The 227,466-nt window shown below is 68.5% G+C and carries 210 protein-coding genes, 1 pseudogene and 1 riboswitch (2 of these 212 running past the window's edge); of the genes and pseudogenes, 111 read left to right on the forward strand and 100 right to left on the reverse strand.

The features are described 5' to 3' along the window. The 3 genes in view from cysC to AC5W7N_RS25135 are tightly spaced (at most 9 nt apart) and all read right to left on the reverse strand, a layout consistent with a single transcriptional unit that may run on beyond the window. A protein-coding gene (gene cysC / locus AC5W7N_RS25125) for an adenylyl-sulfate kinase (protein ID WP_163812283.1) crosses the window boundary here: on the reverse strand, positions 1-656 show its 5' portion. It extends 1,177 nt beyond the left edge of the window; 656 of the gene's 1,833 nt are visible here — the first part of the coding sequence; the start codon lies at positions 654-656; the stop codon falls past the left edge of the window. Then, complete coding sequence (gene cysD / locus AC5W7N_RS25130; protein WP_163812281.1) at positions 656-1,588, reverse strand: sulfate adenylyltransferase subunit CysD; 933 nt, start codon at positions 1,586-1,588, stop codon at positions 656-658. Before cysD ends, cysC begins: the two co-directional genes overlap by 1 nt. A 9-nt stretch (positions 1,589-1,597) precedes the next feature. Continuing rightward, on the reverse strand, positions 1,598-2,497 hold the full coding sequence (locus AC5W7N_RS25135; protein WP_195007169.1) for an IclR family transcriptional regulator: 900 nt from the start codon (positions 2,495-2,497) through the stop codon (positions 1,598-1,600). 82 nt (positions 2,498-2,579) lie between these two features. On the opposite strand from AC5W7N_RS25135, the gene AC5W7N_RS25140 reads away from it, so the two are divergent. From AC5W7N_RS25140 to AC5W7N_RS25150, 3 genes are read left to right on the forward strand one after another with little or no spacing between them, the layout of a single operon-like run. Continuing rightward, positions 2,580-3,743 (forward strand): hypothetical protein, encoded by a 1,164-nt coding sequence (locus tag AC5W7N_RS25140; RefSeq protein ID WP_495922303.1) that lies wholly within the window; start codon positions 2,580-2,582, stop codon positions 3,741-3,743. Continuing rightward, positions 3,743-4,519 carry an SDR family oxidoreductase gene (locus AC5W7N_RS25145; RefSeq protein WP_163812274.1) on the forward strand — a complete coding sequence of 259 codons (777 nt, stop codon included), beginning with the start codon at positions 3,743-3,745 and terminating at the stop codon, positions 4,517-4,519. Before AC5W7N_RS25140 ends, AC5W7N_RS25145 begins: the two co-directional genes overlap by 1 nt. A gap of 14 nt (positions 4,520-4,533) precedes the next feature. Further along, a complete protein-coding gene (locus AC5W7N_RS25150; protein ID WP_194992132.1) occupies positions 4,534-5,697 on the forward strand; it encodes a sulfotransferase family protein in 1,164 nt (387 codons plus the stop codon). An 81-nt stretch (positions 5,698-5,778) separates the two neighbouring features. On the opposite strand, the gene AC5W7N_RS25155 is transcribed toward AC5W7N_RS25150, so the two are convergent. After that, positions 5,779-6,447 (reverse strand): PaaI family thioesterase, encoded by a 669-nt coding sequence (locus tag AC5W7N_RS25155; RefSeq protein ID WP_194992131.1) that lies wholly within the window; start codon positions 6,445-6,447, stop codon positions 5,779-5,781. 52 nt (positions 6,448-6,499) lie between these two features. Beyond that, on the reverse strand, positions 6,500-7,096 hold the full coding sequence (locus AC5W7N_RS25160) for a TetR/AcrR family transcriptional regulator (protein ID WP_163812268.1): 597 nt from the start codon (positions 7,094-7,096) through the stop codon (positions 6,500-6,502). A 21-nt stretch (positions 7,097-7,117) separates the two neighbouring features. Here AC5W7N_RS25160 and AC5W7N_RS25165 point away from each other — a divergent pair, with 21 nt between their 5' ends. The 5 genes from AC5W7N_RS25165 (at position 7,118) to AC5W7N_RS25185 (ending at position 10,543) form a co-directional block, all read left to right on the forward strand. Beyond that, entirely contained in the window at positions 7,118-7,486 is a 369-nt protein-coding gene (locus AC5W7N_RS25165) for a hypothetical protein (protein ID WP_194992130.1), read from the forward strand. Beyond that, complete coding sequence (locus AC5W7N_RS25170) at positions 7,483-7,971, forward strand: hypothetical protein (RefSeq protein WP_194992129.1); 489 nt, start codon at positions 7,483-7,485, stop codon at positions 7,969-7,971. Before AC5W7N_RS25165 ends, AC5W7N_RS25170 begins: the two co-directional genes overlap by 4 nt. Before the next feature lie 297 nt (positions 7,972-8,268). Beyond that, a complete protein-coding gene (locus AC5W7N_RS25175) occupies positions 8,269-9,585 on the forward strand; it encodes a cytochrome P450 family protein (RefSeq protein WP_280213786.1) in 1,317 nt (438 codons plus the stop codon). 93 nt (positions 9,586-9,678) lie between these two features. Further along, positions 9,679-9,987 carry a DUF7677 family protein gene (locus AC5W7N_RS25180; RefSeq protein WP_218586385.1) on the forward strand — a complete coding sequence of 103 codons (309 nt, stop codon included), beginning with the start codon at positions 9,679-9,681 and terminating at the stop codon, positions 9,985-9,987. A 43-nt stretch (positions 9,988-10,030) separates the two neighbouring features. Then, positions 10,031-10,543 (forward strand): mycothiol transferase, encoded by a 513-nt coding sequence (locus AC5W7N_RS25185; protein ID WP_194991347.1) that lies wholly within the window; start codon positions 10,031-10,033, stop codon positions 10,541-10,543. A gap of 93 nt (positions 10,544-10,636) precedes the next feature. Here AC5W7N_RS25185 and AC5W7N_RS25190 read toward each other — a convergent pair whose 3' ends face one another. Both AC5W7N_RS25190 and AC5W7N_RS25195 read right to left on the reverse strand, forming a co-directional pair. Further along, complete coding sequence (locus tag AC5W7N_RS25190) at positions 10,637-11,440, reverse strand: ABC transporter ATP-binding protein (protein WP_194991348.1); 804 nt, start codon at positions 11,438-11,440, stop codon at positions 10,637-10,639. After that, positions 11,437-12,108 (reverse strand): FadR/GntR family transcriptional regulator, encoded by a 672-nt coding sequence (locus AC5W7N_RS25195; RefSeq protein ID WP_163812257.1) that lies wholly within the window; start codon positions 12,106-12,108, stop codon positions 11,437-11,439. The genes AC5W7N_RS25190 and AC5W7N_RS25195 overlap by 4 nt, the downstream gene beginning before the upstream one ends. 173 nt (positions 12,109-12,281) lie before the next feature. Between AC5W7N_RS25195 and AC5W7N_RS25200 the strand changes: the two genes are divergently transcribed. After that, a complete protein-coding gene (locus tag AC5W7N_RS25200) occupies positions 12,282-14,048 on the forward strand; it encodes a 2-isopropylmalate synthase (RefSeq protein ID WP_194991350.1) in 1,767 nt (588 codons plus the stop codon). A 120-nt stretch (positions 14,049-14,168) separates the two neighbouring features. Here the strand turns inward: AC5W7N_RS25200 and AC5W7N_RS25205 are convergent, their stop codons facing one another. Next, a complete protein-coding gene (locus tag AC5W7N_RS25205) occupies positions 14,169-14,690 on the reverse strand; it encodes a DinB family protein (RefSeq protein ID WP_194991351.1) in 522 nt (173 codons plus the stop codon). A gap of 59 nt (positions 14,691-14,749) precedes the next feature. Beyond that, positions 14,750-15,379: a maleylpyruvate isomerase family mycothiol-dependent enzyme gene (locus tag AC5W7N_RS25210; protein ID WP_194991352.1), complete on the reverse strand. Its 630-nt coding sequence runs from the start codon at positions 15,377-15,379 to the stop codon at positions 14,750-14,752. A 263-nt stretch (positions 15,380-15,642) separates the two neighbouring features. Between AC5W7N_RS25210 and AC5W7N_RS25215 the strand changes: the two genes are divergently transcribed. The 5 genes and pseudogenes from AC5W7N_RS25215 to AC5W7N_RS25235 all read left to right on the forward strand — a co-directional run bounded on the left by AC5W7N_RS25215 (position 15,643) and on the right by AC5W7N_RS25235 (position 19,856). Continuing rightward, complete coding sequence (locus tag AC5W7N_RS25215; RefSeq protein WP_163812249.1) at positions 15,643-16,104, forward strand: thioredoxin family protein; 462 nt, start codon at positions 15,643-15,645, stop codon at positions 16,102-16,104. A 112-nt stretch (positions 16,105-16,216) separates the two neighbouring features. Next, positions 16,217-17,680 (forward strand): serine/threonine-protein kinase, encoded by a 1,464-nt coding sequence (locus AC5W7N_RS25220; protein ID WP_280211598.1) that lies wholly within the window; start codon positions 16,217-16,219, stop codon positions 17,678-17,680. Positions 17,681-17,798: 118 nt separating this feature from the next. Continuing rightward, positions 17,799-18,629, forward strand: a complete 831-nt coding sequence (locus tag AC5W7N_RS25225; RefSeq protein ID WP_163812247.1) for an IclR family transcriptional regulator — start codon at positions 17,799-17,801, stop codon at positions 18,627-18,629. A gap of 181 nt (positions 18,630-18,810) precedes the next feature. Then, positions 18,811-19,043, forward strand: a pseudogene (locus AC5W7N_RS25230) (alcohol dehydrogenase); the annotation flags it as partial. A gap of 159 nt (positions 19,044-19,202) precedes the next feature. Continuing rightward, positions 19,203-19,856, forward strand: a complete 654-nt coding sequence (locus tag AC5W7N_RS25235; protein ID WP_228806677.1) for a cutinase family protein — start codon at positions 19,203-19,205, stop codon at positions 19,854-19,856. Positions 19,857-19,865: 9 nt separating this feature from the next. Here the strand turns inward: AC5W7N_RS25235 and AC5W7N_RS25240 are convergent, their stop codons facing one another. The 3 genes from AC5W7N_RS25240 to AC5W7N_RS25250 all read right to left on the reverse strand — a co-directional run bounded on the left by AC5W7N_RS25240 (position 19,866) and on the right by AC5W7N_RS25250 (position 24,635). Continuing rightward, positions 19,866-21,896 (reverse strand): SDR family oxidoreductase, encoded by a 2,031-nt coding sequence (locus AC5W7N_RS25240; protein WP_495922306.1) that lies wholly within the window; start codon positions 21,894-21,896, stop codon positions 19,866-19,868. Positions 21,897-22,237: 341 nt separating this feature from the next. Beyond that, positions 22,238-22,921 (reverse strand): biliverdin-producing heme oxygenase, encoded by a 684-nt coding sequence (locus AC5W7N_RS25245; RefSeq protein ID WP_280211592.1) that lies wholly within the window; start codon positions 22,919-22,921, stop codon positions 22,238-22,240. A 151-nt stretch (positions 22,922-23,072) separates the two neighbouring features. Further along, positions 23,073-24,635, reverse strand: coding sequence for a threonine/serine exporter family protein (locus AC5W7N_RS25250; RefSeq protein WP_228807088.1), 1,563 nt, complete (start codon positions 24,633-24,635; stop codon positions 23,073-23,075). A gap of 167 nt (positions 24,636-24,802) precedes the next feature. Between AC5W7N_RS25250 and AC5W7N_RS25255 the strand changes: the two genes are divergently transcribed. Then, positions 24,803-26,734 (forward strand): acyl-CoA dehydrogenase family protein, encoded by a 1,932-nt coding sequence (locus tag AC5W7N_RS25255; protein WP_195007166.1) that lies wholly within the window; start codon positions 24,803-24,805, stop codon positions 26,732-26,734. Positions 26,735-26,848: 114 nt separating this feature from the next. Here the strand turns inward: AC5W7N_RS25255 and AC5W7N_RS25260 are convergent, their stop codons facing one another. From AC5W7N_RS25260 to AC5W7N_RS25270, 3 genes are all read right to left on the reverse strand, one after another. Further along, positions 26,849-27,517 (reverse strand): phosphatase PAP2 family protein, encoded by a 669-nt coding sequence (locus AC5W7N_RS25260; protein WP_490725268.1) that lies wholly within the window; start codon positions 27,515-27,517, stop codon positions 26,849-26,851. 34 nt (positions 27,518-27,551) lie between these two features. Continuing rightward, a complete protein-coding gene (locus AC5W7N_RS25265; RefSeq protein ID WP_280212815.1) occupies positions 27,552-28,430 on the reverse strand; it encodes a nuclease-related domain-containing protein in 879 nt (292 codons plus the stop codon). 134 nt (positions 28,431-28,564) lie between these two features. Then, positions 28,565-29,974 carry a DUF2252 domain-containing protein gene (locus AC5W7N_RS25270; RefSeq protein ID WP_495922308.1) on the reverse strand — a complete coding sequence of 470 codons (1,410 nt, stop codon included), beginning with the start codon at positions 29,972-29,974 and terminating at the stop codon, positions 28,565-28,567. A 195-nt stretch (positions 29,975-30,169) separates the two neighbouring features. Between AC5W7N_RS25270 and AC5W7N_RS25275 the strand changes: the two genes are divergently transcribed. From AC5W7N_RS25275 to gcvP, 7 genes are all read left to right on the forward strand, one after another. Continuing rightward, entirely contained in the window at positions 30,170-30,760 is a 591-nt protein-coding gene (locus AC5W7N_RS25275) for a CDP-alcohol phosphatidyltransferase family protein (protein WP_195020736.1), read from the forward strand. A gap of 63 nt (positions 30,761-30,823) precedes the next feature. After that, entirely contained in the window at positions 30,824-31,222 is a 399-nt protein-coding gene (gcvH, locus tag AC5W7N_RS25280) for a glycine cleavage system protein GcvH (RefSeq protein WP_195019250.1), read from the forward strand. A gap of 159 nt (positions 31,223-31,381) precedes the next feature. Beyond that, positions 31,382-31,867, forward strand: a complete 486-nt coding sequence (odhI, locus tag AC5W7N_RS25285; protein WP_036536402.1) for an oxoglutarate dehydrogenase inhibitor Odhl — start codon at positions 31,382-31,384, stop codon at positions 31,865-31,867. 54 nt (positions 31,868-31,921) lie between these two features. Continuing rightward, complete coding sequence (gene ftsR / locus AC5W7N_RS25290; RefSeq protein WP_163812230.1) at positions 31,922-32,731, forward strand: transcriptional regulator FtsR; 810 nt, start codon at positions 31,922-31,924, stop codon at positions 32,729-32,731. A 158-nt stretch (positions 32,732-32,889) separates the two neighbouring features. After that, complete coding sequence (locus tag AC5W7N_RS25295) at positions 32,890-33,363, forward strand: bifunctional nuclease family protein (RefSeq protein ID WP_163812228.1); 474 nt, start codon at positions 32,890-32,892, stop codon at positions 33,361-33,363. Positions 33,364-33,592: 229 nt separating this feature from the next. Further along, a complete protein-coding gene (locus AC5W7N_RS25300) occupies positions 33,593-34,150 on the forward strand; it encodes a MerR family transcriptional regulator (protein WP_014350797.1) in 558 nt (185 codons plus the stop codon). Between the two features lie 312 nt (positions 34,151-34,462). After that, positions 34,463-34,559, forward strand: a riboswitch (glycine riboswitch). A 214-nt stretch (positions 34,560-34,773) separates the two neighbouring features. Next, the gene (gene gcvP, locus AC5W7N_RS25305) at positions 34,774-37,524 is read left to right on the forward strand and encodes an aminomethyl-transferring glycine dehydrogenase (RefSeq protein ID WP_495924203.1); all 2,751 of its coding nucleotides are present in this window, start codon (positions 34,774-34,776) and stop codon (positions 37,522-37,524) included. 137 nt (positions 37,525-37,661) lie between these two features. Here the strand turns inward: gcvP and AC5W7N_RS25310 are convergent, their stop codons facing one another. Then, complete coding sequence (locus AC5W7N_RS25310) at positions 37,662-38,249, reverse strand: TetR/AcrR family transcriptional regulator (RefSeq protein ID WP_495922310.1); 588 nt, start codon at positions 38,247-38,249, stop codon at positions 37,662-37,664. Positions 38,250-38,373: 124 nt separating this feature from the next. Here AC5W7N_RS25310 and AC5W7N_RS25315 point away from each other — a divergent pair, with 124 nt between their 5' ends. After that, positions 38,374-39,231 carry a Vgb family protein gene (locus tag AC5W7N_RS25315; RefSeq protein ID WP_495922312.1) on the forward strand — a complete coding sequence of 286 codons (858 nt, stop codon included), beginning with the start codon at positions 38,374-38,376 and terminating at the stop codon, positions 39,229-39,231. A gap of 148 nt (positions 39,232-39,379) precedes the next feature. Here AC5W7N_RS25315 and AC5W7N_RS25320 read toward each other — a convergent pair whose 3' ends face one another. The 6 genes from AC5W7N_RS25320 to AC5W7N_RS25345 all read right to left on the reverse strand — a co-directional run bounded on the left by AC5W7N_RS25320 (position 39,380) and on the right by AC5W7N_RS25345 (position 45,439). Beyond that, complete coding sequence (locus tag AC5W7N_RS25320; protein ID WP_195019254.1) at positions 39,380-41,050, reverse strand: VWA domain-containing protein; 1,671 nt, start codon at positions 41,048-41,050, stop codon at positions 39,380-39,382. A gap of 84 nt (positions 41,051-41,134) precedes the next feature. Further along, on the reverse strand, positions 41,135-41,383 hold the full coding sequence (locus AC5W7N_RS25325) for a WhiB family transcriptional regulator (protein WP_163812220.1): 249 nt from the start codon (positions 41,381-41,383) through the stop codon (positions 41,135-41,137). Between the two features lie 28 nt (positions 41,384-41,411). Continuing rightward, positions 41,412-41,960, reverse strand: coding sequence for an HNH endonuclease (locus tag AC5W7N_RS25330; RefSeq protein WP_195019255.1), 549 nt, complete (start codon positions 41,958-41,960; stop codon positions 41,412-41,414). Positions 41,961-42,282: 322 nt separating this feature from the next. Beyond that, positions 42,283-42,816 carry a DM13 domain-containing protein gene (locus AC5W7N_RS25335; RefSeq protein WP_163812216.1) on the reverse strand — a complete coding sequence of 178 codons (534 nt, stop codon included), beginning with the start codon at positions 42,814-42,816 and terminating at the stop codon, positions 42,283-42,285. 88 nt (positions 42,817-42,904) lie between these two features. Beyond that, the gene (locus AC5W7N_RS25340) at positions 42,905-44,038 is read right to left on the reverse strand and encodes an acyl-CoA dehydrogenase family protein (protein ID WP_495922313.1); all 1,134 of its coding nucleotides are present in this window, start codon (positions 44,036-44,038) and stop codon (positions 42,905-42,907) included. A gap of 108 nt (positions 44,039-44,146) precedes the next feature. Further along, positions 44,147-45,439, reverse strand: a complete 1,293-nt coding sequence (locus tag AC5W7N_RS25345; RefSeq protein ID WP_495922314.1) for an acyl-CoA dehydrogenase family protein — start codon at positions 45,437-45,439, stop codon at positions 44,147-44,149. Between the two features lie 272 nt (positions 45,440-45,711). Here AC5W7N_RS25345 and AC5W7N_RS25350 point away from each other — a divergent pair, with 272 nt between their 5' ends. Continuing rightward, on the forward strand, positions 45,712-47,892 hold the full coding sequence (locus tag AC5W7N_RS25350; RefSeq protein ID WP_495922315.1) for a malate synthase G: 2,181 nt from the start codon (positions 45,712-45,714) through the stop codon (positions 47,890-47,892). A gap of 669 nt (positions 47,893-48,561) precedes the next feature. Continuing rightward, entirely contained in the window at positions 48,562-48,732 is a 171-nt protein-coding gene (locus AC5W7N_RS25355) for a hypothetical protein (RefSeq protein WP_495922316.1), read from the forward strand. Positions 48,733-48,781: 49 nt separating this feature from the next. Here AC5W7N_RS25355 and AC5W7N_RS25360 read toward each other — a convergent pair whose 3' ends face one another. The 4 genes from AC5W7N_RS25360 to AC5W7N_RS25375 form a co-directional block, all read right to left on the reverse strand. Next, positions 48,782-49,207 (reverse strand): hypothetical protein, encoded by a 426-nt coding sequence (locus AC5W7N_RS25360; protein ID WP_194991660.1) that lies wholly within the window; start codon positions 49,205-49,207, stop codon positions 48,782-48,784. Between the two features lie 234 nt (positions 49,208-49,441). Further along, entirely contained in the window at positions 49,442-50,605 is a 1,164-nt protein-coding gene (locus tag AC5W7N_RS25365) for an alpha/beta hydrolase family protein (RefSeq protein WP_194991663.1), read from the reverse strand. A gap of 446 nt (positions 50,606-51,051) precedes the next feature. Then, complete coding sequence (locus AC5W7N_RS25370; RefSeq protein ID WP_194991661.1) at positions 51,052-51,417, reverse strand: hypothetical protein; 366 nt, start codon at positions 51,415-51,417, stop codon at positions 51,052-51,054. Positions 51,418-51,828: 411 nt separating this feature from the next. Next, positions 51,829-52,038: a hypothetical protein gene (locus AC5W7N_RS25375; RefSeq protein ID WP_228806793.1), complete on the reverse strand. Its 210-nt coding sequence runs from the start codon at positions 52,036-52,038 to the stop codon at positions 51,829-51,831. 79 nt (positions 52,039-52,117) lie between these two features. On the opposite strand from AC5W7N_RS25375, the gene AC5W7N_RS25380 reads away from it, so the two are divergent. Both AC5W7N_RS25380 and AC5W7N_RS25385 read left to right on the forward strand, forming a co-directional pair. After that, positions 52,118-53,506 carry an enoyl-CoA hydratase-related protein gene (locus AC5W7N_RS25380; protein ID WP_495922318.1) on the forward strand — a complete coding sequence of 463 codons (1,389 nt, stop codon included), beginning with the start codon at positions 52,118-52,120 and terminating at the stop codon, positions 53,504-53,506. Positions 53,507-53,703: 197 nt separating this feature from the next. Then, a complete protein-coding gene (locus AC5W7N_RS25385; RefSeq protein WP_178128123.1) occupies positions 53,704-54,492 on the forward strand; it encodes an MHYT domain-containing protein in 789 nt (262 codons plus the stop codon). Positions 54,493-54,502: 10 nt separating this feature from the next. Here AC5W7N_RS25385 and AC5W7N_RS25390 read toward each other — a convergent pair whose 3' ends face one another. The 3 genes from AC5W7N_RS25390 to AC5W7N_RS25400 all read right to left on the reverse strand — a co-directional run bounded on the left by AC5W7N_RS25390 (position 54,503) and on the right by AC5W7N_RS25400 (position 57,932). Further along, positions 54,503-55,150, reverse strand: a complete 648-nt coding sequence (locus AC5W7N_RS25390; RefSeq protein ID WP_195020737.1) for a DUF305 domain-containing protein — start codon at positions 55,148-55,150, stop codon at positions 54,503-54,505. Positions 55,151-55,152: 2 nt separating this feature from the next. Further along, positions 55,153-56,727 carry an LVIVD repeat-containing protein gene (locus tag AC5W7N_RS25395; RefSeq protein ID WP_194991662.1) on the reverse strand — a complete coding sequence of 525 codons (1,575 nt, stop codon included), beginning with the start codon at positions 56,725-56,727 and terminating at the stop codon, positions 55,153-55,155. A 323-nt stretch (positions 56,728-57,050) separates the two neighbouring features. Next, positions 57,051-57,932: a 3-methyladenine DNA glycosylase gene (locus AC5W7N_RS25400; RefSeq protein ID WP_195020738.1), complete on the reverse strand. Its 882-nt coding sequence runs from the start codon at positions 57,930-57,932 to the stop codon at positions 57,051-57,053. A gap of 174 nt (positions 57,933-58,106) precedes the next feature. Here AC5W7N_RS25400 and AC5W7N_RS25405 point away from each other — a divergent pair, with 174 nt between their 5' ends. Further along, entirely contained in the window at positions 58,107-58,727 is a 621-nt protein-coding gene (locus tag AC5W7N_RS25405) for a TetR/AcrR family transcriptional regulator (protein WP_195019260.1), read from the forward strand. On the opposite strand, the gene AC5W7N_RS25410 is transcribed toward AC5W7N_RS25405, so the two are convergent. Further along, a complete protein-coding gene (locus tag AC5W7N_RS25410) occupies positions 58,728-59,720 on the reverse strand; it encodes an NAD(P)H-quinone oxidoreductase (RefSeq protein WP_495922320.1) in 993 nt (330 codons plus the stop codon). 198 nt (positions 59,721-59,918) lie between these two features. On the opposite strand from AC5W7N_RS25410, the gene AC5W7N_RS25415 reads away from it, so the two are divergent. Further along, positions 59,919-60,041, forward strand: coding sequence for a hypothetical protein (locus AC5W7N_RS25415; RefSeq protein WP_495922322.1), 123 nt, complete (start codon positions 59,919-59,921; stop codon positions 60,039-60,041). A gap of 30 nt (positions 60,042-60,071) precedes the next feature. On the opposite strand, the gene AC5W7N_RS25420 is transcribed toward AC5W7N_RS25415, so the two are convergent. Then, positions 60,072-60,683 (reverse strand): TetR/AcrR family transcriptional regulator, encoded by a 612-nt coding sequence (locus AC5W7N_RS25420; protein WP_495922324.1) that lies wholly within the window; start codon positions 60,681-60,683, stop codon positions 60,072-60,074. A gap of 84 nt (positions 60,684-60,767) precedes the next feature. Between AC5W7N_RS25420 and AC5W7N_RS25425 the strand changes: the two genes are divergently transcribed. From AC5W7N_RS25425 to AC5W7N_RS25450, 6 genes are all read left to right on the forward strand, one after another. Then, the gene (locus AC5W7N_RS25425; protein WP_495922326.1) at positions 60,768-61,520 is read left to right on the forward strand and encodes an SDR family oxidoreductase; all 753 of its coding nucleotides are present in this window, start codon (positions 60,768-60,770) and stop codon (positions 61,518-61,520) included. A 43-nt stretch (positions 61,521-61,563) separates the two neighbouring features. Beyond that, on the forward strand, positions 61,564-62,823 hold the full coding sequence (locus AC5W7N_RS25430) for an acyl-CoA dehydrogenase family protein (RefSeq protein WP_195019264.1): 1,260 nt from the start codon (positions 61,564-61,566) through the stop codon (positions 62,821-62,823). Continuing rightward, positions 62,820-63,968 (forward strand): phosphotransferase family protein, encoded by a 1,149-nt coding sequence (locus AC5W7N_RS25435; protein ID WP_495922328.1) that lies wholly within the window; start codon positions 62,820-62,822, stop codon positions 63,966-63,968. The genes AC5W7N_RS25430 and AC5W7N_RS25435 overlap by 4 nt, the downstream gene beginning before the upstream one ends. A gap of 202 nt (positions 63,969-64,170) precedes the next feature. Further along, positions 64,171-64,887: a type 1 glutamine amidotransferase domain-containing protein gene (locus AC5W7N_RS25440; RefSeq protein ID WP_495922330.1), complete on the forward strand. Its 717-nt coding sequence runs from the start codon at positions 64,171-64,173 to the stop codon at positions 64,885-64,887. 376 nt (positions 64,888-65,263) lie between these two features. Then, complete coding sequence (locus AC5W7N_RS25445) at positions 65,264-66,451, forward strand: lipase family protein (protein WP_228815065.1); 1,188 nt, start codon at positions 65,264-65,266, stop codon at positions 66,449-66,451. A gap of 273 nt (positions 66,452-66,724) precedes the next feature. After that, a complete protein-coding gene (locus AC5W7N_RS25450) occupies positions 66,725-68,029 on the forward strand; it encodes a DUF1254 domain-containing protein (RefSeq protein WP_495922331.1) in 1,305 nt (434 codons plus the stop codon). 11 nt (positions 68,030-68,040) lie between these two features. On the opposite strand, the gene AC5W7N_RS25455 is transcribed toward AC5W7N_RS25450, so the two are convergent. The 3 genes from AC5W7N_RS25455 to AC5W7N_RS25465 form a co-directional block, all read right to left on the reverse strand. Continuing rightward, on the reverse strand, positions 68,041-69,108 hold the full coding sequence (locus AC5W7N_RS25455; RefSeq protein WP_163814704.1) for a hemolysin family protein: 1,068 nt from the start codon (positions 69,106-69,108) through the stop codon (positions 68,041-68,043). Then, positions 69,098-70,477 carry a hemolysin family protein gene (locus AC5W7N_RS25460; RefSeq protein ID WP_163814705.1) on the reverse strand — a complete coding sequence of 460 codons (1,380 nt, stop codon included), beginning with the start codon at positions 70,475-70,477 and terminating at the stop codon, positions 69,098-69,100. The genes AC5W7N_RS25455 and AC5W7N_RS25460 overlap by 11 nt, the downstream gene beginning before the upstream one ends. A gap of 242 nt (positions 70,478-70,719) precedes the next feature. Next, positions 70,720-72,159 (reverse strand): GuaB1 family IMP dehydrogenase-related protein, encoded by a 1,440-nt coding sequence (locus tag AC5W7N_RS25465; protein WP_163814706.1) that lies wholly within the window; start codon positions 72,157-72,159, stop codon positions 70,720-70,722. A gap of 178 nt (positions 72,160-72,337) precedes the next feature. Here AC5W7N_RS25465 and AC5W7N_RS25470 point away from each other — a divergent pair, with 178 nt between their 5' ends. Beyond that, positions 72,338-72,760 (forward strand): PPOX class F420-dependent oxidoreductase, encoded by a 423-nt coding sequence (locus AC5W7N_RS25470; RefSeq protein ID WP_163814707.1) that lies wholly within the window; start codon positions 72,338-72,340, stop codon positions 72,758-72,760. A 356-nt stretch (positions 72,761-73,116) separates the two neighbouring features. Here the strand turns inward: AC5W7N_RS25470 and AC5W7N_RS25475 are convergent, their stop codons facing one another. From AC5W7N_RS25475 to AC5W7N_RS25500, 6 genes are all read right to left on the reverse strand, one after another. Further along, complete coding sequence (locus AC5W7N_RS25475) at positions 73,117-74,463, reverse strand: DEAD/DEAH box helicase (RefSeq protein ID WP_495922333.1); 1,347 nt, start codon at positions 74,461-74,463, stop codon at positions 73,117-73,119. Beyond that, complete coding sequence (locus AC5W7N_RS25480; protein WP_163814709.1) at positions 74,456-75,394, reverse strand: M56 family metallopeptidase; 939 nt, start codon at positions 75,392-75,394, stop codon at positions 74,456-74,458. The genes AC5W7N_RS25475 and AC5W7N_RS25480 overlap by 8 nt, the downstream gene beginning before the upstream one ends. A gap of 47 nt (positions 75,395-75,441) precedes the next feature. Further along, positions 75,442-75,831: a BlaI/MecI/CopY family transcriptional regulator gene (locus AC5W7N_RS25485; RefSeq protein WP_036536516.1), complete on the reverse strand. Its 390-nt coding sequence runs from the start codon at positions 75,829-75,831 to the stop codon at positions 75,442-75,444. Positions 75,832-75,909: 78 nt separating this feature from the next. Continuing rightward, positions 75,910-76,779 carry an ABC transporter ATP-binding protein gene (locus AC5W7N_RS25490; RefSeq protein ID WP_163814710.1) on the reverse strand — a complete coding sequence of 290 codons (870 nt, stop codon included), beginning with the start codon at positions 76,777-76,779 and terminating at the stop codon, positions 75,910-75,912. After that, positions 76,776-77,882 carry a FecCD family ABC transporter permease gene (locus tag AC5W7N_RS25495; RefSeq protein WP_495922335.1) on the reverse strand — a complete coding sequence of 369 codons (1,107 nt, stop codon included), beginning with the start codon at positions 77,880-77,882 and terminating at the stop codon, positions 76,776-76,778. The genes AC5W7N_RS25490 and AC5W7N_RS25495 overlap by 4 nt, the downstream gene beginning before the upstream one ends. After that, complete coding sequence (locus tag AC5W7N_RS25500) at positions 77,879-78,925, reverse strand: FecCD family ABC transporter permease (protein ID WP_163814712.1); 1,047 nt, start codon at positions 78,923-78,925, stop codon at positions 77,879-77,881. Before AC5W7N_RS25500 ends, AC5W7N_RS25495 begins: the two co-directional genes overlap by 4 nt. Positions 78,926-79,032: 107 nt before the next feature. Between AC5W7N_RS25500 and AC5W7N_RS25505 the strand changes: the two genes are divergently transcribed. Further along, positions 79,033-79,749 (forward strand): hypothetical protein, encoded by a 717-nt coding sequence (locus AC5W7N_RS25505; protein WP_163814713.1) that lies wholly within the window; start codon positions 79,033-79,035, stop codon positions 79,747-79,749. Positions 79,750-79,862: 113 nt separating this feature from the next. On the opposite strand, the gene AC5W7N_RS25510 is transcribed toward AC5W7N_RS25505, so the two are convergent. Further along, positions 79,863-80,273: a nuclear transport factor 2 family protein gene (locus AC5W7N_RS25510; RefSeq protein ID WP_495922337.1), complete on the reverse strand. Its 411-nt coding sequence runs from the start codon at positions 80,271-80,273 to the stop codon at positions 79,863-79,865. Between the two features lie 198 nt (positions 80,274-80,471). Between AC5W7N_RS25510 and AC5W7N_RS25515 the strand changes: the two genes are divergently transcribed. The 3 genes from AC5W7N_RS25515 to AC5W7N_RS25525 all read left to right on the forward strand — a co-directional run bounded on the left by AC5W7N_RS25515 (position 80,472) and on the right by AC5W7N_RS25525 (position 84,696). Continuing rightward, complete coding sequence (locus AC5W7N_RS25515) at positions 80,472-81,599, forward strand: PucR family transcriptional regulator (protein WP_195007160.1); 1,128 nt, start codon at positions 80,472-80,474, stop codon at positions 81,597-81,599. 236 nt (positions 81,600-81,835) lie between these two features. Then, on the forward strand, positions 81,836-82,225 hold the full coding sequence (locus AC5W7N_RS25520) for a PaaI family thioesterase (RefSeq protein WP_228806873.1): 390 nt from the start codon (positions 81,836-81,838) through the stop codon (positions 82,223-82,225). Positions 82,226-82,491: 266 nt separating this feature from the next. Next, a complete protein-coding gene (locus AC5W7N_RS25525; protein ID WP_495922339.1) occupies positions 82,492-84,696 on the forward strand; it encodes an MMPL family transporter in 2,205 nt (734 codons plus the stop codon). Positions 84,697-84,752: 56 nt separating this feature from the next. On the opposite strand, the gene AC5W7N_RS25530 is transcribed toward AC5W7N_RS25525, so the two are convergent. Beyond that, positions 84,753-85,517, reverse strand: a complete 765-nt coding sequence (locus AC5W7N_RS25530) for an SDR family oxidoreductase (RefSeq protein WP_163814718.1) — start codon at positions 85,515-85,517, stop codon at positions 84,753-84,755. A 189-nt stretch (positions 85,518-85,706) separates the two neighbouring features. On the opposite strand from AC5W7N_RS25530, the gene AC5W7N_RS25535 reads away from it, so the two are divergent. Together AC5W7N_RS25535 and AC5W7N_RS25540 are read left to right on the forward strand one after the other, a co-directional pair. Further along, entirely contained in the window at positions 85,707-87,338 is a 1,632-nt protein-coding gene (locus AC5W7N_RS25535; protein ID WP_130916383.1) for an ABC-F family ATP-binding cassette domain-containing protein, read from the forward strand. Between the two features lie 81 nt (positions 87,339-87,419). Continuing rightward, positions 87,420-87,665 (forward strand): helix-turn-helix domain-containing protein, encoded by a 246-nt coding sequence (locus AC5W7N_RS25540; RefSeq protein WP_048834140.1) that lies wholly within the window; start codon positions 87,420-87,422, stop codon positions 87,663-87,665. 58 nt (positions 87,666-87,723) lie between these two features. On the opposite strand, the gene AC5W7N_RS25545 is transcribed toward AC5W7N_RS25540, so the two are convergent. The 4 genes from AC5W7N_RS25545 to AC5W7N_RS25560 all read right to left on the reverse strand — a co-directional run bounded on the left by AC5W7N_RS25545 (position 87,724) and on the right by AC5W7N_RS25560 (position 90,480). Then, a complete protein-coding gene (locus AC5W7N_RS25545) occupies positions 87,724-88,653 on the reverse strand; it encodes an MvdC/MvdD family ATP grasp protein (protein WP_280212958.1) in 930 nt (309 codons plus the stop codon). Positions 88,654-88,697: 44 nt separating this feature from the next. Then, a complete protein-coding gene (locus AC5W7N_RS25550; RefSeq protein ID WP_163814720.1) occupies positions 88,698-89,147 on the reverse strand; it encodes a hypothetical protein in 450 nt (149 codons plus the stop codon). A gap of 349 nt (positions 89,148-89,496) precedes the next feature. After that, the gene (locus tag AC5W7N_RS25555) at positions 89,497-89,913 is read right to left on the reverse strand and encodes an acyl-CoA thioesterase (RefSeq protein ID WP_163814721.1); all 417 of its coding nucleotides are present in this window, start codon (positions 89,911-89,913) and stop codon (positions 89,497-89,499) included. 69 nt (positions 89,914-89,982) lie between these two features. Then, the gene (locus tag AC5W7N_RS25560) at positions 89,983-90,480 is read right to left on the reverse strand and encodes a cupin domain-containing protein (protein ID WP_163814722.1); all 498 of its coding nucleotides are present in this window, start codon (positions 90,478-90,480) and stop codon (positions 89,983-89,985) included. A 69-nt stretch (positions 90,481-90,549) separates the two neighbouring features. Between AC5W7N_RS25560 and AC5W7N_RS25565 the strand changes: the two genes are divergently transcribed. Further along, entirely contained in the window at positions 90,550-91,059 is a 510-nt protein-coding gene (locus AC5W7N_RS25565; RefSeq protein WP_495922342.1) for a MarR family winged helix-turn-helix transcriptional regulator, read from the forward strand. A 117-nt stretch (positions 91,060-91,176) separates the two neighbouring features. Then, positions 91,177-91,968 (forward strand): hypothetical protein, encoded by a 792-nt coding sequence (locus AC5W7N_RS25570; protein WP_195019274.1) that lies wholly within the window; start codon positions 91,177-91,179, stop codon positions 91,966-91,968. A 12-nt stretch (positions 91,969-91,980) separates the two neighbouring features. On the opposite strand, the gene AC5W7N_RS25575 is transcribed toward AC5W7N_RS25570, so the two are convergent. Both AC5W7N_RS25575 and AC5W7N_RS25580 read right to left on the reverse strand, forming a co-directional pair. Next, positions 91,981-92,547: a TetR/AcrR family transcriptional regulator gene (locus AC5W7N_RS25575; RefSeq protein ID WP_014350851.1), complete on the reverse strand. Its 567-nt coding sequence runs from the start codon at positions 92,545-92,547 to the stop codon at positions 91,981-91,983. Between the two features lie 159 nt (positions 92,548-92,706). Continuing rightward, positions 92,707-95,511, reverse strand: coding sequence for an aconitate hydratase (locus AC5W7N_RS25580; protein ID WP_163814852.1), 2,805 nt, complete (start codon positions 95,509-95,511; stop codon positions 92,707-92,709). A 297-nt stretch (positions 95,512-95,808) separates the two neighbouring features. Between AC5W7N_RS25580 and AC5W7N_RS25585 the strand changes: the two genes are divergently transcribed. The 8 genes from AC5W7N_RS25585 to AC5W7N_RS25620 all read left to right on the forward strand — a co-directional run bounded on the left by AC5W7N_RS25585 (position 95,809) and on the right by AC5W7N_RS25620 (position 104,590). Further along, entirely contained in the window at positions 95,809-96,390 is a 582-nt protein-coding gene (locus tag AC5W7N_RS25585; RefSeq protein WP_228815066.1) for an Rv1476 family membrane protein, read from the forward strand. A 281-nt stretch (positions 96,391-96,671) separates the two neighbouring features. Beyond that, positions 96,672-98,147, forward strand: coding sequence for an NlpC/P60 family protein (locus tag AC5W7N_RS25590; RefSeq protein WP_195019275.1), 1,476 nt, complete (start codon positions 96,672-96,674; stop codon positions 98,145-98,147). Between the two features lie 153 nt (positions 98,148-98,300). After that, positions 98,301-99,503 (forward strand): chaperone MoxR1, encoded by a 1,203-nt coding sequence (moxR1, locus tag AC5W7N_RS25595; protein ID WP_163814855.1) that lies wholly within the window; start codon positions 98,301-98,303, stop codon positions 99,501-99,503. 32 nt (positions 99,504-99,535) lie between these two features. Continuing rightward, positions 99,536-100,486, forward strand: coding sequence for a DUF58 domain-containing protein (locus AC5W7N_RS25600; RefSeq protein ID WP_138448339.1), 951 nt, complete (start codon positions 99,536-99,538; stop codon positions 100,484-100,486). Then, positions 100,483-101,487, forward strand: a complete 1,005-nt coding sequence (locus tag AC5W7N_RS25605; RefSeq protein WP_163814856.1) for a VWA domain-containing protein — start codon at positions 100,483-100,485, stop codon at positions 101,485-101,487. The genes AC5W7N_RS25600 and AC5W7N_RS25605 overlap by 4 nt, the downstream gene beginning before the upstream one ends. Positions 101,488-101,797: 310 nt before the next feature. Next, positions 101,798-102,556, forward strand: a complete 759-nt coding sequence (fabG1, locus tag AC5W7N_RS25610) for a 3-oxoacyl-ACP reductase FabG1 (RefSeq protein WP_051016579.1) — start codon at positions 101,798-101,800, stop codon at positions 102,554-102,556. A 114-nt stretch (positions 102,557-102,670) separates the two neighbouring features. Continuing rightward, positions 102,671-103,507 carry an NADH-dependent enoyl-ACP reductase InhA gene (gene inhA, locus AC5W7N_RS25615; protein ID WP_495922345.1) on the forward strand — a complete coding sequence of 279 codons (837 nt, stop codon included), beginning with the start codon at positions 102,671-102,673 and terminating at the stop codon, positions 103,505-103,507. 27 nt (positions 103,508-103,534) lie between these two features. Further along, positions 103,535-104,590 (forward strand): ferrochelatase, encoded by a 1,056-nt coding sequence (locus AC5W7N_RS25620; RefSeq protein WP_194992676.1) that lies wholly within the window; start codon positions 103,535-103,537, stop codon positions 104,588-104,590. Positions 104,591-104,800: 210 nt separating this feature from the next. Here AC5W7N_RS25620 and AC5W7N_RS25625 read toward each other — a convergent pair whose 3' ends face one another. From AC5W7N_RS25625 to AC5W7N_RS25635, 3 genes are all read right to left on the reverse strand, one after another. Beyond that, on the reverse strand, positions 104,801-105,610 hold the full coding sequence (locus tag AC5W7N_RS25625; RefSeq protein ID WP_194992675.1) for an Rv1486c family protein: 810 nt from the start codon (positions 105,608-105,610) through the stop codon (positions 104,801-104,803). A 96-nt stretch (positions 105,611-105,706) separates the two neighbouring features. Further along, complete coding sequence (locus AC5W7N_RS25630; RefSeq protein WP_195007158.1) at positions 105,707-105,925, reverse strand: hypothetical protein; 219 nt, start codon at positions 105,923-105,925, stop codon at positions 105,707-105,709. A gap of 89 nt (positions 105,926-106,014) precedes the next feature. Further along, positions 106,015-106,827 carry a DUF3097 domain-containing protein gene (locus tag AC5W7N_RS25635; RefSeq protein ID WP_228815332.1) on the reverse strand — a complete coding sequence of 271 codons (813 nt, stop codon included), beginning with the start codon at positions 106,825-106,827 and terminating at the stop codon, positions 106,015-106,017. Between the two features lie 173 nt (positions 106,828-107,000). Here AC5W7N_RS25635 and AC5W7N_RS25640 point away from each other — a divergent pair, with 173 nt between their 5' ends. The 4 genes from AC5W7N_RS25640 to AC5W7N_RS25655 all read left to right on the forward strand — a co-directional run bounded on the left by AC5W7N_RS25640 (position 107,001) and on the right by AC5W7N_RS25655 (position 111,305). Continuing rightward, the gene (locus tag AC5W7N_RS25640) at positions 107,001-107,432 is read left to right on the forward strand and encodes an NfeD family protein (protein ID WP_163814860.1); all 432 of its coding nucleotides are present in this window, start codon (positions 107,001-107,003) and stop codon (positions 107,430-107,432) included. Next, the gene (locus tag AC5W7N_RS25645) at positions 107,432-108,679 is read left to right on the forward strand and encodes an SPFH domain-containing protein (protein ID WP_163814861.1); all 1,248 of its coding nucleotides are present in this window, start codon (positions 107,432-107,434) and stop codon (positions 108,677-108,679) included. Before AC5W7N_RS25640 ends, AC5W7N_RS25645 begins: the two co-directional genes overlap by 1 nt. 149 nt (positions 108,680-108,828) lie before the next feature. Continuing rightward, a complete protein-coding gene (locus tag AC5W7N_RS25650) occupies positions 108,829-110,118 on the forward strand; it encodes an SGNH/GDSL hydrolase family protein (protein WP_495922347.1) in 1,290 nt (429 codons plus the stop codon). 284 nt (positions 110,119-110,402) lie between these two features. After that, a complete protein-coding gene (locus AC5W7N_RS25655) occupies positions 110,403-111,305 on the forward strand; it encodes a S1C family serine protease (RefSeq protein WP_175585955.1) in 903 nt (300 codons plus the stop codon). Between the two features lie 39 nt (positions 111,306-111,344). Here AC5W7N_RS25655 and AC5W7N_RS25660 read toward each other — a convergent pair whose 3' ends face one another. Continuing rightward, entirely contained in the window at positions 111,345-112,025 is a 681-nt protein-coding gene (locus AC5W7N_RS25660; RefSeq protein WP_490725189.1) for a TVP38/TMEM64 family protein, read from the reverse strand. 182 nt (positions 112,026-112,207) lie between these two features. Here AC5W7N_RS25660 and AC5W7N_RS25665 point away from each other — a divergent pair, with 182 nt between their 5' ends. Genes AC5W7N_RS25665 through meaB form a run of 3 tightly spaced genes read left to right on the forward strand, consistent with a single transcriptional unit; the run spans position 112,208 to position 117,359 of the window. Next, positions 112,208-114,049, forward strand: coding sequence for a methylmalonyl-CoA mutase family protein (locus tag AC5W7N_RS25665; protein ID WP_163814864.1), 1,842 nt, complete (start codon positions 112,208-112,210; stop codon positions 114,047-114,049). Further along, entirely contained in the window at positions 114,049-116,310 is a 2,262-nt protein-coding gene (gene scpA, locus AC5W7N_RS25670; protein ID WP_416383056.1) for a methylmalonyl-CoA mutase, read from the forward strand. Before AC5W7N_RS25665 ends, scpA begins: the two co-directional genes overlap by 1 nt. Further along, a complete protein-coding gene (meaB, locus tag AC5W7N_RS25675) occupies positions 116,307-117,359 on the forward strand; it encodes a methylmalonyl Co-A mutase-associated GTPase MeaB (protein ID WP_495922349.1) in 1,053 nt (350 codons plus the stop codon). Before scpA ends, meaB begins: the two co-directional genes overlap by 4 nt. An 11-nt stretch (positions 117,360-117,370) precedes the next feature. Here the strand turns inward: meaB and AC5W7N_RS25680 are convergent, their stop codons facing one another. The 8 genes from AC5W7N_RS25680 to AC5W7N_RS25715 all read right to left on the reverse strand — a co-directional run bounded on the left by AC5W7N_RS25680 (position 117,371) and on the right by AC5W7N_RS25715 (position 126,444). After that, on the reverse strand, positions 117,371-118,288 hold the full coding sequence (locus AC5W7N_RS25680) for an amidohydrolase family protein (RefSeq protein ID WP_194992421.1): 918 nt from the start codon (positions 118,286-118,288) through the stop codon (positions 117,371-117,373). Continuing rightward, entirely contained in the window at positions 118,285-119,358 is a 1,074-nt protein-coding gene (locus AC5W7N_RS25685; protein WP_495922350.1) for a nucleoside hydrolase, read from the reverse strand. Before AC5W7N_RS25685 ends, AC5W7N_RS25680 begins: the two co-directional genes overlap by 4 nt. A 48-nt stretch (positions 119,359-119,406) precedes the next feature. Next, positions 119,407-120,759 (reverse strand): CoA transferase, encoded by a 1,353-nt coding sequence (locus tag AC5W7N_RS25690; RefSeq protein ID WP_163814868.1) that lies wholly within the window; start codon positions 120,757-120,759, stop codon positions 119,407-119,409. An 86-nt stretch (positions 120,760-120,845) separates the two neighbouring features. Continuing rightward, complete coding sequence (locus AC5W7N_RS25695; RefSeq protein ID WP_194992785.1) at positions 120,846-122,276, reverse strand: SDR family oxidoreductase; 1,431 nt, start codon at positions 122,274-122,276, stop codon at positions 120,846-120,848. A gap of 111 nt (positions 122,277-122,387) precedes the next feature. After that, positions 122,388-123,833 carry a hypothetical protein gene (locus tag AC5W7N_RS25700; protein WP_495922352.1) on the reverse strand — a complete coding sequence of 482 codons (1,446 nt, stop codon included), beginning with the start codon at positions 123,831-123,833 and terminating at the stop codon, positions 122,388-122,390. A gap of 71 nt (positions 123,834-123,904) precedes the next feature. After that, positions 123,905-125,089, reverse strand: a complete 1,185-nt coding sequence (locus AC5W7N_RS25705) for a hypothetical protein (RefSeq protein WP_490725180.1) — start codon at positions 125,087-125,089, stop codon at positions 123,905-123,907. Beyond that, positions 125,086-125,301: a hypothetical protein gene (locus AC5W7N_RS25710; RefSeq protein ID WP_163814871.1), complete on the reverse strand. Its 216-nt coding sequence runs from the start codon at positions 125,299-125,301 to the stop codon at positions 125,086-125,088. The genes AC5W7N_RS25705 and AC5W7N_RS25710 overlap by 4 nt, the downstream gene beginning before the upstream one ends. Positions 125,302-125,349: 48 nt before the next feature. After that, the gene (locus AC5W7N_RS25715; protein WP_495922353.1) at positions 125,350-126,444 is read right to left on the reverse strand and encodes an alpha/beta fold hydrolase; all 1,095 of its coding nucleotides are present in this window, start codon (positions 126,442-126,444) and stop codon (positions 125,350-125,352) included. A gap of 252 nt (positions 126,445-126,696) precedes the next feature. On the opposite strand from AC5W7N_RS25715, the gene AC5W7N_RS25720 reads away from it, so the two are divergent. The 6 genes from AC5W7N_RS25720 (at position 126,697) to AC5W7N_RS25745 (ending at position 131,954) form a co-directional block, all read left to right on the forward strand. Further along, positions 126,697-127,386: a TetR/AcrR family transcriptional regulator gene (locus AC5W7N_RS25720; protein WP_163814873.1), complete on the forward strand. Its 690-nt coding sequence runs from the start codon at positions 126,697-126,699 to the stop codon at positions 127,384-127,386. 118 nt (positions 127,387-127,504) lie between these two features. Beyond that, on the forward strand, positions 127,505-128,650 hold the full coding sequence (locus tag AC5W7N_RS25725) for an acyl-CoA dehydrogenase family protein (RefSeq protein WP_163814874.1): 1,146 nt from the start codon (positions 127,505-127,507) through the stop codon (positions 128,648-128,650). Further along, entirely contained in the window at positions 128,634-129,281 is a 648-nt protein-coding gene (locus AC5W7N_RS25730) for a TetR/AcrR family transcriptional regulator (RefSeq protein ID WP_163814875.1), read from the forward strand. Before AC5W7N_RS25725 ends, AC5W7N_RS25730 begins: the two co-directional genes overlap by 17 nt. A gap of 111 nt (positions 129,282-129,392) precedes the next feature. After that, entirely contained in the window at positions 129,393-130,175 is a 783-nt protein-coding gene (locus AC5W7N_RS25735; RefSeq protein WP_495922355.1) for a hypothetical protein, read from the forward strand. Positions 130,176-130,261: 86 nt separating this feature from the next. Next, a complete protein-coding gene (locus tag AC5W7N_RS25740; RefSeq protein WP_495922357.1) occupies positions 130,262-131,254 on the forward strand; it encodes a GlxA family transcriptional regulator in 993 nt (330 codons plus the stop codon). Positions 131,255-131,336: 82 nt separating this feature from the next. Continuing rightward, positions 131,337-131,954 (forward strand): cysteine hydrolase family protein, encoded by a 618-nt coding sequence (locus AC5W7N_RS25745; RefSeq protein WP_495922359.1) that lies wholly within the window; start codon positions 131,337-131,339, stop codon positions 131,952-131,954. Between the two features lie 3 nt (positions 131,955-131,957). Here the strand turns inward: AC5W7N_RS25745 and ligD are convergent, their stop codons facing one another. From ligD to AC5W7N_RS25775, 6 genes are all read right to left on the reverse strand, one after another. Then, the gene (gene ligD / locus AC5W7N_RS25750) at positions 131,958-132,959 is read right to left on the reverse strand and encodes a non-homologous end-joining DNA ligase (protein WP_163814879.1); all 1,002 of its coding nucleotides are present in this window, start codon (positions 132,957-132,959) and stop codon (positions 131,958-131,960) included. After that, the gene (locus AC5W7N_RS25755) at positions 132,956-134,041 is read right to left on the reverse strand and encodes an ATP-dependent DNA ligase (protein ID WP_280211481.1); all 1,086 of its coding nucleotides are present in this window, start codon (positions 134,039-134,041) and stop codon (positions 132,956-132,958) included. Before AC5W7N_RS25755 ends, ligD begins: the two co-directional genes overlap by 4 nt. Before the next feature lie 170 nt (positions 134,042-134,211). Next, positions 134,212-134,610 (reverse strand): cold shock domain-containing protein, encoded by a 399-nt coding sequence (locus AC5W7N_RS25760; RefSeq protein WP_163814880.1) that lies wholly within the window; start codon positions 134,608-134,610, stop codon positions 134,212-134,214. Between the two features lie 34 nt (positions 134,611-134,644). Further along, the gene (locus tag AC5W7N_RS25765) at positions 134,645-135,745 is read right to left on the reverse strand and encodes an SPFH domain-containing protein (RefSeq protein WP_495922361.1); all 1,101 of its coding nucleotides are present in this window, start codon (positions 135,743-135,745) and stop codon (positions 134,645-134,647) included. Positions 135,746-135,772: 27 nt separating this feature from the next. Continuing rightward, the gene (locus AC5W7N_RS25770) at positions 135,773-135,961 is read right to left on the reverse strand and encodes an NfeD C-terminal domain-containing protein (RefSeq protein ID WP_163814882.1); all 189 of its coding nucleotides are present in this window, start codon (positions 135,959-135,961) and stop codon (positions 135,773-135,775) included. A gap of 199 nt (positions 135,962-136,160) precedes the next feature. Continuing rightward, a complete protein-coding gene (locus AC5W7N_RS25775) occupies positions 136,161-136,805 on the reverse strand; it encodes a TetR/AcrR family transcriptional regulator (protein ID WP_163814883.1) in 645 nt (214 codons plus the stop codon). A 209-nt stretch (positions 136,806-137,014) separates the two neighbouring features. On the opposite strand from AC5W7N_RS25775, the gene AC5W7N_RS25780 reads away from it, so the two are divergent. From AC5W7N_RS25780 to AC5W7N_RS25795, 4 genes are all read left to right on the forward strand, one after another. Beyond that, positions 137,015-138,433 carry a condensation domain-containing protein gene (locus AC5W7N_RS25780; protein WP_495924205.1) on the forward strand — a complete coding sequence of 473 codons (1,419 nt, stop codon included), beginning with the start codon at positions 137,015-137,017 and terminating at the stop codon, positions 138,431-138,433. Positions 138,434-138,635: 202 nt separating this feature from the next. Next, a complete protein-coding gene (locus AC5W7N_RS25785) occupies positions 138,636-140,828 on the forward strand; it encodes an MMPL family transporter (protein ID WP_495922362.1) in 2,193 nt (730 codons plus the stop codon). Positions 140,829-141,137: 309 nt separating this feature from the next. Next, positions 141,138-142,517 carry a bifunctional phosphatase PAP2/diacylglycerol kinase family protein gene (locus AC5W7N_RS25790; protein ID WP_228807041.1) on the forward strand — a complete coding sequence of 460 codons (1,380 nt, stop codon included), beginning with the start codon at positions 141,138-141,140 and terminating at the stop codon, positions 142,515-142,517. Between the two features lie 149 nt (positions 142,518-142,666). Beyond that, the gene (locus AC5W7N_RS25795) at positions 142,667-143,473 is read left to right on the forward strand and encodes a phosphatase PAP2 family protein (RefSeq protein ID WP_195007152.1); all 807 of its coding nucleotides are present in this window, start codon (positions 142,667-142,669) and stop codon (positions 143,471-143,473) included. 11 nt (positions 143,474-143,484) lie between these two features. Here the strand turns inward: AC5W7N_RS25795 and AC5W7N_RS25800 are convergent, their stop codons facing one another. After that, complete coding sequence (locus AC5W7N_RS25800) at positions 143,485-144,372, reverse strand: MerR family transcriptional regulator (protein WP_194991205.1); 888 nt, start codon at positions 144,370-144,372, stop codon at positions 143,485-143,487. A gap of 99 nt (positions 144,373-144,471) precedes the next feature. Between AC5W7N_RS25800 and AC5W7N_RS25805 the strand changes: the two genes are divergently transcribed. Further along, positions 144,472-145,092 carry a maleylpyruvate isomerase family mycothiol-dependent enzyme gene (locus AC5W7N_RS25805; RefSeq protein ID WP_194991204.1) on the forward strand — a complete coding sequence of 207 codons (621 nt, stop codon included), beginning with the start codon at positions 144,472-144,474 and terminating at the stop codon, positions 145,090-145,092. Between the two features lie 87 nt (positions 145,093-145,179). Here the strand turns inward: AC5W7N_RS25805 and AC5W7N_RS25810 are convergent, their stop codons facing one another. Genes AC5W7N_RS25810 through AC5W7N_RS25825 form a run of 4 tightly spaced genes read right to left on the reverse strand, consistent with a single transcriptional unit; the run spans position 145,180 to position 150,537 of the window. Continuing rightward, on the reverse strand, positions 145,180-146,499 hold the full coding sequence (locus AC5W7N_RS25810; protein WP_194991203.1) for a pyridoxal-phosphate dependent enzyme: 1,320 nt from the start codon (positions 146,497-146,499) through the stop codon (positions 145,180-145,182). Further along, positions 146,499-147,941 (reverse strand): alanine racemase, encoded by a 1,443-nt coding sequence (locus AC5W7N_RS25815; RefSeq protein ID WP_194991202.1) that lies wholly within the window; start codon positions 147,939-147,941, stop codon positions 146,499-146,501. The genes AC5W7N_RS25810 and AC5W7N_RS25815 overlap by 1 nt, the downstream gene beginning before the upstream one ends. Next, entirely contained in the window at positions 147,938-149,248 is a 1,311-nt protein-coding gene (locus AC5W7N_RS25820) for a heavy-metal-associated domain-containing protein (RefSeq protein ID WP_495922364.1), read from the reverse strand. The genes AC5W7N_RS25815 and AC5W7N_RS25820 overlap by 4 nt, the downstream gene beginning before the upstream one ends. Further along, complete coding sequence (locus AC5W7N_RS25825; protein ID WP_280499265.1) at positions 149,245-150,537, reverse strand: aminotransferase class V-fold PLP-dependent enzyme; 1,293 nt, start codon at positions 150,535-150,537, stop codon at positions 149,245-149,247. Before AC5W7N_RS25825 ends, AC5W7N_RS25820 begins: the two co-directional genes overlap by 4 nt. 154 nt (positions 150,538-150,691) lie before the next feature. Between AC5W7N_RS25825 and AC5W7N_RS25830 the strand changes: the two genes are divergently transcribed. Continuing rightward, positions 150,692-151,123: a pyridoxamine 5'-phosphate oxidase family protein gene (locus AC5W7N_RS25830; protein ID WP_194991200.1), complete on the forward strand. Its 432-nt coding sequence runs from the start codon at positions 150,692-150,694 to the stop codon at positions 151,121-151,123. A gap of 4 nt (positions 151,124-151,127) precedes the next feature. Here AC5W7N_RS25830 and AC5W7N_RS25835 read toward each other — a convergent pair whose 3' ends face one another. From AC5W7N_RS25835 to AC5W7N_RS25845, 3 genes are all read right to left on the reverse strand, one after another. Then, the gene (locus AC5W7N_RS25835) at positions 151,128-151,562 is read right to left on the reverse strand and encodes a CBS domain-containing protein (protein ID WP_194991199.1); all 435 of its coding nucleotides are present in this window, start codon (positions 151,560-151,562) and stop codon (positions 151,128-151,130) included. Positions 151,563-151,642: 80 nt separating this feature from the next. Continuing rightward, positions 151,643-152,896 carry a PucR family transcriptional regulator gene (locus AC5W7N_RS25840; RefSeq protein WP_194991198.1) on the reverse strand — a complete coding sequence of 418 codons (1,254 nt, stop codon included), beginning with the start codon at positions 152,894-152,896 and terminating at the stop codon, positions 151,643-151,645. Positions 152,897-153,044: 148 nt separating this feature from the next. After that, positions 153,045-153,302 (reverse strand): hypothetical protein, encoded by a 258-nt coding sequence (locus AC5W7N_RS25845; protein ID WP_228806636.1) that lies wholly within the window; start codon positions 153,300-153,302, stop codon positions 153,045-153,047. Positions 153,303-154,071: 769 nt separating this feature from the next. Between AC5W7N_RS25845 and AC5W7N_RS25850 the strand changes: the two genes are divergently transcribed. Both AC5W7N_RS25850 and AC5W7N_RS25855 read left to right on the forward strand, forming a co-directional pair. After that, positions 154,072-154,293, forward strand: a complete 222-nt coding sequence (locus AC5W7N_RS25850) for a DUF397 domain-containing protein (protein WP_036536711.1) — start codon at positions 154,072-154,074, stop codon at positions 154,291-154,293. A gap of 86 nt (positions 154,294-154,379) precedes the next feature. Beyond that, a complete protein-coding gene (locus tag AC5W7N_RS25855) occupies positions 154,380-155,267 on the forward strand; it encodes a Sco1979 family transcriptional regulator (RefSeq protein WP_163814907.1) in 888 nt (295 codons plus the stop codon). A 129-nt stretch (positions 155,268-155,396) separates the two neighbouring features. On the opposite strand, the gene AC5W7N_RS25860 is transcribed toward AC5W7N_RS25855, so the two are convergent. From AC5W7N_RS25860 to AC5W7N_RS25870, 3 genes are all read right to left on the reverse strand, one after another. After that, positions 155,397-155,624, reverse strand: a complete 228-nt coding sequence (locus tag AC5W7N_RS25860) for a hypothetical protein (protein WP_163814909.1) — start codon at positions 155,622-155,624, stop codon at positions 155,397-155,399. A gap of 264 nt (positions 155,625-155,888) precedes the next feature. Continuing rightward, positions 155,889-156,548 (reverse strand): NAD(P)H-binding protein, encoded by a 660-nt coding sequence (locus tag AC5W7N_RS25865; RefSeq protein ID WP_495922366.1) that lies wholly within the window; start codon positions 156,546-156,548, stop codon positions 155,889-155,891. A gap of 16 nt (positions 156,549-156,564) precedes the next feature. Next, positions 156,565-157,095: a DUF2599 domain-containing protein gene (locus AC5W7N_RS25870; RefSeq protein ID WP_163814913.1), complete on the reverse strand. Its 531-nt coding sequence runs from the start codon at positions 157,093-157,095 to the stop codon at positions 156,565-156,567. 159 nt (positions 157,096-157,254) lie between these two features. Here AC5W7N_RS25870 and AC5W7N_RS25875 point away from each other — a divergent pair, with 159 nt between their 5' ends. Continuing rightward, positions 157,255-158,382, forward strand: a complete 1,128-nt coding sequence (locus tag AC5W7N_RS25875) for an alpha/beta hydrolase (RefSeq protein WP_280211456.1) — start codon at positions 157,255-157,257, stop codon at positions 158,380-158,382. 15 nt (positions 158,383-158,397) lie between these two features. Here AC5W7N_RS25875 and AC5W7N_RS25880 read toward each other — a convergent pair whose 3' ends face one another. Then, positions 158,398-158,640, reverse strand: a complete 243-nt coding sequence (locus AC5W7N_RS25880; protein WP_163814915.1) for a hypothetical protein — start codon at positions 158,638-158,640, stop codon at positions 158,398-158,400. Between the two features lie 279 nt (positions 158,641-158,919). Here AC5W7N_RS25880 and AC5W7N_RS25885 point away from each other — a divergent pair, with 279 nt between their 5' ends. The 4 genes from AC5W7N_RS25885 (at position 158,920) to AC5W7N_RS25900 (ending at position 164,053) form a co-directional block, all read left to right on the forward strand. Then, a complete protein-coding gene (locus AC5W7N_RS25885; protein WP_163814919.1) occupies positions 158,920-160,164 on the forward strand; it encodes a lipase family protein in 1,245 nt (414 codons plus the stop codon). 215 nt (positions 160,165-160,379) lie between these two features. Beyond that, entirely contained in the window at positions 160,380-161,816 is a 1,437-nt protein-coding gene (locus tag AC5W7N_RS25890; protein ID WP_495922368.1) for a lipase family protein, read from the forward strand. A 135-nt stretch (positions 161,817-161,951) separates the two neighbouring features. After that, positions 161,952-163,016 carry a fused (3R)-hydroxyacyl-ACP dehydratase subunits HadA/HadB gene (locus AC5W7N_RS25895; protein WP_163814923.1) on the forward strand — a complete coding sequence of 355 codons (1,065 nt, stop codon included), beginning with the start codon at positions 161,952-161,954 and terminating at the stop codon, positions 163,014-163,016. Positions 163,017-163,198: 182 nt separating this feature from the next. Beyond that, positions 163,199-164,053 carry a helix-turn-helix domain-containing protein gene (locus tag AC5W7N_RS25900; RefSeq protein WP_495924207.1) on the forward strand — a complete coding sequence of 285 codons (855 nt, stop codon included), beginning with the start codon at positions 163,199-163,201 and terminating at the stop codon, positions 164,051-164,053. A gap of 207 nt (positions 164,054-164,260) precedes the next feature. On the opposite strand, the gene AC5W7N_RS25905 is transcribed toward AC5W7N_RS25900, so the two are convergent. Beyond that, a complete protein-coding gene (locus AC5W7N_RS25905) occupies positions 164,261-165,811 on the reverse strand; it encodes an acyl-CoA carboxylase subunit beta (protein ID WP_195019288.1) in 1,551 nt (516 codons plus the stop codon). A gap of 499 nt (positions 165,812-166,310) precedes the next feature. Between AC5W7N_RS25905 and AC5W7N_RS25910 the strand changes: the two genes are divergently transcribed. Genes AC5W7N_RS25910 through AC5W7N_RS25920 form a run of 3 tightly spaced genes read left to right on the forward strand, consistent with a single transcriptional unit; the run spans position 166,311 to position 169,349 of the window. After that, entirely contained in the window at positions 166,311-167,309 is a 999-nt protein-coding gene (locus AC5W7N_RS25910; protein WP_490725154.1) for an RsbRD N-terminal domain-containing protein, read from the forward strand. A 43-nt stretch (positions 167,310-167,352) separates the two neighbouring features. Then, positions 167,353-168,303: an acyl-ACP desaturase gene (locus AC5W7N_RS25915; RefSeq protein WP_195019290.1), complete on the forward strand. Its 951-nt coding sequence runs from the start codon at positions 167,353-167,355 to the stop codon at positions 168,301-168,303. Further along, positions 168,300-169,349: an alpha/beta hydrolase gene (locus AC5W7N_RS25920; RefSeq protein WP_163814931.1), complete on the forward strand. Its 1,050-nt coding sequence runs from the start codon at positions 168,300-168,302 to the stop codon at positions 169,347-169,349. The genes AC5W7N_RS25915 and AC5W7N_RS25920 overlap by 4 nt, the downstream gene beginning before the upstream one ends. A 3-nt stretch (positions 169,350-169,352) precedes the next feature. On the opposite strand, the gene AC5W7N_RS25925 is transcribed toward AC5W7N_RS25920, so the two are convergent. Beyond that, positions 169,353-170,390 (reverse strand): fused (3R)-hydroxyacyl-ACP dehydratase subunits HadA/HadB, encoded by a 1,038-nt coding sequence (locus AC5W7N_RS25925; RefSeq protein WP_195019291.1) that lies wholly within the window; start codon positions 170,388-170,390, stop codon positions 169,353-169,355. A 46-nt stretch (positions 170,391-170,436) separates the two neighbouring features. Then, positions 170,437-171,057 (reverse strand): YdcF family protein, encoded by a 621-nt coding sequence (locus tag AC5W7N_RS25930; protein WP_228815068.1) that lies wholly within the window; start codon positions 171,055-171,057, stop codon positions 170,437-170,439. A 393-nt stretch (positions 171,058-171,450) separates the two neighbouring features. Between AC5W7N_RS25930 and AC5W7N_RS25935 the strand changes: the two genes are divergently transcribed. The 3 genes from AC5W7N_RS25935 to AC5W7N_RS25945 all read left to right on the forward strand — a co-directional run bounded on the left by AC5W7N_RS25935 (position 171,451) and on the right by AC5W7N_RS25945 (position 175,033). Continuing rightward, complete coding sequence (locus tag AC5W7N_RS25935; RefSeq protein WP_495922370.1) at positions 171,451-172,644, forward strand: esterase/lipase family protein; 1,194 nt, start codon at positions 171,451-171,453, stop codon at positions 172,642-172,644. Between the two features lie 803 nt (positions 172,645-173,447). After that, positions 173,448-174,689 carry an oxygenase MpaB family protein gene (locus tag AC5W7N_RS25940; protein WP_163817485.1) on the forward strand — a complete coding sequence of 414 codons (1,242 nt, stop codon included), beginning with the start codon at positions 173,448-173,450 and terminating at the stop codon, positions 174,687-174,689. 32 nt (positions 174,690-174,721) lie between these two features. After that, a complete protein-coding gene (locus AC5W7N_RS25945; RefSeq protein ID WP_194989827.1) occupies positions 174,722-175,033 on the forward strand; it encodes a hypothetical protein in 312 nt (103 codons plus the stop codon). Between the two features lie 32 nt (positions 175,034-175,065). On the opposite strand, the gene AC5W7N_RS25950 is transcribed toward AC5W7N_RS25945, so the two are convergent. Further along, positions 175,066-176,313: a Glu/Leu/Phe/Val dehydrogenase dimerization domain-containing protein gene (locus AC5W7N_RS25950; protein WP_228815069.1), complete on the reverse strand. Its 1,248-nt coding sequence runs from the start codon at positions 176,311-176,313 to the stop codon at positions 175,066-175,068. Positions 176,314-176,529: 216 nt separating this feature from the next. Between AC5W7N_RS25950 and AC5W7N_RS25955 the strand changes: the two genes are divergently transcribed. Continuing rightward, the gene (locus AC5W7N_RS25955) at positions 176,530-177,480 is read left to right on the forward strand and encodes a LysR family transcriptional regulator (protein WP_194989826.1); all 951 of its coding nucleotides are present in this window, start codon (positions 176,530-176,532) and stop codon (positions 177,478-177,480) included. 24 nt (positions 177,481-177,504) lie between these two features. On the opposite strand, the gene AC5W7N_RS25960 is transcribed toward AC5W7N_RS25955, so the two are convergent. Beyond that, positions 177,505-177,966 carry a hypothetical protein gene (locus AC5W7N_RS25960; RefSeq protein WP_163817479.1) on the reverse strand — a complete coding sequence of 154 codons (462 nt, stop codon included), beginning with the start codon at positions 177,964-177,966 and terminating at the stop codon, positions 177,505-177,507. A 224-nt stretch (positions 177,967-178,190) separates the two neighbouring features. Here AC5W7N_RS25960 and AC5W7N_RS25965 point away from each other — a divergent pair, with 224 nt between their 5' ends. From AC5W7N_RS25965 to AC5W7N_RS25975, 3 genes are all read left to right on the forward strand, one after another. Further along, positions 178,191-178,667: an SLOG cluster 4 domain-containing protein gene (locus AC5W7N_RS25965; protein ID WP_228815070.1), complete on the forward strand. Its 477-nt coding sequence runs from the start codon at positions 178,191-178,193 to the stop codon at positions 178,665-178,667. Positions 178,668-178,927: 260 nt separating this feature from the next. Next, the gene (locus AC5W7N_RS25970) at positions 178,928-179,956 is read left to right on the forward strand and encodes an alpha/beta hydrolase (protein WP_195019294.1); all 1,029 of its coding nucleotides are present in this window, start codon (positions 178,928-178,930) and stop codon (positions 179,954-179,956) included. 173 nt (positions 179,957-180,129) lie between these two features. Next, positions 180,130-180,606 (forward strand): HAD-IIIC family phosphatase, encoded by a 477-nt coding sequence (locus AC5W7N_RS25975; RefSeq protein ID WP_163817475.1) that lies wholly within the window; start codon positions 180,130-180,132, stop codon positions 180,604-180,606. Between the two features lie 126 nt (positions 180,607-180,732). Here AC5W7N_RS25975 and AC5W7N_RS25980 read toward each other — a convergent pair whose 3' ends face one another. Next, a complete protein-coding gene (locus tag AC5W7N_RS25980; protein ID WP_195019295.1) occupies positions 180,733-182,328 on the reverse strand; it encodes a GMC family oxidoreductase in 1,596 nt (531 codons plus the stop codon). A 159-nt stretch (positions 182,329-182,487) separates the two neighbouring features. Then, positions 182,488-184,218 (reverse strand): GMC oxidoreductase, encoded by a 1,731-nt coding sequence (locus AC5W7N_RS25985; protein WP_195019296.1) that lies wholly within the window; start codon positions 184,216-184,218, stop codon positions 182,488-182,490. A 100-nt stretch (positions 184,219-184,318) separates the two neighbouring features. Here AC5W7N_RS25985 and AC5W7N_RS25990 point away from each other — a divergent pair, with 100 nt between their 5' ends. Together AC5W7N_RS25990 and AC5W7N_RS25995 are read left to right on the forward strand one after the other, a co-directional pair. Further along, positions 184,319-185,008, forward strand: a complete 690-nt coding sequence (locus AC5W7N_RS25990) for a MerR family transcriptional regulator (RefSeq protein ID WP_163817468.1) — start codon at positions 184,319-184,321, stop codon at positions 185,006-185,008. 79 nt (positions 185,009-185,087) lie between these two features. Beyond that, positions 185,088-185,780 carry a TetR/AcrR family transcriptional regulator gene (locus AC5W7N_RS25995; RefSeq protein WP_163817466.1) on the forward strand — a complete coding sequence of 231 codons (693 nt, stop codon included), beginning with the start codon at positions 185,088-185,090 and terminating at the stop codon, positions 185,778-185,780. On the opposite strand, the gene AC5W7N_RS26000 is transcribed toward AC5W7N_RS25995, so the two are convergent. Further along, positions 185,757-186,443, reverse strand: a complete 687-nt coding sequence (locus AC5W7N_RS26000) for a TetR/AcrR family transcriptional regulator (RefSeq protein ID WP_195019297.1) — start codon at positions 186,441-186,443, stop codon at positions 185,757-185,759. The genes AC5W7N_RS25995 and AC5W7N_RS26000 overlap by 24 nt on opposite strands. Positions 186,444-186,597: 154 nt before the next feature. Between AC5W7N_RS26000 and AC5W7N_RS26005 the strand changes: the two genes are divergently transcribed. Further along, positions 186,598-188,634 carry a CocE/NonD family hydrolase gene (locus AC5W7N_RS26005; protein WP_163817462.1) on the forward strand — a complete coding sequence of 679 codons (2,037 nt, stop codon included), beginning with the start codon at positions 186,598-186,600 and terminating at the stop codon, positions 188,632-188,634. A 9-nt stretch (positions 188,635-188,643) separates the two neighbouring features. Here AC5W7N_RS26005 and AC5W7N_RS26010 read toward each other — a convergent pair whose 3' ends face one another. The 3 genes from AC5W7N_RS26010 to AC5W7N_RS26020 all read right to left on the reverse strand — a co-directional run bounded on the left by AC5W7N_RS26010 (position 188,644) and on the right by AC5W7N_RS26020 (position 192,670). After that, the gene (locus AC5W7N_RS26010; RefSeq protein WP_495922374.1) at positions 188,644-189,948 is read right to left on the reverse strand and encodes an ABC transporter substrate-binding protein; all 1,305 of its coding nucleotides are present in this window, start codon (positions 189,946-189,948) and stop codon (positions 188,644-188,646) included. A 112-nt stretch (positions 189,949-190,060) separates the two neighbouring features. After that, positions 190,061-191,242: an AI-2E family transporter gene (locus tag AC5W7N_RS26015; protein WP_495922376.1), complete on the reverse strand. Its 1,182-nt coding sequence runs from the start codon at positions 191,240-191,242 to the stop codon at positions 190,061-190,063. Positions 191,243-191,347: 105 nt separating this feature from the next. Beyond that, entirely contained in the window at positions 191,348-192,670 is a 1,323-nt protein-coding gene (locus AC5W7N_RS26020) for a family 1 glycosylhydrolase (RefSeq protein WP_495922378.1), read from the reverse strand. 815 nt (positions 192,671-193,485) lie between these two features. Here AC5W7N_RS26020 and AC5W7N_RS26025 point away from each other — a divergent pair. Beyond that, positions 193,486-194,937: an amidase gene (locus AC5W7N_RS26025; protein WP_194991838.1), complete on the forward strand. Its 1,452-nt coding sequence runs from the start codon at positions 193,486-193,488 to the stop codon at positions 194,935-194,937. A 12-nt stretch (positions 194,938-194,949) separates the two neighbouring features. Here the strand turns inward: AC5W7N_RS26025 and AC5W7N_RS26030 are convergent, their stop codons facing one another. From AC5W7N_RS26030 to AC5W7N_RS26040, 3 genes are all read right to left on the reverse strand, one after another. Then, a complete protein-coding gene (locus AC5W7N_RS26030) occupies positions 194,950-196,170 on the reverse strand; it encodes a site-specific integrase (RefSeq protein ID WP_495922380.1) in 1,221 nt (406 codons plus the stop codon). A gap of 186 nt (positions 196,171-196,356) precedes the next feature. Continuing rightward, positions 196,357-196,803: a YybH family protein gene (locus AC5W7N_RS26035; RefSeq protein ID WP_495922382.1), complete on the reverse strand. Its 447-nt coding sequence runs from the start codon at positions 196,801-196,803 to the stop codon at positions 196,357-196,359. Between the two features lie 10 nt (positions 196,804-196,813). Beyond that, complete coding sequence (locus AC5W7N_RS26040; protein ID WP_495922384.1) at positions 196,814-197,398, reverse strand: NADPH-dependent FMN reductase; 585 nt, start codon at positions 197,396-197,398, stop codon at positions 196,814-196,816. A 136-nt stretch (positions 197,399-197,534) separates the two neighbouring features. Here AC5W7N_RS26040 and sigJ point away from each other — a divergent pair, with 136 nt between their 5' ends. The 5 genes from sigJ to AC5W7N_RS26065 all read left to right on the forward strand — a co-directional run bounded on the left by sigJ (position 197,535) and on the right by AC5W7N_RS26065 (position 203,118). Then, positions 197,535-198,425: an RNA polymerase sigma factor SigJ gene (sigJ, locus tag AC5W7N_RS26045; protein WP_163817713.1), complete on the forward strand. Its 891-nt coding sequence runs from the start codon at positions 197,535-197,537 to the stop codon at positions 198,423-198,425. A gap of 124 nt (positions 198,426-198,549) precedes the next feature. Then, the gene (locus AC5W7N_RS26050) at positions 198,550-199,740 is read left to right on the forward strand and encodes an NAD(P)/FAD-dependent oxidoreductase (protein ID WP_495922386.1); all 1,191 of its coding nucleotides are present in this window, start codon (positions 198,550-198,552) and stop codon (positions 199,738-199,740) included. Positions 199,741-199,750: 10 nt separating this feature from the next. After that, positions 199,751-200,689 carry a sigma-70 family RNA polymerase sigma factor gene (locus AC5W7N_RS26055; protein ID WP_495922387.1) on the forward strand — a complete coding sequence of 313 codons (939 nt, stop codon included), beginning with the start codon at positions 199,751-199,753 and terminating at the stop codon, positions 200,687-200,689. A gap of 223 nt (positions 200,690-200,912) precedes the next feature. After that, entirely contained in the window at positions 200,913-202,103 is a 1,191-nt protein-coding gene (locus AC5W7N_RS26060; RefSeq protein WP_495922388.1) for an NAD(P)/FAD-dependent oxidoreductase, read from the forward strand. A 100-nt stretch (positions 202,104-202,203) separates the two neighbouring features. Then, on the forward strand, positions 202,204-203,118 hold the full coding sequence (locus AC5W7N_RS26065; RefSeq protein ID WP_495922389.1) for an RNA polymerase sigma-70 factor: 915 nt from the start codon (positions 202,204-202,206) through the stop codon (positions 203,116-203,118). 166 nt (positions 203,119-203,284) lie between these two features. On the opposite strand, the gene AC5W7N_RS26070 is transcribed toward AC5W7N_RS26065, so the two are convergent. Then, positions 203,285-203,911 (reverse strand): TetR/AcrR family transcriptional regulator, encoded by a 627-nt coding sequence (locus AC5W7N_RS26070; RefSeq protein ID WP_280212283.1) that lies wholly within the window; start codon positions 203,909-203,911, stop codon positions 203,285-203,287. 169 nt (positions 203,912-204,080) lie between these two features. Here AC5W7N_RS26070 and AC5W7N_RS26075 point away from each other — a divergent pair, with 169 nt between their 5' ends. From AC5W7N_RS26075 to AC5W7N_RS26100, 6 genes are all read left to right on the forward strand, one after another. After that, on the forward strand, positions 204,081-205,304 hold the full coding sequence (locus AC5W7N_RS26075) for an alkane 1-monooxygenase (RefSeq protein ID WP_495922391.1): 1,224 nt from the start codon (positions 204,081-204,083) through the stop codon (positions 205,302-205,304). Further along, positions 205,304-205,480: a rubredoxin gene (locus tag AC5W7N_RS26080; RefSeq protein ID WP_163817701.1), complete on the forward strand. Its 177-nt coding sequence runs from the start codon at positions 205,304-205,306 to the stop codon at positions 205,478-205,480. The genes AC5W7N_RS26075 and AC5W7N_RS26080 overlap by 1 nt, the downstream gene beginning before the upstream one ends. Before the next feature lies 1 nt (position 205,481). Continuing rightward, positions 205,482-205,667, forward strand: a complete 186-nt coding sequence (locus tag AC5W7N_RS26085) for a rubredoxin (RefSeq protein WP_280499308.1) — start codon at positions 205,482-205,484, stop codon at positions 205,665-205,667. Further along, positions 205,664-206,884, forward strand: coding sequence for an NAD(P)/FAD-dependent oxidoreductase (locus tag AC5W7N_RS26090; protein WP_495922393.1), 1,221 nt, complete (start codon positions 205,664-205,666; stop codon positions 206,882-206,884). The genes AC5W7N_RS26085 and AC5W7N_RS26090 overlap by 4 nt, the downstream gene beginning before the upstream one ends. Before the next feature lie 291 nt (positions 206,885-207,175). Beyond that, positions 207,176-207,622, forward strand: a complete 447-nt coding sequence (locus tag AC5W7N_RS26095; RefSeq protein WP_495922395.1) for a hypothetical protein — start codon at positions 207,176-207,178, stop codon at positions 207,620-207,622. A 392-nt stretch (positions 207,623-208,014) separates the two neighbouring features. Next, complete coding sequence (locus AC5W7N_RS26100; RefSeq protein ID WP_495922396.1) at positions 208,015-208,746, forward strand: dienelactone hydrolase family protein; 732 nt, start codon at positions 208,015-208,017, stop codon at positions 208,744-208,746. Between the two features lie 128 nt (positions 208,747-208,874). Here AC5W7N_RS26100 and AC5W7N_RS26105 read toward each other — a convergent pair whose 3' ends face one another. Then, the gene (locus tag AC5W7N_RS26105; RefSeq protein ID WP_280499141.1) at positions 208,875-209,144 is read right to left on the reverse strand and encodes a DUF1330 domain-containing protein; all 270 of its coding nucleotides are present in this window, start codon (positions 209,142-209,144) and stop codon (positions 208,875-208,877) included. Here AC5W7N_RS26105 and AC5W7N_RS26110 point away from each other — a divergent pair. Continuing rightward, entirely contained in the window at positions 209,143-209,994 is an 852-nt protein-coding gene (locus AC5W7N_RS26110; RefSeq protein ID WP_495922398.1) for a LysR family transcriptional regulator, read from the forward strand. The two genes, AC5W7N_RS26105 and AC5W7N_RS26110, sit on opposite strands and share 2 nt — an antisense overlap. A gap of 573 nt (positions 209,995-210,567) precedes the next feature. On the opposite strand, the gene AC5W7N_RS26115 is transcribed toward AC5W7N_RS26110, so the two are convergent. The 4 genes from AC5W7N_RS26115 to AC5W7N_RS26130 form a co-directional block, all read right to left on the reverse strand. Continuing rightward, a complete protein-coding gene (locus AC5W7N_RS26115; RefSeq protein WP_280499150.1) occupies positions 210,568-210,858 on the reverse strand; it encodes a TIGR02391 family protein in 291 nt (96 codons plus the stop codon). 15 nt (positions 210,859-210,873) lie between these two features. Continuing rightward, on the reverse strand, positions 210,874-212,226 hold the full coding sequence (locus AC5W7N_RS26120; RefSeq protein WP_280499143.1) for an SMODS domain-containing nucleotidyltransferase: 1,353 nt from the start codon (positions 212,224-212,226) through the stop codon (positions 210,874-210,876). Then, positions 212,226-213,374, reverse strand: a complete 1,149-nt coding sequence (locus tag AC5W7N_RS26125; RefSeq protein ID WP_280499144.1) for an HNH endonuclease — start codon at positions 213,372-213,374, stop codon at positions 212,226-212,228. Before AC5W7N_RS26125 ends, AC5W7N_RS26120 begins: the two co-directional genes overlap by 1 nt. A gap of 832 nt (positions 213,375-214,206) precedes the next feature. After that, a complete protein-coding gene (locus AC5W7N_RS26130; RefSeq protein ID WP_280499145.1) occupies positions 214,207-215,568 on the reverse strand; it encodes a PIN domain-containing protein in 1,362 nt (453 codons plus the stop codon). A gap of 1,044 nt (positions 215,569-216,612) precedes the next feature. Here AC5W7N_RS26130 and AC5W7N_RS26135 point away from each other — a divergent pair. Beyond that, positions 216,613-217,563, forward strand: coding sequence for a coiled-coil domain-containing protein (locus AC5W7N_RS26135; protein ID WP_495922401.1), 951 nt, complete (start codon positions 216,613-216,615; stop codon positions 217,561-217,563). Between the two features lie 215 nt (positions 217,564-217,778). Here the strand turns inward: AC5W7N_RS26135 and AC5W7N_RS26140 are convergent, their stop codons facing one another. Further along, complete coding sequence (locus tag AC5W7N_RS26140; RefSeq protein ID WP_495922402.1) at positions 217,779-219,197, reverse strand: alpha/beta fold hydrolase; 1,419 nt, start codon at positions 219,195-219,197, stop codon at positions 217,779-217,781. Between the two features lie 85 nt (positions 219,198-219,282). Between AC5W7N_RS26140 and AC5W7N_RS26145 the strand changes: the two genes are divergently transcribed. The 6 genes from AC5W7N_RS26145 (at position 219,283) to AC5W7N_RS26170 (ending at position 225,386) form a co-directional block, all read left to right on the forward strand. Next, a complete protein-coding gene (locus tag AC5W7N_RS26145; RefSeq protein ID WP_163817867.1) occupies positions 219,283-219,828 on the forward strand; it encodes a CGNR zinc finger domain-containing protein in 546 nt (181 codons plus the stop codon). A 664-nt stretch (positions 219,829-220,492) separates the two neighbouring features. Next, positions 220,493-221,161: an HdeD family acid-resistance protein gene (locus AC5W7N_RS26150; RefSeq protein ID WP_195019317.1), complete on the forward strand. Its 669-nt coding sequence runs from the start codon at positions 220,493-220,495 to the stop codon at positions 221,159-221,161. 49 nt (positions 221,162-221,210) lie between these two features. Further along, entirely contained in the window at positions 221,211-222,701 is a 1,491-nt protein-coding gene (locus tag AC5W7N_RS26155; protein WP_495922404.1) for a S8 family serine peptidase, read from the forward strand. 181 nt (positions 222,702-222,882) lie between these two features. After that, on the forward strand, positions 222,883-223,650 hold the full coding sequence (locus AC5W7N_RS26160) for a phytanoyl-CoA dioxygenase family protein (RefSeq protein WP_490725131.1): 768 nt from the start codon (positions 222,883-222,885) through the stop codon (positions 223,648-223,650). Positions 223,651-223,677: 27 nt separating this feature from the next. After that, positions 223,678-224,223 (forward strand): hypothetical protein, encoded by a 546-nt coding sequence (locus tag AC5W7N_RS26165; protein WP_195019320.1) that lies wholly within the window; start codon positions 223,678-223,680, stop codon positions 224,221-224,223. A 122-nt stretch (positions 224,224-224,345) separates the two neighbouring features. Beyond that, on the forward strand, positions 224,346-225,386 hold the full coding sequence (locus AC5W7N_RS26170) for an NAD(P)-dependent alcohol dehydrogenase (protein WP_195019321.1): 1,041 nt from the start codon (positions 224,346-224,348) through the stop codon (positions 225,384-225,386). A gap of 56 nt (positions 225,387-225,442) precedes the next feature. Here the strand turns inward: AC5W7N_RS26170 and katG are convergent, their stop codons facing one another. Beyond that, positions 225,443-227,466, reverse strand: partial view of a catalase/peroxidase HPI gene (katG, locus tag AC5W7N_RS26175; protein WP_495922407.1) — the 3' portion only. Its footprint extends 199 nt past the window's final position; only the last 2,024 of its 2,223 coding nucleotides appear in the window; its start codon lies off the right edge, out of view; it ends in the stop codon at positions 225,443-225,445.

Consider the following 227,466-nt stretch of genomic DNA (forward strand, 5'->3'; position numbering starts at 1 on the left):
TCGATCAGATTGCGGTCGGAGGCGATATGCACCTCTTCGAGATGATGCAGCAGCGGGGTGCCCTCATACCAGGGCATCGAGGTACCGCGGTGCACGATATTGTCGCCGTGCAGCGCCGACACGGGCACGAAGGTCAGATCGGTGACGTCGAGTTTGGACGCGAAACCGGCGAACTCCTCCCGGATCTCGGTGAACCGCTGCTGCGACCAGTCCACCAGATCCATCTTGTTCACGCACAGCACCAGGTGCGGGATGCCGAGCAGCGCGGCGAGGAAGGCGTGCCTGCGGGTCTGCTCCACCACGCCCTTGCGTGCATCCACCAGCACCAGCGCCAGATCGGCGGTGGAGGCGCCGGTGACCATGTTGCGGGTGTACTGGATGTGGCCGGGAGTGTCGGCGATGATGAATTTGCGGCGCGGCGTGGCGAAATAGCGGTGCGCCACGTCGATGGTGATGCCCTGTTCACGTTCGGCGCGCAGGCCGTCGGTGAGCAGTGCGAGGTTCGGGTAGTCCTCGCCGCGATCGCGGCTGGTGCGTTCCACCGCGTCGAGCTGGTCGGTGAACAAGGTCTTGGAATCGAACAGCAGCCGTCCGATCAGGGTCGACTTGCCGTCGTCGACGCTGCCCGCGGTCGCGAGGCGCAGCAAAGTGGTCATCAGAAGTAGCCTTCTCGTTTGCGGTCTTCCATCCCGGCCTCGGAGATGCGATCGTCGGCGCGGGTGGCGCCCCGTTCGGTGACGCGGGCGGCGGCGACTTCGGCCACCACCTCGGCGGGGGAGGCGGCGCTGGATTCGACGCAGCCGGTGCAGGTGGCATCGCCGACGGTGCGGAACCGCACGGTCGACTCGTACGGCGTCTCGCCGTCGAGCAGGTGAAGAAAACGAGTGTGTGCCAGCAACATTCCGTCGCGCTGCACCACCGGCCTGCGATGCGCGTAGTACAGCGAGGGCAACTCGATGCCCTCGGCGGCGATATAGCTCCAGATGTCGAGCTCGGTCCAGTTCGACAGCGGGAACACCCGGATGTGCTCGCCGGGCCGGTGGCTGCCGTTGTAGAGGTTCCACAGCTCGGGGCGCTGTCGGCGCGGGTCCCACTGGCCGTATTCGTCGCGGAAGCTGAACACCCGTTCTTTGGCGCGCGCCTTCTCCTCGTCGCGTCGCGCGCCGCCGAATACGGCATCGAAGCGGCCCTCGCGCACGCTGCGCAGCAGGGTGGTGGTCTGCAGCCGGTTGCGGGTGGCGCGGGGACCGCTGTCCTCGGTGACGCGGCCGGCGTCGATGTCATCCTGGACCCGGCCGACGATCAGCCGCAGACCCAGCCGCGCCACCGTGCGATCACGGAACTCGATCACCTCGTCGAAATTGTGCCCGGTGTCGATGTGCAGCACCGGGAACGGTAGCGGCGCGGGCCAAAATGATTTGGCCGCGAGGTGCAGCATCACCACCGAATCCTTGCCACCGGAAAACAACAGCACGGGGCGTTCGAAAGTCGCTGCGACTTCACGGAATATATGTGCCGACTCGGCCTCGAGCGCGTCCAGATGGGGAAGCTCGTAGGTGTTCGCCGCCGACTTTGCGTACTGGCTCACGATGCAAAACTAGAACACGTTTCGGGATTTGGTCAACGGTTGGCGTCCGCCGGACTTTTCGGTGACGGCATCGGCGGCGGCCACCAGGTCCGCGCCGCGCCTGGCGATCTCCGCGCCGGTGATCGACGCGCCGACATACATCGTGAGCACCATGTTCTGCCTGCCGTCGGCGTCGAAGGTCGGTGCGGCGAGCAGGCTCACCGGATGCTGTTTGCGTGGCCGCAGATCGGTGCCGAGATACACCCGCTCGCCCAGGCTCGTGACCAGCTCGGCGACCACTTCGCGGAGCTCGTCCGGTAGTTCGCGGGCGGCGACGCCGGCCAGCAGCGAATACAACCGCCGTCCGGCCGCCGTCATGGATTCCACCAGGTAGCCGCGCTCGCGGCATTCGGCGACGATCTGCCGCAGCCGGGCCTCGTCCTGCTGCAGCGGCACCGTCGCGGGCATCGCCAGCCAGGCGTCGAAGGCCGCGTCGGTATCCCAGAGCACGTACATCAGGCCGACCGGTGGCGCGAAAGGGTAGGAAGCGCCCACCTTGACCATGCCGGGGCCGGTGCTCTCCAGCACGATGATCTGCTCACCGACCAGCGCCGATGCCGTGCAGGTGGTGCGGTAGGCCCGGCTGAGCCGGGCCAGCTCGGGGTGGGCGACGCCGGCGATGGCGAAGCTGTCCTGCGCGACCCGGCCCGCGGCGATCAGCGCGGGGCCGGGCCCATAGGTGCGGGTGCGCGGATCGCGGACCAGGTAGCCGCCCGCGGTGAGCTCGGTGAGGATGCCGAGTGCGGTGGGTTTGGCCAGGCCGAGGGTGCGGGCGAGCTCGGACAGGCCCACCCGCTTGCCCTGCTGCTCGACGATGAAATCCAGCACCTGCACCACGCGCTGGGTCGGCGCGGATCGCCGTTCGACCATTGACCACTCCTAGAACACGTTCTAATGTCTCTGGTATCGGAATGTACCAGAGCGGTACATATATGGAACACCGGAGAGTCTATTGCTGACGCAACCGTTCGCGGACGCCATCGCCGCCGCCGAGAAGATCATCACCGAAGCGCCGCACATTCGGACCGAACAGGATCTCGTCGAGGGCTACGACTATCTGGCGGGCAGTATTCGAGCCGCCATTCAGATGGCGTGGGCGTATGAGCGTGATTTCCCGTTCTTCGTCCAGTCGACGGGGCCGTACACGAAAATGGGGCTGGACAATCCGGACACCCTCTACTTTCATTCGTATCTGCGCCCGGATGCCGAATATGTGGTCACCGGAACTCGCGGTTCCACTCGCGATCTGAGTTTCCAGGTATTGAACGGCGATTATTCGCCGGTCGATGTGCCCGACAGCACCACCGCATTCGACGATCGCGCGATTGATATCGCCCCGGACGGATCGTTCGAGGTTCGTTTCGGTCCGGGTGAAGCCGGTCCGAACTACATCACCCTCGCGCCCGATTCGGCCATGCTCGTGGTCCGTGAGGTGTTCAGCGACTGGGGCGCCGAGAAGCCGGGCACTCTGCGCATCCATCGGGCGGACAAGGCCGGTGCCGCGCCACCGCCGCTGACCAAGGACCTGATGACCAAACGCTACGGCGTGGCGGGCAAGATGCTGGTATCGCGGTTGCAGACCTTCCTGGCCTTCCCGCAGTGGTTCTACCTGAACCTGCCGGTCAACACCATGACCGAGCCGCGCAGCACTCCGGGCGGGCTGACCACGCAGTTCTCCTCGGCCGGGCACTACGAACTCGCCGAGGACGAGGCGATGATCATCACCGTCCCGAAATCGGACGCGCCCTACCAGGGCTTCCAGCTCGGCAGCATGTGGTACCTGTCGCTGGACTACATCAACCACCAGACCAGCCTCACCGCCGATCAGGCGCACGTGGATCCGGACGGGATGATCCGGCTGGTGGTCAGCGAACGCGATCCCGGACTGGCCAACTGGATCGAATGCACCGGCCACGCCCGCGGCTACCTGCAGTTCCGCTGGCAGCGGCTGTCGCGGGAGATGAAACCCGAGGACGGGCCGACGGTCGAGGTGGTGAAATTCGATGAGATCGACGCCAGGCTGCCGTATCACGAGCAGGCTCGGGTGACGCCGCAGCAGTGGCGCGAGCGCATCGCGGCCCGGCAGGCGGCGGTCGCGGAAAGGATGCTCGGCTGATGTTGTTGCAGGACAAGGTAGTCGTCGTCTCCGGGGTCGGTCCCGGCCTCGGCCGCGCCATCGCGGTACAAGCCGCGGCCGCCGGTGCCGACGTGGTGCTCGCCTCGCGCACCGAATCCCGCCTGGCCGAGGTGGCCAAGGAGATCACCGACCTGGGCAGGCGTGCGGTCGTGGTCCCCACCGACATCAACGACGAAGCGGCGGCGGCGAATCTGGTGGAAACGGCGCACAGCGCGTTCGGCCGGGTGGACACCCTGGTGAACAACGCGTTCGCCATCCCGCCCATCGTCGATCTGGCCGACGTCGAGTTGGACGCGGTGCGCGCCGGCTTCGAGACCAATGTGCTGGCGGCGCTGCGCCTGACCCGGCTGTTCGTGCCCGCCCTCGCCGAAGCCAAGGGATCGGTGGTGATGATCAACTCCGCCGTGCTGCACCACTCGCGGCGCACCTTCGGTCCCTACAAGATGGCCAAGGCGAGCCTGCTGGCCTTGGCGCAGAGCCTGGCCACCGAGCTCGGCCCGCGCGGCATCCGGGTGAATTCCGTTGCCCCCGGTTATATCTGGGCCGACAACCTGAAATGGTATTTCAACTACCTGGCCGAACAGCGCGGCATCACCCGCGACGAGGTGTACGCCGAAACCGCCGCGACCATCGACCTGCGCAGACTGCCGGAGCCCGACGAGATCGCCGATGCGGTGGTCTTCTTCGCCTCACCACTGGCGCGGGCGATCACGGGGGCGTGCCTGGATGTCAACTGCGGGGAGTACCACAATTGAGGAGCGAGACGAACATGATCGGCAGGGACGACGTCGGCACCATCGACGATCTGCACGCCTCGGCGAGCAAGGTCGTCGGGCTGAGCGATTTCGGCACCGACGACTACCGCGAAGGGCTGCAGGTCCTGCTCGATTCCTACGCCAGGGACGCGGAACTGACCCCGTTCGGCAACAAGGTCAACCGTGCCTTCCTCCGCGGTGCGCTCATCGCGCGGCTGCTGAGTGAATCGGCCTGGCAGCAGTACCCGCAGCATGCGCAGGTGCCGATCGAGCGGCCGATCTTCGTCACCGGATTGCCGCGCTCGGGCACCACGGCCGTGCACCGCTTGTTGACCGCCGACCCCCGGCATCAGGGGCTGGAGATGTGGCTGACCGAGATGCCGCAGCCGCGGCCACCGCGCGAGACATGGGAGCAGAACCCGATCTTCCAGCGGTTGCAGGCGGCCTACCACAAGCATCACGTCGAACACCCGGAATTCATGGGCGTGCACCATATTTCGGCCGACCAGGTCGAAGAGTGCTGGCAGTTGCTGCGTCAATCGGCGATGTCGATTTCCTATGAGTGCCTTGCCTATCTGCCGACCTATTCGGAGTGGTTGCGCGAGCAGGACTGGACCGGCGCCTACCGCAGGCACCGCCGCAACCTGCAACTCATCGGACTCGACGACGTCGACCGGCGGTGGGTGCTGAAGAATCCGAGCCACCTGTTCGCCTTGGACGCGCTGCTCGCGGTGTATCCGGACGCGCTGATCATCCAGATGCACCGGGCGCCGAGCACCATCATCGCCTCGGTGTGCAGCCTGAACGAGCAGGCCTCGGCGGGCTGGTCGGACAAGTTCCGCGGTGGAGTCGTCGGGCGCACGCAGCTCGAGCTGTGGTCACGCGGCGCGCAGCGGTTCCTCGACGACCGCAAGAATCATGACGCGGCCCAGTTCTGCGATGTGTACTACGACGATTTCGTGGCCGACCCCATCGGCACCGTCGAGGGGATCTACCGCCACTTCGGCCTCGACCTCACCGACGAGGCCCGCGCGGCGATGACCGCCTTGCATTCGGAGTCGACCTCGGGTGCGGCGCGCCCGGCGCACAAGTACACCCTCGCCGATTTCGCTCTCACCGCCGAAGCCGTCGACGCGAGCTTCGGGCCGTATCTGGAGGCGCATTTCCCGGCGCGCTGAACCGTTCCGGCCGGTCGTATCGCGGCTTTCGGCTCGCGGCGGCCGGCCGGATTGTCGCGTTCAGGGCCTTCTACGGCACGCTCAGGGCTGGCCCGGCTTCAGGACGATGAACAGCCCGTTGGCCTCCGCGCACAGCCGCTCACCGTCGTGCAGCGTCGCCCGCACGTACACCTTGCGGCCTTCCCGGCGGTCGGCCCACGTGCGCAACGACAGTTCCTTGTTGAGCGGGGTGATGGAGCGATAGTCGACGGTCAGTGACGCGGTGCGGGTGACACCGCCCGCGTAGAGCGCCGCTGCCATACCCAGCAGGTCGTCGAAGCCGACCACGATCTGGCCGCCGTGCGCGGCGGCGTTTCCGCCGAGGTGGAAGGTGCGGAAGGTGATCCTGGCTTCCACGCCGTCCTTGCTCGCCTTGTCGATCACATACGGCGGGATGGTGATGTTGCCGCGCGCGGGCAGATCCGCCCTGGTCCAGGTGGGGGCCGACCATTCGTCGACGACGGCCGCATCGAGCCGGTCGTTGAGCTGTTTGAGCACCCCGATCGTCTCCAGCGCGAGCTCATCGGACGGACACGACAGCCGCGCCCGGTCCATCAGCTTGCGGACTTCCTCGATGAACGCGCCGTAGTGCGGACCGCCACGGGTGATGTCGGCGTTCTTGGCGGCGTCGATGAGCTCCGACATCGGCCGGAAACCGCCCTCGTGATGCTCGGCGTCGGGCAGTGCGCTGCCGGCCAGGTCTTCGGTCATGAGAACACGTTATCGGTAGCCCGCGGAATGCTCGGTGACCGGGGCGTCCGGTTCAGCTGCGGCGGTAGGACTCGAGCAGCGTGCGCGCGGCGGCGGTGACGTCGTCGTCGAGCCACTCCGGGAGTTCGGGCGCGTGGGCGTGTCTGCGCAGCGCGGCGTACGGCAGATCGGCGATCGCGCGGGCGACCGCGTCGACTTCACGTTCTCCGGCGCGCCCGAACAGCCCTGCGGCGATCCGCCGTAGCTGCTCGATCAGCGGCGCGTTCATGCCGGCCAGCCGGGCACCGAACTCCTCGTCGGGGCTGCCGTCGAGCAGATCGCTCGGACGCAGGCTGAGCAGCAGCCGGGCATCCTCGGGCAGGTCACGGCCGAATCCGAGCGCCGCACGCACCATGGCCACGCCGGCCTCCAGTGGGTCCGGCTCCTCGGCAGCGGCCTCGACTCGGTCCTGGAACCGTTCGAGCGCGCGGATCCACGCCGCGGTGAGCACACCGTTGCGGTTTCCGAAGCGGTGGTACAGCGTGCCGACCGGAGCGCCGCTGGCGTCGGCGATCGCGGCGACGCTCGCCGCGCGCGGTCCGTCGGCCAGTACCAGAGCGCGGGCTGCGTCGAGGATCACATCGGTGTCGTGCTTGCGGGGCGGAGCCATGTACTAGTACGTTCCTTCCATATGGAGCGATTGCCCTATATCGATGAGCATGCCAGATCGGTCGACGCGAACCGCGACCGGACGTGGAAGGCATTGCGGAAAGTTGTCTGTAAGGATCCGGCCGATCCGTCGACCGTGCCCGGCGGGTTCGCAGTGGAAGAGGCCGATCCGCCGCGTCGGCTCGCCCTCGCGGGCAGCCATCCCTTCTCCCGGTACAGCCTGACCTTCGAACTCGACGACGACGGCCCACGCCATACCGTCGTGCGTGCGATCACCCGTGCGGAATTCCCCGGCCTCGCGGGTTCGATCTACCGGGCGCTGGTGATCGGCACCGGTGGGCACAAGCTGGTGGTCCGCCGGATGCTCGCCCGCGTCGTGGCGGCGGCATGAACGCCGGACTGGTGTGGGGCGCCACCGAAGCCGAACGCGAGGCGCCGCTGCCGTGCGATGACCTCGAACCCGATGCCCTGGTCGCCGACCGCGCCATCAGCATCGCCGCCCCGCCCGCCGCGGTGTTCTCCTGGCTGTGCCAGCTGCGGGTGGCCACCTACAGCTATCGCATCGGCAATCGCTGGAAATCCAGTCCGCGGGTGCGTGATCCGCAGTTGACCGAACTCGCGGTCGGGCAGGAGTTCATGGGGCAGTTCGTGCTGGAATCGTTTGCCCTCGGCAGGCATGTGACATTGCGCGCCGACGATATCTGCGTGACCTACGCGGTGCGACCGGAGGGGTCGGGCTCCAGGCTCGTCGTCCGGGTCCGGATGGGCGGTCCGCGCCTGGTGGGCCGGGTGCTCGCCCTCGGCGACGTGATCATGATGCGCAAACAGTTGCGGACGCTGAAGGAACTGGCCGAAGCCGAGGCCGTGCGCGCCTGAGGCGGGGCGATCCGGGACGGCTTTCGCCGATCCGCTGCGGCCGGCCCGGACGGCCGTGCAATGATGTCACCCGGAAAAGCGGCCGCCACGGCGGGTGATCGAGATGCCGTCGGCCCCAACCGGTCGCAGCACCGGGCTTTTCCGCGTCACACCGATCGACACTGCTCGACCACGCACCGTCGCAGACCTGATCGAAAGTTCGGAGCGCCACACTGTCCGCCGCGATTCGCGCGGGCCGTGCGCTGGATCGGGTCCACGCGGGGCACACGTCAGAACTGTTCGAACGTGGAAAGGACTGTGGCACGTGCACTCCCTGGATTCATCGCCGGACGCGGCAGCGCGGGACGGTGGTCGTTCGTGACGGCCGCACATCAGATTCTCGAGCTGACCGACGAGTTCTATCAGGATCCGCACGCCGTCTACCGGACGCTGCGCGAACGCGGACCGATCCACCGTATTCGGCTGGACGGGGTGGTGGGCTGGCTGGTCGTCGACCACGAGGTGGCCAAGCAGGCCTTCGTCGAGCCGAGCATCAGCAAGCGGATCGGATCACCGGAAGGCCAAGCGGTACTGGCCAAACACGGTGCCGCCGAGATGTTCAATGCCGCCATCAACGACAACATGCTCTTCGCCGACCCACCGCAGCACACCCGGCTACGCAAGCTGGTGTCGAAAGCGTTCGCCGGCCGTGCCATTCGCGAGCTCGGCCCGCGGATCACCGAACTGGCCGATGGTCTGCTCGACGAGATGGCCGGACACCACACCGTGGATCTGCTCGACAGCTACGCCTTCCCGCTGCCGATCGCGGTGATCTGCGAACTGCTCGGCGTACCGGACGACGACAAAGACGACTTCCGTTCCTGGACAGCTGTTCTGGTGAACGATGCCGCCCCGATCGAGGACCGCACTACGGCCGGGATCAGCTTCTTCACCTACCTCACCGAGCTGATCGCCGCCCGCACCGATGATCCGCGCGAGGACCTGCTGTCGGAGCTCATCATCGCCAAGGACGACGACGACCGGCTCGATCAGCAGGAACTCATCGCGATGCTGTTCCTGCTGCTGGCCGCCGGTCACGAAACCACCGTCAACCTCATCGGCAACGCGGTGCTCGAACTGCTGCGCGACCCGGCCACCGCGGAGCGGCTGCGGCGCGACCCGGAGGGCATCCCGGCCTTCCTCGACGAGGTGCTGCGCTGCCAGGGCCCGGTGCACCTGGCCACCGCGCGCTACACCACGGCGCCGATCACGTTGGGCGGCCAGGATATCGAGGCCGGTGAATTCATCATGATCTCTCTCGCCGCCGCCAACCGTGATCCACGCCTGTTCAATGATCCGGACCGGATGAATCCCGGCCGCACCGACCATCGGCATATCGCCTTCGGCCACGGCATCCACTACTGCCTCGGCGCCGCCCTGGCCCGCACCGAGGCGACGATCGCCCTCACCAGGCTGCTCGACCGCATCCCCACCCTGTCGCTGAACGCCGGGTTCGACGACCTGGTGTGGCGCAAGAGCCTGCTCATCCGGGGGTTGGCCGAGCTGCCCGTGCGGATCGCGCCGGCGTCGGATTCGCCTGCGCTCGCGTTCGCGATGGAATCTTCGGCACCGTGACGGCGCGGTGCGATGCGGGCGCTGTCGCCCGCATCGCACCGAACGGGACCGGTCGAGTGGAGGCGCGATCTGCCCGCGACGTACGGTGCACAGATGTCCCAGAAGCTGTCTCATGGTGTGTCGGGTGCGCTTCGACGTTTCGCCGGGTGGGTTGCCCGCGGATCGGTCGGCCATCCGATGCTGGAAGGCATCGACTACTGGGATGAACTGAAGGACTCGCCGTCCCAGATGGAGATCTGTTTCGCCATCTTCGTGAATGTCCTCGAACTGGACGAATCCGGCGAGCCGATCAACGAGAAGTATGCCGAGCGGCGCGCTGCCACGTGGCTGTATCGGTACTGCACCGGTGAGCTCCCGCCAGGTGAGCCGGCGCTGGAGTCATGGGAATGTGAGCTCTATTGATCCGAGGGGAATACCGGGCACCGGCCCCGGTCTTGCACCGAACATGACCAGTGCTGAGCTGTTGATCGACGGGTTCGGGCGGATCCGGGAGAACGTGCGCGGGGCAGTGGAGGGGTTGACGGGGGCCGAGCTGGGGGCGCGGCTCGATCCGGAGGCCAACTCGATCGCCTGGCTGGTGTGGCACCTGACCCGGGTGCAGGACGACCACATCGCGGATGTGGCGGGGACCGAGCAGGTGTGGACCCGCGATGGCTGGGTGCGGCGGTTCGGGTTGCCGTTCCCGGCGGCCGACACGGGGTACGGGCATTCCGCGGCCGAGGTCGATGCGCTCGCGCAGGTGCCTGCGGAGCTGTTGCTCGGCTACCACGACGCGGTGCACGCCCAGACGGTCGACTACGTCGCCGGGCTCACCGATGCCGATCTGCCGCGCGTGGTCGACACCCGCTGGGAGCCGCCGGTCACGCTCGGTGTTCGGCTGATCAGCGTCATCGACGACGACATCCAGCACTCGGGCCAGGCGGCGTTCATTCGCGGGATTCTCCTGCGCCGCCGATAGCGCGGCGCGACCAGCACCCGCCGCTCTGTCCGGCACCCGGGGGCCGCGATATCGCCGCGCCGCCCGCCCGCAGCGCTGTGTGGCACAAAATGTTCAGGAACGGTTGAGCTCGGGGATGGGGGAGCGGGCAGTCCAGCGGTTGTGGGTGCGGTGCACCTCGACCGGGTGGGCGAAGGTCGCCGAGATCGTTTCGGTGGTGATGGTCTCCTCGGCGGTCCCGCACGCCACGGTACGGCCCGCAGCGATCAGCAGGGCGTGGGTCGTGGTGCTCGGCAGCTCCTCGAGGTGATGGGTGACCAGGATCGACGCCACTTCCGGATGGGTCCGGTCGAGCGCGTCGATCGTCTCCAGCAGCTGTTCGCGAGCGGCGACATCGAGGCCGGTGGACGGTTCGTCGAGCAGCAGCAGGCGCGGATCGGCGATCAGGGCGCGGGCGATCAGGGTGCGGCCGCGCTCACCCTGTGACAGCGTCGGCCATATCTCGCCGGCCTTCCCGGACAGGCCGACGGTGTCGATCATGGCGTGCGCGCGAGCCAGATCGTCGGCCGACGGACTCCAGCGCATCGGGGTATCGATCGTGCCGGTGAGCCCGGTGAGCACCACCTCGCGCACCGTCAACGGATACCGCAGGGGATGGCGCGGGTTGACATGCCCGATGGATCGGCGCAGCCGCTGCAATTCCACCCGCCCCAGCTGCTCGCCGAGCACATGGACCGTGCCGGAGGTCGGGTGGGTGACAGCGCCGCACAATCCGAGCAGGGTGCTCTTGCCCGCACCGTTGGGCCCGAGTAGTGCCCAGTGTTCGCCGGCGTGCACGGTCAGCGAGATGCCGTCGAGGATCTGTTTGCCCTCGCGCCGGAAGGTCACCTCGGTCAGATCGAGCACCGGTGTGGTCACGAGAACGCCTCCTTCAGGGCGGTGAGGTGGGTGCGGCTGAATTCTGCGGCCGCCGTGGGGTTTCGGGCCGCGATCGCGTCCGCGAGCTGTTCGTGGGCGGCGTGATCGGCTCGCTCGGAGGGGACCGGGCGGATCTCGAGCATGTCGATCATCGCCAGTCGCAGGCGCGGCAGGAATGCGTCGAACAGCTGCACCAGGATGTCGTTGTGGGCGGCGACGAGGACCGCGCGGTGGAACTGCATGTCCGCGTCGACGTGCTCGGCGACCGTCTGCCCCGGCACGTTCCGGCCGGCCAGCGCGCGCCGGATCGCCCGCAGGTCGGTGGGGGTGCGCCGGTGCGCGGCCAGGGCGGCCGCCTCGGCTTCGATGGCGATGCGGGCCTCGATCACCGAGGCGATGGTGGCGCGACGCAGCACGATGTCCCATTCCTCGCTGACATCGAGTGCCGTGACGAACACCCCCGCGCCCTGTCTGCTGGCCAGCACGCCCTTGCCCGCCAGCTCGCGGATCGCTTCGCGCACCGTCGAGCGGCCCACACCCAGTTGCGCGGCCAAGGTCGTCTCGCCGGGGAGCCGGTGTCCCAGCGGCCATTCGCCGCCGCGGATGCGTGCCAGCAGCAGTTCGGCTGCCTGCTCGGCCAGCGGATGCCGGCGTACCTGGCTGTCCATGCGCCAACCTCTCTACTTGTCTGAGGAGTTGTGTATAGTCTAGGCCATGCTCGCCTACCGCCTGCTCCTCGACCGCCACGGCGGGGCCTGACCGATCGGCCACCCCGCCGTGGGGTTTCGTCGTCGGCCGGTCACCTCCTTTCGTGACGGCCGCACGGCCAGGAAGCAGAACCATGACATCGCGTGCATTCCCCACCATCGACACGCCGGCGGGCCGCATCCCCGCGCAGGCTCCCGCGTGGAACCGGCAGCGGCATTCGCAGATGCCCTCGCACCGCTACCGCAACGTCTACGAACGTGTGGATGTGCCACTGGTGCACCGTGATTGGCCTTCGGCGCAGATCGTTCAGGCGCCGCTGTGGGTGCCGGTAGACCTGCGTGACGGCAATCAAGCGCTGGCCGAACCGATGGATCCCGCACGCAAACGGCGATTCTTCGAACTGCTGGTCGCCATGGGATACAAGGAGATCGAGGTCGGCTATCCGTCGGCCTCGCAGACCGATTTCGATTTCGTGCGGTTGCTGGCCGACACCGATATCGCGCCGTCCGACGTCACCATTGTGGTGTTCACGCCCGCCCGGCGGGATCTGATCGAACGGACCGTCGCATCGGTGCGTGGACTGCGCAACGAGGTCGTCATCCACATGTACACCGCTACCGCGCCGGTATGGCGCAACACCGTGCTCGGCAAGGACATTCGTGAACTGCGCGACATGATCCTGGCGGGCGGACGCGATGTGCTCGAATTCGCGGGCGATCTGCCCGATGTGCGCTTCGAGTTCTCCCCGGAGGTGTTCAACCTGACCGAACCGGGTTATGTGCGCGATATCTGCGATGCGATGACCGAGCTGTGGGATGCCAGGCCCGAACGGCCGGTGATCCTCAACCTGCCTGCGACGGTGGAAGTGGCGACGCCGAATGTGTACGCCGATCAGATCGAGTACATGCATCGCACCTTGGCGCGGCGTGACGGCGTCATCCTGTCGGTGCATCCGCACAACGATCGCGGCACCGGCATCGCCTGCGCCGAACTCGCCGTGCTGGCCGGGGCGCAGCGGGTGGAGGGCTGCGTGTTCGGCAACGGTGAACGCACCGGCAACGTCGACATCGCCACCCTCGCCTTGAATCTGCACGCCCAGGGTGTGGACCCGATGATCGACTTCTCCGATATCGACGAGATCCGCCGCACCGTCGAACACTGCACCCGGCTGCCCATCCCCGAGCGCCATCCCTACGTCGGCGATCTGGTGCATACCGCGTTTTCGGGCACCCATCAGGACGCCATCAACAAGGGCCTGGCCGAGCACCGTGCCCGCGCCGCCGCCACCGGCCGCCCCGAACGCGAGCTCGACTGGCGGGTCCCGTATCTGCCGATCGACCCCGCCGACCTCGGCCGCAGCTACGACGCGGTGATCCGGGTGAATTCCCAATCCGGCAAAGGTGGCATCGCCTACCTGCTGAACAGTGAATTCGGCATGGACCTGCCGCGGCGCCTGCAAATCGATTTCGCCCGGCACGTACAACAACACACCGACGGTACCGGTGCCGAGATCACCGCGGCCGAGCTGCGCGAACTGTTCGACCGGACCTACCTGGCCACCGGTCCCGCCACCGTCACCCTCGACCACTGGCAGTCCGGCGAATCCACTACCACCATCACCCTGACCGCCGACGGGCGCACGCACACCACCGACCATCACGACGTCGGGCCGATCGACGCACTGGCCTGCGCGCTCCGGGACATCGGCCGCCCGGTGGAAGTCCTGGCCCTGCATCAGCAATCGCTCGGCGCAGGCAATGCCGGTCCGGCCATCACCTACCTCGAGTACCGGATCAACGGCCGAACCGGATGGTCGTGCGGCCGTAGCGATTCCGTGCTGACCGCGTCCATGGCCGCGGTCATGGTGGCCGCGAACACGGCCGTGCCCTCGATGATCTGACGGTCGGCGGTGCGGTGGTCGCTCGCGATCATCGCACCGCCTGGTTCGCTCCGGGGCAGCTCGGTGCCCCGGGGGAGTGCAGCCGGCCGCACTCGGCCGCGGCGCAGCCGGGCGGATGTCCTACTCGCCCGTCCGTCCGTCGATGCGTTCGCGGAGGAAGTCGGCGTGGCCGTTGTGGCGGGCGTATTCCTCGATCATGTGCAGGTAGATCCAGCGCAGGGTGTATTCGGTGCCGGTGACGGGGTGGTGGCAGCGGTGGTCGAGGGGGAGGGCGGCCACGGCGGCGTCGGCCGCTTCGATCTCGCGGTGGTAGGTGGCGAGGTCGGTGGCCGGGTCGACGTCCGGGACGTCGTCGAAATCGCCGTCGGGGTTGTCCTCGGAGCAGTAGAGGTAGCCGAGGGATTCGCCGGCGGCGGTGACGCGGAACCAGCCGCGTTCGTTCTCGGTGAGGTGCCGGACGAGACCGTGCAGGGACATCTTCGACGGGGCGACGCACCGTTGCGCGAGCTGAGCGGCGTCCAGGCCCGCGCATTTCAGCAGCAGCGTCTGGCGGTGGTAGGCCAGCCAGGACTGCAACATCGGCCGTTCCTCGGCCACGGACAACGTCTCGATCCGATCGATCTCGGGGGCTATCCATGCCACCGGGGGACTGTACCGCGCGGGCCACGCAAGCGTGGGATGAATTTTCGGCGGCGCCGGACTCACCGGGCGGCGCTGAACCGATCCGCCGCAGAACCGCGCAGATGACCTGCCGGGAGGCTGCGTCCGCACAACACCAGCAGCAGGTCTTGGGCGCGGCCGGTGAGCGGGGCGCCGGTGCCGTAGGTCCAGTCGAGGTCGTCGGCGCGCAGCTGGATGCCGTCGAGGTCGACGCCGAAGTACTTCACCTGCTTCGGCCGCACCGATTCCAGCACCGGTCGCAGCCGATGTTCGGGCAGCACGTCGTCGAGGCCGAGGCCGACGGTGATATCGAGGCCGTGGATGATGTCGTGGCTGAGGGCGCCGACGTAGCCACCGCCGGGCGGCTTCCATGGGTGGTGCACGTTGTCGTGCAGGCAGGTCAACAGCTGTGACGAGGCCATGTGCGCCGCGTCGGCGCGGGCGCTGCGATCGGACATGCGGTTGAAATTGCCGCCTGCCCTGATCATGCCGAGGACGAACCGCGGCAGCGAGAGCCGGTACGGCATGGTGATGTGGGCGACGACTTCGCGCACCCGCCACCCCTCGCACAGCGTCGGCGCGTCCCAGCCCGTTTCGTCCAGCCCGCCCAGCACCTCGGTGAGATATCGGCGTTGCTCGGCGACCACCGTTCGGACATCGGTTTCGGTCATTGTCGACTCCTGTTCGTCGCGCATCGGCCGGCCGCGCACACCGGCCGTTCAGGGATAGGACCGGTCGAGAGGACGGAATTCATCGGCGAGCGCGGGATGAGGTCGGCGTCGTCCTGTCCCGGCGCAGCTGCCCGGTCGTCGAGGCGATCGCGGTGAGCGCGGGCGACCTCGGCGCGGGGGCGGCCGCGTGCTGTGCCAGGATTCGAGGTCGGTTGCACGCGAGGAGCGACTCGGGTCCGAGCCGGTCGCCGGGAGGAACACCGATGCCGACGAGAGCGCTCACCCAGCAGACCTTCGACCAGGTCATCGCGAGCAACCACATCGTGCTGGTGGAGTTCTGGGCATCCTGGTGCGGCTGGTGCACCCGTTTCGCGCCGGTCTATCAATCCTCGGCCGATACCCATCCGGACATCGTGCACGCCACCATCGACGGTGAGGCCGAACCCGGCCTGGTCGCCGCCGCCCAGGTCGACAGCTATCCGTGGCTGATGGGTTTCCGTGAAGGCCTGCTGGTGTACTCGCAGGCCGGCTACCTGCCCGCCGGCCACCTCGAAGAACTGGTCCAGCAGATCCGCTGGATGGACATGGACGCCTACCGCCGCACCATCGCCGACGCCGCCCGCACCCAGGCATCCCCACCGCAGCCCGCGCCGCAGCAGGCCGCCCAGCCCCGGCTGGCGGGCTTGGCGCCCGGTTCCTCCCGGTACGGGTGGCCCGGTCTCTGAGCCGAATCCCGTCGCACGCACGATCCACACCCCCGCGCCACGAGAATTCGTGGCGGTCGGCGGGCCCCGCCCATCCGCTAAGGTATGCGGCAGTTTCGTGGAGGGATTGCGGGTGGATCGACGGCTGGCGGTGGGGCAGGAGTTCGCCGGTTATCGGATCGAACGGCTGCTGGGGGAGGGCGGCATGGGGCAGGTGTACCTGGCGCATGACCGGGATCTGCCTCGGATGGTCGCGTTGAAGCTGCTCAGCCCCGTAATCGGGGACGACGACGAGGTGCGCGCACGATTCCTGCGGGAAGCCGATACCGCGGCGCGGCTCGCGCACCCGAATATCGTCGCGGTGTATGCCAGGGGGCAGGAGCAGGACCGGCTGTGGATGTCGATCCAGTACATCGAGGGCACCGATGTGGCGACCGCACTGCGGGAGGGGCCGATCCGGCCCGCCGACGCCGTCCGGATCACCGAGGAAACGGCGAAGGCCCTCGATCACGCGCATCGGTTCGGTGTGTTGCACCGAGATGTCAAACCCGCCAACATCCTGCTGGAATGGGGACCGCAACGGCAGGTCTACCTCACCGATTTCGGTATCGCGAAGGCCCTCGACCGCGTCGACGGCCTGACCAGGACCGGGGAGCTGTACGCCAGTTTCCATTACGCGGCGCCGGAGCAGTTCGAATTGCGCGCCGACACCGACCACCGCGCCGATGTGTACGCCCTCGGCTGCACCCTCTACTACATGCTGACCGGGGAGCTGCCCTATCCCGGGGCCAGCACCGGTCAGCTCATCGCCGCCCACCTCAACGCACCGGTGCCGCGTCCGAGCGCGCGCAACCCGGCGGTTCCACCGGCCTTCGACGACGTCATCGCGAGAGCCATGGCCAAGAATCGCGACGAAAGATACGGCAGCTGTGGTGAATTGGCGGCCGCTGCCCGCCGGGCATTGACCGCGCCGCGCGCGACCGGCCCGACAGCGTTGTCTCCGAACGCCGCGCCGGGAGCCGGATCCGGCGACCGGCCCGCGGTCGCCACTTCCGCGATGAACCGGGCGCCGGCATCGCGATGGCGCACCGCACGCAAACCACTGGCCGCGGCGCTCGCCGCCCTCGCGCTCTTCGCCGCCGCCGCCATCACCGCGGTGGTGCTGCGCGGCGGCGGCGACCCGCAGATGCCCGCACCGCCCACGCCGCCCGCCGGGGCACAGGCGGCCGCCGAACACGCGGCCTGCGAGTACAGCAAGCTGATGGCCACCTACGACTACGACGATCCCGACAGATGGGAGCAACGCGTCTATGACGGTGCGACCGGCGAATGGGAAACCCAGGCGCAGGGGGTGCTGCCGGTGGTCGGGATGCTCGTGGCCTCCGACCCGATCCGGTCACGTGCCGCCGACGCCGCATGCACCGCCACCATGAGCGCTGCCGACACCGTCGCCGACGTCGATGTGCTGCTCACCCAGATCAACTCGCCGCCGGGCAAACCGGAGGAGACCGAGCAGATCTCGATGTCGGCTCGCATGGAGCTCGTCGATGGCCGATGGCTGTGCAGCAGGCTCATCACCCCGCTGCTGCCCAACTGACGGCGACCCGTGATACCGAGACCGGCCGGTATGTGATCGTGGTCTCGGCCGGCCGAATCCATACTGCCCGTGGGTGCACCGCTCCTAAGCTGTACCCGCTGCACGATGGAGGTTGATCTTGACGGTCGAGGTGCCGACTCACCCCGGGACCGGCGCGTTGCGGGCCGGTCGGGATCCGGTGCCACGCCCCGAGCCGCCGGTCTCGATGATCGAGCGGATGACCCTCATCCTGGACGCTTTCGACGGTGCCACCCCGATACTCACCCTGCACCAACTGGTCGAACGCACCGGCTTGCCCCGCTCCACCGTCCACCGCATCCTCGATCAGATGATCCGGCTGCGCTGGCTCGCGCACGCACCCGGCGGCTACCGGCTCGGCCTGCGCGTGCTCGAACTCGGCGGACTGGCCGCCGGGCACAACGAGATCCGCGACGCGGTGAGCCCGCTGCTGCACGACCTGTGCAGGCACAGCGATCTCGAACTCGTCGGGCACCTCGGCGTGCTGGACGGGCGCGAGGTCCTCTACCTGGACAAAGTGGGCGGCCGGCATACCGCGAACGTCCCCACCCGGCTGGGCGGGCGCATGCCAGCGCACAGCACCGCCCTCGGCAAGGCCATGCTGGCCGCACTGGAGCCGAGCGTGGTCGACGCTTCGTTCCGGGAGCGGCTACCGCAGCTCACCGCTCGCACCATCGGCGACCGCGTCGAACTGCACCGTGAACTGGCCCGTATCCGGCACCGGCAGGGCGTCGCGGTCGACAATGAGGAATCGGTGCCCGGAATAGGTTGTGTCGCGGTGCCGGTGCGCAGGCGGGGGATGGCGGTCGCGGCTCTGTCGCTGAGCACCCGGGTAGGGGCCGACCGGTCCGCCACCGATATCAGCAGTCAGGCCCGCATGCTCATGAGTCTCGCGCGGGAAGCCGCGGATGTGCTGGCGTCTCGTTTCTGACCGCGGCGTCACCACGCCCATCGGACGGCCGGGTCGTCACAGCGGAGTAGTCTTCGTCGCAGAAACCGTCCACACCGCTCGTCGTCGAGCACGAGGAGTGCGATGGAGCAGCAGGTCAGCGACAGGTATCGCCGATGCGGTGCTGGCGAGTGCGCACGCCGGGCCCGATGGGGAGCGGCCCGCGGGCATACACCTCAGCGATGTCCCGGCCATGAACTATCAGCGGCATCTGTTCCGGGAACGCGAGATCCGCTGCGTCACCGCCAATACCCGCGACGACGCGCACGAGTTCCTCGCCGCCGCGGGCCGGCAGCGCATCCACCTGGCCACCCACCCCGATCCGCTCGACGCCGCCGATCGCGCCCTCGGCGACCTCGCGCACGGACGATTCGCGGCGCCGCGGTGCTCGTTCCGTGCCGGATCAGGACACGGTTGGGCGTTGAGTCGATATCGGTTGGCGCATCCGGCTTGACCCGGTAGGGCACCGTTCGTACCTTCGCGGATACGGCCGGGCCGGTGTGCCGACACCGTCTCCCCGGCAGGCACTTTCGGGTGTGAACGGCGGTGATCACGATGGCCGGACAGTGTGGTCGGACCATTATTCGTACTGCGGCAACATTATTCGCGGCAGTTCTGCTCGCGCTCGGTACCGGGTGCTGGAGTGCTGCGGCCAGGGGAGACGGCTGTGCGGCGGCGGAACTGGTCGTCGCCCGCGGCACCCATGAGCCGGGATATCTCGGTGCGGTGGTGGGCGATCCGCTGTACGCCGCGGTGACCGAGACGGTGCCGGTGAGCGTCGGGGCCTATCCGGTGCGTTATCCCGCCGACCTGCTCGATCCGGGGTCGGTCGGCCAGGGCACCACCGATCTGGTCGGCCACCTCGTCGACCGTTCCGCACAGTGTCCGGGACAGCGCTACATCGTCACCGGGTACTCACAGGGTGCCCTCGTCGTGCACGGGGCGCTGGGCACCGGAGTGATGGCCCTGATGCCGGGAATCCGGCAGCTGCCGCCCGCGCTGGCGCCACGGATCGCCGCGGTGCTGCTGTTCGGTGATCCGCTGCGGCTCAACGCGTGGTCGGTCACCGACATCTATGCGGCCCGGACCAGGAGTTATTGCGCGCCAGGCGATCCGATCTGTGAGCTCGGCGCGATGAACCCGGACGCGCACGTCGGCTACCGCGACACCATCGCCGCGGCAGCCGACTTCGCGACTCGCCTGCTCTGAGCTGCCGGATTACCAGTGCAGGCCCGGCACCACCCTGGCCATCCGCGCCGCCGGGCCCGGCAAGGCCATGAGCGGCAGCAGGACCGGCGACAGCGCGGTCAACGGGTTGCGCGGCTGCTCGGCGAACTGATCGGCGGTGGCCGCACCGGGGCCTTCCGGCCGGGGCGCTACCCCGGCGGCGGCCTTCGATTCACCGAAGATCCGGTACCCCTGGTGCATTATCGTGCGCTTGACCGACGGCATCAGCAGCTCCACCGCCTGCGCGAACGTGCCGACCGGCGTGTCGATCCGGTCGGGGCGTTCGACCAGCGCGCGCACCACGATGGCCGCCGCCTGCGCAGGGTCGGGGACCGGCAGTGAACGGTAGAGATCGGTCGGCGCGATCATCGGCGTGCGCACCAACGGCATCCGCACCGAGGTGAACGTGATGCCCGCATCGCGATTCTCCACCGCGGCGATCTCACTGAAATTGTCCAGCGCCGATTTGCTGGCGACGTAGGCGGCGAACCGCGGCACCTTCGTCTGCACCGCGATCGAGGAGATGTTGACGATGTGGCCGAAGCGGCGCTCGCGCATCGACGGCAGCAGCGCCAGGATCAGCCGGACCGCGCCGAAATAGTTGACCGCCATGGTCCGTTCGAAGTCGTGCATCCGGTCGGTGGAATTGAGCACCGAGCGGCGGATCGACCGGCCGGCATTGTTCACCAGGTAGTCGACCCCGCCGTGGTCGGCGAGAATCGTGGCGACCAGGGTGCCGACGGCCTCGGCATCGGTGATATCGCATGGATAGGCGTGCGCGTCACCGCCATCGGCACGCACCGCCTCCGCCGCGGCCGCCAACTCCGCGCGGCCACGCGCCACCATCAGCACTGTCGCACCGCGCCGCGCCACCGCATGCGCGGTGGCCAGCCCGATTCCCGACGACGCGCCGGTGATGAGCACTACCCGGCCGGTGAAGATCTCCTCGGAGGAGGCGGGCCGGTGACGATCCGGATCGAGGTTGGCGCGCCAGTACTCCCACAGCCGGGCCGCGTAGCTGTCGAACTCCGGCACCGGCAGCCCGCGCAGCAGCGCGCGGGTGGAATCGGAGACGAACTCCGCCGAGAACGACACGTGCGGCGCGACCGCTGCCGGAATGCCCACCCGTTCCAACAGGAAATCGCGCACCGCGGGCACGCCGGGCAGATGCGACAGCCCACTCAACGCGCGACGGCTGCCCGGCAGCGGACCCACGCCCGAGGGCGCGCCGGCCGCGGCGGCGAGCGCGCCGTAGATCTCACCGAAGGGTTGCGGGCGCGGATTCACCAGGTGGAACGTGCGCCCGTCCAGGCCCGGCCTGCGTACCAGCTCGACCATGGCCGCGGCCACGTAGTCGACCGGAACCACGTTGGTCGCGCCGAGATCGGGCAGCAGCAGCGGCAAGTCGGCGGGCAGCCCGCCCAGCGCGGCAATGGCGGGGAAGAAGTAGTAGGGGCCGTCGATCTTGTCCATTTCGCCGGTACGGGAATCGCCGACGATGATCGCCGGCCGGTACACCCGCCAGCGCACGCCCTGGGATTCGCGCACCATTTTCTCTGCCGCGAACTTGGTGCGATGGTAGGGCGAGGTCAGGCGCTGCCCGAGATCGAAATCCTCTTCGAAGAACTGGCCGCGATGATCACCGGCCACCGCCACCGAAGAAACGTGATGCAGCACCGCGTCGAGTTGTTTCGCCAGTGCCAGAACCGAATTCGTGCCGCGCACATTCGCCGCGTGCGCGGTGGTCTCGTCGGCGGTCATATCGTAGACGGCGCCGAGATGGATGATGTGATCGGCGGCGGGTGCGGGCTCGGTGAGTCCGAGGCCGTCCGCGGTCAGGTCGCCGACCAGCGGGTGCAGCCGTTCGCTCCCGCGCCAGCGAGTCGCCAGCGAGGCGAACTTGGCCAGCGATTCGGGGCGAACCAGCACGTGCACCTGTGCGTCCGGTTCATTGTCCAGAATTCCTTGCACGACACGACGACCCAAAAATCCGGTACCGCCTGTCACAATAAAAGAGACCACTGTCTACCCCTGCTGTTCACTCGAAGCCGTTGTCGCACAGAGCTGTCCGGCATGCAGCGGTGAATGCGGACAATCGAAGATTTCGACCCCCCGAAAGATTTCGCCGGGCCGAAAGTAGGAACACCTTCGTCCTGACTGACCGGAACAATAATCGGGGTTACCCGTCGGTAGCAAGCCGGATGGGCGCGGAGTCGTTGTGGGAATGGTCACGACGGCGCCGACGGGGATTTTGTGTGTTACAACAGTTTTCAGATAAGGATTATGAAACCGAGGGTGACAGATAATCGAATCGCGCGTCCAGAGCGGACAATCGGTCGCTTGACCAGATGTCGCCTACCGGATCAGGACGGCCGTCGCGTAGGGAATTCCTCGGCCAGCTCCTCGAACACGGCGGTATTCATCGCGAAGGCCCGCTGACCCTCATCGAGGACGCGGCGACGCTCCAGATCGTCGAGCGGGATCCGGTCCAGCAGCGCCCGGTACTCGCGTTTGAACGCGGCCGGGTTGCCGACGCCGTCGAAGACGTAGAACCGCACACCATCACCCCGGTGGGGCAGATTCCACAGTTTCTCTGCGGTCCCGCGGATGACCTGGCCACCGGACAGGTCGCCGAGATAGCGGGTGTAGTGATGGGCGATATAGCCGCCCGGCCACTCGCGCGCGCACTCATCGATGCGCGCGGCGTAGGCGGCGGTGGCGGGCAGCGGTTCGAGCCCGTCACGCCACCGCGGGCCGGCCAGATGGGCGAGGTCGCGCTCGAGTTCGGCGGTGCGAGCCAGCTCGGGGCGGATGAACGGCCCGGCGATCGGGTCATCGGCCAAAGCGTCCCAGCGGCCCTCCAGCGCGCGGTAGATGAACCAGAGCTGGCCGGTGTAGCGCAGGTAGGACTCGACCCCGAGCTCGCCGCCGAGCATGTCGGAGATGAACGAGGAGTTCTCCGCCTCTTCGTGCTGACGGGCGGTGGCGCTGCGGATCTGCACCGAGAACGGCAGCGGCTCCGCGGTAGCGTGATCGGTCTCCGACACATTCGGACCGTGCGACATATCCGAAACCACCTCACCCTCACTGAAACCGTCTGCGCGGCCGGCCGCGGGCCCGGGCACGCCGTGGCGGGACCGCGCCGCGGCGGACCGATCGCTTCGACGATACCGGCTCACCGATATTCCCGCGACGGGCTCACTTCTGCTTGCGGAGGTAGGGCGGGATCTCCTTGCGCAGGTACGGCGGCAGTCCGGCGGGCCTGCGACGGCGCCGGACGATGGGCCGGCGCAGGTTGCCGAAGCGGCGCAGCACCGGCGGGCGCACCACCGTCCGGTCGAACCATTCGCCGAGGGTGACACCGGCGGCCAGCGCACACCCGACACCGAGGGCGGCCAGCAATTGATTGGCCCCGATCAGCAGTTCGTCGTTGAGCGTGCCGTACAGGCCGCGATAGACGCTGAGGCCCGGCAGCAGCGGGGTGATGCCCGCGACCGCGACGATCAACGGAGGGGTCAACGCGCGCCGCGCCATCAGACCACCGGCGAGGCCGATGATCGTGGCCGCGGCGCCGGAGGACACCACCGGCCCGAACCCGGCGTGCTGAACCAGCAGGAAGACGACGGTGCCCACCGCGCCGCTGAGCGCGGCGGCGGCCAATGCCCGGCGCTCGGCGTAACAGGCCAGCGCGTAGGCCAGCGCCGCCACCGCACCGGCGAGCAGTTTGGCAGGCAGATCGGTGAAGACCCGGGCCGGAGTGAGATCCAGCGGGGGTGAGGTGGCACCGAGGATCTGGCCCATCCGCAGCGCCAGCGCGATCCCGGCGACGATGCCGCCGGTCATCATCACCACCTCCAGCATGCGTGCCGCCGCGGTGATCGGGCTACCGGTGATGGCGTCCTGCACCGAACCGACCAATTGCAGACCACTGAGCAACACGGTGATACCCGCCGCGATGATGAGCGTCGGGTCGACGTCGATGCCGAGCGGTTCGGCCAGCGTCGCCAGCACGATCGCGGGTGCGGCGGCGATCGCACCGCCGACCATGTGCTGGAAGAAGAAGGGCAGTCCGTATCGATTGAGAATCCGGTTGACGCGGTCGATCGCCGCCGTGGCGGCGAAGCTGATCACCGCGACCAGCGCACCGGCACCGAGCAGCACCGCGATCGAGGCGGCGAGCAGTGACCAGCCGAAGGTCGCCACCCAGCGCGGATAGGGGTGTGGCGCCGAGGTGATGGCGTCGAGCGCCGCACGCGCGTCTTCGGGGTCGACGATCTGGGTGCGGATGCGCCGGGTCAATCGGTCCACCGCCGCCAGCCGGGTGAAATCCATCCCCCGGTAGTGCACGATGCGCATGCTGCTGGCCGGCGGCAGCGAGCGGCCACGGTCGGCCCAGATGCGGATGGCGTCGAAGGTGACATCGACATCGCAGCGCGCCAGACCGTAGGTGGCCGCGATGAACCGGACGGTCGTGGTGGTGTCGTTGACCGAGGTGCCGGAGGCCAGCACCACCTCACCCATCCGCACGGCGAGGTCGAGCACCTCGGCGACCTTGGCGTCGTCGGTGAGGTCGATCGGCTGCAGCGGCGTCGGAGCGGCGACGATGGTGTCGGCGGTCGCCTGCCGGTCACCGACCAGCCGCCCGACGGCCTGCGTCACCACGGGCAGCCGCAGAAATCTGCGTCGTCGTGGACCACGCGCCGCGAAATCGTCGACGCGTGGTTCGCCGATGTCTCCTCCCGAGGGCGCGCCAATAGCCATAGCCGTGAAGGTAGTCACCCTGACCGGGCCCGCGCATCGTGATACCCGCAACCGCAGGCAGACGCGGTATCCGCCGTCCCGGCGGCCGGGGCGAACCGTGCTGTGGTGACCGATCTCGCCCCGCGTTCTTTCGGCCCGGCGCCGACGGATGCGGCTATGGTCGGGTCATGGCTACCGGCAGCGCATCGACGGCAGATCACCTTCGTGAAGCCCTGGACGGACCGTGGGGCGAGGTCCGAGAACAGGCAAGGGAACAACTGGCGGGCGACCGGTTCGCCGGCGACCCCGAACTCGACCACCGCGCCGCACGGGCCAGGGTGCTCGAGCAGATGCGGGCGCTGGCCGGGCTCGGTATCGCCGAACGCGGCTTTCGCCGGGAGAACGGCGGTACCAGTGAGCCGGGCGCGGCCGTCGTCGGGCTGGAAATGCTGGCCTACACCGACCTGTCGCTATGGGTGAAATCGGGCGTGCAGTGGGGCCTGTTCGGCGGCGCGGTGGAAAACCTCGGCACCGAGCGGCATCGCGATTTCATCAAACGGCTGATCTCGCTGGATCTGCTCGGCTGCTTCGCGATGACCGAATCCGGCCACGGCAGCGACGTCGCCAATCTCGAAACCACCGCGACCTACGATCCGGCCACCCAGGAATTCGTGGTGCACACCCCGACCCCGTCGGCGCGTAAGGACTACATCGGCGGCGCGGCCGAACACGCCCGCATGGCAGCGGTTTTCGCGCAGCTGATCACCGCCGAGGGCAATCACGGCGTGCACTGCCTGCTGGTGCCGATCCGCGACGAGCAGGGCAACGACCTGCCCGGCGTCACCACCTCTGACTGTGGGCTCAAGGGCGGGCTGCCCGGCGTCGACAACGGCCGCATCGTCTTCGACCACGTGCGCGTGCCCCGGGAGAACCTGCTCAACCGCTACGCCGACGTCGCGCCGGACGGCACCTACAGCTCCGAGATCGAGAACCCGAGCCGCCGGTTCTTCACCACCCTCGGCACCCTGGTGCGCGGCCGCGTGAGCGTGGGCGGCGCCGCGGCGGCGGGCGCGCGGGTGGCGCTGAGCATCGCAGGCCGCTACGCCCTGAAGCGCCGACAATTCGGCGACCCGGACGACGGCGGCGAGATCCTTCTGCTGGACTACCGCAATCACCAGCGCAGACTGCTGCCGCTGATCGCACGGTCCTACGCGCTGGCCTTCGCGCAGAACGACCTGGTCCGGCGCATGCATCTGGTGCAGACCGGCCAGGACCTCGATCCGGGCGCCCAACGCGCGCTGGAGAAGCGCGCCGCGGGCCTCAAGGTCGCCCAGACCCGGCACGCCACCCGTGCCATCCAGGAATGTCGCGAAGCCTGCGGCGGCGCCGGCTACCTCACCGAGAACCGCCTGGTCACCCTCAAGGCCGATACCGATGTGTTCACCACCTTCGAAGGCGACAACGTCGTCTTGACCCAGCTGGTCGCCAAGGAACTGCTGACCGCCTACTCCGATGAGGTGCGCGATCTCGACGCGCTGGGCTGGGTGCGCTTCGCCGCCACCATGGCAGGCGATGTGGTGCGCAAGCGCTCGGGGGTGCGTCAGCTGATCCAGACCCTGCGTGATCGCGGCGACGAATCCGTCGACGAGGGCGATCTGTCCAAGCGCGCGGTCCAGTTGCAGTTGTTCGCCGACCGCGAGGACTATCTGGTCCGCACCGCGGCGCACCGGCTGCGCGCGCGGGCCGAGGAGACCAGCCCGTTCGAGGCGTTCAACAACGCGCAGGATCATATTCTGGCCGCGGGCTCGGCCCATATCGATCGGCTGGTGCTCGAGGCGTTCATCGAGGGCATCAGCGGAATCGAGGATCCCGACGCCCGCGCCTTGGCGGAGACGGTGTGCGATCTGTTCGTCTACGCCACCCTCGAAGAGAATCTGGCGTGGTTCATCATGCACAGGTTCATGTCGGTCGAGCGGGGCAAAGCGGTGCGGCGCGGAGTGAACGAACTCGTCGACCGGTTGCGCCCGGACGCGCTGACGCTCATCGAGGCGATGGGCGTGCCCGAATCCATGCTGCGCGCGGCCATGCTCGACGACGCGAGCGTCTACGAGCGGCAGTGAGAGGGTAGGGCCTGTCTCGTCCGCGCCGAGTGGCACGATGCGCTCGGCGCGGGTCCTGCACGCCGGGCTCGGGGGCGATCCGAGTCGGGCCGCACCCGCTCGGCGCGCGGGTCGTCACCCGGCCTGCGCCGTACGGCGCTGCACCTGCGCGATCCCCGAACACAGCAGCACCGACATCGCGATCGCCGCACCGGCGCCGCCGATGATGTCGGTGGCATGGTGATAGTCGAGGGCGATCATGCCGATAGCCGCCGATACCCACGCCACCACCGCGCAGCCGGCGATGATCAGCCGCGCCCTGGTGGATTCGATCAGCACCAGAAACGTCGTCGCGACCGCCACCAGATGCACGGTGTGCCCGCTCGGATAGGCGAGATAGTCGTGCAGTGGACGACCCCAGAACGGTTTGAGCGCCCAGGTATTGAGCCCGGCCGCGACTTCCGGCACCGCCACCATGCTCGCGGCGCGCCACCAGCGCTGCTGCCAGCCGAACCAGGCGGCGCCGGCCAGCATCAACGCGATCACCACCCAGGTGTTGCTCGCCAGCGCCAGCACCTCGGCGACCCACGGCCGGGGATCGAGGGCGGCGCTGATCGGTTCGCCGATGCGCTGATCGAGGCCGGTCGGCCCGCCGTCGGGCGGGAAGCTCAGCGGAATCGCGACGGTGGCCGTGCCCGCGACCGCGGCCGCACCCCACGGGCCGGTTCGGTCGGGCATCGGCGCGTCGGGTGCGGTATCCGGTCCACGCGCCGCGGGTTCGCCCGTTCCGGGTGCTGCGATCACCGCAACGACGATAGTCATTGCCGCCGACAAGCGCCTACGGACCGTAGGTGAGGATGGCGGTGATCACCATCCACAGCACCCAGGCGAAGGCGATGACCATGCCGACCGCGAGGGTGGATCGCATGAACGCGCGCCCGAAATCGACGTCGCCGCGCTCCGGCGGATACAGCTTCCACGGGCTGTACCAGGGCGCCTGCAGCACCTTGGGCTTGGCGGCCTCGCGTTCGGCCTGCGCCAGCTCCTCGGCGTAGGCCTCGGCCTGCGCCTGCGCCGGACCGCCGTGCCACAGCGTGATATCGATGGGGCCGAGGAATCCTTCGTTGAGCAACTCCTGTGGGGCGGGCAGGTACGGCAGGATGCCGAGCCCGCGGAAGGCGATCGCGACGTCGTTGGCGGTCCAGAGGTGGTTCTCGGCCTGGGCCAGGGTGTCGAAGTAGTGCCGCAGGCGTTCCGGATCGTCGCCGAGAATGGCATCGAAACTCGGGTCGCTCCATGCTTGTTCGAGCTGTATCCGGGCGCCGCGCATCGGCACGATCAGCGCCACACCGTGCACCGCGCGCTGGCCGAGCCCGCGGGCCGCCAGCCAGTTCTGGAGCGCGAAGGTGTGATCGCGGGAGCGTTCCAGGGGGGTGCGCCGATCCTTGTTCTCCCAGACGGCGGGCTCACCGGAGACCGTCCACGCGCCGTTGAGCGGGATCTGCAGCACGCCCTCCTGGCGTGCCATCAGTGCTTCGGCCTCGATTACCACGCAGCTGGTCGGCGTCCAGATGACCGCATCGAACTGATGCAGGGTGTCCTGATGGAACAGGCTGCAATTGATGGTCGCGACCCCGTGTGGGCTACCGGGGTCCTTCCAGGTGCGCAACCAGTCGATCAATGCCCGTTCGGCATTGGTGCCTGCGCTGTTCTGCACTCGCACGAGCATTGGCGACCGCCCTTCACGTCGACACCCGGTACCGGACAGGATACGAGGCGGGTCGGCGCCGACCCGAGATTTGCGGCTCCGCGCTGTGTCCGGGGTGGACGGGCGTGGCGCCGGTCCGAAGGCTACCCGTCCGCGGGCTCCGCGGGAAGTTTTCCGGCGCGCACCGCGGCGACCAGCTCGGCATGATCGGCTTCGGTGCGGTCGGCGTAGCGCACCGCGAATTCGGCCACCGCCTCCTCGAAACGTTCGTCCTCGCCGAGATATCCGGCGGTGGCGCGTGGGTCGAGCGACCGGGTGTGCGCACGGGCCAGCAGTGCGCCCGCGAGCCTGCCGTAATCGTCGAGATCCTTCGAATCCAGTTCGGCAGGGTCGATCGCGCCCTTGAAGTTGCGGAATTGGCGCACCACGAACGGCAGTTCCCGCTCGGGTTCCTCGGCGGTCGCGGGCACCCGCATGCTCGTCCAGCCGAGCAGGATGTCGGTCTCGGCCTGAACCAGCCTGGCGCCCTGCACGATTCGCTCACCCTCGTGGCGCGGCGGGGCCGGCGCGACGAAGGGCGTCAACGCCGACGGATTGGCCTGCTTCAACTGCAGCACCAGCACTTCGCCGTCGTTGCCGTGCAGCAGTGCGACGTAGCTGTGCAGGCCGACGCTGCCCGTCCCGACGATACGAAACGCGATGTCGGACACCGAGAATCGGGCCAGCAAACCCTGCCTGGACTCGCGCAGCGTGCTCCCGTAGTTCTCCAGCGCGTCGATGGCGGCCTCGGCCACCGCCTCGTCGACATGGGTCAGAATCGGCGGATCGTTGACGAAACGCTGCTTACGAATGCCGGTTTCGTGGTCGTCGAGGTGCTCGGTCCATTTGGCGACCACCTTGGCGCTGGTGTTCTTACGGGCTTTCTTCGCCGCCTTCTTGAAATCGTCGAGCAGATCGTCGGCCTTGGCCTTGCTGATCATCGATTCGTCGGGCAGGGCGGTCCAGGACTCCATGAACGGCATCTCGGCCAGCGCGGCGATGGTGCGACGGTAGGAACGTACCGCGTCTCGCGCGGCATCACGGCAGTCGTCCTCGCTGGAGCCGCCCTCGCGCCCGGCCAGCACCAGGCTCGCCGCCAGCCGCTCCAGGTCCCACTCCCATGGCCCGGCCGCGGTCTCGTCGAAGTCGTTGATATCCATGACGATGTCGCCGTGCGGGGTGCCGTAGAGGCCGAAGTTGGCGGCGTGCGCGTCGCCGCACAGCTGGGCGGTGAGCCCGGTGACCGGCCCGGCGGCGAGGTCGGCGGCCATCAGACCGGCCGCACCGCGATAGAAGGTGAACGGCGAGGTGGTCATCCGTCCGATTCGCAGCGGGACCAGGTGCGCCAACCGGCCCGCATTGCTCGCCGCCACGAACGGGAGCACGCCGGGGCGATCCGGGGCGGCGGCCTCGCGATCGCGGGCGCTGAAGGGCACCTGTTCGCGCAGTGCCGCGCCGCGGGCGCGGACGTCGTCGGCGGAGACGTGGCTGCGGAGGTCGATTCGACTGCTCATCACCGCGTACGCTACCGACTCCGGCGCCGCGTACGGGTGCCCGGTACGGGAGTGAGCCCGCACGCACCCCGCACGGGGCCATGCGCTGCCCCCAGGTGCGGGCCGGATGGCGCGTGAGAGCGCCGATGCGGTATGCACGGGGCTGTGACAAGCGAATCGGGGACGACCGAATCCGGCCGGGGTGCCGAGCGCGAGGTGTTCGGCGGCGTCTTCGCCGACCGCATCCTGACCGTGCCCAACGCGCTGAGCGTGCTGCGGCTGATCGGCGTACCGGTGTTCCTGTGGCTGATGCTGGTCGAGCATGCCGACGGCTGGGCCTTCGCGCTGCTCGTCGTCAGCGGCGTCACCGACTTCCTCGACGGCAAACTGGCCCGGCTGCTCGACCAGTCCTCGAAGCTGGGCGCCCTGCTCGATCCGTTCGTCGACCGGCTGTATCTGGTGACCATCCTGGCCGCCTTCGTGATCCGCGGGCTGATCCCCTGGTGGGTGGCGGCGCTGCTGATCGGCCGCGACCTGATCCTGACCCTGACCCTGTCGGTGTACCGGCGCCGCGATCTGGATCCGCCCGAGGTCATCTATCTGGGCAAGGCCGCCACCTTCGCGCTGATGTCGGCGCTGCCCTGGCTGCTGGCCGGGCAGATGGACTGGCCGGGCGATGGTTTCGGCCGGGCCTTCGGTGGGGCACTACTGGTCTGGGGCACCGCGGTCTACGTCTGGACCGGCGTGCTCTACACCGGTAAGGCCATCGCCGTAGCACGGGCGATACCGCGCAGGACCGACCACTGATCCACGCTCGGACCGGCGCTCGCTATAGAGTTGCGTGCACCGTGCACAACGAAAGGATGCCTTGTGACCCAGACGCCCGAGGACCTGCGCTACACCGAAGAGCACGAGTGGGTGCGTCGGATCGGCCCCTCCAGGGTCCGGGTCGGCATCACCGACTACGCCCAGTCCCAGCTCGGTGACGTCGTGTTCGTTCAGTTGCCTGCCGTCGACGTCGATGTCGCGGCCGGTGAGAGCATCGCGGAGGTCGAATCGACCAAGAGCGTCTCCGACATCTATGCTCCCCTGAACGCGAAAGTTGTTGGGGCGAACCAGGAATTGGAGAACGCACCGGAGGCCTTGAACACCGACCCCTACGGTTCGGGGTGGCTGTTCGAGCTCGAGGTGAGCGATGCCGCGGCGCTGGACACCGCACTCGGTGAACTGCTCGATGCCGCAGGTTATCAAGGAGTTATCGGGGGCTGACCCGGCCTTCCCAGTTCTCCCTGCACGGGTCCGCCCCGGCAGGGTACGGTCAATGCCAACGGATGTGCTGCCGGCCGCTGGTGGGTTGTGCGGCCGCGACTCGAGGTCGCGGCGGTCGAGGCAGCAACTGCCTTATCAGGTTCGAGGAGGAGAGAAACGGTGAGCGAGAACAAAGACCCGGGTTACGGGGAGACCGCGGCCGAGACGACGTCGGTCTTCCGCGCGGATTTCCTGAACGAGGTCGACGCGTCACGCTCCGGAGAGGCGACCGGCGAACAGCCGGTCCAGGGTGTCGAGGGACTGCCCGTCGGCGCGGCCCTGCTGGTGGTCAAGCGCGGTCCGAACGCGGGCTCGCGGTTCCTGCTGGACCAGCCGACCACTTCGGCCGGACGTCACCCCGACAGCGACATCTTCCTCGACGACGTGACCGTCAGTCGCCGTCATGCCGAGTTCCGTCAGGACGAGGATTCCTTCCAGGTGGTCGATGTGGGCAGCCTCAACGGCACCTACGTCAACCGGGAGCCGGTGGATTCCTCCGAGCTGCAGAACGGTGACGAGGTCCAGATCGGCAAGTTCCGGCTGGTATTCCTCACCGGTCCGCGCGCCCAGACCACCGATTCGGCGGCGGGTGCGGGCAGCTTGTGACAGGCGGTGCGCCGGTACACGTGATCGGCGCTCTCACATGAAAGACTCGATGTCATGACGGGCGCGGCGCAGTGGGCTCGCGGAGGCATGTCGATCGGCTCCGTGCTCGACCTGCTGCGGCCGGATTTCCCCGACATCACCATCTCCAAGATCCGTTTCCTGGAGGCGGAGGGGCTGATCCGGCCCGAACGCACGCCCTCGGGCTACCGCAGATTCTCGGTGGCCGACTGCGAGCGGTTGCGTTTCGTGCTCACCGCGCAGCGGGATCAGTACCTGCCGCTGAAGGTGATCAAGGAACAGCTCGAAGCGATCGACAGTGGTGCGGCGACGCTCGGTGTGCGGGAAGCCCGCGCCCGGGCGCACTCCGTGCGCACCGAACCCGAACGTGCCGCAGGCGAGGGCGAGCGTGCCGCGGGGGAGCGGGCCGCGGCCCCGCGCAGGCTCGGCGTGGTTCCCGGCGAGATCTCCCCGGATGAGCTGCGCTTCGACCACGAGGTCCGGCTCACCCGCGCCGATCTGCTCGAGCAGGCCGGTATCGACGAGAAATTCCTCAACGACCTGATCCGGGCCAATCTGATCACCCCCGGCGCCGCCGGTTTCTTCGACGCCGACGCGGTGACGCTGGCCAAAACCGCTCGCGCGATGTCGGAGTTCGGTTTGGAGGCACGGCATCTGCGGGCGTTCAAACTCGCCGCCGACCGTGAGGCGGCCCTGGTCGCCCAGATCGCGGCCCCCATCGCCAAGAGCCGCGACGCCGGTGCGCGCGCCCGTGCGGAGGAGACCGTGCGTGAGCTGGCGGCGTTGTCGCTGACCCTGCACACCAGCCTGGTGAAGGCCTCGGTCCGGGCCTCGCTCGGCAACTGATCGCGCGGCGTTCGAGAGGGTCCGCAGCGGTGCTCGACGACCGCGCAACGCCGTGAACTCAGCCATCGCGGCACCGTCGGGAATTCGCTTAGACTCGTGTTACGGCGAGCTCGGGTAGGGACACGGCGGGCTGTCGGCGAGTATTGGGAGGCAGTGCGATGAGCGAAATGCGCGTGATCGGCATCCGTGTCGAGCAGCCACAGAACCAGCCCGTGCTGTTGCTCCGGGAGGCATCCGGTGACCGGTATCTGCCGATCTGGATCGGGCAGGCCGAGGCGACCGCCATCGTGCTGGAGCAGGAGGGCGTCACCCCTATCCGCCCGCTCACCCACGACCTGATCAAGATCTTGATCACCGATCTCGGGCACACCTTGAAAGAGGTCAGGATCGTCGATCTGCAGGAGGGCACCTTCTACGCGGATCTGGTCTTCGACAACGATCTGCGCATCTCCGCACGTCCGTCGGATTCGGTGGCGATCGCCTTGCGCGTGGGCTGCCCGATCTTTGCCGAGGAAGCGGTGCTCGACGAGGCGGGTCTGGTGATGCCGGACGAGCGCGAGGACGAGGTGGAGAAGTTCAAGGAGTTCCTCGAGTCGGTCTCGCCCGACGATTTCAAGGCCACCGACAGCTGAGCGCGGAAACTATTTTTTAGACCTTAAGTACAGGTCGAGACTCTTACCGCGCGTCGCGTTTGGTCGGACGAGACCGCTCCCGAGACAATCGAGAAGAGTAATCTCGATAGTTGGGCCACGTCCGTTTCGGCAGGGTCGCGCCGGGGTACCGGTGCTCGATTCGTGGGCCGTGACGGAGCCGGGTCATCGATGAGGCTGAGAACGCGTCGGCGGAACAAGGGAGTGGTCAGTGGCAGAGCATTACCAGGACGAGGTACAGCCAGGACTGTTCCCGGACGACTCGGTGCCCGACGACCTGGTGGGCTACCGCGTGCCGAGCGCATGCCAGGTGGCCGGTATCACCTACCGGCAGCTCGATTACTGGGCGCGCACGGGTCTGGTCGTGCCGTCGATCCGCGGGGCGGCCGGCTCGGGGAGTCAGCGGCTGTACTCGTTCAAGGACATCCTGGTCCTCAAGATCGTCAAGCGACTATTGGACGCGGGCATCTCGCTGCAGAACATCCGCATCGCGGTCGACCACCTGCGCAGCCGCGGCGTACAGGATCTGGCGGGCATCACCCTGTTCTCCGACGGCACCTCGGTCTACGAGTGCACCTCACCCGAGGAGGTCGTCGATTTACTGCAGGGCGGGCAGGGCGTCTTCGGTATCGCCGTCAGCGGTGCCATGCGTGAGTTGACCGGCGCGATCGCCAACTTCCCGGCCGAACGCGCCACCGCGGCCAGCGACCGACCCGAAGACGAGCTCGCCTACCGCCGAAAAGCACGGATGAACCGTAAGACGGGCTAGTTCCCGTCCGGTCACACCCGCGCACGGTCGGGCCGCCGACTGTGCCGAAACGATGGTCCCGACGCCGGGGATGCGCCGGGACCACCGTGTTCTCGAGCACACATCAAGATCACACTCGCGTGTGCCCTGCTATGGCCGCAGCTCTCTTCGTGACCGGAAACCGCCAGGTAGACCGCGTAGTTTCTGCCCGGCTCGGGTTTCGGTGGCCGCAGCGTGCGTGCCGCAGGCGCGAGTCGCGGCCGCCGACACCCGAGCCATCCGGGGGGCCGAAAACCGGCTGTTCTGCAGCTGCGGCCTAAAATGACAGGGCGTCGCCGCCGTGCGGGAGAGTTCCGGGCCTCGAGTCCGGGCGCCGAAGGAGCAGCACCTCCCCGTCAATCTCTCAGGCAACAGGGACCGTACGGGCTTCGGCGCCTCTGGAAAGCGGTGGCTGCGGGCTGCCCGCCCATGGGGAAAGGGGCACGGCCGTCCGGTCGTCGCCACCGAATCTCTCAGGCGCCACGACAGAGGGGGAGGGCTGGAACCCGTCGACCACTGGGTCGACCCGCCCGACCTGGGAGTTAGCCGTGAGACGCACCTTCGCCGACCGCCACATCGGACCCGACAGCGCCGAACTCGACCGGATGTTGCCCGTCGTCGGCGTCGATTCGCTCGATGATCTGGCCGCCGCCGCGATTCCCGCCGGGATCCTCGATGGTTCCGCCCTGTCCGGGCTGCCGCCGGCCGCCAGTGAGCACGAAGTGCTGGCCGAGCTGGCCGCGCTCGCGCAGTCCAACACGGTGGCGACCTCGATGATCGGGCTCGGCTACTACGACACGCTGACGCCGCCGGTGCTGGTGCGCAATCTGCTGGAGAACCCGGCCTGGTACACCGCCTACACCCCCTATCAGCCCGAGATCAGCCAGGGCAGGCTCGAGGCCCTGCTCAACTTCCAGACCATGGTTTCGGACCTGACCGGCATGGAGGTCGCCAACGCGTCCATGCTGGACGAGGCCACCGCCGCCGCCGAGGCGATGACGTTGCTGCGCCGCGCCAACAAGTCGGCCTCCCCGCGCCTGCTCATCGACGCCGACCTGTTCCCGCAGACCCGCACCATCCTCTACACCCGCGCCGAGCCGCTGGGCATCGAGATCGTGGAAGCCGACCTGGCCTCCGGACAGCTGCCCGACGGTGAATTCTTCGGGGTGCTCACCCAGGTTCCCGGCGCCTCGGGCCGGATCGTGGACATGGCGCCGATCATCGAGGCCGCACACGAGCGGGGCGCACTGGTCGCCGTCGGAGCGGATCTGCTGGCACTGACCTTGATCACGCCGCCGGGCGAGCAGGGCGCCGATGCCTGCTTCGGCACCACCCAGCGTTTCGGCGTCCCGATGGGCTTCGGCGGCCCGCACGCCGGCTATCTGTCGGTGCACACCAAGCACGCCAGGCAGCTGCCCGGCCGGCTGGTGGGTGTGTCGGTCGACGCCGATGGCGCGCCCGCCTACCGGCTGGCCCTGCAGACGCGCGAGCAGCACATCCGGCGGGAGAAGGCCACCTCCAATATCTGTACCGCCCAGGTGCTGCTGGCCATCGTCGCCGCCATGTACGCCAGCTATCACGGTGCGGACGGCCTGCGCGCGATCGCGCGACGTGTGCACGGACATGCGGCCGCGATCGCCGCCGGTCTCGATGGCGCCGTGGTGCACGAGCGGTTCTTCGACACCGTGCTCGCGCATGTGCCCGGCGGCGCGGAAGCCGTTGTGGGCAAGGCGAAATCGCGTGGCATCAACCTGCGGCTGGTGGACGCCGATCATGTCGGCATCGCCTGCGACGAGGCGACCACCGAGGCCCACGTGGCTGCGGTGCTCGAATCCTTCGGTACCGCACTGCCTTCGGAGCAGCCGGGTGGCGAGCCGGTGTCGATCGAGACCCGCACCTCGGAGTTCCTGACTCATCCCGCGTTCACCAGCTACCGCACCGAAACCGCGATGCTGCGCTATCTGCGCCGGCTCGCCGACAAGGACATCGCCTTGGACCGCAGCATGATTCCGCTCGGTTCCTGCACCATGAAGCTGAACGCGACCGCCGAGATGGAGGCGATCACCTGGCCCGGATTCGCGCGGGTGCATCCGTACGCGCCGGTCGAGGACGCCCCCGGCCTGCTGCGGCTGATCGCCGATCTGGAGGGCTGGCTGTCGTCGATCACCGGCTACGATTCGGTGAGCCTGCAACCCAACGCGGGCAGCCAGGGCGAGTACGCGGGTCTGCTGGCGATTCGCCGCTATCACCTCGATCGCGGCGACACTCACCGCGACACCTGCCTGATCCCGTCCAGCGCGCACGGCACGAACGCGGCGTCGGCGGCCATGGCGGGGCTGCGGGTCGAGGTGGTGGCCTGCCGCGACAACGGCGACGTCGACCTGGACGATCTGCGCGCCAAGATCGCCGATCACGCCGACCGGCTGGCCTGCATCATGATCACCTATCCGTCGACGCACGGCGTGTACGAGCACGAGGTCGCCGAACTGTGCGCGCTGGTGCACGAGGCGGGCGGGCAGGTCTACATCGACGGTGCGAACCTGAACGCGCTGGTGGGCCTGGCGCGGCCGGGCCGGTTCGGCGGCGACGTCAGCCATTTGAATCTGCACAAGACCTTCTGCATCCCGCACGGCGGCGGCGGTCCGGGCGTCGGACCGGTGGCGGTGCGTTCGCATCTGGCGCAGTATCTGCCCGGCGATCCGCTGGAGCCCGGTTCGCACGCGGTGTCGGCGGCGAAATACGGTTCGGCCTCGATTCTGCCCATCACCTGGGCCTACATCCGGATGATGGGCGCCGACGGCCTGCGCCGGGCGACGTTGTCGGCGATCGCGTCGGCCAACTACATCGCCCGCCGGTTGAACGACTACTTCCCGGTGCTCTACACCGGCGAGAACGGCATGGTCGCCCACGAGTGCATTCTCGATCTGCGCGAGATCACCAAGCAGACCGGCGTCACCGTCGATGATGTGGCAAAGCGGTTGGCCGACTACGGTTTCCACGCGCCGACGATGAGCTTCCCGGTGGCGGGCACCCTGATGGTCGAGCCCACCGAGAGTGAAGATCTCGCGGAGCTCGACGATTTCATCGAGGCGATGATCTCCATCCGTCGTGAGATCGATCAGGTCGGCGCCGGTGTCTGGCCGGTCACCGACAACCCGCTGCGCGGTGCGCCGCATACCGCCGCGAGCCTGGTCGGGGAGTGGGAGCACCCCTACAGTCGTGAAATCGCGGTGTATCCGCGCGGTCTCGGCCACGCCCGCGCCAAGGTATGGCCGCCGGTGCGCCGTATCGATGGCGCCTTCGGCGACCGCAATCTGGTGTGCTCCTGCCCGCCGCTGGACGCCTACACCGACTGACGAATGCGCGACCGCCGCCACGGGTCATGCCGTGGCGACGCGGGAATCCTGTTGTGGTGCACCCACATTGTCGAGATCAGGGCTGCGACGCAGAGCCGGGAAGCGCCCCCGACCGGAGAACGTACGGCCCGGTGGTCTCAGAGCGCGCCGGCGCGGGCAGCAGCGATGGCGGCACGCGCGGCGGCTTCGCTATCGGCGGCGGCGACCGGTTCGTGTGAGACGAACAGCCGGTAGTAGATCGGGGCGACAGCGAACCGGATCACCGCGTGCGCATCGACGGTCGCAGGCAGTTCGCCGCGGCCGACAGCGCGCTCGATCACCCGCGCGGACTGTTGATGACGTGCGGTGAAGAAGGCGTTCAGCGCTGTTGCCGCCGAAGGGTTCTGCATGGCAGCGGTAATGAACGCGGTGGAGATCGGGCCCGCCTGCGGGTCGGCGAAGCCGGTGCGTACCAGTTCGACGATGGCGCGCAGATCGCCCTCTATGCTGCCGGTGTCCGGGATCGGCCACGGTTCGGTGGCGGCGAGGTCGAGCGCATCGGCGATGAGCCCTTCCGGGTTGGTCCAGCGCCGGTAGACGGTGGTTTTGTGCACGCCGGACCGTTTGGCGACGTTCTCCATGGTCAGGCCTGGATAGCCGTGCTCGGCCAGTTCGGCGATGGTCGCCGCGCGCACGGCATCGCGGACACGTGCACTGCGCCCGCCCGGCCGCTTCTTGACCTCCAAAGACAACTCCTATTGCGTTAGTGTCTCCATCCCACTAGCTTAAGGCTACATAAGTTGCGATTGGAATCGGCATGGCGGCTACGGACAGGCGTGACGAGGACGATCGAGAAGGGAACCCGCAAGTTTGACCGACACTTTCCAGACGATCGACGTACCCGGCGCGCCCTACGGAGTCACGATCGCCTCCGACGGCACGATCTGGTTCTCCATGGCGACAACCGGTGCCATCGGCCGCTACCGCGACGGCGTGGTCGACACATTCGGCCTCGATCCCGCCGACGGGCAGCCGACCATCATCATCGAAGGCCCGGACGCGACGATGTGGTTCACCGAATTCCGCGGCAATCGGATCGGGCGGATCACCGCCGACGGCGAACGGACCAGCATCGACGCCGACGCGCCGTACGGTCTGTGCGTCGGCCCGGACAAGGCACTGTGGTTCACCGAACTGCAATCCGGACATATCGCCAGACTCGGCGCCGACGGCGAGATCGCCCGCTTTCCGGTGCAGGGCATGCCGTCGATGATCGTCGCGGGACCTGATGGGGCACTGTGGTTCACTCTCAATCAGGCCAACGCGATCGGCCGCTGCACCACCGCGGGCGAGATCACGGTCTACCCGCTGCCCACCGAGGCGGCGAACCCGGTCGGCATCACGGCAGGCCCCGACCACGCGCTGTGGTTCGTGGAGATCGGCGCGGGTCAGATCGGCCGCATCAGCACCGACGGCGCCATCGAGGAGTTCGCCCTGGCCGATCGCGCCGCGCGTCCGCACGCCATCACCACCGGCCCGGATAAGGCGCTGTGGTTCACCGAATGGGGCTCGGGCCGGCTGGGCCGGATCACCACGGACGGCAGGATCAGCAGCGTGGACCTGCCTGGCGTCGAACCGCATGGGCTGGTCTCCGGACCGGACGGAATCATCACGGTGGCAATGGAATCGGGCGGTTTGGCGCGGCTGCCGGTCGGCCTTCCGGAATGACGGGCGACCCGGACGTTGGCAAGGTGTCCGGGCATGCCGCCGCTGCGAACCGACCTGCGCGGCAGTGACGGCCGTACGTTCGCAGCGGGCGGTGTCCTGGTGTAGATCGGGATCGGTCGGGCCGAGGCGGACACCGGAGGGTGAACCGCTACGTCGTCGTGAGAGCCTGCACCATCGCCGTGCCGAAGCTGATGTCATTGGACGTCGGGACGCGGGTGTAAGTTCCGCCGGTGCGCTCGGTGACCGTACGCAGGGTGTCGGTGCCCTCGCCGCCGATGACGATCACATCCACCCGCACCGGGGTGGCCGGATCGCCTGCGGCTGTGAGATCGGCGAGTAGCTGCGCGCCGGTGAGTGCCGAATCGTCTTCCGGGCCATCGGTGATCAGCAGCACCGAATTGGTGCGGCCGGTGGTGTATCCGGAGACGGCGGCACGGTACGCGGCCAGCAGCGCGGGATAGCACTGATCGGCCCGAAGATCGGAGGGCCGGATGGCGTTCAGCGATCGGGTGACCTCGGTGCGGTGTTCGGCGGCCAGCGGTGCGGTCGCCGCCTGCACTCGATAAGGCGTGTTCCCGTCCAGGTTCTTGCCGAAAGTCCAGACACCGAGGCCGAAGTCGGGCGGCATGACGTTCATGGTGGAGCGCAATGCGCCGAGGGTATTGGTGAGCCGAGTGGAGGATCCATCGGTGCCCGCCATCGACGCGGACACGTCGAGCAGCACGGTCGCCGAGACGCCGAGCACCGGATCGGCGAGTGTGGCACCGATCTTGTCCAGCGCGGCACGCGTGGGTACCGCAGCGGTGGCGGCGGGCGCGGGGCCGAACCCCGCGGCGGCGAACACGGCCGCCTGCTGCGGAGCGCGCAGATAGTCGGCGAAGACGCCCGCGGCCATGTTCTGGGTGGTGTCGACCCAATGACCGGTCATCAACGCCGCCGGATAGTCGGCGACGGGCGCGGCGCCGGCGGGAACGAAGGCGGTGAGCCCGCCGTGCGCGTTGATTTGCTGCTCGGTAGCGGCGACCGCGTGCAGGGCGGCGGCCGCCGGTGGAGCGGAGGTGAGCGCGCCGAGCGCGGTGCGGGTGTCGGCAACCTCCGGTGCGCTGGTGGCCAGAGCGGACACGGCCGCGACCACCTGACCCGACCGTGCGGCCTCCTCGGTGAGCGGCTCCGCCCCCGACACCCCGGAGGCGACGGCCGTCGCGGCGGCCAGCGTGGCATCACCAGGCGGCATCGCCATTGCGAGCCCACCCCACGGCAATTGCAGCTCGTCGAGTGAACTGCGTTGCAGGCGAGGCAGATCCGCCCAGGTGATGCCCGCACGCTGCAAGGCCGCGCCGAGTTCACCGGGGACCGCCAAGGCGATCGGACTGACGGCTACAGACGCGGGCGTGCCCTGGATGAGCCCGGGCACCCGTACGGATTCGATCTGGCGCATCGACTCGGGGATCCACAGTGCGGGCTGCGGGCCGAGCGCGGGATCCCACGGGGCGTTTGCGGTGAACGTCGCGACCACCGCCGAGGCCGGCCTGCCCTGCACCGCCACCGTTACGCAGTGATCGCCGACGATCGGCTCGGTGGCGTTGTACCGATCGGCGATCGCGCGTACCGGCGCCTCGAGCGACGGGTCCACGGTCACATTGAGGACGGTATCGCCCTCCACGCATTCCGCGGCCGCCGCACTGCTGTCGCTGCTCGAGCGGTCGCGTAACTGGAACCAGCCGAACACCGCGCCGACGAGTAACAGCACAGCCACCACGGCGATAACCGGACCTTTGCTGATGCCCCGTGACCTGGAATGGCTGCGATGTGTACCCACGGGGCACGAGTGTATGCGTGTGTGGGCCGCCACACCCGGGCTGTGGCCCGCCGCCGGTGGACGGCGACGGGCCACAGCTCCGGATCATTCGCGGATCACCCGCCCGCGATCGAATTCGTGCCCACCCCACACACCGGACTGTCCGGTGCGCTCGGCGAAATCGCCGCAGGCCAGGCGGATCGGGCAGCCCCCGCAGACCTCGCGGGCGTAGGCGAAATCCTGCGACGGATACGGGAACCACGCCTCATGGTTGGGGTCACCACGGCAGGCGGCGCGGTGCCACTCCCGGCTGTCCGACAGCGGGAGCAGGTCGGTCAAGGTGGTGACGGTCATCGCGATCCTCTCCTTTCTGCGGATCTCGTCAGGTGGTGGCGGCGAGCTGCTTCCAGATGTGGCGCTGCCGCTTGGCCAGCGGATCGGGTGCCTTCGGCTCCCACAGCAGCCGCATTCCCGCCTCCTCCGGGGTGCGGTCGGCCTTGCTGGTGTTGCACGGCGCGCAGCAGGCGATGAGGTTGGCCCAGGTGTTGGGCCCACCCCGGCTGCGCGGACGGATGTGGTCGACGGTGCGCGCCCACCCCGCGCAGTACCCGCAGCGGTGCTTGTCGCGGCGCAGGACACCGGCCAGGGTGGCCCGGCTCTCGTCGCGCACCTGGGTCACATGGTCGAGGTAGACGTAGCGCAACAGCCGAATCGTTTCGGGCAGAACGATTTCCACATGCTTGGAGCGAATCGGGACACGCGGCTCCCGCTCGGCGATCGACTCGGCGGCACCGCTGAGCAACAGCACCACCGCGCGGTCGGCGGTGATCTCGTCGATCGCCTCGTAGCTGGCGTTGAGCACCAGCACCGGGGTGTGTATCCAGTTGTCGGCAGACGGGGCCACCACGGTGGTGGCATGGCGTATCGGCATGGGAATCACCATGTTTCGGCAGAGCGAGAAGGAGGGTCGAACAGCGAAGAGGGGAGCAGGGGCTCGGGGTCAGCGGCCGTCCTGGAGGCGGCCGGACTCGAGTTCCGAGCTCGCGATGCCGGGCATGAGCCGCGGCTGGGCGAGTGCGACCGGAGCGCACAGTCGCACGGGTTTCTGCGTCGAGTACAAAGCCACCTCCTCTCCTGAGTTCTCGTCGATCACCGCCGGATGCGGTCGATCAGCGTGGAGATCATGGTGGCACACCGGATGTGGTGTTGTCGGGCCATTTTTCGGCCGCCCGGTCACGCGCGGCGGCCGTACCTCACGCCTGTTGCAGCAGTGCCGCGCCGAAGGAGACGTTGAACCGGTCGCACCAGATGGACACGCTGGTCAGCTGGGTCAGATCGACCTCGGCCGGGATGGGGTAGTTCTGATTGCCCTTGTTGCCGCGCAATTTGCCCAGGTCGCGGTAGGCGCCGTCGTCGAAGACGCCCCACCCGTCTCGACCGGACAGCACCGGCGCGTCCGACAGCCACACGTGCAGGTCGGGGCCGTCGGAGGTGTCCAGATTCTCCAGCCGCAGTACCCGGCTGCCATCGGGCAGGCCGAGCACGACCACGGTCCCTGAGGTGTCGTGCTCATGGGAGATGAGTGCGCCGCGCGCGAGCACCCGGGGCTCGGCGGGGGGCGCACCAGGGGTGACCGGCACGCTGACGGTCGGAGCCGCTTCGTCGACCGTGGTGTCGGTGAACAACCGCCAGGGCTGGAAATAGGCGAGCCCGATGCCGATGCCGGTGACCACGATCAGCGTCAGCATCCAGGTCAGTGGCGAACGGGCGAGTCGTTTCACGGCCATCTCCTCGGTGTCTGTCCGCTCCGCTGCGAGGACGGGCTCTGCCACCATTCAACTCCACCGGGGCGGGGGGACCCGCCCGAATCGGGTGTCATCCCATCGGGCCGTGCCCGAGCAGCACGCGCCCGGTGAACCGGGTCTGCTTGGCGCGGGGCAGCGGATGGAACAGGCAGCCGTGGATGTCGCGGTAGTACATCTCCAGCTCGCAGGTGCGCGAGTAGCCGACCCCGCCGACGGTCTCGATGGCCAGGCGCACCGTGTCGATCAAGGCGGTCGCGGCCACCGTCTTACGGCTGAGGATCCGGGCCGCGTACTGATCGGTGGCGGCGAATCCCAGGTTCTGCGATGCGGTGAACATCGCCTCGATGAGGTCCTCGGCGGTGGTGTGGGCGTTCATCATCTCCCCGGCCAGTTGCAGCGTGTGCGGGTCGGCCCGGCCGGACACCTGCGCGACCGTCAGCTCGACGGCGGCGTCGGCGATGCCGAGATAGGCCGACATGACCAGCGGCATCGCGGCGCCGATCACGGTGTCGAGGAGCGGCGGCCAGGTGTCGGCGGGCCGGATCATCGCCACGGCGGCGTCCGGGACGAACACCTCGTCGAAGACGAGGGTGTGCGAGCCGCTGGCCCGTAGCCCGAGGGTGTCCCAGGTCTGTTCGATCCGCACACCGGGCGCGTTCATCGGGATCGCGCAGTGCAGCACCTGCGGTCCGTCGGGCGCGCTGTCCCAGCGGATACTGGTCACCGCGATCGTGCCGACCTCGCAGCCGCTGGCGGGGGCCTTCCGTGCGCTGACCAGGTAACCACCGTCGACGCGCTCGGCGCCGCCATTGGAACCCACCCAGTCCGAGGCCCCGGTGCTCACCAGGATCGCACCCGACACCACCTTGCCGAACACCGCGCTCGCGTCCATCCCGTGCTTGTGCCGCCACACCTGCGCGGCCACCAGATGCGAATGCATCGCGAACGCGACGGCGGTCGAGGGATCGTGGCGGCCGAGCTCGCGCAGGATCGCGCCCATCTCGCGGTGGCCGGCGCCGCCGCCACCGAATTCGCCCGGGACCAGCGCCGCGGTGAGACCGGCGGCGCGTAGTCGATCGAACGCCTCGGTGGCCAGCAGGCCGCTGCGGTCGCGTTCTGCGACGCCGGGGCGCAGAGCTTCGCCGATCTCGCGGGCTCGGGCGATCCAGTCGGTGGTTTCGAGGAGGTCTGTGGTGACAGTCATGGTCGAAGCTACGAGCGTGCGTCGCACCTGGTTCGATCGCCCGGTGTCCGGGCAGGTCGCGCGCCCGGGGCGAAACCCCTGCCGACCAGGCGCGATGGCGCCGGCGGGTCAGAGATTGCCGACGATGTGTTCCAGCCGCCGGGCGATGTGCTCGCGGGCCTGCTCACGCAGCGCCGGCCGATACCCCGATGGATACACCGGGTCGCCGGGCGCGTAGTTCTTCAGCACCTCTTTGGCGAGGGTGATCTTGTGCACCTCGGTCGGACCGTCGGCCAGGCCCATCACCTCGGCGTAGTTCATCATGTCGACGAACGGCAGATCCTGGCTGACGCCGATCGCGCCGTGCAGATGCAGCGCGCGCTGGGTGATATCGTGCATCACCCTCGGCATCGCCACCTTGATCGCGGCGATGTCCTTGCGCACCTTCAGATAGTCCTGCTCCTTATCGATGCGCCAAGCGGTGCGCAGCACCAGCAGCCGAAACTGCTCCATCTCGATCCAGCTGTCGGCGATCCGTTCCTGGGTCATCTGCAAGCTGCCCAGCGGGCGGCCCTGGCGCATCGGACGCGAGACCGCGCGTTCGCACATCATGTCGAAGGCCTTGCGCACCAAGGCGACTGTGCGCATCGCGTGATGCACCCGCCCGCCGCCGAGCCTGGTCTGTGCCACGATGAAACCCTGTCCCTCGGCACCGAGCAGATGATCGGCGGGTACGCGGACATCGGTGAACCGCAGGTGGCCCTCGTGCTCGCTGAACCCGTGCACGTGGAAGTTCTTGACGATCTCGAGGCCGGGTGTGTCCGCGGGCACGATGAACATCGACATGCCCTGGTACGGGCTGACATCCGGGTTCGTCACCACCATGACGATGTGGAACGCGGCGAATTGGGCGTTGGAGTTGAACCACTTCTCGCCGTTGATCACCCAGTGGTCGCCGTCGCGTACCGCGCGGGTCTTGAACAACGTGGGATCAGAACCGCCGGTGGGTTCGGTCATCACGTAACAGGAGCCGATCTCGCCCGCCAGCAGCGGTTCGAGGTACTGCCTCTTCTGCTCCTCGGTGCCGTAGTGGGCGAGGATCTCCGCGTTGCCGGAATCGGGGGCCTGGCATCCGAACACCGACGGCGCCCAGACCGAGGTGCCGAGCACCTCGTTGAGAAGTGCGAGCTTCATCTGGCCGAACCCTGGACCGCCCAGCTCAGGGTCGAGGTGGCAGGCCCACAGCCCCTGCTGCTTCACCTTCTCCTTCAACGGGCGCATCAACGCCATCGCCTCGGTGTCGGCGCGGTCGTAAGGGTTCGGGTAGAGCAGGTCCAGTGGCTCGACTTCGGTGCGGACGAACTCCGCGGCCCAGTCCAGTTTCGCCTGGTACTCCGGATCGGTCTCGAAATCCCAAGCCATGGTCGGCCTTTCGTCGGCATCTGCGCTGCCGCGGCGGATCGCCGTGGATCGCGGGTGTTCCGTAGAGCACACTATCCACCGCCGCATACCGCGGCAAGGGTCGCCGGGAGCACCGGCTCCTCGTCGGCGAGTGGTAAAACGCCCGGTAGGGTCGGGTGGCGTCGGAACATACCGGCCGGTGCCGGTGTTGACCCCGACGCACGGTCGTAGCACTACCGACGGGTAACATGGCTGCGACTTTTCCTACTCGTTTCTCGACAAGTGAGGCTTAGATGACAGAGCGGATTCAGGTCGGCGGGCTACAGGTGGCACGCGTTCTCCACGAGTTCGTAGAGAACGAGGCGCTTCCGGGTACCGGCGTGGATTCCGCCGCGTTCTGGGCCGGTGCGGAACAGGTGATCAACGATCTCGCCCCGCGTAACCGGGCCCTGCTGGCCGAGCGCGACGAGATCCAGGGCAAGCTCGACGCCTGGCACGGCGAGAACCCCGGCGCGAACTACGACAAGGCCGCCTACAAGAACTTCCTGACCGAGATCGGATACCTGCGTCCCGAGCCGGCCGATTTCCAGATCACCACCCAGAACGTCGACGACGAGATCGCCACCACCGCCGGTCCGCAGCTGGTGGTGCCGGTGATGAACGCGCGCTTCGCGATCAACGCCGCCAACGCCCGCTGGGGTTCGCTCTACGACGCCCTCTACGGCACCGATGCCATCCCCGAGGACAACGGCGCCGAGAAGGGCAAGGGCTACAACAAGGTCCGCGGCGACAAGGTCATCGAGTGGGCGCGCAACTTCCTCGACGATTCGGTCACCCTGATCACCGGCTCGCACATCGGCTCGACCTCCTACAAGATCGTCGACGGTGAGCTCGAGGTCGGCCTGGAAGACGGCACCGAGATCGGCCTGGCCGACGCCTCGCAGCTGGTCGGCTACCTCGGCGACCCGGAATCGCCGTCCTCGATCCTGCTGAAGCACAACGGCCTGCACATCGAGATCCAGATCGACCCCGAATCGCCCATCGGCAGCACCGACAGCGCGGGCATCAAGGACGTGGTGCTCGAGTCCGCGGTCACCACGATCATGGACTTCGAGGACTCGGTCGCCGCGGTGGACGCCGAGGACAAGGTGCTCTGCTACCACAACTGGCTGGGCCTGATGAAGGGCACGCTCGCCGAAGAGGTCAGCAAGGGCGGCAAGACCTTCACCCGCACCATGAACCCCGATCGCGTCTACACCGCGCTCGACGGCTCCGAGCTGGTGCTGCACGGCCGTTCGCTGCTGTTCGTGCGCAACGTCGGCCACCTGATGACCTCCGACGCCATCCTCGACGCCGAGGGCAACGAGGTGCCCGAGGGCATCATGGACGGCCTGATCACCTCGCTGATCGCCAAGCACTCGCTGGGCGGCGACACCGAGCTGAAGAACAGCCGCACCGGCTCGGTCTACATCGTGAAGCCGAAGATGCACGGCCCCGACGAGGTCGCCTTCACCAATGAGCTGTTCGGCCGCATCGAGGACGTCATCGGCGTGCCGCGCAACACCCTCAAGGTCGGCATCATGGACGAGGAGCGTCGCACCACGGTCAACCTCAAGGCCTGTATCGCCGCCGCCAAGGACCGCGTGGTCTTCATCAACACCGGCTTCCTCGACCGCACCGGCGACGAGATCCACACCTCCATGGAGGCCGGGCCGATGGTCCGCAAGGCCGACATGAAGGCCCAGCAGTGGATCGCCTCCTACGAGGACTGGAACGTCGACACCGGCCTGGCCACCGGCCTGCCGGGCAAGGCGCAGATCGGCAAGGGCATGTGGGCCATGCCGGACCTGATGGCCGACATGCTGGTGCAGAAGATCGGCCACCCCAAGGCCGGCGCCAACACCGCCTGGGTGCCCTCGCCCACCGCCGCCACCCTGCACGCCACCCACTACCACCTGGTGGACGTGTTCAAGCGGCAGGCCGAGCTGGCCAAGGGCGGCCCCCGCGCCACCGTCGACCAGATCCTGGAGATCCCGCTGGCCGCCGACATCAACTGGTCGGCCGAGGAGAAGCAGCAGGAGCTCGACAACAACTCCCAGTCCATCCTCGGTTACGTGGTGCGCTGGATCGACCAGGGCGTCGGCTGCTCCAAGGTGCCCGACATCAAGGATGTCGCGCTCATGGAGGACCGCGCCACCCTGCGCATCTCCAGCCAGCTGATGGCCAACTGGCTGCGCCACGGCATCGTCTCCGCCGACGACGTGGTCGCCAGCCTCGAGCGGATGGCCCCGGTGGTCGACCGGCAGAACGCCGGCGACCCGAACTACCGTCCGATGGCCCCCGACTTCGCCGGCAGCGTGGCCTTCCAGGCCGCCAAGGAGCTCATCCTGGAGGGCACCAAGCAGCCCAACGGCTATACCGAGCCCATCCTGCACCGCCGCCGTCGCGAGGCGAAGGCGCTGGCGAACAAGTGATGCTCAGTGACTGACAAGTAGCTCCCCGCAGCTGTTTCGGCGCAGGCCCCGTAACGGAGACATTCCGGTACGGGGCCTTTGTCATCTCTGGAGTTCAGCTCGAATACCGGCGTGTCACGGTCGAAACGGACACAAAAAGGACACACACATCTAGGTGGGCAATCGTGCTCGAGAAGAAGGGCTGATCAGCAGGTTTGCGCCGCTCCTGAAATAGCCCGCGGCGGCGCATGCCGAACGTCACGTGATGGACTCGGCGGGTCGGTCGCAGCCCGCTGGTTGCCTGGGCTGGCTGAGCTGAACGCCGCGTCGACAGCGCGGGTGCGCTCTCTACGAACCCTTCCGAGTGGTCGGACGTGGGGGACGCTGAAGAACACGGTCGGCGGAGCGTCCGGCCCTACGGATCACCGAAGTCGACCAGCATTCCCCGGCCCACTCGACACCAGACTGACCCTGATGGCACACACGCCAGGCGGAATCGTGCCAGTGAAACCAGTGCGCCGGCGATTTCCCGGCGGTCCGCGACGGTTGTGATTCGACCACTCCGTAGCGCCGCTCGTGTGTGCGGATCATCCGCTCCGTACGGCTTCAACCGTGCGCAGTGACGTCATTTTTCACCGTCACGGTCACGCGTGACAGGCTCCGCGCGACGCCGAACTTCCTTGATAAACGGTGTCGGAATTCACTGGGACAGCCGACCAGGGGTGGCAGTTCGGCGGCGTTTATGACGAGGTCATCATCGATCATGAGGCAGAGTTCGCGGTGGGCACGCACGCGGCGCGAGGCAGCCGCATCGACTACTCGTCTACCACGACGACGGACATCGAACCGGCGTCGATGTGAAGACGGCGAGCCTGTGGACCGCCGACGCAGTGCACGAGCAGCTCGTGCGCTACCGCACAGACCGAGCAGGTGGACTCACAACTGCTGCTGACCGCAGACCCGGAACTGACCGATTTCGACTGGCCCCGCGATCTGAAGATCCACTGTTCATGGTATTACTCGGCGGCCGCCGCGGCCGCTGGTAGCAGCCGCGTACGGCATCGGCAGCCCCCGTGTGCGGCGGTCGGGCGGCGGTGCCGATATCGATGCCGTGGTCGTCGATGTCACCGGCGGCGGCTTGTTCGACTTCGTCGAGGGTGTAGTCCCCTCCTGCGCCGGCGCCGGCGCAGGCGAGCAGATACAGGTATGCCGGAGTCGTGGCCGGGTGGTCGTGCCACAAGCTCTTGCCGAGTGGGGTTTCGTGCGTCGCGATCACCATCGCGAGCGCGATTACCCAGGCGCGGTTGACCGGTGCGTCGGCGATGGCTTTGGACAACTGCTCTCGACACGGCGCGGTCCCGGGGCCCCACATCGCCAGTGGTGCACGCACACCCCGGTGTGGTGTATCGGGTATGCCCAGCTGCAGGCCCGGGCACTCCTCATGCGCTGGCGTCAACAGCCGCGCACCTAGGCGGGGCCTGCTCGAATCGCTCGGCCGTCAGATCCCCCGACACGGACGCCGAGCGCCTTGCTCACACCGACGGTGGCTACGGTTGTCGTAATAGGGGATTCAGGTGCAGTAGGGGGGCGCTGCTGGCCGATCACCATGGGCGGCGAGGTAGGTGTTGAAGAAGGCAGCGAGCGTGCGGTGTTGAACAGCGAGGCTGTGGGTGGGGTCGATGGTGCCCACGAATGTCGGATCAGGCTCACCTAGCTGGGGTAGCAGGAGTTGGTAGTCGGTGTAGCTGAAGTGCTCACCGTCGGGGAGGTGGACCTGGCAGAGCGGACCGCGGTGGGTGGCGAGGAACTGTTGCCAGGACGCGTCGTTCGCGGCGCTGTGATCGCCCGCGCTCATCAGCAGGAACGGACGGTCCAGACCGTCGTCGGCGACGCGGCCGAAGTCACGGGCGGATTGGGAGTAGGCCATGCTGCCGTCGAGATCGGCTCCGGCACGAATGCGATGGTCGGCGGTCATGACTTCGCCTGTGGTGAAACCGCCGGCGGAATGACCGAACATGCCCATCCTGGAGAGATCCAGTGAGGTGTGCAACCCGGCTGGCAGACCACGCCCTTGGGTCCCGGGGTTGTCGCCGCTGGCCACGTTTTCGAGCTGGTCCAACACGAATCGGATGTCCTGCACACGAGTGGTGATGAGGCGCTTGGACACTTCGATGGTCGGTGCAGGCAATGCTCGCCGTTCAACGCGGTTATCGGGGAATGCGACGGCTTCGGCTTCGTGGGTGTGGTCGATCGCCACGACGATGTAGCCGTCGCTGGCGAGTTGTTCCATCTGGACGGTGCCGTGTGCGCGCGACAGGGTCGCTCCCGGCGAGTACAGCAGAACGGGCCATCGGCCTTCGGCCACGGGTGCTCCCAGGCCGGCGTGGGTGGGAAAGCGGAAGTCGAGCAAGCCAGGATCGATGTCGAGTTTTCCGGCGTCGAGCTCGGCTGTGGTCGAGGCGACCCCGGCCGGCATGTACGGAGCTTTCGGCTCGGTGTTCGGTCGTGCCGGGTACCGCACGGTGATCATCAATTCCCGCGGGCTGCCGACAACCCACGGGTCATGCCGGTCCGGATCAACCAGGTGCAGATCGACGCTCCCTACGGGATAGGAACCGGTCGGGGCGGGCAAGGCGAAACGTACCGGTTCCGCGGATGCGGTAGCAGGTACGGCGGTCACTAGGAGGGCGATCACAGTCGCGCCGACCCGGCGCAGCGCGGAGGTAGCGGTCATAGACAAGAACCTAGAAGCGGAACCGGCGCCCACGCATCAGGGAGATCACCTGTTGTGCCCCCGAAATCCTGGCGAGCATCGTTGCCCTCTTCACTGAGTAACATTCCCGCTACAGGTGCGGGAGCGCGCTCAGCTACAAAGATCCGATTCGGCCTGACCAAGCGCCTGGATGCGATCTGCACGACATCGAGGTCGCACGTGCAGGCGCTCCACGCGACCAGCGCGCAAGCACCTGTACCTTGCTCAACGGGAGCCGCGACACCGGCTGCTGGGGCGAAACCCGCATCGTCTCGATATCATTGTGTCCGTTGATATCTCTCGACACCGCACCACACTCAGATGGATTCCGGATGCGCGCTGGAGCGCTCACTGGCCGCGACGGGCCCGCGACGCCTTCGATGTGCGAAGGTTTCCTGCCGTGGGCGCTTCAGATGATCGCGGTGGCTTTACGCGTGATCGCGGTCGGAGTTGCGTTCGATTTCGTCGTCGCGTTCGCGGTCGCGCTGATAGTCGGTCTTGGCGTTCGCGTTCCACGTGACCGGGTGCGCGCCGGGGCCGCAGTCCTCGCTCAATTGGATTGTCGATTCGGGACGCATTCGGACCTCCCGGACCAGCACGGCGAGGTTGCTGCACGTTATCAGCGCTCCGACGGTCGCGGGCCCCACATCGGTGTTCGTGCATGTGATATCGACGCGGCTGGCGACCGGAACCGATGTGCAGAAAGCGTCGGCGGGCGGTCGTGCCTGAGCCAAACCCACGCCGACGGTTGCCGATACCGGCGCGGCCGCGAGAGCGGAGATCGCTGCGCCCACGATATATAGCCGTCGGGAACTTCTCCTGGGGATGGACACCAAGCTTCTCTCTTTCGCTGTGCCGAACAACAGTTCCCGAAATCGTAGGTGTATCCGAGTCGAGTTCCCAGAGTGGGGAATTCCCGAGTGTAGTCGCCGGAGGTGTTCGGCAGCGTGGTGCCGACGTCGGCGCACTGTGTTGTCGATGGGTCGTCGGATCCTCGCCGGGCTACCTCTCGGCCCGGTCGAGCTGGTCGAATATGCCGTCCAGGATGTGCGCGGATTCCCGCCTTGGCGAGCGCACCACGCAGGACGACCCACGGGCCGCGCTGCGTCCGAAATCCGCGAGCGCTAGCTTGGTCTCCGACATCTAGATCATTCAGGGGATGACACTGCTCATCCGCCGGTAGAGGGGAAAACGTGCGCATCCTGCTAGTTGCCAGTGCCTTCAACAGCCTCACCCAGCGCGTGCACGCCGAACTGCGCGCACGCGGCCACAAGGTGGGAGTGGAACTGGCGCTCGGTGACGATCTGCTGCGCGCGCGGGTGGCCCACTTCCGGCCGGAGCTGATCGTGGCGCCCATGCTCACCACCGCGATCCCCGAGGACATCTGGACCGAGCACACCGTGCTGATCGTGCATCCAGGCCCCAAGGGCGACCGCGGCCCGTCCTCGCTGGACTGGGCCATCGCCACCGGCGCCCAGGAGTGGGGTGTGACGGTTGCAGGCCGTCGCGGAAATGGATGCCGGGCCGATCTGGGCGTCGGTGCCGTTCGAGATGGCAGCGTGCGGCAAGAGCGAGCTGTATCGCAACGAGGTGTCCGACGCCGCGGTGGCTGCGGTGCTGCTGGCGGTAGAGAGGTTCGCGGCCGGGACGTTCGAGCCCGAACCGCTGGACTACGGACGCCCGGATGTGCGGGGACAGTTGCGGCCGTACCACTCCCAGCAGTACCGCCGCATCGACTGGTCCGCCGATTCCACCGCTGATGTGCTGCGCAAACTGCGTGCCGCCGATTCTCAGCCGGGGGTGCTCGACGATCTGCTCGGCCGTGAATACTTCGTCCACGGCGGGCACAACGAGGACCAACTGCGCGGCGCCCCCGGCGAGCTGATCGCCACCCGCGACGGCGCGATCTGCCGGGCGACGGTGGACGGCGCGGTCTGGCTGCCGCAGCTGCGGCCACGCCGGCTGCCCGGCGGCCCCGCGACGTTCAAACGCCCGGCCGTCGACGCACTGGGCGCCGACCTGCCCGACGTGCCCGAAGTGCCGGTGACGCCGGCCGAGGCGGCGGTCCGCGACACCTGGTCCGAACTGCGCTACCGCGAGGAGGGCGCCGTCGGCTTTCTGGAATTCGCTTACAGCGGCGGTGCGATGAGCACGAGCCAGTGCGAGCGACTGCTGGCCGCCTACCGGCAGGTCTGCGCCCGGCCGACCGCAGTGCTGGTGCTCGGGCCCGCCCGCGACTTCTTCTCCAACGGCATCCACCTCAACGTCATCGAGGCGGCCGCGGATCCGGCGCTGGAGTCGTGGCACAATATCAACGCGATGAATGACGTGGTCGAGGCGATCCTGACCACCACGGACAAGATCGTCATCTCGGCACTGGCCGGCAATGCCGCGGCCGGCGGGGTGATGCTGGCGCTGGCCGCCGACGAGGTGTGGTGCCGGGAATCGGTGGTCCTCAACCCGCACTATCGCCTGATGGGCCTCTACGGCTCGGAGTACTGGACCTACTCGCTGCCGCGCCGCGTCGGTGAACCCGAGGCCGCGCGGCTCACTCGCGAGACGCTGCCGGTGGGTGCCGCGGCGGCCGCCGAGATCGGCCTGGTGGACCGCGTGGCGCCCGGCAGCACGACGGCCTTCCGTGATTGGGTGCGCCGCGAAGCCGCGGCGCTGGCCGATTCGCCGGAGCTGGAGGGCCGGTTGGTGGCCAAGAAGCAGCGGCGCGAAGCCGACGAACTCAGCAAACCGCTCGCCGACTACCGCGCCGAGGAGCTGACCGAAATGCGCCGCAACTTCTACGGCGACGGCGAGCCCTACCACCGGCTGCGCCGGGAGTTCGTCTACGGCGTCGTACCCGCCGCTACGCCCGCGTACCTGCTCGGCTGACCGGCTCGCCATCCGGTGGCGCAGTAGAGACACCGATTGGCGACTCCCAGCACATTCGTGGTGAACTTCTCACCTTGAAATCCTCATTTCGGTGGTTCGCACACCTCGTGCACCCGATCGCGGATCGGAAATCGACTAACGCAACATCGGAGTAGCACTTCAGCAATGGGTGGGTAACCCCTGCCCTGGCTTATCTCATGTCCTTCATCGGGTCGGTCCTCGGCCTGCGCTGCGCGGCGCACGCGCGCACGGCGAAGTCGCCGATCGGCTGGCTGGTCGCGGCGGCGGTGGCGCTGGGCGGCGCGGGTATCTGGGTTATGCACTTCACGGCGATGCTCGGGTTCGCCATCGATGGCGTGGACATCCGCTACGACGTGCCGCTGACGCTGTTCAGCGCGGCCATCGCGGTGGTCGTGGTGCTGGTCGGGCTGGCGATCGTGGTGCGCGGGCATCGGGAGGCGGTGGCCCTGCCGTTGGGTGGTGCGATCACCGGTTTCGGAGTCGCGGCGATGCATTATCTGGGCATGGCCGCGATGAACAGCGGCGCGACCATGGAGTACGACGCCGGTCTGGTCGCGCTGTCCATCGCCATCGCGGTCGTCGCCGCCACCGCCGCGTTCTGGTTCATGGTGCATGTGCGCGGCTGGGCCAACACGGTCGGCGCCGCGGTGATCATGGGCCTCGCGGTCTGCGGCATGCACTACACCGGCATGATGGCGATGAGCGCCCACCACGGTGATCACCAGGCGACGCCGGTGGGTATGGCGCCGGTGGATCTGCTGACGCCGCTGATCACGACCGTCGCACTGGTCGTGGTGGGTCTGGTCGTGCTGGTCGGGGTCGCCGAGTTGGACGTCCGCAGTACGGCAGCCGCGGCCGCGTCCCTGGAATCCGACCGGCCCGTCGCCACCACGCTGGCCACCACCGATCCGACGACGCTGGTGAGCAGCGGCCGGCAATGGCCGCGTCAGCCGATCGAGCACTGACTGCCATCGCTCACGGCAGGGGCCGGGCGTCGCGTTGGCCGAGCAGGGCGGCCATCACCCCGGATTCCTGGGACTGGGCGTGGATCATCGACCGCGCGGTCTCCTTGACCGGACCGGATTCGATGAGTTGATCGGCCGCCTGCGCCATCGCCACGCCGCCCTGGTGGTGGCGCAGCATGAGTTGCAGGAACAGGATTTCGGCGGCGCGGCCCCTGGCGGCGGACAAGGAATCGAGCTCGGCCATGGTCGCCATCCCGGGCATGGGGTGCCCGGCCGGGGTGTGCGCGCCGGCCGGGCCCGTGTGATGCGCCGGTTCGGCAGCGGCCCGCATCCAGGCCATCGGCTGTGGGGACAGCGGAGACGCATTCGCCAAGCGCAGCCATCCGAGCATGGTGCCGATCTCCAGTCGCTGGGTGTCGGCCATCTGCTGGGCGAGCCGCGCGACGGCGGGGTCGACGGCCGGATCGAGTCGCTGCACCATGATCAGGGCCTGCTGATGGTGGGCGGTCATGTCCTGGACGAAGCCGATCTCGACCTCGTCGAGCACCGGATCGGCCGGTCGGTCGTCATCGACGAACAGCGGACGCAGCGCCGCGCCGATGACGAGCAGCAACACCGCGACCGCCGCGTACCCGGCGATCCGCATTCCACGCGGCATGCTCACGATCCGACGATCGAGGACTGGTTCGGTGGCGGCGTGTACACGCCGTTGTTCAGCTCCAGCACCATGAAGCCGTTGTCCGAACACGCCACATACAGCTTGTTGCCGCGCCATTCCGGCGGGGAGAAACACCAGTCGGTGGAGACGTCGCCGAAGGCGAGCCGCCCGGTACGCGGTGTGAGCGCGTCCATCGGGTTGAACTGGCCCTCGAGCACCGCGCGCACGGCGTTCGGCGCGCTCATCAACGGCACGCCGATGATGGACGCCAGCGCATGCGGTGAATTCCACAGCTCGAGGTTGCGTCCGGTGCGGGCCGGGGGATTGAAGTAGGCGATCTCGCGGATATTGCCCGGATCGCGTACGTCGAAGACCCGGATGCCCGAGGAAATCCAGCCGCAGGCGAGCGCGGTCGGGTTCTCCTGCCGGTCGGCCGCGCAGTAGTGGGATTCGTAGGCGAAGGCCGAGCCGCCCATCGAGGAGCCGATATTGCTGTCGATGTGCTGCGGCAGATTGATCTCGAGCTTGAGTTTGGCCGCCACCTTCGGCGCGGTGTCATCGGAGATGTCGATCAGCTTGACCCCGCCGGATCCGCCCTCGTCGACGGTGTAGAGATACGGCTTGCCGTCGTAGCTGACCGGCACGCTGTGCTGGGTCGCCCAGCCGTCGGTCCAGAACACCCGGCCGATGTGATGGACCTGCGGATTCGGGTCGCGCCGCTGCACGGCGCTGATGTCGAGCACGGTGAAGCCGCCGAGCGCGGAGATGTACATGCGGTTGCCGTCGGGGCTGATGCCGAAGCCGTGCGCCTCGATGCCGGTGAGGCCCTGCCACACCACATGCGGATTCGACGGATCGGTCAGGTCGACGGCGCTGACGAACCCGGGTGCGATGCCCGAGGCCCAGTAGGTGCGGCCGTCGGGGGAGAACCCGCCCTCATGCGTGGTGATCGGCAGCGGCATGGCCAGATTCGTGCCGGGGCCCGGATTCAGCAGCCGAGGATGCGCGCAGTCGGAGATGTCGTACACCGACAGATAGCCGACGCCGATGCCCACCGGGACACCGGTGCCGACCAGCAGTTTACGTGCCTTGTTGACCTTCAGGCTCTCCCATGTGCCCGCGAGCATCGCCGGCTCGGTCAGGGTGGCCGTCGGCCGCGGATTCGCCGGATCGGAGACGTCGAGCACCTGCACGCCACGACCCTCGCCGAGCAGATTGCCGGGGAAGAACGAGCCCATGTACGCGCAGTGCTCGAAGCTGGTGGAGGTGATACCCGCACCGCGCCCGGCGAACTGGCCCACCATCGACATATTGCAGCGATAGCCCTGGGTGCTGCGCCCGCTGTCGCGATCGGCGGCCGGAACATCGCCCTGGAGGCCGGGTTCGGGCATCGAGCCGGGGCCGCAGTCGGCGCGCGGCACCGAGGTCCGGCCGACGTCGAGGAATTCGCGCACGCCAGTGGCGATATCGGATTGCAGGTCGGCCGACGCGCCCGCGGGCAGCATCATCGTGGCGATCAATGCCGCCGCGGCCAAGGCGAACGGCCTGGCCCGGCGCAGCTTCAACGGACGCCTCATCGCATCCCCCAACTTTCTGTTGTCCGACTCACGTCGGCCCCGCAGCGGGTTGGCTAGCGTCCCAGACAGCAGGGCCGACGTTACTGACCGGAGTTTAATAAGGGCGCGTCGGGGCGGGAGCGTTTTCGCGGAATTGCCCGCCGCGACCGGCGCTCAGCGCGAAGGCATCGGCTCTGACCAGGTGGAACGCTGTGCTGCATGGAGGGATACGGTGCTGGACGGCGGGACCGAGCCAGGGCCTGTTGATCGACGTCGGTGCTCGGATGTGGTGGTTCCACTGTCTGTGAAACTCGCACAACGAGCGCCTCGGTCGAGCCGGCTACTCAGTGGGTGGGCGCCGCCGCTGCCTCGAGCAATCGCTCGCACGCCCGCAACAACCGGGCCCGCAACGGGGCGGCCCGCTCCGCGAGCGCGGACTGAGCGCGCGCGTATTCGCTTCGCCCGGCTGCGGTTTCGATGGTGACGGGCTCGTAGCCGTATTCGGTGAGATCGTAAGGACTGGCTCGCATATCGAGTTCTCTTGCAGTGCAAGCGAGTTCGAAGCAATCCGCCAGCAGGTCCGAGTCGATGAGCGGGACGAGTTTGAAACCCCACTTGTACAGGTCCATGTTCGCGTGCAGGCAGCCCGGCTGTTCCCGCAGCGGTTGATCATCGCGGGTGAGCACTTGGTTGTTGCGGCCGACAGCGTCCGCGGTGAAGAACCGGTAGGCGTCGAAATGCGTGCAGCGCAACGACATCGACTCGACCACAGCATCGGTCTCCGCCCGGCCCAGACGCAACGGCACCGCCCCGTGCCGCACCTCATCGGAGCGATACACCATCGCCCATTCGTGCAGCCCGAAACACGACAGCTGCGCCGGCCGCCCTGCCGTCGCCCGCAGCAGCCGCGCCACGAACTCGACGGTGTCACGCCGCTTCGCCAGAAATGCCGGATCGGGCGTCGCGACCATTCCCGAACCCATATCCACCTGGTGATACCCGCGCGCTCCCGCGTATCCGGCAGCCTCCGCTAGGCCCACCCCGAAGCCGGGATGCCACCTCCGCAATTGCGCCGGCTTATGCCCGTAATACGTGAACAGGAAATCGATGACCGGATGCGCCGCGCCTGCCGCCCTGCGCCGCAGGTACGGCCCGACCAGCTCGTCGATGCGTTCCCGATGCGCCCGCGCCCGCTCCCGCCACTCGACCTGCGGCAATACCCGCAGGTCGGGGGAGTGGTCGAGATCGTTGGGCGTACTCACCCGTTCATTTTCCCGCACCCGCCCGTGACGGATGACGCGCCCTCGACCCGCGCCTCGACCGGATTCGGGCACCTCCATACACCGCTATCATCGGGACAGCGATAATATTAGCGCCGTTAACTAGTGCTAGGTGGTGCCATGGCAACGTCGAATACGCCGTACCATCACGGCGACCTTCCTGCCGCGCTGGTTCGGGCTGCGATCGAGCTGCTGGAGGAGAACGGCGAGCTGTCGCTGCGGGCGGCGGCGCGGCGGGCCGGGGTGTCCACGGCGGCGCCGTATCGGCATTTCGCCGATCGGGAGGCGCTGGTGTCTGCGGTGGCCACGGTGGGGTATCGGGAGCTGGCTGCCGCACTGGCGGCCGCGAACCCGGCGCCGAAGACGGCGGAGGATTTCTCCGACATCGCGATTGCCTATGTTCAGTTCGCGTTGGCCCGCCCTGGCCTGTTCCGGGCCATGTTTTCCGAGCCGTGCGATCCCACAAGTCCCGAGCGCGTGGCGGCCACCGAAGCCATCCACGAATACGTGCGGTCGATCGTGCGTGAGGCGTTTCCGGACGCGGACGTGGAGGCACTGGCCACTGCCATGTGGTCGATCGTGCACGGGTTGGCGTTTCTGTTCCTGCACGGCAAGTTCGACGCCGACGCGCCGGGGGAGCCCGCCGCCACTGTCAGCGCGGCGGTGCGCTCGGTGCTCGGGCCGGCGGTGCGGCCCCGGTCCCGGCGAACGGCGCGGTCGGCCGTCCGGTCACATTCCTGATCAGGGTTCGCGCACCGTCAGCAGCACCTTGCCGACCGACTGCGCCGAATCCAGCAAAGGATGCGCGTCGGCCACCTCGGAAATCGGGATCTCCGCCGAAACAACCGGCCGGACAGCACCTTCGGCGATACGCGGCCACAGGTCCCGGCGCAGCGCGGCGATGATCTCGGCCTTGGATCCGGGGCCGCGTTCTGGGCGTCGGCGCAGGTTTGTCACGTGGATCGACCCGCGTTTGCTGAGCAGGGTTCCGAGGTTGACCTCGGCGACCGCACCGTCCTGCAACCCGATGATGGTCAGGTCGCCGTCCTCGGCCAGCGCATCCACATTGCGCGCCAGGTAGCCGGCGCCCATGATGTCGAGAATCACGTCGGCGCCGCCGTATTCCTCCGTGACGGCGGAGACGAAATCCTGTTCGCGGTAATTGATCAGCGTGTCCGCGCCGAGGTCGCGGCAGCGGTCGAGCTTGAACTGTGATCCAGCGGTCACCGCGACCCGCGCGCCCAGCGCCTTACCGACCTGGATCGCATGCGTGCCGATCCCGCTGCCGCCGCCGTGGATCAGCAGCGTCTGCCCCTGATGCAGGCGCCCGGCCATGACCACATTCGACCATACCGTGGCAGCCGCTTCGGGCAGGGCCGCGGCAGCCGTCAGGCTCACACCGTCGGGCACCGGCAGCACCTGCGTGGCCGGCACATTCACCCGTTCGGCATAACCCCCACCGGGTAGCAGCGCGCACACGGCATCACCCGGGCCCCATTCGGTGACGCCATCATCGACCGCGGCCACGATGCCGGATACCTCGAGTCCGAGGATGTCGCTGGCACCGGGCGGCGGCGGATAGACGCCCCACCGCTGCATGATGTCGGCGCGGTTCACCCCGGCGGCGACCACATCGATCGCCACTTCGCCGGGGCCGGGTGCGGGCAGATCCTCGACCTCCCGCCAGTTCATGACCTCAGGTCCTCCGTAGCCGTCCAGCGTCACCTCGAACATATCGATCCTTCCGATCGGGGTATGTAAACAACGCTTACATTACCCGTGGTGGCGGTGGCGTCAACACGGTGGAGTCGATGATCACATCCGTCTCACCGGCCCGCGGAGCTGCGGTGGCGCGAGGCGGGCTCGCCGCGCCAATGAAGAATCTCCAGTGCGGCAGCCACAGCAAGGATGTTGTCCGACAAGGGTTTCGGCGTGGCATTCCGTTACTTCGACGGGAAACTCCAGGCGGCCTCGCCCGGGCGCGTGGCCGACCAGCTGCGGGCGCCGGTGCTCGCGGGCGTTCGCCACGAAGAGGTGCTGACGGCGCGGTCGTGAGCCGCTTGCGGCCGCGGTTCGACGTGGCAGCTACATCTGGTCGACCAGGCGCAGCGTGGCGGCGAGCTGATCGAGTAATGCCTCGACGACCTGCTCGGTGGTGACCTCGCACCGGGTGCTCTCGATGGCGATCTCCTCGCCCATCGCCAGCCAGCCGCGCACCGCCAGGGTCTGCCAACTGGTGGGGTCGGCGATGCCCGCGGCGTTCATGACGCGTTCGGTGAGTTCGGAGCGCACGTCACGGAAGGCGCCGACCACCCGTTCGTCACCGCCGGCACCGCCGCGCACCAGCGAGACATAGTTGCGGGTCCGGCGCCGGATGAACGCCACATAACCGGTGGTAATGGCCCGCAGTCGATCCCGGCTGCTGCCTTCGCCTGGGTCGCGCGCCTGATCGAGCATCCGGCGCGCCGCGGCGACGACGACCGCGACGTAATAGTCGGTCTTGGTGTCGAAATAGTGGAACAGCAGTCCGCGCGAAATCCCAGCCTGTTCGGCGACCCGATCGATGGACAGCTCATGAATCGGGGTGTCGACGAGCAGGCGCAGCCCGATCCCTACCAGCTCGGCGCGCCGGTCCTTAGCGCTCTTCCTGCGGCTGCCGGCCGCCGCGTCGGCTGTTCGTGCGGTTGCCTCCGTCATGAGCTCACCATAGCCCTTGTTGAGCGTTGCTCAGTAATGTAGGTTTTGAGCAATGCTCAACAAGGACGTGCGAGGAGTTCGTTGATGAAGCGGTCGAAGATCTTGATCACCGGCGCCAGTTCCGGATTGGGGATGGGCCTCGCGCGCGAATTCGCCGCCCGCGGCGCGACCCTGGCGTTGTGTGCTCGCCGCACCGATCGCCTCGAGGCCCTGGCCACGGAGCTGACCTCGGCACACCCCGGATGCCGGGTGTTCGTGCGGGCCCTGGATGTGAACGACCATGCCGCGGTGAACGAAGTGTTCGACGCCTTCGCCGCCGATCTGGGTGGAGTGGACCGAGTGATCGTCAACGCCGGCATCGGCAAGGGCAAAGCGCTGGGGACGGGTGGATTCGAGGACAACCTCGCCACCCTGGAGACGAATCTCGTCGCCGGATTAGCGCAGATCGAGGCGGCGATGTCGATCTTCCGCGCCCAGCAGGACGGGCATCTGGTGGTGATGTCCTCGGTCAGCGCGTTTCGCGGAATGCGCCGCGCGATGACGACCTACGCGGCCAGTAAGGCGGGCCTGGCGATGTTGGCCGAGGGCCTGCGCGCCGAACTGTCGGGGCGCAGCCCCATCACGGTGAGCACGATCTACCCCGGCTACATCCGCACCGAACTCAACGAACAGGTGGCGAACGCGCCGTTCATGGTCGATGCCGAAACCGGCTGCCGGGCGTTGGCGAAGGCGATCGAGAAGGAACCCGACACCGCGGTCGTGCCGGCCTGGCCCTGGGCGCCGATCAGCGTGGCGATGCGCGTTCTCCCGCTGTCGCTGGTACGCAGACTGAGCTGACCGTCCCGCCCGCCCAACATCAACCGAACCCTGAGGAACCACGATGCTGCTCTCACCGTCACCGCGCGGGGCCGAATTGGCCGCGCGGGTCAAGGAATTCATCGACACCGAGATCACCCCGGTCGAAGCGGCCTATCACGCCGAGCTGGCCGAGGCCCGCGCCGCCGGCACCGCGTGGGAACCGCTGCCACGAATGAAGCAGCTGCAAGCGAAGGCGCGCGCGGCCGGATTGTGGAATCTTTTCCTGCCCGCCGGGCACGGCGACGGCTACGCGCAGCGCTTCGGCACCGACGGTGGCGCGGGCCTGACCAACATCGACTACGCGCCCATCGCCGAACTCACCGGCCGGTCGCTGATCGCACCGTATGTGTTCAACTGCAACGCACCCGACACCGGTAACGCCGAGGTGCTGTTGCGCTACGGCAGCCCCGAACAACAGCGGCAGTGGCTGGAACCGTTGCTGGAAGCGAAGATCCGCAGCGCCTTCCTGATGACCGAGCCGGGCGTGGCGTCCTCGGACGCCACGAACATGGCGGCGACCGCCATCGTCGACGGCGACGAGATGGTGCTCAACGGCACCAAATGGTGGTCCACCGGAATCGGCCACGCCGACTGCGAACTGCTGATCTTCATGGGCCTCACCGATCCGGACGCGCACCGGCACCGGCGCCATTCGATGGTGATCGTGCCGCGCAGCGCACCGGGCGTCGAGGTCGTCCGCATGCTTCCCACCATGGGCTGGTACGACGAACCGCACGGCCACGGCGAGATCCGGCTCACCGATGTCCGGGTGCCGCTGTCGAACGTCATCGCGGGCCCCGGCCGGGCGTTCGAGATCGCGCAGGGCAGGCTCGGTCCCGGGCGGATCCACCACTGCATGCGGCTGATCGGTCTCGCCGAGCAGGCGCTCGAGCTGGCCTGCCGGCGCGCCCTGTCACGCACCGCGTTCGGTAAACCGCTGGCCAACCTCGGCGGTAACCGGGAACGCATCGCCGACGCGCGGATCGCCATCAACCAGGCCCGCCTGCTGGTGCTGCACGCGGCCTGGCTGCTGGACACCGGCGATCTCGCCGCCTACGGCGCCGTCAGCGAGATCAAGGTGGCCGTGCCCACCATGGCGCAGCAGGTCATCGATATGGCCATGCAGCTGCACGGCGGCGCCGCACTCTCCGAGGATCTGCCATTGGCGGCGGCGTGGTTGCAGGCGCGGGCGATCAGGTTCGCCGACGGCCCCGACGAGGTGCACCGCGGCGTGGTCGCCCGCCTCGAGCTCGGTAAATACCAGCGAAAGGCGGACGCGTGACGCGCGCCGGCGAACTCGACCCCGCTCGCACGGTGCGCGAGGAGGACTCCTTCGACGTCGAGGCCGTCGCGCACTGGCTGCGCGAGCACGCCGCGGATCCGGCCGGCCTGGATGGTGTGCCCGAGGTGCGGCAGTTCACCGGCGGCGTCTCCAACCTCACCTATCTGCTGCGCTACCCCGGGCGTGAGCTGATCCTGCGGCGTCCACCCGCGGGGAGCAAAGCCAAGAGCGCCCACGATATGCACCGCGAATACCACGTGCAGCAGCTGCTCGCGCCCGCCTACGACTATGTCCCGGGCATGGTCGCCTACTGCGACGATCCCGCGGTGATCGGTTCCGACTCTTACGTCATGCAGCGGCTGACCGGCCGCATCCTGCGCCGCGATCTGCCCGAGGACCTCGCGCTCACGCCCGCGCAGGCGCACGAGCTCAGCCGCGTCTTCGTCGACCGGCTCATCGACCTGCACCAGGTCGATATCGTGGCCACCGGCCTGGACGAATACAGCCGCGGGCCCGGCTACGTCGAACGCCAAGTCGGGGGCTGGTCCAAGCGTTATCGCGCGGCGCGCACCACGAATGTCGGTTCGTTCGAGAAGGTCATGTCCTGGCTGGCAGGCAATCAGCCCGCCGACCGCGGCCTGTGCTTCATCCACAACGACTACCGCCTCGACAATCTGGTACTCGACCCCGAGAACCCGCTGCGGGTGGTGGGGGTGCTCGACTGGGAGATGACCACCGTCGGCGATCCGCTGATGGATCTAGGCTCCGCGCTGGCCTACTGGCTGGAGGCGGGCGACAATCGGATCTTCCGCAGGTTTCGCCGCCAGCCGAGCGATGTCGCGGGCATGATGACCCGCGCGGAGATCGTCGAGTACTACGCCGCGCAGACCGGTCAGACGATCACGCCCGAACAGTGGCGGTTCTATGAGGTGTTCGGCCTGTTCCGGCTCGCGGTCATCGCCCAGCAGGTGTACTACCGCTATTTCCACGGCCAGACCACCAATCCCGCCTTCGGGCAGTTGCGAGCGGCGGTCCTCGTGCTCGAGTGGCGATGCACCGAGCTGATCATGGGCGGCCTGTTCGCCCGGCTGCGCGCCCTGCCGGGACCGCTGGCGCGGTTGGCCGGGTTCGGCGCGGGAAGGTAACGGACCGCGGCCCGCACGAGTGGCGCGGCACCGATCACTTTTCTTGACGACGAGCAGCCCGGCCGCTAATGTAAGCACTAGAAACATTGACGGTCGGGATCGTTTTCACTCCCCGGCTCCCGGCCCGGTCTTATCGTGGACGCAGCGAAGGTTGCGCAGGCCGAATCCGATATCCATACCACTGACGAGCAGGGGTGCAGAAATGACGAAGGTGCTGTTCGTAATTTCGGCCGCCGACCGCTGGACGTTGAACGACGGCGAAGTGCATCCCTCGGGCTTCTGGGCCGAGGAAGTGGCGGTTCCGCATCGGATCTTCGCCGAAGCCGGATGGGACATCACCGTCGCCACCCCGGGCGGCAAGGCGCCGACGCTGGATCGGCTCAGCCTCGGCATCGCGGGCGGGATGCCGTGGAAACGGCGCGAGGTCGAACGGTATCTGGACAGCATCGAGAGCGTGCTCGACACGCCGGTCCCGCTCGATTCCGTCGACGCCGACGACTACGACCTGGTGTTCTACCCGGGAGGCCACGGCCCGATGGAGGACCTGGCCTACGACGAGACCTCGGGCGCGCTGCTCGCGCACCGGCTGGCATCCGGCAAGAAGCTCGCCCTGCTGTGCCACGCGCCCGCGGCTGTCCTCGCCGCCGCCGGGCCCGACGAGCACTCACCCTTCGCGGGTTATCGGATGACCGGATTATCCAATCGTGAGGAATTGCTCAACCGGTTCGCCAAGAAAGCGCCGTGGCTGCTCGAGGACAAGCTGAAGGAAGCCGGTGTCGAATACTCCAAGGGCCGGATTCCGTTGCGGCCGTATGTGGTTGTCGACCGGAATCTGTATACCGGGCAGAATCCGCAATCGTCGGAAGAACTGGCCCGCCGGTTGGTCGATGAAATCGGTGCGGGACAGTCCTCGAATTAGTTCGTGCACTGACTGTTCCGCTGCGCCTCGCGCGCACCTCCGGCACGAGCACGCAGGCGGATCCGGCGGCCCGTGAGTCTGCCGCACACGCGCAGCAACCAGGCGGCGGCAAGGTAACCGGCCGATGACGGTGGCGGCCATCACAGCGGCCGCCGCCCACCTTGTTGCCCTCCCGCGTCATCGCGACGCCGGGTTGTGATCGGCGACAGGAAACGCTTTCCGTTGTGAGCGGAGACGGTTTCGGCCGTTATGTTCTGTGCGGCCTACAGGACCGCTTGCGGTCGCGGCCTCCCCCCATCCACTCGGCCGGGTGCGATGCGACACGAAAGATGTTGCGGCGCACCACCGGCCATGCGGTGCTGCCCGAAGGAAAGTCTTGTCCAGATCTGTCTTCCGACTACTGACCCTGGTGCTGAGCATTGTCTGCCTCGGCTTGCTCTGCGCCCCGGCCGGTTCCGAACCGAGGTACCCCGATCCCGACCCGGATCCGTTCTACGCCCCGCCCGCCGATCTCGCCGCACGCCATCCGGGGGACGTGGTGCGCATCCGCAAGATCGACACCGGACCCTATCTGGGGACCGAAGGATGGCAGGTGGCGTTCCGGTCCACCGATTCCACCGGCGACCCGATCATGGGGATGACCACGGTGCTGATGCCGATCGGAGTGCCGAACCCGCCGCTGGTGTCGTATCAGGCGTTGATCAATTCGCTCGGTACGCGGTGTAATCCGTCCCGGTCGCTGTTCAACGGCGAGTTGCAGGACGCGGTCGGGTCCATGTTGCCGATCTGGCGGGGTTGGGCCATCTCACTGCCGGACTACCTCGGGCCCAACGTGGCCTACGGTGCGGCGCGGTTGAGCGGCATGGTCACCCTCGACAGCGTCCGCGCCGTTCAGCGGGTCGCCGAGCTCGGCCTGCACGATGCGCCGGTCGCGATCGCCGGCTACTCCGGCGGCGGCATGGCGACGGCCTGGGCCGCCGCCCTGCAACCGAGCTACGCACCCGAACTGGAGCTCAGCGCGGCGGTGGCCGGCGGAATCCCGGCCGATCTGGAACAGATGGCCCTCGGTCTCGGCTTCGGCCCGCATCCAGGGTTCGGCCTCGCCTTCGCCGCGGCCATGGGGCTGGAACGGGAATACCCTGAGCGCCTGCCGATTTCCGAGCAGCTCAACGACCACGGACGCTGGTTCCGCGAGTTCACCCATAACGCGTGCCGTCGCTTCCTGCTCTTCCACGGGGTCTTCCGCAGCGCCGAGGAGATGGCGGCGTCCAAGAGCCTGATGGACAGCCCCGAGGCGCGCGCGGTGCTCCACGAGAACAGCCTCACCCATTTCGACGGCGTACCAAGCGCACCGACCTATCTGTGGCACGGCCGCTACGACACGCTGACCCCGTATAACGCCATCTCCACCGTCGCGGACCGGTACTGCCGTGCGGGGGCGCCGGTCGAGCTGGTCACCTACGACATCGCCGAGCACATGACCGCCGCCGTCGCCGGATTCGCCGATGCCTGGAACTTCGTCGAGGCCCGCTTCCGCGGCGACCCCTTGCCGAGCGGGTGCTGATCGATGCGGGACCGTGCGGGTCGGCGGTCCCGCATCAACTTCACCCCGATCGGGTGAGGAGGGGCGGCCGGGCCGGCGAATACCGTCGGTTACGGCGTCGAACCACACCGGTTCCGGTCGACGGTCGATATCCACACCGGTATCGAGCGGCGGAACCGGTCAGCGTCCGGTCAGCGTGGACCGGCCGCGATGCCGGCACACGCGATCGACGCCGGCACACCATCGACACGATCGACGCACACCCGTGTCGACGTCGATTGCGATGGAGGGATCATGAGCATCTTGGCCGCCGATCTGCGCACACTGAGTCGCGAAGCCTACATCTATCTGTATCCGCTGGTAACCACCGACGAAACCCGCCGACAGCAGATCAACGGGGCGGCCGGGTCCAAGCCCAGCTTCGGCCCGCCCAACCAGTTCCACCACATCCGGGAATTCCCGGACGCGGCGTTCCGGACGGTCGTGCGGCCCAACTTCGACACCCTGTACTCCTGCGCCTGGATCGACCTCGACCAAGGCCCGGTACAGGTGCACGCACCCGACAGCGGTGATCGCTTCTACATGCTGCCGATGCTCGATGCGTGGACCGATGTGTTCGCCAGCCCGGGCAAGCGCACCACCGGCACAGGACCGCAGGACTATCTGCTGGTCGGGCCCGGATACCGCGGGGACCTACCGCCGGACATCCCGGTCATCCACGCACCGACGCCCCATGTGTGGATCATCGCCCGCCCGCAGACCAACGGGCCCGGCGATTACGCGGCGGTCAACGCCTTCCAGGACGGTCTCCGGATCATCGATATCGGCGAGCGTGCTCCGTTCGAGCCCGACCCCACCGTCGACAGCAGTGTGGAACCGCTGCACGTGGTCGAATCGTTGTCGGCGGCGGATTTCTTCCGGCGCGCCTGCGCCGCGCTCGCCGTCGATCCGCCGCACCTCACCGACTTCTCGCAACTGGCCAGGATCGAACCGCTCGGAATAGTCCCCGGCCGCCAGTTCGATGTCGCGCGGTTCGGCGCGGCCGAGCTCGAAGAGATCGAGGCGGGTGTGGCCGACGCGCGGATGGCGATCACCAACGCGCCCCGAACGGTCGTGCCGCCGGTCGACGGCTGGGTGACCCTCGGCACCGGTGTGTACGGCAACGACTACCTCACTCGCGCGGCCATCGCCAAGGCCGGACTCGGCGCCAACCCGCCAGAAGATGCCATCTACCCGTTGCTGCTCACCGATGCCGAGGGGAAGCCGCCCGTGGGCGATTCCGACTACGTCATCCATTTCGACGCGGATCGGCTGCCGCCCGTCGACGCCTTCTGGTCGATCACGATGTACGACGCCGAAGGATTCCAAACACCGAACGAGCTGAATCGCTTCGCCATCGGCGATCGCGACGAGCTGCGCTACAACCCCGATGGCTCCCTCGATGTCCACATCTCGCATACCAACCCGGGGCCGGACCGCGAATCGAACTGGCTTCCCGCTCCCATCGGGCCGCTCGGCATCACCCTGCGCCTGTACGCACCGCACACCGCCGCACTCGACCGCACCTGGACGCCACCGCCGGTGCACAAGGTCGGGTGAGCAGGGCGCCGCTATTCGATCACACGGTGGGTGCCGTCGCGCACGGTGCCGACGAACTCCTCCACCAGATCCTCGAGCGCCACGATGCCGACCGTGTTGCCGCGGTTGTCGACCACGCGGCCGAGGTGGCTGCTGGTCCGGCGTAACCGGGCCAGCGCCTCGTAGAGCGGGGTTCCGGCCAGCACCGTCGGCAGTGGGCGGATGTCGGTGCGCGGGATCGGGGTGTTCGGGCCGGCGGTCTCGTCGGCGACCAGGTCGAGTACGTCCTTGACGTGCAGATAGCCGACCAGTGAGCCGTCGTCGGCGGAGACCGGGTACCGGGAGAACCCGGTTTCGGCGACCGCGGATTCGATATCGCCGAGGGTGGTGCCGTCGCCGTGCAACGGCACCGTCCTGGTGGTGTCCAGCCCCACCATGACGTCGCCGACGACACGCTCGGAGGTACCGAGTGCCTGGGTGAGCCTGCGGTGTTCCTCCTCGTCGAGTAAGCCCTCCGAGCGGGACTCGCCGATCATCTCGGCCAGCTCCACACTGGAGACGGTCGCGTCGAGTTCGTCCTTCGGCTCGATCCGCAGCATCCGCAGCGACAGGTTCGCCGCCAGGTTGTAGACCGCGATCAGCGGACGGGCCAGCCGCAGCCACAGCAGGTGGATCGGCACCAGCAGCAGGGCCGTGCGTTCGGGCCCGGCCAGCGCGATGTTCTTCGGGATCATCTCGCCGAACAGAATGTGCAGCACCACCACGATCGCCAGGGCGATGGTGAACGCCACCGGATGCAGTAGCTGATCGGGTAGCCCGGCCAGATGGAACGGACCTTCCAGCAGGTGCGCGACGGCGGGCTCGCCCACCCGGCCCAGCAGGATCGAACAGATCGTGATGCCCAACTGGGCCGCCGCCAGCATCATCGACAGGTTCTCACCCGCCCGGATGACGGTGGTGGCGTTGCGTTTGCCTTGTGCGGCAAGGGCTTCCAGCCGGTCGCGGCGCGCCGAGATCAGTGCGAACTCGGCGCCGACGAAAAAGGCGTTACCGGCAAGGAGCACGACGGTCAGCGCGACTCCGAACAGATCACCGCCCATGGTCGGCCTCCTGCCCGTCGAGCACGTCGGCGGTGACCGGGATCAGTCGCACCCGATCCACCCGTCGTCCGTCCATCCGCTCCACCCTGGCCAGCCAGCCGCCCTGACCGTCACCCGGATGACGCTGCTGCGAGCGCGGATCGGGCAGCACCACGGTGTCGCCGGCTTCCGGAATCCGGCCGAGCCGGATGAGCACGAGCCCGCCGAGGGTTTCGTATTCCCCTTCGGGCGCTTCATATCCGGTGGCGCGGGAGACCTCGTCGATGCGCAGCAGACCGGAGCAGTCCCAGCCATCGGAGACGCGGCGCACGTCGCGTTCCTCTTCGTCGTGCTCGTCGCGCACATCGCCGAGGATTTCCTCGATCACGTCCTCCATGGTGACCAGTCCCGCGGTGCCGCCGTATTCGTCCACCACCAGCGCCACCTGCATGCCATCGGCGCGGATGCGTTCGAGTACTTCGTCACCGTCGAGGCTGGCGGGCACGATCGGAACCGGCCGGGCCAGCAGATGCAGCGCCAGTCCGCGCCGGGATTCGGCGGGAACGGTGAAGGCCTGCTTGACGTGCACCACGCCGAGGGTGTTGTCGAGGTCGCCGTCGATCACCGGGAACCGGGAGTAGCCGGTGCGGCCGGCGGCGGCGATGAGATCGGGAATCGTATCGGACTTGTCGAGCGCTTCGATCTTCACCCGCGGCGTCATCAGCTCCTCCGCGCTGCGTTCGCCGAATTCCAGCGAGCGGTCCATCACCTGCGCGGTGCGTTGATCGAGGGCGCCGCGCTGGGCGGAGGTACGCACCAGCGAACCCAGTTCCTGCGGCGACCGGGCCGAGCGCAGTTCTTCCGCCGGCTCCACGCCGAGGCGGCGCACCACCCAGTTGGCGGTGCCGTTGAGGAAGTGGATCAACCATTTGAACACCACCGAGAACGCGACCATCGGACCCGCGGTCATCCGGGCGGTGCCCAGCGGGGCGGCGATGGCGATGTTCTTGGGCACCAGCTCGCCGTAGATCATCGACAGCGAGGTGGCCAGGATCAGCGCCAGCGCGAGCGACACACCGCGCGCGGCACTGTCGGTGAGACCGACGGCCGAGAACGCGGGCGTCAGCAGCCGCGCCAGCACCGGTTCGGCGATATAGCCGGTGATCAGGGTCGTGATGGTGATGCCGAGCTGGGCGCCGGACAGCTGAAACGACAGCGTGTGGTGGGCCTTGCGGACCATGCGGGCCCGGACGTCACCGTCGCGCGCGTGCGCTTCGACGGTGCTGCGTTCGAGGGCGGTGAGGGAGAATTCCGCGGCCACGAACAGCGCTGTCCCCGCGGTCAGTGCGATGAAACCGATCAGGCTGAGCACAGTGAGCACGACGGACACGGTCAGCACCACCCGGGCCGGTGATCGGTGGGCACGGTCGTGCGTACTGCGGTGAGCTGGACGGCTGCGAGATGGAGGACGCCGGGTTGGTCACCCGGCTCGATAGAGGAGCCCTCCTGTGCGGCGTCCTCGGACGCGGGTGACAACTGGTTCCTTTCGCATGGGGAATGGGGGCCGGCGGTGCCGGCAACCCTTATGCTACCGGCCCACGCGCGTCTCGCGTGGGCCGGTCCGTGGTTGATTCACCAACCGCTGGGCAGCGGACGGCCCTCGGCGAATCCGGCGGCGGACTGCACACCGAGCACGGCCTTGTCGTGCAATTCGGCCAGTGAGCGCGCGCCCGCGTAGGTGCACGCGCTGCGCACACCCGAGCAGATGTGGTCGATGAGGTCCTCGACGCCGGGACGTTCGGGGTCCAGTCGCATCCGCGAACTGGAGATGCCCTCCTCGAACAGCGCCTTGCGGGCCCGGTCGAAGCCGCTGTCGGCGGCGGTGCGGGCGGCGACGGCGCGCTTGGAGGCCATGCCGAAGCTCTCCTTGTAGGCGTTGCCGTCACGGTCGATGCGCAGGTCGCCGGGGGATTCGTAGGTGCCGGCGAACCAGGAGCCGATCATCACGTTCGATGCGCCCGCGGCCAGCGCGAGCGCGACGTCGCGCGGGTGGCGCACGCCGCCGTCGGCCCAGATGTGCACTCCGAGTTCCCGGGCGGCGCTCGCACATTCGGCGACGGCGGAGAACTGCGGGCGGCCGACGCCGGTCATCATTCGAGTGGTGCACATGGCGCCGGGGCCGACACCGACCTTGATGATGTCCGCACCAGCTTCGGCCAGGTCCCTTGTGCCCTGCGCCGAGACGGTATTGCCCGCGACCAGCGGCACTCCCAGCCCGAGATCGCTGATGGCGCGCAGGGTTTCGAGCATCTTGACCTGATGACCGTGCGCGGTGTCCACCACCAGCAGGTCGGCGCCTGCGTCCACCAGGGCCTTGGCCTTGGCGGGCACGTCACCGTTGATGCCGACGGCGGCGGCGATGCGGAGCTTGTTCGCGGCATCCACGGCGGGGGTGTAGATGCCGGTGCGGATGGCGCCGGTGCGGGTGAGCACGCCGGCCAGGGTGCCGTCCTCGGCGAGCAATACGGCCAGACTCGAATGCGCGGCCTCGAGCAGGTCGAAGATCTCACGCGGGGCGGCGGTGACGGGGGCGGTGACGAAATCGGTGGCGGCCACATCGCGCAGCCGGGCGAAACGGTCGACGTCGGCGCAGGCGGCTTCGGTGACCACACCGACCGGGCGGCCGGTCTCGTCGACCACCACCGCGGCTCCGTGCGCGCGCTTGTGGATCAACGCGACGGCCTCTGACACCGACTGCTCCGGGCTGAGCGTGACCGGGGTGTCGGCGGTCAGCGATCGGCTCTTGACGAAGGCGATGGTGTCGGCGGCGGCATTGTTGGGCAGATCCTGCGGCAACACCACGATGCCGCCGCGCCGGGCCACGGTCTCGGCCATGCGCTTGCCCGCGACCGCGGTCATATTGGCGACGACGATGGGGATGGTGGTACCGGACCCGTCGATCGTCGACAGATCGACGTCGAACCGCGACGCCACATCCGTCCGGTTCGGGACGAGGAAGACGTCGTCGTAGGTCAGGTCGTACGGCGGCTGATGTCCAGGGAGAAACTGCACTGCACCGATGGTAATCGCGCCGCACCGAACGTGCGCCGTACTCGGCGCCGGCCGGGGCGGCAGCCCGGCCCGGCTCGCGACGCGCCCGCAGGTGGTTGCGCCGCGCGGTCGCATGAACGATCGTCGATCCAGGCTCACCGCCGGCTGTGCTTTTCGCCACGAGGAAGGAAGTCGCCGCATGTCGTTCACCGAGGACGAGCTGGCCTATCTTCGGTCGCAACCGGTAGCCAGGGTGGCCACCCTCGGCGCGGGCGATCAGCCCGATGTGGTGCCGCTGGCGTACGAATTCGACGGCACCCACTTCTGGATCGGCGGCGTCGGCGCGTCCGTGCTGGACACGCGCAAGTTCCGCAATGTCCGGGCGGGGCGGCGGAAGGTGGCGCTGGTGGTCGACGATCTGGTGTCGATGGACCCGTTCATCGCCCGCGCGGTCCGGGTATACGGCGAGGCGGGCGACCCCGTCGAACGAGTGGGCATGGTCGGACCCGGTGTTTTCGTCCCGATCACGCCCACCGTGTCGTGGAGTTGGAATATGGCGGGCGAGCCGGCGGGGGAGAGCTGGTATCCGGCGCGGAAAGCGGTGCACCGGCGGCCGGACTGAGCCACGCGTTCCGGCACTGTGGCCGGATCCTCTCGGCAGGTCCGTGGTCGGCGCTCCGCATCCAGCGCTCGACCAGATCATCGGCCGGGCAACCGGGTGTCGGGCGGATGTGGAGGCCTGATCGGCATCCCTGCAACCCGCGTGGCCGCCTTACCGGCCTCGGACACCACGGGTACCGGGCGGCTGTGCCGAGTCGGCATAAGTGGGGGCACCGGTTGCCGATGTACACGCCGTGCCGGATTGCTCGTGCGGCACGTCCTGGTTGCCCTCGACGGCGGCGCGCATCAATGGCGCGCGATGCCGAGTTCGGGGATGGGCGATGCGTTGACCGGATCGTCGGCCCGGAACAGCGCCGATCAGTTTGCGCGCCGGTTGCGGCCCGGTCGCGAGCGTGTCGAATTTCCGGTGTGGCGGCGTGTTTTCCCGGGCGTGTGGTGGGGACGTCCGGCGCGTCGCGGCTTGGCCGAAGCCGTCGGCGCGGCTGGTTCGGCCGCAGGCTGCGGTATCGGGACGCCCGGCGGCGTGCGGGCGCCGGTCAGTCGGCGAAGAAACCGATCGCCGGGCGTGACGGTGGCCTCGGCGGCCTGGATGCCCGCCCGGCGGGCGAGGGCGGCGACCTCGTCGCGCTGGTCCTCGGTGACCAGGGTGACGACCGTGCCGGTGGCGCCCGCGCGGGCGGTGCGGCCGGCGCGGTGCACGTAGTCCTTCGGATCGGCGGGCGGGTCCACGTGCACCACCAGCGAGATGTCGTCGACGTGGATCCCGCGGGCGGCGACATCGGTGGCGACCAGGACCGGCACCGAGCCGTCGGCGAACGCGGCCAGCACCCGGTTGCGGTTGTTCTGCGATTTGCCGCCGTGCAGCGCCTGGGCGTCGACCCCGATCTCGCGCAGCCGCGCGGTCAGTTTGTCGGCGCCGTGCTGGGTGCGCACGAACAGCAGGGTGCGGCCGGCGCGGGCGGCGACTTCGGCCACCACATCGCGCTTATCGGCCTTGCGCAGAAACAGCAGGTGATGCGTGGCGGCGGGAGCCGCGGCCGCGGTCTCGGGTATCGGCTCGGAGGCATGGGTGACCGGGTCCCGCAGGTACCGGTGCACGAGATCATCGACGGCGTCGTCCAGGGTGGCCGAGAACAGCAAGTGCTGAGTGCCGACCGGGATCTGATCGACCAGCGTCTGTACTTGCGGCAGGAAACCGAGTTCGGCGAGATGGTCGGCCTCATCGATGGCGGTGATGCGCACCGCGTCCAGTGCCAGCGCCTGCTGGGCGATCAGATCGGCGAGCCGGCCGGGTGTCCCGATGAGCAGGTCGACACCGCGCGCCAGGCGCTCGGCCTGACGTTTGATGGCCAGCCCGCCCACGGCGGTGCCGAGCCGAAGCCCCAGCGCGAGCGCCGCCGGATCCAGCGCACCCTCGATCTGCGCCGCCAGTTCGCGAGTGGGTGCGAGGATCAGGCCGCGCGGACGGCGGGGTGCCGAGGGCGCACCGGCCAGACGTACCAGCATGGGTAGCCCGAAGGCCAGGGTCTTCCCGGACCCGGTGGGTGCCCGGCCGAGCACATCGCGTCCGGCGAGCACGTCCGGGATGGTCGCCGATTGGATCGGGAACGGCGTGCGGATGCCTTCGCGGCCCAGCGCGTGCACCAGCACGACCGGCAGCCCGAGCGCGGCGAATGTGGCCGGGGCAGTGGATGGTTCAGGCACGGAACAGCCGAGTCAGCTCGACCAGCCACGGAATCGCGACGGCCAGCGTCGGCACCACCAGAATCGCGATCGAACCCAGATACGCGGCGGCCGCGATCTTCACATCGCCCAGCGGCCCGGACAACCGCTGAATCCGGATCAGCGTGCTCGGACCGCCGACGGCCAGCGCGCCCTGCGGCGCCGTCGACTTCGAACAGGCCACCAGCGCCCGCGCCAGCGGCTTGGGTCCGGTGACCTTGACCGCGGAATCGTCGGCGAGCAACTCGATCAGCAGCTTCACCGAATCGAGCGCCGACTTGCTGCGCACGAAACGGGGGAAGGCCTCATGGGCCGCGGTGAACGCCTCGAGCACCAAGTCGTGGCGAGCCCGCAGATGCGAACGTTCGTGGCTGAGGATCGCGGTGAGTTCGCGCTCGTCGAGATTGTCCAGCGTGCCCGCGCTCACCACCACCCGCTGGCGCAGGCCGGGCAGGCAGTAGGCGATGGGTTCGGAGGCGGCGAGCACCCGGATATCGGCGGCGCGGCGTTCGGGGCCGCTCTGGTCCAGCAGGTCGACCAGCATCCGATGGCGAGCCCGCCGGCGCCGGGTGTGCACGCCGACCCGGATCGCGGCCCAGATCAGGCGTGCGCCGACCATCAGCGTCAGCGCGAAGACGAACACATAGGCCAGCCACAGCGGCAGCCCGAGCGCGTCGATCTCGTCGGTGGGTGAGGTGGTCGGCCGCCCGTCCGCACCGGGCACCAGCAGCTCACTGGCGATCGCCAGTCCGGAACCGAACGCGCTCAGCACGGCGGCCAGCGCGATCGCCTGCCACAGCACCAGCGCGGCCCGGGGTGTGCGGTATGTCCACTTCGACCGGGCGAGCAGGGCTGGGGCAGGCCCCGCGAGAAGCAATGCGAGACCGGCGAAGACCGGCGCGGTTGCGTTCATCGACTCAGCTCACTGCGTTGTGGGGCCAGGGGTCGAAGACACTGCGGTCACGGCGACGGTGCGGTGTCCTCATCTGCTTCGAGCTTAGCGAGTGCCTCGCGCAGCGCCGCAGCCTCGTCCTTACCGACCTGTTCCACGAAGTGCACCAGGGCGGCGGCCTTGCTGCCCGCTTCCTCGGCCTGCTGCAACGCATCGACCATGAGGCTGGCCACCAGCTCGTCGCGGGTATGCACGGGAGCGTACCGATGGGCGCGGTCATCGCGCCGCTGAACGACCAGGTTCTTCTTCGCCAGACGCTGCAGAACCGTCATCACCGTGGTGTACGCGAGCTCGCGGCGCGCCGACAGCGCTTCGTGTACCTGCCGGACCGTTTGCGGTTCGTCGGCCGACCACAGTTGGTCCATGACCGCTTTCTCGAGTTCACCAAGTCCTGCCATTCCACAATTTTACGGACTCAACGACGCGGATGCGTACTACAGGGTGTCGTAACTGGCTGGTAGCTGGTGTGGTATTGGTCATACTCCGTCGGCGGCGGCCTCGGCGGCGACCGGGCCGCCCGCCGTACCGAGCACATGCCTGGTGCCGATCGGCACGATCATCGGCCGCCCCGACATCGGATCCTCCAACACGGTGGCCTCGAGCCCGAACACCTCGCGCAGCAGCGGGGCGTCGATGATATCGGCCGGGGCGCCCTTGGCGATGATGCGCCCGTCGCGCATGACGATCAGCTGGTCGCTGTAGCGGATGGCCAGGTTGAGATCGTGCAGCACCATCACCACGGTGCGGCCGAGCTCATCGTGCAACCGGTCCACCAGATCCAGCACCTCGAGCGAATGCGCCAGATCGAGGTAGGTGGTCGGTTCGTCGAGCAGCAGGATGTCGGTGCCCTGGGCCAGGGCCATGGAGATCCAGGCCCGCTGGCGCTGGCCACCGGACAGCTCGTCCAGCGATCGGTGCGCCAGATCGGCGATGCCGGTCTGTTCCAGGGCGGTGAGCACCTCGGATTCGTCGGTGGCCGACCACTGTTTGATCCACGACTGGTGTGGATGACGTCCGCGCGCGACCAGATCGGCCACCGTCAGGCCCTCGGGGGCGACCGGAGTCTGCGGCAGCATGCCGACGATGCGGGCGACGTCCTTGGTTTTCATCGACGAGATCGCCTTGCCGTCCAGCAGGACCTGCCCGGCGCTCGGCTTCAACAGCCGGCCCAGTGACCGCAGCAGGGTGGATTTGCCGCAGCCGTTGGGTCCGATGACGGTGGTGATCACGCCGGGGGCGATGTCGAGACTCAATCCGTCGACGATGACCCGTTCGCCGTAGCCGAGCGTCACGCCGTCGGCGGCCAGCTGATGCGAGCCGTTCTGCGGGGCTTGTCCGGTCTTCACAGCGTGGCCTTCCGATTCAAACGAATGAGCAACAACAGCAGGAACGGGCCGCCGATGGCCGCGGTCACGATGCCGACGGGCAGTTCGACCGAGAACAACGTGCGCGAGACGATATCGGCGCCGACTACCAGGATCGCACCGATCACCGCCGAACCGATGAGCGGTTCACCGGGAGTGCGCAGCACGCGGCGGGCGATCTGCGGCGCGGCGAGCCCGACGAACGCCACCGGCCCGACCGCCGCGGTCGCCACCGACGCGCCGATCACCGCCGCGCCGATGAGCACGGCCTGCTGGGTCTGGATCCGCACGCCGAGCACGCGCGTGGTGTCGGTGCCGAGGCGCAGCGCCGCCAGCGTCCTGGCCGAGCCGACCGCGACGACCAGCACCACGGCCAGCGCGATCGCGGCGGGTACGAGTTTGGAGTCGTCGGCCGAATTGAGCGAGCCGGTCAGCCACAGCTGCGCGCGGGCGGCGTCTTCGAGGCTGGCGCTGGTGAGCATCCAGCTGATCGCCGACAGCAGCAGCGAGTTCACCCCGACGCCGATGAGCACCAGCCGCATCACCGTCACCCCGCTGCCGCCGAGCGGGTTGCGTCCCCAGGCGAGTAGATAGATGGCGGCGGCCGTGCCGAGCCCGCCGACCATGGCGGCGATGGGGGTGCCGAGCGAGATCGCCCAGCCGGTGGTCGCGCCGCCGGTGCCGACCATCACCGCGACGGCGCCGAGCGCGGCCCCGGAGGTGATGCCGAGGAAGTCCGGCGCGGCCAGTGGATTGTGCAGGATCGACTGGGTGATGGCGCCGGCGATCGCGAGCGCCGCACCGACCACGACAGCCGTCAGGGCGCGTGGCAGCCGGGATTCGAACACGATGAACCGTTGCGAGCGGGTGCCGCCACCGGAAAGCACATCGAGCACCTTGCCGAAGCCCAGATTGGTTTCCCCGATGGCGATGTCGAGGCAGAACAGGCCGAACAGCGCGACGGCGAGCACCGCGATGATCACGACCATCCTGGGCCGCAGCACCAGCGAAACCGGGCCCCACCGCAGGGCCGAACGCAGCCGCGGCGCGGTGGCCTGCTCGGACTCGGGCAGTGAGATCGTCATACGCTCACCAGCTTCCGTCGCCGGACCAAGGCGATGAAGAAGGGCGCGCCGACCGCGGCCAGCATCACGCCCACCTGGAGTTCGCCCGGACGCGCGACCACCCGGCCCGCCGTATCGGCGACCAGCAGCACCAGGGCGCCGAACAGGCCCGAATAGGGGATCAGCCAACGGTTGTCGGGCCCGGTGAACACGCGCGCGATATGCGGAACCACCAGGCCGATGAACGCGATCGGCCCGACGGCGGCCGTCGCGGCACCGCACAGCAGCACCACCGCGGTCAGGCCGAGTGCCCGGCTGCGGCCGATGTTCACGCCGAGACCGCGCGCCACATCGTCGCCGAGGCTGAGCAGATTGAGTCCGGGTGCGGCGATCAGCGCCAGCACCGCGCCGGCCGCGAGGAAGGGCAACACTTGCCAGAAGACCTCGGCGCCGCGCCCGGAGACCTCGCCGACCACCCAGAACCGGTAGCTGTCGAGGGCGCTGGTGTCCAGAGTGACGATGGCGTTGGTCAGCGCCTGCAGGAACGCCGTCACCGCGGCGCCCGCCAGCACGAGACTCAACGGGCTCGCCGAGCCCGCGCCGATCGAGGATGCGCCGAACACGATCAGCCCGGCGATGAGCGTGCCCGCGAACGCGAACCAGATGTACTGCTCCGGGGCGGTGAACGCGAACAGGTACATGCTCAGTGCCGCGAGGAACGCCGCACCGGCATTGAGGCCGAGCAGTCCGGCGTCGGCCAGCGGGTTACGGGTGTAGCCCTGGATCAGCGCACCGGCCATGCCGAGGGCGAGCCCGGTGACCAGCGCGAGGACGGTGCGCGGCAGCCGCAGCCCGCGCACGATCTCTTCCTCGGTGGACAGCGCGGCGCAACGGAAGGGCCCGTCCGCGCAGGACAGGGCGTGGTCGAGGGCGTCGTAGACCGTGGTCGGGGCCAGCGATCGGGTTCCGATCGCGACGCTGGCGATCAGCGTCAGCCCCAGCAGCGCAATGAGCAGCAGGAGACCGGTGATACGACGCCGCCTCATGGTCGCAAGGGCGGTCACGGCGGCGAAAGACTCCTCACTGTGTTCGACGCAATACTTGCTAGGTCTGGTAAGGCTAACCTATCTTCCGAGTGACACCGCGACGGAGTCCACCCCGAGGAGGTTCGATGCCCGAACTCGCGACCACTGGCACATTCCGTGCCACCCAGCCGGCCTTCGGGCGCGCCTGTACCCGGCTGCGGGCATTGCAACCGGAGCATCCGAGAGTGTATGCCGTCGCCGCGATGGCCGAACAGGGCAAACGCCGCTGGTGGCGGCTGGCCGACGGGCTGCGTGAAGGCAGGATCGAACTCATGTACCGGCGCCATGCCGCCGAGATGATCAGCGCCGACATCGCCGCGGAAGTGGTTGCCACCGCACTCATTCACGCCGTGCTCGGCCGGGTGGTCGCACTACTGGTCGCCGAGGGCAGAGCCTGGGATCCGGGTCTGGAGAACCTCTGGATCCACACCGACAACGACGGCGGCATCGACTGGGCCGGCCTGGTCGACACCACCATCCGCGCGCTCGACGACGACATCCATGCGGGCGAGCGGGGTGTGGTCGGGTTGCCGTGCGAGGAGGCGATGTTCGTCTGGCTGGCCCATCGCTGCGAGCCGTCGCTGACGCTGATTCAGGAGTGCCTGACCCGGTGCTCGGGTCTGAGTGCCCGCCGTTTCTGGGGCCTGGTCGGTGAATCTGTGTCGGGCGCAGCGACTTACGTGCCCGATCTGGCGCGCACCGATGCTGCGGTCGGCATGCGCCGTGGGCAGGGTGTGCTCATGGCACTGGAGGAGCGCGGGCTGCCGGTGCGCCGTGCGGCAACGGGGGCACTGGTCAGGTAGGGCCGCTCGACCCGGCGCGATGCTCGCGCGCCGGGTTTCCGGGCGTCGGCCTGTGCCGGGCGGGTCATGACGCGGGACCGAGGTGTCCGGCGTTGTTCCTGCCCGGCGCGGCGCTAGTGGGCGGGAGCCGAGCGGTCGAGGACGGCCGCACCCACGGCGGCCTGCATCGCGACCCCGTCCACATAGGAATGCTTTTCCTTGACGGCCCCGTTCTCGACCAGCACGAAGTCAGCGAGATCGACGGCCACCGGATTACCGGTCGCGGAGGTGCCGCGCAGCTGCCACCGCACCACCCAGAAGTCTTCGCCGACGCGCAACGAGACCAGATCGAAGACCAGGTCGGGCACCAGGGCGAAGGTTCCAGCGGCGGCGTCGCGGATCGCGGCCCGGCCGCGGGCGGGCTCTTGGCCCGGATGCAGGTGGAATATCGAGTCCTCGGTGTGCAGGGCGACAATGCGATCGGGATCGCGGTCGGCCCAGCAGGCGTGATAGCGGTCGAACAGCTCACGGGTTGCGGTGCTCATGGCGAGGAACTCCTGTCGTGGTGCGTCGGATGCGCGCGATCGGCGATGGCGCCGGGAATCGGTGTGCCCACCGCTGGAATTCGATGCTGATCGCCGACGTCCAGTGTCTTCGCCGCGGGCCCGCCGTGGCGACGGGCGTACGCCCCCGCTTCGGGCATTCCCGATGTGCGGCCGCACAACGGGAATTAGACTCGCCGGGTGACCTGGGACTCATCCGCCGGGCCTGCCGCGCTGTTGTCGGGCCTGCGGGCGGACCTGGCCGCGATTTCCGAAAGGGTCACCACCAGAATCGAATCCGACGAGCAGGATTACAGCGCCGCCGCGTTGGATCACGACGAGCTGGCAGCCGTCGTGACCGGCAACATCGCATCCATGCTCGACGCCATCGGGGGCGTGCCGTATTCCCTCGAGCCCGCCCGCCGCACCGGTCGTCTCAAGGCCGAACGCGGGGTCTCGCTGGACAGCCTGTTGCACGCCTACCGGCTTGCCGGGCTGGCGTTCTGGGAGATCATCGCCGAACGAGCGGGCCGGGCCGACGGCGCCGAGCTGTCCCGGCTGTCGACCGTCGTGTGGGCGACCGTGGACGAATACTCGGTCGCCGCGGCGGACGCCTACCGGCACATCGTGGCCGCCGAAGACGAGCGGCCCATGCCACGGCTGCTGCGCGCACTGCTCGATCCCGGGCTCCCGGCGACACGCCGTGCGCGGCTGTGTGAGCGGATGGGCCTGCCCGCACGTGGCGCGTTCCTCATCCTGGTCGGCGATGTTCGCCTCCAGGCCCCGGGCGTGACGACGGTGCGGACCGTGGTGGCCGACGATCGCGTGACGCTGGTCGCCGCGCGGACCCTCGACGTCCTCGATGACGCCGTACGCCGGGTGCGGTCCCGGGCGGGCGCCAGCAAGCCGTTCGACGATCTCGCCGCCGCACCCGGCGCGCTCGATCAGGCCCGGCTGGCTTTCCGATGCCTGGGCCCGGACGATCTCGGCGTCCACCGGTACGCGTCCTCGCCCGCGCGTGCCCTGATCGCGGCCCATCCCGCTCTCGCCACCGATGTCCTGGCCGACACCCTGGCCGCATTCGACGGACTCCGGCCCGACGACGCCGACGATCTCGTCCGCACGCTGTCGGCCTGGTTCGAACTGGCGGGTTCGACCGCCGCGGTCGGACAGCGAATGCACTTGCACCGCAATACCGTCCTGCACCGGCTCAAACGGGTGGAGAAGCTCACCGGTATCGCGCTGGCGGTGCCTGCGGAGGCTGCCCTGCTGTACCTGGCCGTGCAGGCTCGGTTGCTCGGGGCTCCCGGCAACGGGTTGCCCAGTTAGGTAAGCCTGCCCTATACTCGGTCCCGGCGTACGGATCGAGCGAGAGTCCCGAGGGCTGCGGTGACCCCCGATCCATTGCCGCGACGGGCTCCACTCCGGTGGAGCCCGTCGCTCTGTTCCCTGACCCCCTGACGGGATGTGCCGCGAGCGGCCGAGACCGGTGGTGTAAAGGTGGATCCATGACCGAACAGCAGACCCACGCGCTCACCTCGCTGGCCGATATCACCCCCGAGCTGATGACGAAGTACAGCGAAGGCACCTTCACCGATCTGATCGGCCTGCGCTACACCGCCGTCGGCCCGGATCTGGTGCGCGGCGAATGGGAGGTCACCCCCAAGCTGCACCAGCCCGCGGGCATCCAGAACGGCGGCGTGCTCTGCACCGTCATCGAATCGCTGGCCAGCGTCGGTGGCGGCGTCTGGTACGGCGAGCGCGGCAATGTGGTCGGCGTGAACAACAGCACCGACTTCCTGCGCGCGGTGCGCGAGGGCACGCTCACCGGCGAGGCCACCCCGCTGCATCAGGGGCGGCTCCAGCAACTGTGGCAGGTCGTGGTCACCGACGAGAGCGGGCGCGTGGTCGCGCGCGGTCAGGTGCGGTTGCAGAACCTGCCCCATCAGTCCTGATCCTCGCGGCCGGCCTTCCCGCCCGAGCGCTGTCGAGCGCGGAGCGGGGCGCCGGAACCCAGCGACCCGGCTAACTTTCAGCGACCTCGGCTGCGGCGGTGCCGCGCACATGGAAACTCTTCTCGCTCAGCGGCTTTGCTGCGAGGATTGTTAGGATCGCGCGGGCGTCGGCCGCGACGCCCGGTGGCCGTTGTCACCCGACGTCGACGTGGAATCGGCGGCGCCCAGCAGCTGGGCGCGGCCGCGCGGGAGTGAGGGAAAACGCTGTGTTCGGACTGACCAGGCGGCGCAGCCGGCAGATTCTGGCCGTGTTCGCGGTGCTCGCACTGGCCATGGGAATGCTGAGCTCGACCCTGTTCGACAAGGTGCAGGGCGGCGGATATATCGCCCCCGACAGCGAATCCAGCAGGGCCACCGAGGCGCTGGCCGACGAATTCGGGCAGGCCCCGCCCAACCTCGTCCTGCTGGTCGAGGCCGACCGGCCCGTCGAGGACGATGAGGTCGCCACCGCCGCAACCGAACTGGTCGACCAGCTGAAGGGTGAGGCAGGCGTCACCGGCGTCGCCTCCTACTGGACCGACAAGACGCCCGCGTTGCGCAGCGCCGACGGCCGCAAGGGCCTGATCGTGGCCAGCATCCTCGGCGACGAGGCCGACGTCGATCGCCGGGTCGGCGATATCGCCGAACGGTTCGAGGGCAGCCACGGCCCGGTCGAGGTCCGCATCGGCGGCTACGCGATGCTGCTGCGCGAAACCGTGCAGCAGAGCGAAAAGGACGTCGTGATGGGCGAATCCATCGCCTTCCCGATCACCCTCATCGCGCTGCTGTTCGTCTTCGGCGGCCTCGTCGCGGCCAGCCTGCCGCTGGTGGTCGCCATGGTCACGGTGATGATCACCATGGGCACGCTGTGGCTGATCGCGCTGGCCACCGATCTGGCCGCGACCGCGACCAATGTCGCCACCCTGCTCGGGCTCGGCCTGGCGATCGACTACAGCCTGCTGATGATCAACCGCTTCCGTGACGAACTGGTCGCGGGCACCGATCCGGGTCCCGCGGTCGCGGCCACCATGCGCTCGGCCGGTCGCACCGTGGCCTTCTCCGCCGCCACCGTCGCCGTCGCGCTGTCGGGGCTGCTGTTCTTCCCGCTGCTCGCGGTCCGCTCGATGGGCTACGCCGGGCTCGCCGTCGCGCTGATCGCGGCGACCGTCTCGCTCACCGTGCTGCCGGCGATCCTGTATCTGGTCGGCACCCGCATCGACAAAGGGCAGCTGGGCTGGTTCTTCCGGGCGCCGCGGCCCGCGCCCGGCGAAGGTTTCTGGCATCGCCTGGCCACCGCGGTCATGGGCAGGCCCGTCCCGATCGGACTGGCGGTCGCGGCGCTGCTGCTGGTGCTCGGAGCACCGTTCCTCGGCATCAAACTGGGCTTCCCCGACGAGCGTTCGCTGCCGGAGTCGATGAACAACAGGCAGGTCACCGAGGCGATCCAGCGCGATTTCACCGTCACCGAACAGAGCGGGCTGTTCATCGTGCTGCCCGAGGGCAAGTCCGGTCTCGACGCCTACGCCCGCCGCGTCTCCGACATCGACGATGTGCAACGGGTCGACACCGCGACCGGCAGCTACGCCCACGGTGGCCTGCTGGCCCCGGCCACCGACACCCACGAACAGTTCGCCACCGACTCCGCGGCCTACCTGTCGGTGGTCCCCGACACCACCGATCCCGAGGTGCTGGATCGGATCGTGGACGATGTGCGCGCGGTCGAGGCGCCTTCGGCGGTCCTGGTCGGCGGCGTGGCTGCCGCCAATGCCGACGCCATCGACGAGGTGATCTCGACCCTGCCGATCGCGCTCGGGTTCGTCATCCTGGTGATGCTGGTGGTGCTGTTCCTGCTCACCGGCAGCGTGGTGCTGCCGCTGCTGGCGGTCGTGCTCAGCTTCCTCAGCCTCACCGCCACCTTCGGCGCACTGGTCTGGATCTTCCAGGACGGACATCTGTCCGGGCTGCTGGACTTCACCGTCACCGGGGATCTGCCGGCCACGGTGCCGGTCATGCTCTTCGGCGTCGCCTTCGGCCTGGCGATGGACTACCAGGTCTTCCTGCTCGCCCGCATTCGCGAGGAATACGACCAGACCGGCAAGAACGAGGTCGCGATCGCGGTGGGCCTGGAACGCATCGGCCGCATCGTCACCGCCGCCGCGGTGCTCATCTCGCTGGTGTTCCTCGGCTTCCTCGCCTCCGACATCACCTTCATGAAGGCCTTCGGCATCGGACTGCCGCTGGCGGTGCTGGTCGATGCGACGCTGGTGCGCGGATTCCTGCTGCCCGCGGCGATGAAGGTGCTCGGCGACTGGAATTGGTGGGCGCCGGGACCGCTGCGCCGACTGCACGAGCGGTACGGCCTGGACGAGGGGCCGTCGCTGCCGCCGGCCCCGGTGGACAAGGACGACTGGCGTCAGCCGGTCGGGGTCTGACAGCAACGGCGGTGTCCGCGACGACGCGGACACCGCCGAGTTGTTCGCCGGGTCTGTCAGATTCCGCCGGTGGAGAGCAGACCGCCGTCGACGCGCACGGTCTCGCCGGTGATCCAGCCGGATTCCGCCGAGACCAGGAACCCGATCAGCCGCGCCACATCCTCGGGCGCACCCAGCCGCTTCAACGGATACACCTTCGCGGCGGCCTCTTCATCGGCCGAGTAGAGCGCATCGGCGAAGGACGTCTTGACCACGCCGGGCGCCACCGCGTTCACCCGGATCTTCGGTCCCAGCTGCCAGGCCAGTTCCTCGGTGAGCCGGATCAGCGCGGCCTTGGACGCGCCGTAGGCGGCGATCACGCCGGTCGAGCGGATGCCGGCCACGCTGGCCACGTTCACCACCGCGCCGCCGTGCTCACCCATCCAGGCCCGGTGGGCCTGCTGGATGTAGCCGAGCGCGGCCACCACGTTGACGTCGAAGATCTTGCGCACGGCATCGAGGTCGGCGTCCATGAGGGAGCCGTAGACCGGGTTGATGCCGGTGTTGTTGATCAGGATGTCGAGCGAACCGAACTCGGTCACCGCGCGATCCACCGCGGCTGCGCGCGCGTCGGCGTCACCGGAGTTGCCCGCCAGCGCCACCACCTCGCCCTGATGGCCGAGTTCGCGCAGCTGTGCGGCCGCCTGCTCGAGGGGTTCCGCCTTGCGCGCGGTGATCAGCACGTTCGCGCCCCGGCGCAGCAATTCGGCGGCCACCGCGTGACCGATTCCGCGGCTGGCTCCGGTCACCAGTGCGCTTTTGCCCAACAGATCCGTAGTCATGTGACGTCACGTTACTTCAGTCGCCGTGCCCGCGGTGCCTGGCTGTGCGGCCGTCGCGGGCGAAAGGTAATGCCTCTCACGCCCGCCGGGTGTCCGGGGCGGGGCGGGCGGCAGGTAAAATCGGTGGTTCTTGTGCGCATCCCGTCGCACAATCGAGCAGCATCCCCACCACGCGCCTAGGAGACATCTGTGATCACCGCGACCGACCTGGAGGTCCGGGCCGGAGTCCGCACACTGCTGTCGGCCCCAGGGCCGGCCCTGCGCGTGCAGGCGGGCGACCGGATCGGGCTGGTCGGGCGCAACGGCGCGGGCAAGACCACCACGCTGCGCATCCTGGCCGGCGAGGGTGAACCCTATGCGGGCAAGATCCTGCGTTCCAGCGATATCGGCTACCTGCCGCAGGATCCGCGCGAAGGCAATCTCGATGTGCTCGCCCGCGATCGGGTGCTGTCGGCGCGTGGCCTGGACACGCTGATCCGCGATATGGAAAAGCAGCAGGCGCTGATGGCCGAGGTGGCCGACGAGGCCGAACGCGATCGCGCGGTCCGCAAATACGGCCGGCTCGAGGAGCGGTTCTCGGCGCTGGGTGGTTACGTCGCGGAGAGCGAGGCCGCGCGCATCTGCAACAGCCTCGGCCTGCCCGATCGGGTGCTCGGCCAGGCGCTGCGCACGCTGTCCGGTGGTCAGCGGCGCCGCATCGAACTGGCGCGCATCCTGTTCGCCGCCTCAGACGGCAGCGGCGGCCGCTCCGACACCATCCTGCTGCTCGACGAACCGACCAACCACCTCGACGCCGACTCCATCACCTGGCTGCGCGGCTTCCTGCAGAACCACGAGGGCGGGCTGATCGTGATCAGCCACGATGTCGAGCTGCTCGCCGACGTGGTGAACAAGGTGTGGTTCCTGGACGCGGTACGCGGTGAGGCCGACGTCTACAACATGGGCTGGCACAAATACCTCGACGCCCGCGCCACCGACGAACAACGCCGCCGCCGCGAACGCGCCAATGCCGAGAAGAAGGCCTCGGCCCTGCGCGCGCAGGCCGCCAAGCTCGGTGCGAAGGCCACTAAAGCCGTTGCCGCGCAGAACATGGTCAAACGCGCCGAACGACTGATGTCCGAACTCGACGAGGTGCGCGTGGCCGACAAGGTGGCGCGGATCAAGTTCCCGGAACCCGCGGCCTGCGGCAAGACCCCGCTGATGGCGGAGAACCTGACCAAGGTCTACGGCTCGCTGGAGATCTTCACCGGCGTCGATCTGGCCATCGACCGCGGCAGCCGGGTCGTCGTGCTCGGCCTCAACGGCGCGGGCAAGACCACGCTGCTGCGATTGCTCGCCGGGGTGGAGAAGCCCACCGCGGGCGGACTGGTCGCCGGGCACGGACTGAAGGTCGGCTACTTCGCCCAGGAACACGACACTCTCGACGACAACGCCACGGTGTGGGAGAACATCCGTCACGCGGCGCCCGACGCGGGCGAACAGGATCTGCGCGGCCTGCTCGGCGCGTTCATGTTCACCGGCCCGCAGCTCGAGCAGCCCGCTGGCACCCTGTCCGGCGGTGAGAAGACCAGGTTGGCGCTGGCCGGTCTGGTGTCCTCGGCGGCGAATGTGCTGCTGCTCGACGAGCCGACCAACAACCTCGACCCGGTCTCGCGCGAGCAGGTGCTCGACGCGCTGCGCACCTATGCGGGCGCGGTCGTGCTGGTCACCCACGATCCGGGCGCGGCCGAAGCCCTGGCCCCCGAGCGGGTGATCCTGCTGCCGGACGGCACCGAGGACCATTGGTCGGCCGAGTATCTGGAATTGATTCAGCTCGCGTGATTTTCATCACGGGAATCCGTTGATCGCGGCCTCCGGAGTGCTTAGCCTGGAATGACGCTGCTCGGCGACTCGGAGGAAGCCATGAGCGACAGGCCGGCACACAGAGCCACATCGGGAAAGACCACCCTGGGTAAGGGCACACGCGTCACGGGAAAGTCGCGCGACCGCCTGCAATCGCAGTTGAAGAAGCAATACGAGGCGGGCGCGAGCATCCGCTCCCTGGCGCGCGCGACCGGCCGCTCCTACGGCTTCATCCACAACGTGCTGGTGGAGTCGCATGTGCAGCTCCGCAGCCGTGGCGGGGCCAACCGGCGCAAAGCCCAGTAATCACACTGGGGCGTTGCCGCGCACCCATGGTGGCGCGGCGTCTACCGGTGCGCGCGCATCAGCGCTCGGCGACGGCACCATCGCCGAGCACCAGCAGGTTCGCCAGGCTGGTGAAGATGGGCAGCCCGGTCTTGATCTCCAGGTAGGCGAACTGGCCCTGCGGATTGACCTCGAGGAAGTAGTACTCGCCGTCCACGCCGAGGCGCAGATCCAGCACGCCGAAGCTCAGACCGAGTGCCCCCATCAGGATCGCCAGCGATTTGCTCACCGAGGCCGGCAGCTGATCCGGGGCGAACTCGACCGAGGTGTCCAGCCGCGAATCGACGTGCCCGGCTCCGGCCTGAGAGTCGATGCGCACCGTCCACGCCACCCCGTCGACCCACACCACCCGCAGATCGCACCGGGCGACGACGTAATCCTGGAAGATGGTCGGCGCGCTGCGGATCCCGGCGAGCCTGGCCAGATCGGATTCGCCGACGATCCTGGTCTCGGCGAACTCGGCCCTGCTGGTGCCGGTGCGTTTGTAAACCACTGCGCCGGGCCGGGATTCGATGAAACTGCGCGCCTCGTCCGGATCGTTGGTGATCAGCGTCTCCGGGATGGCGAAGCCGGCCCGGTGGGCGGTCTCGAGCTGGACGATCTTGCGGTTGGCGGTGCGATCGTTGCCGGGGTCATTGACCCACAGCGCCGGGATCGACCACAGCAGGCCCTGGATGAACCCATCGCATTCGGCCTGCCGGAAGGCGTCGTCGGTGGCGCGCACGCCTGCGGGCACCTGGGCGGGATGCGGACGCCGCCACCACACCGAGCGCACCTCGTCGAGGCCGATGAGATGGGACATCGACCGTGTGGTGCCGAGCCGGTCGAGCCGGAAACTACCGGACTCGCGCGGAAAATCACGCAGATCCAATTGAATCGGGTTGACGCCGTGCTGTTCTCGCAGCGTCACCGCCATGGCGGTCGCGTGCAGATCGTCGGATTCGGACACGATCAATACCGAACCCGTCCGGGGAGCGGCCACCTGCCCGCCGCTCAGTCGAGGCTGTCGCAGTTGATGCCGTCGTCGCTGCCCGCGTGCGATTTCGTTTGGCAATAGGTGAATGTCGCGCCGGAGCCCGGTGCGTCGAGCAGCTGGAGTTCGTCGGCCCAGGACTCGGTGAGCTCACGTAGTAGATCGTCGCCGAAGGCCGGTGACGGTGGCGCGGCCAGCGTCATGGGCCGGTCGACGACGTCGATGCGCAGCCTGCGGGTGAAGTCGGCGGTGGCGCCGGGGCGGATGTCGACCAGCACCGGACGCCCCGGCGCGGCAGCGGTGGCGTCGGATTCGAGTACCCGCAGCACATCGGCGCGCCGGAAGGTCCACGTCCCTTCGGCCACCCGGACGGTGATATCGCGTTCCGACTGGGCCACGAGCATGCCCTGCAGTGCGGGAACACGGTCACCGGTCGCCGCGGCGCCGGGGAAGTGGATGGCATCGGTCATGGTGGAAACTCCGATCTGCTCACGATTTGCCAGGACCCCCGAGCGTGCTCTGGATCATATCGCGTGCGGGGTTGTCCCCGGCCCGGTTCGCGAGATTTACCGCGGCTCCGGCAAACCGGAATTGCGCGCGGGAACCGCTAGCGCCGAAAGATTTTCGGTGCGGTGGGGCGAACAGGCGCGCAATCACATGGCTATCGTGGGCGCGGCGCACCCGCCTGCGGGTATTGCCCGAAGGTGGCGTGCGCCCGGTCTCCGGGCGCAGTCAGACCCGTACGAGTTTCACAAAGACGCGGAGCCGGATGCTGCGTCCCGATGCGGTCCGGGTTGGCGCAGCGTCGGCGCCGGGTTGTCAGAGCCCGAGCAGTTCGGCGCGATCGGTGAGCGCGCGGAAGCGTTCCCGGGGATCGGCCACGAGTTTGCGCGCGGACAGATCGAGCAATCCGCCCACCACCCGGAATTCCGCCGCGACGGTGCCGTCGAGTTTGCGGATCTGCTGGAGCAGGCCGTAGATCTTGCCGTCTTGCCAGTCGAACTCGCAGGTGACCTCGACTTCGTCGCCGCCACGCAGTTCGCGCAGGTACTTGATGGTCTGCTCCAGCACCACCGGGCCGACGCCACTGGCGATGAGCTTGTCCTGGCTGACACCGGCCGCGCGCAGCAGCTCCCAGCGCGCGTGTTCGGCGTACTGCAGGTATACGGCCTGGTTCAGGTGGCCCTGCGTGTCGAGCTCGTATCCGCGGACGATGACGGGGACGGAGAAGGTCATGCCTTGGCGAACCCCGGCGCGGCCCGCGATGTTCCCCGGTCCGGTGATATTCGTGTCACAGCGCGGGATTCAGCGGCGGCCCGCGGCGCGTTCATCCCACCACCGCGGCGCGTCGACGAAATGGTTGTCGAACTCGTCCTGAGTGGCGGCGAGGTCGGCGAGCGTGGCCTCGCCCGCGGCGATCCGGTCCAGCAGCCGGAAGTAATCGAACCGCTGCACACCGGGCATCAGTGCGATCAGGATGCGGGCACCGCTGTCGGGCGTCGCGCCGAAGGCGTGCGTCATATGCCGTGGGACCACGATCGACCCGCCCGCGCCCACGGTGACGATCTCCTCGCCTGCGAGCAGTTGCAATTCGCCGTCGGCGACGTAGAACAGCTCGTCGGAGCGGGTGTGAAAGTGCGGTGCCGCACCGTCGGCGCCGCGGCTCAGGGTGACTTCGACCGTGCTGACCGAGCCGCCCGTTTCGTCGCTGTCGATGAGCAGCCGCACCCGGGTGTCCTCGGTGCCGAGGAGTTCGGTCTCGTGCGGCTGACGGATGGCGGCGGCGCGTTCCGGGATCGGCATGACAGCTCCAGTTGTTCGTTGGTTGATAATTCGGTACCGAACTATATCGCAGCGAATAGAATGCTGTCCATGACCCAACCGACCGCCGACGCGGTGGACGCGATCGCGGCGCAATGGCGCCGCGAACGGCCTGACCTCGACCTGGAGGCGATGGCCGTACTCGGACGCCTGGCCCGGTTCGAAGCGCTGGCGCGCCGCGAGATCGAAACGGTGTTCACCGCGCACGGCTTGCAACGCGGCGAGTTCGACGTGCTGGCGGCGCTGCGCCGGGCAGGCGAGCCGTTCGAACTGAACCCCTCCGTGCTCGCGGACACGCTCATGCTGTCGCGGGCGGGCATGACAGGGCGGTTGGACCGGCTGGAATCGGCCGGTCTGGTGCGCCGCATCGCCGACGCCGCCGATCGTCGCGCCATCCGGGTGGCGCTGACCGACGCGGGGCGCGCGCTGATCGATACCGTCGTCACCGCGCACACGGAGAACGAAACCAGGCTGCTGTCGGTGCTTTCCGCTGCCGACCGTGGTGAACTGGACCGCATCGTCCGTGCCCTGCTCGCCGGATGGGAACGCGATTCGCCCTAGCCGACGGGCTGGGCGCGGGCACAATTGGGGTAGTTCGCTACTCGGGCGCCGCTCGTGGCCCGGCCATACCGTTGGGTGCCCGCCGAGCAACGGCGGGCCGGTGAGGAGGGACTGGCGATGATCGACATCATCACGCTGCGCGGGACCGGAGAGCCACGCGATCCCGGCGGCGCCCCGACGGGGATGCTGCGCGACGTCACGAAACTGCTGGATCCGCAGCGGTTCCGGTGTTTCGAACCGGACTGGCCCGCTTCGGTGGGTCCCTCACCGGATGTCTGGGGGCCGTCGCTGGACACCTCGGTGCGGATCGGCACCGCCGCAGGCGTCGAAGCCATCCAGCAGTCCCCGAATGTCTGTGGGCTACTGAGCTATTCGCTGGGATCGATCTGCGCGAGCCGGATCCTCGAGGGCGTGCGGGCTGGCACCTACACCAATACCGACGGCAGCCCGCTCGAGATCGCCTTCGTGGTGAACTTCGCCAATCCGCTGCGCCGCGCGGGGGAGTCGGTGGGCGATCTGTGCCCGCCCGACACCTTCGGCCTGCACGGTCAGCGCGGCGACTGGCCCGATCTCGCGGTCCGCGAATACGCCAACCCCGGCGACATCATCACCTCGGTGCGCGCCGATTCACCGCTGCGCATCATCGATGTCGGGATTTCGCCGTTCTCGTTCGTCGAGGGCGCCAGGTTCGGCCACGCGGCGCCGCTGATCTTCGCCGAACTGCTGCGCTTCCTGCTGGCCGACCCGCTGGCCAATGCCGCCCGCTATGCCGAAGCGGTGCACGGGGTGATCGGTTACCTCACCCCGTGGCCCGATGGCCAGCACGTGCTGTACTCCGGCCACGATATGCCGGGCACCGGCGTGCTGTGGACGACGCACGCCGCCAATTATCTGAACGCGACGTTCTGACACCGCCGGCCGTCATTCCCTGCGGCGCACCGACGCTTCGACCAGATCCAATACGGCGGACAGGTTTTCGTTGGTGTGCCCCGACGCGATGCGCGCGATGAGCCCGTCGAGCACCAGATCCAGATAGCCGAGCAGGACATCGGTCGGCACATCGTCGCGCAGCGCGCCCGCGGCCTTGCGGCGTTCCAGCCGGGCCAGCGTCGCGGCGGTCAACTCGGCCGAGCGCTGGGTCCAGCCGGCCCGGAACTCGGGATCGGTGCGCAGCCTGCGCGCGATCTCGAGCCGGGTGCCGAGCCAGTTGAACTGCTCGGGATTGGCCAGCATGTCCCGCATGACCTGCACGATGCCCTGATTGGCCGCGACATCGGCCATCCGCTCGGCGTCTTCCTGGGCCAGCGCGAGAAACAACGCGTCCTTGTCGCGGAAATGATGGAAGATCGCACCGCGCGAGAGCCCGATGGCCTCCTCCAATCGGCGCACGGTGGCGCCGTCGTAGCCGAATTCGGCGAAGCAGCGCCGGGCACCGTCGAGTATCTGGCTGCGCCGGGCAGCGAGGTGATCGTCACTGACCTTCGGCATGGTGCGAACTCCCTGGGAGTGGGGTGCGAACGAGAAATGTCGAATCGAAGGAATGCGCGAAGGTCCGCGCACCGCGGGCACGGTGCGCGGACCTCACTCTGCGCGACGACCGGAACCGGTCGCGAGGGTCATTCCCGCGTGCGCGGAGACCTGGCCTGATCAGCCACGAATCATGTTGCGCAGCACGTACTGCAGGATACCGCCGTTGCGGTAGTAGTCCGCCTCACCGGGGGTGTCGATGCGGACCACCGCGTCGAAGACGATCTTCTCGCCGTCCTCCTTGGTGGCGGTGACCTTCAGCGTCCGGGGAGTGACACCCTCGTTGAGCTGGGTGATGCCCTCGATGTCGAAGGTCTCGGTGCCGGTCAGGCCGAGGGTCGCGGCCGACTCGCCCGCCGGGAACTGCAGCGGGATGACGCCCATACCGATCAGGTTCGAGCGGTGGATGCGCTCGAAGGACTCGGTGATGACGGCCTTGACGCCCAGCAGGCGGGTGCCCTTGGCGGCCCAGTCACGCGAGGAGCCCGAACCGTACTCCTTACCACCGAGCACGACCAGCGGGATGCCGGCCTTCTGGTAGTTCTGCGAGGCGTCGTAGATGAACGCCTGCGGGCCACCCTCCTGGGTGAAGTCACGGGTGTAACCACCGGAGACGTCGTCGAGCAGCTGGTTGCGCAGCCGGATGTTGGCGAAGGTGCCGCGGATCATCACCTCGTGGTTACCACGACGCGAGCCGAGGGAGTTGTAATCCTTGCGCTGCACACCGTGCGCGTCCAGGTACTGCGCGGCCGGGGTGCCCGGCTTGATCGGACCGGCAGGGCTGATGTGGTCGGTGGTGACCGAGTCGCCCAGCAGTGCGAGCACGCGCGCACCCTTGATGTCCTCGACCGGCGAGGGCTCGAGCTGCATGCCGTCGAAGTACGGCGCCTTGCGCACGTAGGTCGAGTTCTCGTCCCATGCGAAGGTGTCGCCGGACGGGGTGGACAGGTTCTGCCAGCGCTCGTCGCCCTTGAAGACGTCGGCGTAGGACTTGCGGAACATGTCCTGGCTGATCGCCGACTTGATGGTGTCGTCGATCTCCTGCGGGGAGGGCCAGATGTCGCGCAGGAACACGTCGTTGCCGTCGGTGTCCTGGCCCAGCGGGTCGGTCTCGAAGTCGAAGTCCATGGTGCCCGCGAGCGCGTAGGCGATGACCAGCGGCGGCGAGGCCAGGTAGTTCATCTTCACGTCGGGGGAGATGCGGCCTTCGAAGTTGCGGTTACCCGAGAGCACCGCTGTGACCGACAGGTCGTTGTCGTTGACCGCCTTGGAGATCTCCTCCGGCAGCGGACCGGTGTTACCGATGCAGGTGGTGCAGCCGAAACCACCCAGGTAGAAGCCCAGCTTCTCCAGGTACGGCCACAGGCCGGCCTTCTCGTAGTAGTCGGAGACGACCTGCGAGCCCGGCGCCATGTTGGTCTTCACCCACGGCTTGGACGACAGGCCCTTCTCGACCGCATTGCGGGCCAGCAGCGCGGCGCCGATCATGACCGACGGGTTGGAGGTGTTGGTGCAGGAGGTGATACCGGCGACCACGACCGCGCCGTGGTCGAGCACGAACTCCCCGCGCTCCTCGGACTTGACCAGCACCGGCTTGGAGGGGCGCCCCTCGGAGCCGTTGGCCGCCGAGGTGACGTCGATCGCGCCGTCGTCGGCGAAGGACAGCTCGGCCGGATCCGACGCCGGGAAGGACTCCTCGAGCGCCTCGTCCAGCTTGCTGTGCGGGGTGGCGACGGCATCGTCGGTGTAGTTGTAGATGTCCTTGCGGAAGGCGATCTTGCTCTCCGACAGCAGGATTCGGTCCTGCGGGCGCTTCGGGCCTGCGATGGACGGGACCACGGTGTTGAGGTCGAGCTCCAGGTACTCGGAGTAGGCGGGCTCGTGGTCCGGGTCGTGCCACATACCCTGCTCCTTGGCGTACGCCTCGACGAGCGCGAGCTGCTCGTCGCTGCGGCCGGTCAGGCGCAGGTAGTTGATGGTCTCGCCGTCGATCGGGAAGATCGCCGCGGTGGAACCGAACTCGGGGCTCATGTTGCCGAGGGTGGCGCGGTTGGCCAGCGGAACCTCGGCCACGCCCTTGCCGTAGAACTCGACGAACTTGCCGACCACACCGTGCTTGCGCAGCATGTCGGTAACGGTGAGCACGACGTCGGTGGCGGTGACGCCCGGCTGGATCTCACCGGTGAGCTTGAAGCCGACGACGCGCGGGATCAGCATGGAGACCGGCTGGCCGAGCATGGCGGCCTCGGCCTCGATGCCGCCGACGCCCCAGCCCAGCACACCGAGGCCGTTGACCATGGTGGTGTGCGAGTCGGTGCCGACGCAGGTGTCGGGGTAGGCCTGGCCGTTGCGGACCATCACGGTCGGGGCCAGGTACTCGATGTTGACCTGGTGCACGATGCCCATGCCCGGCGGGACGACGCGGAAGTCGTCGAAGGCGCCCTGGCCCCAGCGCAGGAACTGGTAGCGCTCGGCGTTGCGCTCGTATTCGAGGTCGACGTTGCGCTCGAGGGCGTCGGCGCGGCCGAAGACGTCCAGGATGACCGAGTGGTCGATGACCATGTCGGCGGGGGAGAGCGGGTTGACCTTGTTCGGGTCGCCGCCGAGGGTGGTGACGGCCTCACGCATGGTGGCGAGGTCGACGACACACGGCACGCCGGTGAAGTCCTGCATGATCACGCGGGCCGGGGTGAACTGGATCTCGACGTTCGGCTCGGCCGACGGGTCCCAGTTGGCGATCGCGCGGATGTGGTCGGCGGTGATGTTGGCGCCGTCCTCGGTGCGCAGCAGGTTCTCCGCGAGGACTTTCAGTGCGTAGGGGAGTTTTTCGGTACCGGGCACGGCCGAGAGCCGGAAGATCTCGTAGGAGTTGCTTCCGACCTCGAGGGTGCCTTTGGCGCCGAAAGTATCGATACTTGTCGTCACGTCAGCTCCACTCATCTGTGAGGGTTGCCGTCGGCGGGGCTGTGCCGACGGCCTACGTCTTCGGAGGGCTGCCCGCACCGCACGGTGCCGGTTCCTCGCGCCTTCGACTCTAACAGTACGCTTGTCCTATGAACGCGGCGGGGCGTCGTTGCGGCGCCGGTCGGCGTGGCGAGTGGCGCCGATGCGACACTGCGTCGCGTACTGTGCCACCGTGAGCTGTCGGGGCGGCCGGTCCGGACGGACGGCCTCTCGGCGTGCTCATCCGCAGTGTAGGAGACCCCGTCGCCTCGCGTGCCGATGCGGCTCGACAAGACCGGATGGAAGATGACCGTCTCGCACACCTGGGCTTTTTCTCTCGTCGCCACCGGGCTGCCGGAGAACACCGACCTCGGCGAGATCCGCGCGGATCTCGCCGACGACGGCGTTGCCGCACCCGAGGGCAAGGATCAGTCCGAGCTGGCCGCCCTCGTGGCTCAGGCGCGCGCCGATGGCATTCCGCTGAGCGTGGTCGTGGTGCAGGGCAATCCGTGGCACGACTCGAGCCTGCGCGATCTGGCTACCGAGGTCGGCAAGTTCCAGCACGGCACCGTCGCGGTCTTCAGCGATGACTGGATGGGCACCTACAGCGATTCGATCAGCCGGGTGCACCTGGAATGGGCCGAGGACGCCGCCAAGTGGAAGGGCGGTAAGTCCGAAGAGGCCGTGCAGATCTTCGCCGACCGGCTGCAGCAGCCGGAATCGGTGCCGTGGACCGGATTCACGAGTGTGCTGCTGGCCGGCACCGTGGCCGCCGTCGGCGGGCTCTACTGGGTCAAGCGGCGTCGTGCGGCGAGCGCTGCGGCCGGTTCCGCCGACGATTCGGGGTCGGCGTCCGCCTGAGCCTTTCACTCGGCTCGCATCTCGATCCGCGCCGCATTTCCTGACGCTCGGTTTGTTTTTCGGGGCCGAACCCTGTGCCGCATTCGGCTAATTTCGAGCAAAGTGCAAATTACGCACCTGTGATTCCGTCGCTGTAGTTCCGCGCGTGACGCAAGTGTCGTACGGTTCGAATGATCGCTGTTGGGGAAAGAGTGTTGACAGGGCAATATGCCGACCACAGTGCTCCATGGGTCGGCTGGTGCTCGTGATGCCACGCCGCAGTCGGATCGTCTGGAGGTGCGATGCGCAACATGCGAGGGCCCAGCCGTCGTCGTCCGCTCTCGATCGCTCTCGGTTTGCTGGTCGCGGCGGCGATCGTCGTCACCGGCGCCCCGTCGACCGCCGTGCCGCCGCCCCCGCCGAACCCGAGCGACGGTGAACTCGCCGACGCCGGAGCACGCGTCGACGCAGGCATCGGCCAGGTGGGTGTGCTGATCAATCAGGTCGCCGCCGTCGACGAGCAGGTGCGTCAGCTCGACGATGCGGTCGCGCTGCGCCGCGAGCAGGTCAACAAGGCGCTGGTCGATCTGCAGAACGCTCGCGATGCCGCCGACGCCGCGGCCGACCTGGTGGCCACCACCCAGCGCGAACTCTCCGACGCGGGCACGCGAGTGGACCAGGCGCGCACCAACTTCGACGCATTCGCCACCCAGGCCTACACCCGGCCCGGCACCGGCACGATGATGACCTACCTCTCGGCCGCCGACCCCGACGCCGCCCTCGACCGTGCGCAGATCATCGGCCTGGTCACCAAGAATCAGCAGCAGGTGATGGACGGCCTGCGCCGCGCCCAGATCGATCAGGGCAACAAGAACGCCTCGGCCCGGCAAGCCAAGACCGCCGCCGACGCCGCGGCCGCCGACGCCGAGCAGAAGAAGACCGCCGCCGAGGCCGCCGTGAGCGCCGCGACCGCCGAGCTGAACCAGCAGACAGCGGTGCGCGATGACCTGCTGCGCCAGCGCGCGGATGCCCAGGCGCGGCTGGACGCGGCGCGGATGAACGTCACCGGGTTGCAGAACCAGCGCGATGCCTATCAGGCCTGGGATCAGCAGCGCCGGGCCGAAGAAGCGGCGGTGCTGGCCGCGGCGGCCGCTGCGGCGGCGCGTGCGGCCGCCGATCAGGCCGCCAAGGACCGCGCGGCCCAGCTCGGCGCGGGGAAACGCCCGCACACCCAGCTCGACGACTCCCCGCGCACGACCAAGCCGACCCCGAGATCCGGGGCCGACGACGATGACTCCGAATCCGAGAGCGAATCCGGATCAGAGGACGGCGATGTCCCCTCGGTCACCGGCAGCGAGGCCATCGAGATCGTCGTCGACCGGGCCATGTCCCAGCTCGGGGTCACCTACGCCTGGGGCGGCGGCGACGAGGACGGCCCCACCCTCGGCATCCGCGACGGCGGCGTCGCCGACAGCCACGGCGATTACAACAAGGTCGGGTTCGACTGCTCCGGCTTGATGATCTACGCCTTCGCCGGAATCGGTGTCTCGCTGCCGCATTACAGCGGCTACCAGTACAACGCGGGCACCCGCGTGCCGGTCGACGAGCGCGAACGCGGCGACATGCTGTTCTGGGGGCCCAACGGCAGCCAGCACGTCGCGCTGTATCTGGGCGACGGCAAGATGATCGAGGCCCCACAGTCCGGCGATGTGGTCAAGGTTTCTCCGGTGCGGGAATCGGGCATCATGCCCTACGCGGTCCGCATCGTCACCGCCTGATCGGGCGCGAGTGCACGTACGGTGGACGGCGTAACGTCGCCAGGAGCGCGGATTCCGGCGCCGAATCCCGGCATATCGGGTCCGGTTGCGGCGAATGCGGTCATTACCTGGAATAGTTGTGGCAACACGCACAAGACCAAGGCGAAAGCGGGGATGTTGGTGACTTCGACGGACGGTGTGAGCGGGGCAAGTTTGGCGAAAAAGGCGCCTGCACCCGGGTCGAGCACCCTCGAGCGTGATGTCCAGACTCTCGAGAAGGCGATCTACGAGGTCAAGCGGGTCATCGTCGGACAGGACCGGCTCGTCGAGCGGCTGCTCGTCGGCGTGCTCGCCCGCGGCCACGTGCTGCTCGAAGGTGTTCCCGGTATCGCGAAGACCCTTGCCGTGGAGACCTTCGCCAAGGTCGTCGGCGGCTCGTTCTCCCGCGTCCAGTTCACCCCCGACCTGGTACCCACCGACCTCATCGGTACCCGCATCTACCGGCAGGGCCGCGAGGAATTCGACACCGAGCTCGGCCCGGTGGTGGCGAACTTCGTGCTCGCCGACGAGATCAACCGCGCTCCCGCGAAGGTGCAGTCGGCACTGCTAGAGGTGATGGCCGAACGGCATGTCTCGATCGGCGGCAAGACCTATCCGATGCCCGATCCGTTCCTGGTGATGGCGACCCAGAACCCGATCGAGAGCGAAGGTGTGTATCCGCTGCCCGAGGCGCAGCGCGACCGCTTCCTGTTCAAGGTCGTCGTCGACTACCCCTCGGTGGAGGAGGAGCGCGAGATCATCTACCGGATGGGCGTCAGCGCGCCGGAGGCCAAACAGATCCTGGAGCCGGCCGAACTCATCCGGTTGCAGCAGCTGGCCGCCAACACCTTCGTCCATCACGCGCTGGTCGATTACGTGGTCCGGGTGATCGCCGCGACCCGCACCCCCGCCGAATTCGGCATGAACGACGTCGCCGGTTGGATCTCCTACGGCGCCTCCCCGCGCGCCAGCCTCGGCATCATCGCCGCGGCGCGTGCGGTGGCGCTGATCCGCGGCCGCGACTATGTGGTGCCGCAGGACGTGGTCGAGGTGATCCCGGACGTGCTGCGGCACCGGCTGGTGCTGTCCTACGACGCACTCGCCGACGAGATCAGCCCCGAGGACGTCATCAAGCGGGTACTGCAGACCGTCGGCCTGCCGCAGGTCGCCCCCCAGGCCGTCGGCCAGGGTGGACCGGCCGCGCCCGCGCCGGTGCCCGCCAACGGCGCCCATCCCGGTAGCCCCGCGCCGCAGCAGCCGCAGCCGGCGCAGCAGCCGCCGGTGCCGCAGCAGGCGGGCCAGGTGCCGCAGGCCGCCGGCAACAGCCCGTCGAAGTGACCTCGACGCCGGAGCCGGTCGACCGAGTACCGATGTCATCGCACGCACCACCGTCGTTCCGATCGGGCGAGCTGACCGACCCGAAACTGTCGGCAGCCCTCAAGACCCTCGAACTCACCGTGCGCCGCCGCCTCGACGGCGTACTGCACGGTGATCACCTCGGTCTCATCCCGGGACCCGGTTCCGAACCGGGGGAGGCCCGCGCCTACCAGCCGGGTGACGATGTGCGCCAGATGGATTGGTCGGTGACCGCGCGCACCACCCATCCGCATGTGCGGCAGATGATCGCCGACCGCGAGCTGGAGACCTGGATGGTCGTCGACCTGTCGGCCAGCCTGGATTTCGGCACCGCGGCCTGCCAGAAGCGCGATCTCGCCATCGCCGCTGCCGCCGCCATCACCCACCTGACCAGTGGCGGCGGTAACCGCATCGGCGCCGTCGTCGCCACCGGTGAGCACCTCACCCGGATTCCCGCGCGCAGCGGCCGGGTGCACGCGCAGTCGTTGCTGCGCGGCATCGCCACCACCCCGCACGCCCGTGACGGTGTGCGCGGGGATCTGCGCGGCGCCATCGAATCGTTGCGCCGTCCGCAGCGCAAACGCGGACTGGCCGTGATCATCAGCGATTTCCTCGGCGATATCGACTGGCAGCGTTCGCTGCGCGCCATCTCCGCCCGCCACGACCTGCTCGCCGTGCAAGTGCTGGATCCGCGCGATATGTCGCTGCCGGATATGGGTGATGTGGTGCTGCACGATCCGGAGACCGGCCGCACCCGCGAGTTCAGCGTCACCCCCGCACTGCGCGCCGACTACGCGGCCGCGGCCCTGCGCCACCGTCAGCAGGTGGAGCAGGCGCTGCGCAGCTGCGGCGCGCCGGTGCTCACCTTGCAGACCGACCGGGACTGGATCGCCGACGTGGTCCGGTTCGTATCCACCCGGCGCCACAGCCTCGGCGCCCCGACCGGGCGGGTGCCACGTCAGTGAGTATTTCCAACTTCACCGCGCAGATCTGGCTGGGTTTCCTCGCCGTCGTCGCGCTCATCGCCCTCGGCTATGTGCTGGTGCAGCGCCGCAAACACCGGCACATGCTGCGGTTCAGCAATATGGAGCAGTTGGAGCGGGTCGCGCCTTCGCGGCCGAGCCCGCTGCGGCATGTGCCGGTGGCCTTGATCCTGGTCGGCTTGGTCTTCTTGACCATCGCCGCGGCCGGACCCACCAAGGCGCAGAAGGAACCGCGTAACCGCGCCACGGTCGTGCTGGTCATGGATGTGTCGCTGTCGATGGAAGCGACCGACGTCGAACCGAACCGGCTCGAGGTGGCGCAGAAGGCGGCCAAGAAGTTCGCCGAGGGTCTCACCCCTGGCATCAACCTGGGGCTGGTGGCCTTCTCCGGCACCGCCTCGGTGCTGGTGTCGCCGACGACCAACCGCGAAGCCGTCAAGGCCGCGATCGACAACATCAAGCTCAGTGAGCGCACCGCCACCGGCGAGGGCATTTTCGCGGCGTTGCAGTCGATCGAGACGCTGGCCTCGGTGCTCGGTGGCGCCGAAACGCCGCCGCCTGCGCGCATCGTGCTGATGTCGGACGGTAAACAGACCGTGCCCGACGATCAGGACGTCGACAATCCGCGCCACGCCTTCACCGCGGCCCGGCTGGCCGAGACCAAGAACATCCCGGTGTCGACCATTTCCTTCGGCACCGAATGGGGTGTGGTCGAGATTCCGGACGAGGACGGCGGGCGCCCGCAGCGTGTTCCCGTGCCGGTGGACGACGATTCGCTGCGTGAAATCGCCAAATTGTCCGGCGGCGATTTCTATACGGCGTCCAGCCTGGCCGAACTGACCGCTGTTTACGACACTCTCGAAGAGCAGATCGGCTACGAGATGACGATGGGCGACGCCAGCAGACCGTGGTTGCTGTTCGGCCTGGTGTTCATCTCCGCCGGTGTGGTCACCGGTCTGGTGACGCGGCAGCGGCTGCCGTAGTCGCAGGCTGTGCCGGGGACCGTGCGGTTCCCGGCACGCCGCGGTGGCGTGAGCTGCTACCGCTGGCGATTTCGCCGAGTCGAGTCGCGGCGGGAATGTCGCCCCCGCCGACGGCCCATCGCGTCCGCTTCCGGTATTTGCGATTGGTGGGTTTCCACGGCCTGCCGACGCTCATTCTGTGACACGCGACAGTGGCCTGTGCGGTCGAACTGTGACACCCGTCCCCGCCGGTTCACGAGCACAATTGTGATCGACTCCGCCGACCCGGACGTGTTTTTCGGTGGCAGGAACCATCGGCTAGATTGTCCGCATGTCGAACTCTGTCGAGGACAGTCGTAAGTCGGAATCGCAGAATGCGGAGCGGGCCTCCCGGTCGGTACTGGTGACCGGTGGTAACCGTGGCATCGGTCTCGCGGTCGCGCAGCGGCTCCTCGCCGATGGACACAAGGTCGCCGTCACCCACCGCGGCTCGGGTGTGCCGGACGGATTGTTCGGTGTGAAATGCGATGTGACCGACAGTGAATCGGTCGATCGGGCGTTCTCCGAGGTGGAGGCGCATCAGGGCCCGGTCGAGGTGCTGGTGGCCAATGCCGGTATCACCGACGACACGCTGCTGATGCGGATGACCGAGGAGCAGTTCACCCGGGTCATCGACGCCAACCTCACCGGCGCGTTCCGTTGCGCCAAGCGTGCCAACCGGGCCATGCTGCGGGCTCGCTGGGGGCGGATGATCTTCCTCGGCTCGGTGGTCGGCCTGGGCGGCGGGCCCGGCCAGATCAACTATGCCTCCTCGAAAGCCGGTGTCATCGGCCTGGCTCGCTCGGTCACCCGTGAGCTCGGTTCGCGCAATATCACCGCCAACGTGGTCGCCCCCGGTTTCATCGAAACCGATATGACCGCCGAATTGCCGGAGGAGATGCGCGAGACCGCCAAGAAGTTCATTCCGTTGCAGCGCCTCGGCGCGCCCGAGGAGGTCGCCGCGGTGATCAGCTTCCTGGCCTCCGAGGACTCCCGCTACGTCTCCGGCGCCGTGATCCCCGTCGACGGCGGGATGGGCATGGGGCACTGACCCGACCGCCCACCCACCGAGAATTCGAAAGCCGCGCTAACGAAATACGGCGTGCAGCCGACAGTCCTCGCGGACCGCGGCCCACATCCACACTGCAGGGAGAACCCAGAACTCATGAGCGGACTGCTCGACGGTAAGACCATCCTGGTCACCGGCATCATCACCGACGCCTCCATCGCGTTCCACGCGGCGGCCATCGCGCAGGAACAGGGCGCGAAGGTGATCATCACCGGCATCCCGGAGCGCCTGCGACTGATCGACCGGATCGCCAAGCGCCTGCCCAAGGAGGTGCCGCCGGCGATCGGCCTCGACGTCACCAACGAAGAGGACCTGGCCGCGCTGGCCGGCAAGATCGGCGAGCTGGCCCCGGAGGGTCTCGACGGTGTGCTGCACTCCATCGCGTTCGCGCCGCGCACCCTGATGGGGCCGGAAGCCAAGCCGTTCCTCGAGGGCCCCGGTCCGGACGCGGCCAAGGCGTTCGAGATCTCGGCATGGAGCTACGCCTCGCTGGCGCGGGCGGTGCTGCCGGTCATGAACGAGGGCGGCTCCATCGTCGGCATGGATTTCGATCCGCGCACCGCGATGCCGTACTACAACTGGATGGGCGTGGCGAAGGCGGCGCTGGAATCGGTGAACCGCTACGTCGCGCGTGAGGTCGGCGAGGCGAAGAAGATCCGCTCCAACCTCGTCGCCGCCGGTCCGATCAAGACCCTGGCCGCCAAGGCCATCGCGGGCACCGCCACCGACGACGCCGCCAAGCTGAACCAGCTCAACACCTATTGGGACGGCGCCTCGCCGATCGGCTGGGACGTCGACGATCCGACCGTGGTCGGCAAGTCCGTGGTCGCGCTGCTCTCGGATTGGCTGCCCGGCACCACCGGCTCGATCATCTACGTCGACGGCGGCGCCAGCCACAACACCTGGTTCCCGGAGAACATGCCGGTCAACTGACCCTGCACCCGCGACAGAGGAGACACTGTGGGCCGCTCGGCCGATGCGTTGCTACTGCTGTCGTTCGGCGGCCCGGAACGCCCCGAGGACGTGATGCCGTTCCTGGAGAACGTCACTCGGGGCCGGGGCGTGCCGCGGGAACGGCTCGCCGAAGTCGCCGAGCACTATATGCACTTCGGCGGGGTGTCGCCGATCAACGAACTCAATCGCCGCATCATCGCCGATGTGGAAGCCGAATTGCGCACTGCCGGAAAAGATCTGCCGGTCTATTTCGGTAATCGCAACTGGCACCCGATGGCCGAGGACACCCTCGCCCGGATGGCTGCCGACGGGGTGCGTTCGGCGCTGGTCTTCCCCACCTCGGCGTGGGGTGGCTATTCGGGGTGCTTGCAGTATCAGGAAGACATCGTCCGGTCCCGGGCTGCCGTCGGCTCGGAAGCCCCCGAGCTGATCAAGTTGCGTCAGTACTTCGACCACCCGCTGCTGATCGAATCCTTCGCCGATGCCATTCGCGCTGCGGCACAACAGATCCCGGCCGATCGGCGCGACCGGATCCGGCTGGTGTTCACCGCGCACTCGATTCCGGTCTCGGCCGATCGCACCGCCGGACCGCCGGGCGAGGGCGGCGGGCTCTACAGCCGCCAGGTCGCCGAAGCCGCCCGCTTGTGCGCGGCGGCAACGGGTTTCGGAGACTACGACGTGGTATGGCAGTCGCGTTCGGGTCCACCGCAGGTGCCGTGGCTCGAGCCCGACATCGTCGATCACCTGGAGGAGCTGTCCGGCAAGGGCGTCGACGCCGTGGTGGTGTGCCCGGTCGGCTTCGTCTCCGATCACCTCGAGGTGATCTGGGACCTGGACAACGAGGCCGCCCAGAAGGCCGCCGAACTCGGCATGGCCTTCGCCCGCGCCGGCACACCGGGTGCCGATCCGCGGTTCGCGCGCATGGTCGTCGAGCTGATCGGTGAGCACCTCGACGATGTGCCGCCGCGGCGGCTCGGGTCGGTGCCGGGATACGGGTGCACCGTCGATGGCGCGCCGTGTGCCGTCGATTGCTGTAAGCCGGCTGCGCGGCCCGGGCGCTGACCGCAGCCGGAACCGGCGCAGGTCAACCGGGCGGCGCGAAGGCCGCGACATCGACCGGGCGCCGATGCCAAGGGTGCGGTAGTAGCCGGCAGCCTGGCGGTGCTGCCACGATCGACCCGGTGCCGGCGAACGATGGATCGACACGGCGTCCAGTGGGTCCGGTCGGCACGCCGCTATCAGGCGGTTGCCGCCCTGCCGGGCCGGCGGGAATCAGGCTCGGCGAGCCGAGGCGTGCACGGCGACCAGCCGCGCCGCCCGAATGGCATCCCACAGCGGCCGCAGCAGCGATTCGTGCTCGATGACGGCGCTCGCGGAGGTGGGGGAGGAGGCCGGTTCACGCTGGGCCACGGTGAGGATGGCGGCCACGTGATCGGCGCTGTCGAGGATGCGGCGCGCGCGCAGCGGAATGGATTCCGGGTAGTCGTGGCGGGAATAGTCGGCCAATTCGGCTTCGATCAGCTCACGCGGATCGGCGTCACCGGATCCGAGGCCGGTCGTGTGCAGGCGCATGAGCGCGTCGGCGGCGTCGCGGACCGCCTCGCGCATGGCGAATTCGGCTTCGCCCAGCGACATGTCGATGCCCGTGGTGGCCGGGATGGGGGCGCTGTACACGGTCCATTGCAGCGTGTCCTCGCTCTCCCACTGCGGGATCAAACCGGTGCCGTCCGCGCCGGGCACACCGATCAGGATCCCCTCGCCTGCCTCGATGGCGTCGGCGGCGAACGCGGTACCGACCGGCAGCCCGCGCACATCACCGGGCACCGGAAGCACCAGCCGCAGATGCGCGCCCGGCTCGGCGAGAGCTTCCCGAATCACCTTGAGCAGCGGCATGACTCCGGTGCCCGTCGTCCCACGCGAGGACCACGGCAGATCGGTGCGTGCGCCGCTGAACGGATCCCCGGCGGCGATGGTGTGCCGCGGAGCCCACGCGTGTAGCGCCTCCAGTACGTCGTCGGGCGCACTGGAACCGGCCAGCCAGGAGCCGGCCCACACCGTCAGCGTGGCACTCGGGGAGCACATAATCTTCGAGCATAAAGGTTCACCGCGACACGTGGACATCGGTGCGCCCGCTCGATCCCGGCGCCGCCGTGATCGGGCCGCCGTCGTGATCACCGATCAGGTGTTGCACCCCTGCGACGGATCGCCGGAAGCCGACGGGGGCAGCTGGATGAGGCAGACGATCAGGTCGAGCAGCGCCGGCGCCAGATCGGCCGAACCGGTCGCGACGGGGTGGCGGTGCTCGGTGCCGGGCGCGGCGCTCGCGGCCGGAGCAGCCAAGGCCGGCAGAGTCAGGGCGGCGGCTACCAGAAACGCCGACAGCGGCTTCACGGACATGTTCACCTCCGAATCCGGGCCGGCCGGGCGTTCCGGCCGGGCCGGCCGACCGCGCACCGGCGGTCGGCGAACTCCTCGAACGCCGGACGCTACCCGGGTTCGGTGACGAAGTCGATGAGCCGCTCGACCGCGCCGATCAGCGGCGCCTCGAGATCGCGGAACGAATCGACGGCGTTGTAGACCCGGCGCCACCCTTCCTGCGGTGTGCCCCAGCCGAGGCGGCGGCACACACCCGTCTTCCAGTCCTCCCCGCGCGGCACCTGCGGCCACTCCTGGATCCCGACCGCAGCCGGGCGCACCGCCTGCCAGACATCGATGAAGGGATGGCCGGTGACCAGCACATGGGGGCCGAGACCGGTGGTGAGCTGGGTTTCCTTCGAGCCGGTGACGAGATGGTCGACCAGCACCCCAACCCTCCGGCCCGGTCCCGGACCGAATTCGGCGAGTCGCGCCGCCAGATTGTCCAGGCCCTCGAGATGCTCGACCACCACGCCCTCGACCCGCAGATCGTGGCCCCATACGCGCTCGACCAGCGCGGCGTCGTGCACGCCCTCGACCCAGATCCGGCTCGCCGCCGCTACCCGGGCGCGCAGGCCTTCGACTCGGGTGGAGCCCGATGCGGAGCGTGTCTCGCGCTTGGGTGCGGCGCGCGCGGGCCGCACCAGGGTCACCGGCTGTCCGTCGATCAGGAACGCGGCCTCGCGCATCGCGAACAGCCGCACCGCGCCGCGAGCGTCCTCGAGTTTGACGAACTCGCCGTCGTAGCTGCGGTCGAATCCGACGACGGCGCCGCAGAATCCGCTCGCCGCGTCCTCGACGACGAGGTCACGCTCGGCGTCCACTCGCGGGACCGCGCGCTTGGTGGCGCGGGAGTGGCCGGAAAAGATGTCACCGCCGTACATGTCACGCGAACTCACCTGCCCGAAGCTACTGCACCGGAATCGCTTCGAGGGTGCGGCGCACCGGGGCCGCGCCGTGGCGGGCCGCACAGCGGACGCGCCGGGTGCGTGCGGGTGAACGGGATGATCTTGCGCTGTAGGGCACCGGAATCGGCTCCGGCCACTACAGTGGAGACGTGGCCGCAGTTATCTGGCTGGTCGTGGGCATCCTGCTCGTGGCGGCCGAGATGTTCGTCGGTGAGCTGACCTTGCTGATGCTCGGTGGTGGGGCACTCATCACCGCCGGGATCAGTTTCGCCGCCGACACCAGTGTCGTGGCCGACGCGATCATCTTCGCGATCGTGTCCGTCGCGCTGATGCTCGGTGTGCGCCCGATGTTGTTGCGGCGCTTCGCGACTCCGCCGCCGACACTCACCAATGTCGATGCGCTGCCCGGTAAGACGGCGCTGGTGATCGATGACGTCGGTGCGCACAGCGGCCGGGTGAAACTCGGTGGTGAGGAGTGGACGGCGCGGCCGTTCGATCCGGCCGAGGAGTATCCGAAGGGAACCACGGTGTACGTGATGAAGATCGACGGCGCGACCGCCGTCGTCTGGAAAGGGCCGTAATGGCTGTATTGATCGTGGCCGCCGTCCTCGTGCTGCTGGTCGTGGTGGTGGTGTTCAAATCGATCGCGCTGGTGCCGCAGGCCGAGGCGGCGGTGATCGAACGACTCGGCCGGTACTCGCGCACGGTGTCGGGCCAGCTGACCTTCCTCGTGCCCTTCGCCGACCGGATCCGGGCCAAGGTCGACCTGCGTGAGCGGGTGGTCTCGTTCCCGCCGCAGCCGGTGATCACCCAGGACAACCTCACCCTGCAGATCGACTCGGTGGTGTATTTCCAGGTCACCAGCCCGCAGGCGGCGGTGTACGAGATCAGCAACTACATCGCCGCGGTCGAGCAGCTCACCGTCACCACGCTGCGCAACGTGGTCGGCGGTATGACCCTGGAGGACACGCTGACCTCCCGCGATCAGATCAACAGCCAGCTGCGCGGTGTACTCGACGAAGCCACCGGACGCTGGGGTCTGCGGGTGGCGCGGGTGGAGCTCAAGGCCATCGATCCGCCGCCGTCGATCCAGGAGTCGATGGAAAAGCAGATGAAGGCCGACCGCGAGAAGCGCGCCATGATCCTCACCGCCGAGGGCCAGCGCGAATCGCAGATCAAGACCGCGGAGGGCGCCAAGCAGGCCCAGATCCTGTCCGCCGAGGGCGCCAAGCAGTCGGCCATCCTGTCGGCCGAAGGTGAACGTCAGAGCCGCATTCTGCGCGCACAGGGTGAACGTGCCGCCTCCTATCTGCAAGCTCAGGGCCAGGCCAAGGCGATCGAAAAGGTCTTCGCCGCCATCAAATCCGGTAAGCCGACGCCGGAACTGCTGGCCTACCAGTACATGCAGACGCTGCCGATGGTCGCGCGCGGCGACGCCAACAAGGTGTGGCTGGTGCCGAGCGATTTCGGTAAGGCCCTGGAAGGTTTCGCCAAGAACTTCGCCACCAAGGGCGAGGACGGCGTTTTCCGCTACGAGCCGCCGGAATCCGACGGCAGCGAGAGCAAACCCGAAGACGATTCCGAGGACGTCGCCGACTGGTTCGACACCGCACCGGATCCGGCCATCGAACGCGCCGTGCGCGCGGCCGAGGCCACGGCCCGCACCCCGGTCGAAGGTTTGGTGCCCGGTGTCGACCCCTCGCCAGCGAACCTGAACAAAGCCGCACCGACGGCGCCGCAATCGCCCGCGCGGCCGGAGCCGCCGCAACCGCCGAGCGCCGGTGACATCCACGGCCGGCCGTGGCAGCCGCCGGGGGCGCAGCAGTAGCTCTCCGAACGCGCTGCGCCGGCGCAGCGTTATTCCCGGCGTCGATGTCGGATTGTGCACAGCCGAGGCGGAATTGCCTCGGGCCCGCGCGAGGTTGCTCTGCTGCGACAGATTCGCGGACAGCGGATCGCGCGAGTGAGGGAACGCAGATGATCGCGTGGAGAAAGCGGCGCACGACCGCGCAGACGAGCACCACAGGCAGGCGGCGCGGCACCGTGGTGGCCGCGCTGCTGGCCACGGCGGCACTGGTACTCGCCGGCTGCTCCGACGACGCGGATGCCGAAGCCGCGGCCTGGTCCGACAGTTGGGTGAGCGCGCAGCAGCCGGCGGTCGATCTGTGGGAACCCAATTGGTCCACCGGCGGATTCGACAACCACACCGTCCGTCAGGTGATCCGCCCGACCCTCGGCGGTGACGAGGTACGGATCAAGTTCTCCAATCTCTACGGTGAGCGTCCGCTGCGCATCACGTCGGCGACCATCGCCGAGCCGGGGCAGGGTGCGCAGGTCCGGGCCGACACCGTGCGTCCGCTGCTGTTCGGCGGGGCGGCGTCCACCGAGATTCCGGTCGGCGCGGAATCGACCACCGACGCGGTCGATTTCGCGATCACCGCGCTGCGGCCGGTGACGGTGACGATCTATCTGGCCGAGGCCACCGGGCCGGCCACCTTCCATCAGACCGCCAACGCCACCAGCTATCGGGCCGGCGGTGATCACGCTGCCGACCCGACCGCCACGGCGTTCACCGAAACCACCCGATCCTGGTACTACCTCGCCGATCTCGAGGTGAACAGCACGGCCGCCGAGGGTGCGGTGGTGACCTTCGGCGATTCGATCACCGACGGCGCAGAAGCCACCGCCGACGCCGACAACCGCTACCCGGACGTGCTGGCCACCCGGCTGGCCGCCGACGGATCCGGCCGCGCGGTGCTCAACACCGGTATCAGCGGCAACCGGGTGCTCACCGACTCCGAATTCACCGGCGACAGCGCCAGGACCCGGTTCCGCCGCGACGTGCTCGACCGGGACGGGGCGAGCACCGTCATCCTGCTGGAGGGCATCAACGACATCGGCGCCAGTGAACTCGACGAGCCGTGGGTGTACCCCAACCCGGAGGTCAGCGCCGAGCAGCTCATCGCCGGATACCGCGAACTGATCGCGCTGGCGCGCGCGGACGGCCTGCGGGTGGTGGGTGCGACGCTGATTCCGTACAAGGGGGCGCCGTACTACAGCGAACGCGGTGAAGCCGTGCGCGATGCGGTGAACGCGTGGATCCGGTCCTCGGGCGAGTTCGACGCGGTCATCGATTTCGAACGCGCGGTGGTCGCCCCGGACGATCCGGACGCGATCGCTGCGGCCTTCGACAGCGGCGATCACCTGCATCCGAGCCCGGCCGGATACGCCACGATGGCGCAGGCCATCGATCTGGCCCGACTCTGAGCGGAGCTTCGGCACCCACCTCAGCAGACGCGGGAGGTGGGATGGTCGGTCGGTGGTGCCGGACCGGTGTGACGCGGCCTCGGAGGGACCGCTCAGTGGCCGCGCGCCGAGACACGGGACCGAGCGAGCTTTCCGCGGCGCACAGCGTGGTCCCGGCAATTCGAGTGTGCCCGCCGACATGACGATTGCGCTTCTGGTGAACACGCTGCGTGCGCCCACACAGCTCGGCATCCTGGAGATATCGGGGTGCGAAGCAGGCGGTGATCAACGTGGACGATGCGGCGATGGATGCGTACTCGCGCACGGTGATCGCGGTGGCGGCCTCGGTGACACCGCATGTGGCCAGTGTTCGGGCGCGGCGGGGGAGCGGATCGGCGGTGGTGGTGTCCGGGGACGGATATCTGTTGACCAACGCGCACGTCGTCGGGTCCTCGCGCGGGGGTGAGCTGGTGTTCGCCGATGGCGCCGACACCCGGTACGACGTGGTCGGGACCGATCCGCTGTCCGATCTCGCGGTGCTGCGCGCGCGGGGCGCGGCCCCCGGCGCCGTCACCCTCGGCGACGCCGACGCCCTCGTCGTCGGGCAGTTGGTGGTCGCCGTCGGCAGCCCGCTGGGGTTGGCGGGTTCGGTGACGGCCGGGGTGGTCAGCGCCCTCGGCCGGGCGGTGCCGGTGTCCTCGCGCCGCGCCGGACGGGTCATCGAAGACGTCATCCAGACCGACGCGGCGCTGAATCCGGGCAATTCCGGTGGTGCGCTCGCCGATTCGGCCGGGCGGGTGGTCGGGATCAATACCGCCGTCGCCGGCATCGGCCTCGGCCTGGCGATCCCGATCAACGCGACCACCCGCATGATCGTGCGGACCTTGCGCGCCGAGGGCCGGGTCCGCCGCGCGTATCTCGGACTGGTGGGTGTTCCGGCGCCGCTACCCGACGACGTCGCCGAACGCACCGGGCAGGACGGTGGCGTCCGCATCGTCGAAGTCATCGGCGGCGGCCCCGCCGATCGCGCGGGCCTGCGTCGTGGCGATCTGGTGCTCAGTGTCGCTCGCGCCGAGGTCAGGGACGCCCAAGGGATCCAGCGGCAGCTCTTCGCCGAGGCGATCGGGTCGCAGCTGCCGGTCACCGTGTTGCGCAACGGCGCCATGGTCGACGTGATCGCGGTGCCGATCGAACTGACCGTCGACTGATCGCCGGTGCCGCGTCAGCTGCACACCACGAGCAGCCGGTCAGTCGGTGACGGGGACCGGCTCGGCGGCGTTCTCGCGCGGCGCGGGGGTCCATCGGGCATCGAGGACCAACCCGATCACACCGATCGCCAGGCAGGTTCCGGAGATGACGACCATCGCCGGATGACTTCCTCCGGTCAGCGCATCCGCGAGCACCACCGTGGCGACCGTGCCCGGCAGCGACCCGAGGACGGTCGCGATCAGGTACGGCCAGAACCGGATCGAGGACAGGCCACAGCAGTAGTTGACCACCGAGAACGGGGCGAACGCGATCAAGCGCAGCGAACCGACCGCCAGCCAGCCGCGGCGCTCGAGCCGCTCGTCGATGGCGCGCACCGACGGATGGGTCAGCCGGGACGCTACTCGATCCCGGTCGAGGGCGCGTACCAGCAGCAGGGCCAGCGCGGCGGCGACCGCGGTGGCCGTGAGCGCCACCGCGCTGCCGAGGCCGGCGCCGAACAGCACGCCGCTGCTCACAGTGAGCACCGTCCGCGGCACCGGTGCGACAGCGACCAGCGCGTAGCCGAGGAGGAACAGCAGTGGGAAGATCGGGCCCACGCCCTCGGCCCAGTCCTGGATCTGCTCCGGACTCGGCAGCTCGATCAGCAACGCGACGACGAAAAGCGCGCCGACTCCGAGGATCAGCGCGACGACGCGTCGATCACGAATCAGTCGAGTCACCCGGGCAAGGTTACCGGTTGGTAGTGGTGGCCTCGCTCGAGCGCGTATTGGCGTCGGGCTAGCATCGGAGGAAACGAGTCGAATACTCGTTAACCAAAGTGTCCGCTGAGCTGGGCGGATGCACAGGTGCGGGCGTGCAGGAGTGGTGCGCCCGTACTCGAATGGAAGAGGGAAAGCAGCGTATGCCGATAGCTTCAGAGCCGGTGCCCGAGTACGCCGCCTGGCGTCAGGGCGTAGCGGGTGTGCTGGCCAAGACCCGCAGGGTCGATGCCGCGGAGCTTCCGGACGAACCCGAGAAGCTGCTCGAGGTCACCACCTATGACGGCCTCACCATCGCCCCGCTCTATACCCGTCGCGACGAGCTGCCCGAGCAGCCGTTGCCGGGGCAGTTCCCGTTCGTGCGCGGCCGCGACGCTACCCGCGATGTCCACCGCGGCTGGTTCGTCGGCGATCGGTTCACCGGAACCGATGGTGCGAGCGTCAACCAGGAGATCCTGGCGCGCCTGGAGAACGGCATCAGCGCCGTCTGGCTCAGCGCCGGCGAGCGCGGCGTGCCGGTCGCCGAGCTGCCCGCGGCGCTGTCGGGACTGCTGTTCGAGCTCGCCCCGCTGACCCTGGACGCCGGTGCCGCGGCGACCCAGGCCGCGCAGCAGGTGTTCGACGTGCTCGACGGCTACGACACTTCCGCCCGCGCCGATATCCGCGTCGGCCTCGGTTGCGCCCCGCTGACCAGCCGCTTCGCCGGGACCGATGATCTGGACCTGGCCGAGGCCGTGGCGCTGGCCGGGCAGGCGAACGGCCGGACGGAAACCGTGCGGGCGATCACCGTCGACGGCCGCGTCTTCCACGACGCCGGTGCCGCCGACGCCCAGGAGCTCGGGGCCGCGGTCGCCGCAGGTCTGGAATATCTGCGCGCACTGACCGGTGAACTCGATGTGGTCGCCGCGCTCGGCCAGCTGGAATTCCGCTTCGCCGCCACCGACGACCAGTTCGCCACCATCGCGAAATTCCGTGCCGCCCGCACGCTCTGGGCCCGCGTCGCGCACGTGTGCGGCGCGCCGGATGCCGGTGGCGCACCGCAGCACGCGGTGACCTCGGCGGCGATGATGAGCCGCCGCGATCCGTGGGTGAACATGCTGCGCACCACCCTCGCCGCGTTCGGTGCCGGTGTGGGTGGTGCCGATACGGTGACGGTCCTGCCGTTCGACGTCGCGTTGCCGCCGGGGGAGCTGGGCGTCTCACGTTCCTTCGCCGATCGGATGGCGCGCAATACCCAGCTGCTGCTGCTCGAGGAATCGCATCTGGGCCATGTCCAGGATCCGGGCGCCGGCTCCTGGTACGTCGAGGATCTCACAGCGGAGCTCGCCGCCAAGGCGTGGGAGTTCATGCAGGAGATCGAGGCCGCGGGTGGTTACCTCGCGGCTCTGGAATCGGGTCTGCTGGCCGAGCGCATCGCCGCCACCAAGGCCACCCGTGACGCGGATATCGCCCATCGCAAGACCGCGGTCACCGGCGTCAACGAGTTCCCGAATCTGGCCGAGCAGCCGCTGTCGGAGGCGGCCAGGCGCATCGAGTCGACGAGCTACGGCGCGGCATTCGAGGCGCTGCGTGATCGCTCCGACGCGTACCTGGCCGCGCACGGCAAGCGCCCGACGGCGCTGCTGGTGCCGCTGGGCACGGTGGCCGAACACAATGTGCGGGTCACCTTCATCGCGAACCTGCTGGCCTCCGGCGGGATCGCATCGATCAACCCCGGCCCCCTCGATATCGACGCGATCGAGGCCGCGGCCACCGAATCCGGCGCCCCGATCGCGGTGCTGTGTGGTTCGGACGCCCGGTACGGCACCGACGCGGGCCCGGCGACCGAGCGGCTGCGGGCGGCCGGTATCGAGACAGTGCTGCTGGCGGGCCCGGACAAGGCCGTCGCCGAAGTGGACGGCGCGCAGCGCCCGGACGGATTCCTGACCGCGCGCATCGACGCCGTCGCCGCGCTGTCGGGTCTGCTGGAGAAGGTGGGAGCCTGATGACATCGCGTATCGAGCATCTGATCGGCAGTTTCGCCGACGTACCGCTCGCCGAGCGGGCGCCCGAGCCCGCCGCCGTCGACGCCGCGCAGGTCGAGCAATTCGTCCGCACGGCCGCCGCGGCCAACAACTACACCCCCGAACAGCTGGTGTGGGCCACCCCCGAGGGCATCGACGTGCCGCCGGTGTTCACCAAGGCCGATCGGGATGCGATTGCCGCGGCGGGCTTCCCGCTCGACAGCGTCCCCGGTATCGCGCCGTTCGTGCGCGGGCCGTACCCGACCATGTACGTCAACCAGCCGTGGACCATCCGCCAGTACGCGGGCTTTTCCACCGCCGCCGATTCCAACGCCTTCTACCGCCGCAACCTCCAGGCCGGTCAGAAGGGCCTGTCGGTGGCCTTCGACCTGGCCACCCACCGCGGCTACGACTCCGATCACCCGCGCGTGCAGGGCGATGTCGGTATGGCGGGTGTGGCCATCGACTCGATTCTCGACATGCGTCAGCTCTTCGATCACATTCCGCTGGACCAGGTCAGCGTCTCGATGACGATGAACGGTGCGGTGCTGCCGATCCTGGCGCTGTACGTGGTCGCCGCCGAAGAGCAGGGTGTCACCCCCGAACAGCTGGCCGGAACCATTCAGAACGACATTCTGAAGGAGTTCATGGTCCGCAATACCTACATCTATCCGCCGAAGCCGTCGATGCGGATCATCTCCGATATCTTCGCCTACACCAGCGCGAAGATGCCGAAGTTCAACTCGATCTCCATCTCCGGCTACCACATCCAGGAGGCCGGTGCGACGGCCGATCTGGAGCTGGCCTACACCCTCGCCGACGGTGTGGAGTACATCCGCGCGGGCATCGACGCCGGTATGGAGGTCGACAAGTTCGCCCCGCGGCTGTCGTTCTTCTGGGCGATCGGCATGAACTTCTTCATGGAGGTCGCCAAGCTGCGCGCGGGCAGGCTGCTGTGGAGCGAGCTGGTGGCGAAGTTCAACCCGAAGAGCGCGAAATCGCTGTCGCTGCGCACTCATTCGCAGACCTCGGGCTGGTCGCTGACCGCGCAGGACGCCTACAACAATGTCGCGCGCACCTGCATCGAGGCGATGGCCGCCACCCAGGGCCACACCCAGTCGCTGCACACCAACGCTCTCGACGAGGCGCTGGCGCTGCCCACCGACTTCTCCGCCCGCATCGCCCGCAACACCCAGCTGCTGATCCAGCAGGAGTCCAACACCACTCGTCCGATCGACCCGTGGGGCGGTTCGTACTACGTGGAGTGGCTGACCCATCAGCTGGCCGAGCGTGCCCGCGCCCACATCGCCGAGGTGGAGGCGCACGGCGGTATGGCGCAGGCGATTTCGGAGGGGATACCGAAGCTGCGCATCGAGGAGGCAGCCGCACGCACCCAGGCGCGCATCGATACCGGCCAGCAGCCGGTGATCGGTGTCAACAAGTACCAGGTGGAAGAAGACCACGAGGTCGAGGTCCTCAAGGTCGAGAACTCCCGGGTGCGCGCCGAGCAGATCGAGAAGCTGCGGCAGCTGCGTGCCGAACGCGATTCCGCCGAGGTGGAGCGCGCGCTGGACGAATTGACCCGCGCCGCCGCGTCTTCCGACGGCGGGATGGAGAACAACCTGCTGGCGCTGGCCATCGATGCCGCCCGCGCCAAGGCCACCGTCGGTGAGATCTCCGATGCGCTGGAGAAGGTGTACGGCCGCCATCAGGCCGAGATCCGTACCCTGTCGGGTGTGTACCGCGACGAGGCAGGCAAGGTCACCAACATCACCACCGCCGGTGCGCTGGTGGAGGAGTTCGCCGAGGCCGAGGGCAGGCGTCCGCGCATCCTGGTGGCCAAGATGGGCCAGGACGGCCACGACCGCGGCCAGAAGGTGATCGCCACCGCCTTCGCCGACCTCGGCTTCGACGTCGACGTGGGCCCGTTGTTCCAGACCCCCGAAGAGGTGGCGCGCCAGGCCGCCGACAACGACGTGCACGTTGTCGGTGTGTCCTCGCTGGCGGCGGGCCACCTCACGCTGGTGCCGGCCCTGCGGCAGGCACTGGCCGATGTCGGTCGCCCCGACATCATGGTCATCGTCGGCGGTGTCATCCCGCCCGGTGACTTCGAGGAGCTCTACGCCGCGGGTGCGGCGGCGATCTTCCCGCCGGGTACGGTAATCGCTGACGCCGCGATCGATCTGCTGAAGAAGCTGGCAGCCGAACTCGGGCACGAGATCGGGGGCGGCGGCGCCGAATGAGCGGTCAGCCTGGCCGCGGTCGTGCTCAGACCAGTGGTCCCCGCGTACGCGGGGGTGATCCGCGCGTCATCGATATCGATGCACTAGCCCAGGCGGTCCGCTCTAACGAGCGGGCCGCCTTGGCACGGGCGATCACCCTGGTCGAATCGACCCGCGCCGATCATCGGGAACTGGCGCAGCAGCTGCTGTTGCGTGTGACGCCGTCGACCGGTGCGGTGACCTCGAACCGGGTCGGCATCACCGGTGTGCCCGGCGTCGGCAAATCGACCTTCATCGACACGCTCGGCATGTATCTGATCGAGCAGGGGCATCGGGTCGCGGTGCTGGCCGTCGACCCGTCCTCGACCCGGACCGGCGGCTCCATCCTCGGCGACAAGACCAGGATGGCTCGGCTGTCGGTGCGGGAGGAGGCCTTCATCCGGCCTTCGCCGACGGCGGGCACGCTCGGCGGCGTCGCCAAGGCCACCCGGGAGACGATCGTGCTGCTCGAGGCCGCGGGCTACGACGTGATCCTGGTGGAGACCGTCGGCGTCGGCCAGTCCGAGGTGACGGTCGCGAACATGGTCGACGTGTTCTGCTTCCTCACCCTGGCCCGTACCGGCGATCAGTTGCAGGGCATCAAGAAGGGCGTGCTCGAACTGGCCGATCTGGTCGCGGTCAACAAGGCCGACGGCAAACACGAGATCGAGGCGAAGAAGGCCGCCAGGGAACTGACCGGCGCCATGCGGCTGATCCATCCGCACGACGCGCTCTGGCGCCCGCCCGTACTCACCATGAGCGGGCTCGAGGGCATCGGACTGGAGAAGTTCTGGTCCACTGTGCTCGAACACCGCCGGGTGCTCACCGACGCCGGTGAGTTCGACGAGAAGCGCCGCCGCCAGCAGGTGGACTGGACCTGGACCATGGTGCACGACCACCTGTTGCGCCGCCTCGCCGACAACCCACGGGTGAAGGCGATCCGCGACGACGTGGAAAAGCAGGTCCGCGAAGGCGCCCTCACCGCCGCCCTGGCCGCCGAGCAACTGCTGCGCGCCTTCGACGAAGGCTGATCACCGACGGGCTAGACAGCGCCGCTGTCCTTGCCGCCGGCCACGACGTCCGGCAGCTCGAATACCCGCACCGCGTTGTCGTGGCAGACGGCCCGCAACCAGTCGTCGCCTAGCTCGAGCCGTTCCAGAGCGATGATCGCCTGGTGGTACGGGTAGGGAATGTTCGGGAAATCGCTGCCGAAAAGGATGCGGTCGCCGAGATCGCGCAACCGGGGGCGGTCGGCGGCGGGGAACGGGACCTCTTCCTCGGTGAAGTCGGTGAAGGCCATGGTGGTATCGAGGCAGACGCCGGGGTAACGGTCGGCCAGATCCATGAACTCGGCGTACTCGGGCATGCCCATGTGCGCGACGATCAGCCGCAGGGCGGGATGGCGGCGCAGCAACTCCGCGATGGGCCCTGGACCGGTGAATTCGCCGGGCGCCGGGCCGGAACCGCAGTGGATGACGATCGGGGTGCCGGATTCGGCGAGCACGCCCCACACCGGGTCGAGCAACGGATCGAGCGGCGAGTAGGCGCCGACCTGGATGTGCGACTTGAATACCCGCGCCCCCTGCTCCAGCGCGGTGGTCACATAGTCGGCCGCGCCGGGCTCGGGGTAGAAGGTGGCGGTATGCAGGCAGTCGGGAACCTCGGCGGCGAACTCCGCGGTCCAGGAGTTGAGCCACGCCGCCATCAGCGGCTTGTGCGGATAGACCAGCGCCGTGAACGCGCGTACACCGAAGCCGCGCAACGTCTTCAACCGCACCGCCTGATCGTCACGGTAGGCGATCGGCCATTCACGTCCGGTGAGCGGGCCGACCGCATCGAAATAGGCCCACACCTTGCGCATCACCTGATCCGGCATGAAATGGGTGTGCACGTCGACGATGCCGGGCAGCCCGAGCCTGCCGCGGAATTCGGTGAGATAGCCGACGGTGTCATCGGTCATGGCGCCTCCTGTGCATGTGCGGGGATCAGACCGGTCCGCGCTGGGTACACCGCGGCCGCGAAGTCGCCGACGCGGCTGATCAGCCGGTCGAAGAACAGCTCGGGATCGGTGCCGACGACGATGTCGGCGTTGGGTTCACGCCCCCACATGCCCGCCCAGTCGGCCACCGTGGTGGCGCGGGTGAGGGTACCGGTCAGCTCGACGTCGACCGTCGCGGGCCTGGTGCGCGCCAGCGCCGGGTCGAGCGCGACGGCGGCGGCGAACGGATCGTGCATATGCGCCAGGTACCCGAGGTCGTAGGAGTGATGGAAATCGAAGTAGAAGCGCACCGCGTCGGTCAGGTGCCGGATAATCGGGTTGCTGGTGGCCGAGCGCGCGCCCGGCGGGTCGCTGGGTGAAACCCGTTCGGCGGGCACACTTCCCGCGCGTTCGGCCAGCCGCGTCAGATGCTCGGGCCGCATCTCGATGGTTTCGGTGATATCGAGGGCGCAGATCAGCGGACGCCGGTCGGGCGGTGCGGCGGAGAAGGCGTCGAAGACCTCTTTGGCGGCCTCGGGATCGACATGGATGTTCCACTCGTTGGTCGGCGTGGTGTTGCCCGGATGGTTGAACGCGCCGCCCATCACGACCAGCCGGCGCAGCAGCCGCGGCAGCGCTGGTTCACGGCGCAGCGCCACCGCCAGATTGGTCAGCGGACCCGTGCACAGCCCGATGATCTCCCCTGGATGTTCGCGGGCCGATTCCACCCACAGATCGGGGGCATTGCGGTCGGAGACCTTCCGGCTCGGCGCCGGCAGCTCCGCATAGCCGACACCCTGCGGGCCGTGCGTGTCCTCGGTCGTGCGTAAGGCGATGACCAGCGGTTCGGCGGATCCCAGCGCGACCTCGATCTCGGGCGCGCGGCACAGCTCGAGCCAGGCCAGATTATTGACCGCGACCTGTGCGGCGCCGACATTGCCTGCGGTGGACACGATGCCGAGGATCTCCGCCTCGGGACTGGCCAGCAGATACAGCAGCGCCAGCGAATCGTCCACCCCGGTATCGACGTCAACGATGATCTTCTGCCGCACGGTTCGAGCCTATCGAGCGGGGCCGGGCCGGTGCCCGCCCGGACCCGTTCACACCCGCCGCAGCGGCGCCGGATGCGACCAGGTCGGCCGGTCGCATCCGTAGCGGCGGGCGGGCGCCGGATAATCCGGATACTCGGCGAGGGCGGGGATGGCGGTGGTGACGTTGCCGTGCGTGAGGGCGCAGTGCGGATCCGGTTCGGTGGCCGCGGGGTGCCGGGGCGTGCGTTCGGGCGCGGCGAGCAGCCAGGACGCGGTGCGCGCCAACGAGACCCGCACATCGCGGCCGATGCCGTCGTCAGCGCGGGCGACGAGCGCGTCGATCACCCCGGCGGCGAGCAGATACCCCGAGGCGTGATCGAGTGCCTGGGCCGGCAGCGCGCTCGGCACCGACGGCGCGCCTTCGATGATGGCGATGCCGGTCGCGGCCTGCACGATGCTGTCGAATCCGCGGCGCCCGCCCCAGGGACCGAGTTCGCCCCAGGCGCTGACCCGTGCGTGCACCAGGCCCGGCCGGATCGTCAGCCCGGCGTGTTCGAGCGCACCGGGCCGGTAACCGGTCACCAGCACATCGGCGGTGTCGAGCAGGGCGTCGACTCGCGCGCGATCGTGGCGCAGATCGAGCACGGTGGTGCGTTTGCCCTGGCAGGTGTCGCGGAACTGCCACGCAATCTCGGGCAGACCGGGCGGGTCGATCCGCAGCACGTCGGCGCCGAGTAGCGCGAGGGTGCGAGTGGCGACCGGACCGGCGATCACCCTTGTCATATCGAGGACGCGGATGCCGCGCAGCGGTTGGAACGGCGTCGCGCCGTCGGGCAGGCCGAGGCCGCGCGCGTCGGCGCGGGCGGTCGTGGCGACCAGCGGGCCGGCCGCTGCGGCCCGCGCCTGCGGGGTGGCCGCCCATTCCCGTTCGGTGCGCACCCGCACCGCGATGGCGCCGGTGGCGGCGGCCGCGTCCTCGATATCGGCGGCGCGGCTCATCGCGATCTGCGCGACGGCGAGGTCGACCGGGGCGTCGGCGGGCAGGTGCAGCGCGGCGAGCAATCGCGCGCGGTGATGGGGGTAGTTGGCGTGGGTGCGGACCCAGCCGTCGAAGGTCGGGAAGAAGCCCGACAGATCGGCGAACATCGCCACCGGCGCGTTGTCGATGCGCAGCAGCCGCTCGCTGGCGAAGGCGGCCGCCACCCGGCGCGGTTCGATGCGATGGTGCACCGGATCGAGTCCGCGAGCGCGCCGCAGCCGATTCGCCGCACCGATGACCGCGCCGATCGCGCCCGAGGCGAGCCCCGCCACGGGCAGCGCCGCCGCCAGCGTGGCACCGAAGTCCGGTGCGGGTGGCACGTACCGATCGTCGATCCCGATGCCATCCTGATAATCACGGACCAGCCGCTCGTGCACGCTCACCGCACCCAGCGTAATGGCCGGCGAGACGAACGGATTCCGACGTGAGCACCCCCACCGGGCCGATGCCGCGGTGGCGCGTGGCGGGTTCACCAGGGGGAGGGCCGGTAATCCTTCAGGAAGCAGCCGAACAGGTCGTTGCCCTGCTCGCCCTGCACGATCGGGTCGTAGACCCGCGCGGCACCGTCCACCAGATCCAGCGGCGCGCGGAAGCCCTCATCGGCCAGCCGCATCTTGGTGTAGTGCGGCCGTTCGTCGGTGATCCAGCCGGTGTCGACGGCGGTCATCAGAATCGAGTCGGTCTCGAACATTTCCCGGGCACTGGTGCGGGTCAACATGTTCAACGCCGCCTTGGCCATATTCGTGTGCGGATGTCCCGCACCCTTGTAGGCCCGGCTGAACTGCCCCTCCATCGCCGAGACGTTGACGATGTACTTGCGCCGCGCCTGCGCCGCCGCCATGGCCGGCCGCAGCCGCGAGACCAGGATGAACGGCGCGACCGAATTGCACAGCTGCACCTCGAGCAGCTCGGTCGGATCGACCTCGCCGACGGTTTGCACCCAGCTGTTGGTGTGCGCGAGGTCGGGCACCAGGCCACCGGCATCGATGGCGACCCCGCGGGAAATGCGTTCGGGGGTGGCCGAACCCGCCACCAGCGCCAGCTCGGCCACATCCGCGGCCGACAGCGTCGGGGTCAGCGAGGCCGTCAGCGCGCTGGGGTGGGCCTGCATGGTCTTGCCGAAGGTCACCACATCGGGCAGTTCACCGGCGGGCAGCGGCATGGATTCGGCCTCGACCAGTGCGCTGTAGGCCCCGGCCGAGCGCCGCACCGTCTGCGCGGCGTTGTTGATCAGGATGTCGAGCGGACCCTGCGCGGCGACGTCGTCGGCCAGCGCCACCACTTGCGCCGGATCACGCAGATCGATGCCGACGATGCGGACCCGGTGCAGCCAGTCGGCGCTGTCGGGCTGGGCGGCGAAACGCCGGATCGCGTCATTCGGGAAGCGGGTGGTGATGGTGGTGTGCGCGCCGTCGCGCAGCAGTCGCAGCGCGATGTACATGCCGATCTTGGCGCGTCCACCGGTGAGCAGCGCCCGCCGGCCGGTGAGGTCGGTGCGGGCATCGCGACGGGCGTGGCTGTCGGCGGCGCAGTCCGGGCACAGCTGGTGGTAGAACGCGTCGACCTGGGTGTAGCGCTCCTTGCAGATGTAGCACGGGCGCGGCCGGATCAGAGTGCCCGCGGTGGCGCCGGTGGCGCTGGAGCTGATCGGGATGCCTGCGGTCTCGTCGTCGATGCGCTGCGGCGAACCGGTCGCCGTGGCGGCGACCACCGCGCGATCGGCCGAGGAGACCGCCTGCCTGGCCTCGGCGCGCCTGCGCTGCTTGAGCTTTTTGAACATATGCCCGACAGCGCGCTGCACCGCGACCGAATCCGGATGATCCTTGTCGAGCTGTCCGGCCTGCTCCAGGACCCGCAAACAGGTGGCGAGCGCGTCCGGATCGATCGTGGTTTCGGCCATCAGAGCTGGGATCATCCTTCATGAGCTGGGCGAGTATCGCGCCCATTGTCGCAAATGGCCTCCGGTGACCGGCCCCTCACCTCTGCTCGGAACCGGTCTCGCGCGCCCGGTTCAGTCGCGCAGCGCGGCCATCGTGGACTGCGCGGCGTCGGTGAGTTTGTCGATGACCTCCGATTCCGGCAGTACCTTCGCTTTACTCGTCGACGACGATGAGGTGGACACATACTGCGACCAGGTGAAGTATCCGATCACCCACCCGTCACGGACGCGGATGGTGACCGTGGGGGAGGGATCTCCGGCCTTGCTGGGCTCGACGGCCACCCACGCCTCATCACCCAGGCCCGAGATCTTCTCCTTGCGGCCGTCGCCGCTGTCATCCGACCGTGAGTTCTCCCAGGTGTCGAAGCCCGCGGTGAATTCCGGACCCGGATCGCTCTTCTTGTGGATCGTGACGCCGGAATACATGTACGCGTCTTCGTAATCGTCGTCGTCGACACCCTGCGGAAGGAACCGTTGCGCACAGAACATGGAGTCGCGTGCGGCGTGTTCGGAGCCTTCGAAGTTCGGGTAATCGTTCTTGCCGGAGGAGGACCTCGTGGAGACCGTGTAGCCGGCCTCGGTGAATGGCGCGGTGTCGGCGAGGTCGCAGAAATCGGCGGAATAGGTGTAGCCGCGCAGGTCGGGCACGCCCGGCGGGACACCGGCGGCGCTGCTGCCACCGAAGCCGCCGAATGCCAGCACCGCGCCGCCCCACACGGCCGAGGCGAGGACGATGCCCCCGAGCCCCCACAACCAGCCTTTGCCCGCGAGCCCCGAGGATGCGGGGGCGGCGGGTCCGGTCGAGCCGTAAGCGGAGGCGGACTGAGCGAAACCGGGACCGCCCGGCCCGAACCCCGCGGGGACGTTCTGGCCCTGCGGCGCGAATCCCTGGCCCTGGCCGAAGTTCTGGCCTTGCGGTGCGAACCCGTGGCCCTGGGGTGCCGAGGCGTGGCCTTCGGGTGCGAAGCTCTGGCCCTGGGCAACGCCATGTCCCTGCTGCGCGAAACCCTGGCCCTGTGGCGCGAAACCCTGGCCCTGTGGCGGGAGGCCCTGGCCCTGGGGCCCGAATCCCTGGCCCTGCGGCCCGAATCCCTGGCCTGGCGCCGCGAAACCTTGGCCCTGCTGTCCGAAGCTCTGATCCTGCGGTGGGTAGCCCTGTCCCGGGGCGGCGAAGCCCTGGCCCGGGGCGAAACTCGGGTCGGCGGTGAAACCTTGATCGGAGGTGCCACCGGGCTGCGCCGCGGCGGGCACGGCATAACCCGGCCCCGACTGCTGCGACGGCGGGAAAACCGGCTGCCCGAAACCCTGCGCGGGCGGCGGTGCGGCGGGTGCGAACCCACCCTGAGGCTGATCGAAGGAGCGCAGTTGAGTGGGATCCTGCTGCGGGTCCGGCGAATTCGGCTGCCGCAGAATCGTCGGATCCGAAGGCGCTACGTGCTGCTGCCCGGCATCGCCTGCCGTCTGCGGCTGATCACCTTGCGCGCCCGGCTGATTCGAAGAGTCCCCCGATGTCGTCATGGCGGGGAACGTACCACCGCAGCCAGGTGAGCGGCCATTCGACAGTGTCCGCGGCCGGACTCGGCAGTCGGCTAGTCGACTCGCAGTGCCTCGGCGAGCCGGTCACGCGCGGAGGCCGACCCGTCCCCGGCGGAGGCGGGCCGGGACGCGCTCGCTGCGTCGTCGGGCTCGGTCATCACCGGCAGCGCGGCCAGCCGGCGGCGATCCTCGTCCGGCAGCGCGGTGGCGAGGGGGATCACGGCCTCCCACTGGCCCGCGGCCCCGGCGCGGCGCAGCAGATCATCGAGCCGGTCCTCGGGTTCGGCGGCGATCCGGTCGGCGACGAAGGCCAACGGCTGCGGGGGCAGATAGCCGGTCAGCGGAAGCAGATCCAGCCACAGTTCCTCGCGCAGGGCGACGTCGACGCACGCGGCGAGGAACTGCTCGTCGTGCACGGCGGGCCGGGACGCCAGCGCCGCGAGCGCCGTGGCGCTCATGGCACGGGTGACCGGAAGCAGCGTCGATAGCGCATCGAGTTCGTAGGCAGCGCGGACGAGTCCGTCGAGGACCTCGTCACCGAGCCCGGCGACGATATCGCCGAGCCGGGCCTTGTTCGCGTCGTTCACGGTGGCGAGCAGATCCAGGCCCTGCGCCCACAACCGCTCGGTGTGCGCGGCGCGGATGATGGCGGGCAGCCGGTCGGCCACGATATCGATCAAGGTGTTGATCGAACTCTTGTCCTCCATCAGGAAGCCGATCCGCAGCAGGTCGGCGTCGTCGGTGACGGCGGCGGCCGCGCGCAGCGAGGGCTCGGGCACCACGCCGACGAACCGGCCCATGGTGACGTGCTCGTCGCGGCCCAGCAGTTCGGTCGCGACCGCGGCGACCTGCCGCGGCGGAACCTGGGCGATCACCGCGGCGGTGCGCCGCGGATCCAGGGCAATGGCCGCTTCGGCCAGGAACGGCGCGGGCAGGGCGGCCGCGATGTCCACGGCGCGCCGCGGCTCGACCGAGGCGGCCACCGCGGCGCACAGCACGGGCCCGAACGCGCGGGTGGCGATCTTCGCACTGATCGCCACCGGTACGAGATTGGCCGCCGCGGCCACCATCGCGAGTTTGGCGCGGTCGCGGTCGAAGAGCATGTCGGTGCTGCGATCGCGGAACTCACGGATCGCCGCGGGCGGCAGGTCCACCAGGAAGTCGAGCCGCTCGGTCTCCACGCCGAGCAGCCGGGCAAGTTTGGTCGTCTCGGCGAGCGCGAGCAGATGGTTGCTCACAGGCCGAGCGCCTTCTTCACCGCGGGACGCAGCAGTCGCGGGATCATCTGCAATCCGGATTCGAAGGCCGCGTGCATCTGCGCGGCCCGGCGCTCCGACGCCGCGCTCAGCACATGATCGAGCTCGGTGAGTTGTGCTTCGGACAGACGGGAGAACGCCTCGGGCAGGGGAGCGCCCAGCCTCTCGGACAAGGTGTCGGCTGCGGTGGTCATGATGCCTTTCGTCGGTGAATGGCTCGTCGCCGGTGGATGCCGGTCGTTTCAGTGCGTGGTGCGGAAGACGGGGTCGCTGTCGGCGCGCAGATCGCTGACGAAATTGGCGATGGCCTCGCCGACCAGCAGCGGTTCGGTCACCGGAAGCCAATGGTCCGCCGGCAGCGTGTAGCACCACAGCCGATCCACTCGTTCCTGTACGGCGGCCCGCACGCCCGGCCGCGCGGCCGGGTCGGCGGCGTCGAGGAGCAGCTGCACGGGCACCGCGGTGTGCTGATCGCGGGGATGACGGAGGTGGTGGCCGAGATTGGCGCGGACGATCCGCGCGCCCGCGAGGAGATCAGCGCGCCAGGTGGGCGCGATCGGCGCCACCGTATGGGCGGAGCGGTGCGTGAGCTGCCGTAGGCCGGCGTGGACCCGCGGCTGGTAGAGCGCCCGGCGCAGCATCGACGGTGAGCTGTGCAGCGTCAGCAGCGCCTCGTCCAGTGCGGACGCCATCGGCGCGCGCCGGCGCGGGCGTCGCGCCCGGGAGTCGGGTGCGGGTGCGGTGTCGCGTGGTGGGGCGGCGCCGTCGATCCCGGCCGCGGTGCGGCGCTCGAGCGGCGGGACGGCCGCGAACCGGCGCACTGCGCGGGATTGCACCCGATGCGCGGTGCGCCTGGTGCGACGACGCAGCTGATGCAACCACAGTCCGAGGTGGTCCAGATGGGGCGCCGACAGGGCCGTGAACGATGCGATGCGGGTGTTCGCGCGCGGATCGAGCACCGCTTCCCAGCCCTGCACCGCACCCCAGCCATGACCGGCCAGATGAACCGGCTGGTGCGGGGACGCGGTGTCGATGACGGCGTAGAGGTCCTCGGCGAGCCGGTCGAGCCGGTAGGCGGCGAGCTCATGGGGCGCGCCGGACCGGCCGTGCCCGCGCACGTCATAGGTGATCACCCGGAATTCGTCGGCGAGGATCACCGCCACCTGTTCCCAGACACGGTGGGTGTCGGAGGCGCCGTGTACGAGTACCAGGGGCTGCGCCGCCGGGTCTCCCCATTCGAAGCCGGCGAGCTCGACGCCGTCGACCGTGATGCGCCAGCGGCGGTCGGGTGCGGGCCCCTCCTGCGGGTGGCGGCCGGGATCGCGCGGTTCGGTCATCACGTCACCTCGTTCGAGCGTACTGGCGGTACGGTCGACGATACTGCCAGTACGTCGGCCGGAGAAGTCGGATACCCCAGGTAGACGTCGATGTGTGATGGATCACGTGAATCGCGGGTTTACTAGGCGAGCGGCCGAGCTCGACTCGCGCGTACCAGGAGTACGTGTATGCTCTCGCACCAGGGTCGGTGGTGTTGCTCGAGGGGTGAATGCCGCCGCACTCGCCAACATCGACGTCGCCGGCACCCGGAGATGACCAGCGTGAACCGCTCCACCGTGCGCGCCGCCCCGCGATCCATCGGCCGCGACGAGATCGTCGACGCCGCCATCAGGGTGATCGATCGCGACGGCCCGCGGCCGAGCATGGACGACATCGCGCGCGAGGCAGGCATCACCAAACCGCGCCTGTACCGGCGTTTCGCGGACAAGGCCGATCTGTTCACCGAGATCGGCGGCCGGATGGCGAAATCGGCGTTCGCCGCCGCGGGCAGCGACTTGACCCTCGTGCTGCAGCCGCCGCGGCAGGCGCTGCGGACGGTCCTGCGTGCCTACGCCGACAGCATCCTCGAACACCCGAACGTCTTCCGTTTCCTCGGCCAGGCCCCGACCGGACACGACCGCGACGGCTCGGTGGTGCAGGTGGACCTCGGCCGTCAGGTCGCCGGGCGCCTGGCGCGGCGGGCCGGCGCGGTGGCCGAAGCGGTGCCCATCGACGACAGCGGCGTCGACTATCTGGCGCGGGCCATCACCGGTGTGGTCGTCTCGATCACCGACCTATGGCTCGGCGGCGATGATCCGGCCGACGACGCGAACGAATTCGTCGATCAGACCACCGAATACGTGTGGGGGCTCATCGACAGCTTCCTGCGTCGCCGTGGGATCGAGGCCGATCCGGCCACGCCCATCTTCACCACCCTCGCCGCGGTCGAACCCGACCGCTGAGTTCCCGTGCGCGCACTCGCGGCACCGCTGCGCGCGGCTTGTTGACAGAACGCCAATAGTGGGTGAATCTGAGTGCACGAGCCCCGGCGCGGCCGGGCGGGAGAGCGGAGGATACGAGATGGCACGCGCGATGTGGAGTGATGACGAGGTCGAAGCGGTGCGGGATCTGGCCCGCAATTTCTTCGAGCGCGAGGTCGTTCCGCACGAGGAGAAATTCGTCGAGCAGGGTCACCCCGACCGCGAGCTCTACCGGACCGCGGGCAAGCTCGGCCTGCTCTGCGCGGCGCTGCCCGAGGCATTCGGCGGTGGTGGCGGCACCTTCGCCCACGAGGCCGCGATCATCGAGGAGCAGGTCCGCGCCGGTGACGGCGCCATGGGCATGCCGGTGCACAGCGCGATCATCGCCCCCTATCTGGCCGAATTCGGTTCCGACGACCTCAAGCAGCGGGTGCTGCCGCGGGCCGCGAGCGGCGATATGGTGCTCTCGATCGGCATGACCGAACCCGGTACCGGCTCGGACCTGCAGAACATCAAGACCCGGGCGGTGCGCGACGGCGACGACTACGTCATCACCGGATCGAAGATCTTCATCACCAACGGCTGGCTCTGCGACGGCATCATCATCGCCGCCAAAACCGATCCCGAGCAGGGCGCTGCGGGCGTCTCCCTGCTGTTCGCCGAGGTGGGCGAGGACACTCCGGGTTTCACCAGGGGCCGCATCTTGTCCAAGATCGGCGGCAAGGGGCAGGACACCGCGGAGCTGTTCTTCGACGGCCTCCGGGTGCCGGCGGCGAACCTGCTCGGCGGCGTCGAGGGCCAGGGCTTTTACCAGATGATGCAGATGCTGGCCCAGGAACGACTCGTCACCGCGATCATGGCGGTCGCGATGATGGAACGCGCGGTCGAGCTGACCGTCGAATACACCAAGGGCCGTGCGGCGTTCGGCAAACCACTGTTCGCCATGCAGAACACCAAGTTCGAACTCGCCGAATGCGCGACGCTGGCCACGGTGAGCCGCACCTTCCTCGACGACTGCATCACCAAGCACCTGCGCGGTGAACTCGATATTCCCACCGCTGCGATGTCGAAGTACTGGTTGACCGACCAACTGGGTATCGTGGTTGACCGCTGCCTGCAACTGTTCGGCGGCTACGGCTACATGACGGAGTACCCGATTTCCCAGCTCTACACCGGCGCTCGTGTGCTGCGCATCCTCGCCGGGAGCAACGAGGTGATGAAGGATCTCATTGCGCGATCTCTCTGATACCCCAGTCTCGGCCACCGACGGGCAACCGCGCCGCCGGCGGCTCGAGCCCGACGAACGCCGGGCCCAGATCCTGGCCCAGGCGATCGAGATGTTCGGCGAGCGGCCCTATGCCGCGGTGTCGACGGCGGAGCTGGCGCAGCGCGCGGGCGTCGCGCGCGGGCTGATCAATCACTACTTCGGCAACAAGCGCGATCTGTATCTCGCGGTGGTGCGCCGGATGGTGACCCTGCCGCGCATCGACGACATGATCGTGCCCACCGGCACCGAACGCGAACGGGTCGAGGCCAGCGTGCGCTGGCTGCTCGACACCATCTCCGAACACGGCAGCACCTGGGTCAAGGTCACCAGCCATGAGGGCGTCGGCGACGATCCGGATGTGCAGCAGATCCTGGATCAGGCCGATGACGCCGCCGCGGAACGGCTGCTGCTGATGATCGGGCTCGCCGATTCGGCACACAGCGCGTCCATGCGCGCGATGGTGCGCGCCTACGGCGGATTGGTGAAAGTGGCCGGACGGGAATGGATCACCCGCGGCACGCTGTCCCGCGACCAGGTGCACGGACTGCTGGTGGACATGCTGCTCACCCTGGTCACCGAATCGCTGCCGAAGGTCGAACGCGGCCGCTGAGCTACCCGCGTTCGCGGGACGGTTCAGCGGTGGGCCTCTATCCTTCTCATGTCGGGGCGGGTCCGGATCTGGCGGGGTTTCGCGCGACGGTGAGTGTGAGAGGTACCTCGGATGGCAGATTCGCAGCGCTGGGCAGATGAGCGCTGGCCGGAAGTTCGTGACGACACCACCGCGGCCCCCCGCCGTGGCCGAGGCGTCGCCGTCGACGAACCCGACGACGACTACGACTGGCCCCGCGGCTACGACGAACCCGCCACCCGCCGAATCGTCAACCCCTACGCGATCATCGCGCTGGTCGCGGCCCTGCTGCTGTTGATCCCGGTCGCGATCGTGTTCGGGCTCATCGCCTTCAGCCACCCCCGCGGCCGGGTGATGGCGTTGTTCGCGCTGCTGCTCGGGCTGGCCGAGGCCGCGGTGATCGCGGCCTTGCTGGTACTGCCCGGCGACCTGCTCTCGGACGTGGTCTCCCGGACCGAGGACCTCGCCTCCACCCAGACCTCCCAGACCGCCTGGGCGACAGCGGCATCGGCGACCGGACCGGCCGCCGGTGGCCCGCCGGAGCACGCGGGTGCGCCGGAGGCGACCACCGGCGCCCCCGCCTCCGGTGCCGAGCCCGCCGGGCCCGCGGCGCCGACGGCCGTCCTGCGCACCGCCTGCCCGGAGGCCGGACTCATCGGCACCGCCGCCGACGGATCGACGCTGCTGTGCCTGACCGCCGCCACCTCCACCACCGGATTCCAGTGGAAGGGGCCCTACACGATCTCCGAGGTGGTCGGCGAAGGCGGCACCAGCTGCAATCCGGGGGTCGCGGCGACCGCGCGCACCGCCGACGGACGCGCGTTGGTCTGCGAAGGCCAGGGCCGAAGCGCGACCTGGGTGCTCTGGACCGCCTGAGCGCGCCGGATCGCCGACGGTGCGATGTCCGAATGTGACAGACAATCGTCATTGCCGTCATCGGTGCCGCGGGTGAGGATGGGTTCGTGCCCAGTTCCCATCAGGTCGTCATCGCGGTCTTCCCCGAGGTCGACCTCCTCGACGTCACCGGCCCGGCCGAAGTCTTCGCCCTGGCCAACCGCGAGACGGCAGGCCGCGCGGGCTACCGGGTCCGCCTCGCTGCTCCGGCGCCCGGCCCGGTCACCACGTCGGCCGGCGTGCGGGTACTGCCGGACCTGACCTTCGACGAAGTCGACGGCCGCGTCGACACCCTGTTGGTGCCCGGTGCCGTCGAGATGACCGAGGGCGGGCCGCTGGCGCGCATCGATACCGACGTGGTGGAGTGGCTGGCAGCGACCGCCCCGAGCGCCGGGCGGGTGGCCTCGGTCTGCGTCGGCGCGCACCTGCTCGCCGCGGCCGGGCTGCTCGACGGCAAGACGGCCACCACGCACTGGTCGACCGCCGCCCAGCTCGCGGCCCGCCATCCCGAGGTCACCGTCGATCCGGATCCGATCTTCGTACGCACCGACCGGGGCAGGCTGTGGACCGGCGCGGGCATCAGCGCCTGCCTGGACCTCGCGCTGGCCCTGGTCGCCGAGGACCTCGGCGAGCAGACGGCGCTGGCCGTGGCGCGTCAGCTGGTGATGTATCTGAAACGACAGGGCGGGCAGAGCCAGTTCTCGGTGCCGCTGAGCCGTCCCGCACCGGCCCGCCGCGATATCGACGAGCTCCGGCTGTGGATCGCCGAGCATTTCGACGAGGAACTGTCCACCGAGGTCCTCGCCGCGCGGATGCGGTTGAGCGAACGCCATTTCGTCCGGGTCTTCACCGCCGAGATGGGGGTCGGGCCCAGCGCCTACGTCGAAGCGACCAGGGTCGAAGTCGCCCGACGACTGCTCGAAACCACCGACCACAGCCTCGACCAGATCGCCGCGAGCTCGGGACTCGGCTCGGTGGAGACCCTGCACCGGGCCGTCAAACGTCAGCTCGGTACCACACCGGCGGCCTACCGCCGCCGCTTCCGCACCCGGAGGGCCTGAGCCCTCCGCCCCCCACAGACCTCCCTCGGCCACCGCGCCGGGAGGAACTTCGCCATGCCCACATCACTGTCGAAAGGCTGTCATGACCACACCCCGGCCCTCGGATACCCTGCGCACCGTCGTCGGACTGAACGATTCGGCGCCACGGTTGCGCGATAGCGCCCTGATCATGATCGATTTCCAGAACACCTACCGGACCGGCGTGATGGCATTGGAAGGCGCCGAGCCGGCGTTGGCGGCCGGTGCCCGCTTGCTGGAACGTGCACGGGGTGCGGGGATTCCCATCGTGCACATCGTCAACGACGGCGGCGAAGGCACTCCGTACGACATCCGCGCCGAGATCGGCGCCATCAGCGCCGAAGTCGCGCCCATCGATGGTGAGCCGGTGGTGGTCAAGCAGTTCCCCGATTCCTTCCACCGCACCGAACTGGAACAGACGCTGCGCGATTCGGGTGTCGAGCCGGGCGGCGATCTGGTGCTGGCCGGGTTCATGACGCACATGTGCGTCGGCCACACCGCGCAGGGCGCGTTCAACCTCGGCTACCGCCCGACCGTCGTCGCCGAAGCCAGCGCCACCCGCGCCCTGACCGGCCCGGACGGTGCGGTCGTGCCCGCGGCCGCACTGCACACCGCGGCCCTGACCACCGTCACCGATCTGTTCGGCGTCGTCGTCCCGACCGTGGACGCGCTGCCGGACTGAGCCTCAGTCGGCCTTCTTGGCGCGGCTGGGCTGGACGCGTGGTGGCTCGTTGGGCATCTTCGGATACTGCGGCGGCCACGGCGCGTCCATCAGACCCGAGGCCATATCCCGCTCCGACATCTCCAGCAGCGGTTCGATCGACTGCGGCGGCCGGTCGGCCCACGGGTCGCCGCGTTCGGCCAGCCGGGCCGGGACGGTGGCGATGGTCAGCTCCTCCGGCACCACCGTCGCCAGATCATCCCAGGAGATCGGCGTCGACACCTGGGCGCCGACTTTGGGCCGCACACACCACGCCCCGAAAACCGTTTTGTGCGGGGCGTTCTGGTTGTAGTCGACGAAGACGCGGCGGCCGCGCTCTTCCTTCCACCAGTGCGCGGTGATCTCCTCGGGATGGCGACGTTCCAGCTCACGGGCCAGCGCGACCGCCGCCGCACGCACCTGGTAGCCGTCCCAGCGCGGCTCCAGTGCCACATAGAGGTGCAGCCCGCGCGATCCGGAGGTCTTGACCCGAGCGTCGATACCGAGTTCGGCGCACAGTTCCCGGGTGCGCACGGCAGCCGCGCGCAGATCGTCGAAGCCGATACCGGGGGAGGGGTCGAGATCCACGCGCAATTCGTCGGCGATGCGGAGATCGTCGACGTGATTGGGCCACACGTGGAACCCGAGACAGCCCTGATTCACCGCCCACAGAATGTGGGCCAGATCGTGGGCGACGAGCGCGTCGCTGGTGGTGCCGTTGGGAGTGGACACCTCGACCGTGTGCAACCAGTCGGGCGCGGATTTCGGCACCCGCTTCTGGAACCAGGATTTGCCCGACGCACCGTCGGGATAGCGCTCCAGCAGCAGTGGCCGGTGGCCGATGACGCCGAGCAGTGGTTCGGCCACGGCCTGGTAGTAGTGCACCAGATCGAGTTTCGTCTCCCCGCGCTTGCTGAAATACACCTTGTCGGGGTTGGAGATGGTGAGATTGCGGCCGTCGACCTCGATCTCGACCGAGCTGCTCATCGCGCCACCTCGGAACCGAAGATGGCGGCCAGTTCGGCCGGGGCGACCTCGTCGAGCTGGCCGTAGGTGCACGATTCGGGCGTGCGGTCGGTGCGGAACCGCACCAGCCTGCCGCCGTGGCGGAACCGCCCCGACTGCACATGCTCGTAGCGAACCTCGGCGACGAGCTCGGGCCGCAGCGCCTCCCAGGACAGATCCTTGCCCGCACTCCAGCGGCTCATCCCGCCCGGCATCTTGCCTTCGGCCGATGCCTGGGCAGCCGCGTCGGCCCAGTTACGCCACGGATGGTTGTCCAGTGCGCCCTCGCGCCACGGCGCGAGCTCGTCGATCAACTGCTTGCGTTTGGCCGCGGTGAAGCTGCTCGCTACCCCGACATGATGCAGGTTGCCCTCGTCGTCGTAGAGCCCGAGCAGCAGCGAACCGACCCCCTCGCCGTCTTTGTGCCAGCGGAATCCGGCGACCACGCAATCGGCGGTGCGTTCGTGTTTAACCTTGAGCATCACCCGTTTGTCCTGCTGATACCGCTGATCGTCGGCCTTGACCATCACTCCGTCGAAGCCGGCGCCCTCGAAGCGGGTGAACCAGTCCTCGGCGATATCGGGATCGGAGGTGATCGGCGTCAGGTGCACCCGGGCGAGTTCGGTATCGAGGATGGTCTCGAGCAGGCGCCTGCGTTCCCGGAACGGCTCGCCGGTCAAGTCGTCGTCGCCGAGCGCGAGCAGATCGAAGGCGACGAAACTCGCCGGGGTTTCCGCGGCGAGTTTGGCCACCCGCGAGGCGGCTGGGTGCAGCCGCAGCTGCAGGGTGTCGAAATCGAGGCCGGCCTCGGTGACGATGACGATCTCGCCGTCGACCACGCAGCGCGGCGGCAACGCATCCTTCAACAGCTCGGCGACCTCGGGGAAATACCTGGTCAGCGGGCGATCGTTGCGGGAGCCGAGTTCGATCTCGGCGCCGTCGCGGAACACGATGCACCGGAATCCATCCCATTTGGGTTCATAACTCAGCCCGGGTTCCCGCGGTACCGCTGGGGCGGATTTGGCGAGCATCGGCCGCACGGGTGGCATCACCGGTAGGTCCACGCGATCCTCCTCGGAGTCGGTCCTCACCGATGTCGACGTCGCGACCGACGATGATTCATCGGTGGGGCCGATGGATTCATCGGTGTGGCGATCGTATGTGGCGGCACCGACAGCGTGCGGGATCCCGGGCAGAACGGCGGGCGTGCCGGACCGGGCGCGAGTGGCCGGGGTCAGTCGTCGAGCCAGCCGTGTTCGGCGGCGAAGGCGGTGAGTCGTTCGCGGATGGTGATGATCTCACCGGCGGTGAGGGCCGGGCTCGCATCCAGGAGCAGTTCGGTGACCAGCCGGGTGTGCTCGGCGGGGCTCAACACCACCACCCCCGCCCGGTCTTTGATGCGGACGCGAGGAGCGGGGCCGAGCGCGCCGCCGGCGGCGGCGAGATTGATCGCCTTCGGCCCGCGGTCGCCCTCGGTGATCTCGAACTCGAACACTCGGCCCTGGCGCAGTTCGTCCTCGTCGAGACCGATGTCGTTGACGTGCACGAAAACATCCGGGCCACCGTCTTCGGGGCGAATGAAACCGAATCCGCGCGAGCTGTCGAACGACACCAATTTCCCGATGGCCACCACACCCGCTCCTCGTCGCCGACGCTACCGGGCCACTTTAGCCCGCATTTTCTCCATCGTTGGAGGAAAGCGCCTTTTGCAGCGATGAGAACACCGTCAGACCCTGACCGACCATCCCGTTGACCAATTCGCTGACCCCATCGGGTCCGTTGAGCACGGTGAGGTTGGCGTTGGACAGACCGTGCGATGCCTGGCGCACGATCTCGGGCAATTGCTCGATGAGCAACTGGTCCAGCGCGATCCGGTTGTTGGAGGCCGCGGCCTCGGCCTGGATCCTGGTCCGGTCCGCCTCGGCCTCGGCGAGAATGCGCACCCGCTCGGCCTCGGCAGCGGCGGGTTTCACCACCTCGGCCTGCAACTGCTGTTCACGCAGTTCGGCTTCCTTGCGTGCCTGTTCGGCCTTGGCGATGAGCACCTCTTGCTGGGCCAGTGCCTGCGCCAGCGGGCCGGCCGCGGCCGCCTCGGCTTCGGCCTTGTCGATATCGCGCTGGTACTGGGCCTTCAGGATCGAGGTCTCGCGCTGGTATTCGGCCTGCCGGCGCAGCGATTCCTGTTCGGCTTCGGCCGCCCGCTGCGCGGCCTGCGAGCGCGCGATCTGCGCGTCGCGCTGCACGGCGGCATTGTGCGGTGCGGCGAGGGCGTTGATGTAGCCGAGGTCGCCGTCGTCGATGGACATGATCTGGAACGAGTCGACCCACAGGCCGATATTGCCCATCTCGACCTTCGACGCCACCAGCACCTCGTCGGCCAGCTTCTGCCGTTCCCGGATGATTTCCTCCACCGTCATCGAACCGACGATGGAACGCAGATGGCCGGAGAAGATCCGCCCGGTCAGCATCGACATCTCGCGTTCCTGTTCGGACAGGAACCGTTGCGCGGCATTGACGATCGAGGCGGTGTCGTTGGCGACCTTGAACGCGACGACCGCGCGCACATCGAGCTGGATCGCCTGTTTGGTCTCGCAACGCTCCTTGATCTCGGCCTCGAACATGGCCAGCGACAGGTACCGCACCTTACGGAAGAACGGCGCCACCCAGGCGCCGCGTCCGATGATCACCTTGAACGGCGCGTTGTCCTTGCTCTTGGCGCCGCTGACCAGCATTGCCTCGTCCGGATCCGGAACGTGGTAGCCCAGCACTGTGTCTCCCTTGCTGTTTCGAACACCTCATTGCGGCGGATCCGGGAGCGGGATCCACGGCACCACCTCGGCGATGCGGCCGGAGTCGACAGCGATGATCAGCACGGTCGCCCCGGCCGCGATCGGCTCGGTGGCGCGCGCGATGTAGAGCTCGGTTCCCCCTCGGACGGCGACCAGGACCTCACCCAGCATCCCGGCCCCCCGGATCGGCGACATCAGCGTACCCGTACAACCCACTACCGCATCGGTCAACGTTCGAACCTCCTGCGGTGAGCCTACTTTTCGCGGGGCCGGCCGAGCCGGCCGTCATGGATGATGACAGCGGCCCCGAGAAGTCCGATGCCGGAAACGATCTGGGCGGCCGACGCCAACGCCGGGCGGGGCCACTCGATGGTGAGCGGTGCCGCGGCCGCGATCAGTGCCGGTACAGCCCGCGGTAGGCGGTGATCATCGCGACGAGATGATCGACGATCTCATCGCGATCGGCCCGCAGGGATCCGTTGAGCCAGGCCGAGAACATGCCGGCATTGCCGCTGGCCATGGTGACCGCCGCCAGACGCCGCCGCACCGGGTCGTCGATATGGGAGAACAGGTGGTCCTGGATGAGCCGGGTGAACGCGGGCATCACCGCGATGGTGGTCTGCCCGAGGCCGGTACTGGAATACGGCTCCACCAGGAACAGGCGTGACTTGCGCGGATCCTCCAGCACCTTGTCGACCAGGACTTCCGACAGGGCGCGGTCCCTCGACGGATCGTCGGCCACGGCGAAGGCCGTCATCGGTTCCAGGAATTCCTCGGCGACCTGCCGGTAGAGCACGTCGAGCAGTTCGTCGCGGCTGGCGAAGCTCTCGTAGAAGTAGCGGTCGGTGAGAGTGGCCCGGCGGCACACCGCCCGCATGGTGACTCCGGCTGCTCCGGATTCGCCGATCAGATCCAGCGCCGCCTCCAGTAGCGCTGCCCGCCGCACCTGCTTGCGCTCGGTGAGGGTGGTTCCGCCCCAGATCCGGGGTCCGGCGAGTGGATCCGCGTGCGGGTGGTCTGATTCCTGGCCTGTCTGCACCGTTCCACCCTAGTGCCGGCCTTCGCGCCGCTCGGCCACCCCGCCGGATCTCCGACTCGGCGCCTTCACGCATCGGTAACTGTCGGTTAACTCGACCCGGTTACCTTTCCCGCGAGATCGAGCGTGTTGGTGAGGTGCAGGTGGTGGACTCCGCTACGAGGGCCGGGTCGAGGAGTTCGGGTGACCGGCTCGGTACGGGTCCGATACCGGTGTTGCGATCCGGGCACGCGCTGCCGGCGGCGGCGCGCCCGCCGGTGTTGATGCGCCGTCCCCGTCCGGCGCATCTGCCGCTGGCACCGGCGCAGGAGCGGATGTGGCATGCGGCGCGGGCGGGCCGCTCGGCGGACTGGAACGTGGCGCGCGCGGTCCGCATCCGCGGTGCCTCGATCGACGTCGACGCGCTGGTCGTCGCGCTCACCGATGTGGTTGCCAGGCATGAGCCGTTGCGTACCCGCTACCCGGCCACCGAACACGGGCCCGAGCAGGTGGTGGTCCCGATCGCCGAGGCCGATCTGGACATCCGGGTATGCCCGGTATCGGAGGCCGATCTGCCCGCCCGGCTCGCCGAATTCGCCGGCCGCGAGTTCGACCTGGCCGCGCAGCTGCCGCTGCGGGCGCGGGTGTACGTGCTGAGCGAGGACGACGTGGTGCTGCTGCTGGTGGCCCATCACATCAGCATCGACGGCCGCTCGGTGGCCCCACTGATGCGCGACCTGGGCGCCGCCTATACCGCCCGCGCGTGCGGCCGGGCGCCGGTTCTGCCGCCGCTTCCGGTCGAGTACGCCGATTACACGGTGTGGAAGCACGCCAAGCTCGGTGAGTACGCCGACGAGTGGAGCCGCGCCACCCAGCAGCTGCGCTACTGGGCCAACACCCTCGCCGGACGGCCCGCGATGCTGCGGTTCCCCTACGATCGGCCCCGTGCCGCGGTGCCGTCCGCCGACGGCGCGACCATCGCGGTGGCTTTCGCGCCATCGGTGCACGCCGCCCTGCTCGCACGCGCCCAGCGGGGGCGGGCCAGCCTGTTCATGGTCGTGCAGGCGGCGTTCGCGGTGTGTGTCGGCTGGTTCGGCCGCAGCGACGACGTCACCGTGGCGACCGCGGTGAGCGGACGCGACCACCGGCTGCTCGACGATCTGGTCGGCAACTTCGCCGACGACGTGTTGCTGCGAATCCGCCTCGACCGTGCCGCGGATATGGACGAGCTCATCGAGCAGGTCCGCAGGGTGGCGCTGGCCGCGTTCGCGCATCCGGACACACCGAACCCGCGACTGAAGCGCTGCCTGCTCGAGGACGCGCGGACCCCGCTGTTCCAGGCCACCCTGATCCTCGAACGCGCGGCCGCGGCGCCACCGTCGGCCGGCGCGCGGACGCCCACCGTCACCGAGGTGCCGGTCGGGGCCCCGCGGGCCAAACATGATCTGGAGTTCGGGCTGGTCGAACGCTACGACGACGCCGGAGCCCCGGCCGGCGTCGACGGCGTGTTCCTCTATCCCACCGCGCTGTTCGATCCACCGACCGCGGAATCGTTCGTTGCCCGCTTCGAGTCCGTGGTACACGCTCTGGCGGCCGGCTACCGCGGGCCCATCCGAGCCGTCGTCGATCATTCATCGACCGCAGTGGCGTAACCGCACGGAACCTGTTGGCCATTAGGAGAATTCACAACCGTAACGTCCAGTCGCTTCCGGCCGGTACGTTGGATGACGTCCAACAGTGCTGGTATGAGCGGAAAGGACCCGGCCCCTTGGCAATCGGCGTGCTGGTCCGATCGGATCGACGAGATCGTCGCGGGCGCGCCGGAGTGTGCGCCGCCGTACCCGGGATCGGGTGATGTTCACTCGCTGGGGGCAGCTGGTGTACCGGTGGCGGTTCGCCGTCATCGTGGTGGTGGGCGCGGCGATGCTCGGCCTCGGCGCGATCGGCACCGGCCTCGATGATCACCTGACCTCGGGTGGTTTGGACGATCCCACCTCGGAATCCGCCGTAGCCGCACGCTTGTCCGACCGGGCCTTCGGCCGCAACCATGACGTCGACGTGGTGGTCCTCTACACCGCGCCCGACGGCGGCACCGTCGACGACCCGCAATTCCGCGATCGCGTCGTGGACAACCTCAACCGCCTGCCCCGCGAGCACCCCGACGAGATCCTCGGCATCAATGCCGCCTATTGGCCGACCGAGACCGGCAAACTGAGCGGGCCGCAGGCGGCGACCGACGATCGCACCCACGCCGTCGCCGCGATCGCCATTCGCGGCGAGACCGACACCGAGATGGTGCAGAACTATCGCAAGGTCAAGGACGCCTTCGCGATTCCGGGGATCGAGGTACAGGTCGGCGGCCTGCAAGCGGTCGCGGGAACCTTGAACGACACCGTCGCCCACGACACCAGGCGCTTGGAGATGCTGGCCATCCCGGCGGTCGCGGTGCTGCTGTTCTTCATCTTCGGCGGCGTGGTGGCGGCGGCGCTGCCGTTGATCGTCGGCGGGCTCACCGTGTTCGGCGCCTACGGCATTCTGCGGTTGCTCACCATGGCCACCGACGTGAATACCTTCGTCTCCCCGGTGGTCTCGATGATCGGGATCGGGCTGGCGATCGACTACGGCCTGTTCGTGGTGAGCCGGTTCCGCGAAGAACTGGCCGCGGGCCATGACACGCCGACCGCGGTGCGCCGCTCGGTGCTGACGGCCGGGCGCACGGTGGTGTTCTCGGCGACGATGATCATCGCCAGCCTCGGCGGCATGCTGCTGTTCCCGCAGGGTTTCCTGAAATCGATGGCCTACGGCGCCATCGCGACCGTCTCACTGGCGGCGCTGGCCTCGATCACCCTGCTGCCCGCGATGCTCGCGGTGCTCGGGCCCCGGGTGGATCTGCTCGGCTTCGAGCGGTTCCGTCGCACCAGGTCCGCCGACGAGATCGAGCACGGATTCTGGGCGCGCAGCACCGCCTGGGTGATGCGGCATCCGCGGAAGATCAGCATCGCCCTGTGCCTGGGGCTGCTGCTGTTGATCCTGCCCATGCGCAACCTCGTCTTCGGCGGTTTCAGCGAACGCTATCTGCCGCCGGACGATCCGACCCGAGTCGCCCAGGAGCGGATCGACGCGCTGTTCCCGGTCCGGAAATCGGATCCGCTGGAATTGATCTTCGTCTCCGACAACAGCACCGCGGTGGGTGATCTGTGGGATGCGGCGAATACCGCCCCCGGCCTGGCGGGCGATTTCGAGATTCCGTCGCGCTCGACGGTGCAGGGCGACGTGTACCGCACCAAGGCCACCCTCGTCGACTCGGCCGAAGCGGGCGAGACCATCGAGTACCTGCGCGATCTGGAACGGCCCCACGGGGTGACCATGCTGGTCGGCGGGGTCCCCGCGATTCAGAAAGACAGCATCGACGCGTTGCTGGTGCGTATCCCGTTCATGATCGCGCTGGTGCTGCTGGTGACCACGATGCTGATGTTCTTGACCTTCGGTTCGCTCGTGCTGCCGATCAAGGCGGCGTTGATGAGCGCGCTCGGGCTCGGCTCCACGCTCGGCATCCTGACCTGGATCTTCCTCGACGGGCACGGCGCCGACCTGCTGAACTTCACCCCGCAACCCATCCAGGCCAACATCCTGGTGCTCATCATCGCCATCATCTACGGGCTGTCCACCGATTACGAGGTCTTCCTGCTCTCGCGCATGGTGGAGGCCCGCGCCAAGGGCGCCTCCACCGAGGAGGCGGTGCGCACCGGCACCGCGCACACCGGGCGCATCATCACCGCCGCCGCGCTGATCCTGCTTGTGGTGACCGGCGCCTTCGCCTTCTCCGATCTGGTGATGATGCAGTACATCGCCTTCGGCATGATCGCCGCGCTGATCGTCGACGCCACCGTGTTACGCATGATGCTGGTTCCGGCCACGATGACCCTGCTCGGCGACAGATGCTGGTGGGCGCCGGAATGGATGACACGGCTGCAGCGGCGCATCGGATTGGGCGAGCCCGTGCTCGCCGATGAACCACCGCAACCGACACCCATCGGCAAGGGGTGAGCGCCCGTCGGCGTCGCCGGGCTCTGGGCGAGATCGGCCGCCGCGGGTCCACGATGGCGTGAGCCGGCCATGCACAGCGCCGAATACAGTGGCGCGCAGCGGAACTCGACGTCTGCACCGCCGGTTGTCCAGCCCGGATTCGGGCGTGGCGCGTGCCGGGTCGCTAGACTCCGACAGTGCCGTGGCCGATGCCCGGTGGCCCGGCGAGAAGCGAGGTAAGTAGTGAGTGCGGTGGATCGGTGGCTGATAGCGCGTAGTGCCGACTTACGACCCACACCGGCGGACCGGGTGCTGCGCAAACTGAGCCGGATGGCCGACCGCAACCTGCTGTGGGTGGCCATCGCCGCGGTCATGTACCTGGTGGGGGACCGGGCGCAACGCCGGGCCGCGGTACGCGGAGTGCTGTCGGTCGGGCTGGCCAGCGGTATCGCCAACGGTATCGCCAAGCCGATGTTTCCGCGCCGCAGGCCACCGGACGCCTCCGTGCCGTTCGTGCGCAGGCCGGTCAAACCGCCCTACTCGTCGTCGTTCCCGTCCGGGCATTCGGCGTCGGCGGCCGCGTTCGTCACCGGCGTCGCGCTCGAAGACCGCCGCGCCGCCGTCGCGGTGGCACCGGTCGCGGTCGCGGTCGGCTACTCCCGCGTGCACATCGGGGTGCACTGGCCCTCCGATGTGGTCGCGGGCGCGATGCTCGGCTCGGCGCTGGCACTGGCCACCCGGCGCTGGTGGGCGGTGCACGCCGGTGAACCGGCCACCATGGGGCCCACCGAATCCACCACACCGTTGCCCGACGGCAAAGGGCTGCTGCTGGTGGTCAACCGGTCCTCCGGGCTGGGCAACGGCGACCAGCTCGACCCCCTCCGCGACAGGCTTCCCGCGGCGCAGATCCTCGAACTGGATCCGCGCGCCGATCTCGGCGCACAGATCGCCGAGCAGGTCCGCGCGGGAGGAGTGGTCGCACTCGGTGCACTCGGCGGCGACGGCACCGTCTCCGGTGTGGCCGAAGCCGCGCTCCGCCACGACCTGCCACTCGCGGTCTTCGCCGGCGGAACCCTCAACCATTTCGCGCGCGACCTCGGCGTCGACGACCCGGCCGCGACGGTGGCAGCGCTGGAATCGGGCGAGGTGATGCGCACCGATATCGCCCGCGTGCGCTTCGGTGGCGACGGTGAACGCACCTTCATCAACACCGCCAGCCTCGGCGGCTACCCGGATTTCGTGCGTCTGCGCGAGAAGCTGCAATCGCGACTCGGGAAATGGCCGGCCGCGGCGGTCGCGATGCTGCGGGTGCTGTCGCGGGCGCAGCCGTTGCACGCGATCATCGACGGGGAACGGGTCGAGATCTGGATGCTGTTCGTCGGCAACGGCACCTATCTGCCCGGCCACCAGATCCCGACTTCGCGCCCGCGCCTGCACGGCGGCACCCTCGACGTCCGCTACCTGCGCGCGGATCTGCCGCTGTCACGAACCCGGCTGATCTGGTCGACCATCACCGGCAGCCTGGAGCATTCGCACACCTACGTGCACCGTCGGGTGGCGCAGATGCGAGTGCAGGTGGTCGGCTCGGATGTCTCCCTCGCCACCGACGGCGAGGTCAACCATCGGGTCAGCGACCTCACCATCAGCAGCGAGCCCGGCGGGCTCGGCGTCTTCCGGTCCGCCGCCGTCGAGAGCACCACGCCACGCTGACTCCCGACGAGGCACGACCGCCTCCGGCGTCGGTGTCGGCTCCCCGGTGGGCTGCCGCACGGCGACAGTCACCGGTGTCGTCAGCCGGTCGGCGGCACGCCGAGGGTGGGCTTTCGCGGGCCGGCGCGGGCAACGCCTAGGCTGATTCGATGGTGTGGTTGGCGATCGTGCTCGCGGTGTCGGCGGTGAGCCTGACCTGGTTCGTCCTGCACGGCGGCGCCGAGGCGGCGGTGGATGTGCCGATCATGGACTGGGTGGTCGCGCACCGGGTCGACGCGCTGACCCCGGTCGTGAAGGTGATCACCCACTCCGGCGGCACCATCGCGATGTGGTCGGCGGCGATACTCGCGTGCGCGGTGCTGGCCACCCGCCGCCAGTGGCCCGAACTGACGCTGGTCGCGGTGACCGGAGCAGGTTCGGCGCTGCTGATTCCGCTGCTCAAATCCGTGATCGATCGCGAACGCCCGCCGATGGCGGACCGGCTGGTCGTGGTCACCAGCCACTCCTATCCGTCCGGGCACAGCCTCGGGTCGGCGGTCGTGGTCGGCGTCATCGCCGCCGTGGTCATCGCCGGCCTGCGCCGGCCCGGCCCCAAACGTGCCGTGGCCGTCGCCGCCGCGACGTTCGTCGCGCTGGTCGGCCTGTCCCGCGTCTACCTCGGCGTGCACTGGCCCACCGACGTCCTGGCCGGCTGGAGCATCGGCCTGCTCTGGTTGACCATCATGCTCACCGGCTACGCCCGCTACCGCCGCACCCTGCCGCCGGTCCAGGAGGATCTACCGGTCTCAGCGGCGGCTGCCGGCCGCGAACGCAGCACCGGCACACAGCGGGGCGCTCCCGTCCGGCGAGCTGCCGAGACCGGCCGCCGCGCCCACGACCATCGAAACGTCCGATCCGACAGCGGTGCCGACACCGAGCCGGACAGCGCAGGCACGCAGCGAAGCCTTCCCCGCTAGCCCGATCTCGCTCAGGCGACGGATGCGCTGAGCGCGCTGTGCAGCCAGCGTTGCGCGGTGCCGGTGGTGTGCTCGGTCCCGAGTATCGCGCCGGTCAGCGTCCAATACCGGCTGGTCGCCGGGTGAGTATCGGGGATGCCGAAGGCCAACTCGCGGCGGAAGGCCGTGGTGTCGGCGCGGCCGCGCACCTCGGCGTGCACAGCGACGAAACGGTCGAGTTCGGGGCCCGCGCACGGTGGGTGGCCGTCCAGTACTCGCTGCGCTACCGCGGCGTAGGCGTCGGCGACCCCGAGCAGCAGGGCCCGCCTGTCCTGGATCCGTTCGGTGTCGGTGCGCCAGAGCTGGCGTGCGATGACCCGATCCAGCTCCGGTGTGCCGACCAACCGCACGAGTTCGGCGAAGGCGATTACGTGATCCGGCGTCGGATGCGCCGGTACCCGCGGCACGTCCATCTCGACGAAGTCATCGAACAACTCGGTCGGCATGGCCGCGAGTACCCGTCGCCAGAACGAGATGATGGCGCTCCGGGCGGCGGCTCGATCCGGTACCTGCGCGAGCAGTTCGAGGCGGGCGGCACGTTCGCCGGGTGCGGCTCGTTCGATGGCGAGCAGCGAGGCGTGCCGCCACGACAGCGCGTCGAGTCGGCCGCTCACCTCGTGGCGGGCATCGGCGATCGCGTCCTCGATCGTCATGTCACCCGAGAGGATTCCGGCGATCTCGGCCAACCCGAGCCCGAGCGCGCGCATCCGACGCATCGATAGCACCTGGTCGACGACGGCGGGTTCGAACACCCGGTGTCCGCCCGCGGTGCGGCGCGGTGCGAGAAGTCCTTCGTCGCAATAGAACCGGAGGGTGCGCACCGCGACACCGGTGCGGCGGGACAGCTCACCAATGCTCACCAGATCACGAGGATGTGTGTCGTGCGTCACTTTAGCTGGAACCTCCACCCGGCTGGAGTTCCTACGGTACCGGTAGTCGAGCAACCAGGAGGAACACAGATGACGCAGGTATCGACCCCATCCGAGGAGCAGATCTGGCGGGCGGTCGCCGCCGAGCGCGAACGTTTGGCCGATCTGCTCGCGAGCTTGCCCGGCCATGCCTGGGATCAGGACTCGCTGTGCGCGGGCTGGCGGGTCCGTGAGGTCGTCGCGCACGTCGTGATCAGCTCTGAGGCATCCCTCGGCCGACTGCTATGGGAGCTGGTGCGGGCGCACGGCAGTCTCGACCGGCTCAACCGCGACACCGCGATTCGGCTCGCCACGCAGCTCGACAGCGCCGGCTTGCTGCGGCGGCTGCGCGCATCCGCCGACCGCCGTATCACCCCGATCGGCACCACACCCACCGATCGGCTGATGGATCTGCTGGTCCATGGCCAGGACATCGCCGTCCCGCTGGGCCTGCGGTACGAGATACCGGAGGAACCGGCTCGCTGGTCGCTGCAACGGATCTGGACGATGGGCTGGCCCTTCCATGCGGCGCGCAACTTCGCGGGCTATCGGCTGCGCGCCACCGACGCCGACTGGTCGGCGGGTGACGGTGTCCTGATTGCCGCACCCGCCTCGAGGCTGTTGCTGCTGCTGACCGGGCGGATCGCGCCGACGAGCCTGATCGCCGACTGAATCGCGCGGCCTGTCCGGTAGGTTCGGCGGCACCCGAGCAGCACGCTCGCCCGCGGAGCCCGCGCGCCGACCGGCCCGCGCCCACCCTCAGCTGCCGCGTTCCAGCGGCAGCCCCGCATCCCGCCAGGCGATCAGGCCGCCGTCGAGGCTGTAGGCCCGATGTCCGGTGCGCTGGATGGTGGCGGCGAAGTGACGGGACAGGTCGCCGGTGGGGCAGATGAACACCACGGGGCGGGTCACGGAGAAGGGGGTGGCGTGGGTGAGCAGATCGGCCAGGTGATCGTCGGGGATATTGAGCGAACCGGGAACGTGGCCGATCCGGTAGGCCATGGCGCCTCTGGTGTCCACCAGCACCGGGTGCTCGGTGCGGTTCAGCTCGGCGAGTTCGGTGGGCGTGAGGACCGGTACGGCGGCCAGCTCCTGCGGTGTCGGTGTGTAGCGCCGCTTCGTCCCGCCGAACAGGTCGGGCCTGCGCTTCTTGATATAGGACAGATACGGTTCGATCCGATCGCAGACGACGACCACCGCCACGATCGGTTCGGTGCCCGAACGCTCGACGGCAGCGAGGCTGTCCACCGCCGCCGCGTATGCCGCGCCGCTCGTCGGGCCCGCGAGCACGCCGTAGCCGTGTGCCAGCGTCAGCGTCGCCTCGATCGCGCGGGCCGAATCCACGGTGACGATGCGGTCGTAGAAATCGGGCTGGAACAGCCCCACATCCCACATCTCGTGTTCGGAACGAATCCCCGGGATGAAATCCGACCGCTCCGACACCACGGCGATAGTGCGCAGCTCCGGATGATGTTTGCGCAGGTAGGTGGCGGTGCCGCGGGTCGAACCGGTGGTGCCGAGCCCGCCGACGAGGTAGTCGACGCGGTCGATGCCCACGGCGGCGAGGTCCTCATGGATCTCGCGTCCGGTGCCGTCGTGGTGGGCCTGCACGTTCTTCTCGTTGGTGTACTGCGACGGATGATGGAATGCGCCCGGCCGCTCCGCCATCGTCGCTTCGATCACCGAGTAGACGTCGTTGGGTGTGGTCGGATCCGGGCATTCGGACAGACCGGGCAGTTCCACGATCTCGGTGCCGAGCAGGCGAAGTAGATCGCGCACCTCGTCGACCTTGATCCGGTTCGTCACCGCCCGTAGCCCGACACCGTGCACCGCGCCCAGCATCCGCAACGCCTTGGCGGTATTGCCGCTCGACGCTTCGATGAGCGTGCGCTGCTCGTCGGCGAGACCGGGGAGCTCGTCGCGAATCATGGCCCAGGCGACCCGGTCCTTGACCGAACCGAACGGGTTGTGCGACTCCAGTTTCGCGTACAGCTGCACGCCGTCGAGCCCGTGCACGGCGGGATCCAGGCGCAGCAGCGGAGTGTTGCCGATGAGTTCGGCGACGTGGTCGTAGAGCATCACCGCACCTCCGACAGTCCGGCCGTCGACTCGGCCCCGAACGCCGCGTCGGCATATACCCGGAACCCGCCGCTGTCACCGATGACGGCGACCTTGGCGGCGGGCGGGTGCATCGATGCCGTCGCCGCCGACAAATCCATGTGGTAGGCGGCGGTATTCGGGAAGACCACCCGATCTCCGGGGCGAGGCAGCCAGGGGAGGGCGACGACCCGGTTGGTGATCAGATCTCGCTCCAAACACAGCCGCCCGGCGAAGAACACCCGCACCGCGCCCGGATCCGGCGTTTCGCGCGCGTCACCGGGCAGCACCAGCGGATCGACCATGACCTCCTGATCGGCCGGGGTCACCGCGTCCCGGCTGATATCGAGATCCACCAGCACCGAACCGTCCGCGGCCTCCTTCACCACCTCGACCGTCGCCACCGTGATACCGGCGTGGTCGACGAGCGCCTTTCCAGGTTCCAGCCACAGTTCGAGCAGATTGTCGGCCGCCACCTGCGCGACGGTCCGGCCACCGTGCCGCTCCAAGGGCGCATCCAGCAACTCGGCGAGCATGTGCTCGGCGGCAACGGTATTGGCGTACTTGTGGAACACCGGCACCCCGCGCACCGTGCCGCCGTCCACCTGATAGCCGAAGGTGGTGTTGCCCCAGCTCATCGGCTCGCCCAGACCGGCGAGCGAGGCGCGCAGTGCGCGCACGTACTGGTCGAAATCCGTGGCGTCGGCGGTGAATACCTGGCGCAGACCGCCGCCGATATCGAGCACCGACGGGGTGAGGTCGTGCTCGTAGGCGCGTTCGATCAGCGCCAGGCAGGCATCGAACGCGCGTACCCGCTCGCCGACATCACCGGAATCGAGATGGAACGCGAAGCCACGCAGGTCGATCCGACCCCGATGGGCCGCCAGCGTCCGCAGGGCCGGATCCATCCGCGCCAGCGCGATGCCGAACCGGCTCACCCGCGCCGGATCGAACCCGGACACCCGCACCAGCACCGGAACCGGCGCGCGCCCTTCCGCCAGTTCGGCGATCGTCTCCAGCTCCCACTGGTTGTCCACGTTCACCGTGACGCCCGCCTCGATCAGCTGCCGGAGAAATCCGGCGCCCTTGGGTCCGGTGGCCTCGATTCGCTCCGGCCCGAACCCACCGCGTCGCGCGCTGGCCAGCTCTCCGGCCGAGGCCACGTCGATGCCGATGCCCGCTCCGGCCGCTGCTCGGACGAAGGCCCGCGCCTGGTTCACCTTGTGCGCGTAGCAGATTCGGTACGCGATGCCACGCTGGTCGAGCACGCCGCGGAGTCGGCCCAGGTTGTGCTCGAAGACCTGGGGAAACACGATGTTCAGCGGGGAGCCGTACTCGGCCAGCGCGGTCTCGAGGCTCGCGCGTTCGGCGAGGAACGCCCGCACGATCGGAGCGATCAGTCCGGGCAATGCGGGTGCGGTCATCGACCGGATTCCGCCGCCGCGGCCGGCACACCCGCACCGGACTCGGACTGTGCGGGCACCGCCGACGGGTTGTACCCGCCGTCGCGCAGCGCCTCGAACGCGCGCGCCCGATTGCGGGGACTGCGGAAATCCGCCACCACCCGCTTGCTGACCAGATCGATCTCCGACACCCGGATACCCATGGACTCCAGCACGCCTCCGATGGTCCGCACACAGTGCTTGCAGGTCATATCGGACACATAGAAGACCTGGTCTTCGGCGGCGAGCGGACCGTCACCGTCGAGCCCGTCCCTCTCATGCGGCAGCTCGCCGATGGTGAGATCGGAATGAATCCGGACGAAGGTGGCGACGAACTGCTCGGCCACCACCGGCAGAATGCTGTAGTGCTCGTCGCCGATCCGGTGCGGCATGGCGGCCAGACAGGCCGGTCGCGCACCCGAGGGCAGCAGCGCGTACTGGCGGGAGATGAGATCGAGGTCGTCGTGGTACTTCTCGATCGCCTCGGTCACGGTCAGACCCTCCGGCCCGGTGGCGCGCCGCATCACCGTGTGCGCGTCGGCGATCGTGGCGTCCTTCATCGCCCGCAGTACCGCGACCGTCTCGGCCGAATACCGCACCGTCGCATCCGGTTGCGCCCGCAACGTCACCGGGATCATGCCGCGCCGATACGTGGAGGCCTGGAGCTCCCAGTACCAGCGAGTCGCGACCGCGGCGAAAATGCCGGATCCGAGCAAGCCGTGGGCGAACTCGGCGCCGTCGCGGTAGGGGGTCTGCCGGGCCAGTAGCGCGTGCTGGGCCAGCGCTCGGCCGGTGGCCTCGATACCGACCCGGAAGATCTCGATCGGATCGTGATCGGTGGTCGTCGCCTCGAGCAGACCCTGCGCCGCGCCACCCAACCGCGAGATGCGTTCGGCCAGCTCATGATTGGCCGCGAGCCGATCCCAGAGCTCCAACACGGCCTCGCGGGCGGCGATCGGCATGATCGGGCCGAGGCCGTCATCGCGGTAGTGGCCGGTATTGGGGATGCCGTGGCTGTCGGTCCAGGTGATTCGATGGGTGGCGGTGGTGACCTGATCCGGGCGGCAGGGCCGCATGAACCGCTCCAGATACATCCGCTGCGAGACCGTGAGCTGGTGGCCGGGCTCGGGGGTCAGCGCTGTGCTGGTGTAGTCGATGTGCCGCGGCCGTGCCAGCGGTGCGGCGGCGAACAGGCCCGGCTGGGCGAGTTCGGCGAGGACCCGGGAGGCGCCCCTGCGGTCGTAGTGGAGCGGGGGGACGGCACCGGTCCCCGTCGGTGCTTCCGTCATAGGACCTCCTCGGCGATCTGGCGGACGCAGTCGGTGAAACGATCGATCTCCGTGCGGGTGTTGTAGATCTGGGTGCTGACCCGCACCGATTCCGCCTCGCCCGGCGCATACGCCGGATCGGCGGGCACACAGTGGGCGCCGGTGCGGACCATGAACCCGGCTTCGGCCAGCACGAAACCGAGGTCACTCGCCGAGATCGCGTCGAGGGTGAACGCGGCGATCCCGTAGCCGTTCGCGCAGGGGGCGTGCGCGGGGCCGGGCAGCAAGCGCACACCCGGCACCGTGCGCAGGCCGTCGACGAGCCGCAGGGTGAGATCGCGATTGTGCTCGGCGATCGCCTGCATCCCGAACGACTCGAGCACCTCGAGCGCGGCACCCAGCGCCAGCAGCGCTGCGATATCGGGGGTTCCACCCTCGAGCAGGCCCGGCATCCGCGCCGACGCCGAGCCGCCGGGCCCGGAGCCACCGCCCGGCAGGAACGTCGTCAACTGATCGTGGACCCGGCGGTGGCAGTACAGGACGCCGGCGCCGGGTGCGCCGAACATCTTGTGGGCGGCGAACACCGCGAAGTCGGCCCCGAGTTCGACGACGTCGACCGGCAGGTGCCCGCCGCTCTGGCTGCAGTCGAAACACAGCAGCACTCGCTCCGGAATCCGGTCGCGCACCTCCTCGAGCGTGCTGACCGCCCCGTAGACGTGATGCAGGTGGCTGGTGGTGATCAACCGTGTGCGCGGGCCGATCTTGGCGGCGATATCGGCGACGTCGGCCTCGCCGAGCTCGGTCGTCCGATAGGGCACCAGCTCGATTCGCCGGCCGAACCTGGCCATGATCTCGCGCAGGTGCTGCCAGGGCAGCACGTTGGCGGCGTGATCGCGCGGACTGAACAGGATCTGGTCGCCGTCGTCGAGGTTCGCCAGACCCCACGACAGCGCAACGGCATTGAGCGCGGCCGTGGCCCCGGCGGTGAACACCACCTCGTCGGCATGCGCCGCGCCGATGAAACCCGCCATCCGCTCGCGCACCTGCGCGATCCGGGCGGTGAGCGTGGTGGACCACCGATAACTACCGCGCCCGGCATTGGCGGTGTGCGCGCGGTGATAACCGGTGACCGCATCGATCACCGGCCATGGCTTCTGAGTGGTGGCCGCGCTGTCGAGATACACCTCGCCGGTATCGCCCAACGACGGGAACAACGCGCGAGCGGTGTCGATCGCCCGCCGGGCGGGCGCGGGCCGATGGGCATGCTCCGGGGCCGGAGCCGGGTTCGACGCTCGCGCAGGTGACCCCACCGTGCCGCTCCCTCCGCCGGACGCGCTGAATATCGCTCAACGATACGCACAAACCGGAAAAGCTTCGAACTTTTCTCGTAGCCAACAGCTTTCACCACCACCCGGGGGCCTCGAGCACCGAAATGTGTCGGTGGGTCGGCGTAGTGTGCGGGCCATGCCGCTGACTTCCGTGGAACGCGAACAGTTTCTGGCCCAGCCGCAGCTGGCGTCGCTGGCCGTCGCAGGCCTCGACGGCCGCGGGCCGCTCACGGTGCCCATCTGGTACCAGTACAGTCCCGGTGGTGAGCTCTGGGTCATCACCGGCGCCGAGTCGCAGAAGCTGACCCATATCCGGGCCGCCGGTCGGTTCAGCCTCGTCGCGCAGCGTCTCGAACCGACGGTTCGGTACGTCAGCGTGGAGGGGCCCGTCACTCGGATCGCATCGATGACCGAGGAGCACAGCCGCGAGATGGCCACGCGGTTCCTGCCCGCCGAGAACGTGGCGGGTTATCTGCGCGTGTCGGCCCAGTTCGGGGAGCAGGTGGTGGTGTTCATGCGCCCCGAACACTGGCTGTCGGCGGATATGGGCGACACCTCGCAGCTGTGAACGCTCAGTAGGTGCCCTGCACGTAGCCGACCAGTTGTTCGCGTTCGGTGGCCAGTTCGGAGATCGCGCTCTTGACCACGTCGCCGATGCTGACGATGCCGATCAACCGGCCGTCGCGCACCACCGGAAGATGCCGGATGCGATGGTCGGTCATGGTGCGCCGCAGCCCGTCCACCAGATCGTCGGGGTCGCAGGTACGCACATCGGTGGTCATGATCTGCGAGACCGGGGCGTCGAGCAGTGCGGCGCCGTGCTGGTGCAGACTGCGCACCACATCGCGTTCGGAGACGATGCCGTTGATGCCGGCACCATCGGAGGAGACGACCACCGCGCCGATATTGTGCGCGGCGAGCGTCGCAAGCAGGGCACGAACCGTCGAGTCGGGCCGGACGGTCGCTACCTCACTGCCTTTTCTGCGCAGTATTTCCGCGATTCGCATGGTTCACCATCCAGAGGGGGACACTCCGCCTCTCAGGATCCCTCGTCGACGAGCGGGTGACCAGCACGAATCGGCATCACCTACGGGCGGCCGGCCGGACCGCGGTCCAGCTCGCGGGCCAGCAGCGCGATCGAGGCCTGGGAAATGCCCGCTGAGGTGGCCAGGTCGATCGTGGTGAGCTGGGCGATGCGACGTAGCCGGTAGTCGACGGTGTTCGGGTGCACATACAACTGCCGGGCGGTGAGCTGGCGGTTCATATCGTTGCGCAGATAGGCCCGCATGGTGGCGAACAGTTCGGGATGGTCGTCGAGCGGTGCCAGGATGGTTGCGAGCCGCCGGGTGGCGGGCCCGCCTCGGGTGAGCTGGTATTCCACCGCGAGATCGGTCATCTGGTACAGCCCGGGAGCGCGTTCGCCGGCCCGGACCAGTCCGAGCAGCTCATGTGCCTGATCGGCGGCTTCGGGCACCTCCGCGGTCGCGCTGACCACCATCGCGGCGGTGACCGGCACTTCCGCGGCGGCGGACAGCCGCACCAGTACGTCGTCGGTCAATTCGGCGTCGCCGTCGAGGGGGATGAGCAGGGTGCCGCCCTGCGGGCTGAGCAGCGCCAAGGCTTTGCCGTCGAAGACGATCGCCAGTTCGGACTGCACTCGGCGCAGCTTGCGGCGCGCCGCCACCCTGCGGTCGACCCTGGTGTCGAGCTCGTCGGGATGCGGCGGAATCGACAGCGCCGCCACCTGATAGCGCTCGGCCACCGGCATGCCGGATTGCAGCGCGAGTGCGGCGTGCGCGCGGCCGCTGAGCAGGGCGGATGCCAGCGTCTGGGTCGCGGTCTGGTGTTCGCGGGCCACCAATTGCTGTTCCTCGACATAGGCGTCCGACACCGCGGTGGTGATGGCCTCGAGCAGTTCCAGGATCAGGTCGGTCGCATCGAGCAGTTCCGGAATATCGGTGGCCACGGCGGGGGCGGTCACCAGTCCGAAGGCGAAGCGAATCCCCTCGTGATAGGCCCGCAGAATGGTGCCGAGCGGCACGCCTTCCCTGGCCCATCGCGCGGCCACCGAACGGAATTCGGCGAAGGCGGATTCGTCGGGCACCGCCCTGCGATCGAACATCTCGGCCACCAGGGCGAGGCAGTAGCGGGTGGCCTCGGTGACGTCGCCGCGCATCTGCTCGCCCGGCAGCGTGCGGCACGGTGCGACGCAGGTGGCGAAGTAGTCGACCATGCGAGAGGCGACCCGGTCGGCGTTCTGTAGGGGGACCGACGCGGGCCTGCCGCCGATCTCGACCGTGTCGTTGTCGCTGACCGACAGGTCGAGCGCGGAAAAGCTCATGTAGTTGCTCCGTTGCCACCTCGGATGCCGACCAGCAGCATCCGGTTCGTTCGCCTCACTATACGAGCGGGCGGGCAACGTGAAAGGGGTTCGTCTCAGATCGGCCGAACCGGTGGCGCGGCGGTAGATTTCGCCGGCGAGTAGCCGATCACTCGTCGTCGAGGCCTGCCGACAGGTATGCGGCGGCGGCGAGCCACTGCCTGCATCGCGGCCCGTGTACCTCATGGACCCGCAGGATTTCGCGGGCCTGCCGGTAGGTGAGACCCGGTGGTTCGAAATTGCAGTCGGCCGTGGCGGTTTCCGGTGCCGGGTAGTGGCGCAGGGCATCGGGAAGGTGCCGCAGGGTCTCGACGCCGGAGGATCCGGAGATCGCGACTCGGCGGGGAGTTCGGAATGGCTGGCTCATTTCGACCGCCCCTCGCATCAGAACGTGGGGGGAGGTGTGAATGGCGACGTCGGCGTGAACTCCGGCGTACCTCCCCGACTCTCATGATCGAGTTTAAGTGTCTGTCGCTTGCAAATGCAAGTACATTTGTAGCTTACATTGAAGAGAACACTTCGCCGCCGACGCGGTGGGCGGCCGATGATCGATGCTGTGTCGCAGGCGGATTCCCGATCGCCGGACACGCGCGAGTCCTAGTCATACACGGGGAATAGCCCACCGTCGCCGATCTGTGCGGCCGTCGTCGTTTCGTGACCCAGATGAGGCCGTGCGGCGACCGGTAGCGCGCATTCGTGCTGGTGGGGGCGCTGGTGGTGGTCCGGTGGCAGCGGGTCTGGCCTCGGCGGCCGCCCTCGGTGCGCGAACCGGACGGGTGATCATGCCGGCCGCCGCCACCGGTGATCGTGCACCTGTCAGGTTGCCGCGGTCGGGCAGCCGAACCTCTGTTGGCCTCCTTCGCCGAATCGCTGCCGTGTCGCTATTTCATTGCGGCAGCATGCAATTCGGTCCGGTCGGCGGCTCTGCGCGCGAGACTTACCGGATGCGGCTTCGCCGGCGCCGCAACCGGTGGTCCGGCCGGTTGCGCCGAGGTCGCGGAAGGGGTGTGAATCTGCGGGCGCGCGCGGGCGCGCGCCGTGCTATCGTCCAGATGGGTGTGCAAATGCAAGAACATTTGCGTGTGCATCTGCAAACACTGCGTCTAGGTAAACGTCGTAACCGAGGAGTGGGTCCAATGGCGGAGTCAGTCACCAATCGCGTCGCCGGAGCATGGCGCAAGAGCACTTTCAGCAATCCGAGCGGTAACTGCGTGGAAATGGCGGAGGCGACCAACAACCTGGTGGCCGTGCGCAATTCGCGCGAGCCCGACAGCGGCATCCTGTTCTACACCCGGCCCGAGATCGATGCCTTCATCCGCGGCGCGAAGGCCGGAGAGTTCGACGATCTGGCTAGCTGAGAGGTAGCATGGGCCGTCGGTGCGGTGTGTTCACGGTCTCAGTTGTGACACACTGTGGGTAAATCCCGAGTATCGGAGACGACTCCATGATCGCAGAGCCCGATGACGATGGTCGTGTGCAATCCGTTGTCGCGGAACGTGGTCCGACAGTGCTACGGATCGCCCTCGGTGGCCAGCTACGCAAGCTCCGGGAGGGCAAGGGCATCACTCGCGAAGCCGCGGGCGACGCCATCCGCGGCTCACACGCCAAGATCAGCCGGCTCGAACTCGGCCGCACCGGATTCAAGGAACGGGATATCCGGGATCTGCTGACCCTCTACGGCGTCCATGATCCCGAGGAGCGCGAGTCCTTCCTTGAACTCGCGCGCAAAGCGAACGAACCAGGATGGTGGCATCGCTACAGCGATCTGCTGCCGTCCTGGTTCGGCACCTATCTGGGGCTCGAACAGGCCGCCACCAAGATCCGCACCTACGAGGCGCACCTGGTGCCCGGCCTGCTGCAGACCCCGGAATACACGCGCGCCGTGGTCACCCTCGGCTACGAGGACGCCGACACCGATCGCCGCGTCGCGGTGCGCCAGCGCAGGCAGGAAATCCTGCACCGCTCCGATCCGCCCTTCGTCTGGGCGGTGATCGACGAGGCCGCGCTGCACCGCCCGGTCGGCGGCGCCGACGTGCACCGGGCCCAGATGCACCATCTCATCGAATTGGCCCAGCTGCCCAACGTCACCATTCAGGTGGTGCCGTACTCGGCGGGTGAACACGCCGCGGCGGGCAGCTCGTTCAGCATCCTGCGCTTCGCCGAGCCGGAGCTGCCCGACATCGTCTATCTCGAGCACCTGACCAGCGCCCTGTACCTGGACCGGCGCGAGGATCTGGCGCTGTACCTGTCGGTGATGGACCGGCTCAGCGTGCAGGCCGCTCGTCCGGAACGCTCGATCGAGATCATCAGCGACTACGCGAAGGGCCTGTGAGCGCAGCCCCGCGAACACCTCGGCCGTGACCGCCTGCCGGGCAGGCGGTCACGGCCGTCACGGTCATCCGACAACGATGACGCCGGCCGGGAGCGGGCAGGTGTCATCGCGAGACGAGCCGGGCTAGGGCTACTCCTTGATGAAGCTGGAGGCGACGCGCCAGAACGTCGCGCTCTGCAACGAGGTGAAATCCCAGTCGTCGGCCAAGGCGTGCACCGTGGTGACGATCTGGTCGATATCGAAATCGTAACGAGTTGCCGCACCGGTGGATTCGATCGCGTCGATGACGAATTCGACGGCGCTTTCCCTGGTGGGGGGCTGGATTCGCTGGCCACCACGGGCCGAGATCGTACTCATATCAATACCGTTCGCCGACCGGGCAGCCGGTGCGGGATCGGCAATCGCGAACCGGCCGCTGGGTAATGGTTGTTGCATGAACGCCCCTCACGTCAGGCGGCAGCGAACCGATGGTGATCTCAACCGCCGGCGCGCTCACGCGGCCTTCTTGGTTGTCCCCTGTAAAGCGTTGTACGGCTGAGTCTAAGTTCATGTGCCTTTCAGATGCAAGCACATCTGCACGATCTAATGTGCGCGCGCTCTTGGGTTTTGGCGGGCAAATCCTCAGCGTCGCAAGGCCGCGACCGCGTCCGCGACCGGCGTCGGGCCGCCGACCAGCTCCAGGGTCATACCCGCGGTGTGACCGGCGGGCAGCAGTGCTGCGAGCACCGCGGCGACGTCGGCCCTGGCAATATCGCCGCGCTCGATCCGCGGTGCGGCGAGGGTGACGCGGCCGGTGGCGGCACTGTCGGTCAACACGCCCGGCCGCAGGATCGTCCAGTCGAGATCGCGGGCACGCAGGTCGTCTTCGGCCTGGGTCTTGGCCTCGATGTAGGCGGCCCAGACGTCGTCCCGGCCGGGTGCGGGCGGCAATCCGGCGCCCATGGTGGAGATCTGCAGGAATCGGCGCACGCCCGCCGCCTCGGCGGCATCGGCCAGCAGTACCGAACCGTCGCGGTCCACGCTGTACTTGCGTGCGGCGCTGCTGCCCGGCCCGGCGCCGGCGGCGAAAACCACGGCGTCGGAGCCCTGGACGGTCGCGGTGAGGTCGGCGACGGCGGCGCGCTCGAGATCGATGACGACCGGCTCGGCGCCGACGGCATAGACCTCGGGGGCGTGTCCGGGATTGCGGATCAGCGCCGCGACGCTGTGGCCGCGGCCGGTGAGCAATTCGGCCAGCAGGAGTGCGATCTTGCCGTGTCCGCCTGCCATGACGATGCGCATGGTCGTGTCCTTTCGCTCACCGTTCCGGTCCACCGGGGTTGCAGCGCGCCTCGACGGTGGCCATATAGCCGACGTCGGGCCGCCAGGGTTCCAGATTCCAGCTGGGCTTGTCGGGTGCGACGATGCGGGCCCAGTCCCAGTGGCAGATGAACTGATCGCGCATGCCTGGGCTGCCCGCCTGCGGCGACTGGGCGAGTACCTCCTGCCAGGCGCGTTCCTCGGATCCGGGGAAGGTGGTCTTGCGACCGGCCGGCGTGGGATGGACGAGTAGGCGGGGACCGTCGATGTTCTCGGTCCAGACGACGTTATCGATCAGCGGCTGACCAGCGTAGGGGTCGACGGTGGGCGCGGAGGCCAGCGGGGTTTCGGCGGGCGCACCGAGCGGCGCAGGAGCTGCCGGAGTGGTCGTGGTGGCGGGGGCGGCCGTCGTGGTGGACGCAACGGTCGTGGGCCGGGCGGCGGGGGAGTCGTCGGATCCGCATCCGGTGAGCGCGAGCGCGGCCGGGATGAGCAGAGCGCAGACCGCCCCTGCGCTTGGTCGCCCCATCTGCCGATCCTCCCGATCTCGTCACCGGCGCTCGTCTGCCCGGTCCGACCGAGCTTAGTGGTTGCGGTGGGCGAGGGCCCGATCGCGCCGCCACCCGCCGCGCGCCCCACCGATTGTGGTGTCTTGCCCGGCGTTGCCGGGTGCGGCGATAGTCGGTCGGTGAAACGGACTCGGATCTCGACGGTGACCGCGGGCGCCGTGCTGGCGGTGGCAGTTGTGCTGGCGAATCCGGTGGCCGCCTCGGCGGTGCAGGCGCCGGGCGCGGTCACCGACGCGGTGGTGTTGTCGGGACGCTTGTCGGTGCCCGCGGCGGCGTCGGCGCAACGATTGACCTACTGGTCGCGCGGCCCGCACGCGCCGATGCAGAGCACGGCGGCGGTGTACGTGCCGCCGGGACCGGCACCGGCGGGTGGCTGGCCGATCGTGGCCTATGCGCATGGCTCGGTCGGGATCGCCGATCATTGCGCGTTCACCGAGAATCCCCGCGACTACTACCTCGACACCCTGTATCCCCGGCTGCTGGAGGCCGGGTACGCGGTGGTGATCTCCGATTATGTCGGGCTGGGAACACCGGGAATCCATCCGTATCTGGACGGTCCGTCCCAGGCGCGCAGTGTGATCGACGGGGTGCGGGCCGCGCGGTCGGCGGTCCCCGAACTCAGCGCGCGGTGGGCGGTACTCGGCCAGTCCCAGGGCGGGCAAACCGCACTGTTCACCGCGCATATCGCTGCCGCCGACGCCCCCGAACTCGATTTCCGTGGTGCCGCGGCGACCGGGGCGCCGTCGAATCTGGAGTTGGCGGTGCCGCTGGCCGGGCCGTGGATTCCACGATTGCCGTTGCGCCGCACCACCACATATTTCGGTCTGCTGCTCGCCGGCCTGCGGGTCACCACACCCGAACTCGATATCGACAGCTACCTGACCCCGATCGGACACGATGTGCTGCGAATCGTGGAGTCCGAATGTGTGCCAGAAGCCGCCGCGCGAGTCGACGAGATCGCCATCGGTGCGATGCTGAACCGTCCGCTCGACGATCCGGCGCTGTGGGCGGCCGCCGAGGCGATGATGCGGATCCCGACTTCCGGCTATACGGCGCCGTTGTTCGTGGCCCAGGGACTCGGCGATCGGGAGGTGCCTGCGCCGTTGAGTGCCAAACTCATCGCCGAACTTCGGGCCTCGGGAACCGATATGCGGGTCGGGGTGTATCCGGGCGATCACCTCGAGGCCGCCGACCAAGCGTTACCGGACGTGCTGGTATTCCTGCATCGCCTCTTCGGACGTGGATGAATCGGCCGGCCGCTGTCAATGCCAGAGCGAATGGCACGGCAGGCGGCGCAGGTCGGGCCGGATCATGCCGTCGACGGTGACGGTGAGCCCGGCATGGACCGCGGCGGAGGTGAACTCCCATGCCTCGGTGGTGGTGGCCGCGTATTCGAGGATCAACGCGTCCTCGGGCGTCGGGCCGTCGAAGTAGACGGTGACGCGCCGGGTCGGCATCTCCGTGGGGTGGGTGCGGTAGGCGAATGCGTGTGCTGTGCCGTCCATGTCACCGTCTCCTTCCGCGGCGCCGGATCAGCGCCGCTAGGTGTGACGGTAAGTCCTCACCATTACCGAGAACATGTTCCAGCAGGCGTGCTGGACAATTCACAGCGGCACCCGTGGCAGTGTCGGAGATTCTCACCAGTGCGCGCCCCACCCGCTCACAGGGCGGTCGGTTCACACTTGTGAATTGTCAAAAAGTCTTACCGGACATGGGCCGGACGGCGCCGCCACGACAGAGCATGTTCACAAAACAGATCGCGAATATCGGGAGGCTCGACGTCGATGTGGCAGGCCAAACCTTCGACCGGAAAGGGACGGCCGCGTCGTCGGCTGCTGCGTGCGGCGGGCGCACTGGCCGCCGGGGTGATGCTGATCCTCGGCACGGCCGCACAGGGAAGCGCGGCGCCGCTGTATCCGGCTCCCGATCCCGACCCGTTCTACGCCGAACCGCCGGGACTGGCCGGCAAACAGCCCGGTGAGGTGCTCGCGGTCCGGCAGATGCCGCCGTTGCCGATGTTCCCGGACACCACGGTGACGGTGGTGCGTTTCCGATCGACCAACTCCACCGGCAAGCCGATCGCGGCGACCACCACGGTGCTGACCCCGCGCTCGCACCAGAAGAACGGCCCGCTGCTGTCGTTGCAGCACATCATCAACGCGCTCGGGGCGAAATGCTCGGTCTCGCGGGTGCTCTACACCGACGACCCCGATCTCATGGTGCGCGAGGCGCCGGCGTGGAACGTGCTGTTGCAGCGTGGCTGGAGCATCGCGCTGCCCGACCACCTCGGGCCGCAATTCGCCTACGGCGCAGCCAAACTGGGTGGCCAGGTGACCTTGGACGGCATTCGCGCGGTCAAACGGGTGGGTGAGCTCGGGGTCGAGCACAGCCCGGTGTCGATGGTCGGCTATTCCGGCGGCGGTATGGCCACCGCCTGGGCCGCGGCCTTGCAGCCGACCTACGCGCCGGAACTGACGATCGCCGGCGCCGCGATGGGCGGGGTGCCGATGAATCTGGTGAAGATGCTCGAGGGGCTCGGCTTCGGCTCACATCCGGTGTTCGGGCTGGCGTTGGCCGCAGGCATCGGCCTGGAGCGGGAGTACCCGGAGCGTTTCCCGATCAGCGATCAGCTCAATGCGAAGGGCCTGGCCGCGCGGGCCGCGATGGCCAACAGCTGCACCAACGGGCTGCTGGCAACCGGTGCCGGGCACGGAGTGCTGGACTTCGCCGCGACGACCTCGATGGTCGACGACCCGCGAGCGCGGGCGGTCGTCGAGGAAAACAGCCTCGAGCTCTACGACGGTGCGCCGACGATGCCGGTGTTCGAATGGCATTCCCCGATCGACGGACTGGTCCCGGTCGACGCCATCGTCAACACCAACCGCCGCTGGTGCGCGGCGGGCACCAAGGTGCAGGCCGAGACCGTGGCTGTGCCGGACCATCTGACGGCGGCCGTGCTCGGTCTTCCCGCGGCGCTCACCTGGATCGATGCCAGATTCCGCGGGGAGCCCGCGCCGAGCAACTGCTGAGCCCACGGTAGGCGAATTCCGCTGGGCGAGGCGGTATCCGCACCGATCGTCACGATCCGGCCTCGCCACGCGCACAACTCGGGAACGGTGCGGTATCCCGGTGCGCGCAGCCGCGTAATCTGATCTTCCGGCCCCGGCGCACAAGGGGGTTTTCGGGGGTCGACTACCGCATCACCCGGGTGCCGGCATTCGAGGTCGCTGCAGAGGCGGGTGCCATGAAATCCTTCCGAGCCGTCGTCGTCGCGACCCTGGTCGCGGGGGTGGTGTCGACCGGTCCCGCCGCCGCGCAACCGACGTTTCCCGCCCCGCCACCGCCGGCGCCCGCCCTGGGTATCCCGTTGCCGCCGCCACCGATACTGCCCGATCCGGCGACCGTGCTGCCCGGAATCCAGCAGTGGATCGACCAGGTGGTGCCAGCGCCGCCGATTCCGGCGCTGCCCGCGGGCCCGGCGCAAGTGCCCACACCCACGATCACCTCACCTGCCGTGGCGGCCCTGCATCAGGCGGTGCTGCCGTCGCCGGTGGGCGACCCGATGTTCGACCTGTGGCCCGCCGACCTGGCCGATCAACGCAATGGGCAGGTGCTCGCGGTCCGCGATGTCACCGCCACCGCCGCACCACTGCTGACCGTGCCGATCGCCAGGGCACAGCTGGTGAAGTACCGCACCGAGGACGCGCACGGCAGGCCGTCGTTCGCGACCGCGACGCTGGCGGTCCCGGCCGCGGCGTGGACCGGACCGGGTGCGCGGCCGGTGGTCGTGAACAATCTGCCCATCGACGCTCTCGGGCGCGATTGCACACCGGGATACACCCTCGCGCATGGATTCTCGCCCCACACCGCGCTGACCGACTTCATCCCGCCGACCTCGCAACTGGCATTGCTGCGCGGCTACGCGCTGCTCATTCCGGATCACGAGGGTCCGCGCATGGCCTACGCCGAACCGTACGTCGCGGGCCATGCGGTGCTCGACGCTATCCGTGCGGTGCGCGCGCTCGCCCCGCACGAGCTCGGCACCAGCCGGTTCGCCCTCACCGGCTATTCCGGCGGCGCCATCGCCACCCACGGTGCGGTCAAACTCATCGACGGTTATGCCCCGGAGCTGGCGCCGGTGATCGTCGGTGCCGCGCTGGGCGGTGTGCCCGCCGACTACGAGATCCTGGCCCGCAGCATGAACGCCAATCTGGCGTCGGGGGTGTTCATGGCCGCCGTGCTCGCCATCGGCCGCGAGCGACCGGAGATCCTGGAACGGATGAATCATCTGGCGCAGTGGGTGGCGATCTCGCCGATGAAAGACCAGTGCGTGTCGATCTTCGCGCTGCCGGGCATCCTGCATCTGCCGATCGACATCGCCGCCGATATGGCCGACCCGCTGCGCTCACCGCTGGCCGCCGACATCTACCGGGTCACCCGGATGTCGGGTCTGCGCTCGGCCACCCCGCTCTACATCTACCACGGTGAACAGGAGTTCTGGCTGCCCGCCGAGGGGGCGAGGGCACTGTTCGACGAGCAATGCGCGCTCGGCGCGAACGCGGCCTACCGCAGCGTCTTCGGCGAACACATCATCGCCGCCGCCCTCGGCTATCCGGAGGCCATGCTCTGGCTCGACGAGCGACTGCGCGGGGCGCCCGCGGTCAGCGAATGCCCGCCGTGATTGTGACCGCCGACGACGCAGGCGCACGCGCGTTGTCGCCCGCCCCAGACTCGCCGCGCGGACCGGCGCAGTGCGCGAAGCGCCGATACCGTTACCCGGTCCCGGCGGCGTGTGGCCGGGTCGGAAGGCAGGCAGATGAACCCCACCTCGACCACGGCATCGGCACAGGCCGCCGCCCTCGTCGGACGGCACTACCGGATGGTCGACCACTATGAGGTCGGCCGGGAGAAGATCCGCGAATTCGCCCGAGCGGTGCAGGACCCGCACCCCGCGCATCGGCGCGAAGACGCCGCCGCCGCGCTCGGCTACGACGGTCTGATCGCCCCGCTGACCTTCCCGTCGGTGGTCTGGATGCAGATGCAGCGCGCGATGTTCGAGGCCGTGCTCACCGGCTACGACATCAGCCAGGTCCTGCAGACCGAGCAGACGATCCGGATGTACCGGCCGCTGGTGGCAGGTGACCGGTTGCGCTGCGACGCCTATGTCGAATCGTTTCGCCAGTTCGGTGACAAGGATTTCATGGTCACCCGCAACGTGCTCTCCGATGAGCACAAGGAGATCGTCCAGGTCGCCCACACCACGGTCGTCGCGGTCACCGGCGCGGTCGTCACCGATGAGCTGGCCGCCGCGGTGGACGGGGTGATCATGTCCGGGCATTCGAAGGCCGACCGGCTCGCCCTGGCGGCGCGCCGGGCCGAGGACGCCGACGAACCCGCGGTGCTGGAGTGTTTCGACGAGCTGACCCCGGTCGAGCTGGACCCGGCCCGACCCTCGCGGGCCCGGATCCGCTTCGACGACGTCGCGGTCGGCGACAGCCTGCCCGTGCGCACGGTGGCGCTCTCGCGCGGCGATCTGGTCAACTACGCGGGGGTGTCGGGCGATTCCAATCCGATCCACTACAGCGACCGGGTCGCCCGCGCGGCCGGTCTGCCCGACGTGGTGTCCCACGGTCTGCTCACCATGGGTCTCGGCGCCGGATACGTCACCGAGTGGCTCGACGATCCGGCCGCGGTCACCTACTACGGGGTGCGGTTCGCCGGGTTCGCGCCGATCGACGCCACCCGCGCGGGCGCGGTCGAATTCCGGGGCCGGATCAAGGCGCTGGACCCGGTCCGCCGCTGCGCGACGGTGGCGATCACCGCGACCTGCGGCGGCCGCAAACTGTTCGGCCGGGCCACCGCGGAGGTGCTGCTGCGCTGATCACGGCCGGTCGTGGCGTGAATGACGGTCGGGCCGAGCGGGTTTCGCGGACGCTGGGGCGCGCCGTTTCATGGGAGACTCGAAGGATGGGTGCCTCGGAGCTACGTTCTGTCCCTACCGACATCCCGCATTCGGCGGGGGAGCGGACCCCGGCGATCGACGGCGGACCGACCGTCTTACGGATGGTGCTCGGCGGCCGGTTACGGCGGCTGCGGGAAGCGGGCAATATCACCAGGGAAGCGGCCGGTGAGCATATCCGCGGCTCGCATTCCAAGATCAGCCGCATCGAACTGGGCCGCACCCCGATCCGCGAACGCGATCTGCTGGACCTGCTCGCCCTCTACGGGGTGACCGACGAGGACGAGATCGACGAATTCCGCAGGCTCGCAGAGCAAGCGGGCAGCTCGGGCTGGTGGCACCGGGACAGCGACTGGCTGCCGAAATGGTTCGACATGTATCTGGGCCTCGAACAGGCCGCGTCGATGATTCGCGGCTACGAGCCACGTGCGGTACCCGAACTGTTGCAGACCGCCGACTACGCCCGTGCCCTGATCCGGCTCGCCCATCCCACCGAATCCGAGGACGGCATCGAGCGCCGGGTCGCGCTGCGGATGCGTCGCCAGGCGATCCTCACCCGGCCCGACCCGCCCCGGCTGTGGCTGATGGTGGAGGAGGCGGCATTGCGTCGCCGCATCGGCGGCACCGCGGTGTGGAGTGAACAGCTCGACCGGTTGGTGGCGGTGGTGGAGCAGCCGAATGTGACGGTGCAGCTGCTCGCCGATCACGTCGGCGGCCCGGCCCTGACCGAGGGCGCGTTCACCATGCTGCGCTTCGCCGAGCCCGATCTGCCCGACATCGTCTATATCCAGCAGCTCACCGGCGCACTGTATCTGGACAAACGGGCCGATCTGGATGCCTACCGGGCGGTGGCCAACCAGCTGTCGGTGCACGCCACCCCGCCCGAACACACCCCGGGCCTGCTGCGCGCGTTGCGGCATCGGCAGCCGCCGATCCTGCGGCATCCCACCGGCGATTAGGTGCGCCCGCGACAGTGGCCTGCCCGGCGCGCAAGGGTAGGGAACGAGCGCGCCGGGCAGGCCGTGCACCCGGTCGACGCGGCGAACGAGAACCGGGCACGGCACCGACGTTAGGGCACATCGGCGGGCACGGCACGGTGCGCGGCCCGATCTCGGGAATTCTCCGGATCGGCGTGGAAACCGTTGTGAGCGAACACAACCGCCCGGCTACACCGGGAACAGGCTGTGCCGGCGCGGGTCGTGGTCGGCGACCGCGCCCTTCTCGCGCAGCAACCGCAACGCGCGCCGGATCTCGAGGCGGGTGTCGGCCGGTTCGATGACGGCGTCGATGTAGCCGCGTTCGGCCGCGATCCACGGCGTCGCGGTGGTGGCGTTGTACTGGTCGATCATGAACTCGCGCACGGCAGCGCGCTGGTCGGCGGGCACCATCGACAGCTGTTTGCGTCCGACGATGCTCACCGCGCTCTGCGCGCCCATGACCGCGATCCGGGCGGTCGGCCAGGCCAGGCTGATATCGGCGCCCAGCTGCTTACAGCCCATCACCGCGTAACCGCCGCCGTAGGCCTTGCGCACGACCACCGTCACGATCGGCACCGTCGCCTCCAGCACCGCGCGGAAGAACCGCCCACCGCGTTTGATCACGCCGCTGCGTTCCTCCTCCACCCCCGGCAGCACGCCGGGGGTGTCGACGATGAAGATCAGCGGCAGCCCGAAGGCATTGCAGAGCCGGATGAAATGGGTGGCCTTGTCCGAGCATTGCGCGTCGATGGCGCCGCCGAGGGCCATCGGCTGATTGGCGACCACGCCGACGCTGCGGCCGTCGACCCGGGTGAAGCCGGTGATCAGATTCGGCGCGGTGGCGGCGCTGATCTCGTGGAAATCGCCGTCGTCGAACAGGCGCACCAGGATGTCGTGCATGTCGTAGCCGTGGCTGTCGGCATCCGGGATGATCGCGTTCAGTTCGAGGTCGGATGCGGTGCGCTCGGGTTCCAGACCCGGGTTGACCACCGGCGGTTGTTCCAGGCAGCTCGACGGCAGGTAACTCAGGTAGCTGCGGGCCCACGCGAACGCGTCGTGTTCGGTGGCCGCGACGTGGTGCACGGTGCCGTTGGCGGCCTGCACCTGCGCGCCGCCGAGCTCCTCCATGCTGACCTCTTCGCCGGTCACCTCCTTGATGACCTCCGGCCCGGTGACGAACATGTAGGACTTCTCGGTGGCGATCAGTACATCGGTGTTGACCGGCGCATACACCGATCCGGCCGCGCATTTGCCCAGCATGATCGAGACCTGCGGGACGAACCCGGACAGTTTGCCCTGCCTGCGGCTCATCAGCGCGTACCAGGCGAGGGAGGTGACCGCGTCCTGGATGCGGGCGCCGCCGGAATCGTTGATCGCCACCACCGGGCAGGCGTTGTCGAGCGCGAAGTCCAGCGCTGCGGCGACCTTGCGGCCGAACATCTCGCCCACCGACCCGCCGAAAACGGTCTGGTCATGGGCGATGACCACCACCGGCCTGCCGTCGATCCGTCCGCGCCCGGTCACCACGCCGTCGCCGTACATGGCGTCGCCGGAGCCGGGTTGCCGCACCAGGGCGCCGATCTCGACGAAGCTGCCCGGGTCCACCAGGGCGCGTACCCGTGCCCGGGCGCTGGGAATGCCCTTCTGTTTGCGTTTGGTGATGCCGGCTTCGCCCGCGGGTTCTTCGGCGAGCTCCAGGATGGCCTGCAGCTGTTCCAGCTTTTCTCGGGTACCGCTCATCAGTTGTGGATCCAGCCCTTCACTCGCCGGCGCCGAAAATGACCGCGAGGCGGAGCCGTGCGGAGGCGCAGCGCTCGATGCTAATGGTGCGACGGGGCCGAGCACAGCGATGGAGCAGATCTGATGGGAGACCTCACAGCCGCGCACGCCCGGCTCTCAGCTGACCTCGGCGTGCGGTGGCGCGGCACCGACGGTTTTTGTGGGTATTCCCTGACAGAAAAGATCGGGCTGGTGATCGGTCCTCGAGGCGAACCCGGGCGCTGTGAACCGTTCTCGGGCGGCCGTACAGTGACCGCGACGCGGCGCCGGGAAATGCGCGGCCGGCGCCGCGTCGCACACATTTTCGTGACCATGACGACCGCTCGTGCGGATCATCGTACTCGTGGCCCGTTATCTGATTGTGATTCCGCCCAACCGGCCAGGATCGCGCTCATGACTTCTCCGATTCCCCGACGCTGTGGGCAATTTCGGCGCCGATCACCGATAACGTCCGGTAGTCATGATGGGCACACAGGCCGGCGCGGATATCTCGAGCCTGGAAGCGGAACTCGTGCGATTCCTGAGGCGCCGCAGAAACGGCACGTCCGGTGGCGACCTCGCGGCCACGGTGCGGCAGTGCCTGGCCGAAGCGGTGCAGCAGATGCATCCGCGCACCGCACGCCCTGGTGCGGGCGCCGCATCGATCGCGGGGTCCGCGGCACGCTGGGCACGGGAGGGGATCGCCCTCGAAACGGTGCTCGGCGCTTATCACGAGGGGATTCGGCAGGGGCTGGAATTCCTGGCCGATCACACCACCGCCGACGACGCGCCCGACGATTCGGCGCAGCGACTGCTGGCAGGCACCCAGCTGATGGTGCGGGTGCTGGAACTGGCCACGGTCACCGCCTCGGCGGCCTACCTCGACGAGCACCGCCTCGTCGCTCGCGAACATCAGACCGCCGCCCAGACCCTGGTCTCGGCGCTGCTGAGCGGTCACGGGGCCAGCGCGCTGGCCAGGCGCACGGGCATCGCGGTGGCCCCGGCCTACCAGGTGGTGGCCCTGGCGATCCCGCCGCATCCGGACGAACTCGATCCCGGGATCGGGGCGGTATCGGCGGGCAGGCGCAAATTGCGCCGCGTACAGGCCGCTCTGGCGGCACCGCTGGGGTCGCGATCGCTGTCGTTGCTGTCGGCCGACGGCGGCACCGTGCTGATCCCGCAGGATCCCGCCAGCGCCTTCGCGCCGTCGCCCGCGATGACCGGCGAGGTGCTCGAAGTGGTCGGCGAAGCCGCCGAAGTGGCGCTCACCGCGGTGGTGATCAGCGGCGCCACCGAGCGCATCCCCGAACTGGCCGGCCGTGCCCACGACGTGCTCGAACACGTGCGCGGCGCGGGGCATCCGGCAGGGCTCTACCGGATCACCGAAGGCAACGACGCGGACAGCGGCGAGGCGGGCCAATGGCGGTATCTGCCGGTCGGCGGCGCGGCGGCCGCCGCACGCATCGGCCGCTCCGCTTGAGCGGCGTCCGACGCCGAATCCGCCCCGGGACAAGGAGAACATTGTGACCACCGCGCTGACCGACCGCGATATCCTGCGCGAGTTGGAGCCGATCGCCGAGCGCCAGCTCGAGGACCATCTGCGCAAGGCCAAGGCCTGGCATCCGCACGACTATGTGCCCTGGGACGACGGGCGCAATTTCGCGGCTCTCGGCGGCATCGACTGGGAACCGGGACAGTCGAACCTGTCGGAAGTCGCGCGCGTCGCGATGGTCACCAATCTGCTGACCGAGGACAATCTGCCGTCTTACCATCGGGAATTGGCCGACACCTTCACTCAGGACGGGGTGTGGGGCACCTGGGTGGGCCGGTGGACCGCGGAGGAGAACCGGCATTCCATCGTGATGCGCGACTATCTGGTGGTGACCAGGGCGGTCGACCCGGTCGCGCTGGAACAGGCCCGCATGGCGCATATGACCACCGGTGTGGCGAAACCGGAGAAGGGCTCGCAATTCCTGCGCTCCACCGCCTACGTCACCTTCCAGGAGCTGGCGACGCGGATCAGCCATCGCAATACCGGAATCGCCTGTCAGGAACCGATTGCCGAACGGATGCTGCAGCGCATCGCCGCCGACGAAAACCTGCACATGATCTTCTATCGCACGATCAGCGGCACCGCACTGGATCTCGCGCCCGACGACATGCTCTGCGCGATCACCGATGTGGTGACCCGGTTTCAGATGCCCGGCCTCACCCAACCCGATTTCCGGCGCAATTCGGTGCTGTTGGCCAAGCACGGAATCTACGACCTGCGCCAGCACCTGGATGTGGTGCTGCGCCCGGTGCTGCGGGCCTGGCGGATCTTCGAACGCAGCGATCTCGGCGCCGCGGGCGAACGCGCCCGCGACGAACTGCACACCTTCCTCGACGATCTCGAGCGGCGTGCCCTGCGGTTCGAGGGACGGCGCGAGGCCGCGGCCGCGCGCCGGGCGGAACGGGCCGCCGCGGCCGGATGAGCACACGAATACCGGTGACAGCGGCGGCGATGGCGATGGTCGCCGCCGTCTGCGTGACGCCCGCGGCCGCGTTGCCGGCGCAGACCGCGCCGGGCCTGCGCTCGCCTGGGCCGAGCACCGAATCCGTCGTCACCCGAACCTCGCTGGTCCGCATCGAAGTGCTCGGCAAGCAGCGCATCCGGCTGCATATCGCGTCCGCGGCGATGCGGCGTGTCATCGCCATCGACACCCTGATCGGCACCGGCCCGGCGCCGCGTCCGACGCTGTATCTGCTCGACGGTGTCGACGGGGAGCAGACCTCGGGCTGGCTGACCAAGGGCGGGGCCGCGGAATTTTTCGCCGACAAACCGGTCGACGTCGTGCTCACCACCGGCGGCACCGGCAGCATGTACAGCGACTGGGTGCGCTCGGATGCGGCGCTCGGCCTGAACCGCTGGGAAACCTTCCTCACCGAAGAGCTACCGCCGCTGGTGGAAACCTATCTCGGCGGCACCGGCGTCCGGGCGATCGCCGGGGTGTCGATGGGTGCGCAGGCGGCGATGATGCTCACCCAACGGCATCCGGGAATGTATCGGGCGGTGGCGGGGATGAGCGGATGCTATTCGACCGCAGATCCGCTGGGCCGCGCCGTCACCACCATCACCGTCGCCTCCCGCGGCGGGAACCCGGAGAACCTGTGGGGGCCGCCATCGTCACCGGAGTGGGCCGCCCACGACAGCCTGCTCGGCGCCGAGCAATTGCGCGGCACCGCGATCTACCTGTCCGCGGCCACCGGCGCGCCGACCGGCGTCGATCTGACCGAGGTGGCGCGGGCGCCCGATATCGTCGCGGCCCTGGGGGAGATGGGCGGCGGTGCGGCGCTGGAGGCGGGCGCGCGCTCGTGCACCGAACGTCTCGCCGCCCGGCTGGACGAACTCGGCATTCCCGCCACCGTGGAGCTGCTGGACGCCGGCATGCACACCTGGCCCGATTTCCGGGCGCAGCTGCCACGCACCTGGCCGACGCTGGCGACAGCGCTGGAAGTGCCGCGCACTCCAGCGCGCTGAAACTCATTCGGCGAAGCGCACTTCGGCGGCGGCGTAGCCGAACAGTTTGCGCCCATCCGAGCGCGCGTCGATGGCGATGGTGCCGCGGCGCCCACGCGGATCGAGCGAGGTGATCCGTCCGCTGAACTCGATCGGGCTCGACGCCAGCGCCGGCACCCGCAGATAGTGGGTGTTGTGCGCGAATTGCGCGCGCAGCCGGGTCACCGCCGCCGGGTCGCCGAGCCAGGAGCTCAGATAGCCCGCGGCCAGACCGAGCTTGAGCATGCCCGGTGCCACCACGGTGGGCAGCCCGCATTCGATGGCTGAGCGTTCGTCGAACAGTACCGGGTTCGTATCCCCCGTGACCCCCGCGTAGTTCACCAGATCACCACGAGACAGCCACTGCACCCGGGCCGGTAGGACGGCGCCGACTCGTAGCGTCGAGGGATCGATGGCGGTGCGCGGGACATGGGGCGGCGACATGGCCGTGACGACCTCCGAACCGGCTTCGGTGATGGTGCCGGGCACGGTGTCCGCGCGTGCGTCGGTCATCGCCACCCGGCGCACCGCCTCACCCAGGCGCTCGGCCTCACCGGTGCGGGCCAGCAACGCCGTCGATCCGGTCTGCACCACCTGGCCCTTGGCATCGGTGAGGACGCTCTTGATCGCCATGACGTCGTAATCGGCGAAATGGCGGAACGATTCGAAGTAGATATCGCAGGTCAGCTCGTCGCCGGCGATGAGCGGGCGGCCGATGTCGATCACCTGATCGGCGTGCAGAATCCGGGCGGGGTCGTAGCCGGTGAGCACCGTGTCCAGGATTTCGCGGTGCACTCGGAGCAGGATGATCGACGCGAACGTCGCCGGTGCGATCAGGCCGGGATACCCCAGTGCGGCTGCGGCGGATTCGTGCCGATGGGCCGGGTGGCGGTCCTGCACCGCGCGGGCGTATTCACGAATCTTCTCCCGGCCCACGGTGTATCGGTGCGAGGACCGGTAGCGGTGGTCGAGCAGCGCCCGTACCTGATCGGCGGGGGCTACTGTCGTGGCTGCCTCGGACATCTGTGCTCCTCAGAATGCGCTCGGAACGGGGATGGGCAGGTCGGGCTCAGCGCATGGGGCCGAACACCCAGGCGGGAACGGGGTTGTGGTCGGGGGTGACGGCGCTGGCCACCGGGACGCCGGCACCGAGGAAACTGGCGACCGCACGGTCGATGTGGTCGGCAGAGGTGACCACCACGGCGTCACGGGCACCGATTTCCTGCATGATCCGCGCCGAATGGTGCGCGTTCTGCACGGTGTCGACGGCCGCCGCCTCCAGATGCACCCGCTCGGCCGGAATGCCGTGGCGTACCAGCCAGTCCGCCATCGCGACCGCCTCGCTGACGCCGTTGCGCGGGTTGCCGCCGGTGACGATGATCGGTGAGCCCGGCGCCAGCAGGGCCTGGACGTATCCGGCGCGCAGGCGCGCGATCAGCTCGGGCCGCATGCTGCCGTCGGGGAGTAGACCGTAGCCGAGGATCACGATCGCGGTGCCCGGCCCGTGCACCTGGGCCAGTGGACCGGAGACGAATTCGGCCGAGCCGGTCGAATCGGCCGCCGCCGCAGGCGGTTGCAGGCCGGACCCGATCACGGCGGCCGCGCCGAGCAACGTGCAGGCGGTGAGCCGCAGGCCGAGTCGTCGGCGCCGGGGCCTGCCTGCGGGCCGTGGGCGGGTCGGCGATGCCATCGAGTCGATCATGGGCGCTCCCAGAAAATGTGCCGAGTGGTTGCCACCGTCGGCGGAAATGTACTGCTCCATGATTCGGCACCGCGTGGTGAATATGTCGTGATCTGTTGGTTATCTGGAGGATTCACCGATTTTCGCGGCCGCTTTTCGTGTCGATCCACGTGCGGTTGTGATGGCGTACCTGCCGCGGCTTTGCGGCGCTGTGAAATTCACCGTGGCCGCGGGCGCGGGATATCTGTGCCCGGTCCCTAAGGGCGGGCAACGGCGTTCGTGAGGTTTCCAGACACCGTTGCCGCACGGCGGTTTCAGGGGCGTGCGGACTTAGCGTTGGCGCAGTTTCCGTGCCGTCGACCGGCACGTCGGCACTGGATCGTATGTTCAGGAAGGCATGTGATGAGACGTAGTACCTCTGGCCGGTTGTGGCGTTCGGTGGTGGTGGCGGGCGCGGTGGCGCTGGCGTTGACGTCGGTGGGTGGTCGGGCTGCGGCTGCGCCGACGGAGCAGGATTTGGCCGATTATATTGCGGCGGGTCGGTCGGTGGCGGGGCCGGTGGCTGATTCGGGGTCGAGTTCGGGGTCGGCGTGTGATTCGGGGTCGGGTGCGGGTTCGGGTAATGGTTCTGGTGATTGTTACGGCGGGTCCGGGAGTAGTTCGGGGTCGGCGGGTGGGTATGCCTCCGACACGGTGGGGTGGGGTCCGGCGCAGACGTCGTGGCTGGCGGCATTCGCCTATGGGCTGGCCAATGGTGATGCGGCGCCGCCGGGGGCCAATGACTGGAATTGCAAGCCGACGCCCGAGCATCCGCGGCCGGTGTTGTTGATCCATGGCACGTGGATGAACGCCTACAACGGCTACGCCTATATGGGTCAGCCGATCAAGGATGCCGGGTTCTGCACCTTCACCTTCAACTACGGGCGGTCGAACCTGCTCGAGGGTGGTGGCCTGGGGTCGGTGTTGCCGGGGGTGATGGGCACCGGCTACATCCAGGACTCGGCCAAGCAGTTGGCGGTGTTCGTCGATCGGGTGCTGGCCGCCACCGGTGCCTCCGAGGTCGATATCGTGGCCCACTCGCAGGGTGGGTCGATGTCGAACTGGTACACCAAGTTCGAAGGCGGTGCGGCGAAGGTGAAGAACCTGATCACCTACGGCGCCACCCATCACGGCACCAGCCTGGACGGGATCGGCGCGCTGGGGCGTGCGATCAACAACCTGGGCATCGATATCCTCGGGTTCATCGAGATCTTCGTCGGGCATGCCGGGATCCAGCAGACCATCGGTTCGGACTTCGTCAACCAACTCAACGCAGGTGGTGACACCGTGGCGGGGGTGGATTACACGATCGTGGGTTCCCGCTACGACGAGATCACCAACCCCTACGACCTGACCTTTTTGAAGCCGGGTCCGGGTGCCACCGTCCGCAACATCACCCTGCAGGACGGTTGCGAACAAGACATCTCCGACCACCTGACCATGATGTATTCCCCCCGCGCGCTGTCGATCGCGTTGAATGCCCTGGATCCGGTGCAGTTCCCGCAACTGCAATGCACCTTCAACCCCTGGCTCATCGGCGGCGGCGGACAACTCTGACCACCCCCCTAGACCGGCACCCACCGGACCGGATCGACTAGCGACTCCGGCGACCGGCCCGATGGCTGCCAGGCCGCCGTGCCCAGCGTGCCGGCGGACGGGAGACCCCTCAACCCGCCCCTGTCCGTCCTCCGCATCGAGCGCGCGGCGGAAAGTGCCCACCGAACGGCCGAAACGCACCCGGCCGTTCGGTGGGCATGCGGCGTTTCCGGGGTACGTCGAGAGCCGGTCCGATCGGGCCGGCTCTCGACGCCATGATGGACCGACACTGGGACCGAGGCGAGGCCGTCGGCCTCCATCGACCACCGATGGCGGCCGACGGCCTGTGTTGTGCGCATTTCGGCGCCGGAACAGGATCCGGCGGCGCACGCGGAATTCGTCGCCAAGTCTCGCTGCCGCCCTGACCCCAGACGTGGCGATGGCGGTAGGCGCGATGGACCGAACGCGGTGAGGTTCACGGTCGATGGACGTTCTCGGTTGTACTAAGTTACTGGGCATTGCTGGCGCCTATTGCCCCGTGTGCGGCTGGGGCCGCGGTGCCGGGCGGCCTCTCCGCATCACAGCGCACTTCATCTGCGGAACGCGGTTCTCCCTGGTGATGCGTGTCCGTTCAGCGTTGTTGATCATGTCCGTGCGGACCGACTGCTGACGGAAGGGGAGTGGACGCACCGTTGCTCCGAAAACGTGTACAAGGTTACGGCGCCCTGTTAAGTTAATGACTATTCCGCGATGTCGCGGAGGTGGCGTCCGGGCCGCCCTCCGCGTGATCGGGATCTGCTTGTACTCGATGAGGAGTGGACGTCATGGATGCAATCAACAGGCGTAATGCGTTGAAGGCCGGGGGGATTCTGGGGGCGATCGGCGCCATGGCGGTGGTCTCGCCTGCCCGCGCGCAGCCCTGGACCTGGTCGCCGAACGGTTCGGTCGCCGGATCCGGGACCGGCGCCGATCCGATGACGGTGTGGGATCCCGAGGCCGACGAACTGGTCGCTGGTCTGATCGACCGTGGCGAAGTCCCCAGGGTCAACGAGTTGCTGCGCACCTGGACCAGAAACGGTCAACCGCTGCCCGACGGGTTGCCGCCGCAACTGCGCGACTTCATGGAGTACGCCCGGCAGATGCCGCACTGGACCGATCCGGCGAAACTGGGCACCGCGATCGAGTTCAACAAGAAGCGCGGGCTCTACCTCGGCGTGCTCTACGGCTTCGCCAGCGGAATGATGAGCACCGTCATCCCGAAGGAAGCCCGCGCGGTCTATTACTCCAAGGGCGGCCACGACCTGAAGGACCGCATCACCAAGACCGCCAAACTCGGCTACGACATCGGCAGCAACAACGCCTACGCCCCGGACGGGGAAATGGTCGTCACCTGCGTCAAGACGCGGTTGGTGCATGCGGCGGTGCGGCATCTGCTTCCGCAATCTCCGCACTGGGTGCAGTCGGCCGAGGAAGACATTCCGATCAGCCAGAACGACATGATGGTGACCTGGCACAGCCTGCCGACGACCGTCATGAAGCACCTGACCAATTGGAAGGTGCCGATCCCGCCGCACGAGTCGGAGGCGTTCCTGCATTCCTGGCAGGTCGCCGGGCACATGCTCGGTATCCGCGACGAGTACATCCCCAATTCCTGGCCCGAAGCCAATTCCCAAGCGGCGCAGGTTCTCGACCCGATCCTCGCCGCGACCCCGGAAGGGGCGCGGCTGGCCGACCGGCTGCTCGGCCTCGGCGCCAACGTCGATTTCGCCATCCTCAGCAAGCCGGTGCTCGGCTCGTTCACCCGGTTCCTGCTGGGCGACCGCATCGCCGACGGGCTGGCCATTCCGCGTGAACCGGTCTGGGATCCGCTGCTGCGGTTGAGCTGGGGGCCGTTCATCGCGGTGCGCGAAGGCGTGCTGACCGTGGCACCGCCGACGGCGGAGGTGTACTGGCTGTTCGACGAATTCCTGCGCAAGGGCGCGCTGACGTATCTGTCCGAGCTGCGGATGCCGATCAGCATCGAAATCCCGACCATGAACCGCGATATGAGCAAGCCGCATCGCTGACCACCCGATTCATCGAATAAAGGAGCGCGACAGTGCGTAATTCCCTCCGTTGTGCCGCGGCCTCACTCGCGGCGGCTTCCCTGGTCGGCGCCGCGGCCGGTGCGAACGCCGACGCCGGGTCCGCGGCTTCGGTCACGCCGGTGGCCGAGGCAGGTACCGGATCGTCCATGCTCGACGCTGGCTCCTCGGCCGCGCGATCGGCCGGAGTCCTTGCGCAGCAGGGCGACATCATCGGCATCATCGTGCTGCTCGGCATCACCCCGTTCCAGATGCTCACCAGCGGCATCTGCGATCTGGCCACCGGTTCCGGGCTCGGGAATCCCTGCTCGCCCTCACGGTATTGATCCGCGGCGCCGATGGACCGCTCCGGCGCCGATCAGGGGATGACGACCGGCCCCTGGATCGGTGCCGGATCGTCGGCCCATCGCTGCCCGGCCTCGCGCGGGGTGAGACCCTGCTCGGCCCGGGCCGCCAAGAGCTGGGCGACCTTGGTGTGCATGATGGTGCGCAGCCGGTCGAACGAGGTGTCCGGGTTGTCGTCGACCTCACCGAGCAGCAGCCACCACGCCCAGGCCACCGCGCCGGCATTGGCGACGAAATCCGGCACCACCGGGATGCCACGGGCGGCGAGCATGGCCTCGGCCTCCGGTGTGGTGGCGGCGTTCGCGGCCTCGACCACGACCCGGGCCCGGACGCCGAAGGAATTGTCCGGAGTGATCGCGTACGAGATGGCCGCGGGCACCAGAATGTCGGCGTCGCAGGACAAGATCGCGCCACGCGGCAGCTGTTCGATGCCCGCGGGCAGCCGGTTGCGGTCGATCTCGCCGTAGCCGTCGCGCAGCTCGAGCAGCGCCGGAATGTCGAGGCCGGCGGCGCGGTAGAGCGTGCCTGCGGCGTCGGCGACGGCGGTGACCGTCATCCCGGCCTCGTGCAGGTAGTAGGCCGCGGCTCCGCCCATGGTGCCGATGCCCTGGATCGCCACCCTCGTCCGGGCCGGCGCCTGCCCCCACCAGACCGCGACCGCCAAGCAGGCGTGAGCGACGCCGTATCCGCCGATCACATCGCCGAGCAGGAAACCGCCGTCGACCGCCGCGTCGAGCCCGCGGCGCACCCGGGCCAGCGTGGCGGCCGGGTCGTCGGCGCGACGGATCGCGGCATGATAGCTCTGCCCGAGGCCGAGCTTGTCGAACACCGCATCGATCAGATGTTGCGGAACACCGAGATCCTCGGCGGTGACCCAATGCGCGTCCAGCCACGGGCGCATCGCCTCGCAGAACCGTTCCAGCACCTCGATCGCCCGCGGATCCTTGGGGTCGAAGTCGATTCCGCCCTTGGCTCCGCCGACCGGTAGGTCGAAGGTGGCGGTCTTGGCCGCCATGCCGCGCGCCAGGTCCTCCACCTCGCTCATCGTGCATCCGGCGCGCATCCGGGTGCCGCCGGTGGCCAGCCCGGCGCGCAGGGTGTGCACGACCAGATAGCCGGTGGCGCCGGTGAGCGAATCGGTCCATTGCAAGCGCAGATACGGTTCGGTCCGGCGAACAGCAGCGCTGGGCGGCGTCGGCGCGCATCCAGCGACATCGCTCACCGGTGCGGGACCGCCGACCGGTTCGTGCATTGTCGTCATGACGGACACCTCCCTGTTCGTGCTCGTTCCGGCCGTCGGGGAATCGCCGCGTCGCGCACACTCCGGTCCGGTTTCGATCCCACCCGATGTGGGTAGGACCTGTGCTGCCCAGCGTGCATTCGCACAGGTCCACCCGTCTATTTACGGTTGGTTCACGGCTGTGTTCACCGTTGCTGCACAGCGCTGCGGGCGGACGGAGCGCTTAGGCTCGGGGACATGGATCTGTCGCTGGCCCGCCTGCGGATGCTGCGCGAGTTGCATCGCCGCGGCACCGTGACCGCGGCCGCGTCGGCGCTGCACTACACCGCCTCGGCGGTGTCGCAACAGCTGGCGCAGCTCGAGCGCGATGTCGGCACCCGGCTGCTGGAGCGGCGTGGACGTCGGGTCCAGCTCACCGACCAAGGAGTGCTGCTGGCCGAGCATGCCGAAGAAATCCTGGCCTCGGTCGAACGCGCCACCCAGGCGCTCGAGGATGCGGCCGAATCGGTGACGGCGAAACTCACCGCCGGGGTGTGGGCTTCGGTGGCTTCCGGTCTGCTGCCCGACGCCCTCAACGCCCTCGCGCGCACCCACCCCGGCATTCTGGTGCGCACCCGTGAACTCGCCCCGGAATCGACCGCCGCGGCGGTCCGTGACGGGGCGCTCGATCTGTCGTTCGTGCTCGACTACTCCAATTACCCGATGGCATGGGACGGCGGCCTGGAACGTGCGGTGATCGCGGTGGAGCGGCTCTACGCCGCGGTACCGGCCGGTGCCGTCCCCGCCACCAGCGTGACGTTGGCCGAGCTGGCCGAATACCCGTGGATTCTGGCGCCGGCCCGCTCGCACTTCGGGCACGCGGTCCGGTTGGCGTTCCAATCGGCAGGGGTGTCGCCGCGGATCGACCACGAGGTGGAGGAGCAGGCCACCGCCATGGCGATGGTCGCTGCCGGGCTCGGCGTCACCCTGGTGTCCGATCTCGGCCTCGCCTTGCGGCCGCCGGGAGTCGACATCATCGCGCTCGGCGACATCCTCACCCGCACCGTGTCGCTGGCCTACCGCACCACCACCGCGCGGCGCGCGGCGCTGCTGCTGGTGGTGGACGCGATCAGGGCCGCTGCTCAGGACAAGGGCCTGGGCGCCGATACCGCGCTACCGGATTCGGCCGAGGCGCCGCCGCCGCGATGACGGGCAGCCGCCGGCGTCATGTCATCAGTTGTCCCAACCGGCCAACGCCGAGGCCAGATCCGGCACCTCCAGAATGTCGATGGCCTGTTGACGCACATCGGGGCAGGTCTGGGTGGTCACCGTGTCGACGATCGAATTGTCACGGATCACCTCGTCGTTGAGCCCTTCATTGCGTGCGGCCCAGTTCTGCACCGTGCCGTTGAAGCTCACCTTGGCCACGGTGGAGCCCTGGTCGCGCCAATTGTCGAGTTCGGGTTCGATCATGTCGCACAGCTGCTGCGCCGCCTGCGGGGTCACGGTGTCCTCGTCTCCGCCGGGTGAGGTCGTCGCCGCCCCCTGGGTGGTCATGGTGATCGTCGGCAGGTCCGGCGTCCGGGGCGCCGGATCGGACCCGTCGTCGTCACCACACCCGGCCAGCACCGCACCCGCCGCCAACGCGGCAGCCGCCACCGTCGATCGCATCAGATAGCCACGGGACCGTTGCATCACTTCTCCTCACAGATAGGGGTACCTGTCGTGGCTGTACCCGATCGATGTACGGGCAACCAGGGGCTGGTAACGCGCCGCCGATCGCGAAGACGATCCGCGCACTCCGAGGCTGCGTCGATAATCGTCCGCAGCGCATCATCGGCCATGGTGGCGCGGCGTATTCGCATCATCAGTGCCGCGCGTAGCGGTGACGCCGGACATTCGAATCGCAAGGAGTGAGGTTGACCCCGATCCAGGTAGCTGTGTGCGGGCCGCGCGAATGCGGCGAGGCCGATGCCGCCAACGCGCGTGCGGTCGGCCGGTTGCTGGCCGAGGCGGGGGCGACGGTGCTGTGCGGGGGTGGTGGCGGGGTGATGGCAGCGGTCGCCGAGGGGGCCTCGAAGGCCGGTGGGCTGGTCATCGGGGTTCGCCCGGGCACCGACCGGGACGGCGTATGCGACGGCTTGTCCGCCGTGCTCTACACGAATATGGGCCAGGCGCGTAACGCCATCCTGGTCTGGTCCGCCGACGCCGTCATCGTCATCGGTGGCTCATGGGGGACATTGTCGGAACTGGCGCTCGCGAACCACCGCGGCGCCGTCCGGGTGGTGACGCTGGGTGGGTGGCGGATTCTCGACGCGAACGGGAAACACGTCGGATCCGGCATCATCGCCACCACTCCCGAATCCGCTGTCGAAGCCGCGCTGGCCCGGGAGTAGCTCACCTGTCTCGCCGTCGGTTACGCGCCGCGCCGCGCCGCGCGGTGTGGTCGCCGGTGGCCGCGCACACCTGGACGACGACGCCGGATTGTGTTGTCTCTCTAGGCGTGAACTCCGCTGTTGGTGAGGTATCCAGAGGCGATCTTGTTCGCCCGGTGACGGCCTCCGCGCGCTCTAGGTTGGTCGGTGATTCACCAGCAGTCGACCAGCTGGACGGCGCCGCGACCGGTCGCCGTCCAGGACAGGAGCTTTCGCGTCTCATGATCGGATCAGGAATGGCCCGCCGTACGCGGGGACGCGTGCTTGCGGTCGCGTTCGCGATGATGGCGGTGGCGCCCGGTGCCGCGGCGGTGGCGCCGAACGCGACGGCCGAGCCCGCATCGTCGATCACCGGATCCTGGGAGGTCGACGACCGCACGGTGCAGCTGCGGGTGCACTCGGCCTCGATGGACACCGACATCATGGTGAACGTGCAGCGGCCCGCGGATCGGTCGGTGCCGCGGCCGACGTTGTATCTGCTCAACGGCGGTGGTGGTGGGCAGGACAGCGCGACCTGGCAGAAGAACACCGATGTGCTGCGGTTCCTGGCCGACAAGGATGTCAACGTGGTGCAGCCGATCGGCGGGCGATGGAGCTACTACACCGACTGGCGTGCCCGTGATCCGAAACTCGGTGTGTACAAGTGGAAGACGTTCCTCACCGAGGAACTGCCGCCACTGATCGACGCGGAATTCGGCACCACCGGCGTCAACGCCATCGCCGGGCTGTCGACCTCCGGTACCTCGGTGCTGCAGCTGCCCATCGCCAAACCCGGCCTGTACCGCGCCGTCGCGGCCTACAGCGGGTGCGCGCAGATCAGCGATCCGATCGGGCAGCAGTTCGTGAAGATGGCGGTGGAGTCGTGGGGCGGTGGTGACACCGACAACATGTACGGCCCGCCCGGAGACCCGATGTGGGCCGCCAACGACCCGTATGTCAATGCCGAGGGATTGCGCGGGCTGAAGTTGTTCATCTCCACCGGCACCGGCATCCCGGGGATGTTCGACGTGTACAACGGCACCCACATGCAGCCGGGTCCGCGTGGTTTCGCCAATCAGCTGGTGCTGGGCGGGTTGATCGAGGCGGCGGTGAACTGGTGCACCCACAATCTGCGCGACCGGCTGCATCAGCTGGGCATTCCGGCCACCTTCGATTTCCAGCCCACCGGCACCCATTCGTGGGGGTATTGGCAGCAGGCGATGAAGGACTCGTGGCCGGTGCTGGCCGACGGCCTGGGGTTGCCGCGATGACGGCGCGCGCACGAGTGGTCGTCGGGTGATGGGTATGGGTAGCATCGTCCCGGCCGCGTCGGCCCGGGAAAGCTGGGTCTTGCCCGGCCCGTGCCGTGCGCTGGATGGTGTGCTGGACCCGCCTGCCGTGTTCGGCGCGGCAACAGCGATACGAGACCGATAGGGGCGCCGAGATGCAACCGGCACTGCGATGTCTTGTCTGGGAACTGGACAACACGCTGTGGGACGGCGTCGTCTACGACGGCACGGCCGGCGCGTTGGATCGTTCCGCTCTGCGCACGCTGCGGATGCTGAGCGAACGCGGAATGTGGCATGCGGTGGCCAGCCGGGGCGACCGGACGCGCACCACGGACATGCTGCGCAGGCACGGACTGCTCGAGATGTTCTCCGTCGTCGAGATCGGCTGGGGCCGTAAGTCTTCGGCGATCGTCCGGATCAGCCACACCCTCGGGCTGCGATTGGACTCCATCGGATTCGTCGATCCCGAACCGGTGGAACGGGCGGAAGTGGCGCGGGCGTTGCCGCTGGTGCGTTGCTATGCGGCGCGCAATGCGGGCATGCTGCTCAACCATCCCGACTTCCGGCCGGTGGTGCGCCCCGACCGCGATCCCACGCCGCCGCTGGGATTCGCCCGGGTGCCCGCCCTCTGAACCACCCGCGCGCCACCTTCCCGCTCGCGACCGGGAGACCGGATCTCAGCGAGAACGCTGCCGCGCGACGCCGGCCCGGCCCGCCCTCGTGCGGTTCTCACCGAGATCGAGGGCGTGCCGCCCGGTTCAGCCGCGCGCGTCGCGCTTGATGAACGTCGCCGCCTGCTCACCGATCAGCACCGACGGCGCGTGCGTATGCCCGCGCACCAGCACCGGCATCACCGACGCATCGGCCACCCGCAGACCCTGTACCCCACGCACTTGCAGCTGCGGGGAGACGACGCTGGCCGAGTCGGAGCCCATCCGGCAGGTCCCGGCCGGGTGATAGAGGGTATGGGAGTAGCGGTTGAGCGACAGCTCCAGCGTCTGCTCGATATCGGCGGGCGGCTGCGGCGGGTAGATCAGCGGCCCGAGCACCGATTTCAGCGCGGGCGCCTCGGCCAGCCGCACGCAGGTGCGCAGCCCGGACATGATCGCGGCTCGGTCGGCGCCCTCGGCGTCGGACAGATAGCGCGGGTCGATGATCGGCTTGGCGGACGGATCCTTGGAGGCGAGGCTGATGCGGCCCCGGCTGTGCGGGCGCAGCAGGACCGTCGCCAGCACCACACCGTGCTCGGTGGGATCGACGAGCCCCTCATGGAAGAACGGGGCAGGGGCGAAGATCAGCTCCAGATCGGGCAGCTCCAGATCGGGGTCGCTGCGCAGGAAGCCGTAGGCCTCGCCGACATTGGAGGTGAGCATGCCCCGATGGCGCAGCAGATAATCCAGCAGCTGACGTGGCTTCTCGGCGGCGAACAGCGAATCCGATTCCACCCCGTAGCCGACCGCCGCCACCAGATGATCTTGCAGGTTCGCGCCGACCTCCGGTGCGTGGTGCACGGTCTCGATGCCGTGGCGCTCCAGTTCCGCACGGTCGCCGATGCCGGAGAGCATGAGGAGCTGCGGTGTGTTGATCGCGCCGCCGCACAGCACCACTTCGCGTCGCGCAGTCGCGGTGACCGTGGCGTCGCCCTGCCGGAATTCCACGCCGGTGGCGCGGGTTCCGTCGAAGAGCACGCGGGTGGCCAGCGCTTCGGTGCGCACGATGAGGTTCGGCCTGCGCAGCGCCGGACGCAGGTAGGCGTCGGCGGTGCTCCAGCGCCTGCCGCCGCGCTGGGTCACCATCGTCTGGCAGAAGCCCTCCGGCGCGGGCCGGTTGGGCGGCTCCACGGTGAAGCCGCATTCGCGCACCGCCTCCAGATAGGCGGCGGTCGATCGGCGTGGGCTGCGCTGATGGGCGATGTGCAGCGGACCGTCGGTGCCTTCGTCGGGATATTGGGCGCCTTCGACGTTTTCGATGCGACGGTACTGTTCGACGACCTTGGCGAAGCTCCAATCCTCGCCCGCCAGCAGCGCCCATTCGTCGTAGTCGGCGCGGAACCCGCGCACCCACATCATGGCGTTCATCGACGACGACCCACCGAAGGTCTTTCCGCGCGGCCAATAGATCTGGCGGCCGTCGAGCTCCGGCTGCGGTTCGGTCAGGTAGTCCCAGTCCACCTCGCTGCGGAACAGCTTGGCGAACCCGGCCGGAATATGAATGAACTTGTTCTTGTCCTGCGGCCCGGCCTCCAGCAGCAGCACCGTGGTATCGGGATCGTCGCTGAGCCGGGCGGCCAGCACCGCGCCCGCCGACCCCGCCCCGACGATCACATAGTCCGCAGCGACCTCACCTGTACCCACTGTCCATCTCCGATCTCACTGTGTAGGGCAAACATACGAGCACGTGAAGGTCACCGGGCCGGATTCCGTCCATCGCGGGCCGATTCGCGCCGCCGACGTCGCCGGATACGCCGTGCCCCCGCCGGCGAGGAGCCGACGGGGGCACAACGAGACGGGGGATCAGCCTGCCGCGGGAGCGTTGTCGGAGCGGCGACTCGGCACGGTCGGCAGCTTCAACGCGGTGGGGGCATGCGCCGGGACGACCGGGTTGCGCGGCGCGATGGGCGCGATGCGCTGATATGGGGCGTTCTGATCCGGACGCAGATCCTGCTCACCCTTGTTGGGCCAGTAGGCGGCGGCGCGTTCGGCCTGCGCGGTGATGGTCAGCGACGGGTTGACCCCGAGGTTGGCCGAGACGGCCGCGCCGTCGACGACGCTGAGCGTGGGATAGCCGTAGACGCGGTGGTAGGCGTCGATCACTCCGGATTCGCGGTCGGCGCCGATGGCCGCGCCGCCGAGGAAGTGCGCGGTGAGCGGGATATTGAACACCTCACCCCATGTGCCGCCTGCGACGCCGTCGATCTTCTCGGCCACCCGGCGGGTGACGTCGTTACCGGCGGGAATCCAGGTCGGGTTCGGCTGGCCGTGCCCCTGCTTGGAGGTGAGCTTGCGGCCGAAGAGCCCGCGTTTGGTGTAGGTGGTGATGGAGTTGTCCAGATGCTGCATGACCAGCGAGATGATGGTGCGCTCACTCCAGTTGCGCACGCTCAGGAAGCTCAGCAACGTCAGCGGATGGCGCAGCGCGATGCCGAGGAAGCGCAGCCAGCGCGGGATGCGCCCACCGCCGTCGACCATCAGCGTCTGCAGCAGGCCCATGGAGTTCGAGCCCTTGCCGTACCGCACCGGCTCGATATGGGTGTCGGGAGTGGGGTGGATCGAGGACGTGATCGCCACGCCCTTGGTGAAGTCCTGGCCGGGGATCACCTTCTTGGTGGCCGCACCGACGATCGACTCGGAATTGGTGCGGGTGAGCACGCCGAGCCGTTCCGAGAGGTCGGGCAGCACGCCCTGATCGCGCATGGCGTGCAGCAGCTTCTGGGTGCCGAGGGTGCCTGCGGCGAGCACCACCTTGCCCGCGGTGTAGGTGGCCGGGCTCTTGCGGACCCAGGCGCCGGTGCGTTCGGTCGCCACTTCCCAGCTGCCGTCCGGCTGCGGGCGCAACGCGGTGACGGTCGTCATCGGAATGACCTGCGCGCCCGCCTTTTCCGCGAGGTAGAGGTAATTCTTCACCAGGGTGTTCTTGGCGCCGTACTTGCAGCCGACCATGCAGTCGCCGCACTCCAGGCAGCCGGTGCGCTCGGGGCCGACGCCACCGAAGTACGGATCCTCCACCGTTTTGCCGGGTTCACCGAAGAACACTCCGACCGGCGTCTGCACGAAGGTGTCGCCGACGCCCATGTCCTCGGCGACTTGCTTGAACACCTCGTCGGCGGGGGTCATGTGCGGATTGCGGACCACGCCGAGCATCTTCTGCGCCTGCTCGTAGTACGGGGTCAGCTCATCACGCCAGTCGGTGATATCGCGCCACTGGGCGTCCTGGAAGAACGGCTCCGGCGGCACGTACAGGGTGTTGGCGTAGTTGAGCGAGCCGCCGCCGACGCCGGCGCCGCCGAGGATCAGCACATCGCGCAGCGGGTGGATGCGCTGAATGCCGTAGCAGCCGAGCTTGGGCGCCCACAGGAATTTGCGCAGATCCCAGCTGGTCTTGGGCAGCTCGTCGTCGGCGAAGCGGCGGCCGGCCTCGATGACGGCGACCTTGTACCCCTTCTCCACCAATCGCAGCGCCGTGACGCTGCCGCCGAACCCGGACCCGACGATGAGGACGTCGTAGTCCGTCGCTTGCTCAGACATGGGGAAACTCCTCGGTGGGCGTCGGCAGTGACGCCGGTTACGCTAATGACGACAGTTGGAACTGTCAACGAAGGGTGCGCTTGGTATCTATGCTGGTCGCGTGTCCCGATACAGCCGCACCCAGCTGGCCGAACTGAGCGGCGTCCCGGCGCGAACGATCCGCTACTACCACTCGCTCGGCTTGCTGCCCAAGCCCGAGCGAGTCGGCAAGGAAGCCCTCTACCGCACCGAACACCTCGACCGGCTGCGCGACATCCTCGCCATGCAGGCCCGCGGCCTGCGCCTGGACGCGATCCGCGAGGTCTTCGCCAGCGACGCCGGGGCGGGCGCGAGCGATTGGCGCGCGGTGTTCGACCCGCGCAAGCCGGGACATTCCGACCAATCCGCCGTCCTCGACGACGACGAACTCACCGAACTGCTCGGCGACCGCCGGCCCGACATCGTCGAGGAACTCTTGGCCGCCCAATACCTGGAACGGCACGGCGAGAACTGGGCAATCCCGGACCTGCCCATGCTCAAGGGGGCGCTGATCCTCTACGACGTCGGCACCGACGTCACCCTCAGCGGCGCACTGCGCAAACTGATCCGGGCGCGCATCGCCGAGCTCGCCGACGAAATGGTGCGCACCTTCCGCGACGCGGCCGCGACCAGTTACGGCGGCGAGGGCATCGGCAGCGACCTCAGCCGATTCCGCGACCGGTTCCGTGCCGCGGCCTGGGAGGTCGGTGGCGCCACGCTGGCCGACGAAATCGAACGCGCGGTCGCCGAGCTGGACGAATCCGGGCGCTGAGCCGGCGGCCGGCCACGCTGTGGGGGAGCGGTGATCACTGTTGTTGACATCGCTCTCGGCGATGGGTCAGGGTGAGCGCATGACCACACCGAGGGCCCGCGCACGCGCCCAGACGATGGAAGACATCAAACGCATCGCGCGCACCCAGCTGGCCACCGAGGGGGCCGCCGCGCTGTCGCTGCGCGCGGTCGCCCGTGAACTCGGCGTCGTCTCCTCGGCGGTCTACCGCTACGTCCGCAGCCGCGACGAGCTGCTGACGCTGCTGGTGGTCGACGGGTACGACGCCCTCGGCGATGCCGTCGACGCCGCGGTCGCGGCCGCCGCCGCCGATCCGGCCGCCCGGCTGCGCGCCGCGGCGCACGCCGTCCGCGACTGGGGTCTGGCCGAACCCGCCTGGTACGGACTGCTTTTCGGCACACCGGTGCCGGGCTACGCCGCGCCCGCCGAACAGACCGTCGCGCCCGGCACCCGCGTCATCGCGACACTGCTGCGCCTGGTCGAAGCCGCGCACCGCGACGCGGCACTCGACGAGCCGGCCGCGACCAAGCCCATTTCCTCGGCCACTCTCGGCGATTTCGCGCGCATCCGAACCGAATTCGGCCTGGAGATCCCCGACTGGCTGCTGGCGCGGGCACTGGTGCTGTGGAGCGCGCTGTTCGGCGCCGTCAGCTTCGACGTCTTCGACATGTACGGGCCGGGCACCTTCACCGACCGCACCGAGGTGTTCGACCTGCAGTTGACCGGCTGGCTAACCCTGCTCGGATTCCGCTGAACCCGCGCCGGGCCGCTGTGCACCGCACAGGATGAGTGCGGTCCTGGTGAACAGTGGCGCCAGGTCCGGCAAATGCTCGGCACCGCGCTCGTACAGGCAGGCGACGATCCGATCACTGATCCCGCCGAGCAGCATGTCGATCAGCGCCGGATCCGGATCGACGGGAACCTCACCGCGCTGCACACCGATCCGCCCGACCGCCACGATGTGCTCGGCGAAGAGCCGATGGACCCGCGCGCGATGCTCGATCAACGCCGGTCCGGCGGCCAGGATCTCGATGTAGAGTGCGCGCGTGGCGGCCGGGCGGGCGGCCAGGATCTCCAGGAACACCCGGAACGAGGTGTGCACCCGTTCGGCGAACGGCGTATCCGCGCCGAGGGTGATCGTCTCGGCGAGCAGTCCGAGGCAATCGGCCACCGCGCTGTCGTAGGCGGCGGCGAAGCATTCCTCTTTGCCGCCGAACAGTGCGTAGAAGGTGCGCCGGGCCACCCGGGCCCGCCCGACGATCTCGGTAACCGTGGTCGGGGCATAGCCCAGCTCACCCACCGCCTCCAATGCGGCCGCGCACAACCGCTGGTACTGCGAGTTCTCGACTTCTTCGCGGGTGAGGCGGTGCGGGCCATGGGGCAGCCGATCGGGCGGCCCGTCAGTCAGCACGGTCATGCGACCAGGATATGGGCTCGACGGACACGAGCTCTTCGCCGCGACCGGGCACCGGTGAGATCCGGGTCATAGTTGCCACGGAATGTGATCCATCCTATGGTTACCCGCGAGTCAGGAACGATGGAGTTCCGCTCTTGTCGGGATGAGGGGACACATGATCAGACATCGACGTCTCGTTCGGAGTGCCGTAGCCACCCTGGTGACCATCGTCGCGGTCACCACCGCGCTGGTGGCGGCCCAGACCGGGCAGGCACAACCGGACGGCGGCGCGCTCGGCGCGCACTGGACCGCCACCCATGACGGCCCACGCGCCTACCCGAATGTGCACATCGACTGGGATGTGCCCATCACGATGAGCGACGGCACCGTCCTCAAAGCCAACGTCTACCGTCCGGCCGACGCCGCGGGCAGGCCGATCGAGGAGAAGACGCCGACGATCGTCAACCTCACCCCGTACACCAAACTCGTCGGCAACGTGCTGGATTCGGCGCTCACCTTCCCGGTGCTGGCCGACGCCCTCACTGAACTCTTCAAGAGCTTCGACCTGTCCGCCTACGGCCTGGGTGGGCTCACCGAGATCACCAAGGCCATGCCCGCGGGCACCCTGCGATCGTTCGGCGTGGACCGCAAGCTCATTCAGAGCGGCTACACCCAGGTCGTCGTCGACGTGCGCGGCACCGGCTTCTCCCAGGGCACCTGGCAGGTCTTCGGCGAACGCGAACAGCTCGACGGCGTCGAAGTGGTGAACTGGGCCGCCGCCCAACCCTGGTCCACCGGCAAGGTCGGCATGACCGGCATCTCCTACTCGGCGATCAACCAGTTGCAGACCGCCGAACGTAAACCCGAAGCGCTGCAAGCGATCTTCCCGATCGTGCCGGGCAGCGACCTACTGCGCGACATCGCGGCCACCGGCGGCGGCGTCGGATTCGGGTTCCTGCCCGCCTGGCTACTGGCCGTCAACACCTCCAAACTGATCCCGGACGTGAAGTCGATGTTCGACGGCCGGTTCGACTGGAAATGGCTGGCCGACCGCGTCCAGGACCCATTGACCTTCGTCAACTACCTGCTCGCCGCGCTCACCGTGCCCAGCGTCGACGCCATTCCGCCGCACCTGCTCGAACTCATCCAGGAAGACAGCGCCATCCGGCAATCCTGGCTCGGCCACCCCGACAAGATCGACATCCCGACCTTCGTCTACGGCGGCTGGCACGACATCTTCACCTACTCCTCGCCCCGGGTCTACAACGCCGTCGACGTGCCCGACTCGCAGAAGAAGCTCATCATGGGCGACATCTACCACCTGACCACCGGCAGCGGAAACGGCCTTCCCGGCGCGCCACCGCGACTGGACGTGCTGCAACGCGCCTGGTTCGACAAGTGGCTCAAGGGCATCGACAACGGCATCGACACCTACGACAACGTCACCCTGTGGCAGCAGGGCGGCGGCTGGACCAGCACCACCGCCTTCCCCCGCCCCGGCATGGACTACCGCCGCATGTACCTCGACGCGGCACCGTCGGGCACCGTACGCAGCGTCCACGACGGCAGCCTGAGCCCCGCGCCCGGCGCACCCGCCCAGCTCACCGTCGCACCCGGACTGGCCACGCTGTGCTCGCGTGATTCGGCCACCGGCACCGCGGGCATCACCGGCATCCTCGACGCCTGCGCCAAGGACTCGCGGATCAGCGAAACCAGCGCCCTGACCTTCACCAGCGCCCCCGTGCACGGACCGACCGAGATCTCCGGCCCGATCAGCCTGCACCTCAACGCCGTCCACGACGCCACCGACGGCTACTGGTCGGTGACCGTCAACGATGTCGCGCCCGACGGACGCTCTACCGTGCTCACCAGCGGCCAGCTCACCGCCTCACTGCGGACCGTGGACGAGACGCGCGCGAGCCGCTCGGCCAACGGCGACTACACCGACCCATACCCCGTCCTCACCCTCGCCACCAGGCAACCGCTGGTGCCCGGTCAACCCACCGTCATCGATATCGGGCTCACCGCCACCGACGCCATCCTGCAGCCCGGGCACCGGCTGCGCGTGGACGTCTACGCGATGAACTTCCCGCGCGGGCTGCCGCTGCGCCCACTGCTCAACGAGAGCGAGCTCAAACCGCAGCACGTGCGACTGGACCCGAACCAGCCCAGCTGGATCAATATCCCGGTCTCGGGCACGCCGGGGTGGTGACCGCCGCCGTCAGAACCGGATACACGGTTCGGTGAGCTGTAGCCGGCGCGAAGTCGGACCGTGGAAATCGGTGGCCACGGTCCGCAACCCGCTCGGCGCCCCCGCATCCGGCACCCCGACCACCGCCCGATGCGCCGCCGGGTCGGGCGCTCCCGCCGCATAGTCGTGCGGCGGGAGCATGCCCTCGAAATCCACCGGCAACCCCTCGGCCACGGCCGTACGCAGCGCCGTCCGGTCGACGGTGCCCGCGGCCACCACCTTCTCCAGCACCGCCCGCATCGGATAGCTCAACGCCCAGCCGGCGTTGTAACCCCAATTCTCCGGGACCCGCGGCGCGGCGGCCCGCGCGCTCACCGCACCCGCACTGGCGCCGTCCCATCCGTCGAAGGGCGCGGTGGTCGCGTAGCGGGCGGTCAGCGCGGGCCCGGCGGGGGAGTCCAGCAGCGCCGCGTTCCACGTCGGCAGTGAACCGATGAACCGGCCGGGGTAGCCGCGCTGCACCAGCTTGCCGACGATCTCGCCGGCCTCCACCGGGCCGGTGGCCAGCACGATCGCGTCCGGCGGATCGGCCAGCAACTGCTGGACCACCGAATTCTGGTTGCCGAGCTCCCGATTGGACGCGGTGGTGATGTTCGCGGTGACCGGCACGTTGTTGGTCATCGCCCAGGTACGCGCTCCCGACGCGTAGTCCTCACCGTAATTACCGGAATAGGCCACGACCGCGATCCGCTCGGGCCGACCGTACCGCTGCGCGAGCCAATCCAGCCCGAGGACCGCCTCGGTGCAGTAGGAGTAGCCGATCTCGAGCACCAGACCACGATCGGTCTGTGAGTATTGCCAGCCCGACCACAGCGTGCCCGCACCGGTGAGCATGTCGTCGCTGTCCATCTGCCCCAGGATCGTCTGGGTCTGCGAGGTGCCGAGGCTCATCGCCAAAGCCAGCACATGCGGCTGCACCTTCGCGTACGCGGCGGCGTAGCGCGTCGGGTCATAGCTGGTGTTCTCCACATAGGTGGTGTCGTCGACCTCGTAGCGGCCGCCGATCCCACCGGATCTGTTCACCGCGGACCAGAAGGCATGCTGGCCGTCCTGCAATGCGGTGCCGAGCGAGGCGAACGGCCCGCCGCCCAGATCCGACAGCACACCCAGATAGAGACAACCCTTGCTCTCGTCCACCGCCTGCGGACAAGGCGCACTGGTGACTCCCGGCCCCACCGCGTCCGCGCCGGAGCCCGAACAACCCGACACCAGCAACACCCCCGCGACGGCCGCCGCGACCGCATCTCGCACGCGCCGCGCCGTCGTATTCCGCATTGTCAACGGTCACCTTTCACACCCCACCGAAACATCCGGTGGCCCTGGTGAACCGGGACTGTAGCGGCAGGCGGCAGGCGATGAGGGCGTTTTCGACCTTGGCGTGCGGCGATCAGTCCGTCGCGGGCGCCAGATCCGATCCCGGCTCCGCGTCCGCGTCCGGCTCCTCGGGCGGCGGTGTGGTGAACACATCGATCTGCTCGCCCACATAGCGGATCACCACCGCCGCCACCGCCGCCACCGGCACCGCCAGGAACGCCCCGACGATCCCGTAGAGGGCACCGCCTGCCGTCACCGACAGCAACACGATCACCGCGTGCAGCTTCATGCTGCGGCTCTGCAACACCGGTTGCAGCACATTGCCCTCCAGCTGCTGCACCGCGACGATGATGCCGAGCACGATCAACGCCGTGGTCAGGCCATTGGCGACCAGCGCGACCAGCACCGCGAGCGCACCGGCGACGAACGCGCCGACCATCGGGATGAACCCACCGAGGAAGGTGATCACCGCGAGCACCAACGCCAGCGGCACATCCAAGATCACCAGCCCCAGACCGATCAGCACCGCGTCGATCATGCTGACCACCGCCTGGGTGCGGATGAACCCACCGAGCACCGCCCAGACCCGGGCCAGCACCTCCTCGAGGTGCCGGCCGGCAGGGGAGCCGACCGTATTGTGCAGCCACGGCAGGAAACGCGGGCCGTCCTTGATGAAGAAGAACGACAGCACGAGCACAAGGAACAACGTGATCAGCGCCGACGTCGCCGCGCTGACGCCGGTGAACACGCCGGTCGCGATCTGCTCGGCACTGGACTGCAATCGGCTGACCACCGCGTCCACCGCGGAATCCAACTGCTCGTCGCGCACATTCAGCGGCGGGCCCTGCAACCAATCACGCACCTTGTTGATGCCCTCGGTGGACTTGTCCGCCAGCGCAGGCGCCTGATCGACCACCGACGGCACGATCAGCGCGATCACACCCGCCAGCACCCCGAGGAACCCGATCACCGTGATGGAGGCGGCCGCGGCCGGACGCAACTTGTGATCCATGAGCCAGCGGGCCGGCGGCCACAGCACGGTGGCGACCACGATCGCCAGCAGCACCGGCAGCAACACCACCCACAGCTTGGCGACCACATTGCCGATCACCCAGGCGCCCGCGGCGATCGCGACCACGCACAACGCCCATTTCGCCAGCCACAGCACCCCGACACCGATGGCGTCACCCCGATTCGGCGTGCGATCGCGAGCGGTCTTCTCGGGTGCGGTCTTGTCCACGTTCGGCCCGTTCACGCCGCCAGTCTTACACGGATCCGGCGCACCGGCCGGGCACGTCGAGGGTGACGCCCATCGCGGTCGACGGTCGGCGCGGCGGGTGCGCGCCGCCGAACCCGCCGGTCAGCGCGGGACCCGCACCGGATCGGCGCAGCTTGCCACCGCATCCACGAACGAGCAGTTCGCGGGGCCGCGGGTGGGCCGGTAGCCGGGCGGCACGCCACCCGCGCGGGTGATGTCGGCGTAGGCGGGGACGGCGTCGGTCGGCCGCCTGGTCAGCGTGGGGTCGGTGCGGACGTCGACGGTGTAGAGACCGAAGCGCGGGGTGTAGGAACCCCATTCGTAGTTGTCGGTCAGGCTCCAATAGTTGTAGCCGATGAGGTTCATCCCGTCGGCCTTCGCGCGTTGCAGCCAGTACACGGTGTCGCGCAGCAGGTCGGCCCGGGTGTAGCCGTCGGCCCGCGGGCGCCCGTTCTCGGTGGGCATCCCGTTCTCGACGATGTAGAGCGGTCGGCCGGGGAACCGGCGCGCATAATGCTGCAATGCGTAATAGATACCCTCGGCCTGCAACGGCATCGTCCACAGCCGGTTGATATCCGGCAGACCCGCCAGCAGCGTCTCGGGGGAGAAGCCGTAGTAGTAGTCGATGCCGATGTAGTCGAGCTTCGCGCCGATCCGGTCGATCAGTGGTCCGTTCACCACGTCCTCGGCGGTCGGAATATAGGCGACATTGCTGGAGACGAGCGCGCCCGGATGTACGCGGTGGATGTGGTCGTAGATGGTGTTGTGGGCCAGCGCGATACGTTCCTGCATGGCCGGAACATCGCCGGCGCCGATCCCGCCGTGGCGCACTTCGTTCAGCACGTACATCGCCGGCTCGTTGAACGTGATCCACAGCGGGTCGTGTCCGGCATAGCGATCGACGACGACGCGCGCGTTGGCCAGCCAGTCGTCCACGATCGCCGGATTTCGCCAGCCACCGCGGTCCACCTCCCAACCCGGATACACCCAGTGGTCCAGGGTGAGCATCGGCCGCATGCCCGCCGCTTCGATCGTGGCGATGACGTTGTCGTAGAACCGGAATCCCGCCGGATCCCATTCGCCCGGCCGTGGCTGCAGCCTGGCCCACTCGATTCCGATGCGGTAGACCCGCACACCCAGCTGCGCGGCCAGTGCGATGTCGGAGCGGAAACGACCATAGAAGTCGATCGAATTCAGGTACGGATCCTCGGTCTTACCTGCCGCGATATAGCGCATCCAGTTGCTGTCGGGCGCATTGCCCTCGGATTGGAAACCCGAAGCCGCTACGCCCCAGAGGAAATCGTCACCGAGCGGTGCCACCGTCTGCGGGGCCTGCGGCCTGGCCGCCGCTCGGCCACCGACCAGGGCCGTGGCGGCGACGGCGGTGAGCCCGGCGAGAACGTGGCGGCGGTTCGGTTGACGCAACTCGTGCTCCTCATAGGGAAGGGGGCCCGGGGTGATGTGCGAACAAGCCTAACGACCGATAGGGCAGTGGGGTGGGGAAGTGGAAGGTCCGCGTTGATTTCTCGTGGTGGGGCAGGGGAGAGGTTTGGTGCTGGGATTCGACGCTGGGGAGCGGGGCGGGAGTTCTCGGTTCAAGGAACTCGAAGGCGCCCGGCGCTCGACCCAGATGCATTTAATTACGCTACGTAGATATGCGCATCTACGCATGTGGGCCCATCTCGCTTACCTCACCCCAATCACCCGTCAAGACCAAAACACGCATAGACAGGAGGGGGTCGACGGTGAGCGAGGGTGGGGGATAGGCGATTCCGGACAGGGGTGGTCGTCGGGCGGGTTGCCGCCGGACTCGATTGGCGGTCGCCGCGCCGAATCAGTGGCGTGAATGTGTGCCGACGTGAATGTGTGCCGAGTCGCCTTGCGTGAGCGGTATTCGCGCTGACGGCCGGGGTGTACTGCGGCCCGTTTGATACGGAGCTCGCTGTGGGCGCGTCGGTCCCGACCTGCGTCAATTGCTTCTGGTGCAATCGGTCGTGACTATCGTTGCCCCATCTGGAATCCGTGCGTGTTCGCGATGGGTCTGTGCCGAGGCGAGGGTGAGACATTCGCCTTATTGCGCGGAGTGGGTACGCGATGGCTTGTGCGGGCGGGTTCGTCCGATCGCGTGCGTGAACTGGCGGAACGCGGGTGAGTTCGGCAGCCGACCGGCCGGCTCATTCGTTGTGGTTGTGTCAACTGGCATTTCGTGCCCTCTTCGGCCTGCTTCTAGCGTCGGCGGCATGGAGTGGAATTTTCGATCGGCCGAGGAGCTTTCGGCCGCGATGCATGCCGGTGACGTCACCTCGGTGGAGTTGACCGACGCGGCGATCGCCCGTATCGAGCGCGACGATACGACCATCAACGCGATCTGTGTGCCGGACTTCGATCGTGCGCGGGCGGCAGCGCGGGCTGCCGATAGGGCACGGGCGCGCGGAGTGGATCGTCCGCTGCTCGGTATTCCGGTGACGGTCAAGGAGTCCTACAACGTCGCGGGGCTGCCCACGACCTGGGGCATGCCGCTGGAACGGACGTATGTGCCGTTCGAGGATGCGGTGCAGGTGGCGCGACTGAAGGCGGCGGGTGCGGTGGTGGTGGGTAAGACGAATGTGCCGTTGGCGCTGCGAGATGTGCAGAGCTTCAACGAGATCTATGGCACGACCAGCAACCCGTGGGATCACGCTCGTACGGCGGGCGGGTCCTCCGGTGGGTCGGCGGCGGCGCTGGCCTGCGGGTTCGGTGCGCTGTCGATCGGTTCGGATATCGCCGGTTCGCTGCGGACGCCGGCCCATTTCTGTGGCGTCTACGCACACAAGCCGACACTCGGGCTCGCGTCGATGCGCGGTATGGTCCCGCCGCGGGTGCCGGCCTTGCCGGTCGAAGCCGACCTGGCTGTCGTAGGTCCGATGGCCCGCACGGCTCGCGACCTCACACTGCTGCTGGACGTGATGGCCGGACCGGACCCGCTGACGTCCGGTGTCGCGTACGAGTCGACGCTGCCGCCCGCGCGCCATGAGCGGCTGTCGGACTTCCGGGTGCTGGTTCTCGATGAGCATCCGCTCATTCCGACCGGTACCGCTGTACGGGAGGGTGTGCGCCGGGTGGCCGACGCACTGGTCGATGCGGGCGCGCGTGTGGAGCGGCACAGTGTGCTGCTGCCCGATTTGGCCGAATCGGCCACGGTCTACATGCGATTGCTGTTCGCGAGCGCGGTCGCCCACTACCCGCCCGACGCCTACGCGGAGCTGGGGAAACGCGCCGCCGAACTGGACGCAGCCGATCGCAGCCTCGCTGCGACGCGTCTTCGCGCGACGGTGTGCACCCATCGCGACTGGATGGAGGCGAACGCTGCCCGGGAACGCCACCGTCACGGCTGGCGGCAGTTGTTCGCCGAGTTCGATGCCGTGGTGTGCCCGATTACGCCGACTCCCGCGTTCCCGCACGATCACGACCCCGATCTGTTCGCGCGCCGGATCGAGATCGACGGGGTGCGGTACCCGTACTTGGATCAACTCGTCTGGGCCGGTGTGGCGACGATGCCTGGTCTGCCCGCTACCGCGGTGCCCGCCGGGCGCTCGCGCGAGGGGTTGCCGGTGGGGGTGCAGCTGATCGGCCCGATGTTCGAGGATCGCACCCCGCTGCGGTTGGCCGAGTTGCTCGAGCAGCGGATCGGCGGTTTCGTCGCGCCGGAGTAGGGCGCTGACCTTTTACAGCCCGAGTTTGGTGACGGCGTTGTCGTCGAGGGGGTTGGCGGTGCGGATGTAGCGGTGCACGGTGCGGGGGTTGGACCAGCGACCCTGGCGCATGATCTCGCGGTCGGCGGCGCCGCCGAGGGCGGCTTGGGTGGCGAAGCCCGCGCGCAGGGAGTGGCCGGAGAACAGGGCGGGGTCCAGGCCTGCGCGGGCGGCGTAGCGTTTGACGAGTTCGGCGATGGCTCGGCCGGAGATCGGGGTTGCGCCGATGCCGCCGTGGCGGGTGACGGCGGGGAACAGCGGCTGGTCGGCGGGCAGGGTTGCCGGCGGGCCGGTGAAGCCGTGGCAGCGGTGGATTTTCGGGTCGGGGGGCGGTGTGGCGGTGAGGTGTTCGGGTAGCCGGTCGGGGGCGGTGTTGTGCAGGGTCAGCAGGGCGATCCAGTCGGCGAAGGCGCAGACGGGGCAGGTGTGCGGGCGGGTGCCGCGGGGGAGGGCGACGCGTTGTTCGGTGATGCCGGTGGGATCGGTTTTGGTGCTGGGCAGGTGAATGAGCAGGACGGGTTCGCCGGTGTTGTGGTCCTGGGTGACGTGCACGTCGTGGACGCGGAGTCCGGCGAGTTCGCTGCGGCGCAGTGCGCCGGCGAATCCGATGAGCAGGGCGAGGGAGTCGCGGCGGCGTGCGGGTTCGGTGGGCCAGCCGCGTTCGGGTAGTCCGTCGAGGAGTTGTTCGAGGGTGTGCAGCAGGATCGGGCGTTTGCGGACCGGTCGGGCGCGGCGGGTGCGGCGGATGCCGCGGAGGGTGAGCCGCACGACGTCCGAGCGGGTGGGTGAGGGTAATCCGTTGGCGGCGTGCACGGCGGCGATGGCGGCGGATTTGCGTTCCAGGGTGGCGGGGGCGAAGACCGGCTCGCCGTGCTCGTCGCGTGCGTCGGCCGCGGCGGCGAGGTAGACGGCGACGTCGAGGGCGTCGGCGGGTAGCGCTTGCCTGTCTTCTGCCGCGCACCAGGCCGACCAGGCGATCCAGTCGGTGCGGTAGGCGCGCACGGTGTTGGCCGATTGGGAGGCCTCGAGGTATCGGCCGAGGGTGGCGGCCTGGTCGTCGGCGAAGCGTTGCCGGACTTCGCGCAGCGCGGCGGTGTCGACGAGGACGCTGCGCACCCCGCGGTGCAGTTGGGCGCGTACCGCGTCGGGGATGGCGATATCGCGCTGGAGGTGAGCGGGCGGGTCCTCGGTCATCGCTGCCCTTCGGTTCGGTGCGTCGCACGCCGTATTCGTGTTCTGCCCGAATCTATCCGGTGCGCGGTGGTGTGCCGGTCAGCTGTGCCGTCGCGGCCGAGGAGACAAGTTCGTGGGACTGCGCAGATCGCTGGTGCGGGCGGCTGCGCGGCCGGTGATGGCCTGCCGCGCAGCCGCCCGGTCGTGTCAAGGAGTGAGATCGGTGAGGGATCGGACACCCCCGATGTCGAGTGGCACCGAGACCTGGTCGTGCGCGATCAGCCAGGTGTCGTCGATTTTGCGCATTCCGAAGGTGGCTCGCACCCACATGCCGTCCGTGCTGGTGCCGTCGGCGAGGGTGCCGCGCAGGCGTGCGAAGGCGTGGCCGAAGGCCACATCGCCGCCGACGGTGAGGGTGAGGTCGCGGATGTCGTAGATGATGGTTTCGAAAACCTGGAACGCGCGTACCCAGTTGTCGAGTTTCGCCGCGATTCCCACATGGTGCAGCGGCGGCTCGATGTCGAAGGACACGATGTCGGTGGTGTAGAGCTGTCGCACGGCTTCGAGGTCTTTGGCCTCGAGTGCTTCGATCAGCGTCTCGATCTGCCGGCGGATCTGGGCGTGGTCGGGGTGGAGTTCGTTGGATGTGGCCATGTTCGGCTCCTCAGGCCTCGATGAGGGCGGTGTCGGCGGACGCCCGTAGCGGCGCGAGTGCAGTGCTCCAGGCGATGAGCTGGTCCAGGGTCTTGTGCAGGGCGTCGGCGTGGTGTTCGCGTGGGGTGAAGGTGGTGTGGTCGGCGAAATCGGTGAGCAGCGAGATCGCGACCTGGTAGCCGACGTCGGCCATGCCGAGTGTGCCGCAGACCGTGCGCAGCTGAACCACTGCGCGGGCGCCGCCGCTCACACCGTAGGAGACGAATCCGACCGCTTTGTTCGACCATTCCGCGCTCAGGTGGTCGATGGCATTTTTCAGCACTCCCGGCGCGCCGCCGTTGTATTCGGGGGTGACGATCAGGTAGCCGTCGAAGGGGGCGATTCGTTCGGCCCAGGCGCGGGTGTGTGCGTGCGGGGATGGGCCGAACATCGGCGGTGCCGGCTCGTCGAGGTGCGGGAGTGGGTGGTCGCGCAGGTCGATCAGGTCGAAGTCGGCGTCGTTGCGTTGGGCTGCGGTGTCCAGTGCCCACTGCGCGACCTGGGAGCCGTTGCGGTTGGGCCGGGTGCTGCCGAGAATGATGCCGATGGTGGTCATTGCCTGATCTCCTGGTGTGCGGGAATGGTGACGACCTTCCCGACGATGCGGCGGCCCGGAATGTCAGGTCGCCTCACATACCGGGGTGCTGATTCGTCGGTGTGGGAGGGGACCCGCAGACCTGGAGGAGCCGAGGATGACCGACCCGCAACCGCCCGAGGTGTTCGCCGAGCGCCGTCAGCTGATCAATCTCGCGTACCGGTTGCTCGGTTCGTTGGCCGAGGCCGAGGATGTGGTGCAGGAGACGTTCGCGCGCTGGTATGCGCTGTCGGAGCGGCAGCGGGCGGAGGTGGTGGCGCCGGGGGCGTGGTTGACGACGGTGGCGGGCCGGATCTGCCTGGATGTGCTCGGTTCGGCGCGGGCGCGGCGGGAACGGTATGTGGGTGAGTGGATTCCGGAGCCGGTGCCGGGGCGGTCGGAGTGGCGCGATCGTGCGGGTGCTGCTGATCCTGCCGATCAGGTCACCCTCGACGAGTCGGTCAGCATGGCTTTTCTGGTCGTGCTGGATTCGATGACGCCGGCCGAGCGGGTGGCGTTCGTGCTGCACGATGTGTTTCGTTATTCGTTTGCCGAGGTGGCGGAGGTGGTTGGGCGTTCGCCCGCGGCGTGCCGTCAGCTCGCGTGCAGTGCTCGCCGCCGCATCGATACCTCGCCGCGTCCGTCGAGCACCGAGCGGGCGGAGGTCGTCAGGGATTTCAAGCGTGCTTGGGAGCGGGGCGATATCGAGGCGTTGATCGGGTTGCTGGATCCGCAGGCGAGCGCGACTGCCGATAGCGGCGGGCGGGTCGTGGCCTTTCGTGAGCCGATCATCGGTGGCGAGCAGATCGCGCGCGCCTGGATGGAGATCTCCGTTCGCGCGGGCGCGGTCACCTTGCTGGAGCGCACGGTCAACGGCCAGCCCGGTCTGGTGGCTGTGCAGGGGGACGCCGTCATCTCGGTGTATGCCTTCGACATCGTCGATGGCCGGATCACCCGCATCTGGGTGATGCGTAATCCGGAGAAGCTGCGGCCGTGGGCGGCGGTCTGACCCGGCCGGACGTGCTTCGGCCCGGCCCAGGTTTGTAGCGGGTGACCCACGTCACTGTGGGGTGTTGTCAGGAAATCGGGGGCTGTCTCGTTCAGGGTGCACACGAACCAGACAGGAGCCATCCATGAAGCACCGCATCGTTGTTCTCGGAGCCGGATACGCCGGAGCCTTCTGCGCGGGATACCTGGCTCGGAAACTGCACTCCGATGATGTCGAGATCACCGTCGTCAATGCCGAACCCGATTTCGTGGAGCGGCTGCGTCTGCACCAGTTGGCGGCCGGGCACGACCTGCCGCATCGGCCGTTGACCGAGGTGTTCGCGGGCACGGGCGTTGTGGTTCGCACGGCCCGGGTGACCGATCTGGACGTCGATCATCGCAGCGTCACCATTTCCGACGGTGCGGAGGTGGAGTGGATCCACTACGACACCTTGCTGTACACCCTCGGGAGTGCCGCTGCTGATCACGGTGTGCCCGGTGTCGCCGAGTTCGCCTTCGATGTGGCCGGGCGGGCGTCGGCGCTGCGGTTGCGGGCCCGTCTGGGGGAGTTGGGCGGGCGCGGGCGGTTGCTGGTGGTCGGCGGGAACCTGACGGCGATCGAGGCGGTCACCGAGATAGCCGAAGCGCATCCGGGTCTCGAGGTCGCATTGGTTACCAGCGGTGAGGTCGGCGGCTGGCTGGGCCCGAAGGCGCGCCGCCACCTGCTGCGCGCCTTCGACCGGCTCGGCATCGCTCTTCATGAGCACACAACCGTTGAGCGTGTCGAACCGTCGGGAGTGGTCGGCTCCGATGGCAGCGTTTTCGCCGCGGATGAGACGGTGTGGGCGGCCGGGTTCGCGGTACATCCGATCGCGGCCGCGGCCGGTCTCGCGGTGCAGGCCAACGGCCAGATCATCGTCGACCGGCAGATGCGGTCGGTGTCGCATCCGGGGGTGTATGCCGCCGGTGACAGCGTGTTCGTCATCGGGGAGAACGGTCATCCGTTGCCGATGTCGTGTGCGTCGGCGGGGTTCACCGGGTCGCAGGCGGCCGCGGCTGTGGTCGGTGATCTGACCGGGCGCAAGGTCGCGGCGACGGCGTTGAGTTACGTCGGCAACCACATCAGCCTCGGACGCAGGGACGCGATCTTCCAGCTGGTCGACGACGACGCCCGCGCGAAGCGTGGAGCCTTGTGTGGGTGGCCTGCGGTGCTGGTCAAGTCGACGATCGTGGCGGTCAGCGGCTGGGCGGTGAGCCGGCCGACCTTCGGGATGCCGAGTCGACGGCACCGGGTGGCCGCTGCCGGTGCGCGTTCGGCCGAGGCGACCCTCGCCTAGGGTCGTGGTCGTGGACACTGCGGCCGTGGCGCGTTTCGAGGCCAGCCGGAATCGGCTGGCCTGCCTCGCCTATCGGCTGCTCGGGTCCGCGGCCGACGCCGAGGACACGGTGCAGGATGCGTTTCTGCGGTGGCAGGCCGCCGACCACAACTACGTGGAGGTGCCCGAGGCGTGGTTGACGAAGATCGTCACCAATCTCGCGCTGGATCGGCTGCGTTCGGCGAAGGTCAGGCATGAGCGCGCGGTCGGCGCCTGGATGCCCGAACCGTTGCTCGACGGTGATCCGATGCTCGGCCCGGCCGACACGGTGGAGCAGCGCGAATCGGTGTCGTTGGCGGTGCTGACGCTGATGGAGCGGCTGTCACCGGTCGAGCGGGCGGTGTATGTGTTGCGGGAGGCGTTTTCCTACAGTCATGCCGAGATCGCCGAGATCCTGGAGATCACGGAGTCGGCGAGCCAGCAGCATGCCCATCGGGGGCGCCGCCGCATCGCCGGGGCGCGCACGCCCGGCGTTGTCGATCCCGCCGCGGCGCGGCAGGTGGTCGAGGCGTTCGTCGCCGCGGCGTCGTCGGGGCGCACCGATCAGCTGGTGGCGCTGTTGACCGCCGATGCCACGGCCGTGTCCGACGGTGCCGGCGGCATGGCCACGACCTTGATTCGCTACACCACTCGGGAGCGTGTCGCCGAGGCGGTGCGGGCAGGGTTGCGGCCGACCGCGGCCAAGCGGCGTCTGGCCGGTGGTTCGCCGTCGATCCATGCGGCGGTGGTCAATGGCAGTCCGGCGATGCTGTTCGTTGTCGGCGACCGGGTCGTCGGTGTGGCGGTGCTGGAGGTTCGTGACGGCGAGATCGCCGCCGTGCGCGGTATCGCCGCCCCGCGGCGCATCGGCCGCCTCGCCGAGCAGTGGCAACGGCGCACGCATGAGGTTCCGGTGCGCGAATCCTGGTGATGCGCTGCGAATCTGTGGTGTGCACGCTGGTCGGGGGTGCGGTGGTCGGCCTTCGCGGACCGCGACGTCTGTGCACAGCAGCAGGTCGGGAAGCGCCGCCGGGGGAGCCGCGGCTGTTCCGCGCTGAGCTCGAACCCTCGATAGTGATCTAACTCACACCATGTCAGAAAGCTGGGTCCGCGCGGTGTCTTGTGCTCGAGTCCCACACAGCGAAGGAGACATCATGAGCAACAACATCGACGTCGTCGTGATCGGCGGCGGATACGCCGGGGTGATGGCGGCCAACCGGATGACCCAGCGCGCGGACGTGACGGTGACCGTGATCAATCCGCGTTCGGTGTTCGTTCCGCGATTGCGGCTGCATCAGTTGGTGGGCGGGACCCATGATGCGGTGGTGGACTACACCGAGGTCCTGGCCGACGGTGTGCGGCTGGTGGTGAACAGCGTCGCGCACATCGATGTGGCCGGCCGCCGGGTGCACCTAACCGACGACACCACGATCGGCTACGACTACCTGATCTACGCGGTCGGCAGCGGCAGTGCGGAACCACAGGTGCCGGGCGTGGCGGAATTCGCTTACCCGGTGGCGACCTTGGAGGCGGCGCAGCGGTTGCGGTCGGTGCTGTTCGATACCCCGATGACGTCGGCGGTGACCGTGGTCGGAGGTGGCCCGACCGGCATCGAGACCGCCGCGGAGCTGGCCGAGCAGGGCCGCTCGGTCACCTTGGTGTGCGGCGGCCGGCTCGGCCCCTACCTGCATCCGAGCGCGCGGCGCACGGCCCGGAAATACCTCGCGAAGCTGGGCGTGGCCGTGCTCGAGGGTGCCGAGACCGCGGTGACGGCGGTGGACGCCGACGCGGTGCGGTTGCGCGATGGGCGGACGGTGCCGAGCCGGGTCACCATCTGGGCCGTCGGCTTCGGTGTGCCGGATCTGGCCGAGCGCAGCGGGCTGCGCACCGACAGCGACGGGCGTCTGCTCACCGACGAGACGTTGACCAGCGTCGACGACGAGCGGATCGTGGCGGCCGGCGACTCTTCGGCGCCCTCGGGTCTGCCGTTCCGGATGAGCGCCTACGCCGCCGGCTGCCTGGGGGCGCATGCGGCCGACACCGTGCTGCGGCGGATCGCGGGTGCGGCACCGGAGCCGGTCGACTTGGCGTTCCCCGCGATGTGCATCAGTTTCGGCCGCCGCGCCGGCATCTTCCAGCTCGGCCACAAGGACGATACGGCGATGCGGCTGTACTTCTCGGGCCCGGTGGGCAAGGCGCTCAAAGAGTTCTCCTGCCAGGCCAGCGTCGAACATCTGGTCACCGAGGCCCGCAAGCCCGGCGCGCATCACTGGCCCAGCGACGGCAAGCATCGTCCGAAGCTGTTGCAGACCTTGCCAACCGATGCGCCGGCAGCCATTGCCTGAGATCCGGCAGCGCCGGTGTGTGGCAAGGCGGCCGTGAGGTGCCGCCACACACCGGTGGCGGTCGGCGAGAAGGCAACGGCAACACAGGAAGAGAACCCTCATGAGCACACCGGGTACAGCCGACGACCACACCACCGTCGACGCGACGCAGACGTTCGTCCGGCACCGTAATCTGTTGTTCACCGTCGCCTACGAGATGCTCGGTTCGGCCGCCGACGCCGAGGACGTGCTGCAGGAAACCTGGTTGCGGTGGGTGAAGGTCGACCTGACGCAGGTCAGCGATGAACGTGCCTACCTGGTGCGGATCACCACCCGGCAAGCGCTCAACCGGCTGCGTTCACTGAAGCGGCGCAGGGAGGCCTACGTCGGTTCGTGGCTGCCGGAGCCGGTGCTGACGGCGCCCGAGGCCGCCGCCGACGGCGAACTCGCCGACAGTGTGTCGATGGCGTTGATGCTGGTGCTCGAGACCTTGACGCCCACCGAACGCGCGGTGTTCGTGTTGCGTGAGGCATTCGGGTTCGGCTACGACGACATCGCCGCCGCGGTCGACAAGACCCCCGCCGCGGTGCATCAGATCGCGCACCGCGCGCGCCGTCACGTGGAGGCGCGGCGGCCGCGGCGCACCGTCACTGCGGATCAGGCGCAGGCCGCGGTCGAGGCGTTCCAGCGGGCGCTCGAGACACGCGACCTGCAAGGTCTGCTGGATGTGCTGGCTCCCGATGTGGTGGCCATCAGCGACGGCGGTGGCATCAAGCAGGCCTCGCCGCGTCCGGTCGTCGGAGCGGACAAGGTGGCCAGGTTCATCGTCGGCGGCCTGACCAAACACGATGTGGCGCTCAGCGTGGAAGCGACGGTGGTGAATGCCGGGCCGGCGCTGGCACTGTTTGTCGATGGCGAATTCGACGGCGTCATCGTGACCCATGTGGAGGACAGCCACATCACCGGCCTCTACTACGTGCGCAACCCGCAGAAACTCACCCACCTCGATTCCGCGACCCCGCTGACCTTGCGTTGACCGGGCCGTATGGGGTCCGTTCCGGGGGCGTCGGAATCGGCAGCATGTAGTCGAGGCGACGGGTACGGCGAACGCTTCGGAGCGGTCAGCTCGTAGGGGTGCTCCGTTCTGGGGCATGTCCCGCACATCCGCCCGGTGTTCGCAGGCGGGAATGCGCGGTGGTCTGTCAGCGAGCGGGTGTGGCCTCGCGGGCGGCAGGCCCGAAGATCGCATCGATGACCAGGGCGATCTGGCCGACAGCGCGCTCGATCGGGATGGTGGGCTGGAACAGGTGGCTCAGGGCCAGGCGGACGACGGTTTCGACTCTGCTGCCGAGTTCGTCATCGGCGAATGCGGGCAACCCGTACTGGGTGCGTATCACGATGGTGAGGGCGGTGGCAGCGCGCCCGAGGACGGGTTCGGGTTCGGTCATCAGCGTGGGCAGCAAGCTGGTGTCGGCGCTGGTGCGGCCGGCCAGTACGGCTTTGAGCAGGGTGTTCTCGGCGGCGGTGCGGAGAGTGAAGTCGACAGCGGCGGTGAGCGCGGCCAGGACGTCGTCGGGGTGGGTGGCGATGGTTTCGGTGATGCCCGCGAGGAAGGTGTCGAGTTCGTTGCTGATGACGGCGTCGGCGAGGTCTTGTTTGGTGCCGATTTCCTTGTAGAGCACGGGCCTGCTCACGCCCACTTCTTTGGCCACGCGCGACATGTTGACCGCGCCCCAGCCTTCGGTGCAGACGAGTTGGCGGGCGGTGTCGATGACGCGGGCGCGCAGCAGTTGACGCATCTCGCTGTGAAAGTTCGGCGCTTCAGCCACGACAGCCATCGTACATCAAAGACGATTTCGTTCACTCGTTGACAATCAGCAGTCATGTGTTTCTAATGAGTACACATCACCTGAAAGTGTAAACGGTCCGGTCGCTACCGATGCCGATGAGGGCAGCAGCGACCGTGCGGGCCGGCTCACCGATCCGAGGAGAACGACGATGACGAGCTCACAGCTGGGGGAGCGCGCCGAAGCGAGCGCCCCGCCGTGGCGTGACCGCAAGCGCTATCTGTGGTTGTTCGGGCTGATCCCCCCGACGGCACTGGGGCTGGCGGCCGCGCTGGTGTGGGTGTTCAACCGGCTCGGCTGGCAGCAGGTGGCGCCGGTGTGGTGGTGGATCGGACCGCTGCTGCTGTATGTGCTGCTGCCGATCCTGGATCGGTTCTTCGGTCCGGACGGGCAGAATCCGCCCGACGAGGTGATCGAGCAACTCGAACACGACCGCTACTACCGCTACTGCGTCTACGCCTACATCCCGTTCCAGCTGGCCAGCCTGGTGTTCGCGGCCTACCTGTGGACGGCGACGGACCTGTCCTGGCTCGGCATCGACGGCGGACTCGGCCTGTGGTCGAAGATCGGCGTCGCGTTGAGCATCGGCGTGATGGGCGGTGTCGGCATCAACACCGCACACGAACTCGGCCACAAGAAGGACGAACTGGAGCGGTGGCTGTCGAAGATCACCCTCGCCCAAACCGGCTACGGCCACTTCTATATCGAGCACAATCGCGGCCACCACGTACGCGTGGCCACGCCGGAGGATCCGGCCAGCTCCCGGTTCGGCGAATCGTTCTGGGCGTTCCTGCCGCGTAGCGTGTGGGGGAGCCTGCGCTCGGCGTGGGAGCTGGAACGCACCCGGCTGCGGCGAACGGGCAAGGGGCCGTGGACCCTTCGCAACGACGTGCTCAACGCATGGCTGATGACGGTGGTGCTGTGGACCGGCTTGACCATCGTGTTCGGGCCCGCGGTGCTGCCGTTCCTGGTGATCCAAGCGGTCTACGGGTTCTCGCTGCTGGAGACGGTGAACTATCTCGAGCATTACGGGCTGCTGCGTCAGCGCACCCCGGCCGGCCGGTATGAGCGGTGCACGCCGGAACACAGCTGGAACTCCGACCACATCGTCACCAACATCTTCCTATACCACCTCCAGCGTCACAGCGATCACCACGCGAATCCGACTCGGCGCTATCAGATCCTGCGCAGCATGGACGGTGCGCCCAACCTGCCCAGCGGTTACGCCAGCATGATCTCACTGGCCTACTTCCCGCCGCTGTGGCGCACGGTGATGGACCACCGCGTGCTCGATCACTACGACGGCGACATCACCCGCGTGAACATCCATCCCGCCAAGCGGGACCGGGTGCTGGCCCGCTACGGGGTGGCGTGATGGCCGTCTACAGCTGCCCGGTGTGCGACTACCGCTACGACGAATCGGCCGGCGCGCCCCGCGAAGGCTTCCCGGCCGGCACCACATGGCCGGCGATCCCCGACGACTGGTGCTGCCCCGACTGCGGGGTGCGCGACAAGCCCGATTTCGAGCCCGTATCCACCACAGGAGCCTGACATGACCACCGACTACAAGCTGTTCCGTTGCGTGCAATGCGGTTTCGAATACGACGAGGCACTGGGCTGGCCCGAAGACGGAATCGCGCCCGGCACCCGCTGGGACGACATCCCCGACGACTGGTCGTGCCCGGATTGCGGCGCCGCCAAAGCCGATTTCGACATGGTCGAGGTCAGCCGCGCATGAGAGGCCGCATCGTCATCGTCGGCGCCGGGATCGCCGGCGCCAGCGCCGCGCGGACCTTGCGCCGGGAAGGCTACACCGGCCAGATCGTGGTACTCGGCGCGGAATCGATACCGCCGTATCGGCGGCCCGCGGTGTCGAAGGAGGCGCTCGCCGGCACCGTCGACCAGGCACGGCTACTGATCGATTCGCCCGAGGCGTGGCGTGCGGCCGAGGTCGAGATGCGCACCGGAACCTGGGTCGAGCAGATCGAACCCGAGCAGATGCGACTCCGGTTGGGCAACGGCGGGATCGTCAGCTACGACAGCCTGTTGCTGGCGACCGGGGCGAGGGCACGCACATTGCCCGGTCAGCATCCGTCGGCGTTGACGATGCGTTCGATCGCCGATGCGCAGCTGTTGCGGGCGCTGGTGTTCGACGGCGGTTCGCTGCTGGTGGTCGGTGCCGGGCTGATCGGCTGTGAAGTCGCCGCGACCGCGCGCGGTCTCGGCGCCGCAGTGACCGTCGTGCACGCGGCGTCGGCTCCGCTCGAGCGGGTCGTACCGCCGCTGCTGGGCGCGCACATGCAGCAGATCCACGCCGACCACGGCGTCGCCATCCACAACGACGTCACCCTCGACGAGCTCACCTACCACGACGGCCGGGTCACCGCGACCGCCGGCGGCCGCAGCTGGAATGCGGCGGCCGTGCTGGTGGCCATCGGGTCGGTGCCCGACACCACCCTCGCCGAGACCGCGGCAGTGCAGATCGACAACGGGATTCGCGTCGACCAGCACTACCGGACATCGGTGCCGGGCATCTACGCCGCCGGCGACGTCGCCAACCGCTACACCCCCGAACTCGGCGGCTACGAACGCAGCGAGCATTGGAACAGTGCCCAGGCCCAAGGAGGGGCGGCGGCGCGGTCGATGCTCGGCGCGGCGCCGGGCGTTGCCGAGATCCCGTGGGGCTGGTCCACCCAGTACGGGGTGAACCTGCAGTTCGCAGGCCGTATCCGGCCCGGTGACGAACTCGTGGCTCGCGGCGCGGGCAGCGCGACGCCCGCGGTGCTGGCCTTGCGCGCAGGCAGACTCGTCGGCGCGGCGGGTGTCGGCTGCCCGGCCGATATCCGTGCCGCCCGCACCCTGATCGCGCGCGGCGCCTCCCTCGACCCCGAAGCCTGCGCGCAGGGGCCGCTCGAATCCGCTGTCCGCGACACCGAATCGGTTTCGGTGCGGTGATCCCGTGCGTGAGCGTCACCGCCTTCGACTGGTATCTGGCCGGTCAGCGGCGGCGCTCGGCGCGAGCGTGGCGCCGGTGTCGGCGGGCAGCGTGGCGTGCGGCGATCGCGGGCTGGGCATGGAGCTCGCCCCACTGATCTCTGCCGAGCGCCGTCAGGAGGATGCTGTCGGGAGATGAAGTGGGCGTCCAACCGGGCGGTGCTGTTCGGCGGGTGCGCGAGGCTGCCGTCTGGCCAGGTGGTCCAGTGCTGCCGCTGGTGTTCGGAAACGACTGAGCAGTACCGTGCCTGCATGACGTTGATCGATATCGAGGACCTGCCCACCGCCACGTCCGACGTCTTGCGGCGGCGTGCTCGCGCGGCCGGGCTACCGGTGCGCCAGTATGTGCGCCGAGAGTTGACGGCACTGGCGGGCCGGCGGGTACCCATCGACGCGGTCGTGCAGTTCCTTGCCGACGAGCGGCCGGGACACCCCGCCGCCGAGCTCGACGCGGGCGCCCTGGCCTTGATCAACATCTACGACCTGCCCGCTGAGGCTTGGAGCGTATTCAACGCGCGCGCCGCGGCAGCAGGCATGCCGCTGAGTGCCTACGTGCGCAGCGAACTGATCACCTCGGCCCGGCGCAGCTCCGTCGACGACGCCGTGCTCGAGATCCGTGAGATCGTCGACAACGCACCGGGCCTGGAACTGGACATGAAGACGGTGATCGAGTCCGTGCGCTATGCACGCGGTATGTAGCCGGCACAGCCGAACACGACGCCCTGGCACTGCTGTCCATGGCCGCTCACAGCGCGGGTGCCCGGTAGCAGGTGAGAGCATCAGGTAGGGCTCGAAGCCCGAGGAGTTCGCCGCCGCGTTCGGAGCTGAACTGTGCTCCGGCCACAGATGCCGGCCTCGGGGAGACCGGTCGATGGGGACGGATGTGCGGTCGCGGTCGGCTCCCCAAACCACCACGAAAAATCCGTTGGCCGGCAACCGACTCCACTGCTACCGTCGCAGGGACCGTGCCAAAGGACGAGGAGGTGGTATCCGTGAACGCAGTATCGACATGGGTGCTCCCCTCAGGGGTCACGGTCGGGCGATAGGTCGTCCGGGAGCGCCGTTCGTGAGCACTCCCGAAAGGCACCATCGTGCAATTTCTTTCCGAACAGCGTCTCGACGACGACATCATCGAGCGCACCTTCACCCTCGATGAGATCCCCGGCCTCCTGTGGACGCCGGCGGCCACCTCCGCGTCGGCCCCGCTGATCCTGCTCGGCCATCCGGGCGGACTGCCGGCGATGTACCCGCGGCTACTGGCCCGGGCCCGGCACGCCGTGGCCGACGGCTGTGCCGCTGCCACCATCGAGCTGCCCTGGAGCGGTGACCGGCCCCGATCGGTGGACGCCGACCAGGCCCGCGCCGACCTTCGCCAGGCAGTACAGGCCGGCGAGCCGGTCAGCGACGACATCGTCGAGCGGCTCGTCCTCCCGCTGGTCGAACAGGCCACCCCGGAATGGCGCGCCGCGCTCGACAGTCTCCTGGCGCTGCCCGAGATCGGCGGCCCGGTCGGGTATTCCGGCGGGGTGATCTCCCTCGGCACCCGGCTGGCTGTCGTCGAGCCACGGATCACGGCCGCCGTGCTCTTCGCCGGCAGTTACGTGCCGCGCGCCACCTTCGCCGAGGCACCGAAGGTCACCATCCCACTGCACGTCCTGCTGCAATGGGACGACGAGGGCAATGACCGGCAGATGGCGCTGGACCTGTTCGACGCCTTCGGCTCCACGGAGAAGACGCTGCACGCCAACATGGGCGGACACACCGGCGTGCCGGCATACGCCCAGGAGGAGGCGAACCGCTTCTTCACCCGGCACCTGAGGTGAGACCGGGGCGTCGGTCCGGAAACCGATAGCACTGCGGCGATCGCCGCGGTTACCAGCTTGCCTGCCGCTGGCGACAGTCGGCAGCGGCAGGCAAGTCGAGCCTCGGTGACGGTCCGGCCGGAGCGCAGTCAGTCGATGCCTTCGACGATGCGGAAGTCGCGCTCGACGCCGTCGGGCAGAGCCACCAGCGCCTTCTGATATGCCTCACTCTCGTATGCCGCGACGGCCTGGTCGAAACTGTCGAACTCGATCAGGACGACACGCTGCGCGAGGCCGGCCTCGTACGCCGCGACTCGCCCGCCACGGGACGGAATCAGCGACAGGACACGCCCACCCCCGGCCTGAACAGCGGGACCGGCCAGCTCGTCGTAGGCAGCCAGCCGCGCAGGGTCGGACATGGCGGGGTCCCGCGCGGCCACCCGGATCGGCATCGCACAGCCCGCACTCAGCGCCCGGATCCGCCGATTGGAGAAGGAACTCGGTACCGCTCTGCTGGTGCGCAACACCCGCAGCGTCGTCTTGACCGCGGCCGGTACGGCTCTGGCCGAGTCGGCGCCGCCCGCGCTGGCGGCACTGGACCGGGCCTGGGGCACCGCCCGCAGCGCCGCGGCCGGTGAACTCGGCACGCTGCGCATCGGATACAGCTTGTCCACTGGCGCCGAGACGGTACCGGCCCTGGTGGACAGGCTGATTCGCGGCAACAGTGGGCTCGAGGTCGCCGCGGTCCCGATGGCGACGCCCGACATCACGCCCGCGGTCGCCGACGGCCGTCTCGATGCCGGGATCACCCGCGGTGAACAGCCGGGCCGCGGCGTGCGCCGGTTCCTGCTGCGGCGGATGCGCGTCGGGGTCCAGCTGGCCCAGCACCATCCGCTGGCCGGATGCCCGGAGATCGAGATCTCCGACGCGGCCGCGTATCCGCTGCGCCTCCCGGACCGCGCGGCCAACCCCGTGATCCACGACCAGCTGGCCGCACTGTTCCGAGACACCCAGCCCCACCCCCGATTCCACACCCCCGCCGTCTCCTTCGACATGTCTCAACGCGACCTGCGTGACGGGATCACTCTCGCCCCGGCCGGAGAAGCCGCGGCCACAGTGGCACCGGTCGGTCTCACCTGGCGACCGCTGCGCGCCGCGCCCCGCCTGACCATCCACCTGGTCCTCCCACGCGAACAGTCGCCGCTGCATCGCCGCATCCGTACCGTCGCCAAAACCGTGGCGCACGAGCTGCACTGGCTGCCGGACTGACGTGAACCCCAAGCGGCTGTCGGCGGCTCGCCGAACACGAGCCCATGCCCGTCATCGGCGCCGCCCGCCACCTCATGACCACGGGCATCGCTCTGCGCGTCGATGCGGCCGGCGGTCCAGGCCGATGAAGTCGAACTAGACGCCCTCGGCATGGCCCGACCGGCGCGGCATACGGGTGCCGTGTGCACGGGCGGGGGCGGCGTAGATGACGGCTCGGAGCGGATTCGCAACGAAGGCCGAGGGCATTCGTCCGCGGCCGGGACACCATAGGGCCGCAGAGAAACCGATCCAGGGCGGCCGAGCGGCGCGCGGCACCTGGCCACTGCCGACGCTGGGCGTGACGGACCGTCGCGCGAGCTGGGCGAATGGTCGCCCGACCGCGAAGAAATCGATCGGCACATCCAATGCCTCACCAAGTTTGACGACCTGGTCGGGACGTGGCGGCGATGTCCAGGACTCCTACTGGCTCACGGCCGCCCCCGACACTCCGACCACGGCCGCGAGCGCGGCTTTGGTCAGCCCGGCCAACTGACGGCGCTAGTCGTTGGCTTCGACCAGCTCGGCGTCATCGATCTAGCGGGCGAACAGACTCAGCGCGCACAGCCTCTCCAACGCGGTCTGTTCATCCGGGTCGAGCTCGTCATCGGGCAGGTGCCCGACAGGGTTGCGGATCGCGCGGAAACAGCCGGACCCGAATTCGAGTACGCCGCCTTGCATCGACTTCGCGGTTTGTTCGTCGCCGATCTCGGTGAACCGCAGCCGAGGTTTGCCAGTCTCAGGCGCCTTGTCCGAGAAGGCTTGTTTCACCAGATCGGTTTCAGAGACATCGCGTCGACCGAGCTTGGCCTGAAGTTGGGAGTTGATGGCCTTGGTACTCCATCACTGGATGACGACTTCGTGGTGGTCGCTAGCGACCACGACTTCGTTTCGTACGATATAGACCTCGATGTAATGGCGCCCAGGGTATTTCGTGCTCTCGAACCGGGCATCTTCTGCCTGGTTGGGAGCAATGAGTGCCCCGCGAAGAGCGGCCGCAGCAGTCGCTGCGTCCCCACGATTTCGGACCTTCCAGATCACCCGGTAGGGGCGTGGGGCATCCGTTTTGACTGTGAACCTCAGGCGCAGGCCGCGACGTACGGGCTTGCGATCCCGAAGGATCCGAGCACGTCCGCCGTTGAGTTCCAATACCCTGCCGTCGATGGTGGCGGTGTATCGCGGTTGAAATCTGTAGCCCTGCTCTTCGATGAACTCCTCGCCGGGTGCACGGACATCCAGGACGGGGCGGCGCGATCGTGCGGCGGCCACGATCGCAGCTTTTGCTTCGGTGACTTCAGGTGTGACGAACTCTGGCCCGAACAGCTTCTGCCAGGCTGCGACCGCGCCTGCTTCAGTCGTCGCGTCGCGGGCTTCGCGGGCCCAGCCGGCGTACTTTTTGATCATGGTCCTGAAGGTGGAGTATTTCTCCTCGTCCCAGCGGTGATTGAACGACGTGCCAGGGCAACTCGGGTCGTCGAGCAGCGGCATCATCTCGTGGAGGTCGAGGTAGCTGTCGAGATCTTCGAGCAAGGTAACCAACGTCGTCGGGATGTCAGCGTAGCGGTCTGCGACGTCGAAGGGCTGCACCCGGCCACCGACCAACGTCGTCAAGATCACGGACTTGCAGTCGAAGGTGTTCTTGTAGTCCCGCAGGTACTTCAGCAGACGGATGACCCGTCGAAGGTTGCCACCGGCGAGCTCGTCGCGTTCGCGCATCCACTGAGTGAACCCATCGGGATTGGTGTCTTCGAAACAGTTGTCGCGATAGTTGACGATGACCTGCCTGCCGTCGGCGAGTGTCAGGTGCGGGACGACATCGACGTGGCAGTCGTTGGCGTATCCGATACGGACGCATCGGTTCTTCTTGCGGACCTTGTCCTTGTAGGTCGCTGTCCGTTTGAAGGCCGCACGTACCTCGCGCAGATACTGGCCTGGGTCGTCGGACCAATCCAAGTTCTCCTCGACGTGTAGCAGGAAGTCGGCGTCGAACTCGTCGAACTCACCCACCGGGTTGATGATCGTGTGGTGTGCCCACGAACCCTGCGGGAGGTGCTCCTTGTACATCGGGCCGATCGTCGGATCCCGCTGTAGTGCGTTGACGATCGCGTTGACGCGGTCATCGAGTTGGGTGAGCTTCCACGCCTTGAGGTTCACCGTCTTGTCGAGGAATGCCTCGAAATGCGCGTTGGTGTCCATCAAATCTCCAGTGCGTGCTGATAGCCGGTGGGGGTCAGGTCGTAGAGCACAACTTTCGGCCGCAGATCGCGGGCCTTGAGAGTCTGTCCAAGGCTCACGGCCGCCGAGACCGGAAGTGCTCCGAATACGTGCAGCGTCGCCACACCGGGCCGACTGGCTTCGAGCTCGGAGAAGAATCGGCGCACAGCGGTTCTGAACTCCACGACCGAGGCAGGGTGGGCGATCACGTCTTCGTGGGACTGCTGGCCGGTCGGAGTCACGGTGAATGCGGGCAGCCCGACGACAGCTTCGGGCAGTTGTGGTGGCGTCGTAGTGCCGGACAGGTTGGTGATCAACACCGCCTCCGCGGCGTCGGACGCTCCAGCGACAGTGGCGTCGACGGTGAAGGTGGTGATGTCTCCGGCGGTTGGCCACTGCCATTTTCCGGTCGATCGGTGGCGCTGGTAGACATCGGTATCGATGCCGTCATCAAGCGACCAACCCAGATAGACCAGCAGCGGCAATCGAGCGATCGCGAAGACACTCAAATGGGTGAGATGGCCCTGCTCGACACCGTCAGCGACCCGACCACCGACGAAAATATCGATTGTTCGCGCTGCGGAGGCGTAGTACCCGTTGGTGGGTGATTCCTCACCCGGTATTCGGCACAGGTCGAGTTCGAGGCCCTGTTGGTCATAGCTGGCGGGAAAGAGGGGAAATCGATCGCTGGACTGGAGAACAGCGGTCGCGGCGTCGGTCGCGTCAACTCGCATCATTGCACCCCGGATAGCGCCGAACATCCGCAGCACTGTCGTTCGCCGGTCTGCGGTCAAGCCGGTTTGATGCCGGATCTCGGCCTCGTGAGCTGCTTTGCGTTCTTGCAACATCTGGGCAGTGACAACTTCGGCGACCTTCGCCTTGTCGATCTCGTTATGGCAGTTCGCACATGCCAGCAGAACGTTCTCCGGCGTGTCGCGTAGATCGAGGGGCAGCTCACTCATGCCACGCGGGGAGCGCTCGGCTTGTGCCTGGCCAACGATATGAGCGCCTTCACCGACAGGTACCTCGAAGCCGGTCAACTCCCCGTGCAGCAGATAGGATTTGCACAACGTACAGCGGCCGCCAGCGCGCACCCACAAGATCCGGCGGTCTTCGCTCGACATCGCCATCAAATAGCCCCATCTCATTGATGCTGTGGATCAGCCGACTGGATCGCGACGAAGCTACAGGAGGGCACCGACAAGTTCGCGGCCTACGACCTGGAGGATCGCTCAGGGGGTCTTTCGGCGGACGCGGGGATTTCTTCTCGCGTCCGAATGTCGTTGTCGGTGAAATACCGCGTCCTGGCGCGAACGCACCCTCAACGTCGAGTCGGTCGTCTCGTCACTCCGTGCTGCGGTCAGAGACCGAGACGCGCGCATCAGCGACCTCACCGGCCAGCTCTACGACCCCGAGGGCAACCACGTCGCCGAGGAAAACGCGAAGCTCCGCAGCCGTCTCAGCACGCTAAACGGAACCCTCGCCGAGGCCAACCAGGAGAACCGCGCTCTGCGGCGCTCCCTCGACGGCGCCCGCGCCAACGTCAAACGCGAGCAGGAAAGAAGCGTCACTCAGCTCTTCTGTCAATAGTTGGCCCGCCTGCGGGCACATCGACGGATCTCAATGGTCGCCGACCTCACCAACTCTTCGGCACAGCGTCAACAGTCCACGCGCTCGCTGGCAGAACGGACATTCACAGGCCCAAACCAGTGGCGTCTGGATGGCGAACTGCCTGGCATGGGCGAGACAGAGGTCAGCGCTGCCCCAAGGATCGTCGGCCAGGTGAAGCAGAACCTCACGGTCCTCGGGGCATCCCTCGGCCTGGCAGGTGAATCCCGGGCCGTCGCCGTCGATCAGCCTTCACGATCAGCCCGCGGTCAGGTCCACCACGACAGCGAACCCCGATCCAACGTCAAGCGCCAACGGGAACGGGAACACCGTTCCCCTGAACATGTCTGCCGGTCAGCGAAACCCGGGGGGCAGCATCTTCCGAATATTCTCAGCCATGCGCTGCAAGTCCTTGGGAGGCAGGGCCTTCTGCGCCTGCTCGGCCATGCGTTGCAAGGACTCCGGGGGCATCATCTCCTGCGCCCGCTCGGCCATCTGCCGCAAACTCTCGGGCGGCAATGACCTGCTCACCTCTTCAGCGAACCTGCGATTCTGCGCACTTGCATACCCCGCGCTCACGGTCTGGAACGGCAGATCCCGAAACGGGTCCGGGAACTTGGCATTCGACGCACGCCGGTTAGACCGCTCGACCCATTTCGCACGCCGGGGATCATCAGGCAGCGCCTCGGCCGACGTCACAACAACGTCCAAGACTTCGTTCTTCGATGAGACCGTGATGTCGCCGAACACCCGGAGCTTCTTGGTGATGTCACTGTCGCTGAGGTCATGCCGGACGAACCTGACATCGACTTCTGTGTCGACTGCGAATCGCGCAGTCCATCCGGACTCCCCGCGGAGAGCGCCTTCGCTGAACTCCCATCCATCATGCTGTTCTCGAGTCCCGATGATCACACCCGCAACGGCCGCGAGAGGCAGTGCTGCCTGCTCTGGATCAACTTCCAACCCGAAAGTAGCTGACATCAGTCGTTCCGCGAGCGGCTTCCTGTCGATCTGATCGGCGAGGGCCTTGAGGTCCGGCTCCGGGATCGGCGCGAACCGGGCGGCAATGTGTTGTTCCAACCGCTTCACGCTGACCACGTAGTTCACTCGGCTCGACAAGCCTCGTTCGTCGAGGTCCTCACGCAGATCCTGGTGGAACAGAATGGGGCAATCATCACGCTCGCCGGTGTTGTCCCCAGTCCAGCTGCCGGGCTTCGGCCCGAAGTCGTCGTGGTTGTCGCTGACGAACCACACCTCGGCATCAGGACGGTCCTGCGCGATGGCCAGAACGGTGAGCCAGATCAGGGTGTCGCGAAAGCCATCCTTGTCCTTGGCATATGGAGCGCGCAGAGCGGAAGCGCGGCGGGCGAGGTCCATTAGGTCGGTCGGTGGCGGCGCCACGATGGACGCACCGATCTCACCGAGACGGTCACGAAGCCACTGCTCATATCCCTCGGAGCACTTGTCGATCTCGGCGAGCATCGAGTCCAGCGCGTTACCCAAGCCGAACTCGCCAACCTTGACCCTGGCTAGTGCGCTGCGCTGCTTGTCCCACTCGCGCCGAACGACATTCACCGACTCCATGACCACGACCTCAGGGATTGCGAATTCCACACCCCAAGCGGTCTTGTTCTCGATCAGAGACAGCCACTCCTCACGCCGGAGCCTCGGAGAATCCCTGATCATGTTGGTGTCGACCACGACGACGATTTCCACAGCAGCCATTGTTGCTCACGAGCCGGCATACACCCACCTCGACGGCGCGGAAGTCCGACGTCGCGAACGTGTCCGCGACGGCATGACCAGCCTCAACATGATCTCAGCCCCGGCGAATGGGGCACTAATACCGAGGACTGTGCGCGCGATCTCGGAATGTGCCTGGAGCACGATGGTGCGGGTGTTCGCGCCGTGCGCTGAACTCCCGCGCGCAACCGCAGGATGACACCGCTCAGGTCACCGTTCCGGGGAGCAGCACGCGCCGAAGGTACCCGCTACCCAGCCGAGGGCTGCGCGTCGGGCGGCCAAACCAGGACCAGTACGTCGTTGTGACGCCAGTATTCAAACACGACGAGCGCGTTGTCTAAGGCATCGCGGGTCAGCGTGCTCGCTTGTGGCATTGACATTTCGATGACAAGCCTCATTGACCGCAGGCCGCCTTCTGCTACCGACCCCCAGTAGCAGTTCGAATGAGACATCGGACCAGCCGTAACAGTGTCGGCTCAAAGAGAGCAGACCGGGTGAGACGCGTTGCGTGGACGGAGCGGTTCACACGGGAACTCTCCACGAATCGGTGCACCTCGCATGAGATTGGATCAACTCTGCTGCGATAGGACAGGGGTGCACCGCACCGAACCCGCCGCATTGTGGGACGCGCGTACCAGCGACCCCAGTTTTCGCGTCGCCTGTGACTGCGGGGATCCGCGGGCGCGAGCCCGGTCGGCCGACTCCTCGAGCCAACAAGGGCGCCATTTCCTGACCGCCGATAATGTTCACTTATCGGCGGTCAGGTTCGAGCCAATTCCCTTGGGATTCCCTGGATTTCGTTTCGTGTCATTACGTCGCCGCTAACGAAACAAACGCTACGATTTTCCGGTGGCGAACGTATGTAACTTCCCGGGCTGTGCGCGACCGATCACGAAGGGCGGGGGACCGGGCCGGCCGTCGGAATACTGCGACCTTCCCGAGCACACGCGGTGGCGGGCGTGGCGGGAACGTCAACGGCAGCAACAGGAGTCGACGACACCGGGAGATTCCGTCACTGTGACGCAGCCTGGTCCGGCGACGGCGGCGCGGGTGCGCGCCGATGAGCTGCTCGAACAGTTCCGTGGCCTGGCCCAGCAGTTGGGCACCACCCTCAACGCGGCCGTCGCCGAACTCGCCACGCTGGCCGACCCGTCGGTGGCCGAGGCGCAGATTCAGCAGATCCAGGCCGACGCCGCCCGCCGCATCGCCGAAGCCGAAGTGGCCGCCGCCGATGCCGAACAGGCTCGCCGCGCCGCCGACGAGCAGCGGGTGCGCGCCGAAGAAGCCGCCGAGGACGCTGCTGCGGCCGCCGAAGCGGCCGAGGCGCGCAGTGCCGCCGCCGAAGCCGACACCGCCCGGGCTCGCGCCGATCGCGACGAGGCGCTGCGCGAGGTCGAAGCGGTGACCACACAGGCCGCTGCCGATGTCTTCGCCGCCCGCAGCGTCGCCGACGCCGAGATTCGCGCTGCGCGTCAGGAATGCGCCGACGACATCGAACGGCTGCGCGAACAGACCCGTGAAGATATCGAACGGGTACGCACCACCGCGGCCACCGAGATCGAACAGATTCGCCGCGCCGCCACCCAGCAGGTCACCGCGGCCGCCGCCGAACGTGATCTCGCTGTCCAGCGCGCCGCCGACGCCGAACGAGCCATCGAACGCACCGAACGCACGGCCGCCGAACGCGCGCACACGATCCAGGAGCTACGCGCCGAACTCGAGCGGGCGCGCACCGAACTCGGCCACGTCCGCACCGAACTCGCCGACACCCGCCGAACCGCCGCCACCGACCTCACCGCGGCGCGTGCGGAAGCGGCTGCCGCGATCGACAAAGCCCACGCCGACGCGGCTGCCCGCATCGCGGCCCTCGACGACGCTCGCGCGCAAACCTTGGCCCGCGCCGAACGCGCCGAACGCCAACTCGACGCGCTCCTGGAATCAGCCGGCAAGACAACCGATGTCGGGTAGCGGACCGGCCGGTGCTCGCATACTGGCGCGATCGAGGCGATTCCCGCAGCGGGATCACCACCTCCGGCACGCTCGGCGGATATGCCGTCCGGCCAGGCGTGCCGTGAGGTGGTGATCATCGAGGTGGCCCCGCGTGCTCGTCTGCGGTAAACGACTGCCGTCCTGCGGCCACTGCCCGTGGCGTGGCTCCCCGCGGAAGCGGCACCGCGGCGTTGTCAGTAGCCGACGGTGATGCGTTGGCGGAGGAATGCGTTGCGTTCCAGGGTGTCCACCGCGGCGGAGGCGAGGTCGCCGATGGTGATACGGCTGTCGCCGTTGGCGTCGGTGACGGGGGTGTCGCCGGCTTCGGTCCGGTAGACGCCGGTGCGCTCGCCTGGAATGAGGTGCATGGGCGGTGGGCTCAGGTAGGTCCAGTCGACGGCGGCGCCGTCGCGGCGGAGGATGTCGAGGGCATCGGCCTGGTCGAGCGCGGTCTCCCGGTATTGGGCGGGGAAACTCGGTGAGTCGACGAACCGTTGGCCGTTCGGGGCGAGCAGGCTTCCGCCGCCGCCGATGAACAACAGACGTCGAACGCCGGCCTCGATCAAGGCGGAGGCCGCCTTGGGAACGAGGTGGTCGGAGCCTTTGACCGAGGCGACCACGGCATCGTGGCCTGCGACCGCGGCGCGGATGGAGTCCGGGTCACGGACGTCGAGATCGGCGCTGGACAGCGCCGACACCCGGTGCCCGCGGGCGGTGGCCTCCCGGGCGATGGCGCCGCCCAGGTTGCCGGTTGCTCCGATGACGGCGATCTTCATGGTGAACTTCCTCAGGAATCGGTCGATGAGCGCGACGATGTCGGGCAGTTTGTCTTCCAGTGCGAAGTGGCCGGTGTCGAGGATGTGTAGTTCGGCGTCGGGCAGGTCGCGCCGGTAGGCGTGGGCGCCGGGTTCGGGGAAGAACGCATCGCCGCGACCCCAGATGATCAGCGTCGGCGGCTGGTGCCGGCGAAGCCACGCCTGCCAGGTGGGGTAGAGCTCGACGTTGCTGCGATAGTCCAGGGCCAGGGCGAGTTGGGCGTCCTTGCGTCCGGGAAGGTCGAGGAAGTGCTGATCGAGCGTCCATCCGTCGGGGGAGACGAGCGAGGGATTGCTGGTGCCGCCTTCGTACTGGCTCCGGGTGACCGGCAAGGTGAACAGGTCGCCGAGCTCGTCGGCCGCCGCGTTGATCGTGTTGCGGGCCAGCTCCGACAGGCCTTCCTCGTAGGCGTTGGCGTTCTGCACGATCAGCCCGGCGATCCACTCGGGGTGCCTGGTGGCCAGGCGCAGGCCGATGGGCCCACCGAAGTCGAAGGCGTAGAGCACGAATCGGTCCAGACCCATCCGTTGCACGAATCCTTCGACGGTATCGGCCAGGGCGTCGAAGGAGTACACGAAACCGTTCGGGGTCTCGGTGTGCCCGAAGCCAGGGTAGTCCGGGGCGATCAGCCGATAGCGGCCGTCGAGGGCGTCCATGAGCCGCCGGTATTGGTGCGACGCGGACGGGAAGCCGTGCAGCAACAGCAGTGTCGTGCCGTCCGCCGGCCCGGCCTCCCGGTAGAAGACCTGCACCCCGTCGACGTCCACGAACCCGTGCCTGACCTCAGGAACGTTCATCACTAATGCCTCTCTCTATCAAGAACGCATTAGATCAAATCAGGCTAGTTCTAATGTGTCAACCCGCTGAGATATCATTAGAACCATGGATCTGCTGATCGGTGAGCCACTCGCGTTGGACCTGCTCAACACTCGTGCGTCCACCCGCGACGGCGAGATCGATGCACTCGACAGCGTCGAGGCCTTCGAGCGCTGGCTGGCGCGGCAGGCCGACCGGATCACCGCACCGTCCTCGGTCACGACCGCGACGCTGACCGCGGTCGGTGAACTCCGCGAACACATCCGCACAGCCGTCGAGGCGGCCCGACGCGGCGACCCAGTGCCCACCCAGGCTCTCGACGCCGTCAACCGGGCGATCCGCACCGCCCCCGCCTACCGGATCCTCCAGCCCGATCTCGGCGTCATCGCGGGTCGGCACGGCGACAGCCTGGCTCGCCTGCTCGCCCAGCTCGCCGAGGCGGCCGTGGACCTACTCGGCGACCCCGCGGTCGTGAAGGTCCGTGCCTGCGAGGGACCGCAGTGCCGGATGCTCTTTCTGCCCACCCATCCGCGCCGCCGCTGGTGTTCCCCAGCGCTCTGCGGCAACCGTGCCCGCGTCGCCAGGCACTACCAGCGCCACAAGAACGCATGAACGGCGCCGCAAGCGTTTTCCGAGGGCCGGCGCAGCTCTCGGATCCGCGGCCGGCGGGCGCCGCGTGCGGGTGCCTGTCCTGACACGATCCGCCCAAGCACCCGAACAGGCGGCACGACATCAGATATCACGTGCGGACCGCCGGTGGTGGTCACTCGGTGCGCCCACCGGGTGTGGCTCCGGAGCAGGGCCGAGATCACCCGTGGCCGCGGCAGTGGAAACCGCCGTTGCGGCGGTCGGCGGCGACCGCACACCCGAAAGCAGCGCCTACGCATGCGCCGAGGACCGCTCCGGTGAGCAGACATGCGCCGAGCAGGGTTGCCGTGAGCAGTTCTGCACTGTCGACAATGGCCGACAATGTCAATGCAGGAGCCAGGTAGCAAGCGGCCACCGGGGAAATCAGCAGCGCTCCGACAACAGCGCCGACGAGAGCCCCGATCGACAGGGGCGAAGCTTTCACTCCCACAATCTACTGCGCGCGCAACCGCTTCGGCAGAGAGTCGCCCGAGACTGCTCCGCCACAGTGAGCCGTGACCGGCAGCCTCGGTGCCTTCGACGCGGGAGCACACTCGACCGAGCAGGGTGCGGCGGGTGAATGCCACCCTGACCGGGCGAATGTGGCAATCGTTCGGCAAACGGCACGGGTTGGCCATATCATGTCGCTATGCCCACCTACGAGGATTCGGGTCCGATGTCGGTGTTGGGTCGCGGTGTGCGGCAGACGGTCCTGGTTGTCGGCATCTGCTCGGTGCTGCTCGGGGTCGTGATCATGATGTGGCCGGGGAAATCGGTGGCGACGCTCGCCGCATTGGCCGGGGTGTATCTGCTGGTCGGTGCGGTACTGCAACTGACCATCGCATTCGCCTCGGGACTCGGCCGTTTTCCCCGCGTATTGATGTTCCTCGCGGGCGCGGTATCGGCGGTACTCGGGCTGCTCGCGTTCCGCAGCGGGGACTGGGTGCTGCTGGTGGCGATGTGGCTCGGTATCGGTTGGGCAGTACGCGGGGTGGTGCATGCGATCGCCGCGGTATGGGACGACGACGACACTCCGGGGCGTGGTGCGCACGAGGTGATCGGGCTGGCGACATTGATCGCCGGGATCGTGGTGGCGATCGTGCCATTCGATTCGGCCGACGTCCTGGCCGCCACCGCCGGTTGCTGCATGATCGCTCTGGGGATCACCGAAATCCTCACCGCCCGTAAAGCTCCCGCCGAGCCGCCGTCGCAGCCGGCGGAAACCGAACCGGCTCCGCCTCGGCCCGCGCCGCCGCGCCCGGCCGTCGATACCACCATCGTCATGCCACCCGGCAGCGGACACGCCATGGGGCGCTGAAACGCCGAACCGCTGGCGGCCCGGCCGTCCAGCGGGTTGACTTGACGGTATGGGAACACCAGATCAGCGTCGTAATTCGCTCGGCCCGACCGGGTTCCAGCCGCCCCGCACCCCGGCCGAGCTGGTCGTCGTCACCCACGGCGCGGCCGCCGCCATCGACCCCGCCGCCCTGCGCGAGAACGCCTCGGCCGAAACGCGGCTGGGGGAGCTGCTACCGAACGCGGCCCTGTCGCGGGTGTTCGGTCCGCCGCGGCGACTGGAGCACCGCCTGGCGGGCACCCCGGTCGAACCCGCGGGCGCCGAACTGCTGAACTACTTCACCGTCGCCGGTGTCGAGGACGACCTGGAGGCCGAAGCCGAACGGCTGCGCGCCGATGACGCCGTCGCCGCCGCCTATGTGAAACCACCCGCCGAGCCGCCGCTGGCACCGCCGATCAGCACCACCGTCGCCGATGTCGCGGCCCGAGCCCTCACCGAACCACCCGCGGTGACACCGGATTTCCTGACCCGCCAGGGATATCTGGGCGCGGCGCCGGACGGGGTGAACGCGCAGTGGGCGTGGACTCGGCCAGGTGGCCGCGGCACCGGAGTCAGGGTGATCGATGTCGAGGGCGCGTGGCGGTTCACCCATGAGGATCTGCTCGACAATCAGGGCGGGATCATCGGCGGCAGTCCGTCACCGGATCTGGGGTGGCGCAATCACGGAACGGCGGTGGCCGGGCAGATCAGCGGCGACGTCAACGGTTTCGGCATCACCGGGATCGCACCGGAAGCCGGGATTCGCGCGGTATCGGTGTTCGGTGGCGGCGGTTCCGCGGCCGCGATCCGGTCGGCCGCCGACGCGTTGAGCGCGGGCGACATCCTGCTCATCGAGTTGCATCGCCCGGGACCGCGATTCAACTACGCCGGTCGCGGCGACCAGCGCGGCTACATCGCCATCGAATGGTGGCCCGACGACTGGGCCGCCATCCGTTACGCCATCGGCCGCGGCGTCGTGGTCGTCGAAGCCGCGGGCAACGGCGGCGAGGATCTCGACGCGGCGCTCTACGACAACAAGCCTGCCGAATTCCCGTCGACGTGGCGTAATCCGTTCCGCAGTGGCGTCGCCGATTCCGGTGCGATCGTGGTGGGTGCGGGTGCGCCGCCGCCGGGCACCCACGGGCGCGATCACGGCCCGGCCCGCTCTCGGCTGGACTTCTCCAACTACGGTGCCCGCGTCGACGCCCAGGGCTGGGGGCGTGAGGTCACCACCACCGGCTACGGCGATCTACAAGGCGGCGGGGACGAAGACCTCTGGTACTCCGACACCTTCAGCGGCACCTCGAGTGCCTCACCCATCGTCGTCGGCACCATCGCCTGCTACCAGGGCGCGCTCGCGGCGGCAGGGGCCGGGCGCGGCACCCCCGAGCAGATCCGGGCACGGTTGCGCGCCACCGGGAGTACCCAAACCGAGGCTCCGGGCCGCCCGGCGACACAACGGATCGGCAACCTGCCCGATGTGCGGGCGCTGCTCGGAGACGGCGCGGCGAAGGATGCCTGAAGTGATCTGCTGAAGTCGTGCCTGGTGTGGGTTGGCGGTAGCGCGAAGGTCGGCCGGTCGGGTTCGACGTGGCCGCAGCGGATTCAGTGCAGCAGCCCGTTTACGGTCACGCCGGCTCGAGTCCTTGGCGATCCCGAGAAAATCGATTGCGGCCACACCGCGCATCGGCGACGCTGACCGCATGCTCGACGACGCACAGGTCGCTGACTTCATCGACAACGGCTTCGTCCGGCTCCGCGGCGCCTTCTCCCACGAACTCGCCGCACAATGCCGCGACATCCTGTGGCGCGATATCGACCCCGCCACCCGGACCGGACCAGCCCTCGGCCTCGGCGACTACCACCAGCAACCATTCCTCGACGCCGCCAACACCCCGACCCTGCACGCCGCGTTCGACACCCTCGTCGGCCGCGGCCGCTGGCAACCACGCGACACGCTGGGCGGGTTCGTCATCCGATTCCCCGGCGACGAACCCGCGGTCCTCGACGGCTGGCACGTCGACGTCAGCTACCCCGGCGAACACTCCACACCGGGCGACTACCTCACCTGGCGCGCCAACATCCGCTCCCGCGACCGCGCTCTGCTGATGCTGTTCCTGTTCACCGATATCGGCGAACACGACGCCCCCACCCGGCTGCGCGTGGGCTCCCACCACCACATCGCGCGCCTCCTCGAACCCGAAGGCGACACCGGCCTCGACGCCCGCACACTCGCCGCCCACGCCGACCCCGCCACCGCCCACCTACCCACCGCCTACGCCACCGGCCACGCCGGCGACGTCTACCTGTGCCATCCCTTTCTCGTGCACGCCGGACAACCCAACCGCGGCAACACCCCACGCATCCTCGGACAGCCCAAACTCGCGCCCACCCGGGCACTACGCATCGACGGACCAACCGAGCACCTCGCACCGGTCGAACTCGCCATCCGGCAAGCGTTACGCCGCTGATCAGGCGCGTTCCGATACCCTGCGACGATGGCGACCAGTGCAACCTTGCGGATCTCCCGCCTGCGCGCGCTCATCGAGCACCCCAACACCGGCGACAGCGAACGCGCCACCGCCCAGCGCATGCTCGACCGCATCCTCACCAAAACCGGCACCGGACCGGCCGTCGGTGACCGCACCTACGGCAACCGCCACCACCGGGTAGGCCGCCACGCCGACCTCGAACGCATCGCCGACATGATCCGCGCCGACATCGTCCTGGCCCGCGCCACCTTCGCCCCACGCCCGGCCCACCCCGGCGAACCCGCCCTGCGCGACCCCATCGGCGACGCCCCACCCCAGATCACCTACACCGTCGACACACCACACCACAGCTGCATCGACATCACCATCGACAACGTCCCACCCGAATGGGGATGGGTACGCGAGGACGGCATCGACATCATCAGCCCCGCCCTGCAAACCCTCGCCGACGAACTGGCCGACCTCATGAACGGCTACAACCACGACGGCAGCGACATCGACAAACGCTTCTTCGGCCGCGTCCGCATCCCCGACCTCACCCTCGTCTGGTAACCCGCGGACGACAATTCGCCGGCCAGCGGCGACAGCCCTCGACCAACCCCGGCGATTTGCCACCCGGATGCCGGGCCCGCATGCGATCGTGGAGGCAACCAGCATCGAACGGAGGACGTGCGATGAAGGCTCTGCAATACGCGGCGGTCGGTGCCGAACCGGAAGTCCGCGACATCCCCACCCCCGAACCGGGCCCAGGGCAGGTCCTGCTGAAAATCACCGCCGCCGGGGTCTGCCACTCCGACGACTTCGTCATGTCCCTGCCCGCCGAAGCCCTCACCTTCCCGCTGCCACTCACTCTCGGCCACGAAGGTGCGGGCACCGTCGCCGCCCTCGGCGCGGGCGTCACCGGTCTCGAACTGGACCAGGCGGTCGTCGTCTACGGCCCCTGGGGCTGCGGCACCTGCTGGTTCTGCTCTCGAGGCGCCGAGAACTACTGCTCCCGCGCCGCCGAACTCGGCATCTACCCACCCGGCCTCGGCGCACCCGGCGCCATCGCCGAATACATGATCGTCGACTCCGCACGGCACCTGGTACCCATCGGCGACCTCGACCCCGTCGCCACCGTGCCGCTCACCGACGCCGGACTCACCCCCTACCACGCCATCAAACGCTCACTGCCCAAACTGGTGCCAGGCACCTTCGCCGTCGTGATCGGCAGCGGGGGACTGGGCCACGTCGCCATCCAGTTGCTGCGCCACCTCTCACCCGCCCGGGTGATCGCCCTCGACGTCAACGACGACAAACTCGCCTTCGCCACATCCGTCGGCGCCCACGAAGCAGTACTCTCCGACGCCGCAGCCGCCGACAACGTCCGCGCCATCACCGGACCCGGCGGCGCAAGCCTCGTCCTGGACTTCGTCGGCTACCAGCCCACCGTCGACACCGCCATGGCCGTCGCCGGCGTAGCAGCCGACGTCACCATCGTCGGCCTCGGCGACGGGCAATCCGCCGCCCGCGTCGGCTTCGGCATCAGCCCCTACGAAACCGCCGTCACCGCACCGTACTGGGGCACCCGCGGCGAACTCATCGAACTCATCGATCTCGCCCACGCCGGCGTCCTCGACATCGCCGTCGAACGCTTCACCCTCGACGACGCGCCCGAAGCCTACCGGCGACTCGCCGCCGGCACACTGCGCGGACGCGCCGTCATCGTCCCCTGACACACCCGCGAACACAGGGGAGAGGCGACCGGCCCACCAGCCGGTCGCCGCCCTACTCACTTCAGATCGAACCGATCCGCATTCATCACCTTGTTCCACGCCGCCACGAAATCGGCGACGAACTTCTCCTTCGCATCATCGGTGGCATACACCTCCGCCAACGCCCGCAACTGCGAATTCGAACCGAACACCAGATCCACCCGGCTCGCCGTCCACTTCGGCGCACCCGACACCCGATCCTTACCGACATAGGTGCCGTCGTCGGCCTCCGACTTCTCCCACCTCGTACCCATATCGAGCAGATTCACGAAGAAATCGTTGGTCAGCGCACCCGGCGCCGAACTCAGCACACCCAACGGCGACTGCTGATAATTCGCACCCAACATGCGCAAACCACCGACCAGCACCGTCATCTCCGGCGCCGTCAAACCCAGCAGATTCGCCTTGTCCACCAGCAGATGCTCGGCCGACAGCAGATTGCCCTTGCCGTAATAGTTGCGGAACCCGTCCGCGCTGGGCTCGAGCACCGCGAACGACTCCACATCGGTCTGCTCCTGCGTGGCATCGGTCCGCCCCGGCGTGAACGGAACCAACACCGGCACCCCGGCATCCTTGGCCGCCGCCTCGACCGCCGCACAACCGCCCAGCACCACCAGATCCGCGAACGACACCCGCTTGTTCCCGCTCTGACCGGAATTGAACGACTCCTGAACACCCTCGAGCACACGCACCACCTGCGCCAACTCATCGGGCTCGTTGACCTCCCAGCCACGCTGCGGCTGCAACCGGATCCGGCCGCCATTGGCGCCACCACGCTTATCGGTGCCACGGAACGACGACGCCGCCGCCCACGCCGTCGACACCAACTGCGCCACCGACAGACCCGACGACAAGATCTGCGACTTCAACGCCGCGATATCCTCGGCATCGATCAACTCGTGATCGACCTCCGGCACCGGGTCCTGCCACAACTGCGGCTCCGGCACCCACGGACCCAGATACCGCGACACCGGACCCATATCGCGGTGCAGCAGCTTGTACCAGGCCTTGGCGAACTCCTCGGTCAACTCCTCCGGATGCTCCAGCCAGCGACGCGTGATCTGCTCGTACACCGGATCCATCCGCAACGACAGATCGGTCGTCAACATCACCGGCGGATGCGACTTCGACGGATCGTGCGCATCCGGCACCGCATCCGCGGACGCACCATCCTTCGGAATCCACTGCCACGCACCGGCCGGGCTCTTGGTCATCTCCCACTCATGACCGTAGAGCGTCTCCAGGAACGTGTTGTCCCACTTCGTCGGCGTCGGCGTCCACGTACCCTCCAGACCACTGGTGATCGCATGCGCGCCCACACCAGTGTCGAAACTGTTCTTCCACCCCAAACCCTGATCCTCGAGCGGCGCCCCCTCCGGCTCCGGACCCACACCGTCCGCCGGACCCGCACCATGGGTCTTGCCGAAGGTGTGACCACCCACGATCAACGCCGCGGTCTCCACATCGTTCATCGCCATCCGGGCGAACGTCTCCCGGATATCGCGCGCCGCGGCCACCGGATCCGGCACACCGTTCGGGCCTTCGGGATTCACATAGATCAAACCCATCTGCACCGCCGCGTACGGTTTGGCCAGCTCCCGATCACCGCTGTAGCGCTCATCGCCGAGCCAGGTGTCCTCCGGACCCCAGAACACCTGATCCGGCTCCCAGATGTCCTCCCGACCGAACGCGAAACCGAAGGTCGGCAAACCCATCGACTCCAACGCACAGTTACCGGCGAACACCAGCAGATCCGCCCACGACAACTTCCGGCCGTACTTCTGCTTGATCGGCCACAACAACCGGCGCGCCTTGTCCAAGCTCGCGTTATCGGGCCAGCTGTTCAGCGGAGCGAACCGCTGGGCGCCCTCACCACCGCCACCGCGACCATCCGCGATCCGATAGGTTCCCGCCGCATGCCAGCTCATCCGGATGAACAACGGACCATAGTGGCCGTAATCGGCCGGCCACCAGTCCTGCGAGGTCGTCATCACCTCGAACACATCGCGTTTGACCGCCTCGACATCCAACGACGCGAACT

Source organism: Nocardia sp. CDC519 (assembly GCF_059509835.1).

Bases quoted from the DNA above. Each gene is read 5' to 3' on its own strand.
- AC5W7N_RS25790 (WP_228807041.1), top strand. From the start codon at position 141,138: ATGGCCGACCGCAACCTGCTGTGGGTGGCCATCGCCGCGGTCATGTAC.
- AC5W7N_RS25405 (WP_195019260.1), top strand. From the start codon at position 58,107: ATGGCAACGTCGAATACGCCGTACCATCACGGCGACCTTCCTGCCGCG.
- AC5W7N_RS25710 (WP_163814871.1), bottom strand. From the start codon at position 125,301: ATGACCACCGCAGCCGACACCTTGTCCGAGAGGCTGGGCGCTCCCCTG.
- AC5W7N_RS25715 (WP_495922353.1), bottom strand. From the start codon at position 126,444: ATGACCGAACCGCGCGATCCCGGCCGCCACCCGCAGGAGGGGCCCGCA.
- AC5W7N_RS25390 (WP_195020737.1), bottom strand. From the start codon at position 55,150: ATGCCGCGTGGAATGCGGATCGCCGGGTACGCGGCGGTCGCGGTGTTG.
- AC5W7N_RS25395 (WP_194991662.1), bottom strand. From the start codon at position 56,727: ATGAGGCGTCCGTTGAAGCTGCGCCGGGCCAGGCCGTTCGCCTTGGCC.
- AC5W7N_RS26025 (WP_194991838.1), top strand. From the start codon at position 193,486: ATGGAGTGGAATTTTCGATCGGCCGAGGAGCTTTCGGCCGCGATGCAT.
- AC5W7N_RS25855 (WP_163814907.1), top strand. From the start codon at position 154,380: ATGATCGCAGAGCCCGATGACGATGGTCGTGTGCAATCCGTTGTCGCG.
- AC5W7N_RS25650 (WP_495922347.1), top strand. From the start codon at position 108,829: ATGATCGCGTGGAGAAAGCGGCGCACGACCGCGCAGACGAGCACCACA.
- AC5W7N_RS25450 (WP_495922331.1), top strand. From the start codon at position 66,725: ATGAGCATCTTGGCCGCCGATCTGCGCACACTGAGTCGCGAAGCCTAC.
- AC5W7N_RS25410 (WP_495922320.1), bottom strand. From the start codon at position 59,720: ATGTTCGAGGTGACGCTGGACGGCTACGGAGGACCTGAGGTCATGAAC.
- AC5W7N_RS25550 (WP_163814720.1), bottom strand. From the start codon at position 89,147: ATGACCGATGCCATCCACTTCCCCGGCGCCGCGGCGACCGGTGACCGT.
- AC5W7N_RS25590 (WP_195019275.1), top strand. From the start codon at position 96,672: ATGCGCAACATGCGAGGGCCCAGCCGTCGTCGTCCGCTCTCGATCGCT.
- AC5W7N_RS25170 (WP_194992129.1), top strand. From the start codon at position 7,483: ATGAACGCCGGACTGGTGTGGGGCGCCACCGAAGCCGAACGCGAGGCG.
- AC5W7N_RS25255 (WP_195007166.1), top strand. From the start codon at position 24,803: ATGGCTACCGGCAGCGCATCGACGGCAGATCACCTTCGTGAAGCCCTG.
- AC5W7N_RS25625 (WP_194992675.1), bottom strand. From the start codon at position 105,610: ATGTGCTCCCCGAGTGCCACGCTGACGGTGTGGGCCGGCTCCTGGCTG.
- AC5W7N_RS26065 (WP_495922389.1), top strand. From the start codon at position 202,204: ATGAGCACACCGGGTACAGCCGACGACCACACCACCGTCGACGCGACG.
- inhA (WP_495922345.1), top strand. From the start codon at position 102,671: ATGAGCGGACTGCTCGACGGTAAGACCATCCTGGTCACCGGCATCATC.
- AC5W7N_RS25505 (WP_163814713.1), top strand. From the start codon at position 79,033: ATGCCCGAACTCGCGACCACTGGCACATTCCGTGCCACCCAGCCGGCC.
- gcvP (WP_495924203.1), top strand. From the start codon at position 34,774: ATGTTGCCCGTCGTCGGCGTCGATTCGCTCGATGATCTGGCCGCCGCC.
- AC5W7N_RS26125 (WP_280499144.1), bottom strand. From the start codon at position 213,374: ATGGCGATGTCGAGCGAAGACCGCCGGATCTTGTGGGTGCGCGCTGGC.
- AC5W7N_RS25520 (WP_228806873.1), top strand. From the start codon at position 81,836: ATGACGAAGTACAGCGAAGGCACCTTCACCGATCTGATCGGCCTGCGC.
- AC5W7N_RS26010 (WP_495922374.1), bottom strand. From the start codon at position 189,948: ATGCGGAATACGACGGCGCGGCGCGTGCGAGATGCGGTCGCGGCGGCC.
- AC5W7N_RS25745 (WP_495922359.1), top strand. From the start codon at position 131,337: ATGACCACACCCCGGCCCTCGGATACCCTGCGCACCGTCGTCGGACTG.
- AC5W7N_RS25655 (WP_175585955.1), top strand. From the start codon at position 110,403: ATGGATGCGTACTCGCGCACGGTGATCGCGGTGGCGGCCTCGGTGACA.
- AC5W7N_RS26165 (WP_195019320.1), top strand. From the start codon at position 223,678: ATGGCGACCAGTGCAACCTTGCGGATCTCCCGCCTGCGCGCGCTCATC.
- AC5W7N_RS25630 (WP_195007158.1), bottom strand. From the start codon at position 105,925: ATGTCCGTGAAGCCGCTGTCGGCGTTTCTGGTAGCCGCCGCCCTGACT.
- AC5W7N_RS25510 (WP_495922337.1), bottom strand. From the start codon at position 80,273: ATGAGCACCGCAACCCGTGAGCTGTTCGACCGCTATCACGCCTGCTGG.
- AC5W7N_RS25585 (WP_228815066.1), top strand. From the start codon at position 95,809: ATGCGGCTCGACAAGACCGGATGGAAGATGACCGTCTCGCACACCTGG.
- AC5W7N_RS25935 (WP_495922370.1), top strand. From the start codon at position 171,451: ATGAGACGTAGTACCTCTGGCCGGTTGTGGCGTTCGGTGGTGGTGGCG.
- AC5W7N_RS25920 (WP_163814931.1), top strand. From the start codon at position 168,300: ATGAGCACACGAATACCGGTGACAGCGGCGGCGATGGCGATGGTCGCC.
- AC5W7N_RS25720 (WP_163814873.1), top strand. From the start codon at position 126,697: ATGACCAGCGTGAACCGCTCCACCGTGCGCGCCGCCCCGCGATCCATC.
- AC5W7N_RS25695 (WP_194992785.1), bottom strand. From the start codon at position 122,276: ATGGCCGAAACCACGATCGATCCGGACGCGCTCGCCACCTGTTTGCGG.
- AC5W7N_RS25575 (WP_014350851.1), bottom strand. From the start codon at position 92,547: ATGCCGAAGGTCAGTGACGATCACCTCGCTGCCCGGCGCAGCCAGATA.
- AC5W7N_RS25385 (WP_178128123.1), top strand. From the start codon at position 53,704: ATGTCCTTCATCGGGTCGGTCCTCGGCCTGCGCTGCGCGGCGCACGCG.
- AC5W7N_RS25430 (WP_195019264.1), top strand. From the start codon at position 61,564: ATGCTGCTCTCACCGTCACCGCGCGGGGCCGAATTGGCCGCGCGGGTC.
- AC5W7N_RS26150 (WP_195019317.1), top strand. From the start codon at position 220,493: ATGCCCACCTACGAGGATTCGGGTCCGATGTCGGTGTTGGGTCGCGGT.
- scpA (WP_416383056.1), top strand. From the start codon at position 114,049: ATGACATCGCGTATCGAGCATCTGATCGGCAGTTTCGCCGACGTACCG.
- AC5W7N_RS25365 (WP_194991663.1), bottom strand. From the start codon at position 50,605: ATGACCGCTACCTCCGCGCTGCGCCGGGTCGGCGCGACTGTGATCGCC.
- AC5W7N_RS25840 (WP_194991198.1), bottom strand. From the start codon at position 152,896: ATGAGCTTTTCCGCGCTCGACCTGTCGGTCAGCGACAACGACACGGTC.
- fabG1 (WP_051016579.1), top strand. From the start codon at position 101,798: ATGTCGAACTCTGTCGAGGACAGTCGTAAGTCGGAATCGCAGAATGCG.
- AC5W7N_RS25485 (WP_036536516.1), bottom strand. From the start codon at position 75,831: ATGGCAGGACTTGGTGAACTCGAGAAAGCGGTCATGGACCAACTGTGG.
- AC5W7N_RS25180 (WP_218586385.1), top strand. From the start codon at position 9,679: ATGTCCCAGAAGCTGTCTCATGGTGTGTCGGGTGCGCTTCGACGTTTC.
- AC5W7N_RS25455 (WP_163814704.1), bottom strand. From the start codon at position 69,108: ATGGGCGGTGATCTGTTCGGAGTCGCGCTGACCGTCGTGCTCCTTGCC.
- AC5W7N_RS25815 (WP_194991202.1), bottom strand. From the start codon at position 147,941: ATGACCGCACCCGCATTGCCCGGACTGATCGCTCCGATCGTGCGGGCG.
- AC5W7N_RS25480 (WP_163814709.1), bottom strand. From the start codon at position 75,394: ATGAACGCAACCGCGCCGGTCTTCGCCGGTCTCGCATTGCTTCTCGCG.
- AC5W7N_RS25155 (WP_194992131.1), bottom strand. From the start codon at position 6,447: ATGACCGAAGACCTGGCCGGCAGCGCACTGCCCGACGCCGAGCATCAC.
- AC5W7N_RS25890 (WP_495922368.1), top strand. From the start codon at position 160,380: ATGAAATCCTTCCGAGCCGTCGTCGTCGCGACCCTGGTCGCGGGGGTG.
- AC5W7N_RS25970 (WP_195019294.1), top strand. From the start codon at position 178,928: ATGATCGGATCAGGAATGGCCCGCCGTACGCGGGGACGCGTGCTTGCG.
- AC5W7N_RS25930 (WP_228815068.1), bottom strand. From the start codon at position 171,057: ATGGCATCGCCGACCCGCCCACGGCCCGCAGGCAGGCCCCGGCGCCGA.
- AC5W7N_RS26090 (WP_495922393.1), top strand. From the start codon at position 205,664: ATGAGAGGCCGCATCGTCATCGTCGGCGCCGGGATCGCCGGCGCCAGC.
- AC5W7N_RS25200 (WP_194991350.1), top strand. From the start codon at position 12,282: ATGACATCGCGTGCATTCCCCACCATCGACACGCCGGCGGGCCGCATC.
- AC5W7N_RS25345 (WP_495922314.1), bottom strand. From the start codon at position 45,439: ATGGCTTGGGATTTCGAGACCGATCCGGAGTACCAGGCGAAACTGGAC.
- AC5W7N_RS25850 (WP_036536711.1), top strand. From the start codon at position 154,072: ATGGCGGAGTCAGTCACCAATCGCGTCGCCGGAGCATGGCGCAAGAGC.
- AC5W7N_RS25570 (WP_195019274.1), top strand. From the start codon at position 91,177: ATGATCGACATCATCACGCTGCGCGGGACCGGAGAGCCACGCGATCCC.
- AC5W7N_RS25635 (WP_228815332.1), bottom strand. From the start codon at position 106,827: ATGTACGGCGGTGACATCTTTTCCGGCCACTCCCGCGCCACCAAGCGC.
- AC5W7N_RS25725 (WP_163814874.1), top strand. From the start codon at position 127,505: ATGGCACGCGCGATGTGGAGTGATGACGAGGTCGAAGCGGTGCGGGAT.
- AC5W7N_RS26075 (WP_495922391.1), top strand. From the start codon at position 204,081: ATGACGAGCTCACAGCTGGGGGAGCGCGCCGAAGCGAGCGCCCCGCCG.
- AC5W7N_RS25210 (WP_194991352.1), bottom strand. From the start codon at position 15,379: ATGACCGAAACCGATGTCCGAACGGTGGTCGCCGAGCAACGCCGATAT.
- AC5W7N_RS25145 (WP_163812274.1), top strand. From the start codon at position 3,743: ATGTTGTTGCAGGACAAGGTAGTCGTCGTCTCCGGGGTCGGTCCCGGC.
- AC5W7N_RS25440 (WP_495922330.1), top strand. From the start codon at position 64,171: ATGACGAAGGTGCTGTTCGTAATTTCGGCCGCCGACCGCTGGACGTTG.
- AC5W7N_RS25350 (WP_495922315.1), top strand. From the start codon at position 45,712: ATGACAGAGCGGATTCAGGTCGGCGGGCTACAGGTGGCACGCGTTCTC.
- AC5W7N_RS25135 (WP_195007169.1), bottom strand. From the start codon at position 2,497: ATGGTCGAACGGCGATCCGCGCCGACCCAGCGCGTGGTGCAGGTGCTG.
- AC5W7N_RS26095 (WP_495922395.1), top strand. From the start codon at position 207,176: ATGACGTTGATCGATATCGAGGACCTGCCCACCGCCACGTCCGACGTC.
- AC5W7N_RS26145 (WP_163817867.1), top strand. From the start codon at position 219,283: ATGGATCTGCTGATCGGTGAGCCACTCGCGTTGGACCTGCTCAACACT.
- AC5W7N_RS25770 (WP_163814882.1), bottom strand. From the start codon at position 135,961: ATGTCGCCGATCCGGGGGGCCGGGATGCTGGGTGAGGTCCTGGTCGCC.
- AC5W7N_RS26170 (WP_195019321.1), top strand. From the start codon at position 224,346: ATGAAGGCTCTGCAATACGCGGCGGTCGGTGCCGAACCGGAAGTCCGC.
- AC5W7N_RS25975 (WP_163817475.1), top strand. From the start codon at position 180,130: ATGCAACCGGCACTGCGATGTCTTGTCTGGGAACTGGACAACACGCTG.
- AC5W7N_RS25860 (WP_163814909.1), bottom strand. From the start codon at position 155,624: ATGAGTACGATCTCGGCCCGTGGTGGCCAGCGAATCCAGCCCCCCACC.
- AC5W7N_RS25295 (WP_163812228.1), top strand. From the start codon at position 32,890: ATGAGCGAAATGCGCGTGATCGGCATCCGTGTCGAGCAGCCACAGAAC.
- AC5W7N_RS25425 (WP_495922326.1), top strand. From the start codon at position 60,768: ATGAAGCGGTCGAAGATCTTGATCACCGGCGCCAGTTCCGGATTGGGG.
- ftsR (WP_163812230.1), top strand. From the start codon at position 31,922: ATGACGGGCGCGGCGCAGTGGGCTCGCGGAGGCATGTCGATCGGCTCC.
- AC5W7N_RS25910 (WP_490725154.1), top strand. From the start codon at position 166,311: ATGATGGGCACACAGGCCGGCGCGGATATCTCGAGCCTGGAAGCGGAA.
- AC5W7N_RS25880 (WP_163814915.1), bottom strand. From the start codon at position 158,640: ATGGACGGCACAGCACACGCATTCGCCTACCGCACCCACCCCACGGAG.
- AC5W7N_RS26040 (WP_495922384.1), bottom strand. From the start codon at position 197,398: ATGACCACCATCGGCATCATTCTCGGCAGCACCCGGCCCAACCGCAAC.
- moxR1 (WP_163814855.1), top strand. From the start codon at position 98,301: ATGTTGGTGACTTCGACGGACGGTGTGAGCGGGGCAAGTTTGGCGAAA.
- AC5W7N_RS26000 (WP_195019297.1), bottom strand. From the start codon at position 186,443: ATGACCGTGCTGACTGACGGGCCGCCCGATCGGCTGCCCCATGGCCCG.
- AC5W7N_RS25985 (WP_195019296.1), bottom strand. From the start codon at position 184,218: ATGTCTGAGCAAGCGACGGACTACGACGTCCTCATCGTCGGGTCCGGG.
- AC5W7N_RS25830 (WP_194991200.1), top strand. From the start codon at position 150,692: ATGCCGCTGACTTCCGTGGAACGCGAACAGTTTCTGGCCCAGCCGCAG.
- AC5W7N_RS25885 (WP_163814919.1), top strand. From the start codon at position 158,920: ATGTGGCAGGCCAAACCTTCGACCGGAAAGGGACGGCCGCGTCGTCGG.
- AC5W7N_RS26155 (WP_495922404.1), top strand. From the start codon at position 221,211: ATGGGAACACCAGATCAGCGTCGTAATTCGCTCGGCCCGACCGGGTTC.
- AC5W7N_RS25325 (WP_163812220.1), bottom strand. From the start codon at position 41,383: ATGACCGTCACCACCTTGACCGACCTGCTCCCGCTGTCGGACAGCCGG.
- AC5W7N_RS25270 (WP_495922308.1), bottom strand. From the start codon at position 29,974: ATGAGCAGTCGAATCGACCTCCGCAGCCACGTCTCCGCCGACGACGTC.
- AC5W7N_RS25955 (WP_194989826.1), top strand. From the start codon at position 176,530: ATGGATCTGTCGCTGGCCCGCCTGCGGATGCTGCGCGAGTTGCATCGC.
- AC5W7N_RS25470 (WP_163814707.1), top strand. From the start codon at position 72,338: ATGTCGTTCACCGAGGACGAGCTGGCCTATCTTCGGTCGCAACCGGTA.
- AC5W7N_RS25335 (WP_163812216.1), bottom strand. From the start codon at position 42,816: ATGGCCGTGAAACGACTCGCCCGTTCGCCACTGACCTGGATGCTGACG.
- AC5W7N_RS25810 (WP_194991203.1), bottom strand. From the start codon at position 146,499: ATGCTCTACGACCACGTCGCCGAACTCATCGGCAACACTCCGCTGCTG.
- AC5W7N_RS26105 (WP_280499141.1), bottom strand. From the start codon at position 209,144: ATGTCCGACCCTGCGCGGCTGGCTGCCTACGACGAGCTGGCCGGTCCC.
- ligD (WP_163814879.1), bottom strand. From the start codon at position 132,959: ATGAGCAGCTCGGTCGAGATCGAGGTCGACGGCCGCAATCTCACCATC.
- AC5W7N_RS26080 (WP_163817701.1), top strand. From the start codon at position 205,304: ATGGCCGTCTACAGCTGCCCGGTGTGCGACTACCGCTACGACGAATCG.
- AC5W7N_RS25795 (WP_195007152.1), top strand. From the start codon at position 142,667: ATGGTGTGGTTGGCGATCGTGCTCGCGGTGTCGGCGGTGAGCCTGACC.
- AC5W7N_RS26120 (WP_280499143.1), bottom strand. From the start codon at position 212,226: ATGGACACCAACGCGCATTTCGAGGCATTCCTCGACAAGACGGTGAAC.
- AC5W7N_RS26030 (WP_495922380.1), bottom strand. From the start codon at position 196,170: ATGACCGAGGACCCGCCCGCTCACCTCCAGCGCGATATCGCCATCCCC.
- AC5W7N_RS25330 (WP_195019255.1), bottom strand. From the start codon at position 41,960: ATGCCGATACGCCATGCCACCACCGTGGTGGCCCCGTCTGCCGACAAC.
- AC5W7N_RS25495 (WP_495922335.1), bottom strand. From the start codon at position 77,882: ATGACGATCTCACTGCCCGAGTCCGAGCAGGCCACCGCGCCGCGGCTG.
- AC5W7N_RS25820 (WP_495922364.1), bottom strand. From the start codon at position 149,248: ATGACGGAAGCACCGACGGGGACCGGTGCCGTCCCCCCGCTCCACTAC.
- AC5W7N_RS25905 (WP_195019288.1), bottom strand. From the start codon at position 165,811: ATGAGCGGTACCCGAGAAAAGCTGGAACAGCTGCAGGCCATCCTGGAG.
- AC5W7N_RS25375 (WP_228806793.1), bottom strand. From the start codon at position 52,038: ATGCACGATCAGCACGGTGTGCTCGGTCCAGATGTCCTCGGGGATCGC.
- AC5W7N_RS25785 (WP_495922362.1), top strand. From the start codon at position 138,636: ATGTTCACTCGCTGGGGGCAGCTGGTGTACCGGTGGCGGTTCGCCGTC.
- AC5W7N_RS25185 (WP_194991347.1), top strand. From the start codon at position 10,031: ATGACCAGTGCTGAGCTGTTGATCGACGGGTTCGGGCGGATCCGGGAG.
- AC5W7N_RS25560 (WP_163814722.1), bottom strand. From the start codon at position 90,480: ATGCCGATCCCGGAACGCGCCGCCGCCATCCGTCAGCCGCACGAGACC.
- AC5W7N_RS26035 (WP_495922382.1), bottom strand. From the start codon at position 196,803: ATGGCCACATCCAACGAACTCCACCCCGACCACGCCCAGATCCGCCGG.
- AC5W7N_RS25160 (WP_163812268.1), bottom strand. From the start codon at position 7,096: ATGGCTCCGCCCCGCAAGCACGACACCGATGTGATCCTCGACGCAGCC.
- AC5W7N_RS25925 (WP_195019291.1), bottom strand. From the start codon at position 170,390: ATGTCCGAGGCAGCCACGACAGTAGCCCCCGCCGATCAGGTACGGGCG.
- AC5W7N_RS25195 (WP_163812257.1), bottom strand. From the start codon at position 12,108: ATGGACAGCCAGGTACGCCGGCATCCGCTGGCCGAGCAGGCAGCCGAA.
- AC5W7N_RS25950 (WP_228815069.1), bottom strand. From the start codon at position 176,313: ATGACGACAATGCACGAACCGGTCGGCGGTCCCGCACCGGTGAGCGAT.
- AC5W7N_RS25250 (WP_228807088.1), bottom strand. From the start codon at position 24,635: ATGGCTATTGGCGCGCCCTCGGGAGGAGACATCGGCGAACCACGCGTC.
- AC5W7N_RS25940 (WP_163817485.1), top strand. From the start codon at position 173,448: ATGGATGCAATCAACAGGCGTAATGCGTTGAAGGCCGGGGGGATTCTG.
- AC5W7N_RS25895 (WP_163814923.1), top strand. From the start codon at position 161,952: ATGAACCCCACCTCGACCACGGCATCGGCACAGGCCGCCGCCCTCGTC.
- AC5W7N_RS25835 (WP_194991199.1), bottom strand. From the start codon at position 151,562: ATGCGAATCGCGGAAATACTGCGCAGAAAAGGCAGTGAGGTAGCGACC.
- AC5W7N_RS25680 (WP_194992421.1), bottom strand. From the start codon at position 118,288: ATGACCGATGACACCGTCGGCTATCTCACCGAATTCCGCGGCAGGCTC.
- AC5W7N_RS26085 (WP_280499308.1), top strand. From the start codon at position 205,482: ATGACCACCGACTACAAGCTGTTCCGTTGCGTGCAATGCGGTTTCGAA.
- AC5W7N_RS25960 (WP_163817479.1), bottom strand. From the start codon at position 177,966: ATGCAACGGTCCCGTGGCTATCTGATGCGATCGACGGTGGCGGCTGCC.
- AC5W7N_RS25665 (WP_163814864.1), top strand. From the start codon at position 112,208: ATGCCGATAGCTTCAGAGCCGGTGCCCGAGTACGCCGCCTGGCGTCAG.
- AC5W7N_RS26110 (WP_495922398.1), top strand. From the start codon at position 209,143: ATGGCGGGGTCCCGCGCGGCCACCCGGATCGGCATCGCACAGCCCGCA.
- AC5W7N_RS25555 (WP_163814721.1), bottom strand. From the start codon at position 89,913: ATGACCTTCTCCGTCCCCGTCATCGTCCGCGGATACGAGCTCGACACG.
- AC5W7N_RS25215 (WP_163812249.1), top strand. From the start codon at position 15,643: ATGCCGACGAGAGCGCTCACCCAGCAGACCTTCGACCAGGTCATCGCG.
- AC5W7N_RS26050 (WP_495922386.1), top strand. From the start codon at position 198,550: ATGAAGCACCGCATCGTTGTTCTCGGAGCCGGATACGCCGGAGCCTTC.
- meaB (WP_495922349.1), top strand. From the start codon at position 116,307: ATGAGCGGTCAGCCTGGCCGCGGTCGTGCTCAGACCAGTGGTCCCCGC.
- AC5W7N_RS26140 (WP_495922402.1), bottom strand. From the start codon at position 219,197: ATGAACGTTCCTGAGGTCAGGCACGGGTTCGTGGACGTCGACGGGGTG.
- AC5W7N_RS26060 (WP_495922388.1), top strand. From the start codon at position 200,913: ATGAGCAACAACATCGACGTCGTCGTGATCGGCGGCGGATACGCCGGG.
- AC5W7N_RS25150 (WP_194992132.1), top strand. From the start codon at position 4,534: ATGATCGGCAGGGACGACGTCGGCACCATCGACGATCTGCACGCCTCG.
- AC5W7N_RS25540 (WP_048834140.1), top strand. From the start codon at position 87,420: ATGAGCGACAGGCCGGCACACAGAGCCACATCGGGAAAGACCACCCTG.
- AC5W7N_RS25870 (WP_163814913.1), bottom strand. From the start codon at position 157,095: ATGGGGCGACCAAGCGCAGGGGCGGTCTGCGCTCTGCTCATCCCGGCC.
- AC5W7N_RS25700 (WP_495922352.1), bottom strand. From the start codon at position 123,833: ATGACGACATCGGGGGACTCTTCGAATCAGCCGGGCGCGCAAGGTGAT.
- AC5W7N_RS26005 (WP_163817462.1), top strand. From the start codon at position 186,598: ATGATCAGACATCGACGTCTCGTTCGGAGTGCCGTAGCCACCCTGGTG.
- AC5W7N_RS25420 (WP_495922324.1), bottom strand. From the start codon at position 60,683: ATGACGGAGGCAACCGCACGAACAGCCGACGCGGCGGCCGGCAGCCGC.
- AC5W7N_RS25235 (WP_228806677.1), top strand. From the start codon at position 19,203: ATGGCCGGACAGTGTGGTCGGACCATTATTCGTACTGCGGCAACATTA.
- AC5W7N_RS25845 (WP_228806636.1), bottom strand. From the start codon at position 153,302: ATGAGCCAGCCATTCCGAACTCCCCGCCGAGTCGCGATCTCCGGATCC.
- AC5W7N_RS25735 (WP_495922355.1), top strand. From the start codon at position 129,393: ATGGCAGATTCGCAGCGCTGGGCAGATGAGCGCTGGCCGGAAGTTCGT.
- AC5W7N_RS25530 (WP_163814718.1), bottom strand. From the start codon at position 85,517: ATGACTACGGATCTGTTGGGCAAAAGCGCACTGGTGACCGGAGCCAGC.
- AC5W7N_RS25805 (WP_194991204.1), top strand. From the start codon at position 144,472: ATGACGCAGGTATCGACCCCATCCGAGGAGCAGATCTGGCGGGCGGTC.
- AC5W7N_RS25645 (WP_163814861.1), top strand. From the start codon at position 107,432: ATGGCTGTATTGATCGTGGCCGCCGTCCTCGTGCTGCTGGTCGTGGTG.
- AC5W7N_RS25565 (WP_495922342.1), top strand. From the start codon at position 90,550: ATGACCCAACCGACCGCCGACGCGGTGGACGCGATCGCGGCGCAATGG.
- AC5W7N_RS25600 (WP_138448339.1), top strand. From the start codon at position 99,536: ATGTCATCGCACGCACCACCGTCGTTCCGATCGGGCGAGCTGACCGAC.
- AC5W7N_RS25865 (WP_495922366.1), bottom strand. From the start codon at position 156,548: ATGCGCATCGTCATGGCAGGCGGACACGGCAAGATCGCACTCCTGCTG.
- AC5W7N_RS26160 (WP_490725131.1), top strand. From the start codon at position 222,883: ATGCTCGACGACGCACAGGTCGCTGACTTCATCGACAACGGCTTCGTC.
- sigJ (WP_163817713.1), top strand. From the start codon at position 197,535: ATGACCGACCCGCAACCGCCCGAGGTGTTCGCCGAGCGCCGTCAGCTG.
- AC5W7N_RS25340 (WP_495922313.1), bottom strand. From the start codon at position 44,038: ATGACTGTCACCACAGACCTCCTCGAAACCACCGACTGGATCGCCCGA.
- AC5W7N_RS25165 (WP_194992130.1), top strand. From the start codon at position 7,118: ATGGAGCGATTGCCCTATATCGATGAGCATGCCAGATCGGTCGACGCG.
- AC5W7N_RS25995 (WP_163817466.1), top strand. From the start codon at position 185,088: ATGACCACACCGAGGGCCCGCGCACGCGCCCAGACGATGGAAGACATC.
- AC5W7N_RS25900 (WP_495924207.1), top strand. From the start codon at position 163,199: ATGGTGCTCGGCGGCCGGTTACGGCGGCTGCGGGAAGCGGGCAATATC.